187 protein-coding genes (1 of these 187 cut by a window edge) are annotated in these 230686 nt (G+C 66.4%); 74 read left to right on the plus strand and 113 right to left on the minus strand.

The genetic code is table 11. The features are described 5' to 3' along the window. The 3 genes from ACPEES_RS00005 to ACPEES_RS00015 all read right to left on the minus strand — a co-directional run. The coding region (locus ACPEES_RS00005) for a hypothetical protein (protein ID WP_435099408.1) at nt 1–216 on the minus strand (216 nt) is incomplete at its 3' end. A 66-nt stretch (nt 217–282) separates the two neighbouring features. Next, on the minus strand, nt 283–738 hold the full coding sequence (locus ACPEES_RS00010; RefSeq protein ID WP_435099411.1) for a hypothetical protein: 456 nt from the start codon (nt 736–738) through the stop codon (nt 283–285). A gap of 64 nt (nt 739–802) precedes the next feature. Further along, complete coding sequence (locus tag ACPEES_RS00015; protein WP_435099414.1) at nt 803–1411, minus strand: TetR/AcrR family transcriptional regulator; 609 nt, start codon at nt 1409–1411, stop codon at nt 803–805. Between the two features lie 218 nt (nt 1412–1629). Between ACPEES_RS00015 and ACPEES_RS00020 the strand changes: the two genes are divergently transcribed. Together ACPEES_RS00020 and ACPEES_RS00025 are read left to right on the plus strand one after the other, a co-directional pair. Beyond that, a complete protein-coding gene (locus ACPEES_RS00020) occupies nt 1630–3012 on the plus strand; it encodes an efflux RND transporter periplasmic adaptor subunit (protein WP_435099417.1) in 1383 nt (460 codons plus the stop codon). After that, complete coding sequence (locus ACPEES_RS00025; protein ID WP_435099420.1) at nt 3003–6113, plus strand: efflux RND transporter permease subunit; 3111 nt, start codon at nt 3003–3005, stop codon at nt 6111–6113. The genes ACPEES_RS00020 and ACPEES_RS00025 overlap by 10 nt, the downstream gene beginning before the upstream one ends. A gap of 27 nt (nt 6114–6140) precedes the next feature. Here ACPEES_RS00025 and ACPEES_RS00030 read toward each other — a convergent pair whose 3' ends face one another. After that, complete coding sequence (locus ACPEES_RS00030) at nt 6141–6716, minus strand: GNAT family N-acetyltransferase (protein WP_435099423.1); 576 nt, start codon at nt 6714–6716, stop codon at nt 6141–6143. A 634-nt stretch (nt 6717–7350) separates the two neighbouring features. Between ACPEES_RS00030 and ACPEES_RS00035 the strand changes: the two genes are divergently transcribed. Continuing rightward, nucleotides 7351–8382 carry a hypothetical protein gene (locus ACPEES_RS00035; protein ID WP_435099426.1) on the plus strand — a complete coding sequence of 344 codons (1032 nt, stop codon included), beginning with the start codon at nt 7351–7353 and terminating at the stop codon, nt 8380–8382. Between the two features lie 369 nt (nt 8383–8751). Then, complete coding sequence (locus tag ACPEES_RS00040; protein WP_435099429.1) at nt 8752–8985, plus strand: hypothetical protein; 234 nt, start codon at nt 8752–8754, stop codon at nt 8983–8985. Between the two features lie 236 nt (nt 8986–9221). Here ACPEES_RS00040 and ACPEES_RS00045 read toward each other — a convergent pair whose 3' ends face one another. Beyond that, nucleotides 9222–11315, minus strand: a complete 2094-nt coding sequence (locus tag ACPEES_RS00045) for a phytase (RefSeq protein WP_435099432.1) — start codon at nt 11313–11315, stop codon at nt 9222–9224. A gap of 362 nt (nt 11316–11677) precedes the next feature. On the opposite strand from ACPEES_RS00045, the gene ACPEES_RS00050 reads away from it, so the two are divergent. The 4 genes from ACPEES_RS00050 to ACPEES_RS00065 all read left to right on the plus strand — a co-directional run bounded on the left by ACPEES_RS00050 (nt 11678) and on the right by ACPEES_RS00065 (nt 19858). Then, a complete protein-coding gene (locus tag ACPEES_RS00050; RefSeq protein ID WP_435099435.1) occupies nt 11678–12691 on the plus strand; it encodes a diguanylate cyclase domain-containing protein in 1014 nt (337 codons plus the stop codon). A gap of 7 nt (nt 12692–12698) precedes the next feature. Further along, the gene (locus ACPEES_RS00055) at nt 12699–13787 is read left to right on the plus strand and encodes an AraC family transcriptional regulator ligand-binding domain-containing protein (RefSeq protein ID WP_435099438.1); all 1089 of its coding nucleotides are present in this window, start codon (nt 12699–12701) and stop codon (nt 13785–13787) included. A 125-nt stretch (nt 13788–13912) separates the two neighbouring features. After that, nucleotides 13913–16903, plus strand: coding sequence for a CheR family methyltransferase (locus tag ACPEES_RS00060; protein ID WP_435099441.1), 2991 nt, complete (start codon nt 13913–13915; stop codon nt 16901–16903). Nucleotides 16904–17587: 684 nt separating this feature from the next. Continuing rightward, nucleotides 17588–19858 carry a putative bifunctional diguanylate cyclase/phosphodiesterase gene (locus tag ACPEES_RS00065; protein WP_435099444.1) on the plus strand — a complete coding sequence of 757 codons (2271 nt, stop codon included), beginning with the start codon at nt 17588–17590 and terminating at the stop codon, nt 19856–19858. A gap of 295 nt (nt 19859–20153) precedes the next feature. Here the strand turns inward: ACPEES_RS00065 and ACPEES_RS00070 are convergent, their stop codons facing one another. From ACPEES_RS00070 to ACPEES_RS00105, 8 genes are all read right to left on the minus strand, one after another. Next, nucleotides 20154–23870: a sensor domain-containing protein gene (locus ACPEES_RS00070; RefSeq protein WP_435099447.1), complete on the minus strand. Its 3717-nt coding sequence runs from the start codon at nt 23868–23870 to the stop codon at nt 20154–20156. Between the two features lie 382 nt (nt 23871–24252). Next, nucleotides 24253–25350, minus strand: coding sequence for a histone deacetylase family protein (locus ACPEES_RS00075; protein ID WP_435099450.1), 1098 nt, complete (start codon nt 25348–25350; stop codon nt 24253–24255). A 351-nt stretch (nt 25351–25701) separates the two neighbouring features. Then, a complete protein-coding gene (locus ACPEES_RS00080; RefSeq protein WP_435099453.1) occupies nt 25702–25887 on the minus strand; it encodes a hypothetical protein in 186 nt (61 codons plus the stop codon). 163 nt (nt 25888–26050) lie between these two features. Beyond that, nucleotides 26051–26758 (minus strand): CBS domain-containing protein, encoded by a 708-nt coding sequence (locus ACPEES_RS00085; protein ID WP_435099456.1) that lies wholly within the window; start codon nt 26756–26758, stop codon nt 26051–26053. A 107-nt stretch (nt 26759–26865) separates the two neighbouring features. Then, nucleotides 26866–27405, minus strand: coding sequence for a hypothetical protein (locus ACPEES_RS00090; RefSeq protein WP_435099459.1), 540 nt, complete (start codon nt 27403–27405; stop codon nt 26866–26868). 90 nt (nt 27406–27495) lie between these two features. Next, the gene (locus ACPEES_RS00095) at nt 27496–29670 is read right to left on the minus strand and encodes an MtrB/PioB family decaheme-associated outer membrane protein (RefSeq protein ID WP_435099462.1); all 2175 of its coding nucleotides are present in this window, start codon (nt 29668–29670) and stop codon (nt 27496–27498) included. Between the two features lie 20 nt (nt 29671–29690). Continuing rightward, nucleotides 29691–30641, minus strand: coding sequence for a DmsE family decaheme c-type cytochrome (locus ACPEES_RS00100; RefSeq protein WP_435099465.1), 951 nt, complete (start codon nt 30639–30641; stop codon nt 29691–29693). A 233-nt stretch (nt 30642–30874) separates the two neighbouring features. Beyond that, nucleotides 30875–33214, minus strand: a complete 2340-nt coding sequence (locus tag ACPEES_RS00105) for an OmcA/MtrC family decaheme c-type cytochrome (RefSeq protein ID WP_435099468.1) — start codon at nt 33212–33214, stop codon at nt 30875–30877. A 177-nt stretch (nt 33215–33391) separates the two neighbouring features. On the opposite strand from ACPEES_RS00105, the gene ACPEES_RS00110 reads away from it, so the two are divergent. The 5 genes from ACPEES_RS00110 (at nt 33392) to ACPEES_RS00130 (ending at nt 38886) form a co-directional block, all read left to right on the plus strand. Further along, nucleotides 33392–34027 carry a c-type cytochrome gene (locus ACPEES_RS00110; protein ID WP_435099471.1) on the plus strand — a complete coding sequence of 212 codons (636 nt, stop codon included), beginning with the start codon at nt 33392–33394 and terminating at the stop codon, nt 34025–34027. A gap of 9 nt (nt 34028–34036) precedes the next feature. Next, complete coding sequence (locus tag ACPEES_RS00115; protein ID WP_435099474.1) at nt 34037–34651, plus strand: NapC/NirT family cytochrome c; 615 nt, start codon at nt 34037–34039, stop codon at nt 34649–34651. Between the two features lie 669 nt (nt 34652–35320). Then, nucleotides 35321–35827, plus strand: coding sequence for a hypothetical protein (locus ACPEES_RS00120; RefSeq protein ID WP_435099477.1), 507 nt, complete (start codon nt 35321–35323; stop codon nt 35825–35827). Nucleotides 35828–36161: 334 nt separating this feature from the next. Next, complete coding sequence (locus ACPEES_RS00125; protein ID WP_435099480.1) at nt 36162–38054, plus strand: PHA/PHB synthase family protein; 1893 nt, start codon at nt 36162–36164, stop codon at nt 38052–38054. 70 nt (nt 38055–38124) lie between these two features. Further along, the gene (locus ACPEES_RS00130; RefSeq protein WP_435099483.1) at nt 38125–38886 is read left to right on the plus strand and encodes an SDR family oxidoreductase; all 762 of its coding nucleotides are present in this window, start codon (nt 38125–38127) and stop codon (nt 38884–38886) included. Nucleotides 38887–39122: 236 nt separating this feature from the next. On the opposite strand, the gene ACPEES_RS00135 is transcribed toward ACPEES_RS00130, so the two are convergent. Further along, nucleotides 39123–42341: an efflux RND transporter permease subunit gene (locus ACPEES_RS00135; protein ID WP_435099486.1), complete on the minus strand. Its 3219-nt coding sequence runs from the start codon at nt 42339–42341 to the stop codon at nt 39123–39125. Then, on the minus strand, nt 42334–43383 hold the full coding sequence (locus tag ACPEES_RS00140) for an efflux RND transporter periplasmic adaptor subunit (protein ID WP_435099489.1): 1050 nt from the start codon (nt 43381–43383) through the stop codon (nt 42334–42336). The genes ACPEES_RS00135 and ACPEES_RS00140 overlap by 8 nt, the downstream gene beginning before the upstream one ends. Nucleotides 43384–43870: 487 nt before the next feature. Here ACPEES_RS00140 and ACPEES_RS00145 point away from each other — a divergent pair, with 487 nt between their 5' ends. Beyond that, a complete protein-coding gene (locus ACPEES_RS00145; RefSeq protein ID WP_435099492.1) occupies nt 43871–44152 on the plus strand; it encodes a hypothetical protein in 282 nt (93 codons plus the stop codon). A gap of 56 nt (nt 44153–44208) precedes the next feature. On the opposite strand, the gene ACPEES_RS00150 is transcribed toward ACPEES_RS00145, so the two are convergent. From ACPEES_RS00150 to ACPEES_RS00165, 4 genes are read right to left on the minus strand one after another with little or no spacing between them, the layout of a single operon-like run. Next, nucleotides 44209–45129, minus strand: coding sequence for a patatin-like phospholipase family protein (locus ACPEES_RS00150; protein ID WP_435099495.1), 921 nt, complete (start codon nt 45127–45129; stop codon nt 44209–44211). Then, nucleotides 45126–45581, minus strand: coding sequence for a CBS domain-containing protein (locus ACPEES_RS00155; protein ID WP_435099498.1), 456 nt, complete (start codon nt 45579–45581; stop codon nt 45126–45128). The genes ACPEES_RS00150 and ACPEES_RS00155 overlap by 4 nt, the downstream gene beginning before the upstream one ends. A 40-nt stretch (nt 45582–45621) precedes the next feature. Beyond that, nucleotides 45622–45897 carry an acyl carrier protein gene (locus ACPEES_RS00160; protein WP_435099501.1) on the minus strand — a complete coding sequence of 92 codons (276 nt, stop codon included), beginning with the start codon at nt 45895–45897 and terminating at the stop codon, nt 45622–45624. After that, nucleotides 45894–47621, minus strand: coding sequence for an AMP-binding protein (locus tag ACPEES_RS00165; RefSeq protein ID WP_435099504.1), 1728 nt, complete (start codon nt 47619–47621; stop codon nt 45894–45896). Before ACPEES_RS00165 ends, ACPEES_RS00160 begins: the two co-directional genes overlap by 4 nt. A 154-nt stretch (nt 47622–47775) precedes the next feature. Here ACPEES_RS00165 and ACPEES_RS00170 point away from each other — a divergent pair, with 154 nt between their 5' ends. From ACPEES_RS00170 to ACPEES_RS00200, 7 genes are all read left to right on the plus strand, one after another. Beyond that, nucleotides 47776–50493, plus strand: a complete 2718-nt coding sequence (locus tag ACPEES_RS00170; protein WP_435099507.1) for a bifunctional acetate--CoA ligase family protein/GNAT family N-acetyltransferase — start codon at nt 47776–47778, stop codon at nt 50491–50493. Between the two features lie 160 nt (nt 50494–50653). Then, nucleotides 50654–51805 (plus strand): efflux RND transporter periplasmic adaptor subunit, encoded by a 1152-nt coding sequence (locus ACPEES_RS00175; protein ID WP_435099510.1) that lies wholly within the window; start codon nt 50654–50656, stop codon nt 51803–51805. After that, on the plus strand, nt 51802–52488 hold the full coding sequence (locus ACPEES_RS00180) for an ABC transporter ATP-binding protein (protein ID WP_435099513.1): 687 nt from the start codon (nt 51802–51804) through the stop codon (nt 52486–52488). Before ACPEES_RS00175 ends, ACPEES_RS00180 begins: the two co-directional genes overlap by 4 nt. After that, nucleotides 52485–53690, plus strand: coding sequence for an ABC transporter permease (locus ACPEES_RS00185; protein WP_435099516.1), 1206 nt, complete (start codon nt 52485–52487; stop codon nt 53688–53690). The genes ACPEES_RS00180 and ACPEES_RS00185 overlap by 4 nt, the downstream gene beginning before the upstream one ends. Then, nucleotides 53690–54889: an ABC transporter permease gene (locus tag ACPEES_RS00190; RefSeq protein WP_435099519.1), complete on the plus strand. Its 1200-nt coding sequence runs from the start codon at nt 53690–53692 to the stop codon at nt 54887–54889. Before ACPEES_RS00185 ends, ACPEES_RS00190 begins: the two co-directional genes overlap by 1 nt. A 33-nt stretch (nt 54890–54922) precedes the next feature. Next, entirely contained in the window at nt 54923–56020 is a 1098-nt protein-coding gene (locus tag ACPEES_RS00195; RefSeq protein WP_435099522.1) for a CapA family protein, read from the plus strand. 24 nt (nt 56021–56044) lie between these two features. Continuing rightward, entirely contained in the window at nt 56045–57067 is a 1023-nt protein-coding gene (locus ACPEES_RS00200; protein ID WP_435099525.1) for a hypothetical protein, read from the plus strand. A gap of 141 nt (nt 57068–57208) precedes the next feature. On the opposite strand, the gene ACPEES_RS00205 is transcribed toward ACPEES_RS00200, so the two are convergent. Further along, entirely contained in the window at nt 57209–58198 is a 990-nt protein-coding gene (locus ACPEES_RS00205; RefSeq protein WP_435099528.1) for a ribose-phosphate diphosphokinase, read from the minus strand. A gap of 192 nt (nt 58199–58390) precedes the next feature. Between ACPEES_RS00205 and ACPEES_RS00210 the strand changes: the two genes are divergently transcribed. Beyond that, nucleotides 58391–58909, plus strand: a complete 519-nt coding sequence (locus ACPEES_RS00210) for a hypothetical protein (protein WP_435099531.1) — start codon at nt 58391–58393, stop codon at nt 58907–58909. A gap of 215 nt (nt 58910–59124) precedes the next feature. Here the strand turns inward: ACPEES_RS00210 and ACPEES_RS00215 are convergent, their stop codons facing one another. The 5 genes from ACPEES_RS00215 to ACPEES_RS00235 form a co-directional block, all read right to left on the minus strand. Continuing rightward, nucleotides 59125–59835, minus strand: a complete 711-nt coding sequence (locus ACPEES_RS00215; protein WP_435099534.1) for a dienelactone hydrolase family protein — start codon at nt 59833–59835, stop codon at nt 59125–59127. A gap of 53 nt (nt 59836–59888) precedes the next feature. Then, nucleotides 59889–60338 carry a CBS domain-containing protein gene (locus tag ACPEES_RS00220; protein ID WP_435099537.1) on the minus strand — a complete coding sequence of 150 codons (450 nt, stop codon included), beginning with the start codon at nt 60336–60338 and terminating at the stop codon, nt 59889–59891. A gap of 144 nt (nt 60339–60482) precedes the next feature. Continuing rightward, a complete protein-coding gene (locus tag ACPEES_RS00225; protein ID WP_435099540.1) occupies nt 60483–60989 on the minus strand; it encodes an Hsp20/alpha crystallin family protein in 507 nt (168 codons plus the stop codon). 169 nt (nt 60990–61158) lie between these two features. Continuing rightward, nucleotides 61159–63972, minus strand: a complete 2814-nt coding sequence (locus ACPEES_RS00230) for an AMP-binding protein (RefSeq protein ID WP_435099543.1) — start codon at nt 63970–63972, stop codon at nt 61159–61161. Between the two features lie 80 nt (nt 63973–64052). Then, nucleotides 64053–64502 (minus strand): TCP-1/cpn60 chaperonin family protein, encoded by a 450-nt coding sequence (locus tag ACPEES_RS00235; protein ID WP_435099546.1) that lies wholly within the window; start codon nt 64500–64502, stop codon nt 64053–64055. A 41-nt stretch (nt 64503–64543) separates the two neighbouring features. On the opposite strand from ACPEES_RS00235, the gene ACPEES_RS00240 reads away from it, so the two are divergent. Continuing rightward, nucleotides 64544–64678 (plus strand): hypothetical protein, encoded by a 135-nt coding sequence (locus ACPEES_RS00240; RefSeq protein WP_435099549.1) that lies wholly within the window; start codon nt 64544–64546, stop codon nt 64676–64678. Nucleotides 64679–64691: 13 nt separating this feature from the next. Continuing rightward, nucleotides 64692–65468, plus strand: coding sequence for a bifunctional DNA primase/polymerase (locus tag ACPEES_RS00245; RefSeq protein ID WP_435099552.1), 777 nt, complete (start codon nt 64692–64694; stop codon nt 65466–65468). A gap of 94 nt (nt 65469–65562) precedes the next feature. Here the strand turns inward: ACPEES_RS00245 and ACPEES_RS00250 are convergent, their stop codons facing one another. After that, nucleotides 65563–65886: a hypothetical protein gene (locus ACPEES_RS00250; protein WP_435099555.1), complete on the minus strand. Its 324-nt coding sequence runs from the start codon at nt 65884–65886 to the stop codon at nt 65563–65565. Nucleotides 65887–65999: 113 nt separating this feature from the next. Further along, a complete protein-coding gene (locus ACPEES_RS00255; RefSeq protein ID WP_435099558.1) occupies nt 66000–66353 on the minus strand; it encodes a hypothetical protein in 354 nt (117 codons plus the stop codon). 677 nt (nt 66354–67030) lie between these two features. On the opposite strand from ACPEES_RS00255, the gene fnr reads away from it, so the two are divergent. After that, entirely contained in the window at nt 67031–67807 is a 777-nt protein-coding gene (gene fnr, locus ACPEES_RS00260; RefSeq protein ID WP_435099561.1) for a fumarate/nitrate reduction transcriptional regulator Fnr, read from the plus strand. A 107-nt stretch (nt 67808–67914) separates the two neighbouring features. Continuing rightward, nucleotides 67915–69762 (plus strand): adenosylcobalamin-dependent ribonucleoside-diphosphate reductase, encoded by a 1848-nt coding sequence (locus tag ACPEES_RS00265; protein WP_435099564.1) that lies wholly within the window; start codon nt 67915–67917, stop codon nt 69760–69762. Nucleotides 69763–69834: 72 nt separating this feature from the next. Here the strand turns inward: ACPEES_RS00265 and ACPEES_RS00270 are convergent, their stop codons facing one another. Continuing rightward, nucleotides 69835–71166 carry an MFS transporter gene (locus tag ACPEES_RS00270; protein ID WP_435099567.1) on the minus strand — a complete coding sequence of 444 codons (1332 nt, stop codon included), beginning with the start codon at nt 71164–71166 and terminating at the stop codon, nt 69835–69837. 47 nt (nt 71167–71213) lie between these two features. After that, entirely contained in the window at nt 71214–72344 is a 1131-nt protein-coding gene (corA, locus tag ACPEES_RS00275; protein WP_435099570.1) for a magnesium/cobalt transporter CorA, read from the minus strand. A gap of 203 nt (nt 72345–72547) precedes the next feature. On the opposite strand from corA, the gene ACPEES_RS00280 reads away from it, so the two are divergent. After that, nucleotides 72548–73057: a BCAM0308 family protein gene (locus ACPEES_RS00280; protein ID WP_435099573.1), complete on the plus strand. Its 510-nt coding sequence runs from the start codon at nt 72548–72550 to the stop codon at nt 73055–73057. 26 nt (nt 73058–73083) lie between these two features. On the opposite strand, the gene ACPEES_RS00285 is transcribed toward ACPEES_RS00280, so the two are convergent. Further along, nucleotides 73084–81567 carry a GH36-type glycosyl hydrolase domain-containing protein gene (locus tag ACPEES_RS00285; protein WP_435099576.1) on the minus strand — a complete coding sequence of 2828 codons (8484 nt, stop codon included), beginning with the start codon at nt 81565–81567 and terminating at the stop codon, nt 73084–73086. Nucleotides 81568–81588: 21 nt separating this feature from the next. After that, complete coding sequence (locus tag ACPEES_RS00290) at nt 81589–82539, minus strand: universal stress protein (RefSeq protein WP_435099579.1); 951 nt, start codon at nt 82537–82539, stop codon at nt 81589–81591. Nucleotides 82540–82914: 375 nt separating this feature from the next. Here ACPEES_RS00290 and ACPEES_RS00295 point away from each other — a divergent pair, with 375 nt between their 5' ends. Continuing rightward, entirely contained in the window at nt 82915–83553 is a 639-nt protein-coding gene (locus ACPEES_RS00295) for a phosphoribosyltransferase (protein WP_435099582.1), read from the plus strand. Nucleotides 83554–83592: 39 nt separating this feature from the next. Here ACPEES_RS00295 and ACPEES_RS00300 read toward each other — a convergent pair whose 3' ends face one another. The 12 genes from ACPEES_RS00300 to ACPEES_RS00355 form a co-directional block, all read right to left on the minus strand. Further along, complete coding sequence (locus ACPEES_RS00300; protein WP_435099586.1) at nt 83593–83991, minus strand: TraR/DksA family transcriptional regulator; 399 nt, start codon at nt 83989–83991, stop codon at nt 83593–83595. Then, nucleotides 83960–84487, minus strand: coding sequence for a hydrogenase maturation protease (locus ACPEES_RS00305; protein WP_435099588.1), 528 nt, complete (start codon nt 84485–84487; stop codon nt 83960–83962). Before ACPEES_RS00305 ends, ACPEES_RS00300 begins: the two co-directional genes overlap by 32 nt. Next, nucleotides 84480–85769, minus strand: coding sequence for a Ni/Fe hydrogenase subunit alpha (locus ACPEES_RS00310; protein ID WP_435099589.1), 1290 nt, complete (start codon nt 85767–85769; stop codon nt 84480–84482). Before ACPEES_RS00310 ends, ACPEES_RS00305 begins: the two co-directional genes overlap by 8 nt. Then, the gene (locus ACPEES_RS00315) at nt 85759–86541 is read right to left on the minus strand and encodes an oxidoreductase (protein WP_435099590.1); all 783 of its coding nucleotides are present in this window, start codon (nt 86539–86541) and stop codon (nt 85759–85761) included. Before ACPEES_RS00315 ends, ACPEES_RS00310 begins: the two co-directional genes overlap by 11 nt. 1 nt (nt 86542) lies before the next feature. Next, nucleotides 86543–87382 carry an FAD/NAD(P)-binding protein gene (locus ACPEES_RS00320; RefSeq protein ID WP_435099593.1) on the minus strand — a complete coding sequence of 280 codons (840 nt, stop codon included), beginning with the start codon at nt 87380–87382 and terminating at the stop codon, nt 86543–86545. A gap of 8 nt (nt 87383–87390) precedes the next feature. After that, a complete protein-coding gene (locus ACPEES_RS00325) occupies nt 87391–87852 on the minus strand; it encodes a cyclic nucleotide-binding domain-containing protein (protein ID WP_435099596.1) in 462 nt (153 codons plus the stop codon). After that, nucleotides 87849–88985 carry a 4Fe-4S dicluster domain-containing protein gene (locus ACPEES_RS00330; RefSeq protein WP_435099599.1) on the minus strand — a complete coding sequence of 379 codons (1137 nt, stop codon included), beginning with the start codon at nt 88983–88985 and terminating at the stop codon, nt 87849–87851. The genes ACPEES_RS00325 and ACPEES_RS00330 overlap by 4 nt, the downstream gene beginning before the upstream one ends. A gap of 138 nt (nt 88986–89123) precedes the next feature. After that, nucleotides 89124–92219 (minus strand): efflux RND transporter permease subunit, encoded by a 3096-nt coding sequence (locus ACPEES_RS00335; protein WP_435099602.1) that lies wholly within the window; start codon nt 92217–92219, stop codon nt 89124–89126. A 13-nt stretch (nt 92220–92232) separates the two neighbouring features. Beyond that, nucleotides 92233–93330 (minus strand): efflux RND transporter periplasmic adaptor subunit, encoded by a 1098-nt coding sequence (locus ACPEES_RS00340; RefSeq protein WP_435099605.1) that lies wholly within the window; start codon nt 93328–93330, stop codon nt 92233–92235. Next, complete coding sequence (locus tag ACPEES_RS00345; RefSeq protein ID WP_435099608.1) at nt 93327–93908, minus strand: TetR/AcrR family transcriptional regulator; 582 nt, start codon at nt 93906–93908, stop codon at nt 93327–93329. The genes ACPEES_RS00340 and ACPEES_RS00345 overlap by 4 nt, the downstream gene beginning before the upstream one ends. Before the next feature lie 90 nt (nt 93909–93998). Further along, a complete protein-coding gene (locus tag ACPEES_RS00350; protein ID WP_435099611.1) occupies nt 93999–95561 on the minus strand; it encodes an AAA family ATPase in 1563 nt (520 codons plus the stop codon). A 122-nt stretch (nt 95562–95683) separates the two neighbouring features. Further along, entirely contained in the window at nt 95684–96958 is a 1275-nt protein-coding gene (locus tag ACPEES_RS00355; protein ID WP_435099614.1) for an O-acetylhomoserine aminocarboxypropyltransferase/cysteine synthase family protein, read from the minus strand. A gap of 233 nt (nt 96959–97191) precedes the next feature. Here ACPEES_RS00355 and ACPEES_RS00360 point away from each other — a divergent pair, with 233 nt between their 5' ends. Further along, nucleotides 97192–98436: an EAL and HDOD domain-containing protein gene (locus ACPEES_RS00360; protein WP_435099617.1), complete on the plus strand. Its 1245-nt coding sequence runs from the start codon at nt 97192–97194 to the stop codon at nt 98434–98436. Between the two features lie 101 nt (nt 98437–98537). On the opposite strand, the gene ACPEES_RS00365 is transcribed toward ACPEES_RS00360, so the two are convergent. From ACPEES_RS00365 to ACPEES_RS00380, 4 genes are read right to left on the minus strand one after another with little or no spacing between them, the layout of a single operon-like run. Further along, on the minus strand, nt 98538–99443 hold the full coding sequence (locus tag ACPEES_RS00365) for an alpha/beta fold hydrolase (RefSeq protein ID WP_435099620.1): 906 nt from the start codon (nt 99441–99443) through the stop codon (nt 98538–98540). Further along, nucleotides 99418–100158 (minus strand): SDR family NAD(P)-dependent oxidoreductase, encoded by a 741-nt coding sequence (locus ACPEES_RS00370; protein ID WP_435099623.1) that lies wholly within the window; start codon nt 100156–100158, stop codon nt 99418–99420. Before ACPEES_RS00370 ends, ACPEES_RS00365 begins: the two co-directional genes overlap by 26 nt. Before the next feature lie 46 nt (nt 100159–100204). Beyond that, nucleotides 100205–100972, minus strand: a complete 768-nt coding sequence (locus tag ACPEES_RS00375; protein WP_435099626.1) for a zinc-dependent peptidase — start codon at nt 100970–100972, stop codon at nt 100205–100207. Further along, nucleotides 100969–101967: a 2-hydroxyacid dehydrogenase gene (locus ACPEES_RS00380; RefSeq protein WP_435099629.1), complete on the minus strand. Its 999-nt coding sequence runs from the start codon at nt 101965–101967 to the stop codon at nt 100969–100971. The genes ACPEES_RS00375 and ACPEES_RS00380 overlap by 4 nt, the downstream gene beginning before the upstream one ends. 358 nt (nt 101968–102325) lie before the next feature. Here ACPEES_RS00380 and dusB point away from each other — a divergent pair, with 358 nt between their 5' ends. Next, nucleotides 102326–103312 (plus strand): tRNA dihydrouridine synthase DusB, encoded by a 987-nt coding sequence (gene dusB / locus ACPEES_RS00385; protein WP_435099632.1) that lies wholly within the window; start codon nt 102326–102328, stop codon nt 103310–103312. A 9-nt stretch (nt 103313–103321) separates the two neighbouring features. Here dusB and ACPEES_RS00390 read toward each other — a convergent pair whose 3' ends face one another. After that, nucleotides 103322–104662 carry a glutamate--cysteine ligase gene (locus ACPEES_RS00390; RefSeq protein ID WP_435099635.1) on the minus strand — a complete coding sequence of 447 codons (1341 nt, stop codon included), beginning with the start codon at nt 104660–104662 and terminating at the stop codon, nt 103322–103324. Between the two features lie 205 nt (nt 104663–104867). Between ACPEES_RS00390 and ACPEES_RS00395 the strand changes: the two genes are divergently transcribed. Together ACPEES_RS00395 and ACPEES_RS00400 are read left to right on the plus strand one after the other, a co-directional pair. Then, on the plus strand, nt 104868–106139 hold the full coding sequence (locus tag ACPEES_RS00395; protein ID WP_435099637.1) for a M24 family metallopeptidase: 1272 nt from the start codon (nt 104868–104870) through the stop codon (nt 106137–106139). Continuing rightward, on the plus strand, nt 106120–107109 hold the full coding sequence (locus ACPEES_RS00400) for a pyridoxal-phosphate dependent enzyme (protein WP_435099639.1): 990 nt from the start codon (nt 106120–106122) through the stop codon (nt 107107–107109). Before ACPEES_RS00395 ends, ACPEES_RS00400 begins: the two co-directional genes overlap by 20 nt. A 5-nt stretch (nt 107110–107114) precedes the next feature. On the opposite strand, the gene ACPEES_RS00405 is transcribed toward ACPEES_RS00400, so the two are convergent. The 3 genes from ACPEES_RS00405 to ACPEES_RS00415 all read right to left on the minus strand — a co-directional run bounded on the left by ACPEES_RS00405 (nt 107115) and on the right by ACPEES_RS00415 (nt 109208). Continuing rightward, complete coding sequence (locus ACPEES_RS00405; RefSeq protein WP_435099641.1) at nt 107115–107537, minus strand: VOC family protein; 423 nt, start codon at nt 107535–107537, stop codon at nt 107115–107117. A gap of 71 nt (nt 107538–107608) precedes the next feature. Continuing rightward, nucleotides 107609–108355, minus strand: coding sequence for a 3-oxoacyl-[acyl-carrier-protein] reductase (gene fabG, locus ACPEES_RS00410; protein WP_435099644.1), 747 nt, complete (start codon nt 108353–108355; stop codon nt 107609–107611). A gap of 184 nt (nt 108356–108539) precedes the next feature. Then, a complete protein-coding gene (locus ACPEES_RS00415) occupies nt 108540–109208 on the minus strand; it encodes a rhomboid family intramembrane serine protease (protein WP_435099646.1) in 669 nt (222 codons plus the stop codon). Between the two features lie 161 nt (nt 109209–109369). On the opposite strand from ACPEES_RS00415, the gene ACPEES_RS00420 reads away from it, so the two are divergent. Both ACPEES_RS00420 and ACPEES_RS00425 read left to right on the plus strand, forming a co-directional pair. Continuing rightward, complete coding sequence (locus ACPEES_RS00420; protein WP_435099648.1) at nt 109370–110692, plus strand: DUF3422 family protein; 1323 nt, start codon at nt 109370–109372, stop codon at nt 110690–110692. A 53-nt stretch (nt 110693–110745) separates the two neighbouring features. Next, on the plus strand, nt 110746–111450 hold the full coding sequence (locus ACPEES_RS00425) for a TVP38/TMEM64 family protein (protein ID WP_435099650.1): 705 nt from the start codon (nt 110746–110748) through the stop codon (nt 111448–111450). 63 nt (nt 111451–111513) lie between these two features. On the opposite strand, the gene ACPEES_RS00430 is transcribed toward ACPEES_RS00425, so the two are convergent. The 14 genes from ACPEES_RS00430 to ACPEES_RS00495 all read right to left on the minus strand — a co-directional run bounded on the left by ACPEES_RS00430 (nt 111514) and on the right by ACPEES_RS00495 (nt 125887). Then, nucleotides 111514–114087: a heavy metal translocating P-type ATPase gene (locus ACPEES_RS00430; RefSeq protein WP_435099652.1), complete on the minus strand. Its 2574-nt coding sequence runs from the start codon at nt 114085–114087 to the stop codon at nt 111514–111516. A 20-nt stretch (nt 114088–114107) separates the two neighbouring features. After that, nucleotides 114108–115580 carry a hypothetical protein gene (locus ACPEES_RS00435; RefSeq protein ID WP_435099654.1) on the minus strand — a complete coding sequence of 491 codons (1473 nt, stop codon included), beginning with the start codon at nt 115578–115580 and terminating at the stop codon, nt 114108–114110. After that, a complete protein-coding gene (locus tag ACPEES_RS00440; RefSeq protein WP_435099656.1) occupies nt 115577–115846 on the minus strand; it encodes a hypothetical protein in 270 nt (89 codons plus the stop codon). The genes ACPEES_RS00435 and ACPEES_RS00440 overlap by 4 nt, the downstream gene beginning before the upstream one ends. Then, nucleotides 115795–116067, minus strand: coding sequence for a heavy-metal-associated domain-containing protein (locus tag ACPEES_RS00445; protein ID WP_435099658.1), 273 nt, complete (start codon nt 116065–116067; stop codon nt 115795–115797). The genes ACPEES_RS00440 and ACPEES_RS00445 overlap by 52 nt, the downstream gene beginning before the upstream one ends. Before the next feature lie 54 nt (nt 116068–116121). Next, on the minus strand, nt 116122–116565 hold the full coding sequence (locus tag ACPEES_RS00450; RefSeq protein WP_435099660.1) for a MerR family transcriptional regulator: 444 nt from the start codon (nt 116563–116565) through the stop codon (nt 116122–116124). 255 nt (nt 116566–116820) lie between these two features. Continuing rightward, entirely contained in the window at nt 116821–117339 is a 519-nt protein-coding gene (locus ACPEES_RS00455) for a hypothetical protein (RefSeq protein ID WP_435099662.1), read from the minus strand. Continuing rightward, nucleotides 117332–120280 carry a 2Fe-2S iron-sulfur cluster-binding protein gene (locus tag ACPEES_RS00460; RefSeq protein WP_435099663.1) on the minus strand — a complete coding sequence of 983 codons (2949 nt, stop codon included), beginning with the start codon at nt 120278–120280 and terminating at the stop codon, nt 117332–117334. The genes ACPEES_RS00455 and ACPEES_RS00460 overlap by 8 nt, the downstream gene beginning before the upstream one ends. Then, nucleotides 120277–120555, minus strand: coding sequence for a sarcosine oxidase subunit delta (locus ACPEES_RS00465; RefSeq protein WP_435099665.1), 279 nt, complete (start codon nt 120553–120555; stop codon nt 120277–120279). The genes ACPEES_RS00460 and ACPEES_RS00465 overlap by 4 nt, the downstream gene beginning before the upstream one ends. A 180-nt stretch (nt 120556–120735) precedes the next feature. Further along, complete coding sequence (locus ACPEES_RS00470) at nt 120736–121992, minus strand: sarcosine oxidase subunit beta family protein (protein ID WP_435099667.1); 1257 nt, start codon at nt 121990–121992, stop codon at nt 120736–120738. A gap of 18 nt (nt 121993–122010) precedes the next feature. Continuing rightward, nucleotides 122011–122838 carry an ectoine/hydroxyectoine ABC transporter ATP-binding protein EhuA gene (gene ehuA / locus ACPEES_RS00475; RefSeq protein WP_435099669.1) on the minus strand — a complete coding sequence of 276 codons (828 nt, stop codon included), beginning with the start codon at nt 122836–122838 and terminating at the stop codon, nt 122011–122013. Between the two features lie 8 nt (nt 122839–122846). Beyond that, nucleotides 122847–123512, minus strand: a complete 666-nt coding sequence (ehuD, locus tag ACPEES_RS00480; RefSeq protein WP_435099672.1) for an ectoine/hydroxyectoine ABC transporter permease subunit EhuD — start codon at nt 123510–123512, stop codon at nt 122847–122849. After that, nucleotides 123509–124168, minus strand: coding sequence for an ectoine/hydroxyectoine ABC transporter permease subunit EhuC (gene ehuC, locus ACPEES_RS00485; protein ID WP_435099675.1), 660 nt, complete (start codon nt 124166–124168; stop codon nt 123509–123511). The genes ehuD and ehuC overlap by 4 nt, the downstream gene beginning before the upstream one ends. 62 nt (nt 124169–124230) lie before the next feature. Further along, nucleotides 124231–125088 carry an ectoine/hydroxyectoine ABC transporter substrate-binding protein EhuB gene (gene ehuB, locus ACPEES_RS00490; RefSeq protein ID WP_435099678.1) on the minus strand — a complete coding sequence of 286 codons (858 nt, stop codon included), beginning with the start codon at nt 125086–125088 and terminating at the stop codon, nt 124231–124233. 97 nt (nt 125089–125185) lie between these two features. Then, nucleotides 125186–125887, minus strand: coding sequence for a hypothetical protein (locus ACPEES_RS00495; protein ID WP_435099681.1), 702 nt, complete (start codon nt 125885–125887; stop codon nt 125186–125188). Between the two features lie 406 nt (nt 125888–126293). Here ACPEES_RS00495 and ACPEES_RS00500 point away from each other — a divergent pair, with 406 nt between their 5' ends. Continuing rightward, on the plus strand, nt 126294–127310 hold the full coding sequence (locus tag ACPEES_RS00500) for a class I fructose-bisphosphate aldolase (RefSeq protein ID WP_435099684.1): 1017 nt from the start codon (nt 126294–126296) through the stop codon (nt 127308–127310). 86 nt (nt 127311–127396) lie between these two features. Here the strand turns inward: ACPEES_RS00500 and ACPEES_RS00505 are convergent, their stop codons facing one another. After that, nucleotides 127397–128770 carry a DegQ family serine endoprotease gene (locus tag ACPEES_RS00505; RefSeq protein WP_435099687.1) on the minus strand — a complete coding sequence of 458 codons (1374 nt, stop codon included), beginning with the start codon at nt 128768–128770 and terminating at the stop codon, nt 127397–127399. Between the two features lie 167 nt (nt 128771–128937). Between ACPEES_RS00505 and ACPEES_RS00510 the strand changes: the two genes are divergently transcribed. Further along, on the plus strand, nt 128938–129723 hold the full coding sequence (locus tag ACPEES_RS00510; protein WP_435099689.1) for an NAD-dependent protein deacylase: 786 nt from the start codon (nt 128938–128940) through the stop codon (nt 129721–129723). A 4-nt stretch (nt 129724–129727) separates the two neighbouring features. Here the strand turns inward: ACPEES_RS00510 and ACPEES_RS00515 are convergent, their stop codons facing one another. Further along, nucleotides 129728–130201, minus strand: a complete 474-nt coding sequence (locus tag ACPEES_RS00515; protein ID WP_435099691.1) for a GNAT family N-acetyltransferase — start codon at nt 130199–130201, stop codon at nt 129728–129730. Between the two features lie 299 nt (nt 130202–130500). On the opposite strand from ACPEES_RS00515, the gene ACPEES_RS00520 reads away from it, so the two are divergent. The 3 genes from ACPEES_RS00520 (at nt 130501) to ACPEES_RS00530 (ending at nt 137305) form a co-directional block, all read left to right on the plus strand. Further along, nucleotides 130501–131166 (plus strand): OmpA family protein, encoded by a 666-nt coding sequence (locus ACPEES_RS00520; protein WP_435100236.1) that lies wholly within the window; start codon nt 130501–130503, stop codon nt 131164–131166. 10 nt (nt 131167–131176) lie between these two features. After that, nucleotides 131177–133414: a mechanosensitive ion channel domain-containing protein gene (locus tag ACPEES_RS00525; protein ID WP_435099694.1), complete on the plus strand. Its 2238-nt coding sequence runs from the start codon at nt 131177–131179 to the stop codon at nt 133412–133414. A 150-nt stretch (nt 133415–133564) separates the two neighbouring features. Further along, on the plus strand, nt 133565–137305 hold the full coding sequence (locus ACPEES_RS00530) for a DUF1631 family protein (RefSeq protein WP_435099697.1): 3741 nt from the start codon (nt 133565–133567) through the stop codon (nt 137303–137305). A gap of 31 nt (nt 137306–137336) precedes the next feature. Here the strand turns inward: ACPEES_RS00530 and ACPEES_RS00535 are convergent, their stop codons facing one another. Both ACPEES_RS00535 and ACPEES_RS00540 read right to left on the minus strand, forming a co-directional pair. After that, nucleotides 137337–138284 carry a DegV family protein gene (locus ACPEES_RS00535; protein ID WP_435099700.1) on the minus strand — a complete coding sequence of 316 codons (948 nt, stop codon included), beginning with the start codon at nt 138282–138284 and terminating at the stop codon, nt 137337–137339. Between the two features lie 190 nt (nt 138285–138474). Next, complete coding sequence (locus ACPEES_RS00540; protein ID WP_435099703.1) at nt 138475–139860, minus strand: alanine/glycine:cation symporter family protein; 1386 nt, start codon at nt 139858–139860, stop codon at nt 138475–138477. A gap of 279 nt (nt 139861–140139) precedes the next feature. Here ACPEES_RS00540 and ACPEES_RS00545 point away from each other — a divergent pair, with 279 nt between their 5' ends. Both ACPEES_RS00545 and pncA read left to right on the plus strand, forming a co-directional pair. Beyond that, on the plus strand, nt 140140–142038 hold the full coding sequence (locus ACPEES_RS00545; RefSeq protein ID WP_435099706.1) for a propionyl-CoA synthetase: 1899 nt from the start codon (nt 140140–140142) through the stop codon (nt 142036–142038). Between the two features lie 82 nt (nt 142039–142120). Beyond that, a complete protein-coding gene (gene pncA / locus ACPEES_RS00550) occupies nt 142121–142783 on the plus strand; it encodes a bifunctional nicotinamidase/pyrazinamidase (RefSeq protein WP_435099709.1) in 663 nt (220 codons plus the stop codon). An 83-nt stretch (nt 142784–142866) separates the two neighbouring features. Here the strand turns inward: pncA and ACPEES_RS00555 are convergent, their stop codons facing one another. Beyond that, on the minus strand, nt 142867–144447 hold the full coding sequence (locus ACPEES_RS00555; protein WP_435099712.1) for a peptide chain release factor 3: 1581 nt from the start codon (nt 144445–144447) through the stop codon (nt 142867–142869). A gap of 85 nt (nt 144448–144532) precedes the next feature. Between ACPEES_RS00555 and ACPEES_RS00560 the strand changes: the two genes are divergently transcribed. Both ACPEES_RS00560 and dxs read left to right on the plus strand, forming a co-directional pair. Beyond that, entirely contained in the window at nt 144533–145015 is a 483-nt protein-coding gene (locus ACPEES_RS00560) for a YcgN family cysteine cluster protein (RefSeq protein WP_435099715.1), read from the plus strand. 12 nt (nt 145016–145027) lie between these two features. Further along, complete coding sequence (gene dxs / locus ACPEES_RS00565; RefSeq protein ID WP_435099718.1) at nt 145028–146920, plus strand: 1-deoxy-D-xylulose-5-phosphate synthase; 1893 nt, start codon at nt 145028–145030, stop codon at nt 146918–146920. A gap of 143 nt (nt 146921–147063) precedes the next feature. On the opposite strand, the gene trxA is transcribed toward dxs, so the two are convergent. Continuing rightward, the gene (gene trxA / locus ACPEES_RS00570; RefSeq protein ID WP_435099721.1) at nt 147064–147390 is read right to left on the minus strand and encodes a thioredoxin TrxA; all 327 of its coding nucleotides are present in this window, start codon (nt 147388–147390) and stop codon (nt 147064–147066) included. Nucleotides 147391–147806: 416 nt separating this feature from the next. On the opposite strand from trxA, the gene fabA reads away from it, so the two are divergent. Continuing rightward, entirely contained in the window at nt 147807–148325 is a 519-nt protein-coding gene (gene fabA / locus ACPEES_RS00575) for a bifunctional 3-hydroxydecanoyl-ACP dehydratase/trans-2-decenoyl-ACP isomerase (protein WP_435099724.1), read from the plus strand. A 30-nt stretch (nt 148326–148355) separates the two neighbouring features. After that, nucleotides 148356–149573, plus strand: coding sequence for a beta-ketoacyl-ACP synthase I (gene fabB, locus ACPEES_RS00580; RefSeq protein WP_435099727.1), 1218 nt, complete (start codon nt 148356–148358; stop codon nt 149571–149573). A gap of 69 nt (nt 149574–149642) precedes the next feature. On the opposite strand, the gene ACPEES_RS00585 is transcribed toward fabB, so the two are convergent. Next, nucleotides 149643–151028: a sodium-dependent transporter gene (locus ACPEES_RS00585; protein WP_435099730.1), complete on the minus strand. Its 1386-nt coding sequence runs from the start codon at nt 151026–151028 to the stop codon at nt 149643–149645. Between the two features lie 197 nt (nt 151029–151225). Here ACPEES_RS00585 and ACPEES_RS00590 point away from each other — a divergent pair, with 197 nt between their 5' ends. Then, nucleotides 151226–151618 (plus strand): GNAT family N-acetyltransferase, encoded by a 393-nt coding sequence (locus ACPEES_RS00590; protein WP_435099733.1) that lies wholly within the window; start codon nt 151226–151228, stop codon nt 151616–151618. 100 nt (nt 151619–151718) lie between these two features. Here the strand turns inward: ACPEES_RS00590 and ACPEES_RS00595 are convergent, their stop codons facing one another. Next, complete coding sequence (locus tag ACPEES_RS00595) at nt 151719–152387, minus strand: 7-cyano-7-deazaguanine/7-aminomethyl-7-deazaguanine transporter (RefSeq protein ID WP_435099736.1); 669 nt, start codon at nt 152385–152387, stop codon at nt 151719–151721. Between the two features lie 69 nt (nt 152388–152456). Between ACPEES_RS00595 and ACPEES_RS00600 the strand changes: the two genes are divergently transcribed. Continuing rightward, complete coding sequence (locus ACPEES_RS00600) at nt 152457–153833, plus strand: MATE family efflux transporter (RefSeq protein WP_435099739.1); 1377 nt, start codon at nt 152457–152459, stop codon at nt 153831–153833. Nucleotides 153834–153856: 23 nt separating this feature from the next. On the opposite strand, the gene ACPEES_RS00605 is transcribed toward ACPEES_RS00600, so the two are convergent. Continuing rightward, the gene (locus ACPEES_RS00605) at nt 153857–155350 is read right to left on the minus strand and encodes an AAA family ATPase (RefSeq protein ID WP_435099742.1); all 1494 of its coding nucleotides are present in this window, start codon (nt 155348–155350) and stop codon (nt 153857–153859) included. A 479-nt stretch (nt 155351–155829) separates the two neighbouring features. On the opposite strand from ACPEES_RS00605, the gene ACPEES_RS00610 reads away from it, so the two are divergent. Beyond that, on the plus strand, nt 155830–156297 hold the full coding sequence (locus tag ACPEES_RS00610) for a c-type cytochrome (protein WP_435099745.1): 468 nt from the start codon (nt 155830–155832) through the stop codon (nt 156295–156297). Between the two features lie 224 nt (nt 156298–156521). Here ACPEES_RS00610 and ACPEES_RS00615 read toward each other — a convergent pair whose 3' ends face one another. From ACPEES_RS00615 to ACPEES_RS00635, 5 genes are read right to left on the minus strand one after another with little or no spacing between them, the layout of a single operon-like run. Continuing rightward, nucleotides 156522–156857 (minus strand): branched-chain amino acid transporter permease, encoded by a 336-nt coding sequence (locus tag ACPEES_RS00615; RefSeq protein ID WP_435099748.1) that lies wholly within the window; start codon nt 156855–156857, stop codon nt 156522–156524. Continuing rightward, a complete protein-coding gene (locus ACPEES_RS00620) occupies nt 156854–157555 on the minus strand; it encodes an AzlC family ABC transporter permease (protein ID WP_435099751.1) in 702 nt (233 codons plus the stop codon). Before ACPEES_RS00620 ends, ACPEES_RS00615 begins: the two co-directional genes overlap by 4 nt. After that, nucleotides 157552–158850 (minus strand): TRAP transporter large permease, encoded by a 1299-nt coding sequence (locus tag ACPEES_RS00625; protein WP_435099754.1) that lies wholly within the window; start codon nt 158848–158850, stop codon nt 157552–157554. Before ACPEES_RS00625 ends, ACPEES_RS00620 begins: the two co-directional genes overlap by 4 nt. Beyond that, on the minus strand, nt 158850–159347 hold the full coding sequence (locus ACPEES_RS00630; protein WP_435099757.1) for a TRAP transporter small permease: 498 nt from the start codon (nt 159345–159347) through the stop codon (nt 158850–158852). Before ACPEES_RS00630 ends, ACPEES_RS00625 begins: the two co-directional genes overlap by 1 nt. A 54-nt stretch (nt 159348–159401) precedes the next feature. Beyond that, the gene (locus ACPEES_RS00635) at nt 159402–160418 is read right to left on the minus strand and encodes a DctP family TRAP transporter solute-binding subunit (protein ID WP_435099760.1); all 1017 of its coding nucleotides are present in this window, start codon (nt 160416–160418) and stop codon (nt 159402–159404) included. A gap of 506 nt (nt 160419–160924) precedes the next feature. On the opposite strand from ACPEES_RS00635, the gene ACPEES_RS00640 reads away from it, so the two are divergent. Further along, nucleotides 160925–161344 (plus strand): acyl-CoA thioesterase, encoded by a 420-nt coding sequence (locus ACPEES_RS00640; protein ID WP_435099763.1) that lies wholly within the window; start codon nt 160925–160927, stop codon nt 161342–161344. Between the two features lie 106 nt (nt 161345–161450). Here the strand turns inward: ACPEES_RS00640 and ACPEES_RS00645 are convergent, their stop codons facing one another. Continuing rightward, entirely contained in the window at nt 161451–163622 is a 2172-nt protein-coding gene (locus ACPEES_RS00645) for a malate synthase G (protein WP_435099766.1), read from the minus strand. Between the two features lie 603 nt (nt 163623–164225). On the opposite strand from ACPEES_RS00645, the gene sthA reads away from it, so the two are divergent. The 3 genes from sthA to ACPEES_RS00660 are packed head-to-tail and all read left to right on the plus strand — an operon-like array spanning nt 164226 to nt 166720. Next, the gene (gene sthA, locus ACPEES_RS00650; RefSeq protein ID WP_435099769.1) at nt 164226–165623 is read left to right on the plus strand and encodes a Si-specific NAD(P)(+) transhydrogenase; all 1398 of its coding nucleotides are present in this window, start codon (nt 164226–164228) and stop codon (nt 165621–165623) included. 36 nt (nt 165624–165659) lie between these two features. Next, nucleotides 165660–166295: a DsbA family oxidoreductase gene (locus tag ACPEES_RS00655; RefSeq protein WP_435099772.1), complete on the plus strand. Its 636-nt coding sequence runs from the start codon at nt 165660–165662 to the stop codon at nt 166293–166295. Then, nucleotides 166295–166720, plus strand: a complete 426-nt coding sequence (locus tag ACPEES_RS00660) for a thioesterase family protein (protein ID WP_435099775.1) — start codon at nt 166295–166297, stop codon at nt 166718–166720. Before ACPEES_RS00655 ends, ACPEES_RS00660 begins: the two co-directional genes overlap by 1 nt. Before the next feature lie 530 nt (nt 166721–167250). On the opposite strand, the gene ACPEES_RS00665 is transcribed toward ACPEES_RS00660, so the two are convergent. The 6 genes from ACPEES_RS00665 to ACPEES_RS00690 form a co-directional block, all read right to left on the minus strand. Beyond that, entirely contained in the window at nt 167251–167820 is a 570-nt protein-coding gene (locus ACPEES_RS00665; RefSeq protein WP_435099778.1) for a chalcone isomerase family protein, read from the minus strand. A 68-nt stretch (nt 167821–167888) separates the two neighbouring features. After that, nucleotides 167889–169085 carry an acetyl-CoA C-acyltransferase gene (locus ACPEES_RS00670; RefSeq protein WP_435099781.1) on the minus strand — a complete coding sequence of 399 codons (1197 nt, stop codon included), beginning with the start codon at nt 169083–169085 and terminating at the stop codon, nt 167889–167891. A 66-nt stretch (nt 169086–169151) separates the two neighbouring features. After that, nucleotides 169152–171518 (minus strand): 3-hydroxyacyl-CoA dehydrogenase/enoyl-CoA hydratase family protein, encoded by a 2367-nt coding sequence (locus ACPEES_RS00675; RefSeq protein ID WP_435099784.1) that lies wholly within the window; start codon nt 171516–171518, stop codon nt 169152–169154. A 72-nt stretch (nt 171519–171590) separates the two neighbouring features. After that, nucleotides 171591–174044 carry an acyl-CoA dehydrogenase gene (locus ACPEES_RS00680; protein WP_435099792.1) on the minus strand — a complete coding sequence of 818 codons (2454 nt, stop codon included), beginning with the start codon at nt 174042–174044 and terminating at the stop codon, nt 171591–171593. A 76-nt stretch (nt 174045–174120) separates the two neighbouring features. Continuing rightward, nucleotides 174121–174729, minus strand: coding sequence for a TetR/AcrR family transcriptional regulator (locus tag ACPEES_RS00685; protein WP_435099794.1), 609 nt, complete (start codon nt 174727–174729; stop codon nt 174121–174123). Nucleotides 174730–174903: 174 nt separating this feature from the next. Then, the gene (locus ACPEES_RS00690) at nt 174904–175500 is read right to left on the minus strand and encodes a YceI family protein (RefSeq protein WP_435099796.1); all 597 of its coding nucleotides are present in this window, start codon (nt 175498–175500) and stop codon (nt 174904–174906) included. A gap of 863 nt (nt 175501–176363) precedes the next feature. Here ACPEES_RS00690 and ppk1 point away from each other — a divergent pair. Further along, complete coding sequence (gene ppk1, locus ACPEES_RS00695; protein WP_435099798.1) at nt 176364–178445, plus strand: polyphosphate kinase 1; 2082 nt, start codon at nt 176364–176366, stop codon at nt 178443–178445. A 65-nt stretch (nt 178446–178510) separates the two neighbouring features. On the opposite strand, the gene ppx is transcribed toward ppk1, so the two are convergent. From ppx to ACPEES_RS00720, 5 genes are all read right to left on the minus strand, one after another. After that, complete coding sequence (gene ppx / locus ACPEES_RS00700; RefSeq protein WP_435099800.1) at nt 178511–180013, minus strand: exopolyphosphatase; 1503 nt, start codon at nt 180011–180013, stop codon at nt 178511–178513. A 13-nt stretch (nt 180014–180026) separates the two neighbouring features. Then, nucleotides 180027–180536, minus strand: coding sequence for a SixA phosphatase family protein (locus tag ACPEES_RS00705; protein WP_435099802.1), 510 nt, complete (start codon nt 180534–180536; stop codon nt 180027–180029). 10 nt (nt 180537–180546) lie between these two features. Continuing rightward, nucleotides 180547–181722 (minus strand): vWA domain-containing protein, encoded by a 1176-nt coding sequence (locus ACPEES_RS00710; RefSeq protein ID WP_435099804.1) that lies wholly within the window; start codon nt 181720–181722, stop codon nt 180547–180549. 72 nt (nt 181723–181794) lie between these two features. Continuing rightward, on the minus strand, nt 181795–182643 hold the full coding sequence (locus ACPEES_RS00715; RefSeq protein ID WP_435099806.1) for an AAA family ATPase: 849 nt from the start codon (nt 182641–182643) through the stop codon (nt 181795–181797). Nucleotides 182644–182844: 201 nt separating this feature from the next. Further along, nucleotides 182845–183267: a phasin family protein gene (locus tag ACPEES_RS00720; protein WP_435099808.1), complete on the minus strand. Its 423-nt coding sequence runs from the start codon at nt 183265–183267 to the stop codon at nt 182845–182847. Nucleotides 183268–183529: 262 nt separating this feature from the next. Here ACPEES_RS00720 and ACPEES_RS00725 point away from each other — a divergent pair, with 262 nt between their 5' ends. From ACPEES_RS00725 to ACPEES_RS00735, 3 genes are read left to right on the plus strand one after another with little or no spacing between them, the layout of a single operon-like run. Further along, nucleotides 183530–185224 carry an AMP-binding protein gene (locus ACPEES_RS00725; RefSeq protein WP_435099810.1) on the plus strand — a complete coding sequence of 565 codons (1695 nt, stop codon included), beginning with the start codon at nt 183530–183532 and terminating at the stop codon, nt 185222–185224. Further along, nucleotides 185221–186225, plus strand: coding sequence for a lipase family alpha/beta hydrolase (locus ACPEES_RS00730; protein ID WP_435099812.1), 1005 nt, complete (start codon nt 185221–185223; stop codon nt 186223–186225). The genes ACPEES_RS00725 and ACPEES_RS00730 overlap by 4 nt, the downstream gene beginning before the upstream one ends. Before the next feature lie 55 nt (nt 186226–186280). Beyond that, nucleotides 186281–186796 carry a hemerythrin domain-containing protein gene (locus tag ACPEES_RS00735; RefSeq protein WP_435099814.1) on the plus strand — a complete coding sequence of 172 codons (516 nt, stop codon included), beginning with the start codon at nt 186281–186283 and terminating at the stop codon, nt 186794–186796. 82 nt (nt 186797–186878) lie between these two features. On the opposite strand, the gene ACPEES_RS00740 is transcribed toward ACPEES_RS00735, so the two are convergent. From ACPEES_RS00740 to ACPEES_RS00760, 5 genes are all read right to left on the minus strand, one after another. Continuing rightward, a complete protein-coding gene (locus ACPEES_RS00740) occupies nt 186879–188009 on the minus strand; it encodes a VIT1/CCC1 transporter family protein (protein WP_435099816.1) in 1131 nt (376 codons plus the stop codon). 42 nt (nt 188010–188051) lie between these two features. Continuing rightward, on the minus strand, nt 188052–189158 hold the full coding sequence (locus ACPEES_RS00745) for a GGDEF domain-containing protein (protein WP_435099818.1): 1107 nt from the start codon (nt 189156–189158) through the stop codon (nt 188052–188054). Between the two features lie 16 nt (nt 189159–189174). Then, nucleotides 189175–189591, minus strand: a complete 417-nt coding sequence (locus ACPEES_RS00750) for a DUF2721 domain-containing protein (protein ID WP_435099820.1) — start codon at nt 189589–189591, stop codon at nt 189175–189177. A gap of 59 nt (nt 189592–189650) precedes the next feature. Then, nucleotides 189651–190310, minus strand: a complete 660-nt coding sequence (locus ACPEES_RS00755) for a hypothetical protein (protein ID WP_435099823.1) — start codon at nt 190308–190310, stop codon at nt 189651–189653. A gap of 235 nt (nt 190311–190545) precedes the next feature. Beyond that, entirely contained in the window at nt 190546–190923 is a 378-nt protein-coding gene (locus tag ACPEES_RS00760) for a DnaJ family domain-containing protein (RefSeq protein ID WP_435099825.1), read from the minus strand. Nucleotides 190924–191109: 186 nt separating this feature from the next. Between ACPEES_RS00760 and ACPEES_RS00765 the strand changes: the two genes are divergently transcribed. Beyond that, nucleotides 191110–192108 (plus strand): adenosine deaminase, encoded by a 999-nt coding sequence (locus tag ACPEES_RS00765; RefSeq protein WP_435099828.1) that lies wholly within the window; start codon nt 191110–191112, stop codon nt 192106–192108. A 31-nt stretch (nt 192109–192139) separates the two neighbouring features. Continuing rightward, on the plus strand, nt 192140–193522 hold the full coding sequence (locus tag ACPEES_RS00770) for an NCS2 family permease (RefSeq protein ID WP_435099831.1): 1383 nt from the start codon (nt 192140–192142) through the stop codon (nt 193520–193522). 42 nt (nt 193523–193564) lie between these two features. On the opposite strand, the gene ACPEES_RS00775 is transcribed toward ACPEES_RS00770, so the two are convergent. Further along, entirely contained in the window at nt 193565–194692 is a 1128-nt protein-coding gene (locus tag ACPEES_RS00775; protein WP_435099834.1) for a PA0069 family radical SAM protein, read from the minus strand. Nucleotides 194693–194782: 90 nt separating this feature from the next. Between ACPEES_RS00775 and ACPEES_RS00780 the strand changes: the two genes are divergently transcribed. Continuing rightward, nucleotides 194783–195379 (plus strand): GNAT family N-acetyltransferase, encoded by a 597-nt coding sequence (locus ACPEES_RS00780; RefSeq protein WP_435099837.1) that lies wholly within the window; start codon nt 194783–194785, stop codon nt 195377–195379. A 14-nt stretch (nt 195380–195393) separates the two neighbouring features. Here ACPEES_RS00780 and ACPEES_RS00785 read toward each other — a convergent pair whose 3' ends face one another. The 9 genes from ACPEES_RS00785 to ACPEES_RS00825 form a co-directional block, all read right to left on the minus strand. Beyond that, entirely contained in the window at nt 195394–196083 is a 690-nt protein-coding gene (locus ACPEES_RS00785; RefSeq protein WP_435099840.1) for an ABC transporter permease, read from the minus strand. Beyond that, on the minus strand, nt 196080–196775 hold the full coding sequence (locus tag ACPEES_RS00790; protein WP_435099843.1) for an ABC transporter permease: 696 nt from the start codon (nt 196773–196775) through the stop codon (nt 196080–196082). Before ACPEES_RS00790 ends, ACPEES_RS00785 begins: the two co-directional genes overlap by 4 nt. Before the next feature lie 59 nt (nt 196776–196834). Then, nucleotides 196835–197581: an ABC transporter substrate-binding protein gene (locus ACPEES_RS00795; RefSeq protein ID WP_435099846.1), complete on the minus strand. Its 747-nt coding sequence runs from the start codon at nt 197579–197581 to the stop codon at nt 196835–196837. A 76-nt stretch (nt 197582–197657) separates the two neighbouring features. Further along, nucleotides 197658–198431, minus strand: coding sequence for an ABC transporter ATP-binding protein (locus ACPEES_RS00800; RefSeq protein ID WP_435099849.1), 774 nt, complete (start codon nt 198429–198431; stop codon nt 197658–197660). Nucleotides 198432–198552: 121 nt separating this feature from the next. Continuing rightward, nucleotides 198553–200160, minus strand: a complete 1608-nt coding sequence (locus ACPEES_RS00805; protein ID WP_435099852.1) for an ExeM/NucH family extracellular endonuclease — start codon at nt 200158–200160, stop codon at nt 198553–198555. Further along, nucleotides 200157–202064, minus strand: a complete 1908-nt coding sequence (locus tag ACPEES_RS00810; protein WP_435099855.1) for a cation:proton antiporter — start codon at nt 202062–202064, stop codon at nt 200157–200159. The genes ACPEES_RS00805 and ACPEES_RS00810 overlap by 4 nt, the downstream gene beginning before the upstream one ends. Before the next feature lie 129 nt (nt 202065–202193). Continuing rightward, nucleotides 202194–202913 (minus strand): DsbC family protein, encoded by a 720-nt coding sequence (locus tag ACPEES_RS00815; RefSeq protein WP_435099858.1) that lies wholly within the window; start codon nt 202911–202913, stop codon nt 202194–202196. 156 nt (nt 202914–203069) lie between these two features. Further along, nucleotides 203070–204008: a site-specific tyrosine recombinase XerD gene (gene xerD / locus ACPEES_RS00820; RefSeq protein WP_435099861.1), complete on the minus strand. Its 939-nt coding sequence runs from the start codon at nt 204006–204008 to the stop codon at nt 203070–203072. After that, nucleotides 203992–204753 (minus strand): slipin family protein, encoded by a 762-nt coding sequence (locus ACPEES_RS00825; RefSeq protein ID WP_435099864.1) that lies wholly within the window; start codon nt 204751–204753, stop codon nt 203992–203994. Before ACPEES_RS00825 ends, xerD begins: the two co-directional genes overlap by 17 nt. 67 nt (nt 204754–204820) lie before the next feature. Between ACPEES_RS00825 and rlmM the strand changes: the two genes are divergently transcribed. Further along, nucleotides 204821–205885, plus strand: coding sequence for a 23S rRNA (cytidine(2498)-2'-O)-methyltransferase RlmM (rlmM, locus tag ACPEES_RS00830; protein ID WP_435099867.1), 1065 nt, complete (start codon nt 204821–204823; stop codon nt 205883–205885). 64 nt (nt 205886–205949) lie between these two features. Next, a complete protein-coding gene (locus ACPEES_RS00835; RefSeq protein WP_435099870.1) occupies nt 205950–206618 on the plus strand; it encodes an FAD-binding oxidoreductase in 669 nt (222 codons plus the stop codon). Between the two features lie 30 nt (nt 206619–206648). On the opposite strand, the gene ACPEES_RS00840 is transcribed toward ACPEES_RS00835, so the two are convergent. The 3 genes from ACPEES_RS00840 to ACPEES_RS00850 all read right to left on the minus strand — a co-directional run bounded on the left by ACPEES_RS00840 (nt 206649) and on the right by ACPEES_RS00850 (nt 210609). Continuing rightward, entirely contained in the window at nt 206649–207413 is a 765-nt protein-coding gene (locus tag ACPEES_RS00840) for a glycerophosphodiester phosphodiesterase family protein (protein ID WP_435099873.1), read from the minus strand. A gap of 99 nt (nt 207414–207512) precedes the next feature. Then, on the minus strand, nt 207513–209324 hold the full coding sequence (locus tag ACPEES_RS00845; RefSeq protein ID WP_435099876.1) for a cation:proton antiporter: 1812 nt from the start codon (nt 209322–209324) through the stop codon (nt 207513–207515). A gap of 109 nt (nt 209325–209433) precedes the next feature. Then, nucleotides 209434–210609, minus strand: a complete 1176-nt coding sequence (locus tag ACPEES_RS00850) for an MFS transporter (protein WP_435099879.1) — start codon at nt 210607–210609, stop codon at nt 209434–209436. Between the two features lie 220 nt (nt 210610–210829). On the opposite strand from ACPEES_RS00850, the gene ACPEES_RS00855 reads away from it, so the two are divergent. The 3 genes from ACPEES_RS00855 to ACPEES_RS00865 all read left to right on the plus strand — a co-directional run bounded on the left by ACPEES_RS00855 (nt 210830) and on the right by ACPEES_RS00865 (nt 214832). Next, nucleotides 210830–211861, plus strand: coding sequence for a Fe(3+) ABC transporter substrate-binding protein (locus ACPEES_RS00855; RefSeq protein ID WP_435099882.1), 1032 nt, complete (start codon nt 210830–210832; stop codon nt 211859–211861). 230 nt (nt 211862–212091) lie between these two features. After that, entirely contained in the window at nt 212092–213771 is a 1680-nt protein-coding gene (locus tag ACPEES_RS00860; protein ID WP_435099885.1) for an ABC transporter permease, read from the plus strand. Between the two features lie 2 nt (nt 213772–213773). Continuing rightward, nucleotides 213774–214832: an ABC transporter ATP-binding protein gene (locus ACPEES_RS00865; RefSeq protein WP_435099888.1), complete on the plus strand. Its 1059-nt coding sequence runs from the start codon at nt 213774–213776 to the stop codon at nt 214830–214832. On the opposite strand, the gene ACPEES_RS00870 is transcribed toward ACPEES_RS00865, so the two are convergent. After that, nucleotides 214815–215570 (minus strand): hypothetical protein, encoded by a 756-nt coding sequence (locus ACPEES_RS00870; RefSeq protein ID WP_435099891.1) that lies wholly within the window; start codon nt 215568–215570, stop codon nt 214815–214817. The genes ACPEES_RS00865 and ACPEES_RS00870 overlap by 18 nt on opposite strands. 89 nt (nt 215571–215659) lie before the next feature. On the opposite strand from ACPEES_RS00870, the gene hisC reads away from it, so the two are divergent. From hisC to ACPEES_RS00900, 6 genes are all read left to right on the plus strand, one after another. Beyond that, nucleotides 215660–216739 carry a histidinol-phosphate transaminase gene (gene hisC, locus ACPEES_RS00875; RefSeq protein ID WP_435099894.1) on the plus strand — a complete coding sequence of 360 codons (1080 nt, stop codon included), beginning with the start codon at nt 215660–215662 and terminating at the stop codon, nt 216737–216739. Nucleotides 216740–216978: 239 nt separating this feature from the next. Then, a complete protein-coding gene (locus tag ACPEES_RS00880; protein ID WP_435099897.1) occupies nt 216979–218619 on the plus strand; it encodes a methyl-accepting chemotaxis protein in 1641 nt (546 codons plus the stop codon). A 252-nt stretch (nt 218620–218871) separates the two neighbouring features. After that, nucleotides 218872–221157, plus strand: a complete 2286-nt coding sequence (locus tag ACPEES_RS00885; RefSeq protein WP_435099900.1) for a CehA/McbA family metallohydrolase — start codon at nt 218872–218874, stop codon at nt 221155–221157. 129 nt (nt 221158–221286) lie between these two features. Further along, entirely contained in the window at nt 221287–221952 is a 666-nt protein-coding gene (locus ACPEES_RS00890; RefSeq protein ID WP_435099903.1) for a cupin domain-containing protein, read from the plus strand. A gap of 58 nt (nt 221953–222010) precedes the next feature. Beyond that, complete coding sequence (locus ACPEES_RS00895) at nt 222011–222592, plus strand: TIGR00730 family Rossman fold protein (RefSeq protein WP_435099906.1); 582 nt, start codon at nt 222011–222013, stop codon at nt 222590–222592. Further along, a complete protein-coding gene (locus ACPEES_RS00900; protein WP_435099909.1) occupies nt 222589–223050 on the plus strand; it encodes a nucleoside deaminase in 462 nt (153 codons plus the stop codon). Before ACPEES_RS00895 ends, ACPEES_RS00900 begins: the two co-directional genes overlap by 4 nt. A 16-nt stretch (nt 223051–223066) precedes the next feature. On the opposite strand, the gene ACPEES_RS00905 is transcribed toward ACPEES_RS00900, so the two are convergent. After that, nucleotides 223067–224638 (minus strand): M28 family metallopeptidase, encoded by a 1572-nt coding sequence (locus tag ACPEES_RS00905; protein WP_435099912.1) that lies wholly within the window; start codon nt 224636–224638, stop codon nt 223067–223069. A gap of 318 nt (nt 224639–224956) precedes the next feature. Here ACPEES_RS00905 and tcyJ point away from each other — a divergent pair, with 318 nt between their 5' ends. The 4 genes from tcyJ to ACPEES_RS00925 are packed head-to-tail and all read left to right on the plus strand — an operon-like array spanning nt 224957 to nt 229358. Further along, nucleotides 224957–225754 carry a cystine ABC transporter substrate-binding protein gene (gene tcyJ / locus ACPEES_RS00910; protein WP_435099915.1) on the plus strand — a complete coding sequence of 266 codons (798 nt, stop codon included), beginning with the start codon at nt 224957–224959 and terminating at the stop codon, nt 225752–225754. Between the two features lie 12 nt (nt 225755–225766). Next, nucleotides 225767–226432 carry a cystine ABC transporter permease gene (tcyL, locus tag ACPEES_RS00915; RefSeq protein ID WP_435099918.1) on the plus strand — a complete coding sequence of 222 codons (666 nt, stop codon included), beginning with the start codon at nt 225767–225769 and terminating at the stop codon, nt 226430–226432. A gap of 6 nt (nt 226433–226438) precedes the next feature. Continuing rightward, the gene (gene tcyN / locus ACPEES_RS00920; RefSeq protein ID WP_435099921.1) at nt 226439–227230 is read left to right on the plus strand and encodes an L-cystine ABC transporter ATP-binding protein TcyN; all 792 of its coding nucleotides are present in this window, start codon (nt 226439–226441) and stop codon (nt 227228–227230) included. A gap of 37 nt (nt 227231–227267) precedes the next feature. Next, the gene (locus ACPEES_RS00925; RefSeq protein ID WP_435099924.1) at nt 227268–229358 is read left to right on the plus strand and encodes a tRNA(Met) cytidine acetyltransferase TmcA; all 2091 of its coding nucleotides are present in this window, start codon (nt 227268–227270) and stop codon (nt 229356–229358) included. Nucleotides 229359–229793: 435 nt separating this feature from the next. Here the strand turns inward: ACPEES_RS00925 and ACPEES_RS00930 are convergent, their stop codons facing one another. Both ACPEES_RS00930 and ACPEES_RS00935 read right to left on the minus strand, forming a co-directional pair. Then, nucleotides 229794–230153, minus strand: a complete 360-nt coding sequence (locus tag ACPEES_RS00930) for a hypothetical protein (RefSeq protein WP_435099927.1) — start codon at nt 230151–230153, stop codon at nt 229794–229796. A 201-nt stretch (nt 230154–230354) separates the two neighbouring features. Continuing rightward, nucleotides 230355–230686, minus strand: partial view of an SCO family protein gene (locus ACPEES_RS00935; RefSeq protein ID WP_435099930.1) — the 3' portion only. Its footprint extends 220 nt past the window's final position; 332 of the gene's 552 nt are visible here — the last part of the coding sequence; the start codon falls outside the window, past its right edge; its stop codon occupies nt 230355–230357.

The raw sequence follows: 230686 nt of genomic DNA on the forward strand, positions 1-230686 counted from the left end.
CACGGCGCGCCTCGCGCCTTGCCCCATCGGCGCACAGACCGGCTGACGCATGACAATACTTCTGAGAAGATTAGTATACATGAACGACCCGATCGCAGCCGTCGCGGCACAGTGCTCGCCAATCTCGGGAGCCACCTCTTTCGCGCTAATTGACTGCGCCACGTCATAACCCGCAGGCGTGAAAGAAGTCGGATCTTCCGCGAGTTCCCCCTCCATGGGGCACTTCAACGGATTTGCCATCGAGCACGCGCGAGTGCGCCACAGGGAGCCACTCCCGGGACGTTACTGCAGTCGCGGAAACCGATCGGATGCGTAACGCGAATGGCAAGCCGTGCACGCCTCGATCATTTCCGCGTACAACCGGCGTTGTCGGACACGATTCTCCTCGCGCGCGGCGGCGGCCAACTCCGCGGTCAGTCGGTGAAAGGCTCGATCGCGTTTGACGAACGACGGCGGAACGGCCTCCATGAAGGCCTTGCGATTCTCCGCGGTCATTTCCTGTCGAAGAACGAAACTGTCGTGTATGGCCTGGGCCTTCGTGGCCACTACATCATCCTGTCCACGCACAATGGCCCCGAGTATCGCCTCGCTGGCGTCCAGGATGGCGTTCATTTCCTGTACCAACAGGCTCCGCACCTGCGGCGGCAGCTTCGGCCCGACCGGCTCCGCAGCGTTTGCCGTGGCTCCCACCAATGCGAGCAGGGTCAGTGTCAGGAAAAGGATACTTGAAGGTCTCACAGCAGCATCTCCTCCGGCGCCTTACACTTTTCATGTCACGATGTCCCGATAGCGTCACCGGGTCCTACGAACCGCGCTCTACCGGTTCTATGCCATTGAGTGCCGTATCCAGCACGCGCGCACCCTCGCGTTCGAGATCGAAGCCCCGGTCGGACAAGGACCACCGAATCGCCGTGCCCTGAACCACGGAGATCAGCAACCACGCCACCGCGTCCGCATCCAGATCTTCCCGTAGCTCGCCTTTACGGCGGCCGTCTTCGACGATCTGCTCCAACCGGGCGTGGAACCGTGCCGCGACCGCGGCAATCCCGGTCCGCAGCGCCGCATTGTCCCGGTGCAGTGTCCTCGAGAAGAGGATGGCGGGGAGCGCCGGTGTGGCCGCGATGAGGTCGAGCTGACAGGTGACCAGCGCCCGCAGCCGCTCCGGGGCACTGACCGGGGCGGTCGCCAGCGCGCTTCGCCAGGCCGCCTTCATGCGCTCGCTCACGACTCCGGCCAAGGCCTGCCACATCCCGGGTTTGCCGTCCGGGAAGTGACGATAGAGCGCCGGCTCGCTGACGCCCAGTCGCTGGGCGATGAGGCGAGTCGTCACGCGATCCGGGCCATGCGAGGCGGCCATATCGAGCATCGTTTCCACGACCTCCCGGCGCCGGCGTTCGCTCTTGTCGGTCACTCACAGCCTCCGAACAAAGATAGTGTTTACTAACATAAGATCATGGACGGGGGTTTGTCACACCCAATCAGTCTAGTGCCTTTGTAATCTGCTATGCATATTGGGTGTAACCCGTCGTTGCCGTTCTTCGCTTCAATGGTAAATGTTAGTGTTGACTAACATGTTGCGCGAGCTCCATCATCCCCGTTGTGCCCCGCCAGCGACTCAGGTCCCGCACCATGCCGAATCGTCGCTCCGTCGCCCGAACTCTGGCTTTTCTCCTGCCGCTGCTGATCGGAGTCGGCATGGCGGCCTGGCTCGTAGCGCATCGGACACCGGCCCAGAAAGAGACTGCCACCGAGGCTGCCACCGCCGCCCTGGTAGTCGCCGCGCCGCAAGTGCGCTGGGTGCCCAGGGCATTGGGCTACGGCGAGGCCAGTCCCGCGCGAACCTGGCGGGGTATCGCCGAAGTCGCCGGCCGCATCGTCGATCAGCACCCCAAGCTCGATACCGGCGCGATCCTGCCGGGGGGCGCGCTCCTTTTCCAGATAGACCGGACCGACTACGAGCTGGCCCTGGACGAGGCCGAAGCCGCCATCGCCGCCCGCGAGGCCCAAGTCGCCGAGCTGGATACCCGGATTGAAAACGTCCGGAGGTCGCTGGCGGTCGAGCGCCGCCGGCTGGAGCCCGCGCGTCGGGAGTACGAGCGTCTACAGACGCTGTTCGAACAGGGCACGGTGTCCCGCTCGGCGCTGGACGGCCAGCTACGCGAGTACCTGCAGCAACGCCAGGCGGTGCTGGACTTCGAGAACACGCTCGCCCAACTGCCCGCCGAACGTGAACGTCTGAAAGCCGAGGTGACGCGCGATCGGGTGCGCCGGGAGCAGTCTCGGCGTGATCTCGCCCGGACACGAATTACCGCTCCCTTCGCCATGCGCGTCAGTGCTGTCGGCGCTGAAACCGGGCAGTACGTCGCTACCGGGGAGACGTTGATGGAGGGCGACACCGTCTCGGCCACCGAGGTCGAGGCCGAGGTCCCAGTAGACCAATTCCGCGCCCTGCTGGATCCGGCGCGCCGGCCGCCGGAATCGGTGGCGCCGGAGCGCTTGGACGATTTGCTACCACGAATGGGGCTGACGGCCGAAGTGCGCCTGCGGACCCCGGGCGGGCGCCGGTCCCTGGCATCGTGGTCTGCCCGTGTCGACCGCATCAGCGACGCCATTGACCCGCGGACGCGAACGGTCGGTGTGGTGGCGGTGGTCGATCGCCCCTACGCCGACGCCCGGCCGCCGGAAAATCCCCCACTCGTCAAGGGTATGTACGTGGAGGTGCGACTGTGTGCCCCTGCGCGGACGCGAGCGGTCGTCGTTCCGCGCACGGCGCTGCACCAGGGGCGGGTGTACGTGGCGGACGCCAACGACCGGCTGGCGATTCGCGAGGTCGATGTCCGCTACCGCCACGACGGCTTCGCGGTCATCGCCAACGGCCTGGCGACCGGCGAGCGCGTCGTGGTGAGCGACCCGGTACCCGCCATCGCCGGCATGAAGCTGGCACCGCAGGCGGATTCGGCGGCCGAGGCGGCGCTGCTGGCGGACGCACGCGGAACGCACGCATGCCCATGATTCGATACTTCGCCGCTCACCCGACGGCCGCGAACCTGCTGCTCATACTGATCGTCGCGGCGGGGGTGCTTGCCGCCCCGACCCTCAAGCGGGAGACCTTTCCCCGCTACGAGCCCAGCGAGGTGGGTATCGACGTCGCCTATCCCGGCGCCGCCGCGGCCGACGTCGAGGACGCGGTCTGCGCGCGCCTGGAAGACGCCATCGAGGGCGTGACCGACCTCGGCGAGCTGCGCTGCGAGGCGTTGGACAACCGCGCCAGCCTCGTCGCCGAAATGCGCGAGGGCGGCCGTTTCCCGCGATTTCTCGACGAGGTGAAAACGGAGGTGGACGCAGTCGACGACTTGCCCGAACGTGCCGAGACGCCGCTGGTGCGGCAACTCCACCGCACCGAGTTCGTCGCCTCCATGGCGCTCGCCGGTGACATGGCCGTGCCGGATCTCAAGGCCTACGCCGAAATCCTCAAAGACCGCCTGCAGGGCGTCGCCGGGGTATCACTGGTGAACCTGCGCGGGTTTTCCGATCACCAGTTGCGTATCGAAGTGCCCAATCCCGTGTTGCGTCAGCACGGACTCTCCGTTGAGCAGCTCGCCCAGATCGTGGGGCGGCAGAATGTCGATCTGCCCGCTGGCAGCCTGGAGACCGCCGATCAGGAGGTACGCCTGCGTTTCCGCGACGAACGCCGCTCGCCCCGCGAGCTGGAGGAGCTGGTCGTCGTCGCCGGCGACAGCGGCGGCGAGGTACGTCTCGGCGATATCGCCACGGTGACGGACCTGTTCGAAGACCCGGAGCAAAAGATCACCTTCAACGGGCGCCGCGCGGCGGTGTTGGAGGTGCACAAGACCGTGGACGAGGACAGCCTGGGGGTGGTGGACGCCCTCCGCGGGTTCATCGAGCGGGAACGCCGCCGTGCGCCGCCCGGTGTCGAGCTCGCCCTGGCCCAGGACGTCTCCTCCATCGCCCGCGACCGGCTGACGATGCTGGTGGTCAACGGCATTCAGGGGTTGCTCCTGGTGTTCCTCGCCATGTGGCTGTTCTTCGGGCTGCGTTTCTCGTTCTGGGTTGCGTTGGGATTGCCGGTGTCCTTCCTGGGCACGATGTTCTTCATGGCCATCACCGGCTACTCCATGAACATGATCACCATGGTGGGCCTGCTCATGGCCATCGGGCTGCTCATGGACGATGCCATCGTCATTTCCGAGAATATCGCCGCCCACCTGAACGAAGGCCGCAGCCCGCTGGACGCGGTGGTCACCGGAACGTCCCAGGTCGCGCCGGGGGTGTTGTCGTCGTTCGTCACCACGGCCTGCGTCTTCACGCCGCTGGCGTTCCTCTCCGGGGACATCGGCACGGTGCTCGAAGTCATGCCGGTGGTGTTGTTGATCACGCTGGCGGTCAGCCTGGTCGAGGCGTTCCTGATCCTGCCCCACCATCTCGTACATCCGGTCCGGCGCATGGCCGAGCGTGAGCCGGGACGTTTCCGCCGGCGCTTCGAGTCGGCCTTCGAGACGCTGCGCGAGCGTGGCGTCGGGACCGCGGCCGACCTGGCGGTGCGCTACCGCTACCTGTTCGCCGGGGTGATGGCCTTCGCGTTGATCGCGACCGGCGGCTACATCGCCGGCGGGAATCTCAAATTCCAGGCCTTCCCGGATATCGACGGTGACGTCGTCGAGGCCCGCCTGCTTATGCCCCAGGGCACCCCGCTGCATCACACCGAGGCGGTCATCGCGCGCATTACCGACGCGCTGGCTCGGGTGAACGACGAGCTGACCCCGCGGCAACCCCGCGAGCAGCCCCTGGTGGAGGACGTCCAGGTGCGTTTTGCCGAAAACCGCGATGCCCACGAGACCGGTCCCCACGTGGCCACGGTGGTGGTGGACCTGCTCGGCGCGGAGGTGCGCACCATCACCCTGGATGTGCTCTATGCCCGCTGGCGGGCAGAGATCGGGCGTATTCCGGGGGCCATCCAGCTGACCATGCAGGAGCCGAGTATCGGCCCTCAGGGGCTGCCGTTCGAGTTCCGCCTGCAAGGCGACGATCTGCAGGCGCTGAAGGCCGCATCGGTGACGCTGCAGGAGGCCCTGTCTGCCTACGCCGGGCCGCGGGACGTCATGGACGACCTGCGCCCCGGCAAGCCGGAGCGCCACATCCGCCTCGCCGAAGGGGCGACCAGCCTGGGGCTGGATGCCGCCACCGTCGCCGGGCAACTGCGCGCGGCTTTTCTCGGCGAAACAGCGGCGGAGACTCAGGTCGGGCCGGAGAGCTACGAAATCCAGGTGCGGCAACCGTCGGCCGACCGCGACAGCCTCCAGGACCTCGACGACTTCACGATCACCCTCCCCGACGGCGGTCAGGCGCCGCTATCGGCGGTGGCCACCGTGGAGCCCGCCCGCGGGTGGGCGCGCATCCACCGTATCGACGGCCGCCGGACGGTGACGGTGACCGGCGAGCTGGACACCCGCCGCGGCAACGCCATGCAGATCATCGACGCGCTGCGCCGCGAGACGCTGACGGAACTGCGGCAGCAGTATCCCGGCGTGACGATCAACCTGGAAGGCCAGGCCAAGGAAGCCGCCACCACGGGCGGCTCGGTGCAGTCGGCCTTCCTGTTCGGGCTCGTGGGGATCTTCGTCATCCTGGCCTTTCAGTTCCGCAGCTACCTGGAACCGCTGGTGGTCATGACGGCGATCCCGTTCGCGGGGCTTGGCGCCGTCTGGGGGCACGTGCTGCTCGGCTACCCCATCTCCATGCCGAGCCTGGTCGGCGCGGCGTCGCTGGCGGGTGTGGTGGTCAATGACTCCATCCTGCTGGTGCAGTTCGTCAAGCTCCGCAGCGCCACGCAGCGTAGCGCAGCAGACGCCGCGCGCCTGGCGAGCCGCGACCGCTTCCGCGCCGTACTGCTCACTTCGCTGACCACCATCCTCGGCCTGCTGCCGCTGCTGGCCGAAGGCAGTCTTCAGGCCCAAGTGCTGAAACCCCTGGTGATCAGCGTCGTCTTTGGCCTGTTCGCCACGACGCTGGTCGTGCTGTTTCTGGTGCCGGCACTCTACAGCGTCATCGACGACGCCCGTGGCGCCGCCACGCTGAGCTCGAATACGCCCTGACCCATTGTCTCGCTTCGGTATCTGCTACTAACCGGCGTGCAACTGCGCTTGCGCGACCGGAAACTGGAACCTCGCCTGAAATACCGCCTTGCCATCCTGTGCCGCTCGTTCCACGCGAGTGAGCTCACTGCGCCATGGCGGCGGCGTCTGCGCGGGGGGAGCGGTGTGGTGCACGACAATGCGCGCCCCAAGCCTGCGGGTTAAATGCAGCATCCTGCCGTTGTCCAGCAAACACGTTACGTTCACAGCCGCCACGCAGCGATTCCTGGCGGCTAGTAGCGTGCTCTGAAGGAGCTCGGTGCCCACGCCCTGCCCCTGGTATGCAGCCTCCACGGACATTGCGAGCTCGGCGGTGAGCGGCCACACCCCGTCCAGCGGTGTAACCTCCGCTGCCCCACGGAGTTCATCGTCTACGAAACAGGCAATCACCAAGCTTCCGGAGCGTTTCGCCCGCTCGCAGTGCTCGCGCACGAAAACGTCGTTTACGGCGTGGCAGAAGCGCATCGTTCGGTCATCCGGATCCAACCGTAGGAGGTGATCACGAAAAGCTCTCCATTCATCACGCCGTAACGGTCGAAGAATCATAAGGGAGGTTGGTGCCATCGGTTGACTCTCCTGCGCAAAGCGGCCGCGACCAACAGTGGCCTGAAACGAGCAGCGGTCACGGGCTACAGTTCCTCACCAAGCGGCTCGATTTGGCGCCTTGACCAAGGGTTCTCGCGAGCCGCAATGGTTACGCATTTACTGATCCGCGCTTCCCGTGATAACTGCCAGACAACGGCGGTTCGCTGTTCTTCCTTCTTTGGAGGAGCGGCCTCCCAAAGAAGTGCGCGGCGTCGGTGGCACGCCACGCGTGAAGTCAGTGCAATCGTCGGTGCCGGACGAAGCGATCGATTTGCTCAACTCTCTGCAGGAGCCATGCCACGATCCTGCAGAAGGGGGAGTATCGGTGATGTCCTCCCGCGTAAGCGCGGTGCGCTGTCCCCGGGGGACGACGTCGAAGCGCACTCGACGAGGGGTCGGGTTCATCGCGGCCTCGCTGAAGTACGCGTCTGTGGGGGCTCGAGCGTGTCCGGGTCTTGCATGTCGCTCCCTGGGCACGGCTCACGCTAGCATTGCGGCTGTGTGTGCTCGGCTCCGCGGCGCGGCCAACGCCCTAAGTGTCAACGTCATACCCGACATTGCGCTGCTCGGCCGCACAGACGGGACACCGACTCAAGACGACTCAGGATCAGGGATGAACGTAACGAGGCTTTTGGTTCGGACGGGCAAATGGACGGGCTTTCTTCTCGCGGGCTTTGTGGTGTGTGCGGTTGCGGGCTATGCCGCCCTGCTGCTGATCAATAGAGCGGACCGGCCACCGTCAACGACGGCGATGTCCTTCGCCAGGCTGCTCCACCATGACGGTGAGCTCGACGCTGCTGACAATGCGGTGCCCTATATCGCTGGCCTCGATGCCGCGCGCGGGATGGACCCGCGCGAGCTTGGCCTCGACCGGATCCAGCGCGATGCCGGAACGCCGCCCGGGGATGGCGAACACGCTGGAATCTCGCTGCATTCGCATTTGTCCGAGGATGTTTCGGGACTGGAACAGTGGATAGCGGTTTGCGAGACGCCGGATGCGAGGTGTCTCGACCGGCTCCGTGCGGACGGCGATACGCTCGCTGCAGCATTGCCGAGGGCCGCCTGGATGCTCCGTCGGTATCAGCGGCTTCTGCAATACACTCACTGGCGGGAACCTGCGCCAGACTACTATTCGACTTGGCCCTACGGGGCGGCCACTGCGCTTAACCGTTTGCATGGGCTTCACGTGTGGCAGCTCGCTCGTCATGAGGGCGGAGACGCGGCACTGACTCGGCTGGATCGCGAGGCGCGGTTCTGGCGTTTGACGCTGGCGAACACCAACACAGTGATCGGGAAACGCGTGGCAACCGCGTTCTTGCGCCGGAATCTGCTCTGGACCAACGCTGTCCTCGCGACGCTCCCTCGTGGTGGTACTTCGCGGGTACCCGATAGCTGGCTGCAGCCACTGACCGCGCAGGAGCGCTCAATGAGGCGCGTTTTCGCGGGTGAGCTGCACAAGACAAGGATGTTTTTCCGCTCCACCGAGGCAGCGACCGAGCGCGCCTCTTATCTCGACCGTCCGGTTTGGCGGCTCGAGGCGCCTTTGCTGCAGCCTCAGGCCTCCCTTACTAATCCGATCACAGGTAATACCCCGTGTCAGCGAGCCTGTCGGGCGCTCTCGCAAGGCGCGAGGAGCGTGGTGTAGCAAGGTCTACATGAGCGACGAGCAACGCCGCGAGAGCGCCCGACAGGCTCGCCCGAAGGGAGCGCTTGTGCGGCCCGGCTGCGGCGTTGCGCTCCCTCGACGTGAGCCTCGCCACGCCTTCGCTCGCGCGTCTTGCAGCCAAACCGCACAAGCGCTCTGACACGTGGCATTACCTGTGATCGGATTAGTAACCGCCTGGCAGCTCGTTATGACCGGATCGTTCAGGCACTCGACGCCCCCTACCCCCGTCTGCCATCGGCGGTGGAGAGCTTGCGCCGCGCACGCCGGTTTCGGCACCAGGGTTCTGACTGGTTGGCACCCTACAATCCGACCGGTCGCTATCTGATTGGGGTGGCGGAGCCCGACTGGGTGGAATACGGGCTCCAGGTAGCCGATCTGGAGGGCGCGCGACGGGCTCTGATCGCGACCGTGCGGTTACGTGCGCAAGGCGTGAAGGCTCGGAACGTGCCGGCACGATTGGATGACGTCGACCTTGGGAACCCTTACACAGGCGAGACATTCCAGTGGAATAGTGAAGAACAATCGGTCACCTTTGACGGGATGTCCGCGCGCGGCAAGGGGGGTATTTCAATTCCGTATTGATGGTGGTCACGTTTTTCTGCTGCTATTCGCACAGCGGCCGGCTCATCGGCTCCATGACGCGCCCGAAGGGAACGCCCCCAGTCTCGCCAGCGCAATGTTGCGCCTCCTCGCCGCGCCTGGCCCTGGCGAGACTGGAGTGCATCAAAAATGCAACGAAGTTCCGATACGGGACATGAGCAGGGCGTGATGATGCCACCGCACACGCTCAGTGAGGCGGCATCAGTGCGCGCGCCTTCCTATAGTCCCAGCACCTGCATCACCTCATCCCAGCTCGTGAGCTTGAAGTTCTGGTTTCCGGGGGCGTATTCGCCGTCGACGTTATACCAGTCCTGCGCGATGAATATTCCGTTGGGGTAGCGCTCGCCGAACTGCCCGGGCACCACGTGAATGCCGTCGGTGTCGCTGGCGCCGTCGACACCGCGCTCGTCGTCCCCGATTATCGCGAATACCCCGGCGACGCTGCCGCTGTTGTTCAAATCGTAGACGACGTAGGTATTGTTGCCCTGGCTGGAAGCGATGAGGTATTTGTTGGTGCCGTCATCGTAGAGCGTCAGCCCTTCCACATCGGCCACCAGCGTTGATCCATCGACGGCGGCGAACCGGGTCGGGTCGGCGGTGGTCAGCGGCTCTGCCTCGTACGTCCAGATGCCCTCGTCTTCCTCACCGAGGTAGAGCTTGCCGCTGTGGTCGTCCGCCACGCATCCTTCCGGCTGGCTGTCCAGGCGGAAGCGTCGGACCACTTCGCCGGCGACGCCCTGTTGCGTCACGCGCAACCGCCACTGCTCAACCTGCCCGTCTTTGCCGTTGACGAAGACATAAGGGGTGCCGTCGAAGCCCTTGTACATGCAAAGGCCATAGACCTCGCCCACGCCGGACACCAGCTCCGCAGCCTCGGCGTGTACATGGTTTCCGACCGCGGGCAGCCGTTGAATGGGCTGCTGATCCGGTGTCGCCTCGACGATGCGATAGAGGGCGATCGTGTTCAGCTCGCGGTTGGACGCCGCGGCCAGGGTGATCTGTTGGCCATCGCTGCCGGTGACGTTCTGGCGCAGATCGACGTTGTTCGGTTCGCCGCCCTCGAGGTACTGGACTTCGTTGCCCGAGAGGTCGTACGCCATCAATCCGCCCTGCTTGTTGGTGCCGAGTACCAGGCTCTTGGCCGGGTCAGAGGGATGCACCCAGAATGCCGGGTCGTCGGCAGCATCGCCGTCGTCGTCGACTTCGTCGGTTTCCGCCGTGGCCGCCACCAGCTTCACGTCCGGCACCTCGAGCTCGCGATGACTCAGGACATCGGTCACCGGGGCTGCCGTGACGGCCCGGTTGTAAGTGCTGTAGGGGAGCTTTTCGTAGACGGGCTCCGCGGCCTCCGTGTTGCCCAGCCAGAAGGCGTCGGCGCCGATGGCCAGGGCCTCGGCTTCGGCAATGCCTTCCACCTGGAAGGTGGTGACGTGGGCATTCTCCCCGCCTCGCTCATAGACCGAGAAGCCGACGCCCTCGTCCGCGACCACCAGGTACCCTGCTCCGGCGCCACCGTATATGAGATCCAGGCCTTCGATCTCCTGCAATCGCCCCAACGGATACACGCTGTCCACGAGGCGCCGGCCTTTGACGTCTTCGGCACCGGCACCGTAGGCCCAGACGCCCACTTCCTCTTCGGCGACATAGAGGGTCGCGGTCTTGTCGTCGACGACGCAGTCACTCAGCTCGCCGCCGGCGCTGAACCGCCGTACCGGCACCGGTTGGCCGGTGTCATCCATCACCGTGCTTACCACGCCACTGCCGTCGTAGCGCAGCTTGTACTGCACCACACGGCCGCTCCCCGAGACGCCGGTGACCGAAAGCTCGTCGGTGGTGACGTTCTTGTGAAGACAGACCGACTCCGGCTCGATCGTCGCCGGCAGGCTGCCCAGATACGTGAGCGGTTCGTTGAGACCGGGCTGGATTCGGTAGAAGCCGAAGGCCCCCTCCTCCGGCAGCCCGACTGCCAGCAGATCGATCCGTTGCCCGTCGGGCGTTGCGATGTCGTAGCGAATATCGGCGCCGAGTACAGCCCGAACCGGGTCGTGCTGCAGTAGCTGCCCGTTGTGATCGAACAGCGCCAGGCCATCGCCTTCCAGCGCCACGGCCAGAAGATCCTCGCCGGGTGTGGTCGGATTCATCCAGACAGCGGCGTCCCCGATATCCTCGAAACTGGCCGATGTGACCAGTTCGGTGGCCAAACGCTCGCCGCCGTCCGGGGGCTCCGGACTGTCGCTGCCGCTGTCATCGCCGCCACAGCCCGCCAGGGCGAGGCAAAGGCATACGTACAGGGAATGACGCCATGCGGTCATGTCGTGCTCCTTCGATCATGCGTGATGGATGGCTGCGGACCGATGGCCCGAGCGCCGCGCACGCTAGTCAGCCATCAAGACAGTTCCGTGACAGTCCTGCCGCCGGACCGGGTATGTAGCGGTTTCGTACCGGTTGAAGGCGCATGATTCGGCGTCCTTTGAGCTCTTCGGACGGGTCCAGAACGCGTTTCCGCCCCGCCGACGCGTCGATACAGGGGCTGTTGCGTGAATTCTCGACAAGATGCCTGAGCTGACGGGACCGCCCACGATCCCGGGTGTAGCAATGCCGTCATATGACGGTGCTACAAGGCCCGCAATTCACCCGTGTTGCCTTTTCGTTACAACGCCCGGGAGGACCTGGCGTGGAGTTGATCCGGAGATTCTTCGATACAGGCATGCGCCGCACTTCGAGTCTGCGTCGGTGGGCGCGCAATCTGGGCGAACATCGCGCCTGGCTACTCGCCCTTCTCGGGTTCGCCCTGGGGCTGGTCGCGCTCAATGCCTACTTCGGCGATGTAAAGCCCGCCGCCGACTGGGACTGGATAGACATCGTGGGGGAAGGCGCCACGGTGGTGTTCGTCGTGATCTGGCTCGTCCTGATCCTGTCCGTGCGCCCGAAAGGTCCGGTAACCGCGCTCTTCGCCACGGGACTGATCGGCATCACCGTCGCCTGTCTGCAGGATGTTCTGGATGAAGTCTATGAGCTCGCGGACGGCGTCGTCTGGGACAGTCTGATCGAGTCCTTGCCCGTCGGCCTGTTGTTGCTCACTGCCGCCATCGCGGCATGGTGCCGCGAACAGCGAATGATCAACCGATTCATGGACAAGCGCGAGCGCCTGTTCCGCTCCCATGGCGAGCTCGATGGCTGCCTGCCGGTGGCGAAGCTGCCCTACTTCAAGCAGCGGCTCGCCGCGCTTCACCGCAATGCGCCGGCGACCTGGGCGCGTGCCGCGGTGGTGATGCTGGAGGTCGAGCAGTACAACGAGGTCAGCCATCGCTACGGCGGCCGCCAGGCCGACCGCATGCTACTGACGGCCACCGAGCTGATTCTGCTGAATCTCGATTCCGACGACCTGCTCTGCCGCTACGCAGGTGGTCGTTTCGTCATCCTGCTGCTCGGAGTATCCGACGCCGAGGCGCAGCGCTTCGCGGAGCGCCTTGCTGCTTTCTTCAGCAACTACCAGTACACGGCGCCCGGCATGCCGCGCACTCCGCTAGGGCTTGCCGTCGGCGTGGCGAGCGTCGGCGCGTCGGACGCCGCCCGTAGCCACACAACCGCTGGAAGTGCGGTGTTTTCGCCGGATGATCTGTTGCGACGGGCCGCGGCGATGCTCGCGGCCCGTCGCCGGTACACGAGCAAGACAGCCGCTGGCTAGCGCCGGCATGCAGGACCACCTGATCGCACTGCCCCGGGGCGCAACGGTGAGACTCGCACAGGCGCCGCCGGTTGCCCGGCCGTGGCTGGAGAATACCCGGCGGTTCATCGGTGTGGCGGGGCACGTAGCCCTGTTACTCGATCTGCTGGTCGATCGTGGCATCGATCCGAACCACCTCCTGCGCGGCACCCGGGTATTTCGTGAGACGCTGCACGACGGCAATCGCCGCATCAGCCCCCTGGAGTTGGCGCGCATCTTCGGTAACGCCGCGCGGCTCAGTCAGCATCCTGACTGCAGTTTCGTGCTCGGGCAGCGTCTATGGCCAGGGATTTTCAACCACTACTCGGCGGCGCTGTTGCATGCCCCTGACCTGGCGACGGCGCTCCGGTTGCTGGCCGATCACAGCGATGTCTATTTTCCGCTGCTCAAACCGCGATTGCTGTTCTCCGCAGCGCAGTGTCACGTCCTGTTCGAGGACGCATTCGGTGTGCTCGGCGATGCCGCGACCCGACGCTTCGCCGTCGAGACCTGGATGAGCGCGGTGGTTTCCCTGGCGGACTGGTTGGGTGGTCACAAGCTATCCTGGCAGGCCCGTTTGAGCCATTCCGAACCCGCCTGGCTCGAACAGTACGAAGTGGCGCTTGGCCCGAACCTGTCCTTCGGCTATCCGTACTGCGCCCTCAGCATCAATCAACACAGTACCTGGCTGGCCTGGCCCAGGGCGTCGAAAACCGCTTTCCGGATGGCTGCATCCGCCTGCCGTGTCCCGGGTGGGCGTGAAACCGACGAGAGTTTGTTGACGCGGGTTCGCGAGTTCATGCTGGCGGACATTCAGCGCACGCCGTCGTTGCCGGAGCTCGCAGAGGCATTCGGCATGAGCCCTGCCACCCTCAAACGGCAATTCGGCCGGCACAATACGGCCTACCAGAAGCTAGCGGACGGGGTCCGCCGGCAATTGGCATCCTTTCTCATGCAGGATCTCAGGCTGCCAGCGGGCGCTGTCGCTGATTGTCTCGGTTACCACGACACCAGCAACTTCCGTCGCTCGCTAAGGCGCTGGGCATGCTGGCCCTCCGCCGCCCGCCACGTCCGCTAGGCCTGGAGCCGCCGGAACGCGTCACGGCGGTCACGCTCCGCGCCGAGTCCATCCAACGTAGTGCGGTGAGTCCGTCCGTTACAATGATGTTCAGGCACGAATTGGCATAGCACGGGGTCGCAGTGATGGATTCGAAGGGCAGCGGCAGGCGCGCAAAGACCACACGCGCGCCTGACGAGAAGGCGACGGGCCGCGACACCCACGGCAATGGCGACGCGGCGCCCGCCCCGGGTGATGCAACCGTGGGGTCGCGGGCCCGGCGCCACCCTATCGTGGCTATCGGCGCCTCCGCCGGCGGTCTCGGTGCCCTTTCGGAGTTCTTCGCGGCGGTACCGCCGGATTCCGGCATGGCGTATGTGGTGATCCAGCACCTCGCCCCGGGGCGCCCGAGCGCCATGCCGGAGCTTCTGGCGCACCGGGCGGAGATCGAGATAGTGGCCGCGGAGGACGGACAGATCCCGCAGCCGGATCACGTGTACGTCATGCCTCCAGGGGGCTTGATGTCCATCGGGGACGGCGTGCTGCACGTTGCCGACATGCCTGACATCCGCCATCTGCCGGTGGACTACTTCCTTCGCTCCCTTGCGGCGGACCGGGGCGAGCGCGGTTTCGCCGTCATTCTCTCGGGCACGGGTACGGACGGCACGCTGGGCGTGCGGGAGATCAAGGCCGCAGATGGCGTCGTTGCTGTGCAGTCGCCAGAGACGGCCGAGTACGCCGGAATGCCAAATAGTGCCCTCGCCACGGGCCAGGCGGATTTCGAGCTGCCCGCTGGGGAAATCCCCAATGCACTAGCCAAGTATCATGCCCAGCAGATGCAGGGCGCTCCCAGGGCACCCGCACCGCAGCGGCAGCGGGAGTGGCAACGGACCCTGCCGGCGATTTTCGCGTTGCTGCGGGAACGCACCGGCCACGATTTCTCCGGCTACAAGACCACGACGATCCTGCGCCGCGTGGCGCGACGCATGGCGGTCCACCGGACCGATGACTATCCAACCTACCTCCGGCTCCTGCGTGAAGAGCCGGCGGAGCTCGATCGCCTCTTCAAGGAGCTGATCATTCCAGTTACGGGTTTCTTCCGGGATCCTGAGGCATTCGCAGCCATCGCCGAGGTCATGATTCCGAGGCTGCTGGCCAAGCGCGGGGCCGATGACCCACTCCGGGTCTGGGTGCCGGGGTGCTCGTCCGGGGAGGAGGCCTATTCCATCGCCATCCTGCTGGCCGAGGCCCTGGACGGGCTGAAGCAGCAGCCTCCGGTGCAGATCTTCGCCACCGATATCGATACCTCGAGCCTCGAGAAGGCGCGCAAGGGCCGCTATCCGGCCAGCATCGCGCTCGATGTCGACCCGGCGCGCCTGCAGCGGTTCTTCACGCGCGATGGTGACTTTTACCAGGTTACGAAGATGCTCCGCGAAATGCTGGTCTTCGCCGAGCAGGATGTCGTCAAGGATCCGCCCTTCTCCCGGGTTGATCTGATCAGCTGCCGCAACCTGCTCATCTACCTGGGTGCCGATCTGCAGCGCCGGCTATTGCCGGTGTTGCACTACGCGCTGAAGCCGGGGGGCTATCTTTTTCTTGGCACGGCGGAGACCGTCGGCAACGTGGACGACCTCTTCGCGGTGGTGGACAGCCGCTGGAAGATCTACGTACGCCGCAACCGCGAGGCGGCCCGCCATACCTACCACGGGCTGCCGCATTTCACCCCGCATGCTCCCGAGAGGCACACGCCGCGGGATGCAGTCCCGGAGCCGTCACCCGTCAACTTCGGCGATCTGGTGCACCGGGTGCTGCTCGCCAACCACGTGCCTGCGGCTGTGCTGGTCGATGGCTCCAACCGCCTGCTCTATGTCCACGGCAGCACCGGCACTTTCCTGCAGCCGGCCGCCGGTGATCCGACCCTCGACCTCCTTCCGATGGTGCGGCCGGGGCTGGAGGGTCTGGTCGGTGGAGTCCTCCAGCGCGTGCGGGGGAACGAAGAGGCCAGTGCCGCTGGCATTACCCGGATCAAGACCGCGGGGCAAGCCAAGCAGGTCCGAGTGATGGCATATCGCCTCGACGATCCCGGGGCGCCCCCGGGGAGCGTGCTGGTGCTTCTGGAGGAACAGGGTGGGCGTGCCGAGGAGGGCTCCGGGGAAACGGTAGCCGAAAGTGCGGAGGATGCGAGCGAGCACGTCGCCGAGCTCGAGCGGGAGCTCTCTGAAACGCGGGAGGAGTTGCAGGCAACGATCGAGGAGCTGGAGACCGCCAACGAAGAGCTGCAGTCGTCGAACGAGGAGCTCCAGTCGTCCAACGAGGAACTGCAGAGCAGCAATGAGGAGCTGGAGACCTCCCGGGAGGAGCTGCAGTCGGTCAACGACGAGCTGCGGTCGGTGAACGCTGAACTGGAAAACAAGGTCGAGGAGGCGAGCCGAGCGAAGCAGGACATGGACATACTGCTCGCGAGCACGGATATCGGGATCGTGTTCGTCGACAAAAAGCTGCGGATCGAGCGCTTCACGCCGGCGGTCAGGTCCATTATCCCGCTTCTGGATTCCGACGTCGGCCGCCCCATTGACGATCTTAGCCACAAGCTGCAGCACACGGAGCTGCAGCGGGAGCTGGAAGCGGTCGTCGACTCCCTGTCCCAACGGCAACTCAAGGTCGAAGGAAAGGACGGGCACATGTACATGATCCGCATGCGCCCCTATCGCAGCGCTGCGGAGCGGGTCATCGGCGCTGTCATGGTGTTCGTTGACGTCACGGAGGAGTCGCGTCTCGCATTTCTGGACAGGCTGCGGGACACCCTGGGACAGTGCGAGGACATGGCCTTGCTCGTCGATCTGGAGGACGGCATCGAGTACGTCAACGGGGCCTTTTGCAACGCTACCGGCTATCGCCCGAACGACGTGGGCCAGGTGACGGACGCCCTCTCCGCCCCCGGAGTGACCGACGAGGACCGTCGGCGAATGGACGCGAGCCTGCGGCAGGGCCGCACTTGGACAGGGAAAGTCCGGTTCCTCGGCCGCGACGGCAACTCCATTAGCACCAACGCATTCCTCGCCCCCATCCGCAACCCGGACGGAAAGGCGACCCACGCCGTCGCGTACCTTCAGCTGGTGGACGAAGCGTGTGAGTGATGGATTCACCACCGCTACCGGCATACTAACCTTGCGACAGATATTACCCTGTCTCGGAGCCGCACAACGGCTCCCTTCGGGGGCTCGTCAGCGCGCCTGTGGACTGCGTTGCTCGTCACTCATGTAGACCTCGCCACACCGCGCTCCTCGCGCCCCTGACCATCGAGGTCGCTGACTCGGGATATCGCAAACCCACTGTGTTGGTATACCGTCGAGGCGTATCGAAGCGAACAGGCACGCTGACGAACGCTGAGATCTGGCAATACTTTCGAAAAGGTCAGTACTAATCCGATCACAGGTAATGCCACGTGTCAGAGCGCTTGTGCGATTCGGCTGCCAGGCGCGCGAGCGAAGGCGTGGCAAGGCTCACGTCGAGTGAGCGCAACGCCGCAGCCGGGCCGCACAAGCGCTCCCTTCGGGCGAGGCTGTCGGGCGCTCTCGCGGCGTTGCTCGTCGCTCATGTAGCGCTTGCTACACCACGCGCCTCGCGCCTTGCGAGAACGCCCGACAGCCTCGCTGACATGTGGCATTACCTGTGATCGGATTAGTAAGTTCGGCGAGCTTTGACGCAGGTCATGAAATCGCCGCCACGGCGGCCGATCAGTCCACCATAATGCGTATTGGTGACCCACCGGCGATGAGCGCGAGCCGTGTGTGCGCCTTCCGAGCAGGAGACGGGGTTTCATGGCCGCCGATGGCAAACACAATCTGGATGAGTTGCGGACTCGTGCCGAGGCTGAGCTCGGCACTGATGCAAGCGAGAAGGCTGTCAGCGAGCTGACGGCCGAGGAGGCACGGGCGCTCGTTCACGAGTTGCGTGTCCACCAGATCGAACTGCGAATGCAGAACAGAGAACTCGTCGACGCTCAACGCGAGCTCACCGACGCCCGCGACCGGTTCATCGACCTCTACGATTTCGCACCGGTGGGCTACATTACCGTGTCCGCGGACGGGGCTATACGGGAGGCCAACATCACGCTGGCGCGGATGCTGGCCACACCGCGCGCAGCGGTCGTCGGAGCGCGCCTGTACCGGTTCGTGGCCAGGGACGACCAGCCGGTCTACTTCGAACATCGGCGGGAGGTCCTCCAAACGGGTTGCCAGAGTGCCTGTGAGCTGCGCCTGTCCCGTGAGGACGGCAGCACGTTTGACGCGTTGCTGCAGACCACCCCCGTGGCCGACGATTCGGGTCGGGTGAATGCCCTGCGCTCCGTCGTCACGGACGTCACCGCGCGCAAGGCCGCAGAGCGCGCGTGGCGTCAGGCGGATGCGGTAATACGGGCCGCCCTGGAGGGCATCTTGGTCGTCGATTGTGAGCGACGCATCATTCGGGCCAACCAGGCCTACACCGACCTGACGCGATTCGAATGGGCCGACCTCGAGGGTCAGGACCTCGAGCACTTCGTCTCGGAGCGCCAGGACCGCGATGCCCTCGAAGCCGTCTGGCTGGCATTGACGAGCAACGGCAAATGGGACGGCGAACTGTGGTGCCGGCGCCAGGGCGGCAGGCTTTTCCCGGTGCGGGTCTCGTTCGTTGCCATTCCGGACGAGCGCGGCAACAAAACCATGCATGCGGGTCTGTTCACGGACATCACCGAGCAGAAGCGCGTCGAGGGGGAGTTGCGCCAGCGTGCCTACTACGACGTCCTCACGGGGCTGGCGAACCGTGCGCTGTTCACGGAGCGCCTCGACGCCGCCACCCGCGAGGCCCACCGCCACGGCCAACTGGCGAGCCTGCTCTTCATCGACCTCGACCACTTCAAGATAATCAACGACCAACTCGGCCATGAGGCCGGGGACACGTTGCTGCAGACGGTGGCGGAGCGACTCAGCCATTGCGTTCGGGACCATGACACAGTGGCTCGTGTCGGCGGTGACGAGTTCGCGGTCGTTCTCACGGACCTCGACGAGGCGCACAGCGTGGCCACGGTAGCCGACAAGATAATGGCCGCGCTCTCGCCCCCCGTCCGGGCCACGAGCAAGGAGATCCCGTGCAGCGTCAGCATGGGCATCGCCGTGTACCCGATCGACGCTTCGGACAACGAGATGCTTTGCCGATATGCGGACCTGGCGATGTACCGGGCCAAGGGCTCGGGGCGGGCGACGTACTGCTTCTTCGAGGAAAGCATGTCCCGCCAGGCCCACGAGCACGCGCGCACCGCGCGTGAACTCAAGCGGGCCCTTACAGCCGGAGAGTTCCGGGTGTTCTACCAACCAATCATCCACGGTGCTTCCGGTGAGCTGGCCGGCGCCGAGGCGTTGCTGCGCTGGGATCACCCCACGCGCGGCCGGCTGCGCCCCGAGCCGTTCCTGGCGGTTGCCGAAACGTCGGGACAGATCATGTCGCTGGGCACGTGGGTGGTTCGCACCGTCTGTCACGACTGGGCCGAGTGGTGCGCGCAGCGCCCCGAGAGCCCGGAGAGTGCCATGCCCTTCGTCTGCATCAACGTTTCGCCCCATCAACTGCACTCCCAGGAGGCGTTCGGCCGCACCGTCGAGGTGCTGCGGGAGTGCTCCTTGCCCGCCGGAAGGATCTCACTGGAGATCACCGAGGGCACAGCCCTGAATGCAGCCGGCGTCGCGCGTGAGTATCTGCATGCGCTCAAGCGGATTGGTATTCAGCTCGTCATGGACGACTTCGGCACGGGCTACTCATCGCTTGGTTACCTCAAGGACCTACCGTTCGACACCGTCAAGATCGATCGCAGTTTCATTCACGACGTGGAGCGCAGCCCGGAGGCGGCGCACCTCGTGGAGACCATCGTCAATATGGCCCACGGCCTGCGTCTGAAAGTCGTGGCCGAGGGCGTGGAGACGCCCCGACAGCTCAGGTTCGCGCGCCGTTGCGGCTGTGATTTCGTCCAGGGCAACCTCATCTGCACACCGGTGCCCGGCGAGACCATGCGCCATTACCTCAACACCGGCTTCCCGCTGGCGGCGGGGTACCGCAGCTAGACGCAGCCGACCCCTGCAGTCCCCCAAGGCAAATACTTCTCGCCGGCTTCGCGCGTGACTCGAACCGGTATCCACCTTTTTGCGGCTGACCGAGCTGGCCCTGCCCTGCCGGTGTGATGCAGCCGGCGCAATGCACCGCCGTTAGGCTCGCGCTGCTGAATGCGCGATGAGCGTGTGCCGACCTTTCGCCTACGGCGGCCTGTGGCACTACCTGCAGTTCATCGGGGCCCACACCGATACGACCGACGCTCAGGGAGCGATCGCGTCGACCGGCCTCCCGACCCGCCGCCAGCAGTCAGCGGCCCAGACGCAAGCTCGCCCCGGATGTCGGCTTTGGCCTTTCGAGGAAAGAATGGATGTCCTCCGCGATCAGGGCATTGCTGTAGTAGAAGCCCTGTGCCTGGCGACACCGCTGATCGAGTAGAAAGCTGGCCTGCTCGTTGGTCTCGACGCCCTCGGCAATGACGACGAGCCCGAGGCTGTTGCCCAGCGCCGTCACGGCAGCGCAGATGGCCATGTCGTTGTGGTCGTCGGGTATATCCTGGACGAACGATTTGTCCAGTTTGAGCTTGTGCACCGGTAGAGTCTTGAGGTAGCTGAGGGAGGAGTGCCCGGTCCCGAAGTCATCAATAGCCAGCATGACACCCCGGGTACGCAGGCGGTTTAGCTGGCAGACCGCCTGCTCGGTGTGCTGCATGATGAATCCCTCGGTCACCTCCAGCTCCAGCCGGTCGGGCGGCAAGCCGTTGTCTTCCAGGACCTGGAGAACCTGCTCCGGAAGGTCGCCCTTCTGGATCTGCGGTCCACTGATATTGATGGCCATGCGGCCGAACGCGACGCCAGCGTCCGACCAGCGCACCGCCTGCTCGCAGGCGGTGCGCATGACCCATTGCCCCAGAGGATGGATCAGACCCGACTCCTCCGCGAGGGGAATGAACTCCCCGGGGAGAACCAGACCGCGCTCTGGATGACGCCAACGGATTAGCGCCTCGACACCGACGACCCGCCCGGTTTCGAGATCGATTTGCGGTTGGTAAACCAGGAAGAACTCGTCGCGTTCCAGGCCCTTGCGCAGATCATTGACCATGAGCATGCGTTCGTACGCCCGCCGGGTCAGATCTTCGGTGTAGAAGTGGTAGTTGTTCCGACCGGTCTCTTTGGCGAGATACATAGCGGCATCGGCGTTGCGCAGCAGCGTAGCCGGATCTGCGCCGTCCTCGGGGCAGAGGCTGATACCGGCGCTGCCGGTAATGCGCACCTCTCGCTCCTCGACCAGAAATGGCTGCTCGAATATCGCCATGAGCTTGTTCACAGTCACGGAGGCGTCGTCGGCACTCGTTATGTCTTCGAGAACCAGGACGAACTCGTCGCCACTGATGCGTGCCACCGTGTCGTCGGTACGCACCGCTTCGGTGAGGGCCTTGGCCAGCTGACACAGAAGCTGGTCCCCCACCGGGTGGCCCAGGCTGTCGTTGAGGTGCTTGAAATGGTCGATATCCAAAAACACCACCGCCAGACCGCCATGACGGCGCTCGACCTGGCGGATCGCATGCTCCAGGCGCTCGTTCAGCAGCAATCGGTTGGGAAGATCGGTAAGCGGATCGTGATGCGCAAGATGATCCAGTTGGGCTTCGGAGTGCTTGATCTGACTGATATCCGAGCACACACCCACGTAGTGGGTCAGGCGGCCGTTATTATCGTAGACGCTGCTTATGGTCAGCCATTGCGGGTACAACGCGCCGTCTTTGCGCCGGTTCCATAATTCCCCCCGCCAGTGGCCGACTTCCCGCAGGCTCTGCCAGAGCTCACGATAGCGTGACGAGTTCTCCACGCCAGATTTCAGTATGCGCGGGGTCGCGCCGATCACTTCCTGCCGCGAGTAACCCGTAATCTCGGAGAAGGCGGGATTGGCGTCGACAATGGTGGCATCCGGCCGGGTGATGATGACGCCCTCGTCGGTGTTCTCGAACACGCTCGCCGACAGTCGCAGTGCCTCTTCGGCCTCCTTACGCGATGTGATGTCGGTCTGTGAGCCCCACGCCCGCACCAGCTGCCCGCCTTCCACGACTCCCACGACGGAGTTCGAGAACCAGACCGTGTTGCCCGCCCGGTCGACCTCTCTTGTCTCGGCATCGGTGATCCGGTAGCCGCCGCGAATCCACTGCCTGAGGAATTCACGGTTCTCCGGGATATCGTCACCGCCGTGGAGATCGGCCAAGGTGAGGCCGATCACGTCGTTTGCCTCGGAGAACCCGTACATCCGGGCCAGGGCGTCGTTGGAAGTTTCGACGCGTGCGGCGTACATGCGGGAGACTTGTTCCTCTACCGGCAAATCCGTGGGGATTGGCGAGCGCGAGCCGAAGGAGAAGATCCCCTCGCTGGTGTGTTCGATGAAGCTGCGATAGCGGGCCTCGCTCTCTTTGAGGGCCTGCTCGGCACGCACCCGGTCGCTGATGTCCACGCCCAGTCCGACCACGTATGGGGTGCCGTGGGCCAGTGTTCGTTCGCCGGTGAACAGGTAAGGGATTCGCCGCCCGTCGGCGGTCAGCAACTGTGCCTCGATGCGGACGTCATTGCCGTAGGTGAGTATCTCTCGGATCCTCTCGCGAAGCGCCCCCCGTTGCTCCGGGGCGATGAAATCGAGGGGGTGCAGTTCGGCAATCGCCTGGGCGGAATACCCGCTAACCTTCTCGAAGCGGCGATTCCACCGCCTCATGCGCCCATCGGCGTCGAATACATAGAACACGCCGGGCAAGCTTTCCAGGGCCTGGCCGATAAACGACTTTTCCTCGCGCAGGGCGTGCTCGGCGGCCTTGCGGGCCGTTATGTCCTTCGCCACTCCGGCGATGCGCGTTACGTGACCGCTCTCGTCGACGACCGGAAAGGCCCGGTCGGACACCCAGCGCACGTCGCCATCCGGGCGTACGATCCGGTACTCGATGTCGTAATCACCGCTGACCTGCCGGGTGGTGATGGCTGTCTCCACCCGATTACGATCGCAAGGATGCACCGCCTCCAAGAACCTCCACGGCGCGGTACGCAATTGCTCGCGCGAGATGCCCCAGATGCGCTCGAACGCGGCGCTGATGTAATAGAGGTGTTCCTTGTCGATGCTGCTTAGCCAGAACACCTCGTCGATGTTCTCGGTGATGTCGGTCAATCGCTGGCGCAGGGTGTGCAGGGATTCGTCCGCTGCCCGGCGCTCCGTGACATCCTCGGCGATACCCGCGACTCGATAGATCTGGCCCGCAGGGTTACGCACTGCGCAGGCGCGATCACGGATCCAGCGTACGGCACCGTCGGGGCGTTGGATGCGGTACTCGATGTCCGTGGCGTGGCCGTTTGCTTGGGCTCGAAAAGCCGCCACCGCGCGATCGCGGTCCTCGGGCAGGATCATGTCCAGCCAGAGCGTGGCGTCGCGGTACAGCGCGTCCGGGGGGTGGCCATAGACACGCTGGAACTGAGGGCTGACGTAAAGGACCTTGGGGACATGGATGTCGGTTACCCAGAAAACCCCCTCGAAAGTCGCCGCCAGCTGGCTAAGCAGCTCAGCGCCCTCCTCCGCCGTGGGTCCGCCGGGTTCGGCGCGAACGGACCGCGACGCCTTGGTTGTGTGCTCCGGTGCCGTCTTCTCCAGCCAGGTAAGCGCGATCACGCCGAGTCCTGCATCGCCCTCGCCCAATCGGGTTGCGGATGCACGGACCTCGAGGGGCACTGTCAGGCCAGGGTCGGTGAGCTGCAGTGACACCGTCCGGGAGGTGCCGAGGGAGCGCTCGCTGGCCAGGCGTTCGAGCCGGGTCGAGAGGATTCCCAATGGTTGCCCGAGCAAATCCTCAGCGCGCCGCTGCAAGTGCGCGCATAGGCCGGGGCTGACGTACACCATGCTTGGCTCCCGGCCACGGAGGACAATGATGTCCCGATCCGCGAGGGCACTGAGATGTCTCAGCAATGTCCGCCATTCGTCGGCGCCCAGCGTGCGATCCCCGGTATCGGCGACCCCGTCAACGTTCATGGGTTGCGTTTCCCTGAGCTAAAGACACGGCACCATTACCGGATTGACACCAGGAACCCTGGTGTGGAGGCATGGCGCGATCCCACGCGACGGCGCGGACCTGCGACGATTACCCACCATCCTAGATCAAGGGCATTCGCCCCTTCCACTGCTCCCCAGTGGGGATTTTCGGGCGGATGATGAGCACAATGTCCCCCGTTCATGGGGGATAGCCCTGATAGGCGCGGATGCCGTAGCGGGTGAGCAACGCCCGGGCCGGCTCGGTTTCCTCGTCCTCGGCGATGACCTCCAGCCCCAGGGTCTGCACGAGGGTGGTGATGGTTTCGACGATGGCGGCGTCATCGGGAGCGTCGAGGGCGTTCTGGAGACTGTCGGCACAGGGTCATTCGGGCGTGAACGCCGCGCGGTGGAAATCGGCTGCGGTTGCGACTTCCTGCAGCCCACATTCGACCGGCTGCGGCACCTCTCCCCCCGCGAGCACGTCCAGCGTCGTGCGTACACCGCGGGAAAGCGACTCGATGTGGTAACCCCCCTCCAGGATCAGGGCGAGCCGCCCGTCACAATGGCGGTCGGCGATGTCCCGGACGATGCCCGTCAGCGCCCCGAAGCCTTCATAGGTCATGTTCAGCGCCAGGTCTAGACGGTGTGCGTCGAACCCGGCGGAGACCAGTACCAGGTCGGGACGGAAATAGTCCGCCGCAGGTACGAGTATCTCGGTGAACGCCCGGATCAGCGCTGCATCTCCGGTACCACCGGGCAACGGTACGTTCACCGTGGTGCCTTCACCCAGCCCGGCGCCAACGTCCTCGAGCTGCCCCGTCCCCGGGTAGAACGGTGCGGCGCGGTGCGTGTCGAAGAACATCACGTCCGGGTCGGCCCAGAAGATATCCTGGGTGCCGTTGCCGTGGTGCGCGTCCCAGTCGATGATCAGCACCTTCCGGCAGCCCAGCACGGCTTGCGCGTGGGCCGCCGCGACCGCGACATTGTTGAACAGGCAGAAACCTCGCGCGCGAACCGGCTCCGCGTGGTGGCCCGGCGGCCGCACTACCGCGAACGCGCTGTCCGTCTCTCCCGCGATGACGGATTCAACGGCGGCGACGGCGGTACCCGCCGCGATCTCGGCCGCCTCGACACTGCCCGGGGAAACGGCAGTGGTGTCCACGTCGAGCCACGCGTTCTGACCGCGCAGACGGTAGATGGCGTCCAGGTAACCAGCGGTGTGCACGCGGCCGAGCTCTTCGTGCGTTGCCGCCCGTCCCTCGCCGTACCGGAGGCCCGCTACCGGTTCCCGCTCCAGCAACTCCAGAATAGCGGTGATGCGTCCCGGGTGTTCGGGATACTCCCACTTCACCCTGAGGCCGGCGAGCAGTTCACGGACGCGGCGATCGAGGCGACCCGGCAGGAAAGGCTCATTGATGTTCGGTTGATGGGCCTGCATGCGTTCGTCGTGGAAGAGCGTCACACGTCGGTCACCGTTCATTCGCGCGCCTCCTCGTCACGTTTCCGAACGGCGTTGAACCCCGCTCCATCCCAATAGTGACATCCAAACGCGCCCATGCCGAGCGTCCGGCACGTGGGACAACAGTGGCCCGGATCCGGAGACGGGAATGACGTCGATGCGCGGATGCGGCATCAGCGTGCATGAGGGATCAACAGTGCCGGCGCGCGGTCGCAGTGCGCTGCGATAGGAGGGTTCCCGGCTGGTTCGCGTCGGATTCGCCTTGGAAGCCCCGACGCTCGTTCATGATGTGCGGTCCTCGATAACGTCGACCGGTGGCGTGGTCGAAATCCCCGGGCATGGAAGGGCACGCCGGCATGGCGTGCCCGTTTGCTAACCTCGGCCGCGTTTGGTCTCGGCCTGGTCGACGATGCGCTTGTTGAAAACGCCCCGCCGCATCAGGCGTCGCGCCGCCTGACGGGAGCGTCGGTAGGTCATGTGCTGCTCGCCGGTGGCGCCGCCCAGCACTGCCTTCTTGGCACTGGCCTGGCGCTTGGGTTTGCGCTTGTCTTCACGCATGGCTGGGGTCCTCGTCCCCGCTCCGGCGGACCGATTCCGCCGGAAGCGATGCATGCTTTATGCGCCCAAAGCCGCCGAAATGCAAGCTTAAAATTGCTCTTTTGTTCAGAAGGTTAGCGGCGATATCGAGCCGCGGGCCGGCTCCCGTTCCGGCCCGTTGTGATCAACTGTTCCACATCATCGCCCGAAGGCGTGTCGGCAGCAGGCCAATATGCAACGTGACGCGCTCTGGCGGCACGATGTTCTCGACGGCAACGCGCACGGCATCTCTCTGGGTGTCGGATTCCGCCGCACCCCAGACCTCCACCTCGCCCCCGTGAACGACGATGTTGAGAAAGCTGGTGCGCACGCCCGCTGCATGCAGCGCTTCCAACACCCGTACGCGCAGGTCGCGGTCGTCCGCCGGCAGCTCCGGGGCGTAACGTTCCACCGCGGCGAGCGCCTGGACGAGGTTCGCACGGCTGACGATGCCGACGAGTTGGCCACTGCGCGTTACGGGCACGCGTTTAATGTGATGCTTTTCCAGCAGGCGAGCCACTTCGATAAGCGGTGTATCCTCGTCCACGGACACCACATCCCGGGTCATTACATCGTCCGCCCGGCGGCCATGACTGCGCACGAAGGCTCTGCTCTGGGCTTCCGCATCGGTGAACAGCGACAGCCAACCGGCACGTCTGCTGCCCTCGTCCGTGCCGATTTCAGGCCGCCGGATGAGATCGCCCTCGCTGACAATTCCGACGACACCGCCCTGCTCGTCGGTTACCGGCAGACCACTGACGGCGTGCTTCATCATTAAGCGGGCAATTTCCTCGACCGGCGTATCCGCGGTCACGGAAACGACCTCCGTGACCATCACGTCTTCGGCTTTCACGCTCTTGTCCTCCCACCGGCTGGCAATTCCCATCTTGGGACAACGCTCCAGCGATCACCTGACCCGGATCAACCGCCACCACCCTTGCGGTCACGGTGACTGCTGGCTCAGTGTTCGTGGCCTTCGGGCGCCGTCTGCGCTTTGAGTCGATGTGGATGGCGCATGTTCAGCGAGTCCGGAACGTCCAGCGAGACGCGGACGAACTCGCTGCCCGCGGCGGCATGACAGGCGTTGCAGGTCTCAACGGTCCGCTCCAGGGCGACTTGAAGCCTGTCCCGGCTACCATGCTCGATGGCCTCCGCCAGTTGATCCAGACGCGGCGCCAGCATCTCTTGCATCAATTCGCCGTTCTCCTGATCGATGGTCGTGGATAGAGCCATCAATCGTCTCATCTCCTTGAGCTCGTGGGATGCCACGGCCCAATCGCCAGTTTCGCCTGCGCGATGCAGTACGTGAAATCGTTCGGCGAAATCCGGCATGAAGGATGTGAACGTTCTCGCCTGCTCCAGCGCCTCGACGCGCTGTTGCAACTTGGCGACCTGCTCTTTCAGGGCCTGGATTTCCGGGTTCTCTTCATCGGCCGAGCCCGGGCCTGCCGCCGTGATCATGGCCGCTGCCAGCGCGAGTCGCTCAAGGGATGCGCTCATCTCTGCCCTCCTGGGGTGCTAGCCCGGATATTGCGTGCATAATCGGCCTGCCGGGGCAACGCAGCGAGTAGAGTGCGTGCAATTACCGGACTAGAAGCGGTAGCGAAACGTCAGCGCCACGACGTGCACGTCGTAGTCAGGGCTTTCGCGTCCTAGCGTCAGGACCGCAGGGATCGTGTCAGGCTCCACGTCATCGATGAAGAAGTCGTCACTACGGTATTGCTCGTACCAATAGTCGAGTCGAACCGCGGTGCTTTCGCTGATCCGGTAGTCGCCGAACAGCTGGAAACTGTGGAGACGGCTGTCGAGGTTCGGAAAGCTCGTGGTCGTGGTGCGTTTGTCCATGTCGATATCACCGCGGGCCCATGTATACGTATAGTCGATGCCGGCATCGAACCCCTCGGTGAACAGATCGTTGAATTTCATCCCGACGCCGGCGCTGCGGATGGTGTCCCGGAAATCGGCCCTCCAGTTCGGCTCGTCGGCGGTGTCGCTACCCTGCAGCTCGGAATCGATGCGTTGGTGGGAGAGGAACCCGTATGCGGTCATCCCGTCGGTGGGCACGGTGGAGATATCGAGGGTGACGCTCGTATCGTCGGCGTCCGTCAGACCGATTTCCGAGTCGCCGTACTCGTCGTTCGAGCGGTCCAGGGTGACTCCGACGCTAAGTCGATCTGCGGGCGTGAAATTGGCCGTGATCGTCGTCATGTCCCGGTCCCTGGCCGCCAGGTTGTACTTGCGCAGTGCCGGATTCTCCGGCGGCTGCAGATCCAGCGGCTCATAGTCGTCGAGGAGATCTCTGCGCTCCAGGGTCTGGCGTACGCGGAAGTCCACGCTGTCACCCGGTGTTGCCCGCACTTCGCCCCAAACGGTGTCCGTCTCGGTCTCATCGACTTCCTGGAAGGTCCGCTCCATACGCTCACGGCCACCGCCGGCCGACGCCGTCAAAACGTCGGAAAGCCGATAGTCGGCCTCGAGCTCGCCCCCAATCTTCCTGAAGCCATACGGTCGGTTCTCTCGAATGCCGCCGACAACGAGGTCTGACGAAACCTGGACGTATTCGTCCCGCGGTGTCTTGTTATCCCGCTCGTCATAATACAGCTCGCCTTGGGCCGTTAGCGCGGGCCAAGGGGTTGCCGTTACCCGCAGGTTGGCGACCCGTGTGTCCACGCGCGCGTCGAGATCGTCCCGTGGAAGAGCGGGGCTCGCCAGCGACTCATTGATAGTCGCCGGGAGAAAATCGTCGTTCTGCTCCATGCGGCCGAGGGCGATGCGCGCCGAGGAGTGAACGTAGTCCACGGGCCGCCACGATGCCGAAAGCATGAGCTGGTTGAAGTGGTTATCCGGTGCGAGTGCCAGTCGGCCCTTCTCACCGTCGGTGCCGGGCGTCGAGAACGGATTGTCCCAGGCCACCGAGTCTGCCTCGTTGTGAAAAAAGGAACCGTGGTAAGCGGCTTCAATCTGCCACCGATCCTCAATATAGGAGACGGACGCATCGACCTCCTCGGTGCGATAGTCCACTGGTACCGGGAGCAAGGCGGAGCGCAGCAGAAAGTTGCCTCCCTGGATCCGGCTCCCCTTTTTGGTCGAGCGTCGATAGGAGACGTCATAGCGCAGCCTGTCATTCTGGGTAACTTCCGCACCGATACGAATCGTCTCGCGGTCCTGCGCGATATTCTCGTCGCGTAGGCTCGAATCCAGCTGGGGCATCTCCGTCGTGGTGTCTCCCCGCGCCCAATCGTCTGGCAATTCGAGCCTTTGAGAGCCCGCCCCGGAGAATACCGTGCGCGCGTCATCGGCGATGAGGTGAGGCAATTCGCGGTACTCCACGGATACGCGGTAGCGCCCCTGACGGCCGCCCTCGGTGGTCACCGAACGCGACCCGAGCCCCAGATCGGTTGCAGTGACACTCCAGAATTCCGCGTCTTCGCCGCGATAACGAAGCTCACCGTCGGCGACGATGTAGACACCATCGTCGTTCAGCCCGGTATAGTCACCAAACTCGAAGGAATCATCCGATACGTATCCGGGACCGAAGCTAACCGAGCCCCGCCAACCGGTCTCGAATGGGCACAACCGGCAGCGCCATTGAGAGGTATCCACGTCAGGATCGCGGATGTCACTACTTGCGGCCTCTTCTTCTTTTCCTTTCTCATTTCCTTCAGCGCTGCTCTGCTGAGCCCCTATCGGTAAGGCCAGCGGGACTAGCAGCAAGACGATTAGCAGCGGCAGCGGGCCCTTGGCGTGTTGGTCACGGTTACTCATGTCAGGACCCTCCCCACCCCTCAGCGGCTCAAGTTCGCTCCTGAGGGATGATTGGAACCGTGCACTTGGGAATGGCAGTTGGTGCAGCTGCCACCCAGCAGGAATCCCGAGGGGCGGCGGCCGGGCAGCGCGTCGCCAGTGCGGCCGATGCTTGGATGTCCCGCGCGAGAGTGGCACTGCTGGCATAACAGCGGCGGACGTTTGTTCAGCAGCGCCGGATGGTTGGACCCGTGGGGACGGTGGCAGTTGGTGCAGTCTTCGGCAACGGGCGCATGCTCCCACAGGAAAGGCCCGCGCATCTCGGCATGACAGCCGTAGCACGTTTCGTTGACCGTCGGGCGGGACAACATCGACGCAGTCAGGGCCCCATGAGGTTGATGACAACCGGTGCAGTCCATCTGCCCCCGGCGTATGGGATGAGAGGACGCCTGGAACGCCTGGGAGCGCTGACGCACATGACAGTCGAAACACACGTTCGGCTGCCGTTCTGTCACCGTGACGGGGTCGCGTTCGGAATGGACGGTATGACAACTCGTGCAGCCCACCTCATAACGCTGGTGGATGCTGCCCTGCCAGTGCATGCGCTCACTTTCTCGATGGCACTCGAGGCAGATTCCGCTCTCCCGCTTCTGGGACCAGAGCGAGTTCTCGCCGAACGCGGGAATGGGCGGCCTGTCTTCTCCGAAGCGCAGCCGTTTGCCGTGTTCTCCACCGGGACCGTGACAGCTCTCGCACTGGCGGTTGGCAAACGGGGTGCGTTCATCGGCTGTGACCGCATGAGGCGTCCTGAAAATCGAGAGCACCGGAAACTCCGATGTCTCGTCATGGCATTTCAAACAGGTATCCGCCCCCTGGCGTGTGTGTGGCGGCGGTCCCTTTTCGTCTTCGGCGGCCATGCCGACGGCCAGCACCACAGCGGCGGCCAGGCAGACGACCACAGCCACGCGAACAATGATGGTCGGATCCCTCATGCGTCCCCCCCACGAGCCGCGTCAACGACAGGGTAGGCGCCTGCACAAGGTCGGCGCCTGCTCGGAAAGGCACGACCGTCCGGCGCGTTACGGTCCATGACTGCCGAGAGCGGGCCCGGCTCGGCAAAGGTGTCGCCGTTGTCCTTCAAAAAGAGCATGCCCCGTCTGCTGCGTGGTGCACGAAGGCCGCCACGCAGCGAACCACGGTGATGCTCCCCGGCAACTCACCTGCGTTACTCCACCCCGTGAACGTCCCTGACGTCCGCGATTCGTCCGGGGCCGTGACATACGGCGCAGGATTCGATGGGCGCGCCCGCATCGATCGACGTCTGTGTCACGTCGAAAGCGCCGCCATTGATCTCGATATGCCTCTTGGCAAAGTCGGAATCGTGACAGGCGGAGCACACCGCTGCCGTCGGCGTCGCGTTGAGATCATCCCCCGGCTCCTGCGCTGCGGCGAGGGAGGGGAGGAAGTCGCTGGTACCGAAGGGGCTGGCGGTATTCACTGTCGCCTGCGTCGCCAGCGTCGTTCCCAGTACGTTATCGCCCACCGGAAGCTCGAAGGTGCCGTCGTTGTGGCAAGCCAGGCAATCACCCGGTGACCGTGGGAAGCGGACTTCGCCGAAATTGTGCGGTGTATTGCCGAATCCGTAGACGATGAGATCTTCGGTACGCTCGTCAGCGGCGTGAATAGCGTGAATCATCGTCTTGAAATCGATGCTCCGCTCTTCGAGGGTATCCGCGGAGTTCGTGTTCCTGCCGTTTACCGATCCGTCGGGATCCGCCGGCCTTGCCGCAAGATCGGTGTTGTTGGGGTTGTGGCACATCGCGCAGAGCTGAACGTTGTCGGTCCGATTGGCCCCGTGTAGTGACAGCCCGTCGTTCTCGCCATGGCAGGTCTGGCACTTGGCCAGGTCGACGACTTCGCGCCGTGCAACCGGAGAGGCGTCCGTGATGGCGAAGAACTGCACCGCGCCGGTGACGGGCACTGCATCATCGAATGTGCCATCACCGTCCAGATCCGCCGCCGGATGACCTTCGATGGCGACTGCCCCCGAACCCGTGACGGTGGCCGGAATCGCGGCGGTGGAAGTCGCCGTGAACGAGCCGTCACCGTTGTCCGTGACGTTGGCCGGATCCAGGGCGTTCACCGACACCGGGCGGGCCGGTGCGCCGCCGCCTCCGGCAGCCGCGTCGTCGCCCGCGTTGGTGTAGTCCGCCGTATCCCAGGCCATGTCGATGGTCAGGCGGCTGGCGCCGCCGGCGGTGAACTCGGGATCGTTCAGCACGTCATATGGCGCATCGTCGTTGGTGGGATCCGTGACGGCGAAGGTGATCCGTGGGGTCTGGCCCGGTGCTGTCGCAGTGACGCCGAGAATGTTGTACTCGAATCGATTGGCCGCCACCTTGGTGCCAATGGTATGGCTCTCGAGTACAGAGCCGGCGATCTTGTTCGGTGCGTGGCATACCGTGCATTCGCTGTCGTCGGTCACGACGCCACCGGGGTGCCCGCCAGCCTGTCCCTCGGCAAAGTTCACGTCGTCATGGCATGCGCCACAAGCGTCCCTGGTCGGGTTCGTGGTGATATTCGATGCCTGCGGCGTAGCGGGGTCCGCGGGGTCGTGGCACGTAGTGCAGTTGCGTACGTCCTGCGGAAAGGCGACATCGGAGTAGTCGTGGGGTGTGTCGCCAAACCCCCAGATCGTGTAAGTGCCGCCGGCCACCACGCTCGGTAGCTCCTCGCCCATGTGGATCTTGTGAATCATGACCCTGAAGTCCACCGTGTTCCCACTGTTGGCGTCGGCGCTCCCGGGGTTATGGCAGGTCACGCACAACTCCGTATTCACGCGTGCCCCGCCGTGAAGGGCGAGTTTGCCGTGGCAGCTGTTACATGAATCCAGGGCGACGATCTCGCGGTCGTTGATGCCCTGCGTCATGCCCGTAGAAGGTTGGAACGTGAACGTCGGACTGACCGCCGGAAGTTCCTCGCCCAGGAACTCTCCGCGAAGCTCCATACCCACGCGATGCGTCAAATCCGGCTCGAAGGGGATCGCCTTGCCGGTAACCGGATCGGTCACATCGGCGATATTCGTTCCGAACGTATACGTGTACGTTCCGTCGCCGTGGTTGACCAGCCGCCCTCCTCCGTCAGTGGTGGCCTGAACCTTGTCTTCCGTGCCCGGGCCGACCCCATCCGGGGACTCGAGACGGTTGATGTAGCTCTGCCAGCGGTCGGTATCGCCGCCGGTCCCGGGAACCAGCTTCGCGATCGTGAAGCGCGGATCCCCCGGCTCCAGGCCGGTGAACGGAAATCCGTGCTCGTCGGTGACGGTAAAATCCACCACCGGCGCGCTATCGATGGTCACGTCCGTAATGTTGGCATTCAGTGCTGCAGGCGCCTGCGACGGCGGTCCCGGCGGTCCGACGGGGCCTGGTTCACCGCGTGGCCCTTGCTCGCCATCATCTCCTCCGCAGCCGCTGAGCCCGAGGAGCAACAAAGCGCCCAACGCCGCTGCAGTCATCGCGTCGGGCCACAGTCGTTTCGAGGTAGTCATTGGTTGCCCCTCAGCCATGGCACACCGAGACACAAAACCCGCCTTTCTCGAAAACCGTAGAAGCAAGTAAGGAATTTCTCCACACGAACTCTTTGACCTGAGTCAACCAATTCCTTCCGCAAGCCGGCCGGGTTCGAGCTAGACTGTGACGTATTCCGCGTGGGTGCAGGTGGCCGGTAACACCGGGAGGCCAAAATGAAAATGCTCACTGGAATCGTTCTAAGAACGCTTTGTCTTGCCGTCGTCACAGCTCCGGTCGTGCCGGTGGCTCTTGGTGCGGCTGCGCCCGACTCCGCAAAACCGTGCGCTGAATGCCATGGGGAAGATGGCGTAAGCAGCGAGGGCGAGATACCGACCATTGCCGGGGCGTCCGCGTTCTTTATAGAGAACCAGCTCCTCATTTACAAAGAAGAAGCTCGCCCATGTGCCAAGGAGGAATTCGACGAAGCGGAAGACCCTCCTGCCGATGACCACTGTGCGCTCGCGAACGAGCTCTCGGAAGAGGAAGTCATGGAGCTGGCGGAGTATTTCTCCTCACAGGCATTCGTTCCGGCAGACCAGGCCGTAGACCAAGAACTCGCTGAACTCGGGGAGAGGATTCATGAGCGTCGATGTGACAAATGTCACAGCGAAGGCGGTAGTCTTGTTCTCGATGATGCCGGGATTCTCGCCGGTCAATGGAAGGAGTACCTTCTAACACAGCTCCGTCATTACAAAGCCGGCGAACGCTGGCAGCCGGAAAAGATGAAGCCGCAGATGGAGGAGCTGAGCGACAACGAGATCAAGGCGTTGGCCGAATACTATGTGAGCCAGGGCGAAAAGCGATTTTAAGGGGGAGTTATGGCACGACCGCCAGGCCCCGACAACGATGAGCGACGAAAATCCGGGTTGTGGGCGAAGCTATGGCGGGTTCCACGCAAGCGGTACCTGCTCGGGATTCCGTTGGGAGCTTTGCTCGCACTTGTCGTTGGGATCGCGCTGACTGGTGCCACCCTGACGACCATAGAAGCAACCAATTCACTCGGATTCTGTACTTCATGTCACGAAATGGAGGCGTTCGTTTATCAGGAATACAAAGAGTCTGCGCATTTCCAGAACGCGAGCGGGGTGCGTGCCATTTGTGCGGACTGTCATGTTCCGAAAGGGTTCTGGGAAAAGGTAGTTCGCAAGACGCAGGCGACCTTCAAAGAACTGCCCAACCACTTTCTCGGGAAAATAGATACGAGGGAAGAGTTCGAGGCGCACCGTGAGGCGATGGCCGAACGGGTGTGGGCCACCATGCGCGCGAATAATTCCCGTGCATGCCGGACCTGCCACAGCTATGAGGCAATGGCGTTAGCTGCACAGGACCGCTATGCCAAACGCCGGCATTCACAGCGGTACCGCGAAGCCACGGGCAAGACTTGTATCGATTGCCACGAGGGGGTTGCCCACAAATTACCGGAAGGAATGTGAGCCGGCGGACGGCACACCGCCGCTAGTAATGCGCGACGGACCACTCAGTAACCCGGTGGACGGAACGTGTTCGCACAAGGGCGAGCGGTGCAGCGCCGTCGGTCGGCGATTTCCGGTCATATCGCAGATCCATTGACCTGGATCAGAGAAAGAATGCCGTCTCAATGCATAATAAACGGGAGTCATTTTCAATTTGGTGCTTCGCTTACAGGTACTCACGCAGTGTGACGATATGCCACCATATCGAAAAGATTACTAATCCGATCACAGGTAATGCCACGTGTCAGAGCGCTTGTCGATTCGGCTGCCAGGCGCGCGAGCGAAGGCGTGGCGAGGCGCACGTCGAGTGAGCGCAACGCCGCAGCCGGATCGCACAAGCGCTCCCTTCGGGCGAGGCTGTCGGGCGCTCTCGCGGCGTTGCTCGTCGCTCATGTAGCGCTTGCTACACCACGCTCCTCGCGCCTTGCGAGAACGCCCGACAGCCTCGCTGACATGTGGCATTACCTGTAATCGGATTAGTAGTAACCGTCTGACCCTCTCGGACTCTGCATAGTCCGCGAATCCGCCGGACTCACTTGGCCGGTCCTGGCTCAGGGGTATGCATTCGGTCATGCAGGTCCCGGAATTCCACTCCTCTTGGCGTCCTTCAACGGGGCGGGAGGATCACCCATGTTTATCCAGTACGCGCGAAAGGTCGTCGGCGCGGTTGTAGTGATCGTCCCGCTACTACTGTGGGCGGACGTGTCGCAGCCGCCGTCGGACTCGCCCCATGGGAGAAGCGTTCAAGGGGTGTCAGTGTACTTCTCGGTCATTCCAGCCGAGATCATCCGCCAACGGTTCGAGCGGAGCTCGTCCGAGCGTGCAATGCACGGTGGCGTACCTGAAGCGCCCCACGTCCACCATGTCATGGTCGCCCTCTTCGAAACGGCAACCGACGAACGCATCACGGATGCCACCGTGTACGCGCGTATATTGCTCCCGGAGTCGCACGCACCGGCCCCCAAGAAAAGGCGTCTCGAAGCAATGCACGTAGCCGGTACCACGACCTATGGGAACTATTTCGTGTTGGGTACGATAGCGACGTACAACATCGAGGTGATCATCGACTTGCCGCGGCACCCCGGTATCAGGACGTCATTCAGGTATGAGCATACGGCCGGGACGTCGCACCTGTGATGGACCGGTTCCGCGGTGGGTAGCCATTGCGCCTGAATGCTCCGCCGCGTGTAGCACCGCCATCTCGGTTGGGCGCGCTGCGGCACTGGCTGTAGTGCTCAGGCCGTCCGTTGACGAAAGTCAACGGACGGCTTCCATGGCGTGCTATACGGTGTCTACGCGGTATCCGTTCGACCCGCCCTTCCGTCGGTACGGACAAAGTGCCGCGGGGCATCCCCGTGGTGACGACAGTGGGCGGCGGTTACGGCTTGGCGGACAGGTTGCCCGTGCAAGGCTGGCTCGAAGTCGGTTCAAGGTTACCTGATCCGAGAACTGCCGCGATCAGGAGGGCACGATGGATCAGAAGAGCCAGGCTCGCGACAAGCGCAAACGCGGGAGCAAAGCCGAGCGAACGTCTGCCAAGCACCCGGACGCTTCCCCCGGACGCCCCCAGGCACCGCTACCGAAGAAACCCCCGCGACCGACCCGCCGGCGTCGCCGCGCCGCTGGAGGCCGGGCGGCGGTTCGCGAGGATATCTTCACCCTGACCAACCGCAGCGTCCACGCGTCGGTGGGCCGGATGACCGGTGGCGTATCGCCGGTGTCCCTTCTTCAGGCGTATGCGGATTGGGCGTGGCATCTTGCCCTCGCACCGGGCAAGCAGGCCTGGCTGGCCGCAAAGATGGAGCGTAAGGCCGCCAGGCTATGGGCTTATCTGCCGAGAGCGCTGCGTGACGAAGAGTGTCAGCCGTGTATCGAGCCTTTGTCTCATGACCACCGGTTCTCCGATGACGAGTGGCAACGCTGGCCGTACAACGTGATCCACCAGTCCTTCCTGCTGGGACAGCAGTGGTGGCACAACGCCACCATCGATGTCGACGGCGTCACGCCTCACCATGAAGATGTCGTCAACTTCCTCACACGGCAGGTACTGGACATCTTCTCACCCGCCAACTCGCCGTTCACCAACCCGGAGGTGGCCCAGCGGACGATGGAACGCGGCGGTTGGAATTTCGTCGACGGCGCATTCAATTTCGCTGAGGACGTACGTCGTGAAGCATTGGGCGAGCCGCCGGCCGGCGCGGAGGATTACCGGCCCGGCAAACGCGTCGCCTTGACGCCTGGCAAGGTCATCTTCGGCAACCGGCTCATCGAGCTGATCCAGTACAGCCCGGCAACCGAGAAGGTCCAAGCGGAGCCGGTGCTCATCATTCCGGCCTGGATCATGAAGTACTACATTCTGGATCTCTCGCCGGAGAATTCCCTGGTCCGCTGGCTGGTGGAGCAAGGCCACACTGTCTTCATCGTCTCCTGGAAGAACCCGGACGCCACGGACCGCGATCTCGGCATGGACGACTACCGCCGGCTGGGCGTCATGGACGCCCTGGATGCAGTGAACGCGGTGGTTCCCAAGCGCAAGGTGCACGCGGTCGGCTACTGCCTCGGCGGAACGCTACTGTCCATTGCGGCCGCCGCCATGGCGCGCGACGGCGACGACCGGCTCGCCACGGTGACGTTGTTCGCATCCGAGACGGATTTCGACGAGCCCGGGGAGCTCGAGCTCTTCATCGATGAGAGCCAGGTGAGCTTTCTCGAGGACTTGATGTGGCAGCAGGGTTACCTGGACAAATGGCAGATGCGGGGGACGTTCGTCTTCCTGCGTTCCAACGATCTGGTGTGGTCGGCGTCGGTGAATGCCTACCTGATGGGCGAGAAACAGCCCATGTTCGACCTGATGGCCTGGAGCACGGATTCGACCCGCCTGCCCTATCGCATGCACTCGGAGTACCTGCGCCGCCTGTATCTGGATAACGCCCTGGCCGAGGGGGACTACTACGTGGGCGAACAGCCCGTGGTGCTGAGTGACGTGCGCGTGCCGATGTTCGTGGTCGGCACACGCACGGACCATATCGCCCCATGGCGCTCCGTTTACAAGATCCATCTACTCGCCGGCGGCGACGTGACGTTCGTGTTGACCAACGGCGGTCACAACGCCGGTGTCGTCAGCGAGCCGGGGCACAAACGCCGCGTTTATCAGATCGCGGACAAGCCCGCTGACGCGCCCTACGTCGACGCTGACACCTGGTACAAGAAGGTTCCTGAACGCAAGGGGTCATGGTGGCCGGAATGGCGGGCATGGCTCGTCGAGCATTCCAGCGGCGAGTCCGCACCGCCAGGAATGGGAGCGCCCGAAGCCGGCTACAAGCCGCGCCGTAACGCCCCGGGCCGCTACGTGCTCGAACCCTAGTGCCGGGCCGTTTGCCGAATCACGGGATGACGGATCCCGAATCGCTCCACGACTGAACACAGGTGAGCTCATGGATCTCAACGGAAAGGTCATCGCGGTGACAGGCGCCGGACGTGGATTGGGACGCAAGATCGCGGAAATGGTAGCGGCCAAGGGCGCACAGCTTGCATTGGCGGGGCTACACGAAGAGGGCCTGCGTGAGACGGCAAGGCTGTGCGAAGCGGCAGGTGGACAGGCCGCCGTCTACCAGCTCGACGTTTCCGACGAATCGTCCGTCGAACGAGCGTTTTCCGATATCGTGCGCGAATTCGGCACGTTGCATGGACTGGTCAACAATGCCGGCATCACCCGGGATGGCTTGCTGGTGAAGGCGAAAGACGGTCAGGTCGAGAAAACCATGCCGCTCGAGGACTGGGAGGCCGTCATCAAGGTGGACCTGCGCGGTGTATTCCTGGCGGCACGGGCTGCAGCATCAACGATGATCGAGTTGGGCCAAGGCGGCGTGATCGTGAATATATCCAGCATTTCGCGTGCCGGAAACTTCGGCCAGACCAACTACGCCGCGGCCAAGTCGGGTGTCGTCGCCATGACCGTGACGTGGGCAGAGGAGCTCGCGCGTCATGGTATTCGCGCCGCGGCGATCGCTCCGGGGTTCGCCAACACGCGAATGGTTTCGAGCATGCCGGAAAAGGCGCTCGACCGTATCAAGGCTCGGATACCGCTGGGGCGCCTTGCTGAGCCTTGGGAAATCGGGCATTCGGTCGTATACGTCCTGGAGAATGACTACTTCAACGGCCGGGTTCTGGAGGTCGACGGGGGCCTCAGGCTTTAGCCCGGGCATGGGGACGACAATCCCGGGCCCGGGGCGTGGCGATGGCAGGGCTGGTCAGCGCTGAACCGATCGCCTCGCGGTCACGCGAATTCCGTTATCCGGCGTTTGCGTCGATATTCCTTTGTAGGCAAACGGGTCATTCGCTTGAACAGCCGCCGGAATGCGGCGGCGTCTTCGCAGCGCGCTCGCCGATGGTGACGAGAACGGCATCCATATAGCGGCAGCGCCAGCACCTGCTACTGCGCTTCGGCCGCAAGCCCGCGATAACGCCAGGCGTAATACAGCACTGGTATGACCAGCAGCGTCAGCACCGTCGAGACGAAGATCCCGAAGATGAGCGAGATGGCGAGGCCGTTGAAGATGGGATCGTCGATGATGAAGAACGCCCCGATCATCGCTGCGACGCCGGTCAGCGCAATGGGCCGCGCGCGTACCGCCGCCGCCCGGATGACGGCGTCGTGAAGCGCGGTCCCAGCTCGGGTCTCCAGGTCGATGAAGTCGACCAGCAGGATGGAGTTCCGCACGATGATCCCGGCGAGTGCGATCATGCCGATCATCGAGGTGGCCGTGAACTTGGCGTCAAGCAACGCGTGACCGGGCATGACGCCGATGATCGTCAGGGGAATCGGCGCCATGATGATGAGCGGCACCCCGTAGGATCGGAACTGTGCCACCACGAGCAGGTAGATCAACACCATACCCACGGCGTAGGCGATGCCCATGTCGCGAAACGTCTCGTAGGTGACCTGCCACTCGCCGTCCCATTTGATCGAAGGCGTCACCGCGACGCCCGGTTGGTCGACGAAGTGCTGTGAAACCGCATCGCCATTCGGCAGTGGCTCGGACCAGAGCCTGCTCACCATGTCGAACATCCCGTACAGCGGGCTGTCGAGCTCGCCGGCCATATTGGCGGTGACGAAGACGACTGGCATCAGGTCCTTGTGGTAGATGGTCGTCTCCCATGTGGTCTCCACGACGCCGGCGATTTCCGAGAGGGCCACGAGATCACCGGAGCGGCTGCGCACTCGCAGTCTGAGGAAGCTCTCCAGATCCGCCTTGTCGCCGGCCGAGAACTCCAGCCGGATGGGGAGCGCGTATTTCACCCGCCTTTCGTGCAGGTAGCTGACATCCTCGCCCCCCAGGGCGGTTGTCACCGCGCCGATGACGGTTTCCTGGGCGACGCCGAGCCGTGCCGCTTTCTCGCGATCCACCGTGAGCCGGTATTTGAGCGCCGGCGCCTCCACGGAATCGTCGACGTCCACGATGCCATCAGTGCTCGCGAATACCTCCCGCAGCGAGTGCGCCGAGGCGATCTGGCGTTCGTAGGTGGGGCCGTAGACCTCCGCGACGATGGGCGCCTGCACCGGAGGCCCCGGGGGGACCTCCACGATCTTGACGTTCGCATCGAAGCGGTCGCCGATTGCCTGCAGCGGGGCGCGCACCGCCAGTGCGATCTCGTGGCTCTTCCTGCCCCGGGCGTCCTTGTCCACGAGATTGACCTGCACGTCACCGAGGTGTGGCTCGGCGCGACGGTAGTACTGGCGCACCAGACCATTGAAATTGATGGGTGCCGCCGTTCCCGCGTAGGTCTGGTAATTCGCCAGCTCGGGTACGTCTTCCAGGTGGCGCCCGAGCGCACTGAGTACGCGTTGGGTCTGCTCGACGGGGGTACCCTCCGGCATATCGACGATCACCTGGAATTCGGACTTGTCATCGAACGGCAGCATCTTCAGAACAACGAGGTTCGTGGCCGGCAGTGCGAGCGCGGCGGCGATCAGCACGATCACGGCGACCAGCATTCCCCAGCGTGGCACGCGGCCGTGGCGGCCGCGCAGGAATGGCGTCATCAGGCGCTCGAAGAAGCGCAGCAGCCGCCCCGTCCTGGACTCGCCCTGCTGTTCCGAGGCGTGGTGAACGTGTCGCCGAATCAGGCGGTAGGCGAACCAGGGCGTTACCACGAAAGCGACGACGAGGGAAATCAGCATGCCGGTGCTTGCATTGATGGGAATGGGGCTCATGTAGGGCCCCATGAGCCCAGTGACGAAAGCCATCGGCAGCAGCGCGGCTATGACGGTGAAGGTCGCGAGAACCGTGGGGCCACCGACCTCGTCCACCGCGACCGGCATGACCTCCAGCAGGCTGCGGTCGCTGAGTGCGAGATGCCGGTGGATGTTCTCGACGACCACGATGGCGTCGTCTACCAGGATGCCGATGGAGAAGATGAGCGCGAACAGCGACACACGGTTGATCGTGAATCCCCACGCCCAGGAGCCGAACAGCGTGATCAACAACGTGATCACCACCGCGGCGCCTACGACGGTCGCCTCGCGCCAACCCAGAGTGATCAGCACCAGGAGTACGACCGAGGCGGTGGCGAACACCAGCTTGGTGATCAGCGTGTTGGCTTTGTCCGCCGCCGTTGCGCCGTAGTCGCGGGTGATGGTGTAGCGAACGCCCTCGGGAATGGTCAGCCCTTCGAGCTGTACCACGCGGCGGGCAATCGCCTGGGTGACGTCGACAGCGTTGGTGCCCGGTTTCTTCGCGATCTGCAGCGTCACGGCCGGGTGCAGCCCGCCCGGTCCGTCGCCCGTGCCGAAGCCCATGAACACCGAACGCTCCGGGGTATCCGGCATTCTCGCGACCGTGGCCACATCCTCCAGGTAGACGGGCCGATCGCCGACGACGCGCACGACGAGTTGGCGTACTTCTTCCACGGTGGCGAGGAAGTCCCCCGCCTGGACCGGGATGGTCGTGTTATCACGCGTGATGTTCAATTCCGGCCCGCTGCGGTTCGCCGCCAGCAGGCTGCTGCGGAGCTCGCCGAAGCTGACGCCATGCGCGGAGAGCTTCACGGGATCCAGCTCCACGGCCACGACGTCGTCCGGCCCGCCAATGGTGCGGATATCGCGGGTGCCGGGAATGCGTTTGAGTTCCGCCTCCAGACTATGGGCCACTCGCAGTAACTCGTGGCTACCCACCTCTTGTGCGTCGGACCACAGGGTCACCGCCATCACGGGCACATCGTCGATGCCCCTGGGCTTGACCAGCGGCTCCCCCACGCCGAGGTTGGACGGCAGCCAGTCACGGTTCGAATACAGCTTGTTATACAAGCGGACCAGGGCATCCGTGCGTGCCTCGCCCACCTGGTACTGCACGGTCAGCGCGGCGAGACCCGGCCGCGAGAGTGACCACACGTGCTCGATGCCTTCGATCTCCGAGAGGACCTGCTCGGCCGGGGTCGCCACCAGGTGCTCGATCTCCGCCGGGCTGGCGCCCGGGAACGGAATGAAAACGTCCACCATCGTGACGTCGATCTGCGGCTCCTCTTCCTTGGGTGTGATGACGATCGCGAACAGTCCCAGGAGCAACCCGGCGAGCGCCAGCAACGGCGTAATCTCGGCAGCCTGGAACGCCTTCGTGATCCGTCCCGGAAGCCCCAGATCCCGGTCACTCATCGTTGGCCTTTCCGGCGACGACGGCCATTGCCGCCACGGGATCCACGGCGATGCGCTCGCCGGTGGACAGCCCCGCCAGTATCTCCACCTCGTCGTCGCGGCGCGGGCCCAGGCGAACCTGCCGCAACCGGGGGCCGCCGTCCTCCCCGATCACGTATACCGCCCGCAACTCACTGCGATAGAGCACGCTCGCGTGCGGAACGAGCAGCGCCGAACGCCTCCCTTGGGGGAGGCGGACTTCAATCGCCATGCCCGGGTACAATCCGTGCTTCCCTGCCGGGAGATTCACGCGGACCTCGAAGTCGTGAGTCGCTTCATCGGCAACGGGAAAGAACGTCAGCGCACGGCTTTCCAGAAGCTGCCCGTCCGGCAACGATACGATTGCCGATGAGCACTCGCGAACGGCTTCGGCGAAGCGCTGGGGGACGTGCACGCTCACCCGCAGGCGCTCGAGGGAAAGGCCGGTCATCAGCGGGCTTCCGGGGCGCACGCTCTCACCACGCTCCACGTGGCGGGCGACGACCACCCCCGGGTACGGTGCCCGTATACGCGTGTAGTCGAGCTGCTGCTCGGCCTGGCGGAGCGACGCCTCGGCTGCTTTCACGCGCGCCTGCGCTGCGTGGTAAGCCGCCGCGACCCGGTCGAACTCGGACTGAGCCACCGCCTCACGGTCCAAGAGGTCGCGCATTCGCAAATAGCGTGCACGTGCGTCGGACAACGTGGCTTCGGCCTCGGCAAGCGCGGCGCGTGCGCTCTCCACCTCCGCGCGCTGGACCGTGTCATCGATCTCGACGATAAGCTCGTCGGCGGGGACGAAGTCATGCACGTCCACGTGCAATGCCGTGACCGTGCCCGATGTCTGCGCCGTCACGGTGCTGCGGGTCACCGCTTCGACCAAGCCATCGAAGGCGCGCCAGTCGACGACGTCCCGCCGGCTCACCGCAACGGTTGCGAGCTCCGAGGACAACACCGGTAGCATCCCGATGAGCAGCAGCGCGACCACGAGCGCACCCTTGAAGCGGCACGATGCTACCCAACGCATTGATCTGTACCTCGCGTGCCGGGACAAGGCCGTCTCTGCCGAAGCCGGCGTCGAGTACGGATACATTCGAGCCTAAGGCCCGCTCGGACGTCGTCTCTGACCTGGGTCAAGTAATCGCATCGGTCGCCTCATGACACCGCTGGGGCGCGGCGTCTTCAGGCACTCGGCGTGGACCACTCGGACTGCCGGCCATCGTCGTTCCGGTTGGCAAGTGCGTGGCCCTGGAGGTTGATTTTCGTCAACCGGGTGCGCCCCCCGGTGCTATAGGGTGCTATAGGTTGCCGCAGCGACATGTCGTCCCGGTTGCCGGTCCAGGGACCGGAAATCGCCGGTTGACGAGCCCCACGTTTCGGCACGTGTGCAGGGCGGTTCGCCAGACCTCGGGTAATCGGGCGCTCAGTCACCGCCGGCTCGGTGAGCGCAGCGGATAGCTCGCCACAGCGACGGCGCGCTCGCGTGCGTGAGGGGAATCGGCCATGCCGTATACATGATACGGCGCTATCGCGACGGGGTGGTACGTCGGGTGCCGTCCGACGAGGAAATCCGGCGCGTGGAGGCGCGTTTTCCCGGCACGGTCGTGGAGCTCAACGTTCACGAGGGGATGAGGCTATCGGAGCTGCTACACCAGGACTCCTATTCCTATGAGCTCGGCGTGGTGTTCGTCGGCGCGGATAGCGAGGACGACCTGGAGGATCGGATACAGTGGTGCGAGAACGCGCTGGCGTTCGTCATCGATGCGGACTGCTCGCCGTGGTGGGTCACCGCGTGATGCCGCGCGGCGATGCGAGGACCTCGGGTCGCCCTTGCACGGCTCGGCGGTCGGGTTCAACCCGCATCGGACGGCTTTCCGGACAACGCCTTGCGGCACCGTTCGTGTGATTCGATTGCCGCGGCAAGGTCGCGTTTGAATGTTTCCCGTGCCGGCCGTGCCTGGGTAACGATGTCATCGAGCCGGTAGAACTCGAGGGTGCGGATGTCGACGAGTGCCGGCTTGACGTAGATGTCCGGCTCGGAACTCGCGCGTTTCGCCGCGACAATGCTCGTCTGCATGATGTCGAAAGTGTTCAGCACCGCATCCAGCGAGGATAGTCGCTCCGTACGGGACCGCGTGCCGGTCACGTCGACGGCGACGGTAATATCGCAATCGCGCGGCAGTATGTCCCAGGGCACCGGGTTGACTACGCCGCCGTCGACGAGCAGGCGATCATCGATGTGCACGGGCGTGAACAGGCCGGGGATCGCCATACTGCCCTCCACCGCCCGCCGGAATGGGCCGCGGTCGAACACGACCTGCCGGCGACGCCAGAAGTCGGTGGCAACCACCGACAAGGGGATCTCCAGCTCCTCGAACACGGTGGCCTCGATTTGGTGATAGAGCGCCGCGAGCAGACGCTCCGTGCTGATCAGCCCGCCGCGGCCGATTTCGGGTTCCAGCAGCCTTGCCCAGCGGAAGACGTTCTTCTCCAGGAGAATGGTTCGCAGGGAGTCGGAATCCCCTATGGCGAGGTCCGCGGCGATTTCCCGAATCCCCGTCGCCGGAATGCCGGAGGCGTAAAGCGCGCCGATCACGGCGCCGGCACTCGTACCGGCGATGTGGCACGGCTTCACGCCGAGCTCGTCGAAGACCTCCAGCATGAGGATATGCGCCAACCCTCCTGCTCCGCCCGCACCGAGTGCCAACCCGATGCGTGGCGTAGCCCGCGATGGCCCGGCCTGCCCGTCACGCGTCGACACTGCGGCGGTCACCGCTCGTCCCCGGCAGCCTCCGGCCCCTGCCCCGTCGTCGCGCGGCGCAGAGCCCAGAGCAGATCCTCCCGTGCAATCACGCCGGTGACCACGCCGTCCGTAGCCACCGGGAAGCTCTTGTTCCGGGTCTCCACCATCTTGTCGAGAACGCGCGTGAGCGGGAGCTCGGGGGGCACGGTGATGGGTTCACGCGTCATCACTTCCGCGACCGGGCGGGTGACGATTTCCTCGTAGTGCGGAATCTTCGCGGCGGTCGTGAATGAAAAGGCACGCAGGATGTCCAGCTTGGTAGCGACGCCCTCCAGACGTCCGGTGTGATCGACCACCGGCACGCCGTTGAAGTCGTTGCGTGCGAATATCGCTTCGAGCTCACCCAGTGTCGTGTCCTGGCTGATCGTGACGGGATCGCGGGTCATGGCGTCGCTGACCCGGTAGTGCAGGAACTCGTACATCCTTGCCACCTCCTTCTTGGCCAGGGAACTCTCCCGCAGTCTACATGCCGCGATCATGCCGGTCGCTGCCCGTGTCATGGATATTGCCGAGATACGCCAGGCAGCCGTTGAGGCTCGATAGCTTCGGATAGTCGTACTCGGGGATGCGGCGGCCGAGGCGGTCCTCGAGAGCGAGAACGAAGTTGACGAAGTCCACGGAGTCGATCTCCGCCTGGTCGCGAAAGGCGACCTCGGGCTGGATCGTTTGCGGATCGATGTCCGGCGCGACTTCACGCAAGGCGTCGAGAATCGTCTCCTGCATGGGCTGGTCGGTCATGATGCCTCCCCCGTCTCCGGTTGGCCTGCTTGTGCGTCCAGGAGTGTCGACAGATCGCCGGGGTCGTCCCCCGTGCTCTGCGCGCGAAGCACCCGACGGGCGATCTTGCCGGAGCGCGTGTAGGGCAGCGTTGCACGGAATTCCACCGTGCGCGGGGCCACTGCCGGCCCCAGTCGGCGGCGGGCGTGGGCGATGAGCGCCCGCGAGAGCGTCGTGTCTGCCCTGATGCCCTCGTCCACGACCACGTACGCATGCACTCGCTCCCCGGTCATCGGGTCCGGCAGCCCGACCACCGCGACGTCCACCACCGCCGGATGGCCCCGCAACGCCGCCTCCACCTCCGCCGGGCCCACCAGGTGGCCGGCGGTTTTGATCAGGTCGTCACCCCGGCCGACGAAAGTGAGCCATCCGTCGGCATCACGTTTGACCATGTCACCGGTGAGGTAGCAGCCATTCCGGAAACTCGCCGCATAGCGTTCGGGGTCGTTGAGATAGCCGCGGAACATCGACGGCCACTGCGCGCGCAGGGCGAGCTCTCCCGGCTCGCCGGCAGCCGTTACGCGGGTCAGTCCGCCATCCGCATCTCGCGCCACCACCTCTGCCTCCACACCGGGCAACGCCTTGCCCATTGCGCCCGGCGGGCACTGCGATTCGGGCAGGCTCGCGATCATGATCGACCCGGTCTCCGTCTGCCACCAGGTGTCACGGATACGCCGACCCAGCGCGTCTTCCGCCCAGTCCGCGCAGGCGCGGTCGAGTGGCTCGCCCACGCTCGCGGCGACGCGCAGGTGGGAAAGGTCGCGCCCTTGCCACAGCGGTGTGCCGCAGCGGCGCAGCATACGGAGCGCGGTGGGCGCGATGTACCAGACGGCCACACGTTGGTGCTCGAGAATATCCATCCAGCGCACGGGATCGAATTCACCGCCGTCGACGATCACCGTCGCGCCCACCGCCAGCGGTGCAATCACGCCGTAGGCGATGCCGGTCACCCAACCCGGGTCCGCCGTGCACCAGAAGATATCGCCGGGCTGCAAGTCGAGCGCTACCGACGCGCTGTGATGTTGGGCGACCACCGCCTCGTGAACATGCTCGACGCCTTTCGGCGTGCCGGTCGTGCCGCTGGTGAAGTGCAGCAGGGCGGGATCATCGTCGGCAGTCGGCGGCACGGGCGAGGCCGCGGTTACCTGCTCCAGCAGCTCGGGGTAACTCGCGCATCCCTTATCCCGCACGGTGGCGTCGTCGAGAATGAGAATGCGCTCGATGCCGTAGTCCGCCGGATCCAGCGCCGTGAAGCGCCGCCCGAACAGCGACGCCGTGGTCACGACCACCCTGGGACGTGCGAGTGCCAGGCGGGCGGCGAGCGGCTCCGGACCGAATGCGGTGAACAGGGGGCAGAAGACCGCCCGCATGCGCACGCAGCCGAGCAGCATGGCAAAGAGCTCCGGCCGGCGGCCGCCGAGCCAGGCGACCCGGTCACCGGGGACGACGCCGAGATTCGCCAGGGCGGCGGCAGTGCAGGCGCTGCGTTCGGCGAGGTCGGCGTAGGTCCACTCGCTGACCCGGCCCCGGGGCTCGATGTAGCGCACGGCCACGCGGGCGCCGTCACCGGCGCGGACATGGCGGTCCGCGGCTTCGTGCGCGATGTTGATGCCGCCACCGGGCAAGCCGTCGAGCCGGCGCCTGGCGGCACGCCAGATATTCTCTGCATTGCCCGAGCTGCGCATCGTCGCACCCACGGCAGTAACGGATCGTCCGTATATTGGCCCGATCCGTGCCGGCGAGGCTTGACCTGGGACAACCATGCGCCAGGTCTGCCAGGTGATAATCCCTATTTCGCGCTTAGCACAGTCCGCGTTACGGCGTCGAAGGGAGGCGCTCATGACGATAAGGAATCTCGGCCACCTCTTCTCACCCACGTCGGTCGCGTTGATCGGCGCCAGCCGGACCCCGCAATCGGTGGGCGCCGTCGTGGCGCGCAATTTGTTCAAGTCCGGGTTCGACGGCCCGATCATGCCCGTGAATCCCAAGCACCGGGCCGTTCAGGGCGTTCTCACCTATCCGGACGTGGCGAGTCTGCCGGTAACGCCGGATATGGCGGTAGTCTGTACGCCTCCCGACACGGTGCCCGGCCTGATCCGCGAACTCGCCGAACGCGGCACGAAGGCGGCAGTGGTCATCACGGCCGGGTTCGGCGAAGGCGGCGACGAGGCCGGTGCCGAACGGCGTCGGGCGATGCTGGAGGCCGCCCGGCCCAGCCTGATGCGAGTGGTCGGACCGAACTGCCTGGGCGTGCTGGTACCGAGAATCGGCCTCAATGCGAGCTTCTCCCACATCACGCCCAGATCCGGGCGCCTGGCCTTCGTCACGCAGTCGGGGGCGATCGTCACCTCCGTGCTGGACTGGGCGCAGAGTCGCGGGATCGGGTTCTCCCATCTGGTGTCGCTGGGCGATATGGCCGATGTGGATTTCGGCGACATGCTGGACTACCTGGCCAACGATGCCGAAACCCGAGCCATCCTGCTCTACGTGGAAGCTGTCACCAACGCCCGCAAGTTCATGTCCGCCGCTCGCGCGGCGGCGCGCATGAAACCGGTAATCGTGGTCAAGGCGGGACGCCACGCAGAAGGCGCACGCGCGGCCGCCTCCCACACCGGTGCGCTGGCCGGTGCGGACGCAGTGTACGACGCGGCCTTTCGCCGTGCAGGCATGCTGCGGGTGTTCAGCCTGGACGAGCTGTTCGCCGCCGTGGAGACACTCGCCATGAGCGAGATCCCCCATGGCGACCGCCTGGCCATCGTCACCAACGGCGGTGGCATCGGTGTGCTGGCGACGGATGCTTTGATCGATCAGCACGGGACGCTGGCGGAGCTGGGCGAGCAGACCATCGCCAACCTTGACGACGTGCTGCCGCCGACCTGGTCCCGCGGCAATCCCGTCGACATCATCGGCGACGCCCCGGGACAGCGCTACGCCGACGTGCTCGCGATACTGATGGACGCCCCCGAGGTGGATGCCGTGCTTGTCTTGAACTGCCCGACCGCTGTGGCCGATAGCGTCGAGGCGGCACAGGCGGTCATCGACACCGCCGAACGGTTCGTGCACGACAATGGCCGGGCGCGCCACCAGACCCTGCTCACGAGCTGGGTAGGGGAAACCACGGCCGAGCAGGCCAGGGCGCTGTTCGGCGAGCACCGCATCCCCACTTACACGACACCGGAAGCGGCAGTTCGGGCCTTCATGCACGTGGTGAACTATCGCCGCAGTCAGGAGGCTCTGATGGAGACCCCTCCGTCCGTTCCCGAGGATTTCGATTTCGACCGCGAGCGTGCCCGGCGCATCATCGTCCAGGCTGCGGACGAACAACGCGAGTGGCTGACCGAACCCGAGGCCAAGGATGTGCTCGCCGCTTACGGCGTGCCGGTGGTGACGACACGCATTGCCGCCTCGCCACGGGAAGCCGCCGAGCTCGCCGCGAACCTCGGCGGCCCGGTGGCCGTGAAGATTCTCTCCGCGGACATCACCCACAAGTCCGACGTCGGTGGGGTCGATCTGGACCTGGCGGGGCCCACGGCCGTGCAGAGCGCTGCGGAGGCCATGCTGGCGCGGATAGGTGAAGCGAAACCCGATGCGCGTATCGAAGGGTTCAGTGTCCAGCCCATGGTGCGCCGTCCGGGGGCCTACGAGCTCATCGTCGGCATGACCGACGACCCCCAGTTCGGCCCGGTGATTCTCTTCGGCCACGGCGGAACCGCCGTGGAGGTGTTGAAGGACCAGGCGCTGGGCTTGCCGCCGCTGAACATGAAGCTCGCCCGCGAGATCATCTCGCGAACCCGTATTCACACCCAGCTCCAGGGCTATCGGGGTCTGCCGGCTGCGAATATCGACGCCATCGCGCTGACGCTCATCCGCATCGCACAGCTCGTCGCCGACGTGCCGGAAATCGTCGAGCTGGACATCAATCCACTGCTTGCCGACGCCTACGGCGTTCTCGCGCTGGATGCGCGTGTGCGTCTCGGCGAACGCAATGGCGAGGGCACCGAAAGGCTCGCGATACGCCCCTACCCCAAAGAGCTGGAAGAGGACGTGCCCCTCGGCGACGGCCGCACGCTGCAGCTGCGGCCCATTCTGCCCGAGGACGAGCCCGCCCTGCAGCGGGCGTTCGCCAAGCTCACCCCCGAGGAGGTGCGCCTGCGCCTGTTCGTGCCCGTGAAGACGTTGTCCCACGTCACCGCTGCCCGGTTCACGCAGCTCGACTACGATCGGGAGATGGCATTGATTCTCTGTGACCATGCGCGTGCGGGCGAGGCGGAGATCTACGGCGTGGTTCAGATTTCCACCGATCCGGACAACGAACGCGCGGAGTACGCCATCATCGTCGGCCACGAGGTCACCGGCATGGGGCTGGGCATGCTGCTCATGCGGCGGATCATCGACTACTGCCGAGCCCGTGGCACCCGCAGGATATTCGGCGATGTGCTGCGGGACAACGCGACCATGCTGCGCCTGTGCGAGCGATTGGGCTTCGTGCGTCACCCGGTGCCGGAAGAGCCGGAGATCGTCCGCGTGGAGCTGGCGCTCTCGCAGTCACCGTCGTGACCGTCTGCACGGGGGAACGTCGTGGCTCGTGGACGCACGGGGGGCGGGCATGCGGCCCCGTCCGGTGCCGCGGTGCAGCCAAAGTGGCGATTCGAAAGATCAGTAATGCGTGCTCCGACATGTACCGACGGGCGTCTCGCCCAAACCAACGGGGAAGCGATTGCGTAACTATCGTCGGCTTGTCGTCTGGACCGCGGTCCTCGTGCTGCTGGCTGCCGGTGTCTGGTACTGGAGCCGCCCTGCTCCGCCGCAAGTCCGGATTGCCCCCGTCGAGCGCGGCGCGGTAGAGCGTACCGTGAGCAATACCCGGGCGGGCACGGTCAAGGCCGCGCGGCGGGCGCGTATATCGCCGAGCACGAGCGGCCAGGTCGTCAGTCTCCCGGTTCACGAAGGCGCGCGGGTGGAGGCTGGCGACCTGCTGCTCGAGCTGTGGAACGACGATATCCGCGCCGAGCTGGAAGTCACGCGGGTGAGCGCCGAAGCCGCGGACGCCCGCGCCGATCAGCTTTGCGTGCAGGCACGCGCAGCGAAACGCGACGCTGATCGCATACAACGCTTGCGCAGCCAGGAATCGGTCTCGGAGGAAGCGGCGGATCGTGCGGTCAGCGAACGCGACGCCAGCGCTGCCGCCTGTCTGGCCGCCCGCAAGGACGCTACCACCGCCCGGCACCGCATCGCGGCCGTCGAGGCGGCCCTGGCGCGCACTCGGCTGCATGCCCCGTTCGACGGCGTCGTCGCCGAGGTCAACGCCGAGCTCGGCGAGATCGTCACCCCCTCCCCCATCGGCATCCCGACGCCCCCGGCGGTGGACCTGATCGATACCACCACGCTGCTGGTCAGCGCCCCCATCGACGAAGTGGACGCGCCGGCGGTGGCCGTGGACATGCCTGCGCGCATCAGCCTGGATGCGTTTCCCGGACGTGTCTTCGATGGCCGTGTCACCCGTATCGCCCCGTACGTTCTGGACGTGGAGAAACAGGCCAGAACGGTGGAGGTGGAAGTCACCTTCACCGCCGAAAGCGAAACGCAGCGACTTCTGCCCGGTTACAGCGCGGATGCGTTGATCCTGGTGGACGTGGCCACCGATGTGCTGCGCGTGCCGAGCGAAGCCATGGCGGGTGATGACGCCGTGCTCGTCGTCACCCGGGATGGACGTGTGGCGCGACGTCAGGTGACCACGGGGATCCGCAACTGGGATTTCACGGCCGTGCGTGCGGGCCTCGACGACGACGACCGGGTAATCGTCTCCAGCGACCACGCCACCCTCACCGAGGGGATGGCCGTGCGCATCACCGAGGACGACACGCCATGATCCAGCTCGACGGCGTACAACGGCATTTCACCGTGGGCGGCGAGCTGGTCCGCGCGCTGGATGGCGTCGACCTCGATCTGGCCGACGGCGAATACGTATCGATCATGGGGCCATCGGGGTCCGGCAAGTCGACGCTGCTGCACGTGCTCGGCCTTCTCGACCGCCCCACGAGTGGCGTTTACCGCATCGACGGACGGGACGTCACCGCCCTCGATGACGAGGTCCGTACCCGGGTACGCGCCGAGAAGATCGGCTTCGTCTTCCAGTTCTTTCATCTCGTCCCGCGTCTCACCGCCGCCGAGAACGTGGAGCTGCCCCTCACCCTGGCAGGCGTGCCACCGCCGCAGCGGCGGGAACGCGTCATGCAGGTGCTGGAGGCCGTCGGGCTAACGGGGCGTGCCCGCCACCTCCCGGGCCAGCTTTCTGCCGGCCAGCGCCAGCGCACCGCGATCGCGCGGGCTACCGTGACCTCTCCGTCGCTGCTGCTGGCCGACGAGCCTACCGGGAATCTCGACCGCCGCACCGGCAGTGACGTCATCGACCTGCTCGAACGCCTCAATACCGGGGGTATCACGTTGGTGGTCGTCACCCACGACCCGGAGATCGGCGGGCGAGCGGGGCGCCACATCCGCCTGGTCGACGGACGCGTCGCCGCTGACGACGGCGTGAGGGCCGCGTCGTGACCACCGTGGACGGCGTGCGTTTCGCCGTACGCGCCCTCGCCGGCTATCGAAACCGTAGCCAGTTGATGCTCGCCGCCATGGCCATCGGCGTGGCCGCGGTGGTCGTTCTCACCGGTCTCGGCGAGAGTGCGCGTCGTTATGTCGCGGGCGAGTTCGCTGCTCTGGGCACCAATCTCCTGGTGGTGCTGCCGGGGCGCAACGAAACCACCGGCGGCGCGCCGCCCATCGTGGGTGCCACTCCCCGCGACCTCACCATCGACGACGCGCTCGCACTGTATCGCAGTCGTGCCGTCGCCCGGGTGGCGCCGCTGAACGTGGGCGAGGCGCCGGTTTCCCACGGGCGGTTCAGCCGTGACGTCACCATTCTCGGGACCACTGCCGCCTACGATGCGGTGCGTTCGCTGCACCTGGAGTCCGGCCGTTTTCTGCCCGAAGAAGCGCTCGATCGGCCCAGCCCGGTGGTCGTTCTGGGTGTGACCGTGCGCCAGGAGCTCTTCGGTGACACCGCGGCGCTGGGGCGTTGGGTGCGCATCGGTGATCGCCGCTTCCGCGTCATCGGCATCTCCGTGCAGCGGGGCCAGTCCCTGGGCGTGGACATGGACGATGTGGCCATCATACCGGTGGCCTCCGCTCAGGCGCTGTTCGACACGCCGTCGCTGTTCCGCATCCTCGTCCAGGTCCGCGAGCGCGGCGCGCTGGCGCAGGCACAGGCGGATGTGCGACGAATCATCCGCGAACGCCATGAGGGCGAGGACGACGTCACGGTGATCACCCAGGACTCGGTGCTCGCCGCCTTCGACCGCATACTCTCGAGCCTGACGCTGGCGGTGGGCGGCATCGCCGCCATCAGCCTGGTTGTCGCCGGCGTGCTGATCATGAACGTCATGCTCATCGCCGTGAGTCAGCGCACGGCGGAAATCGGCCTGTTACGGGCGCTCGGGGCGTCCAGGCGGCAGGTGCTGGCGTTGTTCCTCGGCGAAGCCCTGCTGCTCGCGAGTGCCGGCACCGTCGTCGGCATAGCGCTGGGCCTCGTCGGCGGCGCGCTGATCCACCTGGCGTTCCCGGTGCTGCAGCCGTGGCCGCCGGTTTGGGCACCCGCCGCGGCGGCGGCGATCGCACTGGTGACCACGGCGGTGTTCGCCTGGCTGCCGGCCCGCCGCGCCGCGCGCCTGGATCCTATCGTGGCTTTGGCGGGTCACTGATGCGAATCGCCGACTATCTGCGTCTGACATGGCGCACCGTGGTCGCCCTGCGGCTGCGCAGCGCGCTCACGGCGCTGGGCATCGCCATCGGCATCGCCGCGGTGATTCTGCTCACCTCCATCGGCGAGGGGCTGAACCGGTTCGTGCTCGCCGAGTTCAGCCAGTTCGGCACGAATATCATCGCCGTGAATCCGGGGCGCCAGTCCACCCATGGCGCTTCCATCGGCATATTCGGCACGGTCAGCCCGCTGACCATCGACGACGCCGAGGCCTTGCGGCGTATACCCGGGGTACGCGCGTCGATGGGCGTCATCCAGGGTAACGCCGAGGTGGAATCCGGCCGCCGTGCCCGTCGCACGATGGTGCTCGGCGTCGGCGCCGAGATGCCCGCCGTGTTCTCGTTCGCACCCGCAATCGGCCGTTTCCTGCCGCCGGATGATCCCACGACCGCGCGGCCGCTGGCGGTGCTGGGGAGCAAGGTCCACGAGGAACTCTTCGGTGCCCGCGACGCGCTGGGCGAGCGGATACGCATCGCCGGCAGCCGGTTTCGGGTCGTCGGCGTGATGGCGAGCAAGGGCCAGATCCTCGGTTTCGACATGGATGATGCCGTCTACATCCCCACTGCGCGAGCGCTCGAGCTGTTCAACCGTGACGGTGTCATGGAGATTGACGTGCTCTACCGTGAGGGCCGCTCCGCCCGCGAGGTCGCCGAGGCCGTCGCGGCCGTGCTGACGGCACGTCACGGCCGCCGGGATTTCACCATGACCACCCAAGAGGAGATGCTGAGCACACTCGGCTCGGTGCTCGACGTGCTCACGTTCGCCGTGGGCGCGCTGGGTGCGATCTCGCTGGCCGTGGGCGCGGTGGGCATACTCACCATCATGACCATCGCAGTGCGCGAGCGTACCGCTGAAGTCGGCCTGTTGCGCGCGCTGGGCGCCAGCCGCGGTCAGGTCATGATGCTCTTTCTCGGTGAAGCAGTGGTACTGGCAACGCTCGGAGGCGCGACCGGGCTCGCGCTGGGGGCCGCCGGGGGGCAGCTCCTGAGGGTGGTGGTGCCGGGGTTGCCCGTGCACACCCCCTGGGAATTCGCCGTCGCCGCCATCGCGGTCGCGGGTCTGATCGGCCTGATCGCCGGCGCGTGGCCCGCCCGGCGCGCTGCCGACCTTGACCCCATCGATGCACTCCGCGCGGAATGATGCAAGCAATGCCCGTGAACCGGTGAGGTTGCCATGATCACGCTGTTTCTATGCGGTGACGTGATGACGGGGCGTGGCGTCGACCAGATCCTGCCTCACCCCGGCGATCCGCAGCTGCACGAGGCGTTCGTCCGGAATGCCCGTTATTACGTGGCCCTCGCCGAATCGGTCAATGGCTGCATTCAGCGCCCGGTGTCATTCGACTACATCTGGGGCGAGGCGCTCAGTGAGCTCGATGCCCGCGCCCCCGCGGCGCGGATCATCAATCTGGAGACCAGCGTCACGACCAGTGACGATGCCGCGCCGAAGGGCATCAACTACCGCATGCACCCGAGGAATGTGCCCTGTCTCACGGCTGCGGGTATCGACTGTTGCGTGCTCGCGAACAATCATGTGCTCGACTGGGGCAGCGCAGGCCTGCGGGAGACACTGCAGGTGCTCGACAACGCCGGGCTCGCGCATGCCGGTGCGGGGGCCGATGGCACGGCGGCCGCCTCCCCCGCCCGGCTGCCGATCGGTAACGGCGGACGTCTGCTGGTGTTCGCGGCAGCCACTGGTGACAGCGGCGTACCTCCGGGCTGGGCCGCGACGCCGGCAAACCCCGGCGTTCGCCGCCTGCCCGATCTCTCGGAGCAGACGCTCAGGGCGCTCGCCACCACTGTGACCGCGCAGCGTCGCCGCGGCGACATCGTGCTGTTCTCGCTGCACTGGGGCGGCAACTGGGGGTTCGAGGTGTCAGCGACCGCGCGCCGGTTCGCCCGCGGATTGATCGACAGGGCCGGCGTCGACGTGGTCCACGGCCATTCGTCACACCACGTCAAAGGACTGGAAGTCCACCGGAACCGCCTGATTCTTTATGGCTGCGGCGATTTTCTCAACGACTACGAGGGTATTGGCGGGCATGATCGTTACCGTGGCGATCTTGGCCTGATGTACTTCCCGCGCCTGGATTCCGCCTCGGGACGGCTGCAGGGGCTGGACATGGTGCCCACGCGCATACGGCGGATGCGTATCGAGCGTGCTCACGGCGAAGACCGGCAATGGCTGGCGCGGACCATGGTGCGCGAGTGTGCCCGCCTCGGTTCCCGGGTGCGATACGGCGACGACGGCCCTTTGACGCTCGGGCCCTGATCGACCGGCGAGGGTGAGCACGGAATGCAGACAGCGTCTTTGCAAGCACAACGGGAGCGCCAGCGCGAGGTGGTCGATTACCTGGCTCGGAGCGCCGGTGCCGGCGACGACCACGATGGCGTGGAAGTGCTGGAGACGCACCTGTCGTGGCTCTTCCTCACCGCCTCGACCGTTCTCAAGCTCAAGAAGCCGCTGCAATACGCCTACCTGGATTACTCGAGCGTAGCGGCCCGGCGCAGACAGTGCGCGGCGGAAGTCCGCCTCAACCGCCGTCTGGCACCGGCCGTCTACCTCGGCGTGAGCGCTGTCACGGAGACGGTCGCGAATGGTCTCGCCCTGGATGGTAACGGCGCGGCTGTCGAGCACCTGGTGCGGATGCGGCGCCTGCCCGCTGCCGCCAGCCTGGAGCGACTGCTGGAATGTGGCGGGCCTTCTTTGCAGTGCGTGGATGCTCTGGCCACCACCCTGACCCGTTTTTACGAGAAGCTACCCGGCGCCTGCCGGAGTCCGGATCATTACCTGGCGCGGTTGTACCAGGACATCCAGGCTGACCTAGAGGCCCTCACCGCGCCACGCTACGGGCTCGACCGGTCGCTGGTTCGGCGCGTGGGCAATGCGCTCACGCGGATGGTGGACGCGCAGGCGTCGACACTAATGGAGCGCGCCCGGGCCGGCCGGGTCGTGGAAGGCCATGGCGACCTCAGGCCGGAGCACGTCTATTTCTCCCCGCAGCCCGTGGTCATCGACTGTCTGGAATTCAGCCGTGATCTGCGCACGCTGGACGCCGTCGACGAGCTCGGCCTGCTCGCCATGGAATGCGAGCGCCGGCAGGCGGGCTGGGTGGGCAGGCGACTCGTCCGCCGCTATGCCGAGTTGGCCGCTGACGAGCCGACCGCCAGGCTCTGCGCGTTATTCATGGCCCGCCGTGCCCTGCTCTGGGCGAAGCTCGGTGTCTGGCACCTGGACAGGGACCCGGCGCGCGATCGTGACAAGTGGATGCACCGCGCCGTCGAGTATCTCACCCTGGCACAGCGATATGTGCTCTAGCCCGACTCCCCGATCAGCGAATACGCGCCCCGCGCATCGTTGCACGTCGATTCGCGACGAAACCGCACACACCGTCGGCTCGATGCGCGAGCAGGCGGTTGCGGAGATGGGAGCAGAACGCGCGCCGGGTGACCGCGCACGTTACCACGCCTCCATCATATCGACGACCGAGTGATTTTCGTGCATGCAGCGGATTGCCCCGGCGACCAGAGGTGTCGTATCCACGACGTCCAGTCGCGCCTGCCGCAGCGCTGGCGAGAGACGAAATGGCGGCACGGTGTCGGCGATCAGCAGTCGTTCCAGAGACGCCTCCGCCAGGACTCGGCTGGCATCCCCGGTGAACAGACCGTGAGTGGCGACGGCGTAGACGCGTTGTGCGCCGCCCTGCTGACAGGCCGCGGCCGCACGCGCAATGGTGCCGCCGGTGCTCACGAGGTCATCCACGATGATGGCGGTCTTGCCGGCGACGTCGCCCACCATCGCGTCGCCGGACACTATCCCCTCGCTGCGTTTCTTCTCCAGGAACGCCATGCTGGGGGTGATGGCGGTTCGCTCGGCCAGGGTTTCCCTGAGGTGCTCCGCGCGTTTGTAGCCGCCGGTGTCCGGGGAGACGATCGCAAGCTCGCCATCGGTCATTGCGTCCGTGAGCGCCCGGGCGAACAGCGGCCGCGCTTCCAGATGTACCGTGGGCACGCGGAAGGCGTTCTCGAACGCCGCGGGATTGTGCACGTCGACCGCAACGACGCGGTCCACGCCCATGGATTCGATGAGCTCCGCCAGATACCGGGTGGTGACCGGGTCATGGGGTTTGGTCCGACGATCCTTGCGGGCGTAGGCGAGATAGGGAATCACCGCCGTTACCCGCTCGGTCTGGGCGTCCCGTAGTGTTCCCAGCAAAAACAGCAGGTGCAGGAGCTTGTCGTTCACGCTCTGCTCGGCGTCACCGTAGAGGGCCTGAATGACGTAGACATCGCGCCCGCGCACGCTCTCCAATGGGCGGCTTTTGTGCTCGCCATCCTCGAAGGCGCGTTCCTCGTGCGCCGTCAAACGGCTGTCCAATGCAGCCGCCACCCGGTGGCCGTATTCCGCGCTCGCCGCCGGGGCGAATAGCGAAAGGTCGCTCTGGCTCATACGTTCCGATTCCGGTCGAATCCCATATTTGAGCTGTAGCACATTCGCGCGATGCCCACCGTTGACACACGTCAATGCCGCTATTGGTCACCCATACGAGACTCACAGTTCGGGGATGAAGGGTAACGGGCATCGCCGTGAGTCACGGACTTGCGGATCGACACAGTCAGCTATTCGGAGTTGGTGGAGTTCATGACAGAGAGCACGCAACCCCAGGAATTCATGGCGCTGGAGGCCCGTTGGCTTCGGATCTGCCAGGATCTGACCGTCGGGACCCTGAACCGCATGAGTGCCCTGCCGACGAACCCCGGCGGCTGGGATGGACCGTACCGGGAAATACTCGGGGTCGCCCGTCGGGCGGTCGACGACACCCTCGCGCTGGAACGCGACTGGGTGGATGCCTGCACGCGGTTCGAGGAATCCGTGCCCTACACGGAGCCTTTCGCCAAGGGCAATGCCACACTCGTGCGCGCCGCTATCGATGGCCGCGAGCCGCTATGGCATGCATGGTTCGACGCTGCCGAACATCTGGCCGATGCCGGCCCGGCTGCGAATGCGCTGGCATTCCCTGTAAATGCGGCGTTTCAGGCGTGGAAGGATGCCATGGAAGGCATACAGCAAACGGCGGCGGAGACCGCTGCGCCGCAATCGGCCGCCAAGACCGGGCAGACTGCGGAAAAGCCGGCAAAGGGGACCAAGGCGTCCAGTTGATGCAACGCGTCCGGGTGGCCGTATGGGCTGCCCGGGCCTTCCACGCACCGCGGTGATCGTCTGTGCGACGCGCACCGGCGCGATTCCTCTCTCACGTTCGTGTGCCCAGGGCCAGTAGCGCGCCGGTAGTAGCGATTCGAGCTACCTCGTCGCTGGGTCGCTCTTCGTGAGCGTTGGCTCTGCGTTTCCCCGTTCAGGAACCGCGGAGTAACTCTCTATTCCCCCGAGCGGTCATTGCCCCCGGTCCGTTTCCCGTCCAGGTATTGCAGAAACCACTCGCAGGCCAGCTCGGAGACGCGTTCCAGCGCGCCGCGCTCCTGAAACAAGTGCGTGGCGCCGGGAACGATCTCGATGCGCGCGACACGACGCATCGGGCGGGCGGCGCGGCGGTTGAGATCCAGGACCAGCGGGTCGTTCCCACCCACGATCAGCAACGTGGGCGCGCGCACCCGGTCCAGATAGCGCTCCGCCAGGTCCGGACGTCCGCCCCGGGAGACGACCGCGGAGACGCGGTCGGGGCGTCGGGCCGCCGCGATCAGCGCCGCGGCGGCGCCCGTGCTCGCGCCGAAATATCCCACCGGCAGGCCGGCGAGCGTGTCCTGGTCCGACAGCCAGTCCGTAGCGGCGACCAGACGGCTGGCAAGCAGCGGGATATCAAAGCGGTACTCGCGGGTGACCTCGTCCTCCCGCTCTTCCGCCGCGGTCAGAAGATCGAGGAGCACCGTCGCCAGTCCGCTGTCGACCAGTCGTGCGGCAACGGCACGATTGCGGGGGCTCAGCCGGCTGCTGCCGCTGCCGTGGGCGAATACCACCACGCCGTAGGCGGCGGCGCTGCGCGGCCGGGTGACATCGGCGCTCAGACGCACGTCTTCCGCTTCGATGACGACGGAGGTGGCAACCGGTGCCGGCGCGTCACGATCTGTCATGGCGGTGCCTCCCGCAGGGCCGCGGGTCCAGCGGCTCCGATGCTCGGAATCCCTCAGGGGCGGCGCGCTTGCTCGCGTTCGCGTTGGCGCTCGACGACAGCGGCCAGGTCGTCGAGCATCTCCGCGAGCAGCCCGATGACGTCGTCCACGGCAATCAGGCCGACCAAATCCCCCGCATCGTCGACGACCGGTACCCGACGCACGGCCTGATGGCGCATCAGCTCCAGGGCGTCGAAGAGGCTGTCATCCTCGCGTACCAGATAGGCCGACTCGGTGACGATGTCGCGCAGCGCGAGGGTCTCCGCCTGCAACCCGGTAGCCATGACCTCCACCACCAGGTCCCGATCGGTCACGATGCCTGTCGGGCGACGGACGTCACCACGGTCCTCGACCAGGACCACATCGCCAATGTGCTGCTCGCGCATGAGTTTCGCCGCGGCCGCCACCGACTCGTCGCCACGCATGATGATGACGTCACGGGTGCAATACTCGCCCACTGACATGACCGGCCCCTCCCGACGGGCACGGCTCAGGCCGCACCCGGATAGTTTACGAACGCGGTCATGGGTTTGCCACCGCTCGGCGCGCTCCCGAGGTGCCACGGCGGCGTGGCGCGACACCGGAGGTGGCGATACCCATGCGCGATCCTACTTCACCTCGATCCGCCGCCGCCGGGATTCCTTGATTTTCGGCAGGGTCAACTCGAGGATGCCATCCTTGAACTCGCCTTTCGCCTTGTCCGCGTCCACATCCCCGGGCAGCGCCACGGTGCGCGCGAACGCGCCTTGCGTGATCTCGCAGCGATAATAATCGCCGCCCTCGTCCCGTGTCTCGCTGCGGGTCTCGCCCTTGATCGTCACCGTGTCGTCGGTCACCGAGACATCGATATCCTCACGTTTGATGCCCGGGACCTCGGCACGCACCACGATCTCCTTGTCACGGTCGACGACGTCGACCTTCGGCAGCCGTGGCTCCATGGCGGCGAACTGGTCCCAGGGCGGACGCTGCCATCGCGCCGGCCGCAACCATCCGCGATTGAAGACGTCCTCGAAGAACCGCTCCATCTCCTCCCACGGCGCCCATCCGCGGGAGGCAGGGGCCGGCGTGGTGGTCTCGGGGGACCGGGAAACGTCTTTCCCGCTTTCGTTGGCCATGTCACATACTCCTTCGGCCTAGCCGATCGTTGTACAACCAGACGCGCGGAATGCAGGATCGAATGACGTGAAAATCGACCCTCGAGGCAATCTAGATCGCGGGGTGGCGGTACACGTTGACGTGAATCAACGGCCAAGGTAGTAGCACGAGCCGTCAATCAGGGCGGGTTCAGGACGCCAGATCGGGCTCGCCACATCGGTCCAGGATGAACGTCCGGCTCGCCTCGCGGAGCCTGACGGCCTCGGACCAGCCATCGCTGTGTGGTTCGAGCGGTGCACCGACGCAAACGCCCACCGGGCCGGGACGCGGCAACCAGTCACTACCGCGCATCAGCGAGCGGGTACCCCGCAGAGCGACCGGAACAACCGCGATGCCGTTACGCACGGCGGCAACGAAGGCGCCCATGTGAAAGGCGCCAAGGCCGGCGCCACGATGCAGCGTGCCTTCCGGGAAAACGGCAAGGGAATCGCCCCGTTCGATCGCCACGAAGGCCTGCTGCGTATCCTCGCTCGCCGCCTGCGGGTCGAGGCGTTCGACGAACAACGTACCCAGCCGCCGCAACAGCACGCGCACCAGGGCGTTTCGGCCGAGCTCGCGCTTGGCCAGGTAGCGGAAGTCCCGGGGTAGCGCCGCCGTGAGCACGAGTGCGTCGAGATAGCTCGCGTGGTTGGCGACCAGCACGCAGGGGCCGCAGTCAGTCAAATGCTCGATACCTTCGCGCTGGATGCGGATGCCCGTCATTGCCGCTGCGAGCCGCACGCATCGGCGCGCCAGCCACCAACGCCATTGCCGCCTCGGAAGCACCACCGCGCTCGACCCGACCAGCGTGGCCATCACCCCGAACACCGCCCAGGCGTAGACGGCATAACCCCACTCCCCCAGACGGGCCGTCCGTGCGCGCAGGCGAGTGACGGCGCTTTCCGTCGCCAGCCGGAGCACCTGCCACCACGCCGCCGCCGTGGGGGCGCCCAGGCGTGCGCTGCGGTAGAGCTCACGTGTCGCCGCGCGCCGGATCTTCCCGCTGGACGTCTTGAGCACGCTGTGCGGTGGCACCAGGCGCACGTCATCGGCCGGCAGGTTGATGATGTCCACCGTCGCCTCGCGAATGGCCTGCGCCAGGCGCTCGCGCTCGTCGGTGTCCTTGACTCGGGTCTCGGCGACTACCACGAGCGCTTCCACGCCGGTTTCCGCGTCCGGGTTTCCGAACACGGCGACGCACCCCTTGCGCACCCCTTGCAGTCGCCCCACGGCTTCTTCGAGCTCATAGGGGTAGACGTTGCGTCCGCCGCGAACGATGACATCCTTGCTGCGTCCGCTGATGTGTACGTCGCCGCCGACCAGGTACCCGCGATCACCGGTTCGCAGCCATGGACCGTCGTACAGAGAACGGGTGGCATCCTCGTTGTACAGATAGCCGTCGGTGGCGGAAGGTCCCCGGAACTCGATCTCGCCCTCGCGCCGCTCCGCGAGCTCCTGGCCGGCGGCGCCGACGATGCGGACTTCGTGCCCGGAAAGCGGCGGCCCGCAGTTGACGAACGTCAACGCCGGCTCGTCACCGTGGACCGGCTCCGCTTTGCCGGTGGCGACGAACTTCTCGCGGCCGACCCGGTCGCTCACCGGTCCCCGTCCCGGCGTGGGTACGCACAGTCCCACGGCCGCCTCGGCGAGGCCGTAGACGGGCATCAGTGCCTCACGTCGGAACCCGTGGGGAGCGAATGCCTCGGCGAACCGCTCCATGGTGACAGGGCTGACCGGTTCCGCGCCGTTGAAAGCCACCCGCCAGCCGGAGAGATCCACGCCTTCGAGGCGTTCGGACGTAATGGCACGCAGGCACAGCTCGTAGCCGAAATTCGGCCCCCCGGAGATCGTGCCGCCGTGCTGGTGAATGATCTCCAGCCACCGCAATGGCCGGGCGAGAAAGCCCAGCGGCGACATCACCACCAGCGGCATTGCGTAGTACAGGCTGCCCAGCCAGGCGGCGATCAGGCCCATATCGTGGTAGAGCGGCAGCCAGCTGACGAATACATCCTCCGGGGTGACATCCAGACGCTCGCCCATCGCGCGGATGTTGGCGAGAAGCTGCGCGTGAGTCAGGGTCACGCCCTTCGGGTCACCCGTGCTGCCGGAGGTGTACTGGAGCAGCGCGAGATCGTCGCTGCCGGCTGCTTCATCCTCGCCGGATGTTTCCGGTCGGGTCAGCTCGTCAACGGTGACGATGCCTTCCAGCCGCGGTGCTTCGGCGCGCAACAGCCTCGCCACTTGCCGCGCCTCGGCCACGGTGATCAGAACCCGCACCTCGGCGTTGGTCAGGATACGGCCGTGGCGGCGAAGATGCTCTTCGAGCTGACTTGCACGCGCCGGTGGGTAGATCGGCACCGGCGTGGCGCCGATGCGCAACGCCGCCAGAAACGCCGTGAAGTACTCGGCGCCCGTGGGCAGCATCAGCGCCAAGGCATCGCCCCGGCGTATCCCCCGCGCCGTCAGTCCCCCGGCGACCGTCCGTGCGCGCCGGTCGAGCTCTGCGTAGCTCAGCGTCTCCGGTGGCCCGTCGGAGGCGTAGATCGTCAGGTGCGGGCGGTCGGCGTGGCGGTCCAGGTGCCAGTCCAATGCGTCGGTGAGGGTGGTCGCCTGTCTCGGAGCCCCGGTGACCGGGGGGATCTCCATCGGCGACGGCTGGGGGCGGTCGGCGCTGGCGTGGCCATGGGCGCTGACGATCGCCTCCAGCAGCTCGGCGGGCGTGTCGGCGGCCAGCGCCTGTTCGGGCAAATCCACGTTGAACGCCCGCTCCACGCGCAGCACGAGCTCGGCTCGTGCCATGCTGTCCAGTCCCAGGTCCCGGTCCAGCCGCGATTCGAGCGCAACCGCCGGCGGTGCCGTCGCCCCGGGGTGCGACTCACGCACCAGGCGGTGGACGATCTCCAGGAGCTGGTCTGTCAGCGCCTCGCGGTCCCGCGAGGCCGCCCTCGGGCCCGGTTCCGTCATGCCGTTGTACCCGTCGCGCGGCGACAGCCTGTGCGCGATGTGGGGAAGGGCCGCCTGCGCGCGCCGGTAACGGCACCGCTCTACAGGCCCATTTCCGGCGTTGCCGGCCCTTCCCGCTCTTTCTCCGGAATTTCCGTCATGGTGGCCTCTGTAAGGAGTAGCACACTGGCGACGGAAACGGCATTCTCCAGCGCGATTCGCACGACTTTGGTGGGATCGACGATGCCCGCCTCGATCAGGTCCACGTAGGCGTTGCGGGCGGCGTCGAAGCCGATGGCGCCCTCGCTGTCGAGCATGCGGCTGACGACCACGCCACCGTCCACGGCCGAGTTCTCCGCGATCTGGCGCGCCGGCGCCTGCAGTGCACGCTGAAGAATGCGCACGCCGGTACGTTCGTCCCCGTCACAGCGCTCCGCGCAGACGAAGTGTTGTCCGGGATCAAAGAATGTGCGCCGAAGTCCTCGGATGCCGGGTTCCGCGGGTTGTGGAACCTTGTCCCAGGTCAAAACGCGCAAGGCCGACGGAACCATAATGGTGGTCAGGCCAAGGCGGATGCGCAGGCGACAAATCCATGCCTGAACCCCTGCAGCGCCGGATTCTGCCCTGGAGCTTCCTGGCGCTGGCTCTGGCGGCACTGGTGTTCATCTACTGGTCGACGACCATGAACCGACCGGCGGCACACGCGGTAACGGGCGATGCGACATGAGGGGGGACGAGTGATGAGGCAGACGCCTGCCGAGATCAGCGCCCTGGACTACTGCCATCACGGCTGGTCGGTGGTTCCCGTGCGCCCACGCAGCAAGCGCCCGCTCGTGCGCTGGCTCGAGTACCAGCACCGCTTGCCCGGGGTCGAGGAGATCCGGGAATGGTTCTCGCGGTGGCCCGATGCCAACGTCGCCATCGTTACCGGGCGCGTATCCGGACTCATCGTGATCGATGTCGATCCTCAGCATTACGGCGACGCCAGTATCGCGGCGCTGGAGGAGGAGCACGGTGCCCTGCCCGCCAGTGTCGAGTCCGTCACCGGCGGTGGCGGGCGTCATGTCTACTTCGCCCACCCCGGCGGCGCAGTAGGCAACCGGGCCGGGGTCGTGGCGGGTGTGGATGTTCGCGGCGACGGCGGCTACGTGATCGCACCACCATCCGTTCATCCATCGGGAGAAGCCTATCGGTGGCGCAGGCAACATGCACCGGGCGAGCTACCCGTCGCGCCGATGCCGGCGTGGCTGGTTGCCATGATTGGCGATGGTTCCAGTAAGCGCGGGCGATCGGTCGACGCCTGGCGGGCGCTCATACGCGCCGGCGTGCCGGCCGGCACGCGCAACTCCACCGTGGCCTCTCTGACCGGCCACCTGCTCTGGCATGGCGTCGATGCCGAGATCGCCATGGAGCTATTGCTGTGCTGGAACCGCGTCCGCTGCCGTCCGCCCCTGTCCGACGACGAGGTCATCCGCACCGTCGACAGCATCACGCGCCTGCACGACCAGGCGCACTAATGACACGCGGCGCCCCACGCCGCCGGGTCACCGCGGATCTCGGTGACCCGTAGTGACAAGGGGAATCCATCGATCGTGTTTCAGCGGTTGTGTTTCAGCGCCTTGAGGGGCCGCCCGCCTTCGGCGATGGCCAGCAGACGCTGAGCACCTCCGAACGAAAGCCGCACTTGCGCGCGTACGCCTCGGCGCGCGCCGCATTGCGAAATCGCAGCGGTGCGCCGTCCTCATGACCGAGCACATGCCATTGCGCGCGTCCGCCGGCGATGTGCCATATCCACAACACATAATCATCGGAGCCGTCCCATGCCGGGCGAATCTCGCAGCCGGCGGCCGAATGTCCCCGCAGCAACTGCACGGCTTCGGTGCTCTGGACGGATTGCGTAGCGTCGGGCAGACCGCCCTGTGGTGTATTCGTCATGGTCTTCCCCCTACCCCCTGTCGGGATCGCCCCCCCCTGCCCAGGGGATGCGCTTTCGTGCCCGTATCGTCACGCACGGCTCGCGCGTCCCGGCGCAAGCCACTCGACTTTGGCTAGCGACCGCTCGGGCCGGCGATACCGGTCACCTTATCCGCGGCGGGCGTCGTTTCATGGGGCGGCCAGCGTACGCTTACAGCCTCCGGCCGAAATCCGCACTGGCGGGCGTAAACGCCGGCGAGCTCGGCGTTTAGGAACCGTTGGGGTGTGCCATCGTGGCGGCTGAGAATCTGCCAGCTCGTGGTCCCGCTGGTGCGGTACCAGATCCATACCACGTAGTCGCCGGAACCGTCCCATGCCGGCTGGATCCGGCAGCCACAGGCGATGCGTTCTTGTGTCCGGCCCATCGGCCCACTGCCGGACGCCGATGGCTCGCCCCCAGGCGGGCAGTGGTGCGGCATCATCGTCATGTTTGCGCTCTCCTCCTGCTCATCACCACGAACCTCATGCGGGCCGCGACCAAGCAATTTGGACATACTAATCCGGTCACAGGTAATGCCACATGTCAGCGAGGCTGTCGGGCGTTCTCGCAAGGCGCGAGGAGCGTGGTGTAGCAAGCGCTACATGAGCGACGAGCAACGCCGCGAGAACGCCCGACAGGCTCGCCCGAAGGGAGCGCTTGTGCGGCCCGGCTGCGGCGTTGCGCTCACTCGACGTGAGCCTTGCCACGCCTTCGCTCGCGCGCCTGGCAGCCGAATCGCACAAGCGCTCTGACACGCGGCATTACCTGTGATCGGATTAGTAAAGTGCCATCCGCTCCACGTGTATCGGATGACCCGGGTCAACGAAGCGTCGATCGATAGTGTGCGGTGGGTCGAGGGCTGGCGACATTTCGTTCGGAAATTCGCAAGTCATGTTCCGGACGCCGATCCGGATGCACGCAACGCACGTCACGATTGCATCTCAAGGCTGAATGCAGGCCGATGGGTGGGCGTTGTTATAAACATTCGTTGGCTATAGTGAGTACAGGAGATCGAGACAGTATTCAGGACAATCAACAACAAGCGAAATGCCGGGTGGAGGCCGACGCAACCGGGAATGGTGACGAGGTCGATATTCACGAGCGAGCGAGCACGACTGATTGCTTATGGACGTCTCACGCCTTCGCATCGCCTGCAGCACCTGCAGCACCTGCAGCACCTGCAGCACCTGCAGCACCTGCAGCCTGGCACAACTGTGCCTGCCATTCAGCCTCAGTGCGCGTGATGTCAGCGAGCTCGACGGAGTCGTGCAACGGCGCCGGACGATTCACCGCAGGCAATACCTTTATCGTGCCGATGAGCCCTTTCATGCCGTTTACGCGGTGCGTTCCGGCATTTTGAAGACCAGCCATCTGGCCGCGTACGGCGAAGAGCAAATCACCGGATTTCATCTGCCCGGTGAAATTCTCGGGTGGGATGCGATCATGAGCTGGGCTCATCCCTGCGACGCCGTCGCCGTGGAAACCGCCAGTGTCTGCGTACTGCCGTTCGAGCGCCTGGAGGAACTGGCGCGCACCATTCCGAGTCTGCAACGCCAGATTCTGCGCCTGATGAGCCGTGAGCTGTTCCAGGACCACGAGGCACTGGTCGCAATGGCACGTCGTCCCGCCGAGGAGCGTGTCGTTGTGGCGTTGTTGAGTTTCTCCGAGCGTTTCGCGCGTCTTGGGCGCTCCCCGACGGCCCTGCGCCTTCCCATGACGCGTGGTGAGCTCAGCAATTACCTGGGACTCGCCCCCGAGACGCTGAGCCGCGTTTTCCGACGGCTCCAGGCGAGCAGCCTGCTCCGAGCCTCCGGCCACGAAGTCGTCCTTCACGACCTTGCCGCTTTGCGTCAACTCGTGGGCGACGGCGCCAGCGTCAACCGGCAATCTCAGAGCGGCTAGGGCGGAACCGGAGTCTTCGTCCGGGGCCGGTCCGTCTTCACGGGACCGCGCGGATGGTATCGAAAGGGGCGTCATCCGGATGTCGGGTGCTACAGGGATAGATGGGCATGGCTGACTGGTTCGGTGGCGAGCCTACCGGAATCACCCGGGAGATCTGGGATAGCCGCTACCGTCTGCGTTGCGGACGAAACTGCATCGACGCCGATATTCACGATACCTGGCGGCGCGTCTCCCGGACCGCCGCCGGCGTCGAGCCCGCCCAGCGGCGCGAGCAATGGTCACAGCGTTTCTATGAAGTGCTTGCCCGGGGGCGTTTTCTCCCCGGTGGCCGCATCCTCGCCGGCGCAGGCTCCCCCGGTAGCGTGACCCTGTTCAACTGTTTTGTCATGGGCGTGATCGACGACTCCCTGGCGGGCATCTTCGATGCGCTTCGCGATAGCGCCCTGACCATGCAGCAGGGCGGGGGTGTTGGCCACGACTTCTCCACCCTGCGGCCGCGCGGATGCGTCGCTCGCACGGCGAGTACCGTCTCGAGCGGTCCGGTGTCGTTCATGCATGTCTGGGACGCGATGTGCGCGACCATCGTCTCCACCGGGGCGCGCCGTGGGGCGATGATGGCCACTTTGCGGTGCGACCATCCCGATATCGAGGAATTCGTCGACGCCAAGCGCGAGACGGGGCGGCTGACACGCTTCAATCTGTCCGTCCAGGTGACCGACGCGTTCATCGAGGCTGTACGCGCCGACGCCGCCTGGCCTCTGGTATTTCCGGACGACCGCATTGATCGGCACGGCGGCACCGGCGAGTACGTGTTGCGCGAATGGACCGGACGTGCCAGCGGCGTACGGTGTCGCGTTCTGCGCCGGGTGAGCGCACGCACGCTGTGGCACCGCATCTTGCGGGCCGCGTACGACACCGGTGAGCCCGGCGTACTGTTCATCGACCGTATCAATGCGACCAACAATCTCGGCTACTGTGAGCATATAACCGCCACCAATCCCTGCGGCGAGCTCCCCCTGCCGCCGTACGGCGCCTGTGATCTGGGCTCGCTGAATCTCGTGCGCTTCGTCCGCAAGCCGTTCGGACCGGGCGCATCGTTTGACTGGCGGGCACTGGGGGAAACCGCGGCTGTCGCCACGCGGCTGCTCGATAACGTCATCGACTCGTCGGCATTTCCCCTGCCCGCCCAGGCGGAACGTGCCCGCGCAAGCCGCCGAGTGGGTCTCGGCTTCACCGGGCTTGCCGATACGCTGGCGATGCTCGGTCTGCACTACGATTCCCCGGCGGCACGACGTATGGCCGCGGCGGTGGCTCACGCGGCATGCGTCAGTGCCTACCGCAGCTCCGTGGCGCTGGCACGCGAGAAAGGCGAATTCCCCCAGCTGGAGCGTTCCCGTTACCTGGCGGCGCCATTCGTCGCCCGCCTGCCCGCGGACATCCGCGCCGGCATTCACGCGTACGGCATTCGCAACAGCCACCTCACCGCCATCGCCCCCACGGGCACCATCAGTCTGCTCGCGGGCAACGTATCCACTGGTATCGAACCCATCTACCAGCTCGAGCACGAGCGGGCCGTGCGAACGAGGGGCGGCGGTCATTCACGGGTTCACTGTTTGCGTGACTTCGCTTACGCACTGTGGTGCGAGCACCACGACCCGGAACGGCCGCCGCCATCTCTGGTGGACGCGCTGCGTCTCTCGCCCGGGGCTCATCTGGCCATGCAGGCTGCGGTTCAGCAATGGGTCGACAATGCCATCGCGAAGACCGTCAACGTGGCCGGGGACTGCTCGTTCGGGACGTTCCGCAAGCTCTACGACGATGCCTACGACCTGGGTCTGAAAGGCTGTACGGTATTTCGCCCCAACCCGGTAACGGCCGCAGTGCTGACCCCGGCACGCGGTGCACGCCGCGACATGGCCCTGCACTGTTGTGGCCCGGACCGCGAGCCGGATTGACCGGCCCCGCTCAATGTCCGCCGTGGCGACGGGACGTCACCGGTCATCGCACACGGGAATGCAGTGCCCGTGCTACTGCGATCGCGGCGCGTCGTCATCGGGGGGCTCCGGCTTCCCTGACGTTTCCGGCGGTGTGCTTGCCATAGTCGAGCTTTCCGCCGGGGCGGACATGGCAGTGTCGGGGGCGCGCGGGTCCAGTTCCAGCACGGCCTGCGAGGTATCGGATACCGGCGCGAAAGCCATCTTATCCGGCGCCGGTGCCGGATGCCGCAACCGCATGGCGAGCGCCACGAACACCGCGAGCCCGGCATGCACGACGGCGGTGAATACGAACACCCCCGCCGGGCCGACCATCGTGACCAGCACAGAGGCGGCCACCGGCCCGATCACCGCGCCGCCGGCGAACGCCATGAGCAGGAGGCTGCTGACCGCAACGAACGCCTCGTTGGCCGCATGGTCGTTGGCATGCGCGACGCACAGTGCGTACATGGGAAGCGCGCCGGCACCGAAGGCGAAGCCGGCCCAGCGAATGTAGGCGGTGTGGTCGTCGAGTGTCATGGCGGCGAGCGCCAGCCCGGCGGCGCTGGCGATCACGCAGGCGAGCAGCATCACCTTGCGGCGGTCTAGGCGGTCGGACCACTTGCCGAGCGGCCACTGGAACACGGCGCCGCCGGCAACGGCGATTGCCATGAATGCCGCGATGCCCGGATCCGACAGGCCGATTCTTGACCCGTAGAAGGGAGCCAACGACCAGAACGTGCCGTTGGCCAGGCCTACGCCGATACAGCCGACCAGGCCCACCGGGGCGATGGCGAGAAGCCGGTCGACGGCCGGTGGCGGTGTGACCTGCGGACCGGGCTGGATCATCGTGGTAAAGGCCACGGGCGCCACGGCGAGGGAAACAGCGATACTCACGAGCGCGAACGACGAAAACACATTGGAGTCGATGTAACCGAATAGCAGCTTGCCGGCGATCAGCGCTACCCAGGTCACGACCATGTAAGCGGCGAGAACCCGGCCGCGGGTCTGGGTGGAGGCGAGGTCGTTGAGCCAGCTTTCGATGGCGATGTATACGCCTGCGAACCCGAACCCCGTAATCACCCGTAGAACGAGCCAGGCGCCCTCGCTCGCCAGAATCGTATGGGCGAGCAGCGCGGCCGCGGCCATCGACGTCAGCCCGGTGTAAGCGCGAATGTGGCCGACACGGCGTACCAGGGGCGGCACGAACAGGCAGCCCAGGATCAGCCCGGCGTAGTAGGTCGAGCCGAGCAGGCCGATGGCGACGGTGGAGAAATCGGCCAGCGCTCCGCGAATCGGTATGAGGATGCCCTGAAGCCCGGAGCCGAGCTCGATCAGCGCCACCGCAAGCAGTAGCTGTGCGATGGAAATCAGTGTTCGTGGCATCGTTCCTATCCCCCATCAGACCCGACGCGATCCGCCCGCGAACGGCTTCAGGAAGCCGTGCTGTCCGGCGGCGTCGACGTTGCTGGCTGCAGGAACGCGGCGCGGCGTCCGATCCATCCCTTACGCTTGAAGTACAACAGCAGCAAGGCAACGGTGACAGCCATCAGCGTGAGCGCGAACGGGTAACCGAAGCGCCAGCCCAGCTCCGGCATGTTCCACGCGGACACGCCGGTGTCGAAGTTCATTCCGTACAGCCCGGTAATGAAACCCAGCGGCATGAAAAGCGTCGCGATGATCGTCAGGACTTTCATGGTCTCGTTCAACCGCGTGCTCACGCTGGCGAGATAGAGCTCGGAGACCTCCGCGGCGATCTCGCGGTAGGTCTCGATGATGTCCATGAGCTGGACGGCGTGGTCGTAGCAGTCTCGCAGATAAATGTGGGTATCGGGGGAAACGAAGCGCATATCACCCTGTACCAGGCGGGCGAGCATGTCGCGCAACGGCCAGAGAATGCGGCGGTTGGCGAGCAGCCGCCGCTTGGCGCCGTGAACCTCCTCGAAGACTTCGTGGCCCGGATGGTTCAGCGCCCGGCACTCCAGGGCTTCGAGCTCGTCTCCCTGGGCCTCCAGCACAGGGAAATAGCCGTTGACGATGCGGTCCAGCAGGAGATAGGCAAGATAATCGGCGGGCTGTCCGCGCACCCGCGCCGACTGCTGGCGGAGGCGCCGCCGTACCGGTTCGAGCCATTCCTGCGGGTATTCCTGGAACGTTAAGATGTAACCTTCCCCGATGAACACAGCCACCTGCTGCGTCTGCCCTGGCACGCCGGGCTGGGCGATGCGCGCGACGATGAACAGGTGGTCCTCGTATTCTTCGGCCTTGGGGCGCTGGTGGACTTCGAGAACGTCTTCCATCGCCAGGCCGTGCAGCCCGAACGCCTCGCCCAGGGCCTGCAGCCGCCGCTTGTCTCCCTTGCCCTCGACGTGCACCCACAAAATCGTGTCCGGGCGCTTCAACTGACCGATATCATCGAGCGTGCAGTCCGGGGCCTCCACGATACCGTGTCTGTCATAGGCGATGGCGCTCAAACGGGTGGTGGTCGTGTCCGCGAACGGGCGTTTGTCCGGCGGTAGCGTTCCAGCATCGCGAAGCCCGGGCAGAGCGTAGTGGTCGGCCATGGCTGTCTCCTGTGTCGGCGTGGGTCCGGTGTTCGGGCCGGGCGCGGGTTATCGGCCCGCGCGTCGCGACTGCCGGTGCCCGCGTACGCCCCGTTGCTCCAGATCAAATTTTTCGGCTCGACCGGGCGCACAATGGTCGAGCGCATCCCGCGTAATGCCAACGATTCCGGAGTTCGATGCCGGTGGTACGGAGGACAGCATTCATGAGCGCACGTGACGAGCATAGAGGGTCTTCCCGTAGCGGCCGGCGCGACCGCCTGGTGCGCGCACACGAGCACGACACCTACCGTCAGCGGGAGAAGCCGCCGGAACCGTCGGCATGCCCGGATTGCGGCGCAGTTTTCCGGAACGGCCGCTGGCAATGGGGGGCAGCTGACGCCGGGGCGCATCAACACCGCTGCCCGGCATGCGCGCGCATACACGACCACGTCCCGGCTGCGTTCCTGACGGCCACGGGGGCATTCGTCCGCCAGCATCGCGACGAGATCGAGGCCCTCATCCGCCATCGCGAGGAGCACGAGTGCCGCGAGCACCCGCTCAAGCGCATCATGGCCATGACCGGCACGGATGACCGGATAGAGATCACCTTCACCGAGCCCCATCTCGCGCGAGGTGTCGGCGAGGCGTTGCGTCACGCCTACAAAGGGGAGCTCGAGTACCATTATGCAGACGGTGCCTACCTGCTGCGCGTGAGCTGGCATCGCGACGCCTGAGTGAACCCGACGGCGCGTTTCGATGCTCAGCGCTCGCGCACCCGGACGACGATATGGTGCTCGCGACGGTCGTCGATCAACTCGACCCGGCAAGGCGCGTCCAGTACCGGTTCGCCCGCCGGGGCACGGGCCTCGCGAGTGATGTCGAGTCGATAGCTGCTGCCGCCGAATCGGTAATGCACCGTACAGCCAGGCCAGTGCACGGGGAGACAGGGGGCGACCTCCAGTGTGTCGCCACGGCGGGTCACCCCGAGCAGGCCTTCGACGACGGCGCGGTGGAACCACGCTGCCGAGCCGGTGTACCAACTCCAGCCGCCGCGGCCCACGTGCGGGGCGACGGCGTAGACGTCGGCGGCGAGTGCGTAGGGCTCCGTGCGGTAGCGCGCCACCTCGGGCGCGCTCGCGGTGTGGGTGATGGGATTGAGGGCATCGACGATAGCCCCCGCGCGGTGGGCATCGCCCAGGCGCGCGAACGCCAGCGCCGTCCAGCAGGCGGCGTGGGTGTATTGTCCGCCGTTCTCCCTGACGCCCGGCGGATAGGCGGCGATATACCCCGGATCCCGGTGCTGGCCAGTGAATGGCGGCGTGAACAGCAGCACCAGGCCGTCGTCCACGCGCACCAGGCGTTCCCAGACGGCCTCCATGGCGATCGTTTCGCGGCCGCTGCCGTCGCCGCCGCTGAGAACCGCCCAGGATTGGGCGATGGAGTCGATCTCGCATTCGCCCTCGCCGGCCGCGCCGAGTGGCGTGCCGTCGTCGAAATAACCCCGACGGTACCAACGCCCGTCCCAGCCATGGGTGCGCAGCGCCGCTGACAGCGTCTCGGCCCGCGCGCGAAGCGATTCCGCCGTTGCGCCATCGCCCCGGGCGTCACTGAGCGCTGCGAACCGGCGCAACGTGACCAGCACGAACCAGCCCAGCCAGACGCTCTCGCCCTTCCCCTGCTGCCCTACCCGGTTCATGCCGTCGTTCCAGTCGCCGGTACCGATGAGCGGCAAGTCGTGCGCGCCGTTGCGATCGGTACGCGCAAGCGCCTGTAGACAGTGCTCATAGAGCGTCGCGCTGGTCTCGGAGGCGGTGTACTCGGCGTAGCGTTCGTGCTCGCCATCGCCAAGGGGCTCGCCGGCCAGGTAAGCGACCCGCTCGTCGAGCACCGCATAGTCCCCGGTGACCCGCACGTAGTCGCACACTGCGTATGCCAGCCAGAGCAGGTCGTCGGAGATGCGCGTGCGCACGCCGCGCGCCCGCGGCGGGTGCCACCAGTGCAGCACGTCGCCTTCCGGAAACTGCCGGGCGGCGGCGGCGACGATGCGCTCGCGGCAGATGGCGGGGGCGATCGGCAACAGCGCCATGGCGTCCTGGAGCTGATCGCGGAAGCCGAAGGCGCCGCTGGACTGATACAGGCCCGTGCGCGCGTGAATGCGGCCACCCAGTATCTGGTACGCCAACCAGCGGTTGAAGAGGATGTCCAGCTGTGGGTCCGGGCTGCTGAGCGTCAGTGTGCCGAGCAACGATTCCCACTGCGCCTGCGCCGTCTGCCCGGCTCGCTCGATGTCGGCCGGTGCGCGGTACGCATCGAGAAGCGACGATGCCGCGTCCGCATCCTCCGCCGCCCCGAGCAGGAACGTCACGGCGTGCTGACCGTTGGCGGGCAGATCCACGTGCACCTGCAGCGCCGCGCAGGGGTCGCGGCCGCATTCGACGCGCTCCGCCAGGCCGATGCGTTCCAGTGCCGCCGGGTGGGCGAGATCGCGATTGCGGCCGAGGAACTCCCTGCGGTCGGTGGTGAAGCCGTGGACGTGGTTGGCGGTGGCGAGAAAGGCGACCTGCTGCGGCCACTCGATGCTGTAGGGGTTGCGGACCAGCAGGGCGCGGCGTTCGCCATCGTAATCCGGTACCAGGAAACCGGCGCTCGCCTCGCGCTGTGCGCCCAGCACCCATTCTGCGTAGTAGGTGACGGTGAGACGCCGGGGGCGTGCAGTGTCGTTGACGAGATCGATCCGGGCGACCTTGACCGGATCCTCGCCGGCCACGAACACGCGCAGCTCACTGCGAATGCCGTGACGCACGTGCTCGAAGTGGCTGTAGCCCGCGCCATGGCGGACGAGGTAGGTGCCGTCCCGGCCCGCCGGCTGTGGCGTCGGTGACCACACCAGACCGGTCTCCTCGTCACGGATGTAGATGCATTCCCCGGGCTCGTCCTGCACCGGGTCGTTATGCCACGGTGTCAGGCGATTCTCGCCGCTGTTGAGCCGCCACGTATAGCCGCCGCCGGACTCGGAGACGATGAACCCGAAATCCGGGGTCGCGATGACGTTGATCCACGGGGCTGGAGGTCTGTGGCCGGCACGGACTTCGATGACGTACTCCCTGCCGTCGTCGGCGAACCCGCCGAAGCCATTGTCGAATTGGAGATCCCGGGGGCGGGCCAGCGGCGCCATCGATGCCACGGACTGGTCGCCGAGGGGCTTCACTGGCAGTCGCGGCAGTGCCACTTCGGCGGCCTCCAGTCGGGCGAGCTGAGGCGTCAGCGACATGGCGGCATCGATGACCGCGCTGGCGGCGGTTTGCAGGAGAACGGCGTCGGCTTCGTTGATCGCCGCTGCCGAGACCACGAAGATGCCGCCCGGACGCGCCAGCCACGTTTCCACGCCCATGCGGGCGAACAGGCGCTGAAGCATGTCGCGGGTATCGCCCTCGTAGCCGGTATCGCCTTCATTGAGGATCACGACATCGATGATGCAATCGCGCTTGCGCCAGAATTCGTGGGCCTTGAGAACCGACCGCACCGTGTCGATCTCCGGCTCCTTCGTCACTGTCATCAAGACGATCGGGTTGTCTCCGGAGATGCCCATGCCCCACAGGTTGGGCTGGCCGAGGTTGTTGCGGGCAATCAACGCCGGTGATCCGCGCAGGCGAGGGTTCGGGTACAGCACTGCCGAGGTCAGACGCGCGATGTCGCGAAGCGCCTCGCCGTCGACACCGACGGCGTGCAGCGTCCGGACGCTGGCGATGCGGGCTTCGTCGAACGTTCGCTGGACGCCCGCCCAGTGGGCGAAGCCGCCCGCGGCGTCCAGCACCTCGTCCCGCGACGACCCGGCCACCCGAAAGAAGCACACGCTCGCGGTGGCATCGGGCGGAATTTCCACTGACTTCTGCAGGGAGGCGATGGGGTCGAGCACGTAACCGCTGGCACCCACCGATCCCGCCGGCGCGTCCAGGCCCGCCGGCCGCCGGCTGGAACCGTTGCGCCCGAGAAACGCGGCACGGTCGGTCTCGAACCCGTCAGCAGCGGTCAAACCATCGGCGGTGATCACGCCCTCGCCCATGACGACGGCCTCGCCGCCGCGGTCACGGAGCTGGCGCTCGAACACCAGTACCGGCGGTGTGCCGAGCATCTCGCTGTGCACGAACAGCTTGCTGAATGCCGGGTGCTGGGCGTCGGCGCGTGGATCGCCGAGAACGATCTCGGCATAGCTCGCGAGCCGGATGATGCGTGTCTCCGTGCCGTGATTGACGAGCGTGACCCGCCGCAGCTCGGCGTCCCGGGTATGGGAGACGGTGACGTCGAGGCGTTGTACCAGCCCGTGGTCGTAACGCTCGTAGCCCGCCGCGTGAGGATGGAAGGATACGCGTGCCGTCTCGCCCGGACGCTGGGTAGGCAGGTGGGGAATGGACCAGACATCCCCGGTCAATTCGTCGCGCAGGTAGAGCCAGTTGCCCCAGTGGTCCCGCGTGGGGTCGGCACGCCAGCGCGTGAGTGCTTTGCCGTTCCACGTACTCACGCCGCCGCCGGCGTTGGATATCACGACCCCGTAACGTCCGTTCGAAAGAAGATGAACCTGGGGCGTCGGCGTCTGCGACTGGACCTGCCAGGCAGCGATGTCCGGTGGGGTGCGGGTATCCCGCGTCTGCGACGCCGGTTCCGGGTTCGCGGCGCGTTCCATGTCCGCGCTGCGCGGGGCGCGTTCGCGCAGCAGCAGCGCGCAGGCCCGAACCCGTGGCTCGGCGGCGAAGCGGGTGATGCAGTTGCACGAGTGAAGGACATTGCCGAGGCCAACCAGTGACATGCCGTGATGGTGCGCCATGTAGCTCGCGACGATGGCGCGGGAGGCACCGACCTCCATACGCCGCTGGGTGGAGTCCAGGGCCTCGTAGAAACCATAACGACCCAGCATGCCCAGCGATTCCAGGTGCCTGAGGTTGTCCATCGCCGCTTGTGGGCGCCATCGCATGGCGAGAAACGACGCGTAGGGCGTGGCCACGACATCCTCGTGTTCGCTGGCCGGCCGCAGCGCCAGTGCCGGCACCCCGAATGCGTGGTAGGCATAGTTGTGAGCGGCGTCGAACGCATAGTAGCCGGATTCCGATACCCCCCAGGGGATGCCGCCACCGGCCGCGTGGCGCATCTGGGCGGCAATGGCGGCGCGGGCGCTCTGGCCGAGCAGCGTGGTGACGGGCTCGTCCATCAGCAGCTGCGGCATGAGGTATTCGAACAGCGTCCCGCTCCAGGAAAGCAGCATCGTGTCGCCGTTCTGCCGGCCTATGGGGCGCCCCAGGTGGACCCAGTGCCGTGCCGGTACATCGCCCTTCGCGATGGCGACATAGCTGGCCAGACGTGCCTCCGAAGCGAGCAGGTCGTAGGCGTGCTCGTCGAGGCGGCCGTGGTCGACGTCGTAGCCGATTCGAAAGACATGCCGGGCGCGGTCGTAGAGAAACGACATGTCCGTGGCGCGGAAAAGGCGTTCGCAGGTCGTCTCGACTTCCTGCGTCACGGCGATGAGCGCCGCCGCCGGTGCAACGACCTGCTGGAGTGTTGCCGCGAGGCGCCTTAGCCACCGCTCCAGGTCCGCCCGGGCTCCGTCGGGGAGCTCCGCGGCCGCTGCCGACTCGAGCGCACTGATCAGCGGCTGCACGTGCACGACGAGGCTCGGGAGTTCGTCCACGGCCGGGACCGGCGAAAGCGCCGCGTGAAGGTCGTCCCAGGCTTTCTGTACGCCGGCGGGGAAACCATCCAGCTGCGCCGATTCCGGCGGCCGTGTGAGCACTGACCACCACGGCAGGAAGCGGTCGCGGGTGCGGCGCAGGCGGCGCACGTCGTGGTGAACGCGCTCCAGCCAGGCACGCAGCTCGGCGAGGGCCTGTGCCGACAGCGCCTCCTGTTCCTCGATGACCGCACGCGCTGCCGGGTCGAGCTGACCCTGAACCGCCTCGGTCAGTGCCTCCACGAGCCAGGGCCAGTGATGGCTTCGCATGCGGGCAGCGAGGATCTGCTCGCGGATCCGGTGCAGTATCTCGTAGAGGTGCCGGCGTGGCGGGGTCTCTCCGTACGGGGCCAATGTATCCTCGACCAGGCCCAGGGTGTCGAGCACGCCCTCGAAGGTGGCGTAGCGCCAGGCCGGCTCGGACCGGAGTTGACCCATTGCCTGTTTGAGCGCGAGCAGGCACCCGAGGAGATTGCCCGAGTCCACGGTGGAAACGTAGGCCGGCGGCAGCACCGTGAGGTGGTGCGTGTCATACCAGTTCAACAGGTGACCACGGAACCCGGGCATGCTCTCGACGGTGCGCAGCGTGTTACGGCTGCGCACCGCTAGTTCCTGCGCGTCGATGTAGCCCAGGTCGTAGGCAGTGACATTGGCGACGAGCAGTAAGCCGATGTTGGTGGGCGAGGTTCGGTGTGCCACCACCCCCTTGGGGCTCTCCTGGAAATGGTCCGGCGGCAGCCAGTGGTCGTCGGGCCCCACGAATTGCTCGAAGAACAGCCAGGTGCGGCGTGCGATGCGGCGCAGATGGGTGCGGTCGTCGCGGCGTAGTTGCTCGACGGTGACGACCGGCTCGCGGCGGGTGATCACTGCGATCTGTGGTGAGAGTAGCCACAGCGTGAGCACGGGCACCGCGTACCACAAGGCCCCAGGCTGGGCGACGGCGAGACCGCCGCCGACCGCGAGGGCTGCTGCCGGTCCGCTCCACAGGCCCAGCCAGAAGCGTCGGCCGCCCTCGCCTGCCCGGGCTCCGGAAGGCTCAATGGCCGCCGGCGTCCACTCGAGCAGGCGTCGGCCGCTGATCCGCGTCCGATATACGGACCGGGCGATGGCGTCCAGAACGAGCCATGCGTCCTGGACCAGGAACGTCACCGCGAGCAGCCAGCGCGCGCCATCACCGGTCAGGTCGTGCGCCAGGCGTACGGCGCGGCGCCGCAGGGGACGCCGCAGCAGGCCCACGACGTTGGCAAGCGTCGGTACGAGCAGCGTCAGCAGCGCGAGTACGGTCCATTGCAGGGGTGAGCCCGGCAACGCGAACCACCCCAGCAGCAACAATCCCGCAAGCATTGGCGCCTGGAGGCTGCGGAGCAGATTATGACCGATTTGCCAGCGGTGAATGGCATCCAGTGGATTCTGCCGCATCCGCCCGTCGGTAGTCGGAACCCGGCGCCGCAACCACGGCAGTAGCTGCCAGTCGCCGCGGGTCCAGCGATGCAGGCGCCGGGCGTAGGCGAGATAGTCGCTCGGGTAGTCCTCGTAGACGACGACATCGCTGACCAGGGCGGTACGCCCGTGCACGCCTTCGAACAGGTCGTGGCTGAGAACGGCGCTCTCCGGCACGGCGTTGGCGAGGCTGGCCTCGAAGCCGGCTACGTCGTAGAGGCCTTTGCCGGTGTAGATGCCCTCTCCGAAGAGATCCTGATACGCGTCGGAGACGGCGAGTGTGTAGATATCGAGGCCGCGGTCGCCCGAGAAGATGCGGGTGAACAGGTTCCTGGAGGCCGTTACCGGGTTGATCTCGACGCGTGGCTGGACAATCGTGTACCCGGCCGTGACCGTGCCCGTCACCGGGTCGATTACCGCCTGGTTGAGGGGGTGAGCGAGGGTGCCGACGAGGCGGTGAGCCGCCTCCACCGGCAGCAGCGTATCGGCATCCAGGGTAATGACGTAGCGGGCCTGGCGGAGATCGTCGATGGCGCCGGCCCTTTCCACGAAGGTGCCGAACGTGCCGGTTAGTACGAAGCGGTTGAACTCATGGAGCTTGCCGCGCTTTCGCTCCCATTCCATCCACACGCCGTCACGTTGGTTCCAGGTACGCCTACGGTGCATCCAGAAGAACGGCTGCCGGTCGTCCGCGCCATGACGATGGTTCAGCCGCGCGATCCCGTCCCGAAGCGTCGCCAGGACCCCGGCGTCCATGGGCTCGACGGCGTGGGCGCTGTCACGTAGCCCGGTGAGCAGGCCGTATCGCAGTTGCGCGTCCCTATTGGCCAGATAGTGACGTTCGAGCTGCTCCAGCGCGCGTTCGGCGTCGCTACGATCGGTTATCAGGAGGGTCATGCAGACCGCGGTGCGGTGCTCGGCCGGAATGCCGGTGCCGAAGTCGAGCTTGGGCAATACCCGCGGCGGCAACGTGACGGTCACCCCCCAGTTGATCAGGACCGAGGCGATGTTCAAGGCGGGCACGGCCACCAGGGCAGCGACGAGTAGCGCTTGCCACCAGGTGCCGAGGTAGCCCGCGTAGACGCCGGGCAGCGCCGTGAGCGCGAGCGCCAGCCCGGCGAGCGTGACCAGGTAGAGCCTCTGCACATGTCGGCGCGCCCAGTGGGTTAGCCGCGCCGGCCACCGCCGGTGATGGTCGATGCGGTCTTCCAGCGCCGCCCTTCCCTCCCCGACGAGGAAATAGCCGACGTGATCGCCAGCCGGCGCCCGTTGTCCGCCGGCGGCGGTGTCGCGGGCGAGCGTGATCGCGGTACGGGCGACGGTGACCTCGTCGGTGCCGGCGAGGCGGGCGATTTTCTCGACCTCGCCGCGGTAGCGGTCACGGGTCTCGAAGTCCATTGCCGGATAGGCACCGCACGGATCATCGCCGAGCGTTGCTTCGACCTCGGAGGTGCGTTCGACGAAACGACGCCAATCGGCTCTATCGAGCTGATGGAGACTCCAGACGGCGTCAGCGACCGGGTCGGCGGTGCCGCACTCACGCTCGCGTGACCTGCCGGCCGCGGGTCGGTCGTCGCTGATGCGCTCGCGCGCGACTGTCATCACGGTGCGCAGGCATTCATAGCGCAGCAGCAGTGGCAGGGCCCACAGTTCCGCAGTGTTGAGCGCGACCCCCGAGCGTCGCTCCTGCACCAGGGCTTCGAGGACGTTGACGTCGAAGCGCTTTTCCGCTTCGGCAAGCGCGAGCCGGGCGACGAGCAGCGCCCTGGGTGTCATCTGTCCACCGTTGGCGATCACGATGGGTAGCTCGGCGACGAATCCCGCGGTGAGGCCCTGCTGCAGCATGCGCAGGGTACGTCGAATGACGTAGCCGTTGTCGACGTACCAGTCCATCCACGGTTCAGCGCTGGCCGGCTCTTCCCTCAGGACCCGCACGCGCTCGTCGAGCGTATCGACGGCACGGGCGAAGTCACGCAGCTCCGCCCGAATCGGCGTGAAGCACCGGCGCATGCCCGGACGCACGGCATCGAGATCCGCTGCCGGCGTCGTCGTGCCTTGTTCGGCCGCCTCACCGCGCGCTGCCATGCCGTGCCGCACCGGGGCGTGTCAGTGACCCCATATCTCGCGGGCGGCCCGCTCCGCCTGGGTCGGCTGGATCTCCTCGGGGCTTAGATCCTGCACCACCAGCAGTGGTGTCTCGCCGTAGACGATGGTGCTCAGCGGCACCGCGCCGAATTGCCAACAGGCCGAGCAGGACGTACCGTGCGCCGCCATCACCATCAGGTCCACCTGCTCGGTACGGGCGATGCGCTGGATCGCGTACGCCGGCGACGCGTCGATTTCGACTCGCGATGTCACGCGCAGGCCTTCATTGCCCAGGCGCTCGGCGATACCGTCCAGGTAGCGCTCGATGCTCTCGCGCTGAGCGGTTGCCCACTCCGAGAGCCGGCGCTGGCCGTTCTGCGGTAAGGCCTGGCCGGCCGGCACCACCGAGACCAGCACGATCTCCGCGTCATGCTGTCGTGCCAGGGCCTCCACGAACGCGAGAACGCACTCCGCCCGGCGGCTGCCGTCGAGGGGAACGAGCATTCGAGTGTAGATGAACGCATCACTTGCCGGTTGTCCCGCGACGTAGGCACGGACCAGCAGAAAGGACACACGGGCATGCAGCGCCGCCCGTTGCGCGACGCCACCCAGCACCCATCCGCTGACACCGCCGCAACCGTGAGTGCTCAGTACGAGCAGCGTCGGCGGACCCGTCTGGACGAAATCGACGATCTGCTCCACCGGGGCGCCTTCCAGCGTGACCGTCTCCGCCTCGAGGCCGTGCGCCAACAGCCGATCGGCAATGCCGGCGAGGTACGTCGGGGCCTCCAGTCGCAGCGCTTCCCATTCCAGCGGATCAGCGGGATACGCGTTGTCGTTGGCGGCTTCGCCCTGGACGACCCGGAGCAAAACGGGGTGCGCTGCCAGCGCCTGGCACAACGCAATAGCGTGGGGGAGTGCACACTCGGCGAGTCTCGAACCGTCGAGTGGAACCACGACGCGCCTGAACATTAGCGCCTCCAAGACAGCCCGGATGCCGCGCCGACGCCACACCTCCGGGTCGATCGGGGTTATCGCTTTCCCGTCTTCGTCCCTGCGCGGGTGCATGGGTGTCGCAAGCGACGCCGCGTGACCGTCGACGGGCCCGCCGCTCCACGCCCATTGTTGACACAATCACGCAGAACAGTCCGCCACGTTTTGACGTAGATCAATGGCTTCTGCGCGCGCCAGTGATGGTTCCCCGGCATGCCTCCGGCGAGTGTCGGCCATTGAGTCACGTTGGTGGCCGTCAATGCGGTACCCCGGCGGGGGGGATTATCCTTGTATTCTAGAGAGACTGAGCCGGGGTTCCTCCAACGGCCCGGCGTTGCCGGGGGGGAGCGCACCATGTTCCGTGACCGCCTCGATGCTGCACATCAGCTCGCCGAGCGACTGCGACATACCGATGGGCAGAACCCTCTGGTCCTGGCGATTCCCCGAGGCGGTGTTCCCATGGGGCGGGTCATCGCCGTCGCCCTGCACGGGGACCTGGACGTCGTGCTGGTCCACAAGATCGGGGCGCCCGCTAACCCGGAGTACGCCATCGGCGCGGTCAGCGAGGATGGCACCGTCCAGCTCAGGGACGATGCATGGGAGCGCCGCTATCCACAGCGAATCCGCGAGGAGATCGACGATCAGCTTGCAGTTCTGCGACAGCGGCGCCGGCAGTACACTCCGGTGCGGCCACCAATCGATCCCACCGACCGGGTGGTGATCGTCGTCGACGATGGCAGCGCCACCGGCGCGACCATGGAAGCCGCGCTCACGACACTCCGCAACCGTGCCCCGCGGCGCCTGATCGCCGCGTTGGGCGTCGCGCCCGCCGGCGTGGTCACCCGGCTTGCCGACATTGCCGATGAGGTCGTGTGCGTCAGCTCCCCCTCGCCGTTCTTCGCCGTGGGCCAACACTTCATCGACTTCGGTCAGGTCTCCGACGCCGAGGTCATCGCCTGTCTGCAGCCGCCGGGAGACACGGGCTACGATTAGTACCCCCTTGGCCGGGGTACGGTGGACAGGTGTCAACGCTCAGAGCTCCGGTCGGTGATGCGCCCCCTGCTGGCCCTCGTAGGCGATCTGGCATCGACGGCAGCGCTTCGCCGTTGGGTGAGCCTGCAGACGCGCCAACGCGATGGCATCACCGCAATCGCTGCACGCCCCGTAGGTACCCATGTGCATGCGTGCCAGCGCCGCCTCGATGTCGCGGATCTCGGCAATGTGGCGGTCGATGTCGGCGAGACCGATATCCACGAGCAGGTCCGCTACCGATTCGTCCCCCGGGTCGTGCACCTGTCCGGCAAGGTCCTGGTAGTGTTCCTGGTCCGACTGAACGAGCTCCGCGTGGATCTCGTCGCGCAACTGGTCGAATCGCGCTCGAAGCTGTTGTCTGAGTGCGTCAATCTGAGTACCGGTTAGTCGCTGTGCCACGGTGGCTTCCTCCCGTCTGCTCGGACATGGTTTCGGTGATGTCGTCAAGAATCCGTACGGCAAGCGCCTCCGTTGCCCGGGCGACGGGCGGCGATAGTGCAGCCCCGGGCGAGAAGTCCCGGCCTTCCACGACATAGACGAGACAGACGGCGGGCATCGTCTCCAGCGACCGTGCCAGCGCCAGGGCGTCGGCCAGACCGAGACCGTGGGTGGATAGCCCGCTGGCCAACGGCGGCAGCGGCGACGCACGAACGTCGAACCGTCGCACGGTGCCGATGGCAGCGGTGCTGGATACTGCCGCGTCCACGATGTACGCCGCACGCGCGCCGGTGAGTAGCTCCACCAGCGTGGTCGCCTCGCCGCTGCACTCGTGTACCGACACGTCCCCGGGCACGAGCGGGCGCAGACGCTCGGCGACGATGGGGCCGACGGCGTCATCGCCACGGCCACGGTTGCCCACACCGAGCAGCCGCCGCGGTCGCAAGCCGTCAGTCACGGTGAATCCGCAGGTCGAGGAAATGGGTCGCGCAGGAGATGCACGGATCGAAGTTCCGGATCGTGCTCTCACAGCGGGCGCGCAGCTCGTCATGGGGCAACTCCAGCCAGCCGCCGATGAAGTCCTTCAGGTCGGCCTCGATGGTGGGCTGATTCTGCGCCGTGGGCGGGACGATTTGGGCTTCCTCGATAGTGCCGTCCGTTGCCAGCCGGTAGCGGTGAAACAGCAACCCCCGGGGCGCTTCCGTGGCGGCATGACCCTCGCCGGCGGCCGGCGTGACGGTAACGGCCGGCCGCGGCGGTGGCTCATAGTCCGCGATCAGCCGCAAGGCCTCGTCACAGGCGTACACGATTTCCACGCTGCGAACGATAATGCTCTTGAACGGGTTGCGGCAGACAGGGCCCAGACCGGCCTCGTCCGCTGCCTCCCGCGCCATCGGCGAGAGGCGGTCGTGGTTGAGTCCGAAACGCGCCAACGGTCCCACGAGGTACGTGCTGCGCTCGCGCAGTCGCGCGTGGAGCGCGGTGGAGTGTTTGACCTGCGTTTCCACGAAATGGCGGTTGTAGGCCGTCACCGGAATGTCCAGACAGTTGCTGGAGACGATGCGGCCCTCATTGAACGGATACTCCCGGGGGTGGCGCAGCGCAACCAGCTCGTAATCGCGCTCGCAATCCGGAAAGTCGAATCCGGCGGTCCAGCGCACTGTCTCCAGGGCGGTGTCCCGCGCCCGCTGCAGCTCGGGCACGAGCGCTTGCAGCTCGGCGCGCTCCGGCGTGCGGTAGAAACCGCCCACGCGCACGTTGACGGGATGGATTTCCCGGCCGCCGAGCAGGGTCATCACCCGGTTGCCGGCCTGCTTTAGCGCCAGGCCCCGGCGCACGGTTTCAGGGTGATCCCGGGCCATTGCCGTGAAGCCGTCATAGCCGAGGAAATCCGGTGCGTGGAGCAGGTAGACGTGCAGCGCATGGCTTTCGATCCATTCACCGCAGTACAGCAACCGCCGCAGGTCCCGCAGCGAGCCGCCGACCTCGATACCCAACGCGCGTTCCATCGCATGGACCGCACTCATCTGGTAAGCGACCGGGCAGATGCCGCAGATGCGCGCGGTGATATCCGGTGTCTCAGTGAAATCACGTCCGCGCAGCAGCGCCTCGAACAGACGTGGAGGCTCGAATATCCGCAGCTCCGCCTTGCGGACGGTGCCGCCGTCGATGCGCACCTCCAATGCCCCCTCGCCCTCGACGCGGGCGAGGTAGCCGACCTTGATCGTTTTACGGCTCATGGCGTTCGCTCTCCTCGCGGAAGGCATCGGCGTTGGCGTTGAACGTGCGGTACACACGGCACAGGTCCGTGCGATCCACGCCGAGGCCGGCGAGCCAATCGCTGAGCGCGGCGCTGTTGGGCGATTCCATGGGGCCGAAGCAGCCATAGCAGCCGCGGTGGTACGTGGGGCACAGGGCACCGCAGCCGGCGTGGGTGACAGGGCCCAGACAAGGCGTGCCGTGGGCCGTCATGACGCAGATGTTGCCGCGTCGCTTGCATTCGATGCACACGCTGTGACTCCGCACCGCGGGACGGCGGCCAGCCGTGAAGGCGGAGACGACCTCCAGTAACTGCCGTTTGTCGACGGGACAGCCACGAAGCTCGAAGTCCACGGGAACATGATCAGCGATGGCGGTGGAGCGCGCCAGCGTGGCGATGTACTCGGGCCGCGCGTAGACGGCGGCGACGAATCCCTCCACGTCCGCGAAGTTGCGCAGCGCCTGGATGCCGCCGGCGGTGGCGCAGGCACCGATGGTGACCAGTGTCCGCGAGCGCCGGCGGACTTCGCGGATGCGCTCGGCATCGTGGGCGGTGGTGATCGACCCCTCCACCAGCGACAGGTCGTAGACACCACGGATGCGCCCGCGCGTGACCTCCTGGAAATAAGCGATCTCCACGCGCTCCGCGACGGCCATGAGCTCGTCCTCGCAGTCCAGCAGCGAGAGCTGGCAGCCGTCGCAGGAGGCGAACTTCCACACGGCGAGGCGCGGCTTGCGGTGCGGACGACTCATGTCACAACGCCTCCCGACCGAAGACACCGCGCAGTCGTGCCACGGGCAGCACCGGGCCGTCGCGGCAGATCAGCTCCGGGCCGAGCTGGCAGTGGCCGCAATGGCCGATGGCGCACTTCATGTTGCGCTCCAGGGATACATACATCGCCGCATCGTCGACCCCGAGCGCACGCAACGCCGCGACGGTGAAACGCATCATCAACTCCGGACCGCATATCAACGCGATCACCGATGCGGCATCGAACGTCGCCGATGCCAGCACGTCGGTCACCACACCCACCCGGCCACGCCAGTCGCCACCGGCATGGTCGACGGTGATCAGCACGTCCATATGCCCACGCCGCCGCCAGCGCTCCAGCTCGCGATGGAAAAGCAGATCCGTGGGGCTGCGCGCACCGTAGATCAACGTGAGGCGGCGAAAATCCCGGCTTCGGTGGAGTGCGTGGTAGAGCATCGGTCGCAGCGGCGCCAGACCCAGCCCGCCGGCGATCACCAGCAGATCGCCCCGGGCGCCCGCGTGTTGCGGCCAACCATTGCCGAATGGTCCGCGCAGGCCGAGGGTCTGCCCCGTGCGCGTTCCCACGAGTGCGCGGGAGACGGGGCCGACAGCGCGGACGGTATGGGTCCAGCGTGTGCGCGCATCGGGATCGCCGCTGACGCTGATCGGGACCTCGCCAACGCCGAAGGCATAGAGCATGTTGAACTGTCCGGGGGCGAACACCGCGGGGGCCGTATCGTCGCGCGATAGCTCCAGTGTCCAGATCTCGGCCGTCTCCCGCCGGCGTCGCACCACCCGAACCGGTACCGGGCGCATGGGATCGTCGTCGTACTGCATTGCCATGCGCTAGGTCACTCCGGCGTTCCGTAGACGTCGAGCACCTGCATGCGGGTCGCATGCAACCGTGACACCAGGGTCGGAAGCAGGCGCTTGAGCACCTCGTAGCCAAGGGCCGGATCGGCATCGCACTTCCCGCGCAGGCAGCGGGCGTCCAGCGCGATCGCGCGGGTGCGTTCCACGACGCGCGCGTCGTACATCCAGCGGTACGGGGGAACCAGCCAGGAGACGCCGACCAGCTCGCCATCCGCAAGCGTCTGAAAGCGTATGGCGCCGCGGCCGGGCGCGTTGATTTCGAGCGCCACCAGCCCCTGCCGTATGAGATAGAGCGCATCCGCTTCATCCCCTTCGCGGCGCAGGTATTCGCCGCTTTCGAAGCGCGTGTTGCGGGCACACCCGCATACGACATCGACAAATGCGGGATCCAGGCCGCGGAACAGAGGATGCTCCCGCAGCAGTCGCTCCATGCCGCTCATGGCGCCTCCTCGCCGGCATCGCTTGCCTGGATCGCGCGTACTTCCTCGGTGATATCGATGCCCACCGGACACCACGTGATGCAGCGGCCACAGCCGACGCACCCGGAGGTGCCGAACTGTGCCACCCAGGTCGAGAGTTTGTGGGTCATCCACTGGCGATAGCGCGACCGCCCGGACTGGCGGACGCTCCCGCCGTGGAGGTAGGAGAAATCCATTGTGAAGCACGAGTCCCAGTGCCGGGTTCGCACGGCTGTGTCACCGGCGAGATCGGTGGTGTCCTCCACGGTGGTGCAGAAGCAGGTCGGGCAGACCATGGTGCAATTGCCGCAGGTGAGGCAGCGCTCGGCGACGTCGTCCCAGCGGGGGTGCTCCAGGTTGCGCATGAGAAGCGCCGGGACGTCGGTGTCGGGCATCGAGCGCCCCATTGCCCCTGCCGTGCGTTCCACCACGGCGTGCGCTGCCGTGACGTCGGCGTCGTCAGCGTCATGGTGCGGCAGTGTCCCGAGCACTGCGTCGCCGTCCGGGGTGCCGGTCTCGACCACGAACCGGTGCCCACCGCCATCCATGATTTCGGTGAGCGCGAGGTCGAAACCCTCCGTGACTGCCGGGCCGGTTCCCATGGAGGCACAGAAGCAGGTGCCGCCGGCGGTCCCGCAGTTGACGGCGACGACGAATATCCCCTCGCGCCGCTGACGGTAGTTGGGGTCCGCGTGGGCACCGCCGAGCAGCACCCGGTCTTGGATGCGAATGGCGTGGAGCTCGCAAGCGCGCACGCCGATGAAGGCGAGGCGCTCGACACTGGCCGCAGCGTCTTCGAAACGCAATCCGTCGGGGCCGTGGGAGGCGCGCCACAACGTGAGATCGGGGGGATGGAGGTAACGTTTCCAGGAGTGCGGTCCAACCGCGTAGCCGAACAATGCGGCATCGTCGCGGCGCCTGACGCGATAGTGTCCGCCATCCTGCTCGTCGGTCCAGCCGGCCGGCAGATCGTCGACGGCGGCGACGTCGTCATAGACGATCGCACCGTCGCGCAACCGCGGGCCGATGACGCGATAGCCTCGACCGGCCAGCGCCTCGATGAGGCCCTGCAGACCGTCGACTCCGATCACGCGGGCGCCGTGAGTATCCGGCATCGCCTGCTCTCTCCCGGATGCACGGGCGGATCGCCACTACCGATAACTGTAGTGGCGAGTGCAGGCTCAAGCGTCGACTTCGATCAAGATTGCCGGCGATTTCCCGCGGCCGCCCCGCACGGGACCGTCGCCCGTCGGTCAGTCGACCGCGGTTGCTACCGTGTGGGCACGCTCGTGCACCACGACGTCGCTCTCCCCCTCGCGAACCCGGAAGAATGCCGCATAGAGCACTGGCACGGCGATGAGGGTCAGGACGGTGGCAAAGGCGAGTCCGCCCATGATCGTTACCGCCATGGACGCGAAGAACACGTCGAAGAGCAGCGGAATCATGCCCAGGATGGTGGTACCCGCGGCGAGCATGACCGGGCTGAAGCGGCTGACGCTGGCATCGACGATGGCCGCGTGACGGTCATGACCGTCACCGATGCGCAAGTCGATCTCGTCGACCAGCACGATGGCGTTCTTGATCAGCATACCCGACAGGCTCAGGAAGCCGAGCAGCGCCATGAAGCCGAACGGCAGACCGGAGACCAGCAGCGCGACGGTGACACCGCATATCGCCATGGGCACGCACAGCCAGATGATGAGCGGCTGGCGCACCCGGGCGAACAACGCGACGGTGATCAGCACCATACCGAGGTAGCCGAGCGGCAGGCCTTCTGCCAGCGATGCCTGGGCGTCAGAGGATTTCTCGTGTTCGCCGCCCCATTCCAGATCGTAGCCCCGGGGCAGGTCCATCGCTGCCACCAGTGGCCGCACGCGCTGGAATGCCGCCGCCGCATTGCTCCCGTACGGCGGGTCGGCCTGAGCGGTAATGGTTCGCGTCTTGTCGAGGCGGCGGATGATGCCGTTCTCCTGGGACGTGATGAAACCGTCCACCACTTCGTTCAGCGGTACGTAGGCCTGAGCGGCGGCCGCCCACACCCGGCGATCACGCAGGTCGGCGGATGCGCCGCGTTCGCTCTCGGGTGCGCGCATGACGATGGGAACCAGGCGGTCGCCCTCGCGGTAGAGACCGACCCGACGGCCGTCGGTGGCGACGGCGAGGGTATTGGCAATATCCCGGCGGGTCACGCCGATGGCGCTCGCCCGGTCCTCGGCCATCTCCGGCACGATGAGCGTTTCGCGCTGGCGCCAGTCATGGCGGACGTTGATGAGCCCCTGGCGTCGGAAGATGGCCTGTGCCCTGCCCGCGAGCTCGCGCAACACCACCGGGTCCGGGCCGGAGAATCGGGCCTCGATCTTGGCGCCGCCGCCGGGACCGAGACGCACGCGCTCCAGCTTCGTTTCAGCCTCCGGATAATGGGTGGAAAGCCAGTCCAGGGCGCGGCGGCCGATCGCCGGAATGCGCGCGCTGTCCGTCGCGCGCACGATGAACTGACCGTAGGCCGGGTTGGGCCGTTCCGGCGCGTAGACCAGCATGAGCCGTTCGGCGCCGGCACCCACGAACGCGCTCACGTCGGTGACGCCGTCCATGGCGAGGAGCTGCGCCTCGATCTCGGCCATATCCTCCGCGGTCGCACGAATGTCGGTGCCTTGCGTGCGCCAGTAGTCGATGTAGAACACCGGCGTTGCGCTGTCCGGGAAGAACGACTGGGATACGAACCCGAAACCGCCTACCGCGGCGCCGGTGAGCGCCAGCAGCCCGACCACCGTAATGACTCGGTGGTGAAGCGCGGCGGAGACCGTCGCCCGGTAGACGCGCAGCAGGCGTGGCTCCCCCGCCGCGGCAGCCGCCTCGGCGGAGCGTACTGCAAAGAGGTAGGTGGCCAGCAGCGGTGTCACCGTCACCGCCAGCAGCCAGCTCAACAGCAGCGAGATGCCGATGACCGCGAACAGCGAGAACGTGAACTCGCCGGTGGAGTCGTCGGACAGTCCGATACCGGAGAAAGCGAGAATCCCGATCACCGTGGCGGCGAGCAGCGGCATCTGGGTCTGGCCCGCGATGCGGCTGGCCGCTTTCCGCGGCGAGCTACCGTGCTTCATGCGCACCATCATGCCCTCGGCGATGACGATGGCGTTGTCCACGAGCATGCCCATGGCGATGATGAGCGCGCCCAGCGAGACGCGCTGCATGGTGATGCCGAAGAGCTTCATCGCCAGCAGCGTACCCAGCACCGTGAGCAGCAGCACGCTGCCCACGACCACGCCGCCGCGCCAGCCCATGGCGATGCACAGAACCAGGATGACGATGGCCACGGAGCTCGCCAGGTTGACGATGAAACCGCCGACGGCCTCGTCCACCACCTTGTGCTGCTCGTAGATCGGCTGCAGTGACACACCAACCGGCAGGTCGTGCGTGATCTCGTCGATACGCGCTTCCACGGCTTCGCCCACCGCCACGATGTTGGTGCCGGACAGCGCGGATACCCCCACCGTCGCTGCCGGAACGCCGTTGTGGTGGACGATGCGCTGCGGGGTATCCTCGTAGCCGCGCGTAACCGAGGCGATATCGCCGAGGCGGACGGTCTGACCGCCGGCGCCGGGGCCGGCGCTCAGGAACAGGTTCTCGATGCGCTCCACGGAAGTGAAGGCGCCGGACGGCGACAGCCGCACGGTGTCGTCGTCGACGCGTACCGAGCCGCTGTCCATCACGGCATTCTGGACTTCCAGCGCGTTGGCGATGCTGGTCGGGGGAATCCCGAGCTGGGTGAGCACCGACTGGGGGATTTCGACGTAAATGCGTTCATCGCGCAGGCCGCCGATGGCGACCTTGGCGACGCCGGGCACACGCAGGAGCTCGCGGCGCAGTGTTCGGGCGAAGTCACGCAAATCCGCCTTGGAGTAGTCCGGCGCGGTGAGTGCGTAGTAAAGCCCGTAGACGTCGCCGTAGTCGTCGTTGACTTGCGACGGCCGCGCGCCCGGGGGCAGGCCCGCCTGCGCGTCGTTGATCTTGCGCCGCAGCTCGTCCCAGACCTGGGGCAACGTATCGGCGTCGTATTGCTCCTGTATCTCCACCGTGATCATGGAAAGCCCCGCTGTCGAGCGCGAGCGCACTTCCTTGATCTGAGGCAGCCGCTGGATGGCCGTTTCCAGGCGGTCGGTGACTTCCTGCTCCACCTGCTCGGCCGAGGCGCCGGGATACGCGGTGGTAACCACTGCTTCCTTGATGGTGAATTCCGGGTCCTCGAGACGGCCGAGGGTCGCGAGCGCCCACAACCCTCCCAGCAGGCAGATAAGGATGATCAGCCAGGTGTTGACCGGTTTGTCGATGGAGGCACGGGCGATATCCATGACGTGCGTTCCCTCAGCGTCCGGCGCCGTTTGCCGGGACCGGCCTTACGCGCTGCCCCTCGGCGAGAAAGCCGGCGCCCGCGGCGGCGATCGTCTCGCCGCCGTCGAGCCCCGCGACGATACGCACGTGCCGTCCGGCCAGGGAGCCCAGTGTCACCGCCCGGGCGTGTACCGTGCCGGTAGCCTCGTCATAGAGCCACACCCGGTGACTGCCGTCCGCTGCCGTGGCGACGGCGCCGGCAGGCACCACGAAGCCTTCGTCCCCGGAAGCCGCGATCGTCACCGTGACGGTCGCGGACATGCCGGGGAGCACGGTGATGTCCTCCGGGTTGTCCATGCTGAAGGTGACCTTGTACGTGCGGGTCCCGGGGTCGGGCTGCGTGGCGACCTCCTTGAGCGTGAGCGGAAAACGGCGCTGCGGCCTTGCCGAGAGCGTCGCGTTGATGGCGCGGATGTCCTCACGGCGTACGCGTGCCATGGTGATCTCCGGCACGCTCACCTCCACGTCCAGAGCGGAGACGTCCTGGAGCAGAGCCACCGGCTCGCCGGCGGGAACGTTGGTGTAGCTGTCGACGAGGCGCTCGGCGACCAGTGCTTCGAACGGTGCCTCGATCTCGGTATAACCGAGATTCTGCGTGGCCTGATCCACTTTCACCCGTGCCAGCTCGTAAGCGGAGCGGGTGTCGTCCAGCGCGGCCTCGGAGAGGTGACCGTCGGCGCGCAAGGCCTGCTTGCGCTCGAGATCCCGTTGAAGCTGGTCGGCACGCACCTTCGCCTCGCGTAGTGCCAGACGGTAGTCCGTGGCGTCGAGGCCGGCGATGAGTGCCCCCTCATCCACGACTTCGCCCTCGCGCACCGGGAAGCGGTCGATCCTGCCCGCGACCTGAAACGACACCGCCGAGGTATGAGCCGCCTGGATCTGACCGGGAAGCTGACGCTGCTCGGTCATGGTGTCGGCGGTGACGGTCATTACCCGCACAGGGCGCGCCGGCGAATCCACAGACTCCTCGCGCGACGGCCCGGTGCCCTGACCGAGGACCGTCGTGGCCATGATCACGGCAAGGGTCACGACAGTGATGGCAGCCATGTGGCGCGTGAGGCGTGAGATCATGGGCGAGGTTCCTCGTCGTCCAGATGGGCACGGGCCTGACGGCGCAGCGCCTGCTTCTGCTCGTCGGTAAGTGACGAAATGCCGAGAATGTCGAGGAACTGCATGCCATGCATGGCCAGCCACAGCAGGCGCGCGGTGGGTACCGCTTTCTCCAGGGCGTCGATGGCGGCCATGCACCGCGCCTCCATGCGACGGGCAGGCTCGACCATATCGGGATGATGCGCCGCGGCGGCGATGAGCGTGATACCGAGCTCGGGGTCCACCAGCTCATGGTCGATGCAGGCCAGCAGATGCGCCCGCCCCTCGCGATACGGATCGTCGTCGGGAAGCGACTCGCGCGCCTCGGCGATACGGCCTTCGTGATGCGCCAGGGTTCGCTCCAGCAACCCCTCTAGCAGCGCCTGCTTGCTGTTGAAGTGATAGAGCATGCCGCCCTTGCTGACGCCCGCCTCTGCGACCACGGCGTCGAGCGTCAGGTGTGCGGCGCCGTCGCGGCTGACCACACGCTCGGCGGCGTCGAGAACCCGTTCCCGCAGGGGGCGCTTGCGGCCGGGCGTCGGTGTCCGGTCGTCCGTCACGTTTTGCACTCAAGTTTAAAACCGTCCAGACGGTACGAAAATCCGCACAAGGCGTCAACTCGACCGGACACCGTGACGGCCCGTCGGGGCCTATGCGCCCGTTTCGGTGCCTATCGGGCTGGCGGACGCCAGAGCGGCTGTGTCCGAGATCGCGAAAGTCCGCTCCGCCGGGGTCAATGGCTCCACGATCTCGAGCTGGCGCGCCAGCACCTGCTCGTCCGCCTCTGAGGCATCCGTGCCGGCGGTTGCCCGCCGGCGCAGGCGCTCACGCAGAGTGCCTTGGTCGACGTCGGTTACGAAAATCCGGAATTCGGCCCCCAGCGCCTGCGCGAGCTCGCGAAACGGGGCCCGTTCTGCAGTGCGCAGAAAGGCGGCATCGACGACGGGCTGGTAGCCGGCTTCCACTACCGAGCGGGCGAGCGTGGCGAGGCGTTCGTAGGTACGCCGGCTCGCCTCGGCGGAATAGATGCCGGTGGCGAGACCGCTGCCTGAGCGCTCACGCTCGTCGAGGCCGAACAGGCGCTTGCGTTCCACATCCGAGCGCAGGCGAATGTAGCCGTAGCGTTCCACCAATGCCTGCGCCAGGGTGCTCTTCCCGGAACCCGACAGGCCGTGGGTGATGCCGACGAGCCCCGGTGGCCGTTCCATGCAGGCGGCGGCGACATCCAGATACCGGCGCAGACGCTCACGCGCGCTGGCTGCTACGGCGCCGTCCCGTGCCTGGGCACAGCGCACTGCCTCGACTTTCGCCCGCACCATGGCGCGGTAGGCGATGTAGAACGGCAATACCCGGAGGGCCTCGTAGTCGCCGGTTGTCTCGAGATAGCGGCTGAGCACCGCGTTGGCGGCGGGGGTTTCGCCGCGGTAGCGCAGGTCCATCAGCATGAAGGCCAGATCGTTCGCCGTATCGATCCAGCGCAGGTCGGGGGCGAACTCGATGGCGTCGAACAGTGTCACCCTCCCCTGCCACAGCAGCATGTTGTCCAGATGGAGATCACCGTGGCATTCGCGTACCCAGCCGCCGTCCCGCCGTGCGTCGAAGACGGGCGCGAGCCGTGAAGCGTACTCGCGTGTCCAGCGTTCGAGGGCGTCGAGGCGTGCCGCCGATTGGGCATCCAGATCCATGTCGCGCAGGGGCGGAAAGTTCTCGAGCGCACGCTGGCGGATCTCCTCGACGCTGCCATAGTCGTCGTCCGACGCCGCGGCGGGCACCGACATGTGGAACTCGGCCACGGTTTCCGCCAGTTGCCGGACCAGTGATTCGGTGAGCCCGCCCGACTCGGCGAGATGACCGAGCAGCGCCTCTTGGGGAAAGCGCCGCATGCGCACCGCGTATTCCACCGGAGCGCCGGCGCCTTCCAGGCGAATGCTCCCGTTCTCACAGGTGATTGGCACGACGTCGAGATAGAGCGCCGCGGCGAAACGCCCGTTCACGCGGAGCTCTTCCTCGCAGTAGAAGCGGCGTTTGTCCAGGGACGAGAAGTCGAGAAATCCCAGGTCCACGGGTTTCTTGAGCTTGTAGGCGTATTCACCGGCGAGAAGGACGACGGATATGTGCGTCTCGTGCACCGCTACATGCTCGACGGGGTGTGGATAGCACGCCGGGTCCCGCAAGGCCTCGATGAGATCCTTCTGCTCCAAAGGCTGTGCCATGCTTCCTCCAGGTGTTGTTGCATCGCATGCGGCGGGCATGATTCGGCGCGCCGCGGCGGACTCCCCCTCGTCGGTTGTGTTCGGCCGGCGGGCACGGCGACTCGGGCCGCCGTGCCGTCGCGTTACTTTGCCGCTGCCAGTGCCTGGTCAATGTCCTCGAGGATGTCGTCGGCGTGCTCGATGCCCACCGAGATCCGTACCATATCCCGTGAAACCCCCGCGGAGGCGAGCTCATCGTCGTTGAGCTGGCGGTGGGTGGTCGTTGCCGGGTGACACGCCAGGGACTTGGCGTCGCCGATGTTCACCAGTCGGGTAATGAGTTGCAGGGCATCGATGAAGCGGGCACCGGCGGCTTCGCCGCCGCGGATACCGAACGCGAGAATGCCGGCCGCACGGCCGCCCATGTATTTCCGGGCCAGCGGGTAATAAGGGCTGTCCTCGAGTCCGGCGTATCGGACCCAGGTGACCTGAGGGTGCGCCTGCAGATGCTTCGCTACGGCGACAGCGTTGTCGCAGTGGCGGTCCATGCGTAGCGGCAGGGTCTCGATGCCCTGCTGCAGCTGGAAGGCGTTGAACGGAGACAGCGCCGCGCCCATGTTCCGAAGCGGTGCCACGCGGCAACGGCCGATGTAGGCCGCCTCCCCCAGCGCCTCGGTATAGACGACACCATGGTAGGAAGGGTCCGGCTCGGTCAGCATCGGGTACCGCTGGGCATGCTTTGCCCAGGGAAAACGCCCGGAGTCGACGATCACCCCACCCACGGTGGTGCCGTGGCCGCCCATGTACTTGGTGAGCGAGTGCACGATGATGTCGGCGCCGCTTTCGATGGGCCGCCACAGGTACGGGGTGGGCACCGTGTTGTCGACGATCAGCGGGACGCCCTTCTCGTGCGCCACCGCGGCGAGCCGCTCCACGTCGACGATATTGCCGTTGGGGTTGCCCACCGACTCGCAGAACACCGCCTTGGTCCGCTCGTCGATGTGCGCGGCGATCTCCTCGGGCGCGTCGGCGCTGGCGAAACGTGCCTCCACGCCCATGCCGGGAAGGCCGTGAGCGAACAGATTATAGGTGCCACCATAGAGCTGACTCGTGGTGACGATATTGTCGCCCGCACGGGTAATGCACTGAATGGCGTAGGTCACCGCCGCCATGCCGGAAGCCACCGCCAGGGCGCCCACACCGCCCTCCATCGCCGCGACCCGGTGCTCGAGCACGGCGCAGGTCGGGTTCATGATGCGTGTGTAGATGTTGCCTTCGACCTTGAGGTCGAAGAGATCCGCGCCGTGCTGGGTGTCGTCGAATGCGTAGGAAGTCGTCTGGTAGATCGGTACCGCTACGGCCTTGGTGGTCGGCTCCGGCTCGTAGCCCCCGTGTACGGCAATGGTCTCGAGTTTCACTGTTCTCTCCTGCCCCGCTGGTGAGACGGCCCGGCGCCCCGGGCATCCGTTCGGCATGGTAGCAGAACCCCCTGTCGTCAGGGTGCGACAGGCCACCGGTGGTCGTCGCCCGCGCGTGCGCCCCAGCCGTCAATGATCGCCGATTGACGACGAAGTTCGGATTTTGCCGGCCGGATGCGGGATAATATCCCGCTTCCACCGCTCTGGTGAGCTGCCGACAGGCCCGAACAACAATGCAGGACCCGCCCACGCAATCCCTCGAGCTGCCGATCGATGCGCAAGCGCCCGATGTACTGATCGCTCGCCAGGCGATCTTCGATCGCGCGCTGACGGTCATCGGCTATGAGCTGCTGTGCCGAAACGGTGGCGGCGCGGGGGTCACGGACGGCAACACCGCCACCGCCAGCGTGATCACCGGCGGCTTCGCCGAGATTGGCCTGCGTGAGCTGGTGGGAAGCGGGCTGGCGTTCATCAACCTCACCCGGGACTGGATTCTCAGTCACGACAACCTGCCTTTCTCCCACACGCGGGTCGTGCTTGAAGTGCTCGAAGACATTACGGTGGACGATGCGCTGCTTGCGGCGTTGCACGCGCTGCGCGCCCGCGGTGCGACCGTAGCGCTGGACGATTACGTCTACCGCGAGGACACGGCCGCGTTGTTACCGCTCGCCGACATCGTGAAGATCGATGTGCTCGCGCACACCACCGAGGAAGTGGAGGCACTGGTAGCCCGTCTGCGACGCCACCAGTGCAAGCTGGTGGCCGAAAAGGTGGAAACGCCGGAGCAGTTCGAGTGGTGCAAGGCGCTCGGCTTCGATTACTTCCAGGGGTATTTCCTCTGCCATCCGAAATTGGTGACCGCCCGCAGCCTGGCGGTGAACCGGCTGTCGCTGATCGAGCTTCTGCAGTGCCTGTACGCGCCCGACATGGACGTGCAGGCGCTGGTGGCGATCATCGACCGCGATCCCAGCCTGACCTACAAACTGCTGCGCGCCGTCAACTCAGCCAGCTACGGCCTGCCGCGGCGTGTCGATTCCATCCGCGAGGCCGTGGTGCTGCTCGGTACCGAGACGCTCAGGAACTGGGCCGCGCTGATCGCCATGAGCCGTGTGGACGACAAGCCCGTGGAGCTCATGACCATGGCGGTGCTGCGCGCGGCGATGGCCGAGGAGCTCGCCAGGCGGCTCGGTCACGTCGGCACCGGGGCGTTTTTCACCGTGGGCCTGTTCTCTTTGCTGGACGCGATCATGGACGCACCGCTGGAGGCGCTGGTCGAGGCCTTGCCGGTTTCGGAAAGCGTCAGCGGTGCACTTCTGCGGCGAGAGGGAACCATGGGGGAAGTGCTCGGCAACGTGCTCGCCTATGAGCACGGCGATTGGGCATCACTGGACGATTCGCGGCTGCCGCGCTCGGAGCTGCGTGACGCCTACCTGCAGGCGACCGCATTCGCGGGCTGCTTTCGTGACAATCTGAACTGATATTCCCCATGCCGCCCTGCTGTCCGTCTGCCCGGCGCGCGCACGCCGGAAGAGTCAGGGAGAGGACGGATCCGGCGGGTGACCGAGCCGCTGCCGGCCGTTCAGAGCGCGGTTCGCGCGAACGCGTCGATAGCGTCCGCCACGGCCCGGGGCTGTTCCTGGTGCAGGCCGTGGCCGGCATTGGCGACCGCCGCGGTGTGCAGGTCGCGAAAACACGCGAGCCGAGCCTGCCAGTCATCGCTCCCGCGCAGCATTCGGGCGATAGTGGAATCTTCTCCCCAGACCCACAACGTGGGCGCCGTAACCGCCTGCCAGCAGGCCATCGCCTCATCGAGCCGGTAAAGGACCGGGTTGGGACGACGGTGGGCACTGTCGCCCAAGAGCCGGATGTCACCGTCCGCCTCCCGCCCCCAGCAACGGGCCAGGTACGCTGCGGTGGCCTCGTTGAGGTGCGGGTTGCGGGCCTGCAGGTGCTCGGCCAGGGCTGCGAAGCTCGGAAAGCAACGCAAACGCGGAGACTCGCCAAGGCTGTCCAGCCAGTCCCGGTAGCGTGCCGGGGCCTGCGTGGGATCACTGCCACGCAGGCCGAAGCCCTCCAGGGAGACGAGTGCGCGCACGCGCTTCGGCCTTACACCGGCGTAGAGGCCGGCCACGTTGCCGCCCATGCTGTGGCCGATCAGGGTCACGCGCTCATCGTCGGCAACGCAGGTATCGAGCAGCGCGTCCAGGTCCGCGAGGTAATCCGGGAACCAGTAGCGCCCCTGTGGCGCCCGGTCACTCTCGCCGAACCCCCGCCAGTCCGGCGCCAGGCAACGCCACTGCGGACCCAGCGCTGCCGCGAGAGGGCCGAAGCCCGCACCGGTATCCATCCAGCCGTGAAGCAGTACGGCTGTCGGGGCGCCTTCGCGGGCGGGCCATTCGTGGAGGCGGTAACGCCAGCCGCGGAGATCGACCCAGCGCGAGCGGGGTGTCCAGGTCGGATCAATCCAGGTCGAAGACTCGTGCATGGTCTCGGATATCCCATTCCTCGGCACCGAAGCGCTCCGGGTCGGTGCGGGTGAGCAGTGCCTCGATGAATGCGGCCACGCGCTCCGGCGGCTCGAGCTCACCCTGGGCCTTGAGAGCGCGGAAGCGCTCCACCGCCGGGAAGTCCTCCGCCGACTGGGCGCGAATCAGTGCCTGCATGTCCGTGTCGACGACGCCGGGGCGCACGCTACCCACAGCGACCCCCTGCTCGCGCAGCTCGTCGCGCAATACGGTGTACATCCGGTAGAGTGCGGCCTTGCTCGTGCAGTAGGCCCCCCAGCCGGGCATCGCCCGATGGGCTGCGCCGGAGGAGACGTGCAGCACGCGTCCTTCGGCGAGCGCACCCAGCAGAGCCTGGGTGAGAAACAGCGGCGCTTCCACGTTGACCGCCTGGCTGTGGCGCCACTCATCGAGCGTGACCTCGCTCAGGGGGCCGACGGGGGTGAGCACCCCGGCATTGTGCACCAGAAACCGCACGCGGCGGTCACCGACGGCCGCCACGATCGCGTCCCGTCCCGCGGCGGTGCTCACGTCGGCGGCGAGCGGCTCGATGTCCGTATGGCCGGCAGCGGTGTCCTCCAGCGCCTCGCGACGCCGTCCCACCACCATCACGCAGTGGCCGGCTTCCGCGAGTCGTTGCGCCAGGGCCCGGCCGACGCCGCTGCCGCCGCCGGTGATCACGCTGACTCGACTCATGGCTCCTCCTTACGCAAGCCCGGGCCCGGTACCGCCACGAACCGCATCAGGCGCCGCGCGCGGCGGGATCCTGGCGATAGAATGCGGTCAACTGCCGGTATACCTCGGGAAAGGCCCTATTCAGGATCTCCGGCGTCTCGAAAAAGGTTTCGCTCATTACCGCGAAACATTCCGCCGGGTCGGTGGCGGCATAGGGATCGATGGGGGTGTGTCCGCCCCGCTCCAGTGCCGCACCCAGGGCATCGTAGGCCGCGGTGAAGGCCGCCGTCCATGCCTGCCGGTGCATGTCCGCGTGCAGCGGCGGCATGCCGTTGGCCTCTCCGTTGAGCATGTCGAGCTTGTGGGAGAGTTCGTGAATGACCACGTTCCAGCCATCGCGCTCGTGGCCCGCTTCCACATCCTCCCAGGACAGCACCACTGCCCCGCCTTCCATAGCTTCACCGATCAGCTCCGTAGCCTGCTCGTGTACGACGCCGGTTTCGTCGACGGCGTGGTGACGCGCCAGAAATCCGCTGGGGTAGACGATCACCGAGTGCCAGCCCCGGTACCAGTCGATGCCCAGCCCCAGGATCGGGATCGCGGCCAGCGCGGCTATGCGCACGGCCTGGATCTCGCCGACCTCGGCATCCGCCGCGCCGAAGAACGTCTTGCGCGCGAGAAACAGCGTCGCCAGCTCCCGAAGCCGGTCACTTTCCTCGCGACTCAACCCCCGGAACAGTACGTCCTCTCCCACCGCCTGTCGCCACACGGCATCCGGCACGGCGTGCCGGCGCAGCTCCCGCCGCCTCTGCCAGCGGCGCAGCGCATCGATCAATTGGCACACCCCTCGACCACGCGGCGCAGGGGGCGGCCGTCCAGCCAGGCTTCGATGTTCTCGGTGGTCTGGTCGACGATGCGCTGACGCGCCTCGCGGCTGCCCCACGCGCAGTGGGGGGTAACGATGAGGTTGTCCAGGCCCGCGGCGAGCAGCGGATTATCCGGCGCTGGCGGCTCGCTGCTGACAACGTCCACCGCCGCCCCGCCGATCCAGCCCTCGCGCAGCGCCCGGACCAGAGCGGCCTCGTCGACGAGGCCGCCGCGGGCGGTGTTGATCAACAGCGCATCCGATTGCATGCGCTGCAGTACATGCGCATCGAACAGCCCCCGGGTCTGCGCGTTGAGTGGGCAATGCAGACTGATCACGTCGCTCGTCGCGACAACCTCGTCGAACGCCATCCGGCCCGCCCGGGGCGATGCACCTGGGCGGTCGGCAATGACGACCTCCATACCGATAGCCTCCGCCAGCCGGTTCACTGCCCGACCGATGGCGCCGTAGCCGACAATGCCCAGCCGGCGCCCGCCCACTTCACGAATGGGGTGGTCCAGGAGACAGAATTGGCTGGAGCGGCTCCACGCCCCCTCCGCCACGTCGGCCTGGTATCGGGGGAAGCTTCGGGCGAGCGCGAGTATCAGCATCAGCACGTGCTGAGCCAGGGAGTCGGTGCCATAGCCCTGGCAGTTGACCACGGTGACGCCGTGGTCCGCAGCGGCTTCCAGATCCACGTTATTCGTGCCGGTGGCGACCACGCACACGAGCCGCAACGCCGGACGGGCTTCGAAGAACGTGCGGTCGAGAACGACCTTGTTCACGATTACGCACCACGCCTCGCGGGCGCGATCGGCAAGCTCATCGATTCCGGTCCGGGGGAAACGCTGCAGAGGCTCGCAGACGCGCTCCAGCGCGCTCAAATCCAGATCATCGCGATCCAGCGAGGCCAGATCGAGGAACACGCTGCCGGTTCGGGCCTTGACATCGGCCTGGTTATGCACAGGGGCCTCCTGACGCGTGCGCTAGGCGTGATGTGGCGTTAAACATTTCGCACGAAATCTCGAAAAACATCATATCTTTATGATATTAAACAACAAACACTTGTTCGCCGATTTTTTCACCAATTTGACAAGGGGGGCGGAAGCACGGGCATTCGCGATTGATATCCGCACTTCATCCACAAAGTTATCCACAGCTTCTGTGGAGAACCCGGCCCGCTGTCACCCCCCGGCGGTCCGGAAGCCGCACCATCGCCGCTCGCAGTGCCCCGCCCGCTGGCAGGGGCGCTGCCATGTGGCGAGACTGATGGCCGCAGCCGTAGTATCATCCGCAGCCACCGCGCCGCCTGTCCAGTCGCTCATGCATATAGGACCGTACACGCTGCCCAATAACGTCGTGCTCGCCCCCATGGCGGGAGTGACCGACCTTCCGTTCCGCTTGTTATGCCGCCGATTGGGGGCCGGGCTCACGGTCTCGGAGATGGTTGCCGCGAGCCCGGCCCTGCGCGAGACCCGCAAATCACGCCTGCGCCGGGAACATGTCGGGGAACCGGAACCCCGGGCGGTTCAGATCGCCGGCGCCGACCCGGAGATGCTGGCCTGGGCGGCGCGTGACAACGTGGCGGGCGGTGCCCAGATCATCGACATCAACATGGGCTGCCCGGCGAAGAAGGTCTGTAACCGCATGGCCGGGTCCGCCCTCCTCGCCGACGAGGCACTGGTGCGGGACATCCTGCAGGCAGTGGTCGAATCCGTGAGCGTGCCGGTCACCCTCAAGATCCGTACCGGTCCGGCGCCGGAGCGGCGCAATGGCGTACGCATCGCCGAGATCGCACAGGCAGAAGGCATCGCCGCGCTGGCGGTGCACGGGCGCACCCGGGCCGAGGCTTACCGTGGCGAAGCGGAATACGCCACGATCCGGGCCATTCGCGAGACCGTGACGTTGCCGTTGCTCGCCAATGGCGATATCCGCAGCCCCGAGGAGGCGCAGCGGGTGTTGGCGGATACCGGCGCCGATGGTGTGATGATCGCCCGGGCCGCGCAAGGGCGGCCCTGGATTTTCCGGGAGATCGTCCACTACCTGCGTACCGGCGAGCACCTGCCGCCACCGGGCGTCGGCGAGCTTCGCAGCGTCATGGTGGAGCATCTGCAGGCTTTGCACCGGTTCTACGGTGCCCACCAGGGGGTTCGGGTCGCGCGCAAGCACATCGGCTGGTATCTCAAGGCGCACCGCGACGGCGAAGCTTTCCGTCGCCGCCTCGTGCGCATCGACAGCGCCCGGGAGCAGATCGCGCTGACCCACGCGTTTTTCGACCATCTGCAGCGGTCGCCGGGCCTGGCGGCCTGAGCGCGGCGTTCAATACGCGTACTCGCGAAAGACCGCGCGCACATCGCCGTGCCAGCGGCCGTGGTAGGCCTCGAGCTGCTCGTCCGAAGGCGTGCGGCCGGTGGCCGCGATGGCCTCGAGGCTGTCGAGAAAGTGTGCTTCGCCCCAACCGCGATGAGCCAGCCCCTGGCGGGCAATGGGCAGAACCCGACGCGCCCAGTCCGTAAGTGTCTCGCCCCGGAACCGCGCGGCCAGGCCGTGACGCGCCGCATCCGCCCGCAGGGCGGCGAGCTCCCCCGGCTGCCAGTCGGCGATGAGCTGGTAGGCCTGGTCGAGGGCGCGGCGGTCATAAAGCAGCCCCGTCCAGAACGCGGGCAGTGCGCACAGCCGTTCCCAGGGGCCGGCATCAGCGCCGCGCATTTCGATGAAGCGCTTGATACGCACTTCCGGGAACAGCGTGGTCAGGTGGTCCTCCCAGTCGGCGAGTGTCGGATACTCGCCGGGCAGCGCCGGCAGGCGTCCGGCCATGAAGTCCCGGAATGACTGTCCCGCCGCGTCGATGAGCCGCTCGCCGCGGTGGATGAAGTACATGGGCACGTCCAGCGCGTAGTCGACGTAACGCTCGAAGCCCATGTCATCGCCGAACGCGAATGCCAGCATGCCGCAGCGGTCGGGATCGGTATCCATCCAGACCCGGCTGCGATAGCTCTGCCAGCCGCTGGGGCTGCCCTCGACGAATGGCGAGTTGGCGAACAGGGCCGTGGCCAGGGGTTGCAGCGCGAGCCCGACGCGCAGCTTGCGCACCATGTCGGCCTCGTCGGCGAAATCCAGGTTTACCTGCACGCCGCAGCTTCGGGTCATCATGTCGAGGCCGTGGTCGCCCCGGGTGGGCATGTAACGGCGCATGATGGCGTAGCGTGCCTTGGGCATCCACGGCATCGCTTCCCGCCGCGCGGTGGGGTGGAAGCCGACGCCGAGCAGCCCCACGTCCAGCTCGCTGGCGACCTCGCGTACCTCGGCGAGGTGACCGTTGACCTCCGCGCAGCTCTGCTGCAACCGCTCCAGCGGCGCCCCCGAGAGCTCGAGCTGGCCGGCCGGCTCCAGCGTGATCGCGGCACCGTCCCGTTTCAGCGCGATGGTTCTCCCGGCTTCCGTCACGGGGGTCCAGCCGAAACGGGTCATGCCCTCGAGAAACGCCTCGATGCCGCGCGGTCCGTCAAAGCCAACGGGCTCGAGGGTGCGCCGGTCGAAGACGAATTTCTCGTGCTCCGTGCCGATGCGCCAGTCAGCGGGTGCCTTGCTGCCTGCCTCGATCCATGCGACCAGGTCGTCGCGCCCGGTGACCGGTTGTGAGCCGTCCGGTGGTGTCATCTCGTGCCCTCGCTTCCGTCGTTAGGGCGGCGATGGGGGCAAGTGGCACGAATTCCAAGCGGCCCCTTCCCAGAACCGCTGCTGTGGGTCCATCATCGACATGTGAAAAGCCCGTAGCGGTCCGGTAGGTCATCCGGCGCTGCTTCGGGTTTCGTTCATTGCGTGTTCGCGACGTGTTGGGCGATCAGTGAGGAGGCAACGACAGATGGACCAGACGAGTGGTCGGTATTTCGCGGACGCCGAATACGAGCGGCGTCGGCGGGAAGTGCGCGAACGGATGTCGGAGCGCGGACTGGACGCCGTGCTCATCGCGAGCCCCGAGAACATCAACTATCTCTCGGGGCTCGATCACATGGGCTACTTCGCCTGTCAGCTGCTCGTCGTCCCCGCCAAGGGCCAGCCTATCCTGATCACCCGGGCGATGGAGCGCGCCGTGGTCCGCGATCAGGTGCCGGATCTCATTCACGTGGGCTACAGCGACAGCAGCGTGCCGGCGCCGGAGGCCGCGGATGCCAGTGACGACGAGGCGCTGGACCTGGTGGAGGCCGGCTCCGTGACCCGCGAGCCGAGCCGCCGGCCGGCGGTGGTGCCGTCGGCTGCGGTGAGCGAGACGGTGAAGACACTTCACGATGCCGGTCTCGCCAGCGGCCACATCGCCGTGGACCAGTCCAGCACGTTCCTGCCCTACGCGGTGCTCAACGGCATCATCGAGGGCACGCCGAACGCGAACTGGGAGGACATCGACAATCTGGTCGACGACGTCCGCCTGGTGCAGTCGCCCGAGGAGCTGGCGCTCACCCGGCGTGCGGCGGCGATTTCCGATTCCATGATGCTCTCCTCCATGGCCGCGGCCGGTGTGGGGGTGAATGCCCGTGAGGTCATGGCTGCAATCTACGATGCCATGTTCCGCCGCGGCGGCACCTACCCGGGCTTCGTGCCCCTGGTCCGCTCCACGAGCAACCTCGAGCACGAGCACGGGACGTGGGAGGACCGCGAGCTGGTCCACGGCGATCTGCTGTTCCTGGAGATGGCCGGCTGTGCACGCCGCTACCACGCCCCGATGGGACGGCTGGCGTACGTGGGCGAGGTGCCCTCGGAGGCGCGCAAAATCAACGAGATCTGTCAGGAGGCAATGATGGCTGCGGCCGATACCATCGGCCCGGGCGTTCTTGCCGCCGACGTCTACGAGAACTGGCACCAGGTGCTGGAGCGCCGCGGTCTGGGCAACTATCATCGCCACCACTGTGGCTATTCGGTGGGTATCGGCTACCCGCCGAGCTGGTCCGGTAGTGGTGTGCCGGTGGGCCTGCGTCCGCGTTCGCAGATGCGGCTTCGCGAGGGCATGGTCTTTCACCTGATGAGCTGGCTGCTACGCTCTGATCAGGGCGATGCATTCCTCTCCGATACCGTCGTCGTCACTGACAAGGGTTGCGAGTTCCTGACCACGGTGAACCGCGATGTCGCTCTCGTCCGATAACGCGCCGGAACTGCCAGATCCATCGGCGGTCCGAGAGGCCGCCGAGCGGATCCGGCCATTCGTGCCCGAAACCCCCAGCGTGCCCGCTCACGATCTGAGCGCGGATTTCGATGCGCCGTTGTGGCTGAAGCTGGAGTCGCTCCAGCGCACCGGCTCGTTCAAGGTGCGTGGTGCCTGTAACTGGGTCGCTACCGCCACCGAGGCGGAAACCCGCAACGGCCTGATCACCGTTTCCGCGGGCAACCACGCCATGGCCCTGGCCTGGGCGGCCGCCCAGCAGCAGGTGCCGGTGACGGTGACGGTGGTGATGCCGGAAGGCTCCAGCGAGATGAAGGTGGAGATCACCCGCAGCTTCGGCGCCGAGGTGATTCTTCACGGCACCATTCAGGAGGCCGTGGCCCTCACCCACCGCTTACGCAGCGAACGCGAGCTGACCCTGGTCCACCCGTACAACAACCCGCGCATCATGGCCGGTCAGGGCACCACGGGCCTGGAAATGCTCGCCCAGATCCCGGAGCTCCGCCGGGTCATCTGTCCCATCGGCGGCGGCGGGCTGATTTCCGGGCTGGGGCTGGCGATCCGCGCGCAGCGGCCGGACATTGAGCTCATCGGCGTCGAGCCCAAGGGCGCGGCAACCATGCGTAACGCCTGGGACCACGACAGCGCCGATGCCGCTCTCGACCGGGTCGATACCATTGCCAAGAGCCTGGCGCCCGTAATCGTCGGCGACTACACGTACGCTGCGAGCCGGCGGTGGGTCAACGACATCGTCACCGTCGGCGATGAGGCGATCGCCGATGCCACCCGGCGGCTCATGCTGCGTGGCCATCTCTACGTCGAGACCGGTGCCGCGGTGGGACTCGCTGCGTTTATCGAGGGGGTACTTCCGGCCCGCGTCGCCGACGGTGTCACGGCGCTGGTTCTCACCGGCGCCAACATGGACGCCGCCGATGCGCGCAGCCTGCTTTGAGGGCCCTAAGCGAACATGGCCGCCGGGTCGCGAAAGGCCTTGAACTCGAGGCCGTTACCACTGGGGTCGAGCAGGAAAAACGTTGCCTGCTCAGCGGGTTGCCCCTGATATCTGATATGCGGCTCGATCAGGAAGTCAGCGCCGGCGTTCTGCAGCCTCTTCACGAGCGCCTGCCACTGCGGCCAGGATAGCACCAGGCCGAAGTGGGCGACCGGCACCTGGCAGCCGTCCACGTCGTTGGTGGGAAGCGCCGGCATGGTATCAACGCGGTGAGCGCTCAACTGGTGGCCGTGGAGATCCAGATCCACCCAGTCCGCGGTGCTGCGCCCCTCACGACAGCCCAGGAGCTCTACGTAGAATCGGCGGGTGGCATCGAGATCGATGACCGGGAAGGCGAGATGGAAAGGCGGTGGCAGCGTCTCGGACATGTTCTCACTGAGTGTTGACCGCACACTTGGCGGGGACCGTTGCCATGGCCCCCGCCACGCGCCCGGCGGCGTTACATGTAGACACCGCCGTTGACGTTGATCTGCTGACCGGTGATGTAATCCCCGTCGGCGACGAGGAAAACCACCGCGCGCGCGATCTCGTTGGGCTTGCCGAACCGGCGCATGGGAATCTTGGCGAGAATCTTCTCGCGGATCTCGTCCGGAACCTTGGCCAGCATCTCGGTCTCCGTGAAGCCGGGCGCGATGGCGTTCACGGTGATGTTGTTCTTGGCGAGCTCCTGCGCCGCGCTCTTGGTGAAAGCGATGATGCCGCCCTTGCTCGCGGCGTAATTGCTCTGCCCGAAGTTGCCGGCCTGGCCCACGAACGAGCTGATATTCACGATTCGCCCGTAGCTGCGCTCTATCATGCTCGGATAAGCGGCGCTGACCGTATAGTAGACGCTGTTGAGGTTGGTGTTGATCACCGACTCCCAGTCTTCGTCACTGAGCTTCTTCAGCGTCTTGTCCCGGGTGATGCCGGCATTGTTGACCAGGATGTCGAGCTGGCCGTAATGCTCGATGGTCTGGTTCACCAGCCCGCGCGCCTGGTTCTTGTCGCTCACGTCCGCCTGCAGCACGAGACACTCGCTGCCGAGCTTGTCGATCTCCTCTGCAACCGCCCGGGCCTCGGCTTCGCCTCGGTTATAGTTGATCGCGATCTTCGCGCCGAGTCGCGCCAGCTCGAGCGCGATCTCCTTGCCGATACCCCGCGATCCGCCGGTTACCAGGGCAATCTGATTGTCGAGGCGACTGATCATGAGACTCACTCCCTTTTTGGCATGTGGTTGTCAGACCATCCGATGGCCTTTTGGCGGGTTCCTCCGGAACCGGCCGCCATTGCCGAGTATGGTAGGAAATCATCGTAACGAAAAGGTGACCGCCGCAAGCCGGATTGCAGAGCCCGCGTACGCTGCGCATCACGCGAGCCTTCGATCCGGTCAATCAGAGGTGTAGCCGCCGCCTTGGTTTCACGGGCAAACGGCCACGCCAGTACTGAATCATGACGAAGCCAAAGACCATACCGCCGAGGTGGGCGAAATGCGCGACCCCCGAGAAGGTATTGGTCACCCCTGCCCAGAGCTCGAAGGCTCCGTAGAGAATCACGAAGTACTTGGCCTTCATCGGGATCGGTGGAAACAGCAGCATGACCTGCTGGTTGGGGAATAGCATGCCGAAAGCGAGCAGTATCCCGAATACCGCGCCCGAGGCGCCGACAGTGGGATAGATCATGCCGTCCTGGCTGGCCAGCGTGGCCACCACGAGCTGGATGATGCCGGCTCCCACCAGGCAGACGAGGTAGTAGGTCGCGAACGGGCGCGTGCCCAGAGCACGCTCGATGGGCACGCCGAACATCCACAGCGCGAACATGTTCACCCCCAGGTGAAACAGCCCGCCGTGGAGAAAGCCGTAGGTGACGAGCTGCCACGGCGCGAAATCCGGGACCTGCGTGAAGCCGCCGGCCGAGCGCGCCACGTCCGGCGTGCCCAGCGGCCACAACGCGAGATCGGTGATCGGAGCCATACCCGCGATCATCTGCCACGCGAACACCAGGGCATTGATGACGAGCAGTACGAAGATGGTCGGCGGCAGATTCGAATCACGTTGCAGCATGAAAGCTCCAGAGTTGTTTCCCCGAGGATGATAGCGGTGGCAGGTACCCCGTGGCGAGGCATGGATGGTGCGTCGCCACGGAGGCCCGCCGGCGCCGTCCGGTCTTGTCGTCGCACCGATCGCACGGTAGCGTCGGTAGTTCTGTCAGCCGGCAATGACCCATGAATCGAGCTCGCGCGCACACGGCAAATCGGCTCGGCCTCACCGAGCACTCCCTTCGCCCCGCTCTGCTACACGAGGCACATGCCAGGCCATTCGAGGTCCTGGAGGCGCCGCTGCACGTTTCACATCTGGCGCTCTACACGGGCACCGACAGCGCGAGCCAAGAAGCGGAGCACGTCGCACGGCTGTGCCAGCGCCTTGGCGTGGAGCGCCCCGCCGAAGGCAGCAGCCACTGCGTGGTAGAAGCACCGGGGTTTCGTCTGAGGTGGGAGCGTCATACCGAGTTTTCCACCTATACGCTGTTCGTGCCGGACCCGCGCAATGCGCCGTTCGCCCTGCGTGCGGTCGATCTCGCGCCCCAGGGGTGGGTGGCTCAGTTGCCGGGGGAACTGCTCGCTGCGAGTCATCTCAGTCTCGTGCCCGAGGACGCTGTCGGTTCCCGCGCGGATGCACTGGCGCGGTGGTTCGATCGCGACGCGCTCGCGGGATCGCTGTGTGCCGGCGGCGCCGCCTCGGTGTGGACCGATTTCCGTTCCGGCGATGACGGCTTCACGCGCTTCGTCGTCCTCGACCGGGGGCTGCGCCCCTCGCAGGCGGGGCGGCTGGTGCAGCGCCTGCTGGAAATCGAGACCTATCGCATGATGGCGCTGCTCGCCTTTCCCACGGCTCGCGAGCTCGGCCCGCAGATCGGTTCGATGGAGACCCAGCTCGGCGATCTCACCGACCGCATGGCCGAGGTTCAGGCGTTGAGCGATGAGCAGGCGCTGTTGGGCGCGCTCTCACGGCTGTCCGCCGAGGTGGAACATACGATGGCGCGAACCAATTTCCGGTTCAGTGCCACCGAGGCTTACGGCTCGTTGGTGCGCCGGCGCATCGACGCGTTGCGCGAGCAACGCATCGAGGGGGTGTCCACACTCGCGGAGTTCATGGAGCGCCGGTTCGCGCCCGCGCTGGCAACCTGCAGCTACATCCGCGATCGCCTCGATCGCCTCTCCCGGCGCGTATCCCGGGCCGCCAATCTGCTGCGTACCCGGGTCGACGTAGCGCTGGAAGCGCAGAACCGGGACCTGCTCAAGTCGATGAACCGCCGCGCGCGCCTTCAGCTCAGACTACAGGAGACGGTGGAGGGGCTTTCCATCGTCATTCTGAGCTACTACACGGTGAGCCTAGTTGGCTACGCGGCCAAGGGTCTGAAAGGCGCGGGTTTTCCGGTGCCTGTGGATGTCGTTACCGGCTTGAGTATCCCCGCCGTCGCCGCCATCGTCGCTATCGGCATCCTGCGCCTGCGTCGCGGTGTCGAAAAGGCGGATAATGGTGACTAGTGCCCAGAAACGAGAATTCCGGGACACTAGCTTTCGCCACGGAGGTGGCCGCAGTGAGCGAGTTTTCTCGCCGATCAATAGCCTGGCGAATCGCACTCGGCCTGGTACTGGCGGTGGTCATCGCCGGTGCCTGGCTCTTGACCCCGTTGCGCGACTACGCGGACCTGGAGGCGCTCCTGCTTTTGGGGGCCTACCTGCGCGAGTCGCCGTGGGGCAACGCCATCGTGATCGCGGCCTTCGTGGTCGCCGGATTGCTGTTCGTGCCCCTGACTGCGCCCGTGGTGGCCACCGCCCTGGTATTCGATCCGCTGCATGCATTCTGGCTCGCCACGGTAGGCACGCTGATCAGCGCGCTCGCCGGGTTCACCGTCGGACACTTGCTCGGTCACGCGCCGCTGCACTATCTCGGCGGCCATCTGATCAACCGCATAAGCCGGGGCGCCGGGCGTCACGGCATCATGGTGGTCACCACCCTGCGTCTGGTGCCCATTGCCCATTTCTCGCTGATCAACCTGGGTTCTGGCGCCACCCACGTACGCTTGCGCGACTTCTTCATCGGCACGGTGTTCGGCTGCGTGCCCGGCATCGCCGCCATTGCGATCATCGGCAACGAGGCACGCCAGTTCGCCCGTGACCCCGACCCCTGGAGCCTGCTGTGGCTGACCGGCGTCGGTGTGATCGGCCTGGGCATGCTGCACCTGCTGCGCCGGCGCATGCGCCGCTACTCCCGGGAACATGGTGAAGACGTGGACTATTGAGAAGATTGGTAACTTCCGTGGGGCACCGCCCTACTCTGCCGCTCGTTCGCCGTAGCGGAAACGCTACGACCCATCGGCGGCCGCTCCCGGCGTAGTGGGGTACTCGTGATAGGTGGTCACCCGATACCCCACGGCGGTAACCGCGGTCTCGAGTCGCGCAACGTCGACAGCCTCCGGCCGATACGTCACGTAAACCTTCTTGGTGCGTGCATCCGCTACGACGCGCTCGACCCCGTTCTCGGACGAGAGGTAAGCGCTCAGGGTGGCAGCGCAACCGCTGCAGTGCATGTCAGGTATGACGAGCACTGTCGCGCGGGTGCCGTAGGCGGTTTCGGTGGGCGTGGCGGGCGGCGCCTCGGATCCGGAGCCAAGGCCAAGGGTGACGGGGCCCCTGCTGAGAAGCCACCCGCCGAAGGAGTTCGCCAGCACCAGGGTGACACTCAGCGCCATGGCGATCATGGCCCAGGCCGGATGAAGGATGCCGGTGGCTGCCGTGGGCACGCCCACACCGTTGAAGAAGAACGCCAGCCACAGGTTCTGCACGGTCTTGCGGTAGCTCAGTCGCCCGATCGCGCGGGCCTCGGGCACAGCGGCCAAGCGCTCGCCGATGATCACGACGTCCGAGGACTCGATGGCGATGTCCGTGCCGGCGCCAATGGCGATGCCCACCTGCGCCTGCGTGAGCGCCGGCGCATCGTTGATACCGTCGCCGACCATGGCCACCAGCGCGCCGCGCTGCTGGAGCTCGCGTACCACTTCGGCCTTGTCCTGCGGCAGGATCTCGGCGTGGACCTCGTCGATGCCCACCTCGCCGGCGACCGCGTCGGCGGTGCGGCGACTGTCGCCGGTGAGCATGACCACGGTCACGCCGCGGACCTTGAGCTCGGCGATGGTCTTCCTTGCGTCCGGCTTCACGGTATCGGCGATGGCCAGGAGGCCGGCGAGCGCGCCATCGACGGCGACGAGGACGGCGGTATGCGCGTGCGTCTCGTGCTCGGCCAGGCGCTTGGCGGCGGCTTCCACGTCGATGCCCTCGGCACCCAGGTAGCGACTCGTGCCGACGATGACCTGATGCCCTTCCACGCGGGCGCGCACCCCCCGGCCGGCGAGCGCCTCGAAGTCTGCCGGTTCGGGCGGCTCCAGGCCCTCCTCGTCGGCGGCCTCGGCGATCGCCTGTGCCAGGGGGTGCTCGGAGGCAGCTTCGGCGCCGCCGGCCAGGCGCAGCAGAGCGTCACGCGAGAATGCTCCGAGCGGTTCGACGGCAACCAGGCGGGGCTTGCCTTCCGTGATGGTGCCGGTCTTGTCCAGCACCACGTGGGTGATGTCCTTGAGCACCTGGAAGGCCTCGCCAGAGCGCATGAGGATGCCGCGCTCGGCGGCCATGCCGCCGCCGCGGATGAGCGCCAGCGGTGTGGCCATGCCCAGCGCGCAGGGATAGCCCATGACCAGCACCGTCACCGCCGCGTAGATCGCCGTCACCCATTGCGGGCCCGCGCCCCAGGCCAGCGGGGCGAGCGACCAGACCAGCAGCGCCGCCCCCGAGACGGTAAGCACCGTCGGCACGTAGTAAAGCAGCACCCGGTCCACCAGCACGATGATGCCGGGCTTGAGCGCCTTGGCCTCCTCCACGTGACGGGCGACCTGCTGCAGGAAGCTGTCCTCGCCGACCCGGGTGACGCGGATCAGCAGCGTTCCGTTCTGGTTGACGCTGCCCCCGATCGCCTCATCGCCGGCGCGTTTCTCTGTCGGGATGGGCTCGCCGGTGACGAGGGACTGGTCCACGGCGCTGACGCCGTCCTCGACCACGCCGTCCACCGGGATGCGGTCCCCCGGGCGCACCCGCACGCGGTCGTCGACGGCGATCTCCTCCAGCGGCACCTCGCGCTCCTCGCCGTCGCGCACGAGCCGCGCGGTGGCCGGCTGCATCTCCAGCAGCCGCCGCACGCTCTCCGAGGCCTTGGTGCGTACGACCAGCGATACGTAGCCGGAGAGCAGGTGATAGGCGGTGAGAAAGACCACCACGCCGAAGAAATCCACCGCGGGAAAGCCCACCAGCCCGTACCAGCCGAGCGGCGGCAGCGGCGCGCCGAGCACGCCGCCGATGTAGGCGCCGATAGCGCCGACGCTGAGCAGCACGTGCTGATTGGTGATGCCGCGCCACGCCGCGCCCCAGGCCATGCGGGCGATGCGCCGGCCGTTCCAGGCGAAGACATAGGTGGCGATCGCCCAAGCGGCCCAGACGTGCCAGTCGCGCATGAGCCACCAGTCGAGCCACATGGCGGCCATGGCGAGGAACATCACCACCGCGAAGCCGGCGGCGGAGAGGAGATCGTTGCGCTCCTTGCGCTTGAGCTCGAGCTGCTCGTCGAAGGCGCCCACCTTGCGAGGGTCGCGCACGATGTAGCCCAGTGCCTTGAGCGTGTGCGTGATCCGGTCGACGCTCGTCTCCGCTGGCCGGTAGCGGATGAGCGCCTCCTCGTGGGCGAGGGAGACGTGGACCTCGTCCACTCCCTTGTCGCGGCTGAGGCCACGCTCGATGGCGTTGGCGCAGAAGCTGCAACTCATGCCGCCGATCTTGAGCTGCAGGCTCTCCCTGGCGCCGGGCCGTGCGGCTTCCCCCATGGGTGTCTCGACCATCGTCGCGGCCTTCCAATGGCTCAGCGCAACCGGCTGAGCTGATTGCCGGGCAGGAAGGGATCGGCCTGGCCGTCATGGCGCCCGACCAGCATGTTGGCCAGGAACATGGCACTGGCCGTATGGAAGCGGTCGTCGGTCACGCGCCAACCGTCGTCGTCGCGGTGCACCGCCGAGGCGAACACCGGCGCGACCCCTGCTTCCGTCGGGGCCGGCAACGCCGGATGAGCGAAGTGCGCGGCGGGCTCTGCCTCGCGGTACCCGGGCGCCACCAACGGCAACGGGCTGGCGAGCTGCAGGCCGGCCTCTGCCAGTACGGTTTCCATAAACCGGGGGTAGATATCCGCTGCCTGTTGCGCGACGGCGTCACCCGCGTGCCAGCGCATGGCGTTCAACGCGGCGGCCACGGCACCCATGCGCAGCGGCGTGTAGCTGAACCCGGTGTCGGCCTCCGGGGTGCGGAAGACGCCGACCCGCGCCCGCCACAGCGGCAGCAGGTCGTTGCGGAACGTCTCCGTGGCCGCTTTCGAGAAGTCGTCATCGCCGAGCAGCCGGCCGGCCTCGTTCAGGCCGTAGACGGCCAGGGCCACGTCTTCGAGGGCGCGGCCCGGGCTTTCCAGAAGAGCATCGGCATGCTCCCGCGCAAGCCTGAATGCCCCAGCCCGGTCGTCCGTGGTCAGCGCGTAACGCCCCAGGGCCTCGATGGCGAGGGCACGGTCGGCCGGTGTCGTCGGTCGGAGCTCGTTCACAGCCTCGAAGGCCATGCCTGCCAGCGCTCGATACGCGGTTGGGTCGACCAAATCCCGATACGCGGCATGCCAGTAATCCGTCCGGTCACTGGTCGCCGCCAGGATCAGATTCGAGACGCCCCAGAGCACGGCTGCCTGATCACGGGCGTTCGGCTCGGCGAAACGGCCGTCGGTGCCCCTTGCCGCGAACAGCCTGCGCGGATCGAGCAGGCGCCGCTCCAGTACCTCGGCCTGGGCCTGAGCCTGAGGCAGCATCAGCAGCGCGGCGAGACGATCCGGTTTGCGGTCGTGGTAGCGCAGGTGGAACTCGGGGCTGGCGACCTTCGCCAGCGTCCAGGCTTGTGCCCCGGGGTCGAGCGTACGATCGAACGTGTTCGCTTGCCAGGCGAGCGTCTGCGGCTTCGCGAAATCGGCGTCATCGCCGAGCCTCGGGCTGCCTGCGGCGTAGACGGCACCGACCAGCGCCATCTCGGGCATCGGCGGGCGGGCGACGTAGCCGGCGTGCTTCAACAGCTCGTCGAGCTCCGACATGGACAGCTCGAGCGGCTCGCCCAGGCCGCTGAACATCACCGCATTGGCGAGCGTCGAGCGCGCCGCCCAGTGGGCCGCCGTATCGACGTTGTCCGCGTCGCCGTCGAAGCCCCCGGCCGATTGCGCGGCCGTAGCCGGCAGTGCGGCCGCGGCGAGCACGATCGCCAGCGACAGCACGAGTCGTTTGCCGGCGCGATGATGCCGTCGTGTGTTCATGTCCAGTTTTCCAGGTCCGTGAATAGCCCGAAGCCGATCGACCACAGCCCCAGCGCGATCAGCACGACGCCGGCCCAGAACGGGGCCCGGGCGGAGAGGCCGGCGAGCCGGTCGAGCACGCGTCGCATCGGCGCCCACATCACCGCCGCCACCAGCGGCAGCGACAGCGCCAGGCCGAACAGTCCCAGCGAGACGAAACCCTCCCAGTGGCTCGTCAGTGCGGGACACCGCGCAACCCCGCCGCACCGGGGCGCCCGCCGCCGCACACTTGGGCCACCGCGCGATAGTCGCCAAGCAACCAACGCGGCCGAACCACCCCCGTCATAAAAAGACCGAAGAGCACGATCACCGCACCCGCTTCGACATCGGTCTCGATCTTTGCCAAGCCGTCGATCTTGTCGAACTGCTTCTCGATGGCGTAGGTGCAGAAGGGACAGGCGAGTCCGGTGACCTCAACGCGGTGGCACGGGCCGGCGGCGGTGGCCACTGCCGAAATGCTTGCGGCGACGAACGCCAGCGAAACCGAGCGAATCCTGCGGGGTCATGGCTGTTTGCCTCCGTCGGTTGAGCCGTTCTCCCGTGCACCCTGATCGAGGGCCTCGATGATCGAGCAGCCGCCCAGCGGTCCCCCGCCGGGACAGGCTTCCAGGAGCTCGTGCAGTGCCGTGCGTATGTGTTCGAGCCGCTCGATCTTGTTTTCCACATCGGCGAGCTTGGCGCGGGCCTGCTGCTTGACCGAAGCGGCGTCGGCGGTCGTGTCGGTACGCAGGGCGAGGAGATCGCGCGCCTCGCGCAGCGAGAAGCCGAGCTCCTGGGCCTGGCGAATGAAGCGTATGCGGCGCACGGTTTCCTGTGAGTAGATCCGGAATCCGCCATTAGCCGGCCGTGGCGGTTGCTCGATCAGCCCCTGACGCTCGTAGAAGCGGACCGTCTCGACACCGACACCGGCCGCGTGGGCCGCTTTGCTGATCGTCATGCGGGACATCGAACACCTCCTTTTCCAGGACGCTAGTGTCCGTACCGTGGTACAGAGTCAAGACCCACAGCGATCCGGAGCGGCTGCCAGGCAGTAGGTAGTGGCGACCCGCGCGCCCATAGCCGGTGCCCGCCTACGTAATGGCTGCGCCGGGATACGTATCGCAGCCGCAGACCGGAGAGCCCCGGCCGGTAGCACGCCCGCGCCGCTCACGAACGCGCTGTCATACCGTTCGTGGGTTGCCGTCCAGTTGCCCGAACGGGCTCAGTCACGCTCGAAGCCGTGAACGGTGTCGACGAGCCAGTCCCAGAGACAGCGAGCGTAGCTACGCGGCACGTACACGGCGATGCGATCCGTTGCCTCGACGTGGAGCACGACCGGGATGCCCCGAAACGCCCCCGGCATGCTCGCCGTACCGTTGCGCGACGCGCTCTCCAGGTCGAGCCATGTGCCGCTTTCGAGCACCCCGCTCGCACGGGCGTGAATGACGCGAATACGACACCACCCATGGCTGAGATCGACTGCGTCGGCATCCGGGCAGCCCTCGCGCAATCGCACCAGCAACGCCGGCGCCCTGGTGACCTCCGAGACCACCAGATATCGCAACGGTCCACACGGCACGATTGCGTCGTTGGCTTGCAGCGATGCTCGAACGTGTCCCACATCGGCGCCCTCGATCTGCGCGATGGCGGCTGGTTGCACGGGACTGAGCCCAAGCGCCTCGTCCGAGGCGGCAACCCCCGCCAGCGGTAAGCGGTACTCGTTGACAGTGGTCTCAGTCACGTGCGCGACTCCCGCTCGGATCGTGAAATACCGGTTCGGACACGGTTACCGGTGACTGCTCGCCGGTAACGGGCGATGCAGCGATAAGCTCGTCCCCCACGGCAGCGCCGGCGAGGAGTCCCAGTGCCACCGGGCGATCCAGGGCAACGCTGTACGCCGGCGAGGTGACGCGCCCGAGGCTCGTTTGCATGCGGCCGCCGTGTGGTCGGGCAAGCACCTGAGCACCGGCGGGAATCGGTGAACCATTGGCGCGAGCGACGAACCCCATGAGCCGCGGCCGACCCGGGTCGGCGAATACCGGACACGCCAGGGAGCGAGCGCCGACGAAATCCACGTTAGCGCGCACCATCCGCCCCATACCCAGATCGTAAGGGCTCGTGCGTCCGTCGATCTCAGCGCCCACCACCACGTGCCCCTTCTCCACCCGCATATAATCCATCGCTTCCAGGCCGTAGGGTGCGACCCCGTACTGCCGTCCCTCGGCAAGGAGCGCCTCCCACAAGGCTTCGCCGTAATCGGCGGGCACGGCTACCTCGTATGCCCGCTCCCCCGAGAAGGTCACCCGGGCGATTCGAGCGGGCTCCCCGCGAAACGCGATTTGTTGCACGCCGAGAAATGGCAGTCCCTCGCCGGATAGATTCAGCGCCGGCCAGATTCCATGGAGCAGCTCGCGGCTCAGCGGGCCGGCGATGGCCACCACCGCCCACTGCTCGGTCACGGGAGTCAGGCGAATGCTGAGCTCCGGCCAGATCGCCTGACGATAGAACTCGATGTGGGAGAGCACCGCTTCCGCGTTGATGGTGGTCGTGGTGATCGCGAAACGGTCCGGAGCGAGCCGTATCACGGTGCCGTCATCGAACACGAACCCGTCGTCGCGAAGCATGACCCCGTAACGGGCCCGTCCGACGGCAGTCCGCGCGCAGCCATTCATGTAGATTCTGTTCACGAATGCCGCCGCGTCGTTGCCGTGCACCTCGATCTTGCCGAGGGTGGAGACATCGGCGATGCCCACTGCCTGCCTCACCGTCCGTGCCTCGGCGATGGCTGCAGACTCGGGGTCCCTGCCGTGGCACCGATAGTACCGGGGGCGTAACCACAGCCCCGACGGCATGAACGCCGCGTCCGCGGCGACATGGCAGTCATGCAGCGGTGACCGACGGGTGGGCGCGAGGCGTTCGCCGTGCTCGCGGCCTGCGAGCGCGGCGAGCGAAACCGCGCTGACCGGCGGGCGGGCTGTGGTGATACCAACGGATTCGGGAGGCTGCCCCAGGCGCGCCGCGACCACTTGCATGCCATTGATCTGGCTCGTACGTCCCTGCTCGGTGCCCATGCCGAGCGTGGTGTAACGTTTGACGTGCTCGATATCCTGGTAGCCTTCCCGCAGCGCCTGCGCCAGGTCGGCGGTGGTCACGTCGTTTTGCAGGTCCACGAAGCACTTGCCGCGCCTTTCGCCGCCCCCGACCTCCACGGTACCGGCGCCGCGCCAGCTCGCAAGTGCATGGGGGGCAACCACCGTGGGCTGCTTGTGCGTGATCGCCGTGGCCAGGCCGAGCCGCTCGCACGCGAGAAGCCCTGCACGTTCGCCATCCTGCATGCAGGCCTCGAGGCCATCGCCGCCATTACAGACGCCGGCGGCGTCCACGCCGTTGTCCGTGGCGCCGGCGACGGGACGAAACGCGCCCCAGGTTTCGTCGAAGTGCAACGGAGCGTCGAGGCAGGCGAGGAGATGCACGACCGGTGTCCACCCCCCTGATACGGTCAGCAGGTCGCAAGCGAGGCGGTGCCGTCTGGCACCGCTAGTGAGCGTCATCCCTGTGATGTGACGCCGGCCGCCGATGTGCGAGACCCGCGCCGCGTTCAACAGCGGAACATCCTGCACGTCCGCAGGCAGAGCCGCCCGCTCGCGCACATCGGCCACAGCCACGACCGTGGCGCCAGCCGAGCGCAAGGCACGCACCGTGTCCACGGCGCTGTCGTTGTTCTGGAGCACCACTGCCCGGCGGCCAGGCAGCACCCCGTACGCACGGATGTACCGCCGTGCAGCGCCGGCGAGCATGATGCCCGGACGGTCGTTGTTCGCGAACAGCAGTGGCCGTTCGATGCCGCCACAGGCGAGAATGATTCGAGCGGCACGCACGGTGTAAAGGCGCTGATTGCCGTCGCTGTGCGTCTGGGCGATCACCGCCACTCCCCCACGGTACAGGCCCGAGACTCGTGCGCGCGTGAGCACGGTGAGTTCCGGACATGCCGCGAGATCCGCGGAAAACGCGTGTGCCCAGACTGGCGCCGGCTGGCCGTCTATTCGGACGTCGGTCTCGTGAAGCGCGCCTCCGAGACGGTTACCCGCGTCGGCGAGCACCACCCGAGCGCCGCACGCGGTGGCGGCACGGGCGGCCATCAGCCCGGCGGCACCGCCGCCGACGACAAGGACATCGCACGCGCGGTGGCGTTTATCGCTCCGGCTCGTCTCGGGCGCCAGGGGCGCGCGCCCGAGTCCGGCGGCTCGCCGCAACAGACGCTCGTAGGCTGGCCATGCCTGTGCAGGGGCGATGAAGGTCTTGTAGTAGAAGCCCGCCGACAGCAGTGGCGCGAACATACCGGCCGCGGCACCCGCATGCCAGCGCAACGAGGGCCAGCGGTTCTGGCTATGCACCCGAAGGCCGTCGTGGAGCGAGAGCGTGGTGGCCGGGGTATTCGGCCACTCACCGGTTGGAGTCCGGGCGTGGACCAACGCATTGGGCTCTTCTTCGCCCGCGGCGAATATTCCGCGGGGGCGGTGGTATTTGAGGCTACGACCGAGAAGGTGGACGCCGTTGGCGAGCAAGGCGGAGGCCAGCGTGTCGCCGGCACGACCGCGATAGTGGTGGTCATCGAAGGTGAAATCGATCGGGCGAGCCTCGTCGACAAGGCTGCCAGGCCCATGACGGAACGGCTCGCTCATGGAACCTCCGAGGCGGCTCGGTCGACGTCGCGTACGCTGAAAACCCGCTGGTTCACGGTGTCTCGGCGCACGACGAGCCAGCGGCGACACCCCCGCGTGTGCTCCCAGTACTCGGTGTGTTCGGATCCCGGATTTCGCCGCTGGTATAGATAGGCGGTCCACGCTTCGTCGTCGGCTTTGAGCGCATCGGCTGGTCGCCGTACCGTGGCGTCTCCGCCGTAGGTGAACTCGGTGCAGGGGCGCTCGCCACAGTGGGGGCAGGCTAGGTACAACACGCGACGGCCTCCCTTCAGGGCCTGTTGCTTATCCCCGAAGGCCCGTCGCGACGGGCCTTCGGGGTGGGCCGGGCATCCGCTCGGGCGGCGTTGATCGTCGGTCATTCGCAGCCACCAAATGTCTCTCCTCGTGTCTAGTCTGGCCGGATTGCCGGCCCGGGGAGGCGCGCCCGGGAATAGCTAGTGGTAGCGCCAGGGCCTGGGCCCGTGCCCTTCTTCGGCGACGACGCGCCCGGTATGAAAGCGCTCCAGCGAGAATGGCCCAGCGAGCGCCGGCGTCTCGTCCGCGGCGATCATCCGGGCAAATGTCTCCCCGACCGCCGGCGTGGCTTTGAAACCGCCGTAACACCAACCAGCGTTCACATAGAGCCCATCGAGCCCGGTTCTACTGAGGATCGGGCTACCGTCCATGGACATGTCGACCACCCCGCCCCAGGTGCGCATGAGCCGCAGCTGGCCGAATGCTGGAAAGAGCGAGACACAGCAGCGCGCCATGGCCTCGATAGTGGGCAGGTCACCGCGGCGGGCATAGGTGTTGTACCCGTCAATGTCGCCACCCAGGACCAGTTCGCCTTTGTCGCTCTGGCTAACGTAAAAGTTGAGCGTCCCATGGGTAACCACGGTATTCAGAACGGGTTTAACGGGTTCGGTGACTGCCGCCTGCAAGAGATGATTCTCCAGGGGCAGCCTCAGGGCCACGCTCGCGGCAAGATCCGAGGTACCCCCGCATGTGGCGAGCGCGACCTTGGCCGCACGGATCGATCCACGGGCAGTGTCGACGCCGGTGACGCGACCGCCGTCTCTCAGCACTGTCTGCACCGGGCAATGCTGAATCACGTCCACACCGCGCTCGGCGGCGGCGCGCGCATAGCCCCATGCCAGGGCGTCGTGACGGGCTGTCCCGGCGCGGCGCTGCAGCAGACCGCCCGTCACCGGGAAGCGTGTGACTGTCGTGGTGTCCAACGTGGGAACCAACGTCTGGACGGCTGCAGCATCCAGGAGCTCCGCGTCCACGCCGGCTACCGCCATGGCGTTACCTCGGCGTGCCAGATCGTCCAATTGCGCGGTGCTGTGCGCCAGGTTGAGCACCCCACGCGGGCTGAACATGACGTTGAAGTTGAGCTCGTGGCTGAGCCTGGGCCACAGCGTCAATGCGCGCTCCGTCAGGGCGCGGCGTGCGGGGTGGAAGTAGTTCGAACGTACGATCGTGGTGTTACGCGCCACATTGCCCCCGCCGAGCCAGCCCTTTTCGACGACGGCGATGCGCTGCGGCGCGTAGTCGCGGGCAAGATGGTAGGCAGTCGCGAGTCCATGGCCGCCACCACCGACGATCACCACGTCGTACTCGTGCTTCGGCGCCACGTCCGGCAGCGCCCGGGGCCAGCGGCGATGGCCACGAAACGCGTGATAGAGCAGTGTCAGCGCCGAATACCGCATGTCAGCTTTTGGCCTCTCTCAGCCGAGCACCGCGCGCAGGAATTGCTGCGTGCGGGGATTCTGCGGCGCCGTAAGGATCTCTCTCGCCGCCCCTTCCTCGCGGATCTGACCCTCGTCGAAGAAGCACACCCGGTCGGCGAATTCCTTCGCGAAGCCCATCTCGTGGGTGACGATGAGCATGGTGATCCGATGCTCCTCGCCGATGCGCCGGATCGTGTTGAGGACTTCGCCCACGAGCTCGGGATCGAGCGCGGAGGTCACCTCGTCGAAGAGCATGACGCTCGGCCGCATGGCAAGCGACCGGGCAATGGCGACGCGCTGCTGCTGGCCGCCGGAAAGCTGATTCGGATGCTGATCGCGCTTGTCCGACAGCCCCACCATGGCGAGCAACTCCTCACCGCGCGCGACTGCCTCGCGGCAACTCAATCCCAGAACATGGATCGGCGCCTCGATGACGTTGCCCAGGGCACTCATGTGCGGGAAGAGGTGAAAATGCTGGAAGACCATGCCGATTTTCGCGCGTACCCGGCGAACGTGGGCGCGGTCGGCGGGCACCAGTCTGCCGCGACGCTCCATCCTATTGAGCGGCTCGCCATCCACGTAGATCACCCCTTCTTCGGGAATCTCCAGCGTCATCAGCACACGCAGCAGCGTGGACTTGCCGGATCCGGAAGGCCCGATGATCGCGACGCGCTCGTTGTGGGCAACATCGAGTGTGAGCCGGTCGAGCACGACCAGGTCGCCGAACCGCTTGGTGACCTGGTCGAAGCGTACGATCGGGACATCGGCACCGCTCGGGGCACCGCGGTCGTCGCTGGGGGTTGCCGTCTCGGTCGTGCTTGCCATGGTCTGCTCTACCCTATGATCTTGCGTCGCAGCCAGCTCTCGACACGGCGTATAAGGACCATCGAGACCAGGCTGACGAGCAGGAAGAATGCCCCCACCAGCGTCATCGGCTCGATGTAGCGGAACGTCTCCGACCCGATGATCTTGCCCTCCTGCATGATCTCCACAACGGCGATCGCCGACAGCAGTGGCGTCTCCTTGATCATGCCGATGAGATAGTTGCCGAGCGCCGGCACCACCGGCGGGATGGCCTGGGGAATGATGATGTCCCGGTAGGTCCGGTAAGTACTGAGGTTTAGCGACTGCGCGGCCTCCCACTGCCCCCGTGGCACGCCGTCGATGCCGGCGCGGTAGACCTCGGAACAGTACGTGGAGAAATGCAGCCCGAGGGCGAGCACCCCGGCGATCATCGCCGGCAGGACGACGCCGAACTCGGGGAAGACGAAGAACACGAAGTAGATCTGCACCAGTAGCGGAGTACTGCGAATGCCCTCCACCACCGCTGTTGCCGGCCATGACAGCCAGCGGGCATGGCTGCGACGCATCAGCGCCAGCAGCAACCCCACGACCAGGGCGAACAGATAGCCGATCACCGTCGCCTCCACCGTGATGACCGCCGCCTCCAGCAGCCGCGGAATAATGGCGAAAGCGAATTCCCAGTCCCATATGGTCATCGCACGCCTCCTCGCGCGAGTCCGCGGCCAGCGCGCCGCTCCAGCAAACGCATCACGGCCGTGATTACCAGAGCGATGAGCAGGTAAATGGCGAGCACGAGGGTGAATATCTCGATGGTTTGAAAGGTTCGGTCATTGAGCTGTTTGGCCTGGAACGTCAGGTCCGAGATCGTGATCAGCGACACCAGCGAGGTCGCCTTGAGCAGCTCGATGAAGAGATTCCCCCAAGGCGGAATCATATTGACGAGCGCCTGGGGCACGATGACCCGGCGCATGGCGAGCCATTTCGGCATGTTGAGCGAGGTGGCGGCCTCGTACTGCCCCTTGGGCACGGCGAGAATGGCGCCGCGGACGACCTCGCCACCGTAGGACCCGATGTTCAGGCCGAGCGCGAGCCACCCCACGGTGAATGGATCCAGGTGGATGCCGAAATGGGGAAGCACGAAGAACATCCAAAAGAGCTGGACCAGCGCGGAAGTCCCCCGGAACACTTCCACGTACACCGCAGCGATCGCGCGCGCGGGCCAGGATTCCGAGACCCGCATCAGCCCCGCCGCGAAGCCCATGAACAGGCCGAGCACAATGGCCAGCGCGGTGAGCTGAACCGTCACCCATGCGCCCGCGAGCAGCGGTGGCAGGAAGCGCAGGATCTCCATGGCAGCCGATCACGCCGGTAACGCGTCCCCGCGGCAATCGCGACCGCGGGGACGATCGACGCTCAGCCCTCGCCCTTGCAGAGCGTCTCGGCGGTCGTGTCTCCCGGCAGGTTCGCCTCCGTGAAGCCGAAGGGTTTGACCAGCTCCAGATGCTCTTCGCTGCCGATGAACTCACCCAGGTGTTCGTTGAACGCGGCTAGCAGTTCGTCATCCGCCTGGCGGAACGCAAAGCCCCCGTAGCCGACGGCTTCCGGCGGGGTCTCGAATGGCTCGGCGCGCTCGACGCGCTCGCCGCCCCTCTGAGCCATGCGCTCGATGGAGACCGACGTCAGCGCGGCCGCATCGACCCGACCGGTACGCACTGCCGCAAGCATGCTGGACTGGTCCGGCAGCTCGCGGATCTGGTCGTCCGGAATGCCGGCGTCCCGGGCATACCCACGCTCCACCGCACCGGCCATTACGCCGAGGGTCACGTCCGGGTTGTCCGCAACGTCGGCGTAGCTATGCAGATCATGGGGGTTGCCCTGCTGCACCAGAAAAGACTGCCCGATCTTGTAGCTCGGGTTGGAGAATGCCGCTTCCTTGCAACGTGCAGGGGTGATGAACATGCCGGCGGCCACCAGATCCCATCGCTGGGCGTTGAGCCCCGGCAGCAGGGAGGCCCACTCGGTGAGCACCCCGTCGATGTTCTCGACGCCCATACGCTTGAAGACTTCGCGCGCGACTTCCGGTGATTCGCCCGTGAGCCGGCCCTCGTCATTCACGTAGCCATAGGGGACCTCGTTGGCGAACGCCGCGCGCACGAAGCCCTGGTCGCGAAGCGCTTTCGGCGTCACCGCCTGCGCCGACATCATTCCGGCGGCGAGAACCGCGGCCGCGATCAGCGCACACACCAAATACCGGTGAATGGAACCATGCATGACTGCCTCCCCGCTCAACGCGTCTCTGCCACACCGTCCCGACGGCGCTCAGGCCCGACGCGGCGCCTTGCTGTCGATCCGTGCCGTGCGCTCGCCGTCACCGATAGAGATCACGGTAGGCCCCGGCGATCATGACGCTGCCGATGGCCGTCGCCGCCCCCGCCATGGCGGCCGCTTCGCCACCTTTCTCGCCAAGCAACCGGTCGCCGGCGGCGATCAACGTCAGTCCGACCAGACCGTCCAGCGCGGCGGCAACCACCCTACGGTCCTTGCCTTCGTCGGGCTTGCCCTGGTCGTGGCGCCAGCGGTAGACCTCGCACGCGCGTTTCGCGAGCTCGTCCACGTGCAGCGGAACGCTGTAGGACACGGTCACTTCCGGGTGGTTGCCCGTGCGTACCGCCTGCAACCGCGCAACCAGTGTCTCGACGTGGCCGGCGGTGGCGTTGCCGGCGCGCAAGGCGTCGCGAAGCGCGTCCGCGAACCCCGAGCCCTCGCCCGCCGATCGTTGCAGCAGGCGCTTTGCGTCGTCGTATTGGGCATGGAGATTGTCGTAGGCACGCTCGAGCATCGTGTTCAGGCGCTCGCCGGCCATGTCGTTGAGGATTCGGCAGGCGACTCGGGCCGCGCTCGTGAGTTCGTCGCCAGAAAGCGACTGGGTCTCACGCTCGAGTGCCTGGGTCCGGTTCAGGGCGTCCACGAGATCGGCGAGCGGCCGAGGTTGCGCGCTCGCGGTGGCGAGCAGGAAAGCGCCCAGGGCGACGACGATTAGCGTACGTGAGAACCCTGAAGCCATAGGCATTGGCGCTCCACGCCCGGGCCGCGGCGATGGGGGCAGGCGGCAGCGCGCGTCAGCGACGGCGCTGGTGCCGCCTTTGGGTTAATAAGTATGGCAGCGGGCGGGAGGGCGTCAAATTCGCTGTGCGCGGGTTCGCAAACCACCCGTCGAGCGTGGCACAGGCAGTGCGCAGAAGCGCCATACTGGTCCAGTAGGCGCCGGGCCATTAGGATATACGGCGCCCGCGGCGGGGTGCGGTACCTGCCGTGAGGGACTGGCCCGTCGGGGCCCGGGCTGCACTTCTGCCCGACCCCGCCAGGTGGCCAGGTGGCGACGGAGACTCCCGAATAACCATGACAGCAGGTCGCCACGAGGGAGCGCATGCACCAATTGGGACGACGAGCGTAAAGCCCCGGAGGTTTAAGTTTCCATGACCGATTACAGTCAACTCGAGTACACCATCGAGCAGATGGCAGCGCCCGGCAAGGGCATTCTGGCGGCCGACGAAAGCTTCGGGACGATCGCCAAGCGTTTCCAGGCGATCGACGTGGAATCCACGGAAGAGAACCGCCGCGCCTACCGCTCCCTGCTGGTGACGACTCCGGGTGTGGCGGAGTTCATCAGCGGCGTGATTTTCTTCGAGGAAACGCTCGGCCAGAAAGCGGACGACGGCCGCACATTGCCCGAAGTCTGCGAGGCCGAGGGTATCGTGCCGGGAATCAAGGTGGACAAGGGCACTATCGACCTCGTCAATGCCCCGGGCGACAAGGTCACCCAGGGGCTCGACGGCTTGCCGGACCGCCTTGCCACCTACCGCGAGCAGGGCGCGCGCTTCACGAAGTGGCGTAACGTCTATGCCATCGGTAACGGCAATCCGTCGCCGCTGGCGGTCGAGGCGAACGCCGAGGTGATCGCGCGCTATGCGGCGCTGGTTCAGGAAGCCGGCATGGTGCCCATCGTCGAGCCGGAGGTGCTCATGGACGGAGACCATGGTGTCGAGCGTTGTGCCGAAGTCACCGAGGCCGTGCAGCGGGCGGTTTTCAACGCACTCTACCGCTATGGCGTAAGCCTCGAGCACATGGTGCTCAAGCCGAACATGATCGTCCCCGGCAAGGAGCAGCCCAAGCTCGAGCCCGAGACCGTCGCCGAGCACACCCTGCGGGTGCTCAGGCGTACCGTCCCCGCGGCGGTACCCGCCATCGCGTTCCTCTCCGGCGGCCAGACCCCCGCCGAGGCGACCGCCAACCTCAGCGCCATGAACGCCCGTGGACCGGCGCCCTGGGCGCTGACGTTCTCCTATGGCCGCGCGCTGCAGGAGCCGGCGCAGAAAGCGTGGCGTGGTGACGCCGCCAACGTCGACGCCGCGCAGAAAGCCTTCTACCAGCGTGCCCGGCTCAACGGCGCGGCACGGCGCGGCGACTACAGCAGTGGTATGGAAGCGGCCTGAACAGGGCGCCTTCAAGAAAAACCCTGCACCGCGTGGCGGTGCAGGGTTCCCCGTCACGGGAAAACGGTCGCAACTGGCCGTTGCGTCTATTGGACCAGTACGAACATCGCACCGTTCCCGCGGCGGATGTTGAGCAACAGCTTGTCTTCGCCCTTCACGGCCTCGCGGAAGGCCTGGAGCGTCCGCACGGGTTTGCGGTTGACGGACGTGATCACGTCCCCCTCCTGAAGGTACCGTGATGCACGGGTGCCCCGTTCCACCTTGGTGACGAGCACTCCCTCGACCTCGCCGAACAGCGGCGAACGCTCATCCAGATTGGAGAACTTGGCGCCGGCAAGCGCGTCATGCATCCCGGTGGCGTCCGCCTGGTAGCTCTCCGGGTCGCCGACGCTGGCGTTGATAGTCATCTTCTCACCGTCCCGCATCACGGTGAGCTTCACCGAATCCCCGATCTGCATGAGGCCGATGGCGTTTGCCAGGTCGTTGGCGCTACTGATCGGATCGCCGTTGACGGCGGTGACGACATCGCCCTGCTGAAGCCCCGCCTTCTCGGCGGCCGACCCCGGAGCCACGTGGGCGATGAGCGCACCGTCGCGCGTTTCGAGCTCGAAGGCTTCCGCCATCTCGGGGGTGAGGTCCTGAACCCGCACACCGAGTACACCGCGACGCACCTCGCCATGCTCGACGATCTGGCGCTGGATCTCGTCGGCCATGTTGATGGGAATGGCGAAGCCAATGCCGATGTTGCCGCCGCTGCGCGAGAGAATGGCGGTGTTGATGCCCACCAACTCGCCCTTGAGATTCACCAGCGCGCCGCCGGAGTTGCCGGGATTGATGGAGGCATCGGTCTGAATGAAGTTCTGCAGGCGGGTATTGCCTGCACCGCCGCGCAGCGTCCTGCCCAGTCCGCTGACGACACCGGTGGTGACCGTATGGTCTAGCCCGAACGGGTTGCCGATGGCGACGACAAAATCGCCGACACGCAGCGTGCTCGAATCCGCCCGGGGAACGCTGTTGAGATCGTTCGCGTCGATGCGGATCACCGCCACGTCGGTTTCCGGATCCGAGCCGATCACGTCAGCCTGGAACTGGCGATCGTCCTGTAGCTTCACAGTGATTTCGTCGGCGTCGGCGATCACGTGGTGATTGGTGAGGATGTAGCCCTTGTCCGCATCGACGATGACCCCGGAACCGAGCGACTGCACCTCGCGCTCACGCCGCTGGCGCGGCAGGTCGAAGAAGCGCCGGAAAAACGGATCCTGCATGAGCGGGTTGGACTCAACCTCCACGGAACTACGGGTGGCGATGTTCACCACGGCGGGCGAGACACGCTCGACCATCGGGGCCAGCGTCGGCATCTCGCTGTCGCCCACTGCGGCGGGCAAACTGGCAGCGGACGCCTGTCCCGCCGTGAGCGCCACGGTCAGCAGCATCGTGAGAAGACTGCCCAAACGTTGCATCGATTTATCTCCCGACTTCTGATGACGTTCTCCCCGGACAATGGGGACGGCCAGCGTACTGGCAACCGTCTGTAACGACCGCGGGCGCCGCGGGGAGTTCCGCGCTTCAGGGAAGCGCCGGCAGCATGGCACACTCCTGCACAAGCGCCAGGCGAGGACTTCCAGAGATGACGCACGAACGCGTATGGGACGCGGACGACCGGCAACGGCTGACCATGGTGGCGGAGCAGCTCACTGCGGCCTCGCGCGTGTTGGCGATTACCGGCGCCGGCCTGTCCGCCGATTCCGGGCTTCCTACCTACCGGGGCATCGGCGGGCTTTACGAACAGCGGTCGACCGACCACGGCATGCCCATCGAGGCGGCCCTTTCCGGGGAGGTCTTCGTGCGCCAGCCCGAGACCACCTGGCAGTACCTGCGAGAGCTGGGCGCCGCCGCTCGCGGGGCACGGCCCAATGCGGGGCATTACGCGCTGAGCGCCTTCGAGACCGGCGGCCGGGAGGTATGCGTTCTCACCCAGAACGTGGACGGCCTGCACCGTGCCGCTGGCAGCCGGAAGGTGGTGGAGATCCACGGCAACATGCAAAGCCTGGTGTGCACCCAGTGCCGTTATCGCCGCTCCCCGGTGGACTATGCCGAGCTGCCACCGCTTCCGAGCTGCCCGGAATGTTTCGCACCGCTGCGCCCGCCGGTGGTGCTGTTCGGCGAGATGCTGCCGGACGACGCGCTCCGGGAGCTCAGGCGCGAGCTGACGCGGGGATTCGATCTCGTACTCTGCATCGGTACCAGCGGCCTGTTTCCCTACATTACCGAACCGGTCCATGTGGCCGGCGGTCAGGGCATTCCCGTCGTGGAGATCAATCCCGGCGTTTCCGCTGTTTCGGATGCCGTTGACATCCGCCTCGCACGGCCCGCCGCCGAGACGCTGGCCGCCCTGCAGGCCCGTCTTCCGTAGGCCGTCAGGCGGCCTCGCGCCCATCCGCAAGGAGACTGTGCCAGGCGCTCGCGAGCCAGCCGTGGCTTTCCTGCCAGGCTTCTTCCCAGAGGGAAACGTAATCCGGCCCCAGAAGCTCGAGTCGGCCCTCGAGGTCGCCATCGCATACGCTCAGGCGCATTCCGAACTTTCCGGCAATGTGGCGCATGCGGCGGTTGTGGGCGAGCGTGGTCAGGTACACTCGCTGCAGCGCCCGGTTGCGGGCGAATGTGAGCATCCGGGCAAACAGCGCGCTGCCGATGCCGCGGCCCTGCAAGCTCTGCTCGACGCTGAATGCCAGCTCCGCCTCCTGCGGCCAGTTACCGGGAAGCAGGCGACACTCCGCCGCCCCCCGGAGCTCGCCGTCGGCGAAGGCGCCGAGCACGGTGCGCTGCAGCCAGTCGTCGCGACCGGTGTAGCTGCCGATGAAACGGTCGCTGACATGCCCGGCGAACCGCATGTAGCGGTCCTCCGGCGTCAACCGCAGGAGATGGGCAGTCAGGGCACGGCGTTCGTGCCACAGGAGTCGCCGAATGACGACGGGCCGGTTTTTAGCGATAGGTGAGTCATATGTCATGTTGCACACGCGCTCAGTTGTCGCGGACCATTCGCCGTGCCGGCACTCACGCTTGTGGCGTCGAGCGCCCGGCAACCTCAACATGGATGCTGCATTGCAGCATACCAGGTTTCGCTCTTCCCCGCACGGGGCCCAGGACATTGGACGTGATTACTGGAGGACTACGCGTGAGATACCAACGCCTGCTCGCCGCATCGGCTGCCGCCGCCCTTGGCCTGGGAGCGCTCACCGGCTGCCAGACGACGGACCCTTACACCGGCGAGCAACGCACCAGCAAGGCCACCACGGGGGCGGCGATCGGTGCCGTGGCCGGCGCAGTCGTCGGCCTCGCCAGCGGCGATGACGCCACCGAGCGCCGGCAGCGTGCCCTCGTCGGCGCGGGTATCGGCGGCCTTTCCGGCGCGGCCATCGGCAACTACATGGACCGTCAGGAAGCCGAGCTGCGCCGCAAGCTCCGTGGTTCCGGGGTGAGCGTCACGCGCAGCGGCAATGACATCATTCTCAACATGCCGGGCAACATCACGTTCGCCACGGACAGCGCCGACCTGCGGCCACAGTTCTTCGACGTGCTCGATTCGGTCACGTTAGTGCTCGATGAGTACGGCAAGACCGTGATCAACGTAATGGGGCATACCGACAGTACCGGTGCAGCGGACTACAACCAGAGGCTCTCCGAACGCCGGGCGGAGACCGTGGCGCGATACCTGAGCGGTCGCGGCATCGATTCTCGACGCATCATCGCCCGCGGTTTCGGCGAAACCCGCCCTGTGGCAGGCAACGAGACCTCCACAGGGCGGCAGCGCAACCGTCGCGTCGAGCTGACGTTGTCACCGATCACCGCGGAGTAGCTGACGGGCGATGCCCAGCCCCATGCGTCTGCTCATCGCCGCGGTGCTCGTCGCTGTCGCATTCGTCTCACTGGCGTCGACCGCGCCGCGAGCGATAGCGCAGACGCAGCCGCTGGCGGATAACGCTGCCGAAACGGCTGAGGACGAGTCCCGCGGCGAAGCACTGCAGCGGCTCAGGCAGCGTATAGCGGATCCCGAGGAACGTGAGCAGCTGCTACGCCAGATCGATGCGTTGATCGCCCTGCGGTCGGAGACGGCGAACGGCGAACCGGTGGAACCCGAGGGGATGCTGGAACGCGCGATGGCGGGCGTGGACGACCTTGCCGCCCGCTTGAGCCGTTTTCTGGTCCTCATCGAAGCGGTCCCCGAGCTTCCGGGGTGGCTCGCTGGTGTCCTCACCGAGGCCGATGCACGCACGCGCTGGCTCGACCGAGCCGTATCGCTGCTGACGAGCCTCGCGGTGGGGCTGGGTCTGTTCGTCGCGGTACTGCTTGGCGTGCGCGGTTCGATCCGGACCGCGCACTCGCGCGCCCGCGCGGACTGGCCCCAGGCTGCCCCCCTGGCGCGGGCTCTGGTAATGCTTCTGCCCGCTGCCGTGGCGTTCGCCGGCGTGCTGGTGTTCACGCGCGCGTTCCTGGGGCCCGGACCGGTGTCGGTGCTGGCCGTGGCGCTGGCCGGTGCTTTCGCCCTGTCACAGGCATTGCTGGGTGCCGCCGGTGAGTGTCTGGCGCCGCGGGTCGGGCGACCGCTACCAAGTGTGGACGACCCGGTTGGCGCGAACACCCTGCGCTGGCTGCGTATCGTTGGTGTATTCACGATTTGCGGTTTGGTGGCCACCGCCGCTGCCGATGAGCTCGGCGTTGCGCCTGACACCGTCGACGCTCTTCAGCAGTTGGTCGCACTGATCGTCGTGCTCGCACTCGCTGCCGCGATTCTGCGCTTCCGCAGCCCCGTTGCCGCGTTCGTGCGCCGGGATGCGCCCGCCGGTGGCGTACGCGAGCGTCTGTCACGCCTCTGGCATGTCATAGTGCTCGTCCTGCTGGCGGGCTTGTACATCGCAAACTTCGTCGGCGGTGCCAACGGCGCCACCGGCATGCTCGCGAGTCTTGCGACGACGCTCGTCGTTCTGGTCGTAACCCTGCTGCTGGATTCACGCCTCAAGCGCGGCATCGACCGCTTCGTCGACGGTGGCATCACCCGCATGCAGCATTATCGCAGCGCGCTCAAGCACTCGGTGAGCGCGTTGGTGTATGTGCTGGGCCTGCTCGCCCTGCTGCAAACGTGGGGAGTACCGCTCGTCCACTGGTTGCGCACGCCCGGCGGCCGCAGTGCTTCGGTGGGGGTTCTTTCGGTCATCCTGATTCTCGTGCTCGCAGTGCTGGCGCTGGAGCTGGCAACGGCGATCACCGAGCGGGCGCTGCAGCGCCAGCAGGGCGTGGGCCCTTACGGGGCGGGCAACGCGCGTCGGCAAACGCTTCTGCCCCTGGTGCGAAACATCATCCGTATCACCGTGATCACAGTGGCGGGTCTGATGATCCTCGCCCAGCTGGGCGTCAACATCGCCCCCTTGCTCGCCGGCGCGGGCGTGATCGGGCTGGCTGTGGGTTTCGGCGCGCAAACGCTGGTCAAGGACGTCATTACCGGGTTCTTCATGCTGGTGGAAGACACCGTCTCCGCAGGGGACTGGGTCGACCTGGGCAGCGGTCACAGCGGCGAGGTGGAGTCGCTGTCGATCCGCTCAGTGCGTTTGCGCGACCTGGAGGGCAACGTACATACGGTGCCCTTCGGCGATGTGGGCACGGTCGTCAACATGACGCGGCTGTACAGCTACGCGCTGATCGACGTGCGCGTTGGATATCGCGAGGACGTCGATCGGGTCATCGAGCTCCTCGGCGAGACCGCCCGGATCATGCGCGACGACGACAGGTGGGGCGCGAAGCTGATTTCCGATATCGAGATTTTCGGATTGCAGGAGCTCAACGAATCATGGGTGGGCGTACGAGTGCGGCTCAAGACGCGCCCGGGGGACCAGTGGCAGGTCCGCCGGGAGTTCTTCCGGCGAACGAAGCTCGCCTTCGAGCAGGCAGGCATCGATATGCCGTACCCACAGCGCACGCTGCACTTCGCCGGCCCCCAAGACGAGCCACCACCGCCCACTTCCGAATCCGGAGGCGGAGCAGCCGGCGAGCCGCCGCCAAGATCGACGGCCCCGAACGGGGCGGGTGGCGAAAGTCTCGACGGCGAGTGACCGACCGCACAGCGACCGCGCGCGGCGCTTTGCGGCGTTTGCGGAAATCAACTACCGTGAACGCGTTTGCATGGGGCCGCCCGCGGCGTGTGGCGCAGCGAGTACGCACGCGGCGGGCTCTCGCAGCTGTCAAAGGAACATCGCCTGCCCATGAGCCGTGAACGCCGCGCCTACGAGCGCCACCCCGTTCGCTGGGATGCACGCCTGCTGATCGACGGGGCCCCCGAAGAGCCGGCAGTCATCGAGGACGTCTGTGCCGGTGGCTTCTATCTCGCGCTGCGCGCACCGGACCAGGCGCCGGCGCTGACCGAGCGCACCAACGTTCGCGTTCGCTTCCGCGATCCACTGACGGCGAGCATCCGGACTCTGGCCGCCACCGTTGCCCGTCGGGCCGACGATGGCGTAGGCGTCGCATTCAGCGACGGCCCTCACCCCGACGTCGTCACCCTGCTCAGCACGGTCGGAGGCATACGCGAGAACGGACGGGGAGCGACCACCGTCGCCACGCCGGTGCCGGTCAGCGGTGGCGGATGGTTGCGCGAGCTCTGTCATGAGCATGTGCAGCGCTTCGCCGCAGAGGTGGCGGCCACGTTCACCGCCGACCTCACCGACCAGTTGTTCGATCGCTCGCGGGCGGCCGCCAACGTCTCCGAGCAGTCGGCACTGTTCCGCGCCTACCGAACACTGCGCGACGAAAGTGACGACTTGCCGCAAGCCATCGTCGAGCATCTGTGCGCCCGTATCGATCGCCTCGGCCGGGAAGGTGACGGCGGGGGCTCCCGGGCCCCTTCCGCGACCGCGACTTCGCCGGACGAGCTGGAACTGGTGGACGAGCGCGAGTTCGACGACTGGCTGTTGCGCTCGGAGACCATCGGCCGAGCCGAAAGCCGTTACTCTCAGGCGCTGGATGCGCTCAACCGGCGCTTCAACGCCCTGCTGGACGCCAGCGTGGATGAGCGCAGCAACCCGCTGGCGCCGGACGGGGTCGCGAAGACTTTCGCCGATCGGGCACGGATCGAGCGGTTCCCGGGCCCGGTGTGCCGTGAATTCTACCGCGTGCTCGATCGCGTCGTACTCGCGCGACTCGGGCAACTGTACGACGCACTCAACGAGGCCCTTCGCAGAGCCGGCGTCATCCCCGACGCAGAGGACGTCCGTCCGGAGATCCGCATGCTGGGCGGCAACGCCTCGCGCGGTAAGCAGACACCCTCCCGGGCCGTGAGCAGACAGGCCCGGGCCGGCGGCGCGGCGGCCGCCTCCGTCGATGCGGGCGGTCCGCATCCGCCTCGAAGCGCGCCGGAAGCCGAACGAATTGCGGCAATGGCGAACCGTCTGCAAGCAGCGCCGGTGACAGAGACGTCCACGGCGGCGACCGGCGGCGGCGCTGGCGCGGAGCTCGTGTCGACACTGTCCGCCGGTTCATCCACCGGTTCAATTGCCACCGGCGATGACGCGGCCCGGGATGCCCCGGGCGACGGCGACGACCGCGTTCGCCGATGGTTCGCCCAGTCCGCGGAAGACGCCAGTGTGTCGCCGTTTCTGCGCGAGCAAATGGCCGATCTGGCCACGCTCGCCGAACGCGAGCAGAGCCGCGACGGTCGCTTCCTCACCGGCACGGCTACCGCGCTGAACGCGCTCCTCGATCAGGTGGATCGCGCGGGCGTCGCCATGATGCTGCTGGAACCGGCACAGCAGGCCGAGCTCCGCGAGTCCCTCGAGGCCGAGCTCGCCGGCGCCCGCGACCAGGCTACGCCCGCCGCCATGCAGGCGGCCGCCGAGGCGATTGCGGAGCGCGTCGCGGCCCCGCTGCGCACGCGAGCGAGCAACATGGCGCGTGTTTCGCAACAGTGCGAAGGCGAGGAACGCCTGGAACGCGCACGCCGAACGGTGGACGAGGCACTGGCGCCGCGTGTCGACGGCCGCGAGATCCCGCAACCGGTCGCCGAGTTCCTGGATAGCGGCTGGAAGGACCTGATGACCCTGGTCTTCCTCCGCCACGGCACCGACAGCGATACGTGGCGGCGCTGCCTCGCCGTGGTGGACCGACTGCTCACCGCGCTCGGTCGCGACGATTCGCCACCGCGGGCGATCCGGGATCCGGAGCGCGTCATCGCCTATGCGCAGCATCAGCTCAAGCGTCTCGGGCGCCTCTCCCCTCACCTTGCCGATTTGTTGCATACGCTCCGGACCGCCGTGGTCGAAGTTTGCCGTACAGGCACCACCCATGTACCGCTTCCTCGGGTCACCGTGCCCGGTCATGCGACGGAGGCGAACGATGACAGCGGTCCGGAGGTCTCCCGTCACTGGATGGAGCGTGCGCGCCTGCTGCAGCCGGGCGACTGGGTGCTCTTCGATCCGGCCCGGGAGGATGCCGCACCGCTGAGGCTGCAGTGGGTGGCCGAGGACAATGGCCGCCTGGTGTTCGTCGACCGCGCCGGCCATCGTGCCGATACACTCGCCCTCACCGAGATGGCTGAACGCCTCAGCACCGGCGCCCGGGTGGTCGACGATCTCGACGCCCCGTTCACACAACGGCAATGGCGCCAGGCGCTGGTGAACGCGCACGATGCGCTGGTCCGGCAGGCCACTCATGATCCGCTGACGGGGCTGCTGAACCGCAAGGCGTTCACCCGCGCCCTGGAGCGTCTGCCACACGCTGGCCCGGAAGACTGCTACACCGCCGTGCAACTGTCATTGGACGGATTTCGCGGGGTCAATGCCGAGCTCGGGCACGACGCCGGTGATCGCCTGCTGCGCCGGGTTTCCCGGCTGGTGGCCCGCTCCGCCGATCGTCACGGTATCGCCGCGCGCACCGGCGGCGACGAGTTCACGGTGGTATTCCAAGACAGCGATCCGGCCTCCTCGCAGCTGCTTGCCGAGCGCCTTCGACGCAGCATCACCCGGTTACCCGCGACCGGCGACGACGGGCATCGTCTCACCGTGCGGGCAACGGCCGCCGCAGTGACGTTCACCCCCGACACCCTGTCCGCGGCGGCACTGCTCGGGCGTCTCGACGAGCTGCACCAGGCGGCCCGTGAAGACGGCGGCAATCGGCTGTCGAGTGCGGTGGCACGCCCCGAGACCACGGATCCGCAGGAAAGGAATGCGTGGCTCGAGCAGGCCCTGACTCCAGGTGCTCTGCGCTACCGCGTCCAGCGCATTCAGCCGCTGGGCGGCGGTTCCGACGACGAGCAACGCTGGCAGCTCCTGCCCGTCGTTAATGACCGCGGCGGTTACGAGCGGCCGGCGGTTCCCGACTGGTTGCCGGCGAATACCCGGCAGGGCGAGCTCATGTCGCACCTGGACCGGTCAGTGATCGAACGGGCGATCGCCCTGCATCCGCAGCTCGGCAATGGCCGCGCCCAGACAACCGTCGTGCATGTCCAGCTGTCGCCGAACAGCCTTTTCGACCCATTGGTCTGGCAGGCGATCGAACAGGCCCACGCGGGCATGGCGGGCGGGCGGGTCCGACTCTGCCTGGAGCTCACCGAGTCCATGGCTTCCCAGAACCTGATCGCAACCGCCCGTTTTGCCGAACGCGCGCGCGACCTCGGCGCCGACGTCGGATTCGTGCGTTTCGGCACGGCGCTGGCGACCTTCGACTTGCTCAAGCGTTTGCCCGTGAACGTGCTCAAGCTCGATGAACTGTTCGTCAGCGAGCTGGACGCGGACGACAACGATCAGGCGATGGTACGGACCATCACCGAGCTCGTGCACCTGCTCGAGCGACAAACCATCGCGACGGGCGTGGAACGCAGCGAGCTGTTCGCGCCGTTGCGCCGTTGTGGTGTGGATTACGTCCAGGGCCATGCCGTTGAGCGGCCACAGCTCATCGGTGGTGAAGAACCACGCGATGCGACGCTGGAGTCGGCGCCGGACGACCTCCCCTGAGCGCTTCCGCGCGGCCGCTCGTGGCCTCGTCTCAGACGAATTCGTGGGGCGGTGCTGCGAGCGCCAGGCTCAGCGTGCCCGGACCCAGGTTCACACCGCCGGTCAGGCACATGATCGCGGTCAGGATCTGAACCTGGTGTGCCTCGGCGGTCTCCTGCAGCGCCCGGTAGTGGGGCAGACGCTCCAGCGCCGCGGGGTCGCCCGCGTAGGATACGCAGACGTAAGGCACGCTCAGGCCACGCTCGATACGTCGGCAGGCATACTCGAACAGCTGTGCCATCCCGGCCTCGTGGCCGCGCACCCTGGCAACCGGGTAGGTATCCTCCTCACGGGCGCAAAGGATCGGCTTGACGTCGAACGCCCGAGCCACCGTGGCCCCCATCCAGGAAACACTGTCATCGCCCTTGCGACGTGCGCGCTCGCGTAGATAGAAGACATCCGGAGGCACAGCGTAGGCATACACGCGCCCGGCGAGCGCCTCCACGGACTGCCGTATAGCGGGCAGGCGAGCGCCTTCCCGTATGCAATCCATGGTATGGGCGGCAATGACGGCCTGCCCCGTGAACAGCGTGCGAGTGTTGATCACCCGCAGGGAGAAGCTCTCGTCGAGGCCGGCGTGTCGCCGGATGGGCCGGTATGCGGCGAGAATGCCGTGGGCGGCGTGCTGGGCATTCTCGTAGACGGGACTGCGGCTGCGCGTGACGGTTTCGATGACGGCGGCGTCGTATTCGGTTACCACCCGGTCGAGAAACAGGGTTTCGATCTCTTGCGCGGAGAACGGAACCGACTCTGCATCGTGGCTGCGAGCGACCTGCTCGCCTTCGTAGAACTCGAGCGTGCGGGCCGGTTCTCGTGCGTCCACCCACAGCTCGTCATCGACCCGTATCGAAATCGGCAGAACGGCGATGTCGTTCTGTTCGATGAACCAGTGAGGCAAATCACAGGCGGAATCCACCACCAAACCGGTGCGTGCGGCCATACTCTCCCCCTTGAGTGGTTGTCGTTCTGGAACATACGCCTGCGTATGGACGATCGTCCCAGAGTGTAGCCAAGGCTGAGGAAAGCGCCAACGCCTCGGGTGGACGTGCCGGGAGGCGGCGGGATACTCGCTAGCGGGCGGCATGCCCGGACCGGACGCGATATCCGGCCCGGGCTGCGGGGATAAGCTGTCAGGCGGCGGGTGAACGTTCGCCGGCGCCTTCCGGCTCGTCACTCGTGCCGCTGAAGAACTCACGGGTCAAACGCGCGATCACCGGACTCAACAGCAGCAGCGCCACGAGGTTCGGCACCGCCATGAGCGCGTTGAGCGTGTCGGCGACCTTCCAGACGAACCCGAGGTACTCCTGCAGCGCGGCACCCACCGGAATCGCCAGGATGAACAGCAGGCGATAGAACGCGATGCCCTTCACGCCGAAGAGGTATTCGAAGCACTTCTCGCCGTAGAAACTCCAGGACAGCAGCGTGGTGAAGGCGAACACCGCAAGCCCGAGGGTCACCACGTAGTTACCGAAGCCCGGCAGGGCGCTGCCGAATGCCGCCGCGGACAGCGAGGCGCCGGTCTCGCCGCTGCTCCACTCGCCCGAGATGATGATCACCAGGCCCGTGATAGTGCACACCACGATGGTGTCCAGGAACGTGCCGAGCATGCCGATCACGCCCTGGCGCACCGGGCTGTTGGTCTTCGCAGCGGCGTGAGCGATGGGCGCGCTGCCCAGGCCCGCCTCGTTGGAGAACACGCCGCGGGCGACGCCGAACCGCATCGCCAGCCAGATACTCGCCCCGGCGAAGCCGCCGGTGGCCGAGATGGGGGTGAACGCATGCTGGAAGACCAGCGCGAACGCACCGCCGATGGCAGAGACGTTGGCGGCGAGGATGACCAGCCCCGAGCTCAGGTAAGCGATCGCCATGACCGGCACGAGCATGCCTGCCACCGTCCCAATGCGCTTGATGCCGCCGATCAGCACCAGGGCGACCAGCACCGCCAGGACCAGCCCGGAGATCCACGGCGCGACATCGAAGTTGGACTGGAAGACGTCGGCGACGGAGTTGGCCTGGACCGTGTTACCGATGCCGAAGGCTGCCACCGCGCCGAAGATCGCGAACAACGTACCGAGCCAGTGCCACTTTGAGCTCAGACCGTTCTTGATGTAATACATGGGGCCGCCGACGTAGTGGCCGTTCTCGTCGACTTCCCGGTACTTCACGGCACACACCGCCTCGGCGTACTTGGTCGCCATGCCGACGAGCGCGGTGATCCACATCCAGAACAGCGCCCCCGGGCCCCCGAGGAAGACGGCGGTGGCCACGCCGGCGATGTTACCGGTGCCGATGGTTGCCGACATCGCCGTCATCAGCGCCTGGAAGGGCGAGATGTCACCCTTCTCCCGGCTGAGTCGGCCGGCCCACATCATGCGGAAGCCATACCCGATCTTCCGGATGGGCATGATCTTCAGGCGCAACTGCAGATACAGACCGGTGCCGAGAATGAGAACGAGCATCAACGGCCCCCAGACGACACCGTTGATCCACTCGATGGCGGAAGTAATAAACTCCACGTCCTTCTCCCTCAAAGATCATTGTAGATTTCTGTCCGTTGCAACGGCGATTCGTGGCGTGCCGTTGCCGCCCGCCGTGGGGCGCACTAGTTGTATCGTCCCAGCCCCTGGGCAGCAACCATCGTTGGCCGGTGGCGCCAATCCAGTCACTTGCACTGAATTGACTTATTCAATCCTTTCGATGACTAGTATGTGTTCCAATGTGGAAAACAAGATCGGCAATAGCCGGCCGTAGACGCAAATACTGCATTGGACCAACCGGCGAGGGAGGAGAGATCCATGAGCCGCTACGACCCCGTCTACCGCCGTTCTGTCAACGACCCGGAAGGATTCTGGCGAGAACAGGCCCGCGAGCTCGATTGGTACACCTTTCCGGAGCACATCCTCTCCCGCGACGACCATGGCCACTATCGGTGGTTCGAGGGGGGGCGACTCAATACCTGCTATCTGGCGGTTGACCGGCACGTCGAACGCGGTTGTGGCGAACAGCCGGCGATCATCTACGATTCCCCGGTCACGGATACCCAGACGTACATCACGTTTCGCGAGCTGCGCGAGCGCGTTGCGCGTTGCGCCGGTGCGCTGCGGAAGCTGGGTGTCGGCCATGGGGACCGGGTCGTCATTTACATGCCGATGATCCCGGAGACACTGGTCGCCATGCTCGCCTGCGCACGCCTCGGCGCCGTGCACTCGGTCGTCTTCGGCGGATTCTCGCCGCGGGAGCTCGCCGTTCGCATCGACGACGCTCGCCCCGAGGTTCTCGTCTCCGCCTCCTGCGGCATCGAGTTCGACCGTGTCATTTCCTACAAGCCGCTGGTGGACCGGGCACTCGAGATGGCCGACCACCCGCCGCGTCACACGCTGATCGTCGCCCGTGACCAGGCCGAAGCCGAGCTCCAACCCGGGCGCGATCACGACTGGGAGACGCTGGTATCGACCGCCACACCGGCAGAGGCGGTGCCCGTCGCCGCCACCGACCCCCTCTACATTCTGTATACCTCCGGCACCACCGGCAAACCCAAGGGCGTGGTCCGTGATAACGGCGGCCATGCCGTGGCGATGAATTTCAGCATGGAAGCCATCTACGCCACTGAACCGGGGGACGTGTACTGGGCCGCCTCGGACGTCGGTTGGGTCGTGGGGCACTCGTATATCGTCTACGGCCCACTGATTCGTGGCTGCACCACCGTCGTGTACGAGGGCAAGCCCGTGCGTACCCCCGACGCCGGCGCCTTCTGGCGGGTCATCGCCGAGCATGGTGTGAAGACGTTTTTCACGGCGCCGACAGCGTTCCGTGCCATCAAGAAGGAGGACCCGGACGCGGAGTACCTGCGCCGTTACGACATCAGCTCGCTGCGTGCGCTGTTCGTCGCCGGCGAGCGGCTGGATCCGCCGACTTACGACTGGCTCCACACCCACCTCCCCTGCCCCGTCATCGATCACTGGTGGCAAACGGAGACGGGCTGGCCCATCGTCGCCAACCCGTTCGGCATCGAGCCCCATCCGGTCAAACCCGGATCCGCCACGCTGCCGGTTCCCGGCTACCGCGTGGCGGTAGTGGACGACGACGGTCACGACGTCGCGCCGGGCGAGATCGGCAACATCGTCATCCGCCAGCCCTTGCCGCCGGGAACGCTGCCAACGCTGTGGAACGACGACGAGCGCTTCCACCGCAGCTACCTGGCCACGTTCGAGGACTGCTACCTAAGCGGTGACGGTGGCTACGTGGACGAGGACGGCTACGTATTCGTCATGGGCCGCACCGACGATGTCATCAACGTCTCCGGCCATCGTCTGTCCACCGGCGCCATGGAAGAAGTCATCGGTGGCCATCCGGCAGTGGCGGAGTGCGCCGTGGTCGGCTTCAACGACGAGCTCAAGGGCCAGGTTCCGGTGGCGTTCGTGGTACTCAAGGACGGCGCTGACATCCGCGCGGAGCGCGTCGAAGAGGCGATCGTGGCGCGGGTTCGCGAGGAGATCGGCGCGGTGGCGGCGTTACGACGCGTGCTCGTGGTCGACCGGCTGCCGAAGACCCGCTCCGGCAAGATCCTGCGCAAAACCATCCGCAACCTCTCGGAGAGCGACGACGTGGCCGTGCCATCCACCATTGATGACCCGGCGATCATGGACGAAATCCGCGAGGCGATGACCCGCGCCGGCGTCGGGCGTTTCGCCTGACCCGACGCAGTGCCGGGGGGTTGTGGTGCTGTCGGATCGGCACCACGATATTGGTGAGCACGCACCGATCAGGAGGTGTGAAATGGCAGCGCAGCAGCCCGTTCGCGTGGATCGAGAGCGCGCCGCCCTGATCGTGGTGGACATGCAGCCGGATTTCATGGAAGGCGGGGCGCTCGCCACCGTTGGCGGCTCGGAAGTTGTCGAGCCCATTGGACGACTGATGGCCGCCGGACGGTTCCAGCATATCGCCGCCACCCAGGACTGGCATCCCGCCGGCCATATTTCATTCGCGAGCTCCCACGAGGGTCGCGAGCCATTCGAGGTTATCGAGCTCTACGGGCACGACCAGGTGCTCTGGCCCGATCACTGTGTGCAGGGCTCAACCGGCGCCGCTCTGCACGAGCGCCTGCCCTGGGACAGGGCCGCGGTTATCGTGCGCAAGGGCGAGGACCCGGCGGTGGACAGCTACAGCGGGTTCCGCAACAACTGGAACGCCGATGGTGAGCGCCCCGCGACGGGGCTCGCCGGCTACCTGCGCGATCGAGGGGTGCATGACGTCTTCCTCTGTGGTCTCGCGCGGGACTTCTGCGTGAAGTGGAGCGCCGAGGATGCCGCCGAGGCCGGGTTCAATACCTACGTGCTATGGGACCTCACTCGCCCGGTGGACACGTCGAACGATGACGGCGTGCGTTCGGATCTGACCGACGCCGGGGTGCATGTGACCGACAGTGTGGCGCTGGCGTAGAACGCCGCGGTTGCCCATGCGCTCCCGCGCGTATCCGGCCCCCTCTGCCGTTCCCTGCCCGGGAGCGGCATAGGGGGCCGCGTTCAGTGCTCCCGGGTCGCCCAGAACGCCACGTCCGGCCAGCGTTCCTCGGTGAGCTGCAGGTTCACCCGGGACGGTGCAATGTAGGTGAGATTTCCGGCCACGTCCTCCGCCAGGTTGCTCGCGTTCTTGTCCTTGAAGCGTTCCAGCATGCGGTCGTCGTCACACTCGACCCACCGCGCCGTGGACACGTTGACCGGCTCGAACGCGCAGTCCACGCCGTATTCGCTTTTCAGCCGGAAGGCGACCACGTCGAACTGCAGCACGCCCACCGCACCGACGATCAGGTCATTGCCCTGAAGCGGTCGGAACAACTGCGAGGCGCCCTCCTCGCAGAGCTCGACGAGCCCTTTCTGCAATGCTTTCATTCGCATCGGGTCACGCAAAACGGCGCGCCGGAAGAGTTCCGGGGCGAAGTTCGGTATCCCGGTGAACTTCAACGCCTCGCCCTGGCTGAAGGTATCGCCTATCTGAATCGTGCCGTGGTTGTGAAGCCCGATGATGTCACCGGGATAGGCATGCTCGACATGATCCCGGTCCGAGGCCATGAAGGTAATCGCGTTGGCGATCTTCACGTCCTTGCCAATGCGCACGTGGCGGATCTTCATACCCTTTTCGTAGACCCCGGAGCACACTCGCATGAACGCGATACGGTCGCGGTGATTCGGGTCCATGTTCGCCTGGATCTTGAACACGAATCCGGAGAAGCGCTCCTCGTCGGCCTCCACGGTGCGGCTCTCGGTCTCGCGCACCTGTGGGGCGGGCGCGTGCACCACGAAGGTGTCGAGCAGCTCCTTGATGCCGAAGTTATTGATGGCCGAACCGAAGAACACCGGCGTGAGCTCGCCGCGGAGATAAGCATCCACGTCGAACTCGTGACTCGCCTCGCGGATGAGCTCCACTTCCTCGCGCAACTCGTCGGCGGCATCGCCGAGCACCTCGTCGAGCCGCGGATTGTCCAGGCCTTCGATGGTTTCGCCTTCGTTGATGCCGCCGCTATGGGTGGGGCTGAACAGGTGGACCCGGTCGTCGTAGAGATGGAATACGCCCTTGAAGCCCTTGCCCATGCCGATGGGCCAGGTAACCGGCGCGCACCGGATCTTGAGGACCTCTTCGACCTCGTCCATGAGCGCCATGGGGTCGCGCCCCTCGCGATCGAGCTTGTTCATGAACGTCATGATGGGTGTATCCCTCAGGCGACAGACGTCCATGAGCTTGATGGTCCGGTCCTCCACGCCCTTGGCCGCATCGATGACCATGAGCGCGGAATCCACGGCCGTGAGCGTGCGATACGTATCCTCGGAAAAGTCTTCGTGGCCAGGCGTGTCCAGGAGGTTGACGATGCGCCCTTCGTAGGGGAACTGCATCACCGAGGAAGTCACCGAAATACCGCGCTGTTTCTCGAGCTCCATCCAGTCGGAGGTCGCGTGGCGATTGGATTTTCGCCCCTTGACTGTCCCCGCGAGCTGGATTGCGCCGCCGTAGAGCAGCAGTTTCTCGGTAACGGTGGTCTTACCCGCGTCCGGGTGTGAAATAATGGCGAACGTGCGCCGGCGCGCTACTTCGTGATGGAAATCGCTCATCGATGATCCGCGTCGGGATGGTCGTAAGGCCTGTCGGAAAACATGCCAGTATACAGAAAGCCCTCGGCCGGCGGCGAGTCCGCGTGTGGCCCGGGGCCGGAGGCCAGACGTAATGTCCGCCCGACCGTTCTGGGAACGCAAGCGCTTGAGCGAACTCTCCCGCGAGGAATGGGAAGCGCTGTGCGATGGTTGCGGCAAGTGCTGCGTTCACAAGCTCGAGGACGATGCCGGCGACTACTACTTCACCAGCGTGGCCTGTCGTCTGCTGGACGGCGAATCCGGCCTCTGCAGCCGATACGCCGAACGCCACCAGTTCGTGCCCGACTGTATTACGCTGACGCCGCGCAAGATCCGGCAGTTCGGCTGGCTGCCGCAAAGCTGTGCCTATCGCCGTCTCGCCGAAGGTCGTGGGCTCGCATGGTGGCACCCGCTGGTGTCGGGCGACCCGGAGACGGTGCACCGCGCCGGTATTTCCGTGCGTGGTCGCGTGATCAACGAGCTCGCCCTGCGCGAGGCCGAGGAACTCGAAGACCTGATCGCCGACGATTTCGACGGCGACACCGACTGACAAGAAGACACTATGGAACCGGGAAGCTACCCACTGCTCGAGGGCATCGACGAACCCGCCCAGCTACGCGCGGTCGCGGCCACGCAGCTGCCGCAGGTCGCCACCGAGCTGCGCGACTTTCTGCTCGAAAGCGTCGCCCGCAGCGGCGGCCACCTGGCCGCCGGTCTGGGCGTCATCGAGCTCACCCTCGCCCTGCACTACGTCTACCAGACGCCGGACGACCGGCTGGTCTGGGACGTGGGCCACCAATGCTATCCGCACAAGATCCTCACCGGTCGCCGCGGTCGGATTCACACCGTGCGCAAGACCGACGGCATCGCCGGGTTCCCCAAGCGCGACGAAAGCCCGTACGACACCTTCGGCGTGGGTCACTCGAGCACTTCGCTCAGTGCCGCCGTCGGCATGGCGATGGCCGCGCGGGCGCAGGGCGAGCAGCGCAAGGTCTGCGCGGTGATTGGTGACGGCGGCATGACCGCCGGCCAGGCCTTCGAGGCACTCAACCACGCGGGCGACGCACGGCCGGATCTGCTGGTGGTGCTCAATGACAACGAAATGTCCATTTCCGAGAACGTCGGCGCACTCTCACGCACGTTCGCGCGGCTGCTCTCCGGCGGGCTGTACGGCAATCTGCGCCGCGAAGGCAAGCGCGTGCTCGAGCACCTGCCGACACCCATGCGCGAGTTCGCCAAGCGTGCCGAGGCCCACGCCAAGGGCATGGTGATCCCCGGAACCTTCTTCGAGGAGCTCGGTTTCCAGTACTTCGGGCCGGTAGACGGTCACGATCTGGACACCCTGGTGCCGGTGTTACGCCGACTGCGTGATCTCGACGGCCCCAGGCTACTGCACGTGGTTACCCGCAAGGGCAAGGGTTACGCCAAGGCCGAGGCCAACCCCATCGCCTATCACGGGGTCAAGGCATTCGATCCTGCCAAGGGGCTTGCCGGCAGCTCCGGCGGCGGTGCGCCGACATACACCGACGTCTTCGGGCAATGGCTGTGTGACGCTGCCGAGCGCGATCCGCGGGTGTGGGGGATCACCCCTGCCATGCGCGAAGGCTCGGGTCTGGTGGATTTCGCCAGACGTTATCCCGATCGTTACGCCGACGTGGGCATCGCCGAGCAGCACAGCGTGACCCTGGCCGCCGGCCTGGCCTGCGAGGGCGAGCGGCCGGTACTCGCCATCTATTCCACGTTCCTGCAGCGCGGTTACGACCAGCTCATCCATGACGTGGCGCTACAGCGCCTGCCGGTGCTCTTCGCCATCGATCGTGCCGGGCTCGTCGGTGCCGACGGGCCGACACACAACGGCAGCTTCGACCTGTCCTATCTGCGATGCATCCCGAACATCGTCATCATGGCCCCGGCCGACGAGAACGAATGCCGCCAAATGCTGCACACCGGCCTGTGTCATGACGGCCCGGCGGCGGTGCGCTATCCCCGGGGCAAGGGACCCGGCGCGACGGTGGAACCGGCGCTACGGGCGCTGCCCCTCGGAAAAGCGGAACTCCGGCGCGAAGGCGAACGCGTGGCCCTGCTCGCCTTCGGCAGCATGGTGACGCCGGCGGGGGAGGCAGCGGAGGCGCTGAATGCCACCGTGGTGAACATGCGCTTCGTCCGCCCTCTCGATCGCGAGTGCATCGCCCGCATGGCTGCGACCCACGAGCTCATCGTCACCGTCGAGGAGAACGTGATCCAGGGGGGCGCCGGCAGCGCCGTCGCCGAATGCCTGTCGGCGCTGGGCGTGACGTCACCCGTGCGGCATATCGGGCTGCCGGAGCGATTCACGGATCACGGCGATCCCGCCACCCTGCTCGCGCGCGAGGGTCTGGACGCCGCCGGAATTCGCTCGGCTGTCGAGGGCTGGCTCGATGCCTCGTCCCGCCCGCGGGATGAAGCGACCGGGTGAGCAACGGGTAGTAGCGTACCGCTGTATCGACGCCGGAGCCGGGGCCTGCGCCTCCGGCGGCTGGCGCAACGAAAAACGCCCTGGGCGCTCCCCCGTGCCGGGAATACGTCCAGGGCGCGGATTATTCGCGCCGGAACCGGCGTTCAGGCATTCGACTCCACGAACTGCGTGAGCTGCGCCTTGCTGAGCGCCCCCACCTTCGTGTCCGCCACGTCACCACCCTTGAACAAGATCAGCGTGGGAATACCACGCACGCCGAACTTCGGTGCCGTCTCCGGGTTATCGTCGATGTTCAGCTTGCAGATCTTGATCCGACCGGAGTATTCGTCAGCCACCTGCTCCAGGACGGGTGCGATCATCTTGCACGGGCCGCACCACTCGGCCCAGAAATCCACCAGGACCGGGCCATCGGCCTTCAGAACCTCGTCCTCGAAGGTCGCGTCGGTGATATTGACGATGTTCTCACTCATTGATGCCTCCACGGGTCGGATTCGAAACTCGGCGAAGGATAACGCCGAAGTCCGCGCTTGTATAATCGATGGGTGCTTCCGCGATCATAGCGTGTGACTATGGGCGGCTGCGCATGACTGCCGCTCATAGATGGAGGAGATGCGCGCGTTTCTCAAGACCGCCGGGCCGTACGCCCCCGAATGGTGGGCATTTCCCTTGCCTCACCGCGGGTGTCGCAGTAGGGTTAGCGCCGGTTTCGTGCCGCCGCTCGCGTGCGGGCGCGAAGCGGTCTGGCCGTCCTCGCAATGAGCTACGCTTGCCCCAAGAGCGGAGTGCAACGGCGCGGCTGCAACAGAACAGACTACAAGGGGCAGGGGCGGGCGCCGGGCACCTAGGCGCCACCGGCCTGGACCTCGTTCACATGGTCGGGAGACACATGACAGGGAAACCCAGTTACGACTACGAGGAGCTGCTTGCCTGCGGTCACGGCAAGCTCTTCGGCCCGGGCAATCCTCAGTTGCCGGTGCCGAACATGCTCATGTTCGACCGCATTTCCCGGATCGCCTCCGAGGGGGGCGCCTTCGACAAGGGCGAGGTTCACGCCGAGCTCGATGTCCGGCCGGACCTGTGGTTCTTCGAGTGCCACTTTCCGGGTGATCCGGTCATGCCGGGCTGTCTCGGACTGGACGCGCTGTGGCAGCTGCTCGGCTTCTATCTCGGCTGGGTCGGCGGTGAGGGCAAGGGGCGCGCACTCGGCTGTGGCGAGGTAAAATTCACCGGCCAGATCCTGCCGCGCAACGAGCGGGTGACGTATTCGCTGGATATAAAGCGCCTGATTCGCCGGCGGCTGACGATGGGTATCGCGGATGGCCGCGTACTCGCCGACGGCGAGGTGATCTACCGGGCCCACGATCTGAAGGTGGGCCTGTTCATCGACCCGGATAGCGCGCTCTAGGCGCGCTCGGCAATGAGCGAGGAAGGTATCGTGCGACGAGTCGTCGTCACCGGTCTGGGCATAGTCTCCTGTCTCGGAAACGATCGCGAGACGGTCACGCAATCACTGCGTGAAGGGCGTAGCGGCATCCGTTTCCGTGACAAGTACGCAGAGCTCGGGCTACGCAGCCAGGTAGCCGGCGTAGTGGACATCGACCTGGAAGAGCGGGTGCCGCGCAAACCGCGCCGTTTCATGGGCGGTGCCGCGGGGTACGCGTATGTCGCCATGGAAGACGCCATCGCCGATGCGGGCCTGGAGGAGTCCGATGTCTCCAACCCACGCACCGGCTTGATAGCCGGCTCCGGAGGCGGCTCCACCTCGAACCTGGTTCAGGCCGCCGACACCCTGCGCGAGCGCGGTGTTCGCAAGATCGGCGCGTTCGCGGTGCCCAAGGTCATGGCGAGCACCGTCTCCGCCTGCCTGGCGACGCCGTTCAAGATCCACGGGGTGAACTACAGCATCTCCTCCGCCTGCGCCACCAGTGCCCACTGCATCGGCAGTGCCATGGAGCAGATCCAGCTCGGACGCCAGGACATCGTCTTCGCCGGTGGCGCTGAAGAGGAGGACTGGTCCATGACCATGCTGTTCGACGCCATGGGCGCTCTGTCGGCGAAATTCAATGACACCCCCGAGCAGGCGTCACGCCCCTATGACCTCGACCGGGACGGCTTCGTCATCGCCGGCGGTGGCGGCATGCTCGTGCTGGAGGAGCTCGAGCACGCCAAAGCGCGCGGCGCGAAGATCTACGGCGAGCTGATCGGCTACGGGGCCACTTCGGACGGCTACGACATGGTGGCCCCCTCCGGCGAGGGCGCGGTGCGCTGCATGCACCAGGCGCTCGCCGGCGACTCTGCCGCAGCGGTCGACTACGTCAACGCCCACGGCACGAGCACTCCGGCCGGCGACATTACCGAGTTGAAGGCCATTCACGAAGTATTCGGCGAGGAGATGCCGGCGGTGAGCTCGACGAAGTCACTTACCGGCCATTCCCTCGGTGCCGCCGGTGTCCAGGAAGCAATCTACTCGCTGCTCATGCTCGGCGGCGGTTTCGTCGCCGGTACAGCCAACGTGCAGAACCTGGACCCGGAAGCCGAGGGCATGCCCGTCGTCAGGGAGACCCAGGAACGCACGCTGGAGACGGTCATGTCCAATAGCTTCGGCTTCGGTGGCACCAACGCCACGCTGGTGTTTCGCCGTTATACGGACTGATCCGCGCGTCCCTGCCGGAGCATTCCCGCCTGGCGATGCGCGCGCCCGTTTGCACGGGCGCGCGCATCGTTAGATGACACCCAACCCGTGCAGCAGGATCAGTGCCACAGCGACCGGGCTTACCACCCGAACGGCCCAGCGCCAGACGACAAAGCGCCACGACCCTGTGCGCAGCTCCTCGGCCAGTACTTCCCGCGCCGCGAACCACCCCGCGAATATGGCGATGCCGAAGCCCCCTATGGGCAACAGTAGCCCCGACGTGAGCCCATCGAGCAACTCGAAGACGTTGCGGTCGGCGAGCGCGCCGACGAACGCCAACGGCGTGAAGTCGGCCCAGCGATTGAACGAGAACACGGTGCCCAGGCCGAGCAGCCAGATACCCAGGCACAGCAGACCGCAGGCCCGCCACCGACCCCACCCGCGACGCTCCACCAGATAGGCCGTGGCCGGCTCCACCAGCGAAATGCCGGAGGTCACGGCAGCGAAGGTCACGAGCAGGAAGAACAGAAAACCGAAGAGATGACCGGCCGGCATCTGACCGAAGGCGTACGGCAGCGTCTGGAACAGAAGGCCCGGGCCGGCTCCCGCTTCGACCCCGGGTGCGACGAATACCACCGGGAATATGGCCAGCCCCGCGAACAGTGCCACGACGGTGTCGGTGATCCCTATCACCACGGCCGTGCCCAGAATGGACGCGCGCGCCGGCAGATAGGCACCGTAGGTGAGCATGCATCCGATCCCCAGTGACAGGGTGAAGAACGCATGGCCGAGTGCTTGCAGGACGCCCTCGGCGTTGAGCGCGCTCCAGTCGGGCCGAAAGAGGAAGGTCACCGCGCGGTCGAAATCGCCAATGGCCATGGCATAGCCCACGAGCATGGCGAGGAGCACGAACAGCGCCGGCATCAGGAACGTGACCGCTCGCTCCAGCCCCGAGTGCACACCGCGGGCGACGATCACGAGAATGGCCGCCATGAACAGCGTGTGCCACGCGATCATTTCCGGCGGCGAGCCGAGCAGGCCGCCGAACAGTGCGCCTGCCTCGTCCGCCGCGATACCGCTGAACAGTCCCTGCCCCGCTCGCAGCGTGTAGGCGATCGCCCAACCACCCACCACGCTATAGAACGAGAGGATGACGAAGCCGGTGAACACCCCGAGCCAGCCGATATACCGCCACCCCGGCGACGCCCCGCTCTGCGCCGCCAGATTGCGGAACGCGTGTATCGGGCTGCAACGGGCACGTCGGCCCAGCGTGATCTCGGCGACGAGAATCGGCAGCCCGATGACGGCGATGCACAAGAGGTAGACCAGGACGAACGCCCCACCCCCGTTTTCACCCGCCATGTAAGGGAACTTCCAGATGTTGCCCAGCCCGACGGCGGACCCCACCGCCGCGAGCACGAACACCAGGGCGTTGGACCACTCCCCGTGAATGCCTTGCGTTTGATTGCCGCGCACTTGGCGCCTCCCGGCGTCAGGTCGTTCTCGATTCTTTCACGCCTCGGCCCCGCCCCCGCAGGGACCGATGGCCAGCGATTGTCGCGGATCACCGCGGGCCGGGCAACGTGCACGGTGACCGGGCCGGTCGCCATTTGTCCCGGAGGATGATAACGTGCGCCTCGCGTTGAGGCCTGGAGGAGGAGATGCATCAGGCGATGACTTCAAAATCCGATATCAATGCCGCGTTCGAGGCGTGGCTGGAGGCCACCGAGGAGGCGGCGCCCGCCAGGGAAGACGAGAACACCGGGCTGCGGCATCGCCGCCACGGCCATGCCATCGGTGCGGTGGATACCGAATCGGACTACCTGGTGCTCTGCCGCATCGAGACGGAGACCGACCATCGCGGCCAGGGCGAGGCAACGGCTCTGCTGGAGCGGCTCAAGTCCATCTGCGACCGCTATCACGTCACGCTGCTGGCCCAGGCCACCGCGTATGACGATACCGGCCTGGATCAACGCGCCCTCCTCGACTGGTACCAGCGGCGCGGTTTCGAGATCGATCACGGCCGAACGGCCCAGCCGCTGGTCTGGTATCCACGGCGCCCCTGAGGCCGCCGTGGATCGCCCCCGGGCGCGTGATGTCGCCGCTGTCGCCAAAGGTGGCGGCGACGTCACGCGCTGAAAGACAGCGTAATGCTGATACAGGACACTAACCCGAAGCCACCTCCACCCGGGCTTCGCGTCCGAGCACCCGACGCTGAAGGGCACTCAGCACCACACCGTATAGCGGCAGGAAGAACAACAGGCTGACCGTGATCTTGGTGGCATAGTCCACGGCCGCCAACATCGGCCAGTTGGCGGCCATGAAGGGATCCGGACTCGCATGGAACGCCAGCGCGAAGAACGCGACGGTATCGGCGAGATTGCCGAGCACCGTGGAGCAGGCAGGCGCCACCCACCAGCGCACGCTCCCCCGACGCAGACGATCGAAGACGTGAATGTCGAGGATCTGTCCAAGCACGTAGGACATGAAGCTCGCCATGGCGATACGGGCGACGAACACGTTGAACCCGGCGAGCGCCTCCACGCCCTGGAAGGCCCCCTGCTGGAACACCGTGCCGAAGACGTAGGAAACGGCGAGCGCCGGCAACATCGCCAGGAAAATGGTCCGGCGGGCGTGCTGCTTGCCGAAGATTCGCACCGTCAAATCGGTCGCCAGGAAGATGAACGGGAACGAGAATGCCCCCCAGGTCGTATGGATACCGAGCACGCTGATGGGCAGCTGCACGAGATAGTTACTGGTCGCGATGACCAGTATGTGAGCCGCAACGAGAATCCCGACGGCGCGCCGGAGTTGCGCGGGCGTGAGCATCAGCATGCGGTCATTGACCTCCCGGAACGGGTTTCCGATCTGCGAACGAGCGCGGGACTATAGCGAATGGCCGACATGACCGCAAAAGCCACCCGGACCACCCTCCCCCGCGTGTGGACACTGGCCTGGCCACTCATTCTCTCGAACGTGACCGTCCCCCTGCTGGGCCTGGTGGACACCGCAGTAATGGGGCATCTGCCGGCCAGCGAATATCTCGGCGCGGTAACGCTGGGGGCAACGCTGTTCAGCTTCCTCTACTGGGGATTCGGATTTCTTCGCATGGGCACCACCGGCTTCGCTGCCCAGGCTCATGGCCGCCGCGACGCCGACGCATTGCGTTTGCTACTCGCCCAGGCGCTGTGCCTGGCGGGGGGGATCGGCGTGGCACTGATCCTGTCGCACCCTGTCGTCGTTCCCGCCGGGCTCGCGGTTCTCGACGGCAGTGAACGCGTGACGGCACTCGCCGATACGTACGCGCGCTGGCGTATCGCCAGCGCGCCGGCCGTGCTCGCCAACTACGTGCTCATCGGCTGGTTCCTGGGGTTGGGTCGCAGCCGGGTGACGCTGGCGCTGATGCTCGTCAACAATCTAACCAATATCGTCCTGGACCTGTGGCTGGTTGTCGGGCTCGGCTGGACAGTGGCCGGGGTGGCGCTCGCCAGCGTTATCGCGGACTACCTGACGCTGGCCGTGGGTATGACGTTCGCCCTCGGCACCCTCTCCCGCCTTGGTGGCCACCTGCACTGGCGGCGATTGCTGGCACCGGCACGTTACGCACGCCTGCTCCACGTCAACGGGGCACTGTTCGTTCGCACGCTCTGCCTGCTGTTCGCCATGGCATTCTTCCACGCCCAGGGCGCGCGCCTGGGTGATGAGATTCTCGCCGCCAATGCCGTGCTGATGCAGTTCGTTCTGCTGACCTCGTACGCTCTGGATGGCTTTGCCCACGCTGCCGAGGCCCTGGTGGGGCGTGCCGTCGGCCGCGGCGGACGCCGGCATCTGAGCGCCGTGGTGCATGCCGCCACGATCTGGTCGCTGGCGGCCGCGGCGAGCGCGAGTCTCGGATTCGCGCTCGCCGGCGAGTGGATCATCGCGCAGCTCACGGACATCGAGAACGTACGGATGCTTGCCTCCACGTATCTGCCGTGGCTCGTGGTGATGCCCCTGGTCGCGGTCTGGAGCTACCTGCTCGACGGTATGTTCATCGGTGCGACCCGCGCCCGGCCCATGCGCGATACCATGATACTGGCCGTGCTGGTCGTCTACCTTCCCGCCTGGTATCTGGCATCGCCCCTGGGCAACCACGGTCTGTGGCTGGCGTTCACTGCGTTCACCGCCGCCCGGTCCGCCAGTCTCGCTCTGGTGTTCCGGCGCTGCGGTTACGGTGCCAGCTGGCTGCCGAGAGGGGCCGCTGGCGGACGCCGGACCGCCACGGCATCGGCGACCGCCTAGACCGCCTCCGGCAACGACCTCTCTCAATCGTCCGCCGGCACGGCGCGCCCATCGGCCCACATTCTCAGCGCTTCAATGCGTTCGGCCATAACCACGGACAGCGGACTGGTTCGCGCGACCTCCCGCAACACCGCGTCGGTGTCCGTTGGACGGTCATTGGCGTCGCTGCTGTAGATGCCCGAGACCACGAGCTGCTCGATTTCGGCCCCGGAGAACCCGTCGCTGGCGGCCGCCAGCCGGTCGAGATCGAAATCCGCCGGGTCGAGACCACGGCGCTCGAGGTGCACGCGAAATATTTCGGCGCGGATAGCCGGCTTGGGCAGATCGACGAAAAAAATCTCGTCGAGCCGGCCCTTGCGGATCAGCTCGGGGGGAAGCTGACTGATATCGTTGGCAGTCGCCACGACGAAGACCTGGCTCTGTCGCTCCGCCATCCAGGTGAGCAGCGTCCCGAGCACGCGCTGGGAGGTGCCGCCGTCGGAACCATCCTGGCCGATGCCCTTCTCGATCTCGTCGACCCACAACACGCAGGGGGCCATCATGTCCGCGAGCCGCAGGGCCTCGCGAACGTTCTTCTCCGACTCGCCGAAGAACCGGTTGTAGAGTGCGCCCATGTCCAGGCGCAGCAACGGACAGTGCCACATGCCGGCAACCGCCTTGGCCGCCAGACTCTTACCGCTGCCCTGTACACCCAGCAGCAGTATACCCCGCAAGGGTTCGGCCACCGACTCGCTCGGCTGCAGAAACGCCGACTGGCGGTGTGCGAGCCATTCCTTGAGGCGTTCCAGTCCGGCCACATCGCTGAAGCGCGCAGTGTCGTACTCGAAACTCAGGACACCATCCATGTCCAGTAGCTCGAACTTCGCGGCATTCACCTCGGCGATCTGCTCTTCGCGAATCGCACCATCGTCGGCGATCACGCCGCGAACCAGCCGCCGCGCCTCGGCAGCGGTGACCCCGCGCAGATTCGCCACCAGGCGGTCGAGGGTGGCGCGGTCGGTACGTACCCGCTCGCCAGCGTTCTCACGGGACCAGGCCGACGCCTCCTCGCGCACGATGGCGAGCAGCTGGCCGTCATCCGGCAACCGCAGCGTGAGATTGTGCGCGAGCCCCTGCCACTCCGCCGGCAGATCGAAATCGTGGCCCAGGAACACCAGCGTGTGCCCGAGCTCGCGGTAGGATAGCGCGATGTCCTTGATCCGCCGGACGATGCGCGGATCGTCCACATACGGGTGGAAGTCACAGAGCACGAACACCGACGGCTTGCCCGTATGGTGGCGGATGAGCTCGAGCACGGCCTCCGGGCGCTCGTAGCGTCCGTGCTCGTCACTGCGGGGCGCTTCGCCGAAGCCCAGCCCCTTGACGCCGTCGGTCACCGTCCAGGCGTACATGCCCAGATCACGGCGCATCCCCAGACGGGTCACCGCCTGCAGCACCCGTTGCTCCTCTCGGGACCGGACCACCACCAGCGGTATGCGGGAGCTGATCATCAACCCCAGATCGTGCGTGTCCGACACCGGCGTAACCTCCCTGTATTTGGGTGAATGAGATCTACTCGACAGCCGGGGCTTTCCCGGGGAGAATACCGGAACAAAGCCGCCAACGCTCCCGACCATGCTGCGTCGTCTTGCCGTGTGTCTACTGTTCCTGCTCGCTTTCGCCACCGGCGTAGCCGCCGCGGCGAGCGTCGTGCCGCTGAACGGGTCCGCGGACTGCCCTGATCAGGCGGCATGCGCTGCTTACGCCGAAGGATCCTGCAGTATTACCCACGTATGTCCGGGCACTGGCGGTGTGGCCGTGGATGTGAACGCGGCCGTCGCCGTCGCCCCGGCGCACCAGCCACGAAACGCCGACGGCGGGCCCGTCCTCGCCGGCCACCGACACCCTACCGACAAACCTCCTCGCAGCTGAGCACGCACCACGTCTCAGCTTGCCGCCGGCCCCGTTCCGGCGGCCATTGTGCGTTCGCTCATCGAATCACAGGAGGCCATTCCCAATGTTCCGTATGAAACTCGTGTTGGCCGGTGCGGCGCTTGCTTTGCTGGTCGGTTGTTCGCCAGAGGATGAGCCCCGCTCCGAAGGCGGTGCCGAAACCGCCGATGCCAGGGGAAAAGGCCGTGTCGACGGCCGTTGGTACACCAGTTCTCAGGTCACCCGGGGACGCGATATATTCCGGGAGAACTGCGCATCATGTCACGGCGCCATGGCGCAGGGCGCGCCGAATTGGCGAGAGCCCGATGCCAATGGCTACTACCCGGCACCGCCGCTGAATGGCCGGGGGCACACCTGGCATCACCCCTTCCCCATGCTCAGGGATATCGTCACCAATGGCGGCAAGCAGCGGATGCCCGCCTGGGGTGAAAAACTTAGCACCGCCGACATCGAAGCGGTGCTCGCCTATATCACGTCACTCTGGCCGGAAGAGACCTACGTGACATGGCGCGATCGGGTGAACGACCGTTAAGACACCGGGCGGCGCTCCTTCATGGGCGCCGCCGCCCCCGCAGGCTGCTCCACGCGTAATGAACGCACGCGACACCGGCACCGAACAGGGAGGTGGCAACCGGGCGTTCGACCCTCACGGCATCATCCGGTGATTCGTCAACCGAGCGCTCGCTGGACGAGCCGGCGTGGGGCACGTGAGTGCACATCTCGGTCGTGAGCGCATCACTGTAGCCTTCAAAACCGTTACCCGAGCGGCGGAAAGCGCTCCAGAAGCATGAACACGGTAGTGCCGGCAGCGATGCTCAACAGCGCGTTGCGCCAGACGAGATGAAACCCGGCGGTCACGGCGATACCCGCGAGCTCGTGGAGCCCGAACGGGGCCTGCAGGGGATCGACGTGCCGAACGCAGTAAATCACCAGTAGCAGCATTACCGCCGGCGGCAGATACTGGCCGAGATAGCGCACCAGCACATGCTCGGCCGCCCGACCCAGGATGAGAAACGGCGCCGCCCGGGTCGCGAAAGTCATCCCCGCCATGACGCCAATGGCGGCGAGTATGTAGATATCCGCCTCGCTCACGCGTGCCGTCCTCCGTCGATGAGCAACAGCAACGTAACCAGCCCCAGGGCGACGACCAGCATGTACTCGCGGCCGCCCAGGGCTAGCCCCGCGGCTGCCGCAATGGCCGCGAACGCGAACGGTCGCCAGTCGCGCACGGCCTTCGCCTGCTCGATGGTGAGCACGACGAACAGCGCCGTGAGCGAGAATTCGAGCCCGTGGGTGTCCACGGTGAGCCCGGCACCGAGCAGCGCCCCCACCGTCGACCCCAGCACCCACCAGAGCTGGTTGAAGGCAGCGACGCGCACCCGGAACCGTTGCGGGTCAGCGCCCGGCGGCGGGGTCGTGCTCGTGAGCAGGGAATACGTTTCGTCGGTTAGCGCGAACACCGGATACCAGCGCCCCACGCCGGCACTCGGCAGCCGCGGTGCCAGTGACAGGCCGTAGAAGACGTGCCGGGCGTTCACCAGCAGCGTAGTGGCAGCGATTTCACCGATGCCGGCACCGGCGGTGAGCAACGTCACCGCCACGAACTGCGCCGCACCAGCGAACACCACCACGCTCATGAGCGTGGCGTACCACCAACCGTAACCGAGCTGCGCGAATAGCACGCCGAAGACCACGCCGAGCGGCACATAGCCGAAGCACACCGGCAGGCTGGCGCGAAACGCCTCACCGTACCCGGCACGGCCGGCCGTCTGCGTCGTAGCACCGTTCATACGCGGTATCCCAGTGTTTCGGGCAGCCACAGTGCGATCTGGGGAAAGATGATGACGAGCGCCAGCGCCGCCACCATGGCCGTGACCATCCACAACGCCCAGCCGATGGTGCGCTCCATGGGAACGTCGGTGACTTTGGTCGTGACCATGAGATTCACCGCGACCGGCGGCGTGAACTGGCCGACGGCTATGGTCATTGCCATGAGAATGCCGAACCACGTGGCGTTCCACTGAAAGCCTTGCATCACCGGCATCAGGATGGGAATCAGTATGAGGTAAATCGACACGCCGTCGAGCACCATGCCCGCGACGAGCAACAGCGCCATGACCAGCGCGAGCGCCACCGCGGGATCGTCCGAAACCCCCAGAACCGCATTGGCGAGCTGGTCGAAGGCGCCGAGCGTGTTGCCCGCCCACGCGAATATGCCCGCCAGCGAGATGATCAGCAGAATCACCGCCGAGAGAACCGCCGAGTCGGCGAATGCCCGGTAAAGATCCCGCCAGCCCAGGTTGCGATAGATCGCCGTGCCGATGAAGACGCCGTAGGCAACGGCCACCACCGCCGCCTCGGTGGGCGTGAACAGTCCGCTGCGGAGCCCGCCGAGAATGATCACCGGCGCGAACAGCGCCGGCAGCGCACCGACGAAGCTTTCCCACAGGGGCGGTCTTTCATCGCCCTCGCCGCCCTCGAAGCCGTACCGGCGGGAAAGCCACACCGACGGGCCGATGACTGCCAGTCCGGCGAGCAGCCCGGGGAATAGGCCGGCGGCGAACAGCGCCCGCAGATCCACGCCCGGCACGAGAATGGAATAGATGATCAACGCCACCGACGGCGGAATGAGAATCGCCGTAGAGGCGGATGCGGCGATCACGGTGGCCGTGAAAGCACGGGGGTAACCCGCCTTCGCCATGCTCGGCGCCATGACCATGGCAACCGCCGCGGCATCCGCGGGGCCGGAGCCGGACATGCCGCCCATGATCAGGCACACCAGCGTCGCCACCACGGCCAAGCCACCACGCCTCGGCCCGACCAGTGCCCGGGCGAACCGCACCAGGTTGGCAGCGACTCCGGAACGCTCGAATATCGTGCCCGTGAGCACGAACAGCGGGATCGCCACCAACGGATACTTGGCGATGGCGTTGTAGGTATTGGTGCCCAGCGTCCCGAGCATCTGGGACGGCAGGCCCATGACGATCCCCACCACCCCGGCCATGGCAAGGGCCACGGCGATGGGGGAACCGATGGCGATAAGCCCGCCCAGCACCACGAAGATCATCACCTCGGGGGACGGCATCAGTCAGGGGTTCCCTGGCGTAGCTGGCGCACGAAACGCCCGAGCACCCGCGATATGATCACCACCGCACCCAACGGCAGCCAGACGCTGTAGATCCAGTTGGGCAGGCCGAGGCCGGGCGACGTGGACTCCCAGCGCCATTCCTGATAAGCGAATGCCGCACCGTAGCGGATGATCAGCGCGAACACCGCGAGCGTGGCGAGGAAGGTGACGACCGTCGCCGCCCAGCGCAACCGCCCCGGCAACCGCTGCTGGAAGAAGCCGATGCGAATGTGCTCGTCGCGGGCAAAAGCGACCGCCGCGCCGAACAGCGCCATGAACACCAGCAGAAACACCGAAAACTCCTCGGTGAACGCGAACGAGGCGTCAGTGGCATATCGCACCACGACGTTCGCCAGGCTGATCGCGCAGATAATCACCATGGCGAATGCCGCCAGCCCCTCCTCCAGAGCCAGCGGCACCCAGGGACGCAGAGAGCGATCCCGCTCAGCGGCCATCGTACCTCCCCGCCCGCGTCGGCACCTCGACTGGAATCACAGAGTCTCGGGCACTCATTGGTGGCGTTCGGCGACCGCCTCGCGGGCCTGCTCCACCAGGTCCTCGCCGATGCGCGGCGCCCATTGCTCGTAGACACTCTCGGTGGCCTCGCGGAAGGCCGCGCGCTGGGCATCGGTGAGCTCGACCACTTCGATGCCGTTCTCCCGCAGCGTCGCCAGGCGTTTCTCGTTCTCGGCACGGGACTTCTCGATCTCCCAGCGGCCGGCCTCCCGCGCCGCCTCGCGAATGATCCGGCGATCGGCTTCAGGAAGGCTCTTCCAGGTCGCGCCATTGGCGGCGAAGATCAACGGGTCGGCCATGTAGTGCCAACGCGTGAGATGCTTCTGGTTCACCTCCCACATCTTGGCGATCTCGATGACGGACAGCGGGTTTTCCTGACCGTCCACCGCGCCCGTCGCCAGCGCCGGCTTGGCATCCGCCCAGCTCATCTGGGTCGGATTCGCGCCGAGCGCTTCGAAGGTGTCCTGGAACAACGGCGAGCCCACCACGCGAATCTTCATTCCCGCCAGATCCTCGGGCGTGGTGACCGGCCGGGTGGAATTGGTGAGCTCGCGGAAACCGTTCTCGCCCCACGCCAGAGGCACGACGCCCTGACGTTCGATGGCCGCGAAAATCCGCTCGCCGACTTCCCCCTGGGTCAGCGCATCGATGGCAGCGTGATCCGGCATCAGGAACGGGAGCGAGAAGAGATTGAGCTCCTTGACCTGCGGTGACCAGTTGATGGTCGAGCCCACCGCAAAATCGATGAGCCCGTTGCGCAGCGCGGCGAACTCCTTGGTCTGGTTGCCCGAAACGAGCTGGACGCCGGAGTAGATCTCGAGGTTGACACGGCCTTCGGTGCGTTCCTCGACCAGCTCCACCCATCGCTCGGCGGCCTGTCCCCACGGGAACGGCGTCGGCAGCACGGTGGATACCGTGTACTCGCTCTTGTAGTCGGCGGCGTGACCGATACCCGTACTGGCCACCGTCGCTGCCAGTGCCGCGGCCAGTACCCAACGTGATAATGCCATGGAGCCCCCTTGTTCGTTCTCGTATGCCCGAAAGCCGGGCCTTTCCCCCAAAGTACGTCGATCTGCGCTACGATCGCCGCCTATTCGTGCAAATATGCACGGTTTCGATGCAAAACGTCCAGGTGGTGCACCCTGGTCGTGCTCACGTTACTAACCGTTCGACAAGTGTTGCCATGTCTCAGCGCCCTTGTGCGTCTTGCCGGCAAGACGCGTGAGCGAAGGCCGCCTTCAAGCGATCGCAACGCCGCCGAGAGCCGCACACGGGCTCCGTTCCGGCGTTCGTCAGCGCGCCTGTGGACGGCGTTGCTCACAGCACTCGCCGCGTCCCTGACCGCCGAGGCTACTGACTCGGGATGTCGCAAGCCCGTTGTGGCGGCATGCCGACGAGGCGCGTCGGAGCGAACGGACGCGCCGACGAACGTCGAGACATGGCAACACTTGTCGAAAGGTTAGTAAGGTGGACGAGGCAGACGTTCGTGTCACAGTAACCGGGAGATCGCGTCATCGTGGCCACGCAGGAAGACCGTCAACCACCCGCGCGGGAACCCCAGATCCGCACCATCGCCATGCCAGCGGATACCAACCCCTCCGGGGACATTTTCGGTGGCTGGCTCATGTCACAGATGGATCTGGCGGCGTCGAGCGTGGCCACCCGCGCGGCGCGCGGCCGCGTCGCCACCGTGGCCGTGGATGCCATGTCCCTGCTCGCCCCGGTGCAGGTCGGCGACGAGGTCAGCCTGTACGCGGAGCTTCGGCGCACCGGCCGCACGTCGCTGACGATCTCCGTGGAGGCCTGGCGCCGGGCGCGTTTCGCCGAGGAGCAGATTCAGGTCACCGAGGCCACATTCACTTTCGTCGCCATCGGCGACGACCGCCGCCCGCGACCGCTGCCGGAAGGCCACGGCGACGGACTGCCGCCGCAGTAACCCCTCTCGGGGGGGCGGCGACGAAAAGCGCCCGGTGCCGTAGCACCGGGCGCCAGCGGGCATGGCCAGCCGGGCCGCCGCTGACCGGCGGGGCCCGGTTACCCCTCTATGCAGATCGAGCCTTGAGCTCCAGACGCCGGGCGTGCAGCACCGGCTCGGTGTAACCGCTGGGCTGCTCCCGGCCCTTGAAGACGAGATCACAGGCGGCCCGGAACGCCACGCCGTCGAAGCCCGGCGCCATCGGGCGGTAATCAGGATCGCCGGCGTTCTGCCGGTCCACGATCTCCGCCATGCGCTTCATGGTCGCCATGACCTGTTCTTCGTCCACGATGCCGTGGTAGAGCCAGTTGGCGACGTGCTGACTGGAAATGCGCAGCGTCGCACGATCCTCCATGAGACCGACATCGTTGATGTCCGGCACCTTGGAGCAACCCACGCCCTGGTCCACCCAGCGGACGACGTACCCCAGGATGCCCTGGCAGTTGTTCTCGAGCTCCGCTCGAATCTCCTCGTCCGACCAGCTGGGGTTCTCCGCCACCGGAACGGTGAGCAGGTCGTCCAGGCTGGCCGGTGCGCGGGATTCGAGCTCGCGCTGACGTTCACGCACATTGACCTGGTGGTAATGCAGCGCGTGCAGGGTGGCGGCGGTCGGTGACGGCACCCAGGCGCAGTCGGCGCCGGCCATGGGATGGCCGATCTTGGCCTCCATCATGGCCGCCATTTTGTCGGGCATCGGCCACATACCCTTGCCGATCTGCGCCCGCCCCCGCAGGCCACAGGCGAGGCCCACGTCCACGTTGCGATCCTCGTAGGCCTTCAGCCAGGCGGCGTTCTTCATCTCGCCCTTGCGGATCATGGGGCCGGCTTCCATGTCCGTGTGAATCTCGTCGCCGGTGCGGTCGAGGAAGCCGGTATTGATGAAGATCACCCGGTCACGCGCTTCCCGCAGGCATGCCTTGAGATTGAGCGTCGTGCGACGTTCCTCGTCCATCACACCGATCTTCAGGGTATGACGTTCGAGCCCGAGCGCATCTTCGACGCGGTCGAAGAGCTCACAGGCGAACGCGACCTCTTCCGGACCGTGCATCTTGGGCTTGACGATATAGACGCTGCCCGCCCGCGAATTGCGGTGCGGGCCGTTGCCCTTGAGGTCGTGCACGGCGATGAGCGCAGTCACCATGCCGTCGAGCATGCCCTCGGGAATCTCGTTGCCCTCGGCATCCAGCACCGCCGGCGTGGTCATCAGGTGGCCGACGTTGCGCACCAGCATGAGGCTGCGCCCGGGCAGGGTGATCGTGCCGCCGCCGGGAGCGGTGAACTCGCGATCGGGGTTGAGCTCGCGGGTAACGGTCTTGCCGCCCTTCTCGAAGGTGTGCACGAGCGTGCCCTTCATCAGGCCGAGCCAGTTGCTGTACACACCGGTCTTGTCCTCGCCGTCCACCGCGGCGACCGAATCCTCGCAGTCCTGGATCGTGCTCACCGCGGACTCCAGCACCACGTCCTTGACGCCGGCGCGATGATCCCGGCCCACGGGATGGGTGGGATCGATCTGCAGCTCGACGTGCAGGCCGTTGTTCACGAGCAGGATGGATTCGAGGGGTTGACCGCCGGTGTAACCCACGAACTGCGCCGGCTCCGCGAGCTCCGTTTCACTGCCGTCGGCCAGGGTGATGACCAGCGACTCCCCGTCCTCGCTCAGGCCGAAACCGGCGACCTCGGCATGGGTGCCACGGGCGAGTGGCGCGATACCGTCGAGATACTCCGCCGCCTTCGCCATGACCCGCTTGCCGCGCACGGGATTGTAGGCGCTGCCCTTCTCGGCACCGTTGTCCTCGGGCAGTACGTCGCTACCGTAGAGCGCGTCGTAGAGACTACCCCAGCGGGCGTTGGCGGCATTGAGCGCGTAGCGCGCATTGTTCACCGGCACCACGAGCTGCGGGCCGGCGACCTGCCCGATTTCCGGGTCCACGTTCTCGGTGCCCGCCTGGAAGTCGTCCGCCTCGGGCAGGAGATAACCGATTTCCTCGAGGAAGCGCTTGTACGTTTCGCGGTCTGCGCCCCCGCGGTTGTCTCGGTGCCAGGCGTGGATCTTCGCTTGCAACGCATCGCGTTTTGCGAGTAGCTCGCGGTTGCGCGGCCGGAGATCGCTCACGATCCGTGCCAGTCCCTGCCAGAACGCTTCGGGCTCCACCCCGGTGCCCGGTGCGATGTCATTGCTCACCAGCTCATAGAGCGGCTTCGCGATCTTAAGGCCCGCCGCCTCAACACGTTCCGTCATCGTTCTTGCCTCGTTGCTACCGACGATGGGCCGGTGTCGGGTGAGCCGGCAGTCACCCTGACGGCCGCAGAAACTGACCCGTCGCTCAACGGTTTTGATGTCCGCAGTCGTCACGGTGGATCCACCGCACACGCCGGTTATGGCGTATCACCCGCCAATCGGGTCGAAAAACGACCCCACCGGCCGGTTCACGGAGCTGCCGCCCCCGCGATGGCGCATAAGAATGCCAGATTAAGTCGCCTCGCGCGACGGGTGCGAGAAAAAATTTTGGAAAACTGTTCCAGGCGACGTCGCAACTAACCTGAAGGTTAGTTCGGGCAAAAGCCGCACAGGCGTTGGCGTGCCGCTGGACAGCGCAGTCTGTCGACAATTACGCACTTATAATGACCACATATTTAACGGCAGCTGGCGTCTCTGGTCACGACCGGTTGCCCCCGACACGTCGCCGAACTTACTCAAAAGTCAAATAAATGGCTGCCAGTTGCCTCGCCCCGACCGGCGATGGCCGTCTATAATGCGCCGCTCAGGCCTCGGTCGCCGCCATGACCGCGGCGAACGCGCACGCGGCCCGTACATCCGCAGCGAAGCGTCGGGAAGGAATCAATGAACGGCAAGCACTTCCATACCATCGTCATCGGTAGCGGCCCTGGCGGAGAAGGGGCGGCGATGAAGCTCGCCAAGAGCGGAAAACGTGTCGCCGTGGTCGAACGCCACACCGAGGTGGGAGGCGGCTGCACGCACTGGGGAACGATCCCCTCGAAGGCGCTTCGGCACAATGTGCGGCGGATGATGGAGTTCAACGCCAGCCCCTTGTTTCGCGAGGTGAGCGAGCCCAGGCAGTTCTCCTTTCCCACGGTGCTGCGCACCGCCGAGCGCGTGATCGACCAGCAGGTGGGTCTGCGCACGAGCTTTTACACCCGTAACGACGTCCCGTTGATCCACGGCAAGGCGCGCTTCGCGGATGAGCACACGCTGGAGGTGGAAGGCCGTACCGGGCGGGTAACCCGCTACACGGCGGATCATTTCCTCCTCGCCAACGGTTCCCGCCCTTACAACCCGGCGGACGTGGACTTCAGCCACCCGCGCGTATTCGACAGTGATCAGATCCTCGGCCTCGACCATACCCCGAGAAGCATCGCCATCTACGGCGCCGGAGTCGTCGGCAGCGAGTACGCCTCCATCTTTCGCGGGCTCGGCGTGAAGGTGGACCTCATCAACACTCGGGAGCGCATGCTCGCCTTCCTCGACGACGAGATTACCGACGCCCTCTCCTACCATCTGCGGGAGCTGGGTGTTCTCATCCGTCACCGCGAGGAGTACGACCGCATCCTGCCGGCGGACGATCACGTCATCCTCGAGCTCGCTTCGGGCAAGCGCATCAAGAGCGATATCCTGCTTTGGGCCAATGGTCGCACCGGCAATACCGACGACATGGGCCTGGAAGGTATCGGCATCCAGCCCAACAGTCGCGGACAGGTGGAGGTCGACGACAACTTCCAGACCCAGCAGCCGCATATCTACGCGGTGGGCGATGTTATCGGTTACCCGAGCCTGGCCAGCGCGGCCTACGATCAGGGGCGCTACGCGGCCCATCACCTCATGCACGGCTATTGCGATTACCGCCTCGCCCACGACGTTCCCACGGGAATCTACACGATCCCGGAGATCAGCTCCGTGGGTAAGACCGAGCGCGAGCTCACCGAGGCCAAGGTGCCCTACGAAGTCGGTCATGCCTTCTTCAAGGACCTGGCACGCGCCCAGATCTCCGGGCAGACGGTGGGAATGCTCAAGATCCTCTTCCACGTGGAGACCCTGGAGATCCTGGGCATTCACTGTTTCGGCGACCAGGCCTCGGAGATCGTGCACATCGGCCAGGCGATCATGGCCCAGCCCGGTGAGGCCAATACGCTGATGTACTTCATCAACACCACGTTCAACTACCCGACCATGGCGGAGGCCTACCGCGTCGCCGCCCTGAATGGCTACAACCGGGTACACTGAGCGGCCTCCGAGTTCGGGACCGCCATGGAGCGAGGCATGAGCACAGAAGACGCGCGTATTCCGGTGGAATTCTATTTCGATTACATCTGCCCCTTCTGCTACGTGGGCAGCCACCGGCTGCGCCGGATCACGCAGCGCTACCCCGTCTCGGTGCAATATCGGTTCGTCGAGATCCATCCCGATAACCCGTCGCAAGGGCGCCCTGTGGAGGCGCTGGGCTATCCCGCGGCCCAGTGGGCGCAGATGACCGAGGCGGTAACGCAAATGGCCCGCGACGAGGGGCTGCCACTCGCCGAGCGACGCTTCACCACCAACTCCCGTCGCGCCCTGCTGCTGGCACGCACGGTCCTCCGCCAGCGCCCGGACGCCTTTCTCGGCCTGCACGATGCTCTCTTTCACGCCTACTTCGCAGAGCAACACAACATAGGCGACCCCGAGGTGTTGGTCGGGATCGCCCGCGGTCACGGTGTCGAAGAGTGCCTGACAGCCGCCTGGGAGCAGCAGGACGCGCTCGCAGGCCTGCTCGAGGACGTCGAGGCGGCGCAAGCGATTGGCCTCACCGGGGTACCCACACTGGTGGTCGGCGGCCGTGCCTTCCCGGGCGCGGTATCCACCGACACTCTGGAGGCCGCCCTCGAGCGTGAGGGTGTCACTCCATCGGAGGACGACTAATGGCCCGGGTCCACCTGGCGCTCCCCGAACGATTCGATTTCACGACGAGCATCGATGTGCGCCTCACCGACATGAACTACGGCGGCCACATGGGCAACGAGATGGTGCTCGCCTACGCGCACGAGGCCCGGGACCGTTTCTTCAGGAGTCTGGGCTACAGCGAGCTGGACGTGGAGGGCTGCTCGATCATCATGGCCGACGCCGTGGTGGTCTATCGCTCGGAAGTGTTCGCCGGCGACCGGCTGAACGTTCACATCGGCCTCACCGACTTCAATAAATACGGCTGCGACGTCGTCTACCGCTTCGACAGCGAGAACGCCGGCCGCGAGGCCGCTCGTGCGAAAACCGGTATCGTCTTCTACGATTACGAGGCCCGCCGCATCGCTCACGCGCCGGAGCGTTTTCTCGCTCGATTCGGGCAATGAGGAATTGCGGGCTCCGGGTTTCAAGTATCGAGTTTCAAGCCTCCCGCATTGCGGCGGCGCATTGCCGCGCAGGTAGCAGGGCAACAGCGCTTTAGGTCGGCGAGCGCACAGCGCTGGCCGACACACCGGATGCGGAGGTATCGGCTTCCGGGTGCGAAGGACGGAGCCAGTGCGGGGAGAGTCGGTTGCCAAGAGCAACCGACCTACGATTTGACCGGCAACGGCGTATCTACGGCGCCGGCGCGAGCCGGAAGCCAGGTAGGTAGGCTGCTCTTGGCAGCCGACATCTCTGCGACGGGTATGTCGGCCAGCGCTGCGCGCTCGCCGACCCGCGGCGACTGTTCAGCGATGTTCATGCACAGCGCAATTGACCGGCAACGGAATATCCACGAACCCCGCCCGCCAAAGAACTCAGACATCCGCCAAGCGCCGCAATCACGCAGACACTGTCTTCCCTTGTGACTCTTCGTGGAACTTCGTGTCCTTGCGTTAAAACTCTCCCTCTTCTTTCGACTTGATGCTTGCGACTTTCAGCTTCCCCCCAGCATGCCCGCCTTGAGGTCGTCGTCCGCCGGGTGGTCGCCAATGAAGATGCGCAGCCACGCCTCGGCGAAGTCCGCGCCCTCGACGGTACCTTTGATCTCGCCGTTTAGCTTCACCCGGGTACCGGTTGCGGGCAGGTATTCCACCGCGATCTCGTCGCCCGACTTCACCGTCTCGAACAGGCCGTTGAAACGCTCGATCTCGCCCGCGAACGCCTGGCGCTGCGCGTCGTCCAGATTGGCTTCGAAGCCCTCGTTCCAGGCGTCCACCAGCTTTTCGTGCTCGATCTCATCGTAGACGATGTGCAGCACTACCCGCTTGGGACCGTCCATGGCAATGGCCTGCTCGGCCTCGGTCACGCGTTCGGATAGGTACAGTCCGCCTACGTAGACGTCCACGAAGAACTTCTCCCGCAGACCGAGTCCGTTCAGCGTGAGCTCGCTGTCGGCCACGATGGCCTCGTCCGCAAGCGTCACACCGGCGAGCTCCGCGGCGGATGCCGACGCAGAGCAACCCAGCAACGCACCGGCTAGCAACATCCCGGTCATTCCGCGCATGGTTCTCCTCCTCATGGATGTCGTAACGGGTGGGCCTCGTTTGGCCCACCCTGGCTAGGCGGCACGCGTCAGGCGCGCTCGAAGATGCCCGCGGCCCCCATGCCGGTGCCCACGCACATGGTGACCATGCCGTAGTTCAGGTTGCGACGGCGCATGCCGTGAAGCAGCGTCGCGGTACGCACGGCGCCGGTAGCGCCCAGCGGGTGCCCCAGCGCAATGGCGCCCCCCAGCGGATTGACACGGGCCGGATCCAGCTCCAGCTCGCGCATCACTGCGAGACTCTGCGCCGCGAATGCCTCGTTGAGCTCGATCCACCCGAGCTGGTCCTGTTCGAGCCCTGCCTGCTCGAGGGCCTTGGGAATGGCGACCTTGGGGCCGATGCCCATGATCTCCGGCGGCACACCGGCCACGCTGTAACCGACGAAGCGAGCCAGCGGCTGTACGCCGAGTGCCTTGACCATGCGTTCGCTCATGACAACCACCGCACCGGCGCCGTCACTGGTCTGCGAGCTGTTGCCGGCGGTCACCGAGCCGCGGGCTGCGAATACCGGCCGCAGCTTGGCAAGGCCCTCGGCGCTGGAATCGGCGCGCGGGCCCTCGTCCGTGTCGGCAGTGCGCTCGCTCAGGCGCACGGCCGTCCCCTCGGCCTCCGGCAGGTGGCGGCGAACGGTCATGGGCAGGATTTCGTCCGCGAACTCCCCGCCGTCGATGGCCGCCAGCGCACGTTTGTGGCTCTCCAGGGCGAACGCGTCCTGGTCGTCCCGGGAGACCTGCCAACGCTCGGCGACCCGCTCGGCGGTAAGGCCCATGCCGTAGGCGATGCCCACGTTCTCGTCACGCGCGAAAACGGCAGGGTTGAACGAGGGCTTGTTCCCCATCCAGGGGATCGCGCTCATGCTCTCGGTGCCGCCGGCGACGATGCAGTCGGCCGCGCCGAGGCGAATGCGATCCGCCGCCTGGGCGATACTCTGCAGCCCCGAGGCGCAAAAGCGATTGACGGTCACGCCGGGGACGCTGTCGGGGAACCCGGCGAGCAGCGCGCCAATGCGTGCGACGTTGAGCCCCTGTGCGCCCTCGGGCATCGCACAGCCAACGACAACGTCCTCGACCTGCTCCGCCTCCAGGCCGGGCACTTGGGCGACGGCGCCGCGGAGCACGTGGGCGAGCAGGTCATCCGGGCGGGTGTGCCGGAATATGCCGCGCGGCGCCTTGCCCACCGGCGTGCGCGTGGCGGCGACGATGTAAGCATTCTGTATCTCTGCCATGTCTTCTCTCCTCGCAGCCCGCGGCGTCTCTCCGACGCCGCGGGTGCGTTCATGCTCGGAAGGCGCTCAGTTGCGAAGCGGCTTGCCGGTCTTGAGCATGTGAACGATGCGTTCGCCGGTGGCGCGGGTGCGCAGCAACGCCATGAACCCCTCCACCTCGAGGCGCAGGATCCAGTCCTCGTCCACGAGCGTCCCCGGGTCCACTTCACCGCCGCATAGCGCGACCGCCGAGCGGCTCGCCACCTCGTAGTCGTGCTCGGAAATGAAGCCGCCGTCGCGCATATTCACGAGCAGCCCCTTGAGGGTGGCGACACCGTCGCGCCCGGCAACCGGCACCCGGCGCTTCAGCGGCGGCCGGTACGCGGCGGCAACGAGCGCCCTCGCCTGCTCCGTGGCCACATGGAGGACCTCGTGCGTGTTCTGCACGATGGTGGCATTGCGCTCCAGGTAGCCGAGCTCCCGCGCCTGCTGCGCACTACGGCCGACCTCCGCCTTGGCGATGGCCTCGAAGCGTTGCTTGATCAACGTGAACGGATCACCGTCGACCGCGTCCCGGGCGGCACGCACGGCGAACTCCTTGCAACCGCCGCCGGCGGGTATCAGCCCGACGCCGGCTTCCACCAGGCCCACGTAGCTCTCCTGCGCGGCGACCACGTGATCGCAATGCATGAGGAACTCGCAACCGCCCCCGAGCGCCATGCCGCGCACGCCGGCAACCACCGGCACGCTCGAATCACGCATTCGGCCGGTGGCACGCTGGAAGAGCTCCACCATGAGCTGCAGGGTGTCGAAGTCCTGAGCTTCGAGTGCGTCGACCACCTGCTTGAGATTGGCCCCCACGGAGAAGGGCTCCCTGGGCTGCCAGAGGACCACCGCCTCGTAACGGCGCTCCGCGATGTCCATGGCCTCCAGAACCCCTTCCAGCACATCCTTGCCGACGGCGTGCTGCGGTGAGCGGAAACTCAGAATCCCGATGTCGTCGTCCAGGTGCCACAGGCGAACCGCATCCGTCTCAAAGGTGGTTTCGCCGGCCGGTGGCTGCGGCCCCCCCAGTACGGTCTCGGGGAAGCGCTGGCGACGGTAGACCGCGAGCCCCGACCGCGGCCGGTAGGTGGAATCGGTCGGTGCCCAGGAGCCTTCCGGGGTGTGCACGGCCTCCAGCGACTCCACCCATGCCGGCAGTGGCTCGGTGGCCATGGCTCTGCCTGCTTCGATGTCGGCGCGCATCGCCGCAGCGGTCTCCCGCCAACCGGCGGCCTGCCAGATCTCGAACGGGCCTTGTTGCCAGCCGAAGCCCCAGCGGATCGCGAAGTCCACGTCCCGGGCGTTGTCGGCGATCTCGCCGAGCAGATGCGCGGCATAGTGGAACGTATCGCGATGAATCGCCCACAGGAACTGGGCCTGGGGGTGATCCGATTCGCGCAGCGCCCGGAAGCGCGCGGCCGGGTCACGCTGCTCCAGGATCGTGCGCACGGCCTCGTCGGCTCGCTGCTCGGAGGGCCGGTACTCACCGCTGTCGGCGTCGAGCACCAGGATCTGCCTGCCTTCCTTGCGGTAGACACCCGCGCCGCTCTTCTGACCCAGAGCGCCGCCTTCGACCAGGCGGTTCATCCATTCGGGCAGGCGCAGGTAGCCGACCCAGGGGTCGTCCTGCAGGCGCGCCACGTTGCCCTCGACCACGTGCTTGAGCGTATCCAGTCCGACGACGTCCGCGGTGCGGAAGGTCGCGCTCTTGGGGCGGCCGATCGTCGGCCCGGTGAGCGCGTCGACCACGTCCAGCGGGATACCCAGGCGGTCGGCGTGGTGCATCGCCGCCATGATCGCGAACACGCCGATGCGGTTGCCGACGAAGTTCGGCGTGTCTTTGGCACGTACCACGCCTTTGCCGAGCGTGGTCGTGAGAAAGCCCTCGAGCTGATCCAGGACCCACCCTTCGGTCGAGGCGCAGGCGATCAGCTCCACGAGATGCATGTAGCGCGGCGGGTTGAAGAAGTGAATGCCGCAGAAGCGATGGCGCAGATTCTCCGGAAGCACCTCGGCGAGCGCGTTGACCGACAGCCCCGAGGTATTGGAGCCAACGATGGCTTCCGCCGGCAAGTAATCGGCGATGCGGGCGAACAGTGCCTTCTTGATGTCGAGGCGTTCGGCGACGGCCTCGATCACCAGATCGCAGTTGGCGAGCTCGCCGAGATGCTGGTCGTAGTTCGCGGGCCGGATCAGCTCGGCGTTGGCCTGGCTGGCGAGCGGCGCGGGCTGTAGTTTCTTCAGCCGCTCGATGGCCCGGCGTGCGTTGGCGTTGGGGTCATCGCCGTCGGCGGGCAGCTCGAAGAGCACTGCCTCGACCCCGGCGTTGACGAGCTGGGCGGCGATTTGTGCGCCCATGACGCCGGCGCCGAGGACCGCGGCACGGCGTACGTGAATGCTCTCGCTCATCCTCCACCTCTCCTGAATGGACTGCGTTGCACCGGGGGCGAAACGCCCCCGGACCGGGTTACGGGTAGCCGATCAGGCCACGTCGCGCCGACGGGCTTCCAGCTCGCTGCGCGGCGTGAGCTCGGCCTTGTCGAAGGCGTCGGTGACGATGGCGTCGTAACGTGCCTTCTCGTAGTCGGCGACGAGCTTGGCGTCCGCCTCGTCGATCACCCCGCCCGCGACGGCGTTGGCGAGCTGCTCGTCGAAGGTATACCCATCGACCTCGCCGCGGCTGACCGCCTTCTGGAAGACACCGTAGGGTTTCTCCGCCTTCATCAGCAGCTCGAAGGTGGCCTCCATTCGCCCGATCGCATCGTCCGCGCTCGCGCCGAGGTAAGTGTGCGCGGTGACGCGATCGCGCACGCCGCCCGGGGCCATCATGCGCTCGGCGATGCGGCTGCCGAGCCGGTCCTCCGGCGCCTTGTAGGGGCGTCCCAGCGGGAAGACCACGATCCGCAGTCCGCGCGCGATCGCCCGATTCGGGAAATTGTCGAAGAACTCGTCGAAGGCGCGGTATATCTCCGCCAGCGCGTGCTCCAGCGCCCACCGCACGTGATCCAGCTCGTCCGCGTCGCGGCCGCCGTCCGCATGGAACTTGAGCACTGCCGAGGCGAGGTAGAGCTGGCTCAGCACATCGCCGAGACGGGCCGAGAGACGCTCACGGCGCTTGAGATCGCCACCAAGCACGCCCATGGCCACGTCGGAGACGAACGCGAGGGCGGTGCTCATGCGCGTGAGCTGGCGGTAGTAGCGCGCCAGTGGTCCCGCGACGGGGGAACCGGCGAGACGGGCGCCGGTGAGCCCCAGGGTCAACGCACGGGTACCACGGTTGATGGAATAACCCACGTGCCGGACGAGCAGGCGGTCGAAGGCGTCGAGATCCTTGTTCTGCGCCGCTTCCATCTCGGCGAGCACATAGGGATGGCAGCGGATCGCCCCCTGGCCGAAGATCATGAGATTGCGGGTGAGGATGTTCGCGCCTTCGACAGTGATGGCCACGGGCATGGCCTGATACGCGTAGCCCAGGTAGTTGCGCGGTCCGTAGATGATCCCGCGCCCGGCGTGAATATCCATGGCATCGTTGACCATCACGCGCATGCGCTCGGTCATGTGGTACTTGGCAATCGCCGAGACCACCGAGGGCTTGATGCCCATGTCGCCGGCGCTTGCGGTGAGCCGGCGCGCCGCCTCGAGGGTGTAGGTGCCGCCGGCGATACGGGCCATACCCTCCTGCACACCCTCGAATTTGCCGATGGGCAGCTTGAACTGGCGGCGGATGCGCGCATAGGCGCCAGTGGTGCGATAGCTCACCTTGCTCGCCGCGGTCGCCAGCGCCGGCAACGAGATGGCGCGGCCGACGGACAGGCACTCCACCAGCATGCGCCAGCCCTTGCCGGCCATCGGCTGTCCGCCGATGATCCACTCCAGCGGAATGAAGACATCCTCGCCTTCTAGCGGGCCGTTCATGAACGCGAGCCCCATGGGGAAATGGCGCTTGCCGATCTTCACGCCCGGGTGATCGGCGGGAATCAGAGCGCAGGTGATGCCAATGTCCTGCTCGCCGCCGAGAACGCGATCCGGATCATGGAGCTTGAACGCCAGACCCAGGACCGTGGCCACCGGTGCGAGGGTGATGTAACGCTTGCTGAAGTTGACCCGGATGCCCAGGACCTCTTCGCCGTTGTGCTCGCCACGGCAGACCACACCGTAGTCGGGCATGCCGCCGGCATCGGAGCCGACGTCGGGCCCGGTGAGCGCGAAACAGGGGATCTCACGGCCGTCGGCGAGGCGCGGCAGCCAGTAGTCCTTCTGCGCGTCCGTGCCGTATTTCATCAGCAGCTCGCCGGGGCCGAGGGAATTGGGCACCATCACGGTCACGGCAGCCGAGAGGCTCTTGCTGGAAATCTTCGAGACCACCGTGGACTGCGCCAGCGACGAGAACTCGCGACCGCCGTACGCCTTGGGAATGATCAGGCTGAAGAAGCGTTCGTTTTTGAGGTAATCCCAGGCTTTTTGCGGCAGGTCGTGCTCGCGCCGGACGATGTCGTCCTCGTCGAGCATGGCGCAGAGCGTCTCCACCTGATTATCGATGAACTCGCGCTCCTCGTCGGAGAGCTCGGTCACCTTCATCTCGTGGAGCTTGCGCCAGTCCGGGCGGCCACGGAACAGGTCGGTCTCCCACCAGGTATCGCCCGCCTCCAGCGCCTCGCGTTCGGTGTCGCTCATGCTCGGCAACACCTTGCGGAAGACACGAAACAGCCCACCGGTTACCAGGCGTTGACGCAGGCGCGGCAGGTTCACGATCGCAGCTACCGGGATGCCGATGACCGCGGCGATGACGAGACCGCTCGAGCCCATGCCGCCAGTGGCGAAAAGACCGAGCAGATAGACGGCGACCATGGCCGTCCAGACGACGAGGGATACCCCTCGATAGGCCAGCGCCCAGACAGCGGCGATGGCGATGAGGGTCGCAACGAGCCCGTACATAGCACTCCTCCCCAGAGGACCGATAGTGTCGCCAGGGTGAATGCGCCGGCGACCCCAGGCGGGCGCGAAGACCGGTTCAGTCGTCCGACTCGCGGCGTACCAGCGCGCGGTCGTACCCCGGTATCAACGCCTCGCCGATGAAGTGCATGTACTCGTGGAACCGTTCCCCGGACGGGATCGTCTCCGGGGCGTCACGCCGCAGCTGCAGCGTGCCGAGGAACATGGAGTATGCCATTGCCGCCCGTTCCGAGGCCTCCTGCGCATCGAGCCCCATATCCGCGTAACAATCCCGCAGGAATTGCATGCGGTGCTCCATGACCCGCCGCACCACCGCCGCGGCCACCTGATTCTCGGTGGCATTCGCGAGCGTTAGGTACAGCCGGCCGGCGCGCTGGCTACCGTCCGCTTCCCTGAACAGACGTGCCAGACGCTTGCGCGGGTCGGTCTCCTGGGCGGCCCGGGCCAGCACTTCATCGGTCTCCCGACGCTCCCAGAGATCCAGAGCGGCCACGAGCAGCGTACGCCGATTGGCGAAATGCCAATAGAAACTCCCTTTGGTCACGCCGAGCCTCCGTGCGAGCGGCTCCACGGCCAGGCCCTTCATCCCGGTCTCGGCGATGGCGTCGAGCGCGGCCTGCGCCCAGTCTTCGGCGGTGAGTGACTGCTTGGCGGTACTGCTGTTCATGTGGCGAACTCTAGACCATACGCTGCCGTATGGCAACGGTCACTGAACATACCCCATACGCTGGCGTATGGCAAGCACACGCCCATCCCCGATCGACACGGACCGGATGCGAAAAAAAGCCCGGCGCCGTAGTGGCCACCGGGCTCTGACCAGGTGCGTGTCGGCGATACGACGCTAGTTCTGGGCGACCTTCTCGGAGTCGCGGGCAACCCCCTCGGCCTGGATACGGATGTCCACGGTATCGCCGATCGCCGGGAGACCGTAATCCATGCCGAACGTCGAGCGCTCGATCTCGGCGACTGCGTTGAACCCGCAGACGTGCTCGCCATTCATCGGGTGCTCGCCGCAGTTGATCTTGTTCACCTTCAGCGTCACCGGGCGGGTCTTGCCGAGCATAGTTAGCTCGCCCTCAATGGTGGCCTCGTCCTCGCCCTCGAACGTCACCTCGGTGGACTCATAGGTGATTTCGGGGTGCTGCTGGACAGCGAAGAAGTCGTCGGAGCGCAGGTGTTCGTCGCGCTTCTCGTGCCCGGTATCGATGGAGTCCGCGCTGATGGTCACGCTGACACTCGAGTTGCCACCGTCGCGGTCCAGAACGAACGAGCCGGATGTCTGGTCGAATTGCCCCCCCATCACCGAAAAGCCGAGATGGCTGACTTCGAAGTACGGGTAGGTGTGGGAGGAATCGATCTCGTAGGTCTGGGCGGCCGTGGCCACCATCGGGGCGGTCGCGAGCGCGAACGCGCCCCAGCGCAGCATGCGTGTGCTCATACCATCTCCTTGTCGCTTAATTCCGTCATATGCCAAACGGGTTACCAATCTACTCACAGGTGCGCAGTACGTCACCCGCCCCCAACGGGAGGAGACCTCCAGGACATACGCACCAGCCAGCGCGCCTGCCCGGCCCGCTCGCAAGTACCGGGCAGTCACGGTGTTTGCGACAACATCACCGCTGAAGGGTTTCGTAGCGGGCTGCGTCAATCCTGGGAATCGGATGGAGGGCGCACGACCCGCCGTCGGGTTCGAAACTTGACCTTGACGTCCCGACCCGCGCCATCCGTGTGTTTCGTGGTGGTGTCGCCGGCCGGGGGCTCGGGTGCCTGCGGTGGCGTCTCCACAGGCTCGCGGGGTGGCGAGTCGGCCTGCTGCTCGGTAGACGAGCGGCGACGGCGGACCCTGGGTGGCCAACGGCGAAACTTCTTGTCTTTGTCTACGGTGTGCATCGTCCGCTCCCTTGCCATAGGCGGGGCTGGTCTTCTGCGGTGGCTAATCGGCCCGAAAGGCGTTGCGACGCGTCAGCCCCTTCCTGCGCCGAAGGGACAAGGCGCGCGCCTCTCGCCTCCGAAGCGCTCCAGCACTCTGACGCATGGGGGTGACCTCCGAGCTGGTTGGGTGATGAGGGTGGTTTGCTACGGTTTCAAGATACAGTGAAGACCCCAAGGACCTCTGACGCCACTACGAGCTATTGCACGCTCTCACAGGCAACGCATGACACCCCTCTAGCCGCTGGTCGGAACCTGGCCGGACGGCGAGCCCGGCAACGCCAGCGACGCCTTGCGGTCACACGGCAGTAACGCGCATTGGTTACAGTGACGTTACGCTTTTGTGAACGGCACGAGGGAGCACGCGCCATAATGGATACCCCGGACCTACGCAGCCCGGAGCTCTACCTCAACCGGCAGTTGAGCATGCTCGAATTCAACCGCCGGGTGCTCGAACAGGCCCGCGACCAGGCAACCCCGCTGCTCGAGCGGCTGAAGTTCCTGTGCATTGCCAGCAGCAACCTGGACGAGTTCTTCGAGATCCGTGTCGCGGGCCTGAAGCAGGCACTGGAGATGGGAGCGACCCAGGCCGGCCCCGATAACCGAACGCCCCAGGAAGTGCTGCGCGAGATCGGTCTGCGCGCCCACGAGATCGTCACAGAGCAGTACCGGGTGCTCAACGACGTGCTGGTCCCGGAGCTTGCCACCCACGATATCCGCTTCCTGCGCCGCTCCGAGTGGGGGGCAGAGCAACGCGACTGGGTCCGCGACTACTTCTATTCCTCGCTGCTGCCGGTGCTGAGCCCACTGGGCCTCGACCCGGCGCATCCGTTTCCACAGGTGCTCAACAAGAGCCTGAACTTCATCGTCTCGCTCGAGGGCAAGGACGCCTTCGGGCGCAACAGCGGCCTGGCGGTCGTCCAGGCGCCCCGCGCCCTGCCCCGCATCATCCACCTGCCGCCGGAGCTCGAGGGCAGCGGGCCGTGGGATTTCGTCTTTCTCTCTTCCATCATCCACGCGCACGTCAACGATCTGTTTCCGGGCATGAACGCACGCGGCTGCTACCAGTTCCGCGTAACACGCAACAGCGATCTGTACGTGGACGAGGAAGAGGTGGACGACCTCCTGCGGGCCATGGAGGGCGAGCTGCCGTCGCGACGCTACGGCGATGCGGTGCGCCTCGAGGTCGCGGCTAACTGCCCGGAGCACATGTCCGACTTCTTGCTCGAGGAGTTCGAGCTCGGCCGCGACGACCTGTACCAGGTCAACGGGCCGGTCAACCTCAACCGCCTGCTCGCGGTGTTCGACCTTGTCGACCGCCCGGATTTCAAGTACGCCGCCTTCACCCCGGGGCTGCCGGCGCAGTTCGCCCATGCCAGCGACCTGTTCAAGGTGCTGCGCGACCGTGACGTGCTCCTTCACCACCCCTACGAATCATTCGCACCGGTGGTGGAGTTCCTGCGCCAGGCTGCCGCCGATCCCGAGGTGCTCGCCATCAAGCAGACCCTCTACCGCACCGGGCCGGATTCCGTGCTCGTCGATCACCTGGTGGTCGCGGCGCGCGCCGGCAAGGAGGTCACCGTGGTCGTGGAGCTGCGCGCGCGCTTCGACGAAGAAGCCAACATCAAACTCGCCAACCGGCTTCAGGAAGCCGGCGCGCATGTCGTCTATGGCGTCGTCGGACACAAGACGCACGCGAAGATGATCCTGGTGGTGCGTCGCGAAGGCCGGCGGCTGAGCCACTACGTGCACCTGGGCACGGGCAACTACCATTCCCGCACGGCCCGGCTGTACACGGACTACGGCCTGCTCACGGCCGACCGCCAGATCGGCGAGGACGTTCATCGCATATTTCTGCAGCTCACCAGCCTGGGCAAGGTTTCGGCGCTGTCGAAGCTGCTGGAGTCGCCTTTCACGCTCCACGAGGGCATGGTCGCCAAGATCGAGCGCGAGGCGGAACATGCACGTGCCGGGCATGAGGCACGCATCATCGTGAAGGTGAACTCGCTGGTGGAGCCGCGAGTGATTCAGGCCCTCTACGCCGCTGGCATGGCGGGTGTCTCCATTGACCTCATCGTGCGCGGCATGTGCTCACTGCGGCCGGGCCTGCCCGGTATCTCGGAGAACATCCGGGTCCGCTCGGTGATCGGTCGCTTCCTCGAACACACGCGGGTGTTCTATTTCGCCAACGCGGGCGCTGCGGAGCTTTACTGCAGCAGTGCCGACTGGATGGAACGCAACTTCTTCCGCCGGGTCGAGGCATGCTTCCCGATCACCGACACGGAGCTGCGCACCCGCGTGCTCGACGACCTCCAGTGCTACCTGGACGACAATTGCCAGGCCTGGGAGCTGCAGTCCGACGGCAGCTACCAGCGGCTCACACCTGCGCCGGACACGCCGGCTTACGCCGCGCAGATCGAGCTTCTGCGCCGACGCTCGGAAACGGGATACTAGTGTCCCGGACACCAGCGCATGATCGCTCGGCGGGTCGCTCGCTACGCGGCTCGCCGGCGGAGCGCTCACCCGAATCGCAGGGTGAAACCCGCCGCCGCGAGGTAGTCGGCCTCGGCACGCAGATCCGCCTCGGCAAGCGGGTGGGCCCCGAGCCAGCCCGGTGGGAACGTGAGCGCCAGGCAGTCGTCATCGACGGCCACGTGGATGTCCGGAAGCCCCGCCGGACTCCGTCCGCGATGCAGCACCACCGCCAGTCGCAACAGCACGGCAAGGCGGCGCGCACGCGCGGCACGATCATCGCCGATTTCCCGGAACGGTGACGCCGCGAACTTGCGCCGGTGCACGCGCACAAGCGCCGCCAGCTCCCGCTGCTCTTCGCGGGAGAAACCGGGCAGATCGCTGTAGCTGACGATGTAGGCTCCATGCTTGTGATACTGGCTGTGAGAGATATCCAGGCCCACCTCATGGGCCCGCGCCGCCCAGCGCAGTACCTGCTCTGCAGTCTCGTCCACAAGCGCCCAGGAGCGCGCCACCCGGCTCAGAAGAGCGACGGCGGTCGCCTCGACACGGCGTGCATGCGATACGTCCACATGATAGCGGGCTGCCAGCGCCTCGATGGCCGCGCTGCGCACGTCCTGGTGGCGGATGCGTCCGACGAGATCGTAGAGAGCGCCTTCCCGCAGCGCCCCGTCAGCGGCCTCCATGCGCTCGATACCAAGCGCCTCGAACGCCCCGGCGAGGACCGCGACGCCCCCCGGCAGCACCTGGGCGCGCCGCGCGCTCACGCCCTTGAAGTCGATGGCCTCGAGAGACCCGGCCTTGCGCACCGCCCGAACCAGACGCTCCAACCCATCGGGGGTAATCGTTCCGTCCGTCCAGCCCTGCTCGCGCAGCGCCGTTGCGATGGCCCGTATCGTCCCGGAGGCGCCCACGGCCCGATCCCAGCCGCGGGCGATGAAGTGCCCCTGCACCGGCTCGAGCTCCATGAGCGCGGCCATGCGGGCCCGTTTCAGCGCTGCGGCGGTGATGCGCCCATCCGGAAAGTACCGCTGCGTGAAGCTTACGCAGCCCATGTGCAGGCTCTCCAGATAGGTAGGCGTGAGTCGCTCTCCGAGTACGAACTCCGTGCTGCCGCCACCGATATCCACCACCAGACGCCGCTCGCGCACTTCGGCGAGGCTGTGAGCGACGCCGAGGTAGATAAGCCGCGCCTCCTCGTAGCCGGATACCACCTCGATCTCGTGGCCGATGGCGCGCTCCGCTTCAGCGACGAATCCCCGGGCATCCCGGGCCTGGCGTAGCGTGTTCGTGCCGATCACGCGAACCGACTCCGGCGGCAACGCCCGCAGGCGCTGCCCGAACCGGGCCAGGCACGCAAGCGCCCGCTCACGGGCATCCGTGGACAACCGGCGGGCGTCGTCGAGACCTGCGGCCAGGCGTACCGGCTCGCGCAGGCGATCGAGCACCTGAAGCTGGCCGTTGGAAACCCGGGCGGCGACCAGGTGGAAGCTGTTCGACCCGAGATCGACCGCTGCCACCTCGTCGGACGGCTGCTCCGTGGTGCTCATGTGCGCAGGTCCTCTATGTGCCGAGCCGCCGGCTGAGTCGTGGCGGCAAAAACCATTCGAGCTCGCCGCCGCCGGCACACGGCTCCCCGGCGAATCGCAGCAGGGCGGCGCCGGCTTTCTTCAACGGCATGGGTGGCGCACCAGGGCCCGCTACAGCCTCGCCGAGCCACTCGCCCAGCCCCGGCTCGTGCCCGACGACGCACATGGTTCCCCGGCTCTCGCCGGCCGCCAGGTACGCGAACAGTGCATCGGTTCGCACGCCGGGAGTCAGCGCTCGGGTCTCGTCGAGCACCGCCTTCGGGCAGGCATCGGCCAGCAACCGGGCGGTCTCCGTCGCACGCGTCAGCGGGCTGTGGGCGATGCCCACGATATCGTCCTCCACCGTGGCAATACCGGCGGCGGTGGCGCGCATGCGCCGGATACCTCGATCGGTCAGCGCTCGCCGCTCGTCCGGAATGCCGCCCCGGGCGGCCTCGTCGCGATCTTCGGCGATGGCGTGGCGTAACACGATGACGCGTCGCATACCGTTCGTCCTATCGGTTCAGTGCCGTCATGGCGGCCTCGAGACCGTCCGGCGTCAGCGGATACATGCGATCGCCCAGCAGTTCCCGGATCATGCCGATGGACGGCGTCCAGTTCCAGCGGTCCTCCGGCTCGGGGTTGAGCCAGACGAGCCGGGGGAAGGTGGAGCGCAGCCGTTGCAGCCACACCTCCCCCGACTCCTCGTTCCAGTGCTCCACGCTCGCGCCCGGGAACTTGATCTCGTAGGGGCTCATGCTCGCATCGCCCACCACGATGACCCGATAGTCCGGGTCGAAGGTGTGCAGGATATCCCAAGTCGGTACGACACTCGCCTGGCGGCGTGTCGCGTCCTGCCACACGCCTTCGTACAGGCAGTTGTGGAAATAGAAGTACTCCAGATGCTTGAACTCCGTGCGGGCGGCCGAGAACAACGCTTCACAGATAGGCACGTGATCGTCCATGGAGCCGCCGACGTCGAAGAACACCAGCAACCGCGCCGCGTTGTGGCGCTCGGGCACCATGCGCAGATCGAGCTGTCCGCCGCGTTGCGCGGTGGAATGAATAGTGCTTTCGAGATCGAGCTCCTCGCCCGCCCCCTCGCGCGCGAACCGCCGCAGCCGTCGCAACGCCACCTGTAGATTGCGCACGTCCAGGGCGCGATCGCCGTCGAGGTTACGAAACCGCCGCTGGTCCCAGACCTTGACGGCTCGCCGGTGGCGCGATCGATCCTGGCCAATACGCACCCCTTCCGGGTTGTAGCCGTAAGCCCCGAACGGCGACCGCCCCGCCGTACCAATCCACTTGCTGCCACCCTGGTGGCGCTCGGTCTGCTCGGCCAGACGCTCGCGCAACGTGCGCATGAGCGCCTCCCAGCCCAGCCCTTGCAGCCTGGCCCGTTCCTCATCGCCCAGGTGGAGCTCCGCCTGTTTACGCAGCCACTCTTCGGGCAGCTCTTCAGACAGAACCTGGGAAATATCTTCCAGGCCATTGAACCAGCGCGAGAACACCTGATCGAACCGGTCGAAGCGTGTCTCATCCTTCACCAGGGCGGTGCGTGCCAGAACGTAGAATTCGTCGACGCTGCCCAGCGTGACACGGGCATTCAGTGCTTCCAGCAGCGACAGGAATTCGGTCACGCTCACCCGTATGCCCGCCGCCCGCAACGCCTCGAGGAACCCTATGAGCATGGCGCCCCCTGATGTCCGGACCACGTGGACTGCGCGGTTCGCACGCAACTCGGCAGGATGGCCATAAGCGATTCAGCCCTGCTGCCGTCGCCGTGCCATGAACATCAGCCGCTCGAACAGCCGCGTGTCCTGCTCGTTCTTGAGCAACGCACCGAACAGGGGCGGCAACGTCTTCTCGCGGTTGCTCTCGCGCAGCACCTCGGGGTCGACGTCCTCCGCCAGCAGGAGCTTCAGCCAGTCGAGCAGCTCCGAGGTGGACGGCTTCTTGCGAATACCCGGCATCTCGCGCAGTCCGAAGAACACTTCGAGCGCCTCGCGCACGAGCGTGCTTTTGATATCCGGGAAGTGAACATCGATGATGCGTTCCATGGTTTCCCGATCCGGGAAGCTGATGTAGTGGAAGAAGCAGCGTCGAAGGAACGCATCAGGCAACTCTTTCTCGTTGTTGCTCGTGATGATCATCACCGGACGGTGATGTGCGCGCACGGTCTGCTGGGTTTCGTGGACGTGGAACTCCATGCGGTCGAGCTCGCGCAGGAGATCGTTCGGGAACTCGATGTCCGCCTTGTCGATCTCGTCGATCAGCAGCACCGGCGGTGTCTGCGATTCGAATGCGCGCCACACCGGCCCTGGAACGATGTAGTTGCCGATATCGTGCACGCGTTCGTCACCGAGCTGGGAGTCACGCAGGCGCGAGACGGCGTCGTATTCGTAGAGCCCCTGCTGCGCCTTCGACGTGGATTTGACGTGCCACTCGAAGTAAGGCATTCCGAGTGCCTGCGCCACCTCCTCGGCGAGCAGGGTCTTGCCGGTGCCCGGCTCCCCCTTGATGAGCAGTGGCCGCTGCAACGTGGCCGCAGCGTTGACGGCCATTGTCAGGTCATCGGTAGCGACGTATCGATCAGTGCCCTGAAATCGCATGAGAACCCACTCTCCTTTACCGGACGCTGCGAAGCCTACCGAAAGGCGGTGGGTCGTGTCGTGGGCAGTGGCGCAGAATGGACACGGTGAGCGCGCATCGCCGCGGGGCCGTGGCTCCACCTCCAATTCTATTGCGTAACCTAAAAAAGGCCGCGCAAGCTACTGCTTACGCGGCCTTTTTGAATTCTTTCAGCCGACGGATCAGCTAGCCGCCTTGCGCGTGGACGACTGCGAAGCGGGCTGCGCCGATTTCGCGGTCGCCTCGGCAGCCTTGCCGGCCTTCTGAGTGACCTCGGAGACGTTCTCTTCGAACAGCTCGCGAACCTCGTTACCGAACTCTTCCTGGATGCGGACGAACGCCTTGGCGTCATCCTGCAAGCGCTCGGTCACGTCGCGGACGACGGCCTGCTGTCCCTGCACGTACTCCTGAAAGCCCTTGACGTCCTTCACGGAGAGTCCTTCACGCAGGTTCTTCAAGCCCAGATCCGCGTACGTACGGGCCGCGTCGAACTGCTGCTGTGCCAGCTTTTCCATGCTATCGAGCACCACGCTCTGGAAACGGCGTGCCGGTTTGGCGAACCGTTCCATGGACACGTTGGCGCTGTTGAACAGCTCATCATACATAGCGTATAGCCTCCTTTGACGCAGTTCGGTGATGTCTTTCACCCGTCTGCTGCTTTGCAACATAGCAAAGCCTCTTGCGCGTCGCAACATACTCGATCGGTGACCAGAACGTTCCTTATTGCGAGCGCGTGGTGTAGCTATAGGCTATTGATATGACGAGCATGTGACGGTCCGCCAGTCCGTCCGGCTTGCCGGATCGGCATGCACACGGGACATTAGGCATCACAATACCTGGTGCACGCTCACACGGAGGCGGGAAGCGATGGACAGAATCTGGCTCGATGCCTATCCGCCGGGTGTCCCGGCGGATATAGCCGTTCCGCCGAATATCACCCTGCGCGAAGTCTTCGAGGAGAGCTGCCGGCGCTTCGCCGGGCATAGGGCTTTCTCGAATCTCGGAGGCGTGCTCACCTACGAAGAGCTCGATCGCTCCAGCGCCGCCTTCGCCGCCTGGCTTCAGCGGGAGGCCGGGCTTCAGCCGGGCGATCGGGTGGCGCTCATGATGCCCAACATCCTGCAGTACCCGGTGGCGCTTTTCGGCGCGCTGCGGGCGGGGCTCGTCGCGGTCAACGTCAATCCGCTGTACACCGCGCGGGAGCTCGCTGCCCAACTGAACGATTCGGGCGCACGGGCCATCGTGATCCTGGAGAACTTCGCCCACTCTCTGGAGACCGTCTACCGTGACAGCGCGCTCGAAACCATCGTGGTCACGTCGCTGGGCGATCTGTTGCCCGGGCCGCGACGTCTGTTGGTGAACGCGGTGGTTCGATATGTCCGACGCGCCGTGCCGGCGTGGCGGATACCGGACGCCATCCCACTGCGCGATGCACTCACAGCAGGTGCCGGCAGAGAGCCGGAGCGCGTGCCCATGGACCCACGCGACCCGGCATTCCTCCAGTACACCGGTGGGACGACCGGTACGGCCAAGGGCGCGATCCTCAGCCACCGCAACATGATCGCGAATCTGGAGCAGGCCTCGGCGTGGCTGCGCGGACACTTGTCGGAGGGCGAGGAGGTCGTCCTCACCGCCCTGCCCCTCTACCATATATTCTCGCTACTGGCGAACTGTCTGCTGTTCATGCGCATCGGCGGCGAGAACGTGCTGGTCACCAATCCACGCGACCTTCCCGCCCTGGTGAAGACGTTGCAGGCAACCCGTCCCACTGCGATGACGGGGGTCAACACGCTGTTCAACGCCTTGTTGAACACACCCTCGTTCGACCACCTGAACTTCGACAGGCTCAAGCTCACTCTCGGCGGCGGCATGGCCGTACAGCGGGGCGTGGCCGAGCGGTGGCATGCCGTCACCGGCCACCCTATTGTCGAAGCCTACGGCCTCACCGAGACGTCGCCGGCAGTCTGCGTGAATCCGCTGGACATCCCCGACTACACTGGCAGCATCGGGTTGCCGCTGCCGTCGACGGAGGTGAGCATTCGTGACGAGCACGGCACCGAGCTGCCCCCCGGCGAGGTAGGCGAGCTCTGTGTGCGGGGCCCACAGGTAACCAGTGGCTACTGGCAGCAGCACGAGGCCACGCAGCGGGCGTTTCACGCCGACGACTTCTTCCGCACCGGCGACTTGGCCCGCATCGGTGAGCGCGGCTTTGTCTATATCGTCGACCGCCTCAAGGACATGGCGATCGTCTCCGGTTTCAATGTTTATCCCAATGAAGTGGAGGAGGTGCTCATCAGTCATCCGGACGTCGCCGAAGCGGCGGTCATCGGCGTGCCGGACGAACGCCAGGGCGAGCGCCTGCGCGCGTTCGTGGTCCCCCGGGGACCGGGCCTGACCGCCGAAACGCTCATTTCGCACTGCCGGCAATCGCTGACAGGCTACAAGGTGCCTCAGGACATCGTGTTCCGCGACGAGCTGCCGAAAACCAATGTCGGCAAAATCCTGCGTCGGGCATTGCGGGAACCGGCAGGCGGTGGCGACGACGCCGGCGAGGCATCATGATCGCGCGCCTGGAGCGGTGGCTACTCGCCGGCGAGCTTTCCTGCTACCTGATTCTCGCCGTCGTCCTTACGATTTTCACACCGGCCACCGGTCCGGCGATGACGGTGATGTTCGCCGCGATCTCGGTGTCCGGCCGCGCCGCCTATCTCGTCGTCGCCTGGTATACGGCATGGCGGTGGGACGACGCAGACAGTGCCCGTGGCGCAGCGTTGCCACCGGCCGGGGTCGCAGCACGGGAATGGCTCGCGCTGTTCGCCACCCACAGCGTTCTTCAACCGTTCGCGCCACTGTGGAACCGAATCCTGGCCGGGCTACCGCACGGCGATCGCGCCACGGTGCCGCCCCGGGAGCCGGTCGTGGTGCTCGTGCATGGATATGCCTGCAACGCCGCGTACTGGCTGCCTCTGCGGTGGCGACTGCAACAACGGGGCGTTCGATGTCCGCCGCCGCCGACGTTGGAGCCTCCGTTCGCGAGTATCGACGACCAGGCGGACGCACTCGCCCGATACCTCGCGGGACTGCGTGACCGCCTGCCCGGCCACCCACTTGTCCTGGTTGGCCACAGCATGGGCGGACTCACGATACGCGCGTGTTACGCACGCCATGGGCTCGATGACGTCGTGCAAGTCATCACCCTGGGCACGCCGCACCACGGCAGCCGCATAGCACGCCTGGGGTGGACGCGTAATGCACGCGAGATGGTCCCGGGCAGTGGCTGGCTACGGTCACTGCCATCCCTTGCCGACGCCAGCTCGCCGACGCTGGTCGCCATGGCGGCACGCTATGACGAGCTGGTGACCCCGCTTGTTAGAACAGTGCCGCAAAGAATTGAAATAAATGAATTTATAAACGTTGGCCACTTGGCAATCGGATGGTGTGGACGGACTTGCGAGGAAATCCAGGCATGTGTCGATACCGCCCGTCGGGCCGCTCACGTACGCTCTGCGAATCGAATCACAGATTCTCACTCCACGACCTGCACCGCCGGGACCAGTAACTAGACTTCTTCTTGCCCACGCTACCAGGCGATTCGCCGTAGTCGACGGAGGTTACGCGATGGAATTGCTACAGCGGCTGCGCAGTGAACACGCGGATATTCTCCAGGCACTCGAGCACTTCGAGGAAGAATTGCAGGCGTTCGAAGAAGCGGGCAATGCGGACATCGACGCCATGCGTGAAAACCTGGAGTGGATGACGCATCAACCCCTGCAGCAGCATGTGCACGAAGAGCAGGCGCTGTGTCGCGCCCTCGCGAGCCATGAAGGCGAAGCGCGGCGGACGGCGGAAGCCATGCAGGATAGCACCGAAAATCTCACCGAGACGGCGGAAGCGCTGCTCGAGCAGATCGAGGACATGGCGGAAGACGTGGTCGTGCCCCGTGACCGATTCGACGCCCTCGCCCGGCGCTTCGTCGCCGAATGCCTCGACCAGATAGAGCGCGAGGAGAACGAGCTCTTTCCGCTCGCCGAGCGCCTGCTCACCGACGCCGAGTGGCAGCGACTGGAACGCGGCAACGGCTACCATGCCCCGCCGCTCCACGCGCAATCCGCCGCACTGTGGGAAATCCGCTAGCGCGCCTCCCCCCCGACTCCACATCCGGCACCCGCCGCCCTGGCGACCGCGTAGTGGCGGTCGCCAGGGTAACCGCCGGTACCTACGGCACAAGACCGACGCCGAGCAACCAGCCGACGCCGTAGGTGATCATGGCGGCGCCAAGGCCGAATGTGAGCTGGCGCAGCCCCGAATACCATGCCGAGCGGCCGGTGAGCACCGTTATTGCTGCACCGATGACGAACAGACCCACGGCGCTCGCGCAAAGACTGGTTAGTACGGCCTGTGAACCGCCAAAGAAGAAGTAGGGAACGACCGGGATGATCGCGCCGATAGCGAACAGGAGAAACGACGTCCCCGCTGCCACCCAGGCGGAACCACCCAGGTTCGCCGGATCGATACCGAGCTCCTCGCGGGCGAGCACGTTGAGCGCGTTCTCACGATCGTCGATTAGTCGTTGAGCCACCGCCTGGGCTTCGCTACGTGCCAGCCCCTTGGCCTCGTAGATCAAAGCGAGCTCTTCGGCCTCTTCCTCCGGCGCTTCCGCGAGCTCCTGGGCCTCCACCTCGAGCTGCCGCATATGCAGCTCCCGAGCGCTCTGTACCGACAACCACTCGCCCAAGGCCATGGAGATGGACCCGGCCAGCAATCCTGCCAGCCCGGTCAGCAGTATCGTCTCGCCAGCGACTGCCGCGCCGGCGACCCCCATTACGAGACTGAGATTGGAAACGAGCCCATCGTTGGCCCCGAGAACGGCAGCCCGAAGCGCATTGCCGTCGACACCGCCATGGCGGCCTTCAAGACGCGCGATCTCGTCACCCGAGAGTCCGGCGCCCGCACGCCGGATCACGCTGAGCAGCCGTCTGTGATAACGTTCGTCCGCCGGCAAGCGAGAGTCGCGCGACTCCGGCTGCCGCTCGTAGGCGCGGCTGCCGGCGCGCTCCATCCCCGAAATCGCCGGCAGCACCCATGATGCGCCGAAGCGATGGGCGATCGCCGCCAGCAGACGGGAACGCCAGCTCGGCCGCAGCGGGGACACCACACCCGCCCGGCGACGAATCTCCGCCTCCCAGAAGCGTGCGTGGCGCTCTTCGAGCCGGGCCATGCGACGGTAGACCTCGGCGAGACGTTCGTCGTCCTCCGCCGCTGCCAGCGCATGGTAGAGCGCCGCGCTGTCCACCTCGCTCTGCAGATTCTCATAGAGCCTGCGCAGTTTCCTGTCCTTAATCGCCACCGTTCCCGGCTCCCATCTGCCTCAACGGCCGCGTACCAGCGGCTATTCGTCGCCGATTCCGCGAGCGACGACGCGATTACCGCCGCGTTCGTGCGCTTCGTCGGCGGCCGCCCGTGCCCGGCTGATCAGTGTCCAGGTGTCATCGCCTTCCTGCAGTGCGGTCACACCGACGGAGGCCGACAGCCGCGCGCCTGCGCCCAACGCCTGGAAACGGCAGTCGCGAACGCGCTCACAGAGCACTCGTGCACGCTCCAGCGCCTCTTCGCCCTGCACGTCGGGCAACACGGCGATGAACTCCTCGCCGCCGTAGCGGCCAACGGTATCGATCGCCCGCAACCCGTCACCAATCGCCTGAGCCACGCGCTTGAGAACCTGGTCGCCACGCTCGTGGCCGAACTCCCGATTGATCGCCTTGAAGTTGTCCAGATCCACCATGGCGACCGTCAGCGGCTGCTGCAGACGCAACCCGCGTGTCACTTCGCCGGACACCGCGCTGATGGCTGCGTGGCGATTGCTCAGCCCGGTCAGCGGGTCGAGCACGCTCAGGTCGTGCACTTTCTCGCGCGCCTGCTGCAACTCGATTTGCTGGCGCTTGAGCTGCCGGCGCAGCCGGTCGACATAGCCGGCAAAGAACCCTCCGCAGGGAACGATCACCGCCAGGGCGACGAACTGCAGGGTTTCCTCCCGCAAATCAACGGCCCATGGCCGGACGTGATAGACGACGGCGACGGCGCCGCCGTAGCACGCCATGGCGAATAGCCCGAGAACGGTGAACTGCCAGTTGCGCAGCCGGAAGACGCCGAACATCAGCAAAGCCATGTAAAGCAGCAGCAATGCGCCGCGAGCGCCGTAGACGAAATACAGGCTGACAGTCATGAACACGCAGGCCGTGACCATTTGAACCCCGGTCAGGCTCGGATCCCGCAGCCGCTCGTTGCGGCCGCTCCGCAGCATGGCGTAGAACACTGCGTTCACGACGACCAGCGCGGCAGAAATGCTCAGCCAGGGACGAATCGCCATGAGGCCCTCGAGGACGTACAGCCCCATGATCACCACGGCCATGACGTAGACGAGACCCGCCATTAGGAATCGTTTGATACGCAGGCCCTGGAACGGGTCGTTGCGCGGAACGATGCTCAGGCCGAACACATGCTTTCTCCTTACATCAAATCCGGCTTTCCGACGCATCACTATCCGATTCCAGGTCGGATAGCTGAAGCCCCAGGGCAGCGACGGAAATCCATATCTCCCGCAGTGACAGCGCCAGTGAAGTCATCATCAGCAGCAGGCTGATGCCGAATGCGTACTTCGCCGGCGTCACCAGCCCAGCGAACAGCAGGAACATGCACAACACGCACAGAAACAGGCTGAACACGCCGGCGACCTGCATGTGCCGTATCAGCATCACGCGGCGGCGCAGGTTCTCGATCTGGCCTCGGAGATTGGGGTTGCGCTGCTCCCGGTACTGCGCCTGAAGGTCGCGGATCAGTGCCGCGAGGCCCAGGAACCGGTTGGTATAGGCCAGCAGCAACAGGGAGATGGCGGGAAACAGCAGTGACGGTGTCGCGAGAGATAGCTCCATGATGCGGAGCATACCTCAGAAAGGCCGGCGCCGTAGATGGCGCCGGCCGCCAGGAGCGGTTACTCGCTACCGCCTTCCTGCTGCATGGATGGCTTCTGCTGCTGTTGCTGCTTCTGGCGCTGCTGGATCGCCTTCTGCATCTTCTGGCGCATCTGCGTGCGCTGCTTGCGATACTTGCTGATCAGCGCTTCGGTCTCGGGATTCTGCTCGATCATGGCCGCACGGAGATCGTCCTCGAACGCCTTGCGCTGCTTCTGGATCTCCTCGTCGCCGAGCGCCTTGCGCCGGGCCGTGAGCAGCGCCTGGCGCTTCTCGCGGTACTCCTTGGTCAGCGTCTTCTGCTCTTCGCCCTTGACCTCACCGGAGCGGAGCTTCTCGGCGAGCTCGCGCAACCGCTCCACATCGGTCTCCGGATCGACACCCTCGTCGGCCATGCGCGCATTGACCGCGTCCTTGAGCGACTGCCGCTGTTCCTTCAGCTCGGGGTTGTTCTCGAGCGCCTGGTCGCGGATCTCCCCGAGCTGCTTCTGGAGCTCGCGCAGCTCCGCACGCGGATTCGCCGGCTGGGCGCTACTCTGCGCCTTTGCCGCATCGGCGCCGCCGCCATTCCCGGCATTGCCCTCCTGCTGCGCCATCGCCGGCGCAGCGGCGGTCATGACACCGGCTAGCAGGACAGCGAGCAATCCGCTGCGGGACGGGGTCCACATCGTGTGGTTCATGTGCAATCTGCCTCTGGTCCGGGCCCTTGACGGGCCGTTGGTTCTGGCCGCAGAACGCGGCCGCGCGCCGTGACGGTGGACCGTAGCAAGGCGTGCGGTACCGCTGTCAATCGCCGCGGCCAGACGAAGGGGTTCCCGACGCGATACCGGGGGGCCGCGATTGCGCTCGCCGGCCACGGGCAGCGCAGTCGTTGAGCGGCGACAACGCGTCACCGGTACGTACGCCACGTCGGCTTCACCGGCGGCGGAAGCGGTGCTCGAGCTTGCCCTCGTAACCCGGAACCGTGGACAGGGAGCTACCGGCGCCACGACGGCTGTCGAGCTCCACACGCAGGGCAGTAAGGCGGCGCCGCGCTTCCCGGGCCTCGGGCCCGGTGGTGTCGTTCACGTGCCGCAGCAGGTCCTCGAGTTCCCGGATCTCGCGCCGTTGTTCGAGCTCCGGCGGCAGACAGTTCGCGTTGCGCAGGACGCGGTAGGCCATGCGCAGATGCTCCGGCACGAACGCATCGTCGTCGAGATCCAGTGGCCGCCCTTCGCCTGGCAACCCGGAAAGCTCTCCGCGTGCCTCAGCCTCGCGCATACGCTGCTCAGCGAGCTCGTCGAGAGGGTTCATGGTGTTGGCGTGGTCCCGTCGCTGGCCGACCCCTGCATTATGGGACAGCATGGAACAGCACGGCACCCCCGGTACGCCCGCGTATCAGCGCGCCCTTACCGGCCACCGGCCGTGAGCAATATCGCCTTGGCTGCTACTCTCACGACGGACGGGCCGCAGAAGCCGAAACGGACGAGGACCGGCGCGATGCGTGACTATATCGAGGGGCTTCCGAAGGTAGAGCTGCACGTACACATCGAAGGGACGCTCGAACCCGAGCTCATGTTCCGCCTTGCCGAGCGCAACGGGATCACCCTTCCCTACGCGGATGTCTCTCAGGTGAAAGCCGCATACGAGTTCGACGACCTGCAGTCCTTTCTGGACCTGTATTACCAGGGCGCGTGCGTTCTGCTCGAGGAGCAGGATTTCTACGACCTGACCTGGGCGTACCTGCAACGCTGCCAGGCCGACAACGTGCGGCACACGGAGATATTCTTCGACCCCCAGACCCATACCGAGCGCGGTGTCGGCTTCGAGAAGGTCATTCGCGGTATCGCCCGTGCCTGCCTCGACGGCGAGCGCCAGCTAGGCGTGACCAGTGAGCTGATCCTGTGTTTCCTGCGGCACCTCTCGGAGGAGTCGGCGATCGACACGCTCGCCGCGGCGATGCCCTGGCGCGAGCACTTCATCGGCGTCGGCCTGGACTCGGCGGAAGCCGGCAATCCCCCGGAGAAATTCAACCGCGTGTTCGCCGAAGCGCGGGAGGTGGGACTCCACCTCGTCGCCCACGCCGGTGAGGAAGGGCCCGCCGACTATATTCGCCAGGCACTGGACGAGCTCTACGTCGAACGCATCGATCACGGCGTGCGCTGCACTGAAGACCCGGCTCTGGTGGCCCGTCTCCGGGACAGCGGAGTGCCTCTCACGGTCTGCCCGCTGTCGAACGTCAAGCTCAGAGTCTTCGACACCATCGAGCAGCACAACCTCCCGCGGCTGCTGCACGAAGGGCTCAACATCACCATCAACTCCGACGATCCGGCCTACTTCGGCGGCTACATGAACGCCAATTTCCTCGCCGTCGCCGAGGCATTCGATCTCGACCGCGCCACCATTGCCGGATTCAGCCGCAACGCCATCGACGCCGCGTTCATTTCCGACGAGCGCCGCCGGGCGCTACACGCGGCTGTGGACGAAGTCGACACCTGAACAAACACGAGCAACCACAAGGGTGACGCCCATGGCCTCAACGAGCAGCACGGACGGTGCCGTCGAGACGGGGGTGCTGGAGCGGCATTTCGGCATTCGTGCCGCGGGCACCACGGTGCGCACGGAAATCCTGGCAGGGTGCGCGACGTTCCTCGCGTCCATGTACATTATCGTCGTCAATCCCGGCATTCTCGCCGATGCGGGCATTCCCTTCGCGGCGGGGCTCGCCTCCACCGTGCTCATCAGCTTCCTCGCCAGCCTTGCCATGGGGCTGTACGCGAAAAACCCGATTCTCGTCGCCCCGGGTATGGGCATGAACGCGCTTTTCAGCTACACCCTCGTCGTCGGCGCCGGCATGAGCTGGCAGACGGCGCTGGGGTGCGTGTTCTGGTCCGGTGTGCTGTTCACCCTGCTCGCCGCCTTCAATGCCCGCCAATGGGTCGTCGACGCCATTCCTGACCAGCTGCGTTACGCGATCACCTGCGGCATCGGCCTGTTCATCACCCTCATCGGGCTGAACAACGCGCAGTTCGTCGTCCACGATCCCGCCACCCTCGTGGGCATCGCACCGCTCGACACAATCCGCGTGACCTTTCTCGCCGGACTGGCGATCACCGCGATCCTGGTGCTGCGCAAAGTGCCTGGCGCACTCATCCTGGGCATCGTCATCACGACCGCACTGGCCGTGCCCATCGGTCGTGTGTGGGGCGACGCCGCCGGCTTCTGGCCGGAAGGCATGCAACGCGCGACCATGGTCGACTGGAACGGCGTATTCGCCTGGCCCGATTTCAGCACGCTGCTCCAGGTGGATATCGTCGGTGCACTCTCCGTGGCCTACTGGCCGTTCATCTTCGTCTTTCTGTTCACGAACTTCTTCGACGCACTGGCGACCTTCATGGGCCTGTCCGAGGCCGCCGGACTCAAGGACGACCGGGGCAACCCCCGGAACCTCCGCCAGGCCATGACAGTGGACGCCGTCACTTCGCTGCTGTCGGGGCCATTCGGCACGAGCCCGACCAACAGCTACATCGAATCCGGGGCGGGCATCGCCCAGGGCGGACGCACGGGGTTGGTGGCAGTGGTCGCCGCATTGCTGTTCCTGCCGTTCCTGTTCCTCTCGCCGCTGCTGTCGCTGGTCCCGCCCATTGCCACCGCTCCCGTGTTGGTGCTGGTGGGACTGTTCATGCTCGCGCCCATCGCCAGGATCGACTGGCAGGACTACACCATCGGTATCCCTGCGTTTCTGGCCATGCTGCTGATGCCGTTCACCTATTCCATCACCTATGGCATCGCCTTCGGCTTCATGAGCTATGCGCTGCTGAAGGCGGCGGCCGGACGCGCGCACGAGGTGCACGGCGTGATGTGGATCCTCGCCGGGCTGTCCGTGCTGATGCTGGCCGCGCCCCATGGCTGACGGCAGTGGCGGGCACGTGGGGGCTCGCCGTCGCCGGGGACGCTACTCGAACAGACCGAGCTGGTCACCGCTGCGCGCAGGCACCCGGAAGTGCGTGCAATCCAGCGGCGGCAGGCGGCGGTCCAGACCGAGACGGGCGCGGGCCACCCTGGCCCGCTCCCTGATAAGCTCCGCCTGGGGCCCGCTGCCGCGCATGCGTCGACCGAAACGGCTATCGTACTGCCGGCCGCCGTGCATCTGACGGACGACGCTCAGCACGTGCTCTGCGCGCATGGGGTAATGCGCCTCCAGCCATTCCCGGAACAGGGGTTCCACTTCGTGGGGCAAGCGCAGCGTGATGTATCCCGCCGAACGGGCGCCGCGTTCGGCGGCCGCCATCAGGATGGCCTCCAGTTCGCCATCGTTTAGCGCGGGAATCACCGGCGCGACCATCACACCGGTAGGCACGCCGGCGGCTGCCAATCGCTCAATCATCCGAAGGCGCCGCGCGGGGCCGGCGGCACGGGGTTCGAGCGCCCGATTGAGCTCACCATCCAGGGTCGTGACGGTGACGCTGGCGTGCACCAGGTTCTCCGCGGCCAGGTCCGCCAGCAGCTCCAGATCCCGCTCGATGAGTCCCGACTTGGTGATCACCGTCACCGGATGACGATATGTCCAGAGCACTTCCAGAATACGCCGCGTAAGCCTCAGGCGCTTCTCCACCGGCTGCCAGGCGTCCGTGTTCACGCCGAGGGCGATGGGCGCCGGCTTGTAGCCGGGGCGCGCAAGCTCGCGGGCGAGTTGCTCCGGGGCATCCGGTTTGTACTGCAGCCTGGTCTCGAAATCGAGCCCCGGCGAGAGATCCAGGTAAGCGTGAGTCGGGCGCGCATAGCAGTAAATGCAGCCATGCTCGCACCCCCGGTACGGATTGATCGATCGGTCGAACGGGATATCCGGAGACCGGTTGTAGCTGATCACACTGCGCGAGTGATCGACGTCGAGCTCGGTCTTCGGTTTCGTCGCCGCGCCGTCGGCGGCATCTTCCGCCAGCGATTCCCAGCCGTCGTCGAAGCTCTCGGCATATGCCCGGCGAAAGCGGCCATCCGGGTTCGAGACCGCTCCCCGTCCTGCCCGAACCCGCCGTCGGGGATCAGCGCGACCCCAATTGATCTCTTTAGGTTCTCTATCCATGCCACAAGCATAACAGAGCTGGCACGCCCCGCACTTCGATGACGACGGTCGGCACCGCTACACTGACGGTTTCGGCCAAAGGGGACAGACATGAGTGCATTCACCCGCGAGCTCGATCGCGACGGCGGGCGCTATCTATCCCGCGTCACGCACCTGGAGATGGATGCCTGCCCGGCCGGTGACGAGCCCGATGCGCCTGCCGGTACCCTGATCGAAACCTGGCATGCGCCGGCGGTCGACGCGTATCTCGCCCTGTTTCGCCGGGTCGGCGAGCCGTGGCTGTGGTACGGCCGTCTGCGGCAGTCACGGGAATCGATCGCGGCCCACCTGCGTGCGCCGACCACGGAGCTCTACCGGCTGTGGGTTGATGAGGTGCTCGCAGGCTTCGTGGAGCTCGACCGAAGCACGCCGGACGAGACGGAGATCGCATACTTCGGTCTGGTGCCCGGCTACCCCGGTCGCGGGCTCGGCGGCTACCTGCTACGCGTGGCCGTGCAGCGCGCCTGGCGCGGCGATATCCGGCGTGTGTGGCTGCATACCTGTAGCGAGGATCATCCCGATGCGCTGGCCATCTATCAGCACGTCGGCTTTCGGCCGTTCGCAGTGGAAACGCAATGGGTGCGCGACCCGCGTCTGGCCGGACTGCTGCCCCGCAGTGCCGCGCCGCACGTACCCATTCCGGAATGACCCCCTGGAGGGGTCTAAGAGCCGGGCCTCGTATGCCGGGCGAGCCGGCGCTCGAGGAAATGGAAGCCGCTGACGATGATGAACGTGATGATCACATAGAGCACCCCGGCGGCGAAGAAGATCTCCAGCGGCGTATAGGTCACCGCGATGATGGTCCGCGCCATGCCGGTGAGATCGAGCAATGTGATCGTGCTGGCGAGCGCGCTGCCCTTGAGCATGAGGATCACCTCGTTGCTATAGGCAGGCAGGCCGATGCGAAAGGCTCGGGGGAGGATGATCCGCCGCCAGGTGACCCGTCGGCTCATGCCCAGGGCCCGGGCCGCCTCGACCTCGCCCCCCGGCACCGACTGGATCGCCCCCCGCAGAATCTCGGCGGTGTAGGCGGATGTATTGAGGGTGAAGGCGATGATCGCGCACCAGTACGCTTCGCTGAGCACCGGCCACAGGAAGGAGTCGCGCACGGCCTCGAACTGACCGAAGCCGTAGTAGACCAGAAATATCTGGACCAGCAGCGGCGTGCCCCGAAAGAAATAGATGTAAAGCCACGGCAACAGGCGTACCGTGACCTGCCGCGACACCCGCGCCATGGCCATGGGTACGGCGATCAGCAGCCCGAGCACGCCGGATATGACTACCAGCTCGATGGTCAGCCACGCCCCCTCGAGCAGCTGCGGCAAATTCTCGATGATGACCGACCATCTCATGACGACAGCGTCCGCATTCCGTGACTCGTGTGTCGCTCCAGCAGGTGAATGACGAGCGTCGCGAGCGCGGTGAGGCCCAGATAGATCAGTGCAGCGGCGAAATAGAAGGTGAACGGCTGCTTCGTGGAGCCGACCGCAACGGCGGTCTCCCGCATGAGGTCCTCGATGCCGATCACGGATACCAGGGCGGTGTCCTTGAGCAGCGCCATGAATATATTGCCCACCGCCGGCAGCGCCACCCGCCAGACCTGGGGCAGGACGATGCGCCGGAATATGCGGCCCCGCCGCAGCCCGAGGGCCAGCCCGGCCTCGACGTGCCCGCGGGGGATGGTGTGCAGCGCGCCGCGAAAAACCTCGGTGAGATAGGCGCCGTAGTTGAACGCCAACGCCGTCACGCCCGCCGCGAACGCCGACAGCTCCACGTACTCATCGTGACCGAACCATCCCGCGGCCGCGGTGAGTATCCGCGCCGAGCCATAGTACACGAGCAGGATCACCAGCAGCTCCGGCAGGCCCCGAACCATGGTGGTGTAGGCGTTGCCCAGCCAGCGAAGCGGGGGAACCGGCGACTCTTTCGCGGCGGCACCGAGCAGCCCCAGTACCAGTCCCACCCCCATGGCGCCCAGCGCCAACTGGATCGTGATCCACGTACCGGCGGCGAGCTGCGCACCGAAGCCCTGGAGATCGAGCATGAAAGGCCTTTGGATTCAGTCGCCGCGGGCCCGCTCAGGGCCCGGGCGATTCAGGTTCATCAATAGATGTCGAACGGGAAGTACTGCTCGTTGATTTTCTGGTACGTCCCGTCCTCGCGAATCGCTTCGATAGCGTCGCTGAAACGCTCGGCGAGCTCGGTATTGCCCTTGCGCACCGCGATGGCGATCTTGTCGTCGTCATAAACGGGCTCGCCCTTGAACTCGTAGGCGCTGCCCTCCTCCGACTCCAGCCACTCCCAGCTCACGTACTTGTCGGCCAGGATGGCATCGAGACGACCGGAGCCCAGGTCCAGGAAGGCGTTCTCCTGGGTGTCATAGAGCTTGATGTCCACATCGTCCGTGTTCTCGTCGAGCCACTGCGCAGCAATCGTCGCCCGCTGCGCGCCGACGGTCTTGCCCGCGAGGTCGGCCGACGGATCGAAGTCGCTGTCCTCGGGCGCTATGAACTGGAGCTTGTTGGAGTAATACGGCTCACTGAACGTCACCGCCTCCTGACGCTCCGGCGTTATGGACATCGACGCGATGATGGCGTCGTACTTGCCGGCAATGAGGCCGGGAATGATGCCGTCCCAGTCCTGCAGGACGAGCTCGCAGTCGGCGCCCATCTCCTCGCACAGGGCGCGGGCGATATCCACGTCGAAGCCCTTGACCTCGCCGCTGGAGTCGATGAAGTTGAAGGGGGGATAGGCACCTTCGGTAGCGATCTTGATCGTGTCGGCCGCCTGGGCGGAAACGCTCACGCCGACGGTCATCGCAACGCCGGCCAGTAGGTTTCGCAGTTTCATCCTCGCACTCCCTCTGCTCATCGGCGACGCCTGCGCGCCGCGTCGTTGGTATTGGTATCGGCCCCGGTGCCGGTGGTCACGCCTGGCTGGCGAGGAACGCCCGACACCGCTCGGAGTCCGGGTTGCCGAAGACTTTCTCCGGCGGCCCTGCCTCTTCGACCTGCCCCTGGTTGAGAAACACCACCTGGCTGGACACCTCCCGGGCGAAGCGCATCTCGTGGGTCACGATGAACATCGTGCGCCCCTCCTCGGCGAGATCCCTGATAACGGCCAGCACCTCGGTGACGAGCTCCGGATCCAGCGCCGAAGTGGGCTCGTCGAACAGGATCACCTTGGGATGCATGGCGAGCGCACGCGCGATGGCGGCTCGTTGTTGCTGGCCACCGGAGAGATAGGCGGGGTAGCCGTGGCGCTTGTCGTGAAGCCCGACTTTCTGCAGCAGCCGCTCGGCGTCTTCCACCGCCTCGGTCTTGGAACGCCCGAGGACCTGACGCGGTGCCTCGATCACGTTCTCCAGGATAGTCATGTGCGGCCAGAGGTTGAAATTCTGGAAGACGAAGCCGACGGTTGCGCGCAGGCGCGTGATCTGCGCCTGGTCCGCCGCGGTTAGGCTACCGTCGCGGGCGCGCTTGAGCGCCAGCGGTTCGCCATCGAAGACGATCTCGCCCTCGTTGGGCTGCTCCAGGAGATTAATGCAGCGCAGCAGCGTGCTCTTGCCGGAGCCACTGGAGCCGATCAGGCTGATGACGTCACCGGCCATTGCGCTCAGATCGATACCCCGCAGCACCTCGAGGTCGCCGAAACGCTTGTGAATATTGCGGACTTCCAGGGCCGCTGGTGCTTGTGTCATGGGTTCTTCGCCTTTTGGGCACCGCAGGCAAGCTTAGCAACGCCGGTGGCGGTTAGCCATCGACGCCGGCGACGCTGAAGCCGCCCAACGGGCGCGATTCTGGCGGTGATCGACGTCACGATCAACCACCGTTGTCAGGTACGAACAAGTCCACGATCACGGGATCGTGATCGGCGCTGCGCCACGGTCCTTCTCCGGCGATGACCGCCGGCTCGTCGGCATTCACATGCCAGACCGCCGCACCCTGGCGCACGGTCCTCGCCCGCCGGTTTCCAAGCGCGTGGTCGAGCAATCCGGCACGGCCGTCGTACACGTAGGTATAGCGCTCACGCTCGGACACGCTGGCCGCGAGCAGATCCTCCAGGCCGCCGGTGTCGGCGAGCACCCGCAGGGGGGCCTCGCCCGGATAGGCGTTGAGATCGCCGAGTACCACCACTGGTACCGCCGTTGCCTCCCGCTGCAAACGCCGAGTCCAGCGCGCGAGCGCCCGCGCCTGGGCGGTGCGTCGCCCGTTCCAGCAACCCTCGCCGGTGTCCCGCTCGCCCCGGGATGGGCATCCGCCCCGCGATTTGAAGTGCACGGCCGCGACCACCGCCCCGCGCCCGGAACCGTCGACGAAATGCGCCGCCACCGGCGGCCGGTCGTGCACGGACGCAGAGTCCAGCCATACGTCGCGTACCGTCAGACGCGCAGGGCGATAGAGCAGCACCGTGCGGATGACGCCACGCTCGCGTGCGAGCCCGGCCGCTGCGGCTGAATAATGGGCCTGCGGTGGTGCGTCGCGATTGACGGCGGCGATCAGGTCGGCAACCGCGGCCGACCGGTTCTCAATCTCCTGAAGGGCGAGCACGTCGGCATCCAGGGTGCGAACCGCGGCCACCAGACGTTCGCGCTGCCGCCGCAGCGTGCCGGCGTCCTCCGCGCCACGGCTGCCGAGGGTGACGAAGTAGTTCTCCACGTTGAATCCAGCGAGCCGCCATGCCCCCTCGCGCCCGGGCGGCCGACGTCTGGGATTGGCGTTCGTGAAGTGTGGTGGTTCCACCGGGTGGATACGCCAGGCACCGAAGGCGTAATCCAGCACACCGGTCACGGGGGCCGTCCGGTCTCCGATCCGGCGGGTGCCCGTTTCACCCAGGAAGGGCACGGGTCGCGGCTGGCGGGTGTGGCTGCCATCGTCGAGCAGGACCCCGGCGGGCCGTCCGCGGCCGCCCTGCTGATACAGACGTGCGCCCACGGCGAGGTGGAGTACACCGAAGCGGCCGAGATCGCGATTGTCGGTGACCACCAGCTCGCCGCGGGTGCGGACCAGGGTATCCTCCAGCGCGGTGAGGCGCGCCGGCCCGGCCGGGAGTTGCAGCGGCGTGGCCGTGATCCGCGCGCGCCCGCACCGCTCGATGCCTGCCACCCATTCGAGCTGCAGTCGCCCTTGATAGGCACCCACCTGCGCCTGCACCCGAACGCGATCGCCGGCGCTCGGCAGCGCGTTCGGGTCATGGTCCGGGGTATAGACGAACACCCCTGCCGGAGGCTTTTCCGCGGACTGCAGATAGAACCCGTCCAGTCGTCGATCACCGCCGAAAGCCGCGCCGACGACCCCGCGCACCGCCACCTTCGAGCCCTCCTCCGGTGGCTCGGCGCGAAGCGTGCGTACCGTCTGCGCGGAAGCGCCGCAATCGGCCGCGGCGGCCCCGGATGCCGCGATCAGTACCAGCGTCCAAAGCCACTTCACGAGCGTTCCCACTGCCTCGTCGTATCCGCTGGCAGCGTGCCTCCCGGCTCCTGGTTGCGCCGTACCAGCGAATTCGCATCCATGCGTCGATTGCCCGCCGGCCGGCGCTGGTCCTGGGCGTGTGGTGACATGAACGCCAGGACCGTCTCCCCCGGCTCCGGGGCCAGAGCCCGGCCGGCCTCGCGCAACCTCAATCCGCCCTGAACGCGTACGGCCAGCATGGGCATGGTGTCCTCGCCGAGGCCGGAGAAGTACGCATCCGCCCGATAACCACGGGTGATGCGCGTACGCTGGAAGCGCCAGCCGCGGTAATAGCGACCCTGCAGCTCTTCGTAGCGTGCTTCCCGCCCGTAGAGCGGACGCCCGGTCAGGGGGCGCTGGATCTGCCGGGGCTGGTCCTCGGCATCCGTGGGCAGCTGGAAAACGTACTCCCTGCCGAGATCGCGGACATAGCGGCTGCATACCAGCGCGTTGTAGGCGTCATTGTCCGTCGCGGCGACAAGGTACCCGATATCCGAGAGATCCAGTTCCTGCTCCGCCGTTTCCGACAGCACTTCTCCGTAGAAATACGGGATGCCGGCGAGCCGCACGGGGCGCAGGCGGTGCCAGGATTGATCGCAGATGATGACGTACACGCCGAGCTCGCGCAGCCGACTCGCCAACGCCACGCTCCACGGGGAAGCACCGACGAGCATCAGCCCGTGGCGGTCCCGCGATGCCAGCCCGAGCTTCAACGCCACGGTGCGAATGGAGAAGCCATGGAGGATCACCGTGGCCAGCACCAGTGCGAAAATCAGCGGTGTCAACACCTGCGCCTGGGGATAGCCGGCCATGACCATCTCCGGCGCGAACACGCCACCCACCGCCGCGGCGACGATGCCCCGCGGTGCGATCCAGGCCACCAGCCCCCGCTCGGCGTAGGACATCGGCGTCCCGATGGTCGCGGTCCAGATCGCCAGCGGCCGCACCACGAAGATGACCGTGGCGATAAGCGCCACAGCCCGCCAGTCCAGGAGCGCGAGCATGCCCGCATTGACATCGGCCGCGAGCAGAATGAACACGGTGGAAACGAGCAGGACAGCCAGGTATTCCTTGAAGCGCCGAATCTCCTGGATGTCCGCGAGCCCGGAATTGCCGAGCACCATCCCCATGACCGTCGCGGCCAGCAGCCCCGCTTCGGCCTGCACCGCATTCGCCAGGGCATAGACCACGAGAACGGTGACGAGCAGCACCGGCGGTTTGAGGAACTCGGCAACCTGTCCCCGCAGGAACAGCCAGACCATGAAGCGTGCCGTGACCCAGCCCATCGCCACGCCGACCACCACCCCGCCGACGAGCCGCGCGATGACTTCCACCGTCGGACTCGGCGCCTGTAGCGTCACGAAGAACTGGAACACCAGCACCGCGAGCATTGCGCCCAGGGGGTCGTTGATGATCCCTTCCCATTTGAGATAGGACGCCGGGCGGCGGCGTAGCGCTGCATGGCGCAGCAGAGGCATGATCACGGTGGGGCCGGTGACAACGATGATGGCACCGAAGACAAGCGCCACCGGCCACGCGAGCCCGCCGACATAGTGTGCCGCGAGACTGCCCAGAAACCAGTTCAGCGGCAGAGCCGGGAACAGCAGCCGGCGCACGCCGGAACGTGCTTCCCGAAACTCGTGCCAGCGCAGGCTCAGCCCGCCCTCGAAGAGGATGACCGCCACGCACAGCTGGATGACCGGGTGCACCATGGGGCCGAGGTCACGGCTGGGCACAAGGACACCGGCGAGTGGCCCCGCGGCCAGGCCGAACGCACAGAGCACGACGATGGCCGGCCACCGCAGCCGCCACGCAAGCCACTGGGCGCCCACGCCCAGCACGGCGATGAGCACCAGGACGTCAGTAAGATGGGATTCGGGCATGGTCGCCCCCGGAGCCCGCGAAAAATAGCGGCGGAGAATAGCAAAGCCGTTTTACGGCGGCGACCCCCGTACGCCGCGGACGGCGAACCGATCACGAAAACCCTGATCCGCCAGGGCCGCTCTTACCGATCAGCCGGCGTCATCGCTTTCCAGCAGCCTCTCCATTTGATCCGGGTTCTTGTAGCCGCTGACCATGCGGCCATCGTCGGTGACCAGCGACGGCGTCCCTCGCACGCCGAACTCGCGGGCCACTTCCAGGTGCGTGTCCACCGGGTTGTCGCAGGTGCGCGCATCCAGCGCCTCGCCGGCCTTCGCCTGCGTCAGAGCGGCGCGCGGGTCATCGGCACACCAGGCCCACACGGCCTTGTCGTAGGAGCGACTGTCGCGACCGGCGCGCGGCATCAACAAATAGCGCACGCGAATACCGCGGGCGAGGTACTCGTCCATATGCCGGTGAAGCTTGCGGCAATACGGGCAATCGATATCCGTGAACACGGTCACCTCGTGCCGCACCTCACCATCGGGCGCGTAGATGAGCATCCGCTCCTCGCCGAGCTCATCCAGCCGAGCAAGACGCAATTCCCGGCGGGTCGCCTCCGTCAGCGAACGCCGCGCGGCAACGTCCACGAGCTCCCCCTGGAGCAGGTACTGCCCGTCGGCGGTGACGTAATACACCTCGGTACCGACGACCGCCGCGTACAGTCCTTCCACCGGTGTCTGCTCCACGCGTGAGACCGGGGTGTTCGGCGCCAGCTCGGCGAGCGCTTCGCGGACTCGGTTTTCCGGTCCGTCCGCGAGGACGGCATGGCTGACCAGTACAGCCGCGACGACGGCGAGCATGCGTAGCATTGAGTGCCTCCGGGAGGGATTTTGTTCGTCATTGGCGAAAAGTCTACGTCTTCGCGTCGAACGTGGCGAGTGGGACATTCGAGCGCGAAGCGCGGCGATGCGCGGCACACGGCGTCCGATTGCCGGGGGCCGCCGACACCGTCATCGTTGCACCGCTTATCCTCGGGGGTGATGCTCGGCGTGCAACCGCTGCAGGCGTTGTCGCGCTACATGGGTATAGATCTGGGTGGTGGACAGATCACTGTGCCCGAGCAACATCTGCACGACGCGCAGATCCGCCCCGTGATTGAGGAGGTGCGTGGCGAAAGAGTGCCGTAGCGTATGCGGCGACAGAGGCGTGCGTATACCCGCCTCTATCGCGTACCGTTTGATCCGGTACCAGAACGCCTGCCGTGTCATCGCCGCGCCGCGGCGTGTCACGAATGCGTGGGGCGATTCGCGGCCGGCGAGCAACGCGGGCCGGCCCCGGCGAAGATGGCACTCCAGCCACTCGAGTGCATCCTCCCCCAGGGGCACGAGTCGTTCGCGTTCGCCCTTGCCGACCACGCGCACCACCCCTTGCTGCAGACCGACGGCCCCCAGGGGCAGGCCCACCAGCTCGCTGACGCGCAGCCCGGTAGCGTAGAGCACCTCGAGCATGGTGCGGTCGCGCTCACCGAGGGGATCATCGACGTCGGGCGCACTCAGCAACGCCTCGACCTCGCGCTCGCTGAGCGCCGAGGGCAACGGTTGCCCCTGCTTCGGCGCCTCCACCTGCGCACTCGGGTCCTGCTCGATCAGTCCCTCGCGTACCGCGTAGCGATAGAAGCGGCGCAGGCTGGACCGCAAGCGTGCGACGCTCCGCGGTTTCGCCCCCGCCTGCATGCGCTCGGCGAGATAGCCGAGAATCTCCCCCTGCCCCGCCTCGCACAACCCACCCCGCTCACGCGAGCACAACCACCGGGCCAACGCCGTGAGGTCGGCCCGGTAAGCGGCGAGGGTCGCGGCGGCGAGGCCGCGTTCCATCCACAACGCGTCCAGGAAACGCTCGATGATAGCCTCGTCGTGCGTGCTTGGGCACGACACGGCGGTTACGCCGTCACTCCTTCGAAGCATCCTGCGCGGGGCCATGTATGAGACTGCGCAACGTGTCCACCGGTAGCGGAATCACCGTGGTCTGGCTCTGGGCCGAGATGTCCGAGAGCGTCTGCAGATAACGCAGCTGCAGCGCCGCGGGCTGCGGGGAGATCCGCTCGGCGGCGGCCACCAGTTGCGCCGCCGCCTGGAACTCGCCGTCAGCGTTGATGATCTTCGCCCTCCGGTTGCGTTCGGCTTCGGCCTGGCGGGCAATGGCACGCACCATGGACTCGTCGATATCCACGTGCTTGATCTCCACGTTGGCGACCTTGATACCCCAGGCGTCGGTCTGCTGATCGATGATGTCCTGGATGTCGGCATTGAGCTTGTCGCGCTCGGCGAGCATCTCGTCGAGCTCGTGCTGGCCGAGCACCGAGCGCAGCGTCGTCTGCGCGATCTGGCTGGTTGCCGAGAAGAAATCCTCCACGTAGATTACTGCGCGCTCCGGGTCGACGACTCGGAAATAGAGAACGGCGTTGACCTTCACCGAAACGTTGTCGCGGGAGATGACGTCCTGGCTGGGCACGTCCATGGTGACCAGGCGAAGATCCACCTTCACTGCCTGCTGCAGAACGGGGATCACCAGGCGCAGCCCCGGCCCCTTGACCTTCCAGAATCGTCCGAGCAAGAACACCACTCCGCGCTCGTATTCCCGGAAGACCCGGAACGACGCGACAATGACGGCGAGCACGATCGCAACAGCGACCAGTATCGGTATCCCCATGCTGACCTCCCTGCTGGCTCGGGGCGTGATAACGTCCCACCCCTCGCAAGCATAGCGACTGCACGCCATGTCCGACAGCACATTGCTTCTCTACTGCCGTCCCGGATTCGAGAGCGACCTCGCCGCGGAGCTCACCACGCGCAGCGCCGAGGCGGGGTTGCCCGGCTACTGCCGTGCCCCGGCGGAGAGCGGTATCGTCGAGCTTCACGCATCCGACGCGGCGTCCGCCGAAGCCCTTTGGGAGCGGCTGCCCTGGCACGAGCTGGTGTTCGCGCGGCAATGGCTGCGCGCACTCGGCAGCGAGCTGTCACTGCCCGAACACGATCGCGCCGGCCCGCTGGCGACCGCCGCGGCGCAGTGGGTTACAGCACTGCGGACCGTCTGGCTGGAGTATCCCGACACCAATACCGGGAAACAGCTTTCACGGTTCTGCCGCCGTTTCCAGCGCCCGCTCGAACGTGCCCTGGTGCGAGCGGGTGTACGCCTGGACGTCGACGATGCGCCGCGTCTGCACGTGCTTTTCGAGGACTCCTCCCGAGCACGGCTGGCCCTGTCCCGCCCGGACAACAGCGCCCCCTGGCCGCTGGGCATCCCGCGGCTGCGCATGCCGCGCGATGCACCGTCACGTTCCACGCTCAAGCTCGACGAAGCGTTGCAGAGTCTGCTCGACGAGCCTGCCCGGGCCCGCTGCCTGCGCCCCGGCATGACGGCGGTCGACCTTGGGGCGGCGCCGGGTGGGTGGAGCTGGCAGCTCGCCCGGCGGGGTCTGTCCGTCACGGCCGTGGACAACGGCCCGATGGACACGGCGCTGCTCGCCGGTGGCCTGGTGGAACACGTGCGCGCGGACGGGTTCACCTACCGCCCCCCAAGACCGGTGGACTGGGTTGTCTGCGATATCGTCGAACAACCTCATCGCATCGCCCGACTCATGGCGGACTGGCTGCGACGCGGCGATGCCCGCGCGGCCGTGTTCAACCTGAAGCTGCCGATGAAACGTCGCTATCAGGCGGTCGCCGATGCACTGCAGCTCGTTCGATCCCGGTTGCCCGAGCCTCGTGGGATCGCGGTCAAGCACCTGTATCACGACCGCGAGGAAGTGACCGTGTGCATTCCCCCCACCGCCGGAATCTGAGGCGGCGCACAGCTGTCTACACTGATAGTGAGGACGACATACCCATGGCAGGGAGATTCTCGCGATGGAGACCACCGTCACCCTGTTGCAGCGGACGTTCGTCACGCACGACGTCGTGCGCCTGGTGTTGAGCCGCCCGGACGCATTCACCTTCGAGCCCGGCCAGGGGGTCGAGCTGGCGCCCGCGGACCCGGATACGGACGTGCGCGGGGGCCCGTTCACGCCTACCTCGTTACCCGGCGACGGTGTGCTCGAGTTCACTATCAAGGTTTACGACGAGCACCACAGCCTCACCCGCTGGCTACGCCAGCAGGAGCCCGGCGCGTCGCTGTTGCTGCAGGGGCCGTTCGGCGCGATTCGGTGGCGGGGGCCCGGCGTCTTCATCGCCGGCGGTGCCGGCATCACGCCCTTCCTGGCCATTCTGCGCATGCTCGCCCATAACGGCGGGCTCGCGGGCAATCAGTTGCTGTTCTCCAATCACACCGGCGAGGACATCATCGCCGAGCGCGAGCTCCGCCATTTTCTCGGCCGCCGGTGCGTGTTCACCTGCACTCGCGATCAGAGCACGCCCTATCGTTACGGCCGTATCGATGAGCCGTTCCTGGAGGCGGAGGTGGACGACTTCGACAAGTACTTCTACGTATGCGGCCCGCCCGGGTTCATGCGCGACGTCATCGCCAGCCTCGAGCAACTCGGCGTGGGCAGGGATCAGCTGGTAATCGAGAAGAGCTGACCCGCAATCGCGTGCGGCATGCCAACCGGCCTAGGCCAGGCCCGCGAACGGCGACCGCTGCTCCCAGCCGCGCATCACCAGGAAGTCCTGCGGCCGGTCGGTGATCACGCCATCCACGCCCCAGCGCCACAGATGCTGGAACGCTCGTGGATCGTTGGCGGTATAGCAATACAGATCCAGCCCGGCTTCCTTTACCGTCGTGGCGGCTTCCACGGTCAGCCGCTGCCAGTCGCAATGCACGCTCACCGCCGCCAAAGCCCCCGCGCGCGCGATCACGTCCCCGGGTACCGATTGCACCAGCAGGCCCAGCCGCCAGTCCGCCGACGCCTCCCGGCAGGCTGCCAGCAACGGCTCGTCGAACGAGGAAACGAGCAGGCGATCATCGGCCAGTGGCGTCTCGGCAAGCGCCTGGGCAAGCGCCGCCACGATCGGTTCGGCTGGCTCCCCCGCGCTGCGCTTGAGCTCGAGATTGAGCCCCAGCCCCCGGCGCCGGCAGCGTTCGAGGAGCTCGCCCAGCAACGGCACCCGCTCTGCCGGAAAACGCGGACCGAACCAGCTGCCGGCATCCAGGGACCTCAGTGCGCTGCGGTCCATGTCACGCACACTGCCATGGCCGTCCGTACAGCGCTCCAGGCGCTCGTCATGGAAGATCACCGGCGTACCGTCACCGATGAGGCGCATGTCCACTTCGATCCAACGGACCCCGAGCGCCGCGGCGAGCTCCACCGCCGCCAGGGTGTTTTCCGGCGCGAGGCTGGAAGCGCCGCGATGGGCAATGATGCGGTCTGCGATCATGGTCTCCGTCACATTCGTCTGCCGAGGTGCCCGCTGTCGGCAACCATCATGCGAGCATAGTCGGCGACGATGACACCGCGGAGACACCCCGCTGCCCGGTTACTCCGGCCGCACCCCGTGCATCTCGTCGACGAGTGCGATCACCCGCCAGCCGTCCCCGGGGGACGGTGCGTGCACGTCGCCGAAGACGTGTACCGCCCCCGCTGGATCGACGGCCAGAAGCGGCAGCGCCGCCGCGCCATAGTGCTTGCGGTAAGCGTCCCAGTCGAAATGCTCGGTCAGCCCCGTCGCACGCATCGTCGCCCCCTGTCCCAACGCGCTCGCGAGGCGGGCGTAAGTCACTTTCTCGCCGAAGAGCATGTTGTCGCGCCGGCGGCGCCGGCGCAGTGACTCCGGCCGCTGCGGATCGCTTTCAGTCGGGTTCAGACGGAATACGTTGTTCTCCCCGAGCTCTCGGGCGAAGTGGTGGCTGGCCAGCGCGTTGAGATCCGACCGCGGCGAGACCGCGAGCATCCTGCCCAGACCGGTGAGGCTGAGATGGCGGTCCGCGTGCTCCGAGGTGGGGTCGCCGTGGTAGACCGGTAATCCCTGCATTCGCGCATGCTGGATATTCTCGCGATTGGGGTCGGCAAGCAGCACCGGCACATCCAGCGACTGAAGCACCTCACCAAGCGCCCGGCCCACGGCGTTGGCGCCGACCACGAGCACCCCCCGTGGCGCCGGTTCACGTACCCCGAGCCAACTGGCCAGGGGGGTCGCGGTGGCGCTCTGCAGGACCACCGTGAAAACGATCACCAGAAAGGTCAGCGGCACCAGCATGCCGGCGCCGGTGACGCCCGCCTGCTCCAGGCGCACGGCGAACACCGCCGAGACCGCCGCGGCAACGATCCCGCGCGGCGCGATCCACGCGACCAGGGCACGTTCACGCCAGGACAGCGGCGTCCCCAGCGTGCTCACCACCGCATTCAGCGGGCGTCCCACGAACTGCATGAACGCCAGCAAGCCGGCGGCCCCCCAGCCCACGGTCACCAGGCTGTCGAGATCGAGCCGCGCGGCGAGCAATATGAACAACCCGGAAATGAGCAGAACGCTGAGCGATTCCTTGAAGTTGAGGATATCGTCCAGCGGCACAGCGCGCATGTTGGCAAGCCACACGCCCATGACTGTCACGGCCAGCAATCCCGCCTCGTGATGAATGGCGTCGCTGGCATAGTAGACCGCGAACACCGCGACCAGAACGCCCACGTTGTGGAGATAACCGGGCAACCAGTAATTGCGCAACACCAGGCCTGTGACGTACCCGGCCAGCGCGCCCGCAACGCTGCCGGCGACGAGTACTGCGGCGAAGGTGACGAGTGCGCCGCCAACACTGCGCTCGGCGGCGCTGGCCAGGAGAAACCCGAACACCAGCACCGCCATGAGGGCGCCGATGGGATCAATCGCGATGCCTTCCCAACGCAGCACGTTGGCAACCCGCGCCCGTGGCCGGACGGTGCGCAGCAGCGGACCGATCACCGTCGGCCCGGTGACGACGGTCACCGCGCCGAACAGCACGGCCGTCTCCCAGGCGAGGTCGACGAACCACCATGCCGCCACCGCGGTGCTCAGCCAGGTGATCGCCACCCCCACCGTGAGCAATCGCCTCACCGGCGTCTCCAGTCCGCGGATCTCCTCCAGGCGAAGGGTGAGTCCGCCCTCGAAGAGCACGACGGCAACCGCCAGCGAGATAATGGGAAAGAGCAGATCGCCGAACAATGCATCCGGACGAATCCAGCCGAGAACGGGGCCAACCGCGATCCCGGCAACGAGCAGAAACAGGATCGCCGGCAGGCGTACCCGCCAGGCAAGCCATTGTGCCCCGACGCCTAGAACCCCGATGCCCACGAGCGCGGCGGTTGCGCTCTCCTGCATGACTGCACGCCCCCTGCGACCGCTATCCACCACGTAGTCTGCCAGACTTGGCTCGCACGCCGCGCCGTCGCGACGATTCCGCGCGCTCCGCGCCCGATGCTCGCTACAGTCAGTTCGTGGTCACGCCGAGGGAATTCCCCGACTCCGCCGGGGCCACTCCCCGGGGCGCCGCCTGCCCCGCGAGTACCGATATCGTCAATGAGAATGCCACCACCAGGGAGAGCCCGAGCGTCAGCGTGGTGAGCTCGGAGACAGCACCGATCGCCGGCGGCCCCACCAGAAAGCCGAAGTAGCCAACGGTGGACACCGCCGCCAGGCCGTGCCCCGGCGGCACCCCCGGTACCCGGCTTGCAGCCGCGAACACCAGCGGCACGACGTTGGCGAGGCCCAGTCCAACCGCCGCGAAGCCGGCGACGGCCGCTGCGGGACTGTCGAACGCGAGTCCGAGCGCGAGTCCCGTACCAGCGACGAGACCGCCGCCGCGCAATACCCGCACGCGCCCGAGCCGGGCCACCACACGATCGCCCATGAGCCGGCCGGCAGTCATGGTCGCAGAGAAGGCCGCAAAACCGGCAGCCGCCATGCCCGGCCCCACCTCGAGGACACTGCGCAGGTACACCGCCGCCCAGTCGAGCATCGCCCCTTCCCCGAGCATGGACAGCACACCGACGATGCCAAGAACCAACAACAGGCCACGGGGCCGCGCGAAACGCGGGCTTTCCTCGGCAGCCGTTGCCTGACCGTCCGCGAGCATGGCGCCGCCGGCAACGGCGACGGCGAACGCGCACGCGGCCGCCACGGCTACTACGTGAGCCGACGCCGTGATATGCATCGACAGGAGCAACGTGGCCAGGCCCGCCCCCGCCAGACCGCCGATGCTGAACTGCGCATGCAACGATGACATGATCGGCCGGGCGTAGGCCCGCTCCACCTCGACACCCTGCGCATTCATGGCCACATCGGTCGCACCGAGACATGCCCCGAATGCCAGCAGGCCCCCGGCCAGGACCGACAGCGACGGCGCGAGCACCGGCACCGGCAACAGTAACGACGCCACCACCCCGGCTGTGCGCGTTACGCGCGCGCTACCGAAGTGCTGGATCAGGCCAGCGGTCACGATCATCGCCGCCAAACCGCCCACCGCCGGTGCGAGCAGCACCACTCCGAGCACCCCCGGCGTCAGGTCCAGACGCTCCTGCACCGTCGGCACGTGCGGTCCCCAGGTCGCGAGCAACGCGCCGGCCACGAAAAACACCAGTGAGGTCGCACGCCGGGCGGCCTTCATGGCACCTCCTTACCAATAAGAGACCTATTAAAACCCCTGGGATCCAATTAGCATCCAATCGGTTCGTCGACGCAACGTTAGCCGCGCCGGGGCGCGAATACAACCCGGTAAACGCAGCATTCGTTTGACAGGGCAAAGGGTATTAGGTAAAAGCAAACCATTCGCATTTCTAGGCCCTCGGGCGCCAACCGCACGCCAATTGCTAGTTTATGGAGGTTGAATGCACGCCGTGAAACGACTGTTGACCTGGACGTTGCCCGTCCTGCTCGCTGCATCCGCGTTCGCCGCCACCGCGGCCGAGGATGCGAGCGTCAACGTGTACTCGGCGCGCAAGGAGGTGCTGATCCGGCCGTTGCTCGACCGGTTCACGGAGGAAACGGGTATCGAGGTCAATCTGCTCAGCGCCGGCTCCGGTGCCCTGCTCAGCCGACTGCAGAACGAGGGACGTAACACACCGGCGGACGTGCTCATCACCGTGGACGCGGGCAACCTTCACCGAGCACGCGAGGCGGGCGTACTCCAGCCTGTCTCCAGCGACACGCTGGACGAGGCCGTTCCCGACAGCCTGCGTGACCCCGAGGGTTACTGGTACGGGCTTTCCCAGCGTGCGCGGGTGATCTTCTACGCCAGGGACCGTGTCGAGCCGGACGCGCTCACCACCTATGAGGATCTCGCCGACGAGCGCTGGGACGACCGTCTGTGCATTCGCTCGTCCAACAATATCTACAACCAGTCGCTGGTGGCCTCCATGATCGCCCATAAGGGCGAAGAGGCGACACAGCGCTGGGCCGAGGGGCTCGTGGAGAACTTCGCCCGGTCGCCCCAGGGCGGTGATACCGACCAGATCCTCGCAGTCGCCGCCGGTGAGTGCGACGTGGCGGTCGCCAACACCTACTATTTCGGGCGCCTGCTCAAGGGTGACGACCGACGCGCCGAAATGGCGAGGCAGGTGGGTATCGTCTTTCCCAACCAGCAGGGTCGTGGCACTCACGTCAACGTCAGCGGTGGCGGCGTGACCAGACATGCGCGCCACCCGGACAACGCCGTACGTCTGCTCGAGTTCCTGCTGCGGCCCGAATCGCAGAAGTGGTACGCGGAGGTGAACAACGAGTACCCTGTGCGCCCGGGCGTCGAGGCGAGCGCTGTCCTGCGCGAGTGGGGCGGATTCGAAGCCGACGAGCTCAACCTCTCGAAACTGGGCGAGTACAACGGCGAAGCCGTTCGCCTGATGGACCGCGTCGGTTGGCGGTAAAGCCGTGCGCTGGCCCTCGTGACGCCGACAGGATCACGGGCAGTCACCGATACCCGGCGGGGGGCGCCAGCAGGCGGCCCCCGTCGTTATTCAGGCAGCGCCCCCGATGAGCCAGGCGCATTCATCGATGCACAGACCGAACATTCGATTGCACAGCGAACGCCACGATGCGACCGCAGGGGCGGTGACCGCCCCCCGGCGTGCCGTGCGCGGACGAACCGCATAGCACCATGGCAGCCGTAGCCGACCACGGGCAGCTCCCCAGCCGCCTGCGCCGCCCACGCATGGACCCCTGGGCCACTGCCGTGGTGTCGATCGCGCTGCTGGTGGCGCTGCCGGTGCTGGTCATCGCCGGCTATGTCTTCGCCCCCGGCGACGGTGTCTGGGCCCATCTGGCGCAGACGGTACTCCTGGACTACCTGCGCAATTCCGCCATTCTGGTCACCGGCGTGGGCATCGGTACGGCCGTCATCGGCGTCGGCACCGCATGGCTGACGACGATGTGCACCTTTCCGTTCAGGCGTGTATTCGAGCTCGCCCTACTGCTGCCGCTGGCCGTGCCCGCCTACATCATCGCCTACACCTACACGGGAATGCTCGACTACGCGGGACCGGTGCAATCGACACTGCGCGCATGGTTCGGCTGGGCCCAGGGCGATTACTGGTTCCCTGACGTGCGCAGCATCGGTGGCGCCATCACGGTATTGAGCCTGGTGCTCTACCCCTACGTTTACCTGTTGGCGCGCGCAGCCTTTCTCGAGCAGTCGGTCTGCGTGCTCGACGTGGGCCGGACTCTGGGGCTGACGCCGCGCCGCGTGTTCCTGCGCATCGCCCTGCCCCTGGCCCGCCCCGCCGTGGTGACGGGCCTGTCGCTGGTGCTCATGGAAACCCTGGCGGACTACGGCACGGTGCAGTACTTCGGAATCTCCACGTTCACCACGGGCATTTTCCGTACCTGGTTCGGCCTGTACGACGCCCACGCCGCCGCACAGCTCGCGGCGGTGCTGCTCGGTTTCGTGTTCGTGCTGGTGCTACTGGAGCGGTGGTCGCGTCGCCAGCGCCAGTACCATCACACGAGCAACCGCTACCAGGCATTGCCGGGATACCCGTTACACGGTCTGCGTGCGGCCCTGGCGGTTCTGGCCTGCCTGGCGCCGGTGCTGCTGGGCTTCGTGCTGCCGGCCATTCAACTCGGTTACTGGGCGTCGGACACGTACCACCAGGAAGCCGCCCGTGGATTCTGGTCGCTGGTAGGGAACAGCCTGGCACTGGCGGCAACGGCATCGGTGCTCGCCCTCGCCTGCGCTGTGCTGCTCGCCTACGGGCAACGCCTGCGTCCCACCCCTTGGGTTCGCGGCGCGGTGCGGGTCGCCGCGATGGGCTACGCGATCCCCGGAACGGTGATCGCCGTGGGCGTCATCGTGCCGTTCGCATGGCTCGACAACACCATCGACGCCTGGGCGCGCGATCACCTCGGTATCTCGACCGGGCTCGTGCTCAGCGGCACCATCTTCGCCATGGTCTTCGCCTATCTGGTGCGATTCCTCGCAGTCTCCGTGAACACCGTCGAGGCGGGCCTCTCCAAGCTCGGCCGCAGCATGGACGAAACCGCCCACTCCCTGGGCTGTTCCCCATCCCGGGTGCTGCGCCGGGTACATCTGCCGCTCATGCGGGGGAGCCTGCTGACGGCGGCGCTGCTGGTATTCGTGGACGTCATGAAGGAGCTGCCGGCAACGCTCATCCTCCGGCCCTTCGATTTCAACACCCTCGCCGTACGCGCTTACGAGCTGGCCACCGACGAGCAGCTCGCCGCCGCTGCGCCCGCTGCGCTCGCTATCGGCGCAGCCGGGCTCGTGCCGGTTATACTGCTCAGCCGCTCCATCGCTCATTCACGCCCGGGACACCGATAAGGATGCTCGAACTCGATCACGTGACCGTGACCTACGGCGATCACCCCGCCGTGGTCGACTTCAGCCTCTCGCTGGAACAGGGCCGCATCGGCTGCCTGCTGGGGCCGAGCGGTTGTGGCAAAACCACCGTGTTGCGGGCGATCGCCGGTTTCGAGCGACCCGCCCGGGGCGCGATCCGCCTCGGCGGGGAGATAGTCAGCGACACAGGCTTCGTGCTCCCGCCGGAACGCCGCCGCGTCGGCATGGTCTTCCAGGATCTCGCCCTGTTCCCGCACCTGCGCGTTTGGGAGAACATCGCCTTCGGGCTCGAGGGCAAGAGTCGCGGCGCACGGCGCCGGCGCGTCGAAGAGCTGCTCACGCTCATGGGGCTGCCAGGGGTCGGGGAACACTATCCCCACCAGCTATCCGGCGGGCAGCAACAGCGGGTCGCCATCGCGCGGGCGCTGGCTCCTCGGCCGATGCTGCTGATGCTCGACGAGCCGTTCTCCAGCCTCGACCCCGAGCTGCGGGAACAGCTACCCAAGGAACTGCGCGACATCTTTCGTGAAGACGGGGTCACCGTGCTCCTGGTCACCCACGACCAGCAGGAGGCGTTCGGCATGGCCGACGAGATCGGCGTCGTGCGTGCCGGCTGCCTGGAGCAGTGGGCGGCGGCGTATTCGCTCTATCATCGACCCGAGACCCGATTCGTCGCCGATTTCGTCGGCGAGGGCGTCATGATTCCGGGCCGGGTCGTCGACGAGCACGAGGTCGAGACCGAAATCGGGAGCCTGAAGGGGACCCTGCCGGCGAACTGTACACCGGGCACACGGGTGGACATCCTTCTGCGGCCGGATGACGTGGTCCACGACGACGCCAGCCCGATGAAGGCGCGCATTGTCGACCGCACTTTCCGGGGCGCGCAGTTCCTTTATACGCTCGCGCTGGAAAGCGGCCGCCACATTCTCTGTCTGGCCACGAGCCACCATGACCACCCACCGGGCGAGCTCATGGGCATTCGCCCGGAGCTGGATCACCTGGTGGTGTTTCCCGAGCAGACCGGCTCAGCGGCCGTCGGGTGACCACGGCTCGGCGTGCAGGCGGAAGTCGATGACCATGGGATCGGCGACGCGCAACGCACCGCCGAACGCCGCGAACGGCGTCAACCCCAGCTCTTCATGGCGCACGGCGATACGTCCCTCCACCACCAGCGCATCCTTCGCACGGGTCAGCGCCACGGGAACCGATAGCGAGCGCCGCCGGCCGCCGAGCCAGACCGTGAACCGCGCCACCGGCCGGGGTGGCGCACCGGTCAGGGCCGCAAGCGATACGCGCACCCGGGGGTAACGCTGCGCGTCGAGTACACTGGCCCCGCGGAGATTCTCTTGCGTCGCGGCGCGGGCACTCGGCGGCGGCTGTTCCCCGAAGAACGACTCCCAGCCGCGCCGCGCACCGGGCGGATCGGCCACCAGCTCAGTCACCGGGACGCTGAGATCCGCCCGCGCCGAACGCCAGTCGCCCCGTCGCCAACCAAAATAGCCGGTCATGTCGTTCGCGGCGATCACGTGATTGTGGCCCGCCTCACCAAGCGCGCCGGCGCGATACAACACCACCCACAGCCGCGACCGGTCCGCATCGATTCGGTAGACCGGCTCGCCTCCAGCGGCGAGCGCGTGGTAGGTAGTGACGGGAATCGGCGGCGGTGTATCGCCGTCGGCGGGCGTCGACGGCGGGCGCGACAGGCTCGTGCAGGCGGCGAGCAGACAGGCGGTCAGCATTGCGACGATCCGGTATCCGCGACGCGCTATCGGTTTCGACATGGATCGAACCTCCTCCAGATGCATGTTCCGCCGCCGCCGACTTCTAGTAAGATGGCAACGGTTTTCTTCCCCCACCAGTGCCAGGGCTCATGAGCTACGAACGCGACAACATCCGCCGCATGGCCGGTTACGTGCCGGGCGAGCAGCCGCAGGCCGCCGACGCCATCAAGCTCAATACCAACGAGAACCCGTATCCGCCCAGCGAGGCGGTGATGACCGCGTTGCACGAGGTGCCGGCGGAAGCCCTGCGTCGCTACCCTTCGCCCACCAGCGCGGGTTTCCGCCGCACGGCGTCGGAGCTACACGACGTGCCCCCCGAGCACATCGTGGCGACCAACGGCGGGGACGAGTTGTTACGCCTGGCGATCACCACGTTCGTCAATCCCGGCAGCCCGGTGGGCGTCGCCGAGCCGAGCTATTCGCTCTACCCCGTACTGGCCGCCATTCACGGCTCACCGGTGGTGCGGGTCGCGCTGGACGAGCACTGGCGGCCGACCCCCGATTTCGCCGAACGCATGAACCGCGAACGGGTGCCACTCACCTTTCTGGTCAACCCGCACGCGCCCTCCGGCACGCTGCTGGAGCCGGATGCCATTGCCCGTATTGCCAAAGGTCTCGGTGGTGTACTGGTCGTCGATGAAGCCTATGTGGACTTCGTCGATCCGGCGCTCGAGCACGACGTAGTCGCGTTGACCCGAGAGCTCGACAATCTGCTGATTCTGCGCACGCTGAGCAAGGGTTACTCCCTCGCCGGACTGCGCTTCGGTTACGGCATCGGCTCGCGGGCCCTCATAGACCCTATCGCCCAGAAGACTCGCGACAGCTACAGCGTCGATGCTGTCGCCGAGCGCGTGGCGATAGCCGCGTTGCGCGATCACGATCATGCCGCCGATACCTGGACCCAGGTTCGCGAGGAACGTACGCGGCTGGCCGACCGCCTGGCAGCCCTGGGCCTGGAGAGCCTTCCCAGCCAGACCAACTTCCTGCTGGCACGGGTGCCCGAGAACTTCGCCGGCGGCGCCGCCGAAGTTCACCGGCATCTGCGCGAGCGCGGGATTTTCGTCCGGTATTTCGATCACACCGGGCTGCGCGATCGGCTGCGTATCAGCGTGGGCACCCCGGCTCAGAACGACAGCCTTCTGCGGGCACTCGCCCAGCTACGGCACTGATGCACCACCCGCTGCAACAGGTGGCGGGTGGAAAGTCTCGAGTGAAAGGATCCAAGTGGCACATCCCGTGCCACGGCAATGCGCCTGCAGCGTCCCGCGGAGGTGCTGCACGGAAATTGGCGCGTTCACCCCGGCACTTTCGACATGGCCGGCTGCAGATATCTTGACGACACTCAAGGTCCCGGGGCCCACGGCCGATAACCTGTGCGGAATCGGATAACAACGCACAGGAGGTCACGGTGCGCAGGCTCTTCACCACCAGTATCCGCAACAAGCTGTTGCTGAACACGGGCACCGGCACCGGGCTCGTGCTCCTCGCGACACTCGCGGCCATGTTCGTGACGTGGCAGAGCCTGCAGACCTACCAGGGGCTACTGGGCCGCTCGGTGGCCATCCAGGAACGTCTCGCCGCCGTGGAACGCGCCCTCGACCAGCAGCTTCTCGCATGGAAGGACATCCTGCTGCTCGGCTCGGACCCGGCCCGCGAGCGTGCCGTCGAACGATTCGAGCGTGCCGCCGACAAGGTCCAGCGCGAAGCGTCGGCGTTGGGCGAGAGCCTGAGCGACACCGAGCGCGGCGGCGAGCTGGTCGCCGAGCTCAAGGCCCAGCATGAAGAAATGAACGCCGGCTACCGCGAAGGCCTGACGATGTTCGTCGACTCCGGCTTCATCCAGCTCACCGCCCAGGCAACGGTCGAAGGTCTTGCCGGGCCGCCCCGGAAAACGCTCGATGCACTCAAGACGTACGTTGAGAACCAACTGCAGGGGCTTGCCACGCGTACTGGCGAGCGCGCGCTCGACAACCTCCTCATCTGCCTCGGTGCCATGCTCGTCGCCGTGGTCATTGCCTTCTGCGTGTTCCTGCTGCTGCTACGCCGCAGCGTCACGCGTCCCGCTCATGCCCTGGTGGACAACCTCGAGCGAATGGCCGCCGGGGACTTTACGCAGCCCGTACCCCGGCACACGGAGGACGAGCTCGGCCGCGTCGCACGCGCCGCGGAGCAGCTGCGACAGGACATGGGCGCCCTCATCGGCCGGGTGCACAGCGCCGTGCAACAGCTCGGGGAGTCGGCGGAACAGGCCGCGGCCGTCGCTGAACACAACCGGACCGCAGTCAAGAGCCAGCAGCAGGAGACCGACCAGGTCGCCACGGCCATGAACGAAATGTCCGCGACGATCCAGGAGGTCGCGCGCCACGCGGGCGAGGCCTCGGAGTCCGCCACCGCGGCATCCCATGAGTCCGCTACGGGACGCAAGGTCGTGGAGGCGACCGTGCGGGACATCGACCAACTGGCCACGCGCATCGAGGAGGCCGGCAAGGCGGTCGAGCAGCTCGACGAGCACAGCACGGCTATCGGCTCGGTACTCAACGTCATCCGCGAGATCGCCGAGCAGACCAACCTGCTCGCCCTTAACGCCGCCATCGAAGCGGCACGCGCGGGCGAGCAGGGGCGCGGCTTCGCGGTGGTCGCCGAAGAGGTGCGGGCCCTGGCGCGGCGCACCGCCGAATCCACCGAGGAGATCCAGCGCACCATCGAGGCACTCCAGTCGGGGAGCCGGCACAGCGTCTCGCTGATGAGCGCGAGCCGCGAAGGAGCGGCAAGCACCGTGGAGCAGGCGCGCGGAGCCGGCGAAGCACTGGGACGCATCGATGAGGCGGTGGCCCGGATCGGCGAGATGAACACCCAGATCGCGAGCGCCACCGAGCAGCAGTCCTCCACCTCCGAAGAGATGAACCGCAGCATCAGCCACATTGCCCAGGTCGCGGACGACAGCGCGGAAGCGGCATCGGAGACCACCCGGGCGAGCCAGTCGCTCAAGGATCTAGCCGAAGAGCTCCGCGGCCTCGTCGACCGCTTCCAGGTCGCCGACGCGCGCTGACCCCGCGACGGCCGCCGGCGGTTCCGCCGGCGGCTCGCTACGACCGATACCCATCCCGCCCTTCCCGTTCCCCGCGACACCGGCACAGTCGCACCGAAGGACCGCTTTCAACGCTACCGCAACGGCCGTGAATAGCGAGTATTGACAGTCTCTTTTTTTATTTGAACGTTGAACTAAAAACAACCCCGCCTTAAGCTCCCGCTAAGCTGGTCACTACGGCTGGTGCAAGAAGTACACACTCAGGAGGACCGTATGCACATCGCTGCAAAGTCCGCGGCGCTACTCGGCGCCCTCGGCCTGGCGGCCTCGGCGCAGGCGGACGTCACCGTCGAGCGCGGCCCCACGCCCCTGGAAAATGGCGACGCCACTGCCGTCCGGGACATTCAGCTACGCAACGACCACCTCGTTGCATCCATTGCCGTTGATTCGGCTCCGCCCTGGGGCGTCGCCCCGGGCGGCATCATCGACGCGGCGCCCGTACGCGACGGCGAGGCGTTGCGCGACAAGGTCTCGCTCATCGACTTCATTCCCAACAACTGGTCGAGCTGGCCGACCTCCTATCAGCGCTTCGAAGTCGTGGAGGATGGTCCGCAGCGCGGGGTCATCCGCGTGACGCGCGACTGGGAGGCGGTGGTTCTGACAACCACCTACACGCTCGAGGCGGACTCGGACCGCATTCACGTGGTCACCGAAATGGCCAATGAAGGGGACAAAACGTACGAGGACATTCTCTCCGGCTATGTCATGTGGCCGGATGGCGGTCACCTCTTCGGGCCGGCGGGTATGCACGGCACTGAAGAGGGCCCGGCGGATTCGGCGTTCGCAGACTGGTCCGCCGCCTACGACGAAGACTGGGGATTCGCCCTGCATGCCCCGTACATGAGCTACGTCGATTACGACGCCCGAGATCTCTATCTCGGCCACGATCTCGCCCCGGGCACCTCTCGCACGTTCGAGGGCTGGATTCAGATCATGCCCGACGGCAGCATCGCCCGTGCCGCGGAAGCGGAAATCGAACGCAAGGGGCTCCCTGCCGGGACGGTGTCCGGTGAAGTGCGTACCGCCGGCGGGGAACGGGTTGCCGCTCCCGTGATCGTGGCCGAGCGCGACGGCGAGCCGTATACCTGGACCATGGGCGAGGACGGTCGCTACCGCCTGCGTCTGCCCGCCGGGGAATACGAGGTTTATGCCACCGCGCGCGGCCACGCCGACAGCGAGCCCGTCCCGGTCACCGTCACCGCTGACGGCGAGCACGATGTCGCCTTCGACGACCTGCGCGCGCCCGGCACGGTGCGTTTCGAGGTCACCGGTGCCGAGACCGGCGACGTCCTGGATGCGCGCCTGTCCATCGCCGAGGGTCAGACCCCGCTAGTGGGCTTTCTGGGTAAGAAGACCTACTTCACCGAGCTCGATCGGCCCGGCGTGCGCGAGGTCTCCATCGCCCCGGGGGAGTACGTGTTCGAAGTGGCGCACGGCAAGGGCTTCCTCGCCCGGGCCCAGTCGGTGCCGGTGACCGTGCGCGCCGGGGAGACGACGACCCGGACAGTGAGCATCGAGCGACGAACCATGCCGAACGATCGTGGCTGGTACGCTGCCGACATGCACCATCACTCGGACGTGCTCGATGGCTTCACGGCCCCCGAGTACGTGGTGCGCTCCCAGCTCGCGGCCGGTCTCGACCTCACCCTGCTATCGGACCACGACACCACCGCGAATCTGGAACGAACCGCGGCGCTGTCGGCCAGTCGCGACGTGCCGTTCATTCCGTCCATCGAGATCTCCGCGTCCTGGGGTCACTTCAACCCCTACCCCATCGACCCGGCGGCCGATTACACCCTCAACTCCGGCGAGGCGCCCGTCCAGGAAATCATCGCGCAGCGCGAGAAACTGGGTGCCGAGGCCATACAGATGAACCATCCGTACATCAAGTACGGCTACTACACGAACGCAGAGAACGGCACGGCCTCGGGTGGCTATTTCCCGCGTTTCGACCTAATGGAAGTGAACGCCGACGGCGAGCACGAAAAGACACTCCGCAAGGCATGGGATCACTGGAGCCATGGAGAGCGGGTCTACCTGAGCGCCGGCTCCGACGTTCACGATGTCTGGAAGAACCGCTCCGGCGAAGTGCGAGCCTACGCGCGCGTCCCGGGTGAGTTGAACGCCGAGGCTTTCGTCACCGCCCTGCGTGATGGCCACGCCTTCGTGACGTTCGGGCCGATGGTCTACCCGGACGTGGACTTCGGCGACGACCTCCGGGTCGCCCAGGGCGAGCCGGTGACGCTCGGGTTCGATCTGGCGGCGGCGAACGGTCTCCAGGCGATTCGTGTGGTCGGCGACGGCGGCGACGTGGTCGCCGAACAGTCCTTCGACGACGCGCCAGTGAGGGCACGCTCGACGTTCGAGCTTCCCGCTGCCGGCGATACCTTCTACGCCGTGGTGGTCGAGGACGCCGAGGGCAAGAAGGCGTACTCCAACCCGATCTGGGTGGACGCCATGGCGCACCGCCCCGCCCCCGGGAACGACGACGAGGGCTGACGGCCCACCTTGAGCGGGGTGCTGCGGTGCCCCGCTCCACCCGCCCGACCGCCCCTTCCACGCCCCCCTTGTCCCCTCGTTTCCGCAGGGCTAGGATTGCCGAAATATCCCCGTCATGTGGGCGACCCCATGCGCCTCGACACCCAGCCGGACCAGCCCGCACAGGTGGACGCCAAGCATGCACGCTGGGTCTCCTCGCCGACCCTGGGTGTCCAGCGCTGCCTGTTCGAGGGTAGCGGCAGCGAGAGCGTACCGGCGACGAGTCTCGTTCGCTATGCGCCCAAGAGCGAGCTTGCCGAAACGGGCACGGTGGGTTGCGAGGAATTTCTCGTCCTCGAAGGCGTTCTGTCGGATGACAGCGGTGCCTACCCGGCCGGCACCTATGTGCGTAATCCGCTAGGCGGCAGTCACCGCCCCCGTACCGGTCCGGGCTGCCTGGTGCTGTTCAAGCATTCCGCAATGGAAGCCGGCGACGACATGCGGGTGCGCCGCCACACCGCCGATCCCCGCCTGTGGCAACCGGGTCCGGCGCCCGGAGTACGCGCGCTCTACCTGCACCGCTTCGACAGGGAGGAAACCCTGCTCCTCGAGCTGGCCCCCGGTGCCGCACTGCCGTCACGGGATCTTCCCGGCGGCGAGGAGCTGTTCGTGTTGATCGGCGAGTGTCATGACACGGGCGGGACCTATGGCCGGCACGTGTGGCTGCGCCAGCCCACCCGAGCCCGCGCGCCACGGCTGCAGACCGACTACGGCTGCCGACTGTTCGTCAAGCGTGGCCACCTGAGACCGGGCTGACCCCCCCTGCCGGCGGTTCCTCCGGTAGAATGGTCGCCAGCTACCGATAGGAGGGACCATGCAAAGAATCTGCGTGTACTGCGGTTCCAACGCAGGCCGTGACCCGTACTACCGGGAAGCCGCGGGAGCGCTCGGCGAAGCGCTCGTCGCGCGCGGCCTGGGCGTCGTGTACGGCGGTGCAGCCATAGGGCTCATGGGCACCGTGGCGGATGCGGCGCTCGCCGCCGGCGGCGAGGTCATCGGAGTCATGCCCGAGACGCTCCTCGCCCGTGAGATCGGGCATCGCGAATTGACCGAGTTCCGCGTGGTGCAGTCGATGCACGAGCGCAAGGCCCTGATGGCGGAGCTCTCGGACGGCTTCATCGCACTGCCCGGTGGTCTCGGCACCTTCGAGGAGCTCTTCGAGATCCTGACGTGGGCACAGCTCGGCTTTCACCGCAAACCCTGCGCCCTGCTCAACGTCAACGGCTACTACGATCAGCTCGTCGGCTTCCTGGACCACGCCGTGGATACCGGCTTCCTGCGCCGGGGTAACCGTGACATGCTTCTCGTGGAAAGTGACGCGGAGCGCCTGCTGGAGCGCTTCGCCGGGTACGAGGCCCCGCGGGTCACCCAGTGGATCGACCAGGAAAGCCTATGACCGCCATGACACCGGTGGATCGGCAGCATCTCACGCGTGCCATCGATCTCGCCGTGCAGGCGCGCCAGGCCGGTGACGAGCCCTTCGGGGCGGTACTTGCCGACGCGGCCGGCCGGATGTTGGCCGAGGACCGCAACACGCAGAACAACGATGCCGACCCCAGCGCCCACGCCGAGCTCAACCTGCTTCGTCATCTCGACGAGGATGCGCGCGGGGCGCTCGCCGGCGCGACAATGTACGCCAGCGGTGAGCCGTGTCCCATGTGCGCGGCGCTGATCTACCAGTGCGGTATCGATCGCGTGGTGTTCGCGGTCGGTGGCGCCCGCTTCCGCGAGCTCACCGGCGGCGACAGTGACCATCTCCACCTCACTTGCGCGGAAGTGATGGCCCGCGGGGAGCGGGCCGTGGAGGTCATCGGTCCCGCCCCCGGCGGCGAGGGCGAGGCCGTCTTTCGCTGAGTAGTCGCCGCCCGCCTCAGCGCACGTACGCGTGCCCGGAACGCTGCGCTGATGCGGGGGCTGTCAGGGCACGGTTCTGCGCCGCGCCGGCCTCGTCACCACCGATCTCGTCGAGATCCGGGTACCAGGCCAGCAGCCCCGTGACCAGCGCCATACCATCGGCATGCAGATCCATGCGCTTGACGTCCACGTTGGACAGGGTATCGCAGGCCTGGTGATAGCATGGATCGTAGGGCTCGCCGGCCGTTCCACCGAATCGTTCGGCCTCCTCCTCGGTCTTGACCACTTCGGCCCCGGTGAACAGTCCGCCGAAGGGAATGCCGGCTTCGAAGAACGCGGCATAGTCCGAGCGGAAGCTGATCTCCGTGGGCGCATGGGGTTCGCCACGACCATTGAAGTAGTGCTCGAACAGCGCCTCGATCTCCCCGGAACCGGGCGGCCCCGCCAGGCCGAACGCCGAGCCGTCGCCGTCATAGATCAGGTTCACCCCGTTGGGCGAGCCGATCATGTCGAAGTTCAGGTAGGCGCCGATTCGCTCGAGCTCGGCATCATCGAGATTCTCGACGTAGTGGTTCGACCCCAGCAGACCGGATTCCTCCGCGCCCCACCAGGCGAAACGCACACGGTTGGCGGTGTGGCTGCGCTGCATCAGCAACGCCAACTCGAGAATCGCGGCGCTGCCCGACCCGTTGTCGTTGATACCCGGCCCGTCTATCACGGAATCGAGATGGGCCCCGACCATGACGGTGCTGTCGGGATCGCCGCTGCGCGTCTCGGCAATGACGTTGTACGTCTCGGTCATCTCACGTGTCACGTCCGCCATCATGTGCAGGGTGAGTCCCTCCGTGGCGGCCCAGCTCTCACCTAGCCCGTAGGTGGCGAACAACACCGGAATGCCACCGCTGTAATCGCCACCCAGCGTGGCATTGATCAGTCCGGTGCGATCATCCGTGTCGCCCTGGTTGAAAATGATGGCACCGCTGGCGCCCGCAGCCGCGGCATTCTCCGCCTTCTGGCCGAACGCGCAGGCGCCGCGCTGGATCAACGCGATGTTGCCGGCAGGGAAATCCGCGAAATCCTCCGTCTCGCAACCGCTGGTTGAGCTGTTGCCACGCCCGAGATCGAGGTCCACCGGTGTCACCGTGGCTTCCGCCTCGCCCGGGTCGGTCTGGGAGAGCATCGCGAAATCCGTGTTGCGCTCGTAGACCGTGTCCGCCGGCGCTGTCTGCTGCAGGCTCGCGTCGTGGGGGTAGAACGCCAGGAACTCGAACGGCTGGACGTCCACCTCATAGCCCGCGGCCAACAGTTGATTGCGCACGTAATCCACGGAGCTGCGGTAACCCGGCGTCCCGGAAGCCCGGTTGCCGTCATTGGCGTTGGCAATGTCCTGGAGCATCTGCAGGTGTTCGTGGACGTTGTCGCCACGCATGCACAGGGCGAGGCCCAGGGGGCTGCTGCTCAACCCGCCAGCTCGGCAGGCGCGATCCCAACCGGGCGGTGGTTCGCCGCGATCCGGCGGCAGGGCCTGGCTTGCGGGTGCGAAGCTCGTGACCAGCGCACCCACGGCCAACGCGTGCTTCCATTGCATGAGGGCTCCTCCATGCTGTTGTTGGTATATCCGGGGGCGGATGCCCCCTGACCTTCCTGGCTCGTCCCCCCTCGATTCCGCCACCGCCGGCAACTGCCGCCGGTGGACATGGCGGAAACTAGCAGCGATCCCGAACGGCGCAACGTCGCCATTGCCAATCCGGGCAGCCCGTCACATTCGCCGCCCGGTCCTGCGGGCACAGGCCGCGGCATCCATGTCGTCAACGAGCGAATTGTTCTAACATGGACAGAATGCGGATTCGCCGGGGCGCGCGGATGTCGACGCGCCTCCCGGGCCGGCAGAACAGGAGGAATCGACATGCTGCGCACCGCCTTCCGCCGAACCCTCGCCACCTTGGCTGCCGCGGCGGTGTCCGCCATGGTGCTGCCAACCGCTGCATCAGCGGCAGGGCTGCTCGAGCAGATCAACAGCGAAGGCCGGATCCAAGTAGGGCTCGAAGGCACATATCCGCCGTTCAACTACCAGGACGAGAGCGGGGAACTGGTGGGTTTCGAGGTGGATTTCGCCCGGGCGCTCGCCGGGGAACTGGGCGTGGAGGCCGAGTTCGTGCCCACCAAGTGGGACGGCATGCTCGCCGGCCTGGACACCAAGCGATTCGACGTCATCGTCAATCAGGTGACCATTACCCCGGAGCGACGGAAGAAGTATGATTTCTCCGAGCCCTATACGATCTCGGGGATGCAGATCATCGTCCGCCAGGGGATGCAGGACGAGATCGACGGGCCCGCCGACCTCGCCGGCCGGGCGGTCGGCGTGGGCCTGGGCACCAACTATGAGCAGTGGCTCAATGAGAACGTGCCCGAGGCCCAGGTGGAGACTTACCAGGACGACCCCTCGAAGCTGCAGGACCTGCGCGTCGGCCGCATCGACGCGGTGATCAACGACAAGCTCATGGTCGGTTTCCTCATGGAGAAGTCGGACGGCCGTATCGTCGCCGCCGGCGAGCCGTTCGCCACGCAGCGCGTGGGCGTGGCCCTGCGCAAGGGCAACGACGATCTGCTCGCCGCCGTCAACGAGGCGATCGCCGACCTCCGTGAAAGCGGCGAACTGGCCGAGATCTCGGAGAAGTGGTTCGGCATCGACGTCACCCAGTAAAATCCCCGTCCAGTGATCGAAAACCTGCAACTCGTCTTTCAGTCCGCGCCCTTCCTCCTGAAGGGCGCGCTTTATACCATCGGTCTGAGCGTCGGCGGCATGCAGCTGGGGCTCGTTCTCGGCTTCTTGCTGGCACTGATGCGGCTATCGCCGCTGCGCGTGCTACAGGTTACGGCCCGCATTTACACGTCGTTCATCCGCGGCACGCCGTTGCTCGTTCAGCTCTTCCTCATCTACTACGGGCTGGCTCAGTACGGTCTGCGCCTCGACCCCATAACGTCCGCGCTGATCGGCTTCACCTTCAACATCGGCGGTTATACGGCGGAAATCCTGCGCGCGGCCATCGCCTCCATCGACCGGGGCCAGTGGGAAGCGGCCTATTCCATCGGCATGTCCCCCGTACAGGCGATGCGCCGGGTCATCGTCCCCCAGGCCGCCCGCGTCGCACTGCCGCCGCTGGGCAACACCTTCATCAGCACGGTCAAGGACACCTCCCTGGCCGCCACCATCCAGGTGCCCGAGCTCTTCCGCCAGGCGCAGCTCATCACCGCGCGTACCTATGAGGTCTTCGCCATGTATCTGGCTGCCGCGTTCTGCTACTGGGTGCTGTCCACCGGATTGTCGTGGCTGCAGAACCACCTCGAGGCACGCGCCACCCGCCACACGCGAGCGAGCTGAACCGCCATGAGCATGATCGAGCTTCGCGGCCTCACCAAGCGATTCGGACCCAATGAAGTACTCCGGCACATCGACCTGGACGTGGACCGCGGCGAAGTGCTGGCCGTGGTCGGCCCGAGCGGTTCCGGCAAGACCACCCTCCTGCGCTGCCTGAACTGCCTGGAGGCGCCCAGTGATGGCCGCATACGTGTGGGCGACATAGAAGTCGCCGGCGACCGCCCGCTGACAAGGCAGAAGCATGCAGTGCGGCGCTTGCGCCAGCACGTCGGCTTCGTCTTCCAGGGGTTCAACCTGTTTCCGCACCGAACGGCCCTGGAAAACGTCACCGAAGGCCCCATCGTGGTCAAACGGGAACCCCGCGAGAGCGCAGAACGCCGCGGCCGCGCCATGCTCGAGCGCGTCGGACTCGGCGACAAGGCGGATGCGTACCCGGCCCAGCTCTCCGGCGGTCAGCAACAGCGTGTCGCCATCGCCCGGGCGCTGACCATGGAGCCGGATGTCATCCTCTTCGACGAACCCACCTCGGCGCTGGACCCGGAGCTCGTCGGCGAGGTGCTCGCGGCGATCCGGGACCTCGCCCGCGAGCACCGCACCATGGTCATCGTCACCCACGAAATGGCATTCGCGCGGGACGTCGCCGACCGTGGCCTGTTCATGGCCGACGGCCAGATCGTGGAGCAGTCAGCGGCCCGGGACCTCTTCACCGCACCGCGCGAAGAGCGCACGCGGCGATTCCTGCACAAGCTGCTCAACGCAGGGCAGGCGCCGCAGCACGACGACACCGCGCCCCCGCAGTGACGCCGGCGATGTATGCACCACCGATGCCGAGCGAGCCGTGACGACTGCCCGGGATCTCGCGGATTTCCTGGAGCACGCGCGGGACACCGACGGTGCGCACCGGCGGCTCGTCGTGGTGCCGGCCACGCAACTGCCCACTGACCTCGCCGCCGCGCTGCCCACGGGGAGCGTGGTCGTCGCCACCACCGCCATAGACGGGCACCGCCACGTGATGCCCCGGCAGGTGCGTTCGCTGCTGGGGAGCGAACACCGGGACGCCGTCCTGGATGCGCGTGACGGCCTCGACCTGGACGCCTTCGCCGTCCTCGCCGGCACGCTACGCGGGGGCGGTCTGCTGGTCCTCCTCGCCCCGGACCTGGCCGCCTGGAGTACGCACGCCGACGCCGCCATTGCCCGCCGGCTGTCTTGGCCAAATACGCCCGCCGACTGTGCCCCGCACTTCCGCGACCGCCTGGTGGAATTGTTGCGAAGCGATCCCGCCGTGGGCGTGTTCCCGGACCGACCGCCAGCTCCCCCCGAATGCGGCGGCGCGACGGCGACGACACCACAGGATCCGGATTGCGCGACGGCCGACCAGGAGGCGGCGGTGGCCGCGGTCCTGAAAACCGCACGAGGACACCGGCGTCGCCCCAGTGTGCTCACGGCCGACCGCGGCCGGGGCAAGAGCACGGCGCTGGGTATCGCGGCTGCACGCCTGCTCCAAGGTGGCATGACGCGACTGCTGGTCACAGCGCCGAGCCGCGATGCGGCCGAGACGCTCCTTGCCCACGCGGCCGCTGGCGCCGATGCAGGGGGTATCCGGTTCCTCCCGCCCGACGAACTACTGCGCCATCACCACCCCGCCGACATGCTGTTCGTCGACGAAGCGGCCGGTTTGCCGGCGCCAATACTCGAGACCCTGCTCACACGCTACTCGCGCATCGCATTCGCAACGACCACCCATGGCTACGAAGGCACCGGTCACGGATTCCGGATACGCTTTCGTGCGGCGCTGGATCGTCTCACGCCGCAATGGCGGGATGTGACGCTCACCCAGCCGATCCGCTGGGCATCCGGCGATCCGCTGGAGTGCTTCACCACGCGGGCACTGCTGCTGGACGCCGAGCCACACGCCCTGCCGGCCACTGGGCCGGTCGGTCGCCTGCACGCCAGCGAGCTGGACCGGCGAGACCTGACACAGGACGACGCCGCGCTGCGCGCTTTCTTCGGTCTTCTCGTGGACGCGCACTACCAGACCCGCCCCGAGGACATCCGTCAGGCCCTGGAGGCGCCCGATGCCCGCCTGTGGGCCGTGCGCGACGATTCCGGTAGCGTACTTGCGGCGGCGATAACGCTGGATGAGGGTGATCTGCCCCGCGACCGGGCCTCGACCATCTCCCGCGGCGAGCACCGCGTCCGCGGCCACCTGTTCGCCCAATCACTCGCGGCACACGCCGGGCTGACGGCGGCTGTCGAGCTGCGATTCCGCCGGGTCCATCGTATCGCGGTGCACCCGGGCGCGCGTCGCGCCGGCATCGGCCGCCAGCTCGTGAACGCTATCCAGGAGGCGGCCCGGGGCGACGGCCGCGATGCCCTGGCCACCGCATTCGGCGCCACGCCCAAGCTCATCGCCTTCTGGCGCGGATGCGGCCTCTACCCAATCCACGTCGGCAACCGGCGGGACGCAGCGAGCGGCACCCACTCGGTGTTCATGCTCCACGCGCTGAGCGCTGGCGCCACCACGCTGGCGAATGCCGCACGGCACAATCTGGCATCGGACCTCACCTGGCGCCTGGCCGGCATACTGACCCACCTTGATCAACAGGTCGCCGCGGCACTATGCCGCGAGCTGCCGGTGCCACCCCCCGATGCCCGGGATCGCAGCGTCGCCCGGATCTTCGCTGACGGCAACCGCGGACCGGACGATGCCGGTGCCTCGCTCCAGCGGTTGCTGCTCCACGCACTCGCGGCGGGCCACGATACGACGCTGGACGACCCGGCCCGGTATCTCCTTATCGGTCGCTTCCTCCAGCATCACGACTGGCCCGAGCTGGCCCGTGGCGCCAACCTCTCCGGGCGGCGGGCGGTCATCCGGCACCTGCGTCGGGCGGTGGCGGACCTGCTCGAGAGCTGCGGCGCGCACGGGTAGTCTCGCCCTGGCCAGACGACGTACGCCGCGAGCGTGTCCACCCCATGCTTGCGATCCCCGCCGCCGTGCCCAGCGCCTGACCCATGGCGAGCGACATCAACGTAAAGATTCCCGGCACCACGACCACGAGCCCGGTGGGCCCTGTCCCGGCTCCGCCCCAGGCCAGCGCCGCGACAACCACCCAGATCGACACCGCGATCCCGACACGGGCACGGACCGGGCCCGACAGTCCCAGTGCCAGTCCCGCCACCGCCAGCCCGGCGACGCCCACGGACAACAGCCCGCCGGATACGCCCGCGATTGCGGTGATGATACCGCCAATGCCCATACCTGCCGCCACGCCGGGTGGACAGGAAACCGGTCTGCTGCTGCCTGCGAACCGCGCGCTCGCCGGTGTGACGGTCACCGGTCGCTCTGCGCCGTTCACGCCCCGGATCACCAGCCTCTCGGCCGCGACTGCTGTGTCGTCGGCGGCACGAAGCAACCCGCGAACGTCTGCGAGCCGGTGGGCCAGCGCATGAGCCATGCCTGTCCGGCAAGCTGCTGCCCCGCGGCAGCATCCAGAACATCCACGCTATAGAACCATGGCGCCCACGCCGCACCCGCAATCGCCGTTCCGGCGCTCCCCAACCGCTCCAGAGCGGCCGGCACCGGGGTATCGGGCGAAAACGCGACCACCAGCCGGTCACCGGGCTGAGTCGCCACCGCCGCGGCGTGGAGCGTGACCGCCAGTGGCAGCGCATACGCCGCGATCAACACAGCCACGAACCCGCCCGCCATAAGCCAGTGCTTCACGCCGTCACCCTCCTCCTTGTCCGGCTCGGACATGCCGGTGCACGGTCAGTGTCTTGAATGAGAATGTCGCTGCACTTCTGAGCGCCCCGGTGTCGCCAGGCGGCGGCGCGAAGGCGTGGCGGCCCCCATGTCGAGCGACGCCAACACCGCGACGGCGGCGCCATGTCGCACAGAGATACAGCGACATTCTCATTCAGGACACTAGCGTATTAGCCGCCCCAGGTCGTGAGCGATGTCCTCGGCATTGTCCTCGGGACGAATCAGCAGCCTCGCCTGGCCACGTCCGTCGAAGGCGAGCACGCTGCTCCCGTGGGAGACGGGATAGTTGCCGGACTCGTCGCGCTCGCCATATCCGAACGCCGAGCCATATCGGCTCGCCAGCCGGCGCAGCCGGGCCACATCGGCGGTTGCCCCCACGAATTCCGGTCCGAAGGCGTCGGTGTAATCAGCGAGGCGAGCAGGGTCGTCCCGACCGGGATCGACGCTCACGAACAGAACCCGGATCCGCTCGTGTTGTGAGTCCGGGAGTCCGT

Source organism: Arhodomonas sp. AD133 (assembly GCF_051195215.1).
Lineage (GTDB): Bacteria > Pseudomonadota > Gammaproteobacteria > Nitrococcales > Nitrococcaceae > Arhodomonas.

What these genes read in the sequence shown, in the direction of transcription:
- ACPEES_RS00855 (WP_435099882.1), top strand. Translation starts at nt 210,830, where the DNA reads ATGCACGCCGTGAAACGACTGTTGACCTGGACGTTGCCCGTCCTGCTC.
- ACPEES_RS00390 (WP_435099635.1), bottom strand. Translation starts at nt 104,662, where the DNA reads ATGACACCACCGGACGGCTCACAACCGGTCACCGGGCGCGACGACCTG.
- ACPEES_RS00655 (WP_435099772.1), top strand. Translation starts at nt 165,660, where the DNA reads ATGAGCACAGAAGACGCGCGTATTCCGGTGGAATTCTATTTCGATTAC.
- ACPEES_RS00320 (WP_435099593.1), bottom strand. Translation starts at nt 87,382, where the DNA reads ATGGCAATGCAGTACGACGACGATCCCATGCGCCCGGTACCGGTTCGG.
- ACPEES_RS00240 (WP_435099549.1), top strand. Translation starts at nt 64,544, where the DNA reads ATGCCTGAACCCCTGCAGCGCCGGATTCTGCCCTGGAGCTTCCTGGCG.
- ACPEES_RS00105 (WP_435099468.1), bottom strand. Translation starts at nt 33,214, where the DNA reads ATGGCTGAGGGGCAACCAATGACTACCTCGAAACGACTGTGGCCCGAC.
- ACPEES_RS00645 (WP_435099766.1), bottom strand. Translation starts at nt 163,622, where the DNA reads ATGACGGAACGTGTTGAGGCGGCGGGCCTTAAGATCGCGAAGCCGCTC.
- ACPEES_RS00635 (WP_435099760.1), bottom strand. Translation starts at nt 160,418, where the DNA reads ATGGCATTATCACGTTGGGTACTGGCCGCGGCACTGGCAGCGACGGTG.
- ACPEES_RS00030 (WP_435099423.1), bottom strand. Translation starts at nt 6,716, where the DNA reads ATGGCACCAACCTCCCTTATGATTCTTCGACCGTTACGGCGTGATGAA.
- ACPEES_RS00815 (WP_435099858.1), bottom strand. Translation starts at nt 202,913, where the DNA reads ATGCTACGCATGCTCGCCGTCGTCGCGGCTGTACTGGTCAGCCATGCC.
- ACPEES_RS00055 (WP_435099438.1), top strand. Translation starts at nt 12,699, where the DNA reads ATGCAGGACCACCTGATCGCACTGCCCCGGGGCGCAACGGTGAGACTC.
- ACPEES_RS00620 (WP_435099751.1), bottom strand. Translation starts at nt 157,555, where the DNA reads ATGAACGGTGCTACGACGCAGACGGCCGGCCGTGCCGGGTACGGTGAG.
- ppx (WP_435099800.1), bottom strand. Translation starts at nt 180,013, where the DNA reads ATGAGCACCACGGAGCAGCCGTCCGACGAGGTGGCAGCGGTCGATCTC.
- ACPEES_RS00450 (WP_435099660.1), bottom strand. Translation starts at nt 116,565, where the DNA reads ATGTCCCGCATGACGATCAGCAAAGCGGCCCACGCGGCCGGTGTCGGT.
- ACPEES_RS00680 (WP_435099792.1), bottom strand. Translation starts at nt 174,044, where the DNA reads ATGTACGGGCTCGTTGCGACCCTCATCGCCATCGCCGCTGTCTGGGCG.
- corA (WP_435099570.1), bottom strand. Translation starts at nt 72,344, where the DNA reads ATGGCCGACCACTACGCTCTGCCCGGGCTTCGCGATGCTGGAACGCTA.
- ACPEES_RS00090 (WP_435099459.1), bottom strand. Translation starts at nt 27,405, where the DNA reads ATGAGCGCATCCCTTGAGCGACTCGCGCTGGCAGCGGCCATGATCACG.
- ACPEES_RS00160 (WP_435099501.1), bottom strand. Translation starts at nt 45,897, where the DNA reads ATGACCGACCAGCCCATGCAGGAGACGATTCTCGACGCCTTGCGTGAA.
- ACPEES_RS00120 (WP_435099477.1), top strand. Translation starts at nt 35,321, where the DNA reads ATGTTTATCCAGTACGCGCGAAAGGTCGTCGGCGCGGTTGTAGTGATC.
- sthA (WP_435099769.1), top strand. Translation starts at nt 164,226, where the DNA reads ATGAACGGCAAGCACTTCCATACCATCGTCATCGGTAGCGGCCCTGGC.
- ACPEES_RS00840 (WP_435099873.1), bottom strand. Translation starts at nt 207,413, where the DNA reads ATGATCGCAGACCGCATCATTGCCCATCGCGGCGCTTCCAGCCTCGCG.
- ACPEES_RS00430 (WP_435099652.1), bottom strand. Translation starts at nt 114,087, where the DNA reads ATGGTCGAGACACCCATGGGGGAAGCCGCACGGCCCGGCGCCAGGGAG.
- ACPEES_RS00340 (WP_435099605.1), bottom strand. Translation starts at nt 93,330, where the DNA reads ATGATCTCACGCCTCACGCGCCACATGGCTGCCATCACTGTCGTGACC.
- ACPEES_RS00285 (WP_435099576.1), bottom strand. Translation starts at nt 81,567, where the DNA reads ATGGCAGCGCGCGGTGAGGCGGCCGAACAAGGCACGACGACGCCGGCA.
- ACPEES_RS00900 (WP_435099909.1), top strand. Translation starts at nt 222,589, where the DNA reads ATGACCGCCATGACACCGGTGGATCGGCAGCATCTCACGCGTGCCATC.
- ACPEES_RS00870 (WP_435099891.1), bottom strand. Translation starts at nt 215,570, where the DNA reads ATGTCGAAACCGATAGCGCGTCGCGGATACCGGATCGTCGCAATGCTG.
- ACPEES_RS00625 (WP_435099754.1), bottom strand. Translation starts at nt 158,850, where the DNA reads ATGCCGTCCCCCGAGGTGATGATCTTCGTGGTGCTGGGCGGGCTTATC.
- ACPEES_RS00365 (WP_435099620.1), bottom strand. Translation starts at nt 99,443, where the DNA reads ATGCACGAGTCTTCGACCTGGATTGATCCGACCTGGACACCCCGCTCG.
- ACPEES_RS00765 (WP_435099828.1), top strand. Translation starts at nt 191,110, where the DNA reads ATGCGTGACTATATCGAGGGGCTTCCGAAGGTAGAGCTGCACGTACAC.
- ACPEES_RS00515 (WP_435099691.1), bottom strand. Translation starts at nt 130,201, where the DNA reads ATGCGGTTCGCCGGGCATGTCAGCGACCGTTTCATCGGCAGCTACACC.
- ACPEES_RS00215 (WP_435099534.1), bottom strand. Translation starts at nt 59,835, where the DNA reads ATGACAGATCGTGACGCGCCGGCACCGGTTGCCACCTCCGTCGTCATC.
- ACPEES_RS00270 (WP_435099567.1), bottom strand. Translation starts at nt 71,166, where the DNA reads ATGCCACGAACACTGATTTCCATCGCACAGCTACTGCTTGCGGTGGCG.
- ACPEES_RS00555 (WP_435099712.1), bottom strand. Translation starts at nt 144,447, where the DNA reads ATGAGCGATTTCCATCACGAAGTAGCGCGCCGGCGCACGTTCGCCATT.
- ACPEES_RS00210 (WP_435099531.1), top strand. Translation starts at nt 58,391, where the DNA reads ATGACAGAGAGCACGCAACCCCAGGAATTCATGGCGCTGGAGGCCCGT.
- trxA (WP_435099721.1), bottom strand. Translation starts at nt 147,390, where the DNA reads ATGAGTGAGAACATCGTCAATATCACCGACGCGACCTTCGAGGACGAG.
- ACPEES_RS00370 (WP_435099623.1), bottom strand. Translation starts at nt 100,158, where the DNA reads ATGAGTCGAGTCAGCGTGATCACCGGCGGCGGCAGCGGCGTCGGCCGG.
- ACPEES_RS00165 (WP_435099504.1), bottom strand. Translation starts at nt 47,621, where the DNA reads ATGCGCAGCTCGGGCAATGCAGAGAATATCTGGCGTGCCGCCAGGCGC.
- ACPEES_RS00610 (WP_435099745.1), top strand. Translation starts at nt 155,830, where the DNA reads ATGTTCCGTATGAAACTCGTGTTGGCCGGTGCGGCGCTTGCTTTGCTG.
- tcyJ (WP_435099915.1), top strand. Translation starts at nt 224,957, where the DNA reads ATGCTGCGCACCGCCTTCCGCCGAACCCTCGCCACCTTGGCTGCCGCG.
- ACPEES_RS00395 (WP_435099637.1), top strand. Translation starts at nt 104,868, where the DNA reads ATGGACCAGACGAGTGGTCGGTATTTCGCGGACGCCGAATACGAGCGG.
- ACPEES_RS00755 (WP_435099823.1), bottom strand. Translation starts at nt 190,310, where the DNA reads ATGAACCACACGATGTGGACCCCGTCCCGCAGCGGATTGCTCGCTGTC.
- ACPEES_RS00065 (WP_435099444.1), top strand. Translation starts at nt 17,588, where the DNA reads ATGGCCGCCGATGGCAAACACAATCTGGATGAGTTGCGGACTCGTGCC.
- ACPEES_RS00145 (WP_435099492.1), top strand. Translation starts at nt 43,871, where the DNA reads ATGATACGGCGCTATCGCGACGGGGTGGTACGTCGGGTGCCGTCCGAC.
- ACPEES_RS00790 (WP_435099843.1), bottom strand. Translation starts at nt 196,775, where the DNA reads ATGCTCGATCTCCAGGGCTTCGGTGCGCAGCTCGCCGCCGGTACGTGG.
- ACPEES_RS00705 (WP_435099802.1), bottom strand. Translation starts at nt 180,536, where the DNA reads ATGCGACGCGTCATCGTGTTACGCCACGCCATCGCCGAAGATCGCGAC.
- ACPEES_RS00905 (WP_435099912.1), bottom strand. Translation starts at nt 224,638, where the DNA reads ATGCAATGGAAGCACGCGTTGGCCGTGGGTGCGCTGGTCACGAGCTTC.
- ACPEES_RS00595 (WP_435099736.1), bottom strand. Translation starts at nt 152,387, where the DNA reads ATGCTGATGCTCACGCCCGCGCAACTCCGGCGCGCCGTCGGGATTCTC.
- ehuC (WP_435099675.1), bottom strand. Translation starts at nt 124,168, where the DNA reads ATGGAGATCCTGCGCTTCCTGCCACCGCTGCTCGCGGGCGCATGGGTG.
- ACPEES_RS00535 (WP_435099700.1), bottom strand. Translation starts at nt 138,284, where the DNA reads ATGGCCGCACGCACCGGTTTGGTGGTGGATTCCGCCTGTGATTTGCCT.
- ACPEES_RS00865 (WP_435099888.1), top strand. Translation starts at nt 213,774, where the DNA reads ATGCTCGAACTCGATCACGTGACCGTGACCTACGGCGATCACCCCGCC.
- ACPEES_RS00025 (WP_435099420.1), top strand. Translation starts at nt 3,003, where the DNA reads ATGCCCATGATTCGATACTTCGCCGCTCACCCGACGGCCGCGAACCTG.
- ACPEES_RS00545 (WP_435099706.1), top strand. Translation starts at nt 140,140, where the DNA reads ATGAGCCGCTACGACCCCGTCTACCGCCGTTCTGTCAACGACCCGGAA.
- ppk1 (WP_435099798.1), top strand. Translation starts at nt 176,364, where the DNA reads ATGGATACCCCGGACCTACGCAGCCCGGAGCTCTACCTCAACCGGCAG.
- fabG (WP_435099644.1), bottom strand. Translation starts at nt 108,355, where the DNA reads ATGATCAGTCGCCTCGACAATCAGATTGCCCTGGTAACCGGCGGATCG.
- ACPEES_RS00885 (WP_435099900.1), top strand. Translation starts at nt 218,872, where the DNA reads ATGCACATCGCTGCAAAGTCCGCGGCGCTACTCGGCGCCCTCGGCCTG.
- ACPEES_RS00505 (WP_435099687.1), bottom strand. Translation starts at nt 128,770, where the DNA reads ATGCAACGTTTGGGCAGTCTTCTCACGATGCTGCTGACCGTGGCGCTC.
- fabA (WP_435099724.1), top strand. Translation starts at nt 147,807, where the DNA reads ATGACAGGGAAACCCAGTTACGACTACGAGGAGCTGCTTGCCTGCGGT.
- ACPEES_RS00400 (WP_435099639.1), top strand. Translation starts at nt 106,120, where the DNA reads ATGTCGCTCTCGTCCGATAACGCGCCGGAACTGCCAGATCCATCGGCG.
- rlmM (WP_435099867.1), top strand. Translation starts at nt 204,821, where the DNA reads ATGTCCGACAGCACATTGCTTCTCTACTGCCGTCCCGGATTCGAGAGC.
- ACPEES_RS00230 (WP_435099543.1), bottom strand. Translation starts at nt 63,972, where the DNA reads ATGACGGAACCGGGCCCGAGGGCGGCCTCGCGGGACCGCGAGGCGCTG.
- ACPEES_RS00795 (WP_435099846.1), bottom strand. Translation starts at nt 197,581, where the DNA reads ATGAAACTGCGAAACCTACTGGCCGGCGTTGCGATGACCGTCGGCGTG.
- ACPEES_RS00715 (WP_435099806.1), bottom strand. Translation starts at nt 182,643, where the DNA reads ATGCGATTTCAGGGCACTGATCGATACGTCGCTACCGATGACCTGACA.
- ACPEES_RS00110 (WP_435099471.1), top strand. Translation starts at nt 33,392, where the DNA reads ATGAAAATGCTCACTGGAATCGTTCTAAGAACGCTTTGTCTTGCCGTC.
- ACPEES_RS00035 (WP_435099426.1), top strand. Translation starts at nt 7,351, where the DNA reads ATGAACGTAACGAGGCTTTTGGTTCGGACGGGCAAATGGACGGGCTTT.
- fnr (WP_435099561.1), top strand. Translation starts at nt 67,031, where the DNA reads ATGGACGTCTCACGCCTTCGCATCGCCTGCAGCACCTGCAGCACCTGC.
- ACPEES_RS00250 (WP_435099555.1), bottom strand. Translation starts at nt 65,886, where the DNA reads ATGACGAATACACCACAGGGCGGTCTGCCCGACGCTACGCAATCCGTC.
- ACPEES_RS00720 (WP_435099808.1), bottom strand. Translation starts at nt 183,267, where the DNA reads ATGTATGATGAGCTGTTCAACAGCGCCAACGTGTCCATGGAACGGTTC.
- ACPEES_RS00205 (WP_435099528.1), bottom strand. Translation starts at nt 58,198, where the DNA reads ATGAGCCAGAGCGACCTTTCGCTATTCGCCCCGGCGGCGAGCGCGGAA.
- ACPEES_RS00685 (WP_435099794.1), bottom strand. Translation starts at nt 174,729, where the DNA reads ATGAACAGCAGTACCGCCAAGCAGTCACTCACCGCCGAAGACTGGGCG.
- ACPEES_RS00825 (WP_435099864.1), bottom strand. Translation starts at nt 204,753, where the DNA reads ATGGGGATACCGATACTGGTCGCTGTTGCGATCGTGCTCGCCGTCATT.
- ACPEES_RS00290 (WP_435099579.1), bottom strand. Translation starts at nt 82,539, where the DNA reads ATGTTCAGGCGCGTCGTGGTTCCACTCGACGGTTCGAGACTCGCCGAG.
- ACPEES_RS00730 (WP_435099812.1), top strand. Translation starts at nt 185,221, where the DNA reads ATGATCGCGCGCCTGGAGCGGTGGCTACTCGCCGGCGAGCTTTCCTGC.
- ACPEES_RS00525 (WP_435099694.1), top strand. Translation starts at nt 131,177, where the DNA reads ATGCCCAGCCCCATGCGTCTGCTCATCGCCGCGGTGCTCGTCGCTGTC.
- ACPEES_RS00500 (WP_435099684.1), top strand. Translation starts at nt 126,294, where the DNA reads ATGACCGATTACAGTCAACTCGAGTACACCATCGAGCAGATGGCAGCG.
- ACPEES_RS00775 (WP_435099834.1), bottom strand. Translation starts at nt 194,692, where the DNA reads ATGGATAGAGAACCTAAAGAGATCAATTGGGGTCGCGCTGATCCCCGA.
- ACPEES_RS00460 (WP_435099663.1), bottom strand. Translation starts at nt 120,280, where the DNA reads ATGAGCGAGCCGTTCCGTCATGGGCCTGGCAGCCTTGTCGACGAGGCT.
- ACPEES_RS00405 (WP_435099641.1), bottom strand. Translation starts at nt 107,537, where the DNA reads ATGTCCGAGACGCTGCCACCGCCTTTCCATCTCGCCTTCCCGGTCATC.
- ACPEES_RS00785 (WP_435099840.1), bottom strand. Translation starts at nt 196,083, where the DNA reads ATGAGATGGTCGGTCATCATCGAGAATTTGCCGCAGCTGCTCGAGGGG.
- ACPEES_RS00335 (WP_435099602.1), bottom strand. Translation starts at nt 92,219, where the DNA reads ATGGATATCGCCCGTGCCTCCATCGACAAACCGGTCAACACCTGGCTG.
- dusB (WP_435099632.1), top strand. Translation starts at nt 102,326, where the DNA reads ATGCATATAGGACCGTACACGCTGCCCAATAACGTCGTGCTCGCCCCC.
- ACPEES_RS00200 (WP_435099525.1), top strand. Translation starts at nt 56,045, where the DNA reads ATGCAGACAGCGTCTTTGCAAGCACAACGGGAGCGCCAGCGCGAGGTG.
- ACPEES_RS00495 (WP_435099681.1), bottom strand. Translation starts at nt 125,887, where the DNA reads ATGCCTATGGCTTCAGGGTTCTCACGTACGCTAATCGTCGTCGCCCTG.
- ACPEES_RS00255 (WP_435099558.1), bottom strand. Translation starts at nt 66,353, where the DNA reads ATGACGATGATGCCGCACCACTGCCCGCCTGGGGGCGAGCCATCGGCG.
- ehuD (WP_435099672.1), bottom strand. Translation starts at nt 123,512, where the DNA reads ATGACCATATGGGACTGGGAATTCGCTTTCGCCATTATTCCGCGGCTG.
- ACPEES_RS00045 (WP_435099432.1), bottom strand. Translation starts at nt 11,315, where the DNA reads ATGACCGCATGGCGTCATTCCCTGTACGTATGCCTTTGCCTCGCCCTG.
- ACPEES_RS00095 (WP_435099462.1), bottom strand. Translation starts at nt 29,670, where the DNA reads ATGAGTAACCGTGACCAACACGCCAAGGGCCCGCTGCCGCTGCTAATC.
- ACPEES_RS00325 (WP_435099596.1), bottom strand. Translation starts at nt 87,852, where the DNA reads ATGAGCGGCATGGAGCGACTGCTGCGGGAGCATCCTCTGTTCCGCGGC.
- xerD (WP_435099861.1), bottom strand. Translation starts at nt 204,008, where the DNA reads ATGCTTCGAAGGAGTGACGGCGTAACCGCCGTGTCGTGCCCAAGCACG.
- ACPEES_RS00810 (WP_435099855.1), bottom strand. Translation starts at nt 202,064, where the DNA reads ATGCCCGAATCCCATCTTACTGACGTCCTGGTGCTCATCGCCGTGCTG.
- ACPEES_RS00750 (WP_435099820.1), bottom strand. Translation starts at nt 189,591, where the DNA reads ATGGAGCTATCTCTCGCGACACCGTCACTGCTGTTTCCCGCCATCTCC.
- ACPEES_RS00670 (WP_435099781.1), bottom strand. Translation starts at nt 169,085, where the DNA reads ATGGCAGAGATACAGAATGCTTACATCGTCGCCGCCACGCGCACGCCG.
- ehuA (WP_435099669.1), bottom strand. Translation starts at nt 122,838, where the DNA reads ATGGCAAGCACGACCGAGACGGCAACCCCCAGCGACGACCGCGGTGCC.
- ACPEES_RS00845 (WP_435099876.1), bottom strand. Translation starts at nt 209,324, where the DNA reads ATGCAGGAGAGCGCAACCGCCGCGCTCGTGGGCATCGGGGTTCTAGGC.
- ACPEES_RS00590 (WP_435099733.1), top strand. Translation starts at nt 151,226, where the DNA reads ATGACTTCAAAATCCGATATCAATGCCGCGTTCGAGGCGTGGCTGGAG.
- ACPEES_RS00835 (WP_435099870.1), top strand. Translation starts at nt 205,950, where the DNA reads ATGGAGACCACCGTCACCCTGTTGCAGCGGACGTTCGTCACGCACGAC.
- ACPEES_RS00180 (WP_435099513.1), top strand. Translation starts at nt 51,802, where the DNA reads ATGATCCAGCTCGACGGCGTACAACGGCATTTCACCGTGGGCGGCGAG.
- ACPEES_RS00470 (WP_435099667.1), bottom strand. Translation starts at nt 121,992, where the DNA reads ATGCGGTATTCGGCGCTGACACTGCTCTATCACGCGTTTCGTGGCCAT.
- ACPEES_RS00420 (WP_435099648.1), top strand. Translation starts at nt 109,370, where the DNA reads ATGAATCGAGCTCGCGCGCACACGGCAAATCGGCTCGGCCTCACCGAG.
- ACPEES_RS00075 (WP_435099450.1), bottom strand. Translation starts at nt 25,350, where the DNA reads ATGAACGGTGACCGACGTGTGACGCTCTTCCACGACGAACGCATGCAG.
- dxs (WP_435099718.1), top strand. Translation starts at nt 145,028, where the DNA reads ATGGAACCGGGAAGCTACCCACTGCTCGAGGGCATCGACGAACCCGCC.
- ACPEES_RS00170 (WP_435099507.1), top strand. Translation starts at nt 47,776, where the DNA reads ATGACGATAAGGAATCTCGGCCACCTCTTCTCACCCACGTCGGTCGCG.
- ACPEES_RS00510 (WP_435099689.1), top strand. Translation starts at nt 128,938, where the DNA reads ATGACGCACGAACGCGTATGGGACGCGGACGACCGGCAACGGCTGACC.
- ACPEES_RS00800 (WP_435099849.1), bottom strand. Translation starts at nt 198,431, where the DNA reads ATGACACAAGCACCAGCGGCCCTGGAAGTCCGCAATATTCACAAGCGT.
- ACPEES_RS00115 (WP_435099474.1), top strand. Translation starts at nt 34,037, where the DNA reads ATGGCACGACCGCCAGGCCCCGACAACGATGAGCGACGAAAATCCGGG.
- ACPEES_RS00135 (WP_435099486.1), bottom strand. Translation starts at nt 42,341, where the DNA reads ATGAGTGACCGGGATCTGGGGCTTCCGGGACGGATCACGAAGGCGTTC.
- ACPEES_RS00600 (WP_435099739.1), top strand. Translation starts at nt 152,457, where the DNA reads ATGACCGCAAAAGCCACCCGGACCACCCTCCCCCGCGTGTGGACACTG.
- ACPEES_RS00125 (WP_435099480.1), top strand. Translation starts at nt 36,162, where the DNA reads ATGGATCAGAAGAGCCAGGCTCGCGACAAGCGCAAACGCGGGAGCAAA.
- ACPEES_RS00675 (WP_435099784.1), bottom strand. Translation starts at nt 171,518, where the DNA reads ATGAGCGAGAGCATTCACGTACGCCGTGCCGCGGTCCTCGGCGCCGGC.
- ACPEES_RS00665 (WP_435099778.1), bottom strand. Translation starts at nt 167,820, where the DNA reads ATGCGCGGAATGACCGGGATGTTGCTAGCCGGTGCGTTGCTGGGTTGC.
- tcyN (WP_435099921.1), top strand. Translation starts at nt 226,439, where the DNA reads ATGAGCATGATCGAGCTTCGCGGCCTCACCAAGCGATTCGGACCCAAT.
- ACPEES_RS00080 (WP_435099453.1), bottom strand. Translation starts at nt 25,887, where the DNA reads ATGCGTGAAGACAAGCGCAAACCCAAGCGCCAGGCCAGTGCCAAGAAG.
- ACPEES_RS00860 (WP_435099885.1), top strand. Translation starts at nt 212,092, where the DNA reads ATGGCAGCCGTAGCCGACCACGGGCAGCTCCCCAGCCGCCTGCGCCGC.
- ACPEES_RS00020 (WP_435099417.1), top strand. Translation starts at nt 1,630, where the DNA reads ATGCCGAATCGTCGCTCCGTCGCCCGAACTCTGGCTTTTCTCCTGCCG.
- ACPEES_RS00280 (WP_435099573.1), top strand. Translation starts at nt 72,548, where the DNA reads ATGAGCGCACGTGACGAGCATAGAGGGTCTTCCCGTAGCGGCCGGCGC.
- ACPEES_RS00245 (WP_435099552.1), top strand. Translation starts at nt 64,692, where the DNA reads ATGAGGCAGACGCCTGCCGAGATCAGCGCCCTGGACTACTGCCATCAC.
- hisC (WP_435099894.1), top strand. Translation starts at nt 215,660, where the DNA reads ATGAGCTACGAACGCGACAACATCCGCCGCATGGCCGGTTACGTGCCG.
- ACPEES_RS00360 (WP_435099617.1), top strand. Translation starts at nt 97,192, where the DNA reads ATGCAGGACCCGCCCACGCAATCCCTCGAGCTGCCGATCGATGCGCAA.
- ACPEES_RS00890 (WP_435099903.1), top strand. Translation starts at nt 221,287, where the DNA reads ATGCGCCTCGACACCCAGCCGGACCAGCCCGCACAGGTGGACGCCAAG.
- ACPEES_RS00660 (WP_435099775.1), top strand. Translation starts at nt 166,295, where the DNA reads ATGGCCCGGGTCCACCTGGCGCTCCCCGAACGATTCGATTTCACGACG.
- ACPEES_RS00310 (WP_435099589.1), bottom strand. Translation starts at nt 85,769, where the DNA reads ATGAGCCGTAAAACGATCAAGGTCGGCTACCTCGCCCGCGTCGAGGGC.
- ACPEES_RS00265 (WP_435099564.1), top strand. Translation starts at nt 67,915, where the DNA reads ATGGCTGACTGGTTCGGTGGCGAGCCTACCGGAATCACCCGGGAGATC.
- ACPEES_RS00130 (WP_435099483.1), top strand. Translation starts at nt 38,125, where the DNA reads ATGGATCTCAACGGAAAGGTCATCGCGGTGACAGGCGCCGGACGTGGA.
- ACPEES_RS00725 (WP_435099810.1), top strand. Translation starts at nt 183,530, where the DNA reads ATGGACAGAATCTGGCTCGATGCCTATCCGCCGGGTGTCCCGGCGGAT.
- ACPEES_RS00100 (WP_435099465.1), bottom strand. Translation starts at nt 30,641, where the DNA reads ATGAGGGATCCGACCATCATTGTTCGCGTGGCTGTGGTCGTCTGCCTG.
- ACPEES_RS00220 (WP_435099537.1), bottom strand. Translation starts at nt 60,338, where the DNA reads ATGTCAGTGGGCGAGTATTGCACCCGTGACGTCATCATCATGCGTGGC.
- ACPEES_RS00780 (WP_435099837.1), top strand. Translation starts at nt 194,783, where the DNA reads ATGAGTGCATTCACCCGCGAGCTCGATCGCGACGGCGGGCGCTATCTA.
- ACPEES_RS00295 (WP_435099582.1), top strand. Translation starts at nt 82,915, where the DNA reads ATGTTCCGTGACCGCCTCGATGCTGCACATCAGCTCGCCGAGCGACTG.
- ACPEES_RS00850 (WP_435099879.1), bottom strand. Translation starts at nt 210,609, where the DNA reads ATGAAGGCCGCCCGGCGTGCGACCTCACTGGTGTTTTTCGTGGCCGGC.
- ACPEES_RS00530 (WP_435099697.1), top strand. Translation starts at nt 133,565, where the DNA reads ATGAGCCGTGAACGCCGCGCCTACGAGCGCCACCCCGTTCGCTGGGAT.
- ACPEES_RS00225 (WP_435099540.1), bottom strand. Translation starts at nt 60,989, where the DNA reads ATGGCCAACGAAAGCGGGAAAGACGTTTCCCGGTCCCCCGAGACCACC.
- pncA (WP_435099709.1), top strand. Translation starts at nt 142,121, where the DNA reads ATGGCAGCGCAGCAGCCCGTTCGCGTGGATCGAGAGCGCGCCGCCCTG.
- ACPEES_RS00630 (WP_435099757.1), bottom strand. Translation starts at nt 159,347, where the DNA reads ATGGCCGCTGAGCGGGATCGCTCTCTGCGTCCCTGGGTGCCGCTGGCT.
- ACPEES_RS00710 (WP_435099804.1), bottom strand. Translation starts at nt 181,722, where the DNA reads ATGCTCATAGGGTTCCTCGAGGCGTTGCGGGCGGCGGGCATACGGGTG.
- ACPEES_RS00350 (WP_435099611.1), bottom strand. Translation starts at nt 95,561, where the DNA reads ATGGCACAGCCTTTGGAGCAGAAGGATCTCATCGAGGCCTTGCGGGAC.
- ACPEES_RS00060 (WP_435099441.1), top strand. Translation starts at nt 13,913, where the DNA reads ATGGATTCGAAGGGCAGCGGCAGGCGCGCAAAGACCACACGCGCGCCT.
- ACPEES_RS00690 (WP_435099796.1), bottom strand. Translation starts at nt 175,500, where the DNA reads ATGAGCACACGCATGCTGCGCTGGGGCGCGTTCGCGCTCGCGACCGCC.
- ehuB (WP_435099678.1), bottom strand. Translation starts at nt 125,088, where the DNA reads ATGCATGGTTCCATTCACCGGTATTTGGTGTGTGCGCTGATCGCGGCC.
- ACPEES_RS00195 (WP_435099522.1), top strand. Translation starts at nt 54,923, where the DNA reads ATGATCACGCTGTTTCTATGCGGTGACGTGATGACGGGGCGTGGCGTC.
- ACPEES_RS00190 (WP_435099519.1), top strand. Translation starts at nt 53,690, where the DNA reads ATGCGAATCGCCGACTATCTGCGTCTGACATGGCGCACCGTGGTCGCC.
- ACPEES_RS00770 (WP_435099831.1), top strand. Translation starts at nt 192,140, where the DNA reads ATGGCCTCAACGAGCAGCACGGACGGTGCCGTCGAGACGGGGGTGCTG.
- ACPEES_RS00435 (WP_435099654.1), bottom strand. Translation starts at nt 115,580, where the DNA reads ATGAACACACGACGGCATCATCGCGCCGGCAAACGACTCGTGCTGTCG.
- ACPEES_RS00330 (WP_435099599.1), bottom strand. Translation starts at nt 88,985, where the DNA reads ATGCCGGATACTCACGGCGCCCGCGTGATCGGAGTCGACGGTCTGCAG.
- ACPEES_RS00735 (WP_435099814.1), top strand. Translation starts at nt 186,281, where the DNA reads ATGGAATTGCTACAGCGGCTGCGCAGTGAACACGCGGATATTCTCCAG.
- ACPEES_RS00895 (WP_435099906.1), top strand. Translation starts at nt 222,011, where the DNA reads ATGCAAAGAATCTGCGTGTACTGCGGTTCCAACGCAGGCCGTGACCCG.
- ACPEES_RS00415 (WP_435099646.1), bottom strand. Translation starts at nt 109,208, where the DNA reads ATGCTGCAACGTGATTCGAATCTGCCGCCGACCATCTTCGTACTGCTC.
- ACPEES_RS00155 (WP_435099498.1), bottom strand. Translation starts at nt 45,581, where the DNA reads ATGTACGAGTTCCTGCACTACCGGGTCAGCGACGCCATGACCCGCGAT.
- ACPEES_RS00070 (WP_435099447.1), bottom strand. Translation starts at nt 23,870, where the DNA reads ATGAACGTTGACGGGGTCGCCGATACCGGGGATCGCACGCTGGGCGCC.
- ACPEES_RS00760 (WP_435099825.1), bottom strand. Translation starts at nt 190,923, where the DNA reads ATGAACCCTCTCGACGAGCTCGCTGAGCAGCGTATGCGCGAGGCTGAG.
- ACPEES_RS00315 (WP_435099590.1), bottom strand. Translation starts at nt 86,541, where the DNA reads ATGAGTCGTCCGCACCGCAAGCCGCGCCTCGCCGTGTGGAAGTTCGCC.
- ACPEES_RS00235 (WP_435099546.1), bottom strand. Translation starts at nt 64,502, where the DNA reads ATGGTTCCGTCGGCCTTGCGCGTTTTGACCTGGGACAAGGTTCCACAA.
- ACPEES_RS00140 (WP_435099489.1), bottom strand. Translation starts at nt 43,383, where the DNA reads ATGCGTTGGGTAGCATCGTGCCGCTTCAAGGGTGCGCTCGTGGTCGCG.